Source organism: Bacillus sp. SD075 (assembly GCF_017355165.1).
Classification (GTDB): domain Bacteria; phylum Bacillota; class Bacilli; order Bacillales; family DSM-1321; genus Peribacillus.
In genome coordinates, this window is record NZ_JADILK010000001.1 from 57672 (window position 1) to 288357 (window position 230686).

The 230686-nt window shown below is 43.0% G+C and carries 214 protein-coding genes, 1 tRNA gene, 1 other RNA gene, 2 pseudogenes, 2 riboswitches and 6 other annotated features (2 of these 226 only partly in view); of the genes and pseudogenes, 188 read left to right on the top strand and 30 right to left on the bottom strand.

Features of this window, described 5'->3' with window-relative positions; translation table 11 throughout:
* Both IOC57_RS00265 and rarD read left to right on the top strand, forming a co-directional pair.
* Positions 1–309 carry the final stretch of an amidohydrolase gene (locus IOC57_RS00265; protein ID WP_207436850.1) on the top strand. It extends 1293 nt beyond the left edge of the window, so only the last 309 of its 1602 coding nucleotides appear in the window; its start codon lies beyond the left edge, outside the window; the stop codon is at positions 307–309.
* A gap of 80 nt (positions 310–389) precedes the next feature.
* Positions 390–1319 (top strand): EamA family transporter RarD, encoded by a 930-nt coding sequence (gene rarD / locus IOC57_RS00270; protein WP_207436851.1) that lies wholly within the window; start codon positions 390–392, stop codon positions 1317–1319.
* 90 nt (positions 1320–1409) lie between these two features.
* Here rarD and IOC57_RS00275 read toward each other — a convergent pair whose 3' ends face one another.
* Positions 1410–2237: a protein-glutamine gamma-glutamyltransferase gene (locus IOC57_RS00275; protein ID WP_286184395.1), complete on the bottom strand. Its 828-nt coding sequence runs from the start codon at positions 2235–2237 to the stop codon at positions 1410–1412.
* A 308-nt stretch (positions 2238–2545) separates the two neighbouring features.
* A riboswitch (TPP riboswitch) is annotated at positions 2546–2655 on the top strand.
* A gap of 135 nt (positions 2656–2790) precedes the next feature.
* On the opposite strand from IOC57_RS00275, the gene IOC57_RS00280 reads away from it, so the two are divergent.
* Genes IOC57_RS00280 through IOC57_RS00300 form a run of 5 tightly spaced genes read left to right on the top strand, consistent with a single transcriptional unit; the run spans position 2791 to position 6377 of the window.
* The gene (locus IOC57_RS00280) at positions 2791–3786 is read left to right on the top strand and encodes an ABC transporter substrate-binding protein (RefSeq protein ID WP_207436852.1); all 996 of its coding nucleotides are present in this window, start codon (positions 2791–2793) and stop codon (positions 3784–3786) included.
* A gap of 11 nt (positions 3787–3797) precedes the next feature.
* Complete coding sequence (locus tag IOC57_RS00285; protein ID WP_034309193.1) at positions 3798–4082, top strand: thiamine-binding protein; 285 nt, start codon at positions 3798–3800, stop codon at positions 4080–4082.
* Entirely contained in the window at positions 4079–4861 is a 783-nt protein-coding gene (locus IOC57_RS00290; RefSeq protein ID WP_207436853.1) for an ABC transporter permease, read from the top strand. Before IOC57_RS00285 ends, IOC57_RS00290 begins: the two co-directional genes overlap by 4 nt.
* Positions 4845–5588 (top strand): ABC transporter ATP-binding protein, encoded by a 744-nt coding sequence (locus tag IOC57_RS00295; RefSeq protein ID WP_207436854.1) that lies wholly within the window; start codon positions 4845–4847, stop codon positions 5586–5588. Before IOC57_RS00290 ends, IOC57_RS00295 begins: the two co-directional genes overlap by 17 nt.
* A gap of 15 nt (positions 5589–5603) precedes the next feature.
* Entirely contained in the window at positions 5604–6377 is a 774-nt protein-coding gene (locus IOC57_RS00300) for a TatD family hydrolase (RefSeq protein WP_207436855.1), read from the top strand.
* Between the two features lie 35 nt (positions 6378–6412).
* Here the strand turns inward: IOC57_RS00300 and IOC57_RS00305 are convergent, their stop codons facing one another.
* Positions 6413–7213: an NAD kinase gene (locus IOC57_RS00305; protein WP_207436856.1), complete on the bottom strand. Its 801-nt coding sequence runs from the start codon at positions 7211–7213 to the stop codon at positions 6413–6415.
* Between the two features lie 331 nt (positions 7214–7544).
* On the opposite strand from IOC57_RS00305, the gene IOC57_RS00310 reads away from it, so the two are divergent.
* From IOC57_RS00310 to IOC57_RS00370, 13 genes and pseudogenes are all read left to right on the top strand, one after another.
* Positions 7545–9212, top strand: coding sequence for a PrpR N-terminal domain-containing protein (locus IOC57_RS00310; protein WP_207436857.1), 1668 nt, complete (start codon positions 7545–7547; stop codon positions 9210–9212).
* 155 nt (positions 9213–9367) lie between these two features.
* Positions 9368–10342: a 2-keto-3-deoxygluconate permease gene (locus IOC57_RS00315; protein ID WP_207436858.1), complete on the top strand. Its 975-nt coding sequence runs from the start codon at positions 9368–9370 to the stop codon at positions 10340–10342.
* 28 nt (positions 10343–10370) lie between these two features.
* Positions 10371–11663, top strand: a complete 1293-nt coding sequence (locus IOC57_RS00320; protein ID WP_207436859.1) for a four-carbon acid sugar kinase family protein — start codon at positions 10371–10373, stop codon at positions 11661–11663.
* Positions 11663–12658, top strand: a complete 996-nt coding sequence (gene pdxA, locus IOC57_RS00325) for a 4-hydroxythreonine-4-phosphate dehydrogenase PdxA (RefSeq protein WP_207436860.1) — start codon at positions 11663–11665, stop codon at positions 12656–12658. Before IOC57_RS00320 ends, pdxA begins: the two co-directional genes overlap by 1 nt.
* A gap of 285 nt (positions 12659–12943) precedes the next feature.
* Positions 12944–13945, top strand: coding sequence for a signal peptide peptidase SppA (sppA, locus tag IOC57_RS00330; protein WP_207436861.1), 1002 nt, complete (start codon positions 12944–12946; stop codon positions 13943–13945).
* 12 nt (positions 13946–13957) lie between these two features.
* The gene (locus tag IOC57_RS00335; protein WP_286184396.1) at positions 13958–14500 is read left to right on the top strand and encodes an RDD family protein; all 543 of its coding nucleotides are present in this window, start codon (positions 13958–13960) and stop codon (positions 14498–14500) included.
* Positions 14501–14600: 100 nt separating this feature from the next.
* Positions 14601–15293, top strand: a complete 693-nt coding sequence (locus IOC57_RS00340; protein WP_207436862.1) for a DUF2953 domain-containing protein — start codon at positions 14601–14603, stop codon at positions 15291–15293.
* A gap of 15 nt (positions 15294–15308) precedes the next feature.
* The gene (gene ytfJ / locus IOC57_RS00345; protein ID WP_207436863.1) at positions 15309–15773 is read left to right on the top strand and encodes a GerW family sporulation protein; all 465 of its coding nucleotides are present in this window, start codon (positions 15309–15311) and stop codon (positions 15771–15773) included.
* A gap of 173 nt (positions 15774–15946) precedes the next feature.
* Positions 15947–16447, top strand: coding sequence for a thiol peroxidase (gene tpx, locus IOC57_RS00350; protein ID WP_034309176.1), 501 nt, complete (start codon positions 15947–15949; stop codon positions 16445–16447).
* A gap of 701 nt (positions 16448–17148) precedes the next feature.
* Positions 17149–18135 carry a class I SAM-dependent methyltransferase gene (locus IOC57_RS00355; protein WP_207436864.1) on the top strand — a complete coding sequence of 329 codons (987 nt, stop codon included), beginning with the start codon at positions 17149–17151 and terminating at the stop codon, positions 18133–18135.
* A gap of 179 nt (positions 18136–18314) precedes the next feature.
* Positions 18315–19522 (top strand): annotated as a pseudogene (locus tag IOC57_RS00360) (acetate kinase).
* 225 nt (positions 19523–19747) lie between these two features.
* On the top strand, positions 19748–20590 hold the full coding sequence (locus IOC57_RS00365; protein ID WP_207436865.1) for an EcsC family protein: 843 nt from the start codon (positions 19748–19750) through the stop codon (positions 20588–20590).
* Positions 20587–21099 (top strand): MogA/MoaB family molybdenum cofactor biosynthesis protein, encoded by a 513-nt coding sequence (locus IOC57_RS00370; protein WP_207436866.1) that lies wholly within the window; start codon positions 20587–20589, stop codon positions 21097–21099. Before IOC57_RS00365 ends, IOC57_RS00370 begins: the two co-directional genes overlap by 4 nt.
* A gap of 58 nt (positions 21100–21157) precedes the next feature.
* Here the strand turns inward: IOC57_RS00370 and IOC57_RS00375 are convergent, their stop codons facing one another.
* Positions 21158–21472, bottom strand: a complete 315-nt coding sequence (locus IOC57_RS00375; protein WP_207436867.1) for a hypothetical protein — start codon at positions 21470–21472, stop codon at positions 21158–21160.
* Positions 21473–21685: 213 nt separating this feature from the next.
* On the opposite strand from IOC57_RS00375, the gene IOC57_RS00380 reads away from it, so the two are divergent.
* Both IOC57_RS00380 and argH read left to right on the top strand, forming a co-directional pair.
* Positions 21686–22891, top strand: a complete 1206-nt coding sequence (locus tag IOC57_RS00380; protein WP_192206055.1) for an argininosuccinate synthase — start codon at positions 21686–21688, stop codon at positions 22889–22891.
* Positions 22888–24267: an argininosuccinate lyase gene (gene argH / locus IOC57_RS00385; RefSeq protein ID WP_207436868.1), complete on the top strand. Its 1380-nt coding sequence runs from the start codon at positions 22888–22890 to the stop codon at positions 24265–24267. The genes IOC57_RS00380 and argH overlap by 4 nt, the downstream gene beginning before the upstream one ends.
* A 55-nt stretch (positions 24268–24322) precedes the next feature.
* Here argH and IOC57_RS00390 read toward each other — a convergent pair whose 3' ends face one another.
* Positions 24323–24757 (bottom strand): universal stress protein, encoded by a 435-nt coding sequence (locus IOC57_RS00390; RefSeq protein ID WP_207437177.1) that lies wholly within the window; start codon positions 24755–24757, stop codon positions 24323–24325.
* Positions 24758–25008: 251 nt separating this feature from the next.
* On the opposite strand from IOC57_RS00390, the gene IOC57_RS00395 reads away from it, so the two are divergent.
* The gene (locus IOC57_RS00395) at positions 25009–25578 is read left to right on the top strand and encodes a hypothetical protein (RefSeq protein ID WP_207436869.1); all 570 of its coding nucleotides are present in this window, start codon (positions 25009–25011) and stop codon (positions 25576–25578) included.
* A gap of 71 nt (positions 25579–25649) precedes the next feature.
* Here the strand turns inward: IOC57_RS00395 and IOC57_RS00400 are convergent, their stop codons facing one another.
* Positions 25650–26747, bottom strand: coding sequence for a M24 family metallopeptidase (locus IOC57_RS00400; protein ID WP_207436870.1), 1098 nt, complete (start codon positions 26745–26747; stop codon positions 25650–25652).
* Between the two features lie 118 nt (positions 26748–26865).
* Here IOC57_RS00400 and IOC57_RS00405 point away from each other — a divergent pair, with 118 nt between their 5' ends.
* The 3 genes from IOC57_RS00405 to IOC57_RS00415 all read left to right on the top strand — a co-directional run bounded on the left by IOC57_RS00405 (position 26866) and on the right by IOC57_RS00415 (position 29364).
* Positions 26866–27546: a metal-dependent hydrolase gene (locus tag IOC57_RS00405; RefSeq protein WP_207436871.1), complete on the top strand. Its 681-nt coding sequence runs from the start codon at positions 26866–26868 to the stop codon at positions 27544–27546.
* A gap of 202 nt (positions 27547–27748) precedes the next feature.
* A complete protein-coding gene (locus IOC57_RS00410; protein WP_286184398.1) occupies positions 27749–27973 on the top strand; it encodes a hypothetical protein in 225 nt (74 codons plus the stop codon).
* A 71-nt stretch (positions 27974–28044) separates the two neighbouring features.
* Positions 28045–29364 carry a DRTGG domain-containing protein gene (locus IOC57_RS00415; protein WP_207436873.1) on the top strand — a complete coding sequence of 440 codons (1320 nt, stop codon included), beginning with the start codon at positions 28045–28047 and terminating at the stop codon, positions 29362–29364.
* A gap of 26 nt (positions 29365–29390) precedes the next feature.
* Here the strand turns inward: IOC57_RS00415 and IOC57_RS00420 are convergent, their stop codons facing one another.
* Positions 29391–29693 carry a YtpI family protein gene (locus IOC57_RS00420; protein ID WP_207436874.1) on the bottom strand — a complete coding sequence of 101 codons (303 nt, stop codon included), beginning with the start codon at positions 29691–29693 and terminating at the stop codon, positions 29391–29393.
* 168 nt (positions 29694–29861) lie between these two features.
* Between IOC57_RS00420 and IOC57_RS00425 the strand changes: the two genes are divergently transcribed.
* Positions 29862–30800: a DHH family phosphoesterase gene (locus tag IOC57_RS00425; RefSeq protein ID WP_207436875.1), complete on the top strand. Its 939-nt coding sequence runs from the start codon at positions 29862–29864 to the stop codon at positions 30798–30800.
* Between the two features lie 72 nt (positions 30801–30872).
* Here IOC57_RS00425 and ytrI read toward each other — a convergent pair whose 3' ends face one another.
* Both ytrI and ytrH read right to left on the bottom strand, forming a co-directional pair.
* The gene (ytrI, locus tag IOC57_RS00430; protein WP_207436876.1) at positions 30873–31376 is read right to left on the bottom strand and encodes a sporulation membrane protein YtrI; all 504 of its coding nucleotides are present in this window, start codon (positions 31374–31376) and stop codon (positions 30873–30875) included.
* On the bottom strand, positions 31373–31708 hold the full coding sequence (ytrH, locus tag IOC57_RS00435) for a sporulation membrane protein YtrH (protein ID WP_076364742.1): 336 nt from the start codon (positions 31706–31708) through the stop codon (positions 31373–31375). Before ytrH ends, ytrI begins: the two co-directional genes overlap by 4 nt.
* A gap of 155 nt (positions 31709–31863) precedes the next feature.
* Here ytrH and dnaE point away from each other — a divergent pair, with 155 nt between their 5' ends.
* The 10 genes from dnaE to aceA all read left to right on the top strand — a co-directional run bounded on the left by dnaE (position 31864) and on the right by aceA (position 46076).
* Positions 31864–35250, top strand: coding sequence for a DNA polymerase III subunit alpha (gene dnaE, locus IOC57_RS00440; protein ID WP_396020737.1), 3387 nt, complete (start codon positions 31864–31866; stop codon positions 35248–35250).
* 112 nt (positions 35251–35362) lie between these two features.
* Positions 35363–36604, top strand: a complete 1242-nt coding sequence (gene ystJ / locus IOC57_RS00445) for an NADP-dependent malic enzyme (protein ID WP_207436878.1) — start codon at positions 35363–35365, stop codon at positions 36602–36604.
* 5 nt (positions 36605–36609) lie between these two features.
* Positions 36610–37239, top strand: coding sequence for a FadR/GntR family transcriptional regulator (locus IOC57_RS00450; RefSeq protein WP_207436879.1), 630 nt, complete (start codon positions 36610–36612; stop codon positions 37237–37239).
* 90 nt (positions 37240–37329) lie between these two features.
* Positions 37330–38193, top strand: coding sequence for an acetyl-CoA carboxylase, carboxyltransferase subunit beta (gene accD / locus IOC57_RS00455; RefSeq protein ID WP_063232724.1), 864 nt, complete (start codon positions 37330–37332; stop codon positions 38191–38193).
* Entirely contained in the window at positions 38190–39188 is a 999-nt protein-coding gene (accA, locus tag IOC57_RS00460; protein ID WP_207436880.1) for an acetyl-CoA carboxylase carboxyl transferase subunit alpha, read from the top strand. The genes accD and accA overlap by 4 nt, the downstream gene beginning before the upstream one ends.
* Positions 39189–39467: 279 nt before the next feature.
* On the top strand, positions 39468–40427 hold the full coding sequence (gene pfkA, locus IOC57_RS00465) for a 6-phosphofructokinase (protein ID WP_207436881.1): 960 nt from the start codon (positions 39468–39470) through the stop codon (positions 40425–40427).
* A gap of 124 nt (positions 40428–40551) precedes the next feature.
* A complete protein-coding gene (gene pyk, locus IOC57_RS00470) occupies positions 40552–42312 on the top strand; it encodes a pyruvate kinase (RefSeq protein WP_207436882.1) in 1761 nt (586 codons plus the stop codon).
* Positions 42313–42393: 81 nt separating this feature from the next.
* The gene (locus tag IOC57_RS00475; RefSeq protein WP_207436883.1) at positions 42394–42786 is read left to right on the top strand and encodes an FxsA family protein; all 393 of its coding nucleotides are present in this window, start codon (positions 42394–42396) and stop codon (positions 42784–42786) included.
* A gap of 375 nt (positions 42787–43161) precedes the next feature.
* Positions 43162–44754, top strand: coding sequence for a malate synthase A (gene aceB, locus IOC57_RS00480; protein WP_207436884.1), 1593 nt, complete (start codon positions 43162–43164; stop codon positions 44752–44754).
* A 38-nt stretch (positions 44755–44792) separates the two neighbouring features.
* The gene (aceA, locus tag IOC57_RS00485) at positions 44793–46076 is read left to right on the top strand and encodes an isocitrate lyase (RefSeq protein WP_207436885.1); all 1284 of its coding nucleotides are present in this window, start codon (positions 44793–44795) and stop codon (positions 46074–46076) included.
* Between the two features lie 87 nt (positions 46077–46163).
* Here the strand turns inward: aceA and ytvI are convergent, their stop codons facing one another.
* Positions 46164–47288 (bottom strand): sporulation integral membrane protein YtvI, encoded by a 1125-nt coding sequence (gene ytvI / locus IOC57_RS00490; protein WP_207436886.1) that lies wholly within the window; start codon positions 47286–47288, stop codon positions 46164–46166.
* 193 nt (positions 47289–47481) lie between these two features.
* Here ytvI and IOC57_RS00495 point away from each other — a divergent pair, with 193 nt between their 5' ends.
* From IOC57_RS00495 to IOC57_RS00620, 26 genes are all read left to right on the top strand, one after another.
* Positions 47482–47943 carry a DUF441 domain-containing protein gene (locus IOC57_RS00495; RefSeq protein ID WP_034309113.1) on the top strand — a complete coding sequence of 154 codons (462 nt, stop codon included), beginning with the start codon at positions 47482–47484 and terminating at the stop codon, positions 47941–47943.
* A 538-nt stretch (positions 47944–48481) separates the two neighbouring features.
* Positions 48482–49597: a citrate synthase gene (gene citZ, locus IOC57_RS00500; RefSeq protein ID WP_207436887.1), complete on the top strand. Its 1116-nt coding sequence runs from the start codon at positions 48482–48484 to the stop codon at positions 49595–49597.
* A gap of 94 nt (positions 49598–49691) precedes the next feature.
* On the top strand, positions 49692–51008 hold the full coding sequence (icd, locus tag IOC57_RS00505; protein ID WP_286184441.1) for an NADP-dependent isocitrate dehydrogenase: 1317 nt from the start codon (positions 49692–49694) through the stop codon (positions 51006–51008).
* Positions 51009–51133: 125 nt separating this feature from the next.
* The gene (mdh, locus tag IOC57_RS00510) at positions 51134–52069 is read left to right on the top strand and encodes a malate dehydrogenase (RefSeq protein ID WP_207436889.1); all 936 of its coding nucleotides are present in this window, start codon (positions 51134–51136) and stop codon (positions 52067–52069) included.
* 247 nt (positions 52070–52316) lie between these two features.
* Positions 52317–53036, top strand: coding sequence for a response regulator transcription factor (locus IOC57_RS00515; RefSeq protein WP_207436890.1), 720 nt, complete (start codon positions 52317–52319; stop codon positions 53034–53036).
* On the top strand, positions 53033–54811 hold the full coding sequence (gene pnpS / locus IOC57_RS00520) for a two-component system histidine kinase PnpS (protein ID WP_207436891.1): 1779 nt from the start codon (positions 53033–53035) through the stop codon (positions 54809–54811). Before IOC57_RS00515 ends, pnpS begins: the two co-directional genes overlap by 4 nt.
* Before the next feature lie 251 nt (positions 54812–55062).
* Positions 55063–56097 (top strand): FtsH protease activity modulator HflK, encoded by a 1035-nt coding sequence (gene hflK, locus IOC57_RS00525; RefSeq protein ID WP_207437178.1) that lies wholly within the window; start codon positions 55063–55065, stop codon positions 56095–56097.
* Entirely contained in the window at positions 56094–57026 is a 933-nt protein-coding gene (hflC, locus tag IOC57_RS00530) for a protease modulator HflC (protein ID WP_207436892.1), read from the top strand. Before hflK ends, hflC begins: the two co-directional genes overlap by 4 nt.
* Positions 57027–57153: 127 nt before the next feature.
* On the top strand, positions 57154–59778 hold the full coding sequence (gene polA / locus IOC57_RS00535) for a DNA polymerase I (RefSeq protein ID WP_207436893.1): 2625 nt from the start codon (positions 57154–57156) through the stop codon (positions 59776–59778).
* A 20-nt stretch (positions 59779–59798) separates the two neighbouring features.
* The gene (gene mutM / locus IOC57_RS00540) at positions 59799–60629 is read left to right on the top strand and encodes a DNA-formamidopyrimidine glycosylase (RefSeq protein WP_207436894.1); all 831 of its coding nucleotides are present in this window, start codon (positions 59799–59801) and stop codon (positions 60627–60629) included.
* 79 nt (positions 60630–60708) lie between these two features.
* Positions 60709–61341 carry a sporulation membrane protein YtaF gene (gene ytaF / locus IOC57_RS00545; RefSeq protein ID WP_207436895.1) on the top strand — a complete coding sequence of 211 codons (633 nt, stop codon included), beginning with the start codon at positions 60709–60711 and terminating at the stop codon, positions 61339–61341.
* Positions 61342–61364: 23 nt separating this feature from the next.
* A complete protein-coding gene (gene coaE / locus IOC57_RS00550; RefSeq protein ID WP_207436896.1) occupies positions 61365–61964 on the top strand; it encodes a dephospho-CoA kinase in 600 nt (199 codons plus the stop codon).
* A gap of 159 nt (positions 61965–62123) precedes the next feature.
* The gene (locus IOC57_RS00555) at positions 62124–63161 is read left to right on the top strand and encodes a glyceraldehyde-3-phosphate dehydrogenase (protein ID WP_207436897.1); all 1038 of its coding nucleotides are present in this window, start codon (positions 62124–62126) and stop codon (positions 63159–63161) included.
* A 354-nt stretch (positions 63162–63515) separates the two neighbouring features.
* A complete protein-coding gene (gene speD / locus IOC57_RS00560; protein ID WP_034311443.1) occupies positions 63516–63896 on the top strand; it encodes an adenosylmethionine decarboxylase in 381 nt (126 codons plus the stop codon).
* Positions 63897–64166: 270 nt separating this feature from the next.
* Positions 64167–64628 (top strand): transcriptional regulator NrdR, encoded by a 462-nt coding sequence (nrdR, locus tag IOC57_RS00565; RefSeq protein ID WP_207436898.1) that lies wholly within the window; start codon positions 64167–64169, stop codon positions 64626–64628.
* A 64-nt stretch (positions 64629–64692) separates the two neighbouring features.
* The gene (locus tag IOC57_RS00570) at positions 64693–66105 is read left to right on the top strand and encodes a replication initiation and membrane attachment family protein (RefSeq protein WP_286184399.1); all 1413 of its coding nucleotides are present in this window, start codon (positions 64693–64695) and stop codon (positions 66103–66105) included.
* Positions 66092–67030, top strand: a complete 939-nt coding sequence (dnaI, locus tag IOC57_RS00575; protein WP_207436900.1) for a primosomal protein DnaI — start codon at positions 66092–66094, stop codon at positions 67028–67030. The genes IOC57_RS00570 and dnaI overlap by 14 nt, the downstream gene beginning before the upstream one ends.
* A 121-nt stretch (positions 67031–67151) precedes the next feature.
* Positions 67152–68012 (top strand): sporulation protein YtxC, encoded by an 861-nt coding sequence (gene ytxC / locus IOC57_RS00580; protein WP_207436901.1) that lies wholly within the window; start codon positions 67152–67154, stop codon positions 68010–68012.
* 389 nt (positions 68013–68401) lie between these two features.
* Entirely contained in the window at positions 68402–70333 is a 1932-nt protein-coding gene (gene thrS, locus IOC57_RS00585) for a threonine--tRNA ligase (protein ID WP_207436902.1), read from the top strand.
* A gap of 107 nt (positions 70334–70440) precedes the next feature.
* Positions 70441–70611 carry a hypothetical protein gene (locus IOC57_RS00590; RefSeq protein WP_207436903.1) on the top strand — a complete coding sequence of 57 codons (171 nt, stop codon included), beginning with the start codon at positions 70441–70443 and terminating at the stop codon, positions 70609–70611.
* Between the two features lie 53 nt (positions 70612–70664).
* Entirely contained in the window at positions 70665–70799 is a 135-nt protein-coding gene (locus IOC57_RS00595) for a GNAT family N-acetyltransferase (protein WP_207436904.1), read from the top strand.
* A 170-nt stretch (positions 70800–70969) separates the two neighbouring features.
* Positions 70970–71106 (top strand) — a sequence feature (ribosomal protein L20 leader region).
* Positions 71107–71204: 98 nt separating this feature from the next.
* Positions 71205–71705 (top strand): translation initiation factor IF-3, encoded by a 501-nt coding sequence (gene infC, locus IOC57_RS00600; protein WP_034309072.1) that lies wholly within the window; start codon positions 71205–71207, stop codon positions 71703–71705.
* 34 nt (positions 71706–71739) lie between these two features.
* Entirely contained in the window at positions 71740–71940 is a 201-nt protein-coding gene (rpmI, locus tag IOC57_RS00605) for a 50S ribosomal protein L35 (RefSeq protein WP_034309070.1), read from the top strand.
* A gap of 35 nt (positions 71941–71975) precedes the next feature.
* Entirely contained in the window at positions 71976–72335 is a 360-nt protein-coding gene (gene rplT / locus IOC57_RS00610; RefSeq protein WP_034309067.1) for a 50S ribosomal protein L20, read from the top strand.
* Positions 72336–72403: 68 nt separating this feature from the next.
* On the top strand, positions 72404–72679 hold the full coding sequence (locus IOC57_RS00615) for a DUF1294 domain-containing protein (RefSeq protein WP_207436905.1): 276 nt from the start codon (positions 72404–72406) through the stop codon (positions 72677–72679).
* A gap of 60 nt (positions 72680–72739) precedes the next feature.
* Positions 72740–73309: a TVP38/TMEM64 family protein gene (locus IOC57_RS00620; protein ID WP_101222877.1), complete on the top strand. Its 570-nt coding sequence runs from the start codon at positions 72740–72742 to the stop codon at positions 73307–73309.
* Positions 73310–73363: 54 nt separating this feature from the next.
* Here the strand turns inward: IOC57_RS00620 and IOC57_RS00625 are convergent, their stop codons facing one another.
* Complete coding sequence (locus tag IOC57_RS00625) at positions 73364–73744, bottom strand: sigma-w pathway protein ysdB (protein WP_144480505.1); 381 nt, start codon at positions 73742–73744, stop codon at positions 73364–73366.
* 110 nt (positions 73745–73854) lie between these two features.
* Here IOC57_RS00625 and IOC57_RS00630 point away from each other — a divergent pair, with 110 nt between their 5' ends.
* A complete protein-coding gene (locus IOC57_RS00630) occupies positions 73855–74343 on the top strand; it encodes a dUTP diphosphatase (RefSeq protein WP_207436906.1) in 489 nt (162 codons plus the stop codon).
* A gap of 71 nt (positions 74344–74414) precedes the next feature.
* Positions 74415–75500, top strand: a complete 1086-nt coding sequence (locus IOC57_RS00635; protein ID WP_207436907.1) for a M42 family metallopeptidase — start codon at positions 74415–74417, stop codon at positions 75498–75500.
* A 56-nt stretch (positions 75501–75556) separates the two neighbouring features.
* Here the strand turns inward: IOC57_RS00635 and IOC57_RS00640 are convergent, their stop codons facing one another.
* From IOC57_RS00640 to IOC57_RS00655, 4 genes are all read right to left on the bottom strand, one after another.
* Positions 75557–76261 carry a LutC/YkgG family protein gene (locus IOC57_RS00640; RefSeq protein ID WP_207437179.1) on the bottom strand — a complete coding sequence of 235 codons (705 nt, stop codon included), beginning with the start codon at positions 76259–76261 and terminating at the stop codon, positions 75557–75559.
* Entirely contained in the window at positions 76255–77685 is a 1431-nt protein-coding gene (locus IOC57_RS00645; RefSeq protein WP_207436908.1) for a LutB/LldF family L-lactate oxidation iron-sulfur protein, read from the bottom strand. The genes IOC57_RS00640 and IOC57_RS00645 overlap by 7 nt, the downstream gene beginning before the upstream one ends.
* 23 nt (positions 77686–77708) lie before the next feature.
* Positions 77709–78425: a (Fe-S)-binding protein gene (locus IOC57_RS00650; protein ID WP_207436909.1), complete on the bottom strand. Its 717-nt coding sequence runs from the start codon at positions 78423–78425 to the stop codon at positions 77709–77711.
* Between the two features lie 170 nt (positions 78426–78595).
* Positions 78596–79327 carry a FadR/GntR family transcriptional regulator gene (locus IOC57_RS00655; RefSeq protein ID WP_207436910.1) on the bottom strand — a complete coding sequence of 244 codons (732 nt, stop codon included), beginning with the start codon at positions 79325–79327 and terminating at the stop codon, positions 78596–78598.
* Positions 79328–79581: 254 nt separating this feature from the next.
* Between IOC57_RS00655 and IOC57_RS00660 the strand changes: the two genes are divergently transcribed.
* The 7 genes from IOC57_RS00660 to IOC57_RS00690 all read left to right on the top strand — a co-directional run bounded on the left by IOC57_RS00660 (position 79582) and on the right by IOC57_RS00690 (position 88366).
* Positions 79582–81270 carry an L-lactate permease gene (locus tag IOC57_RS00660; RefSeq protein ID WP_207436911.1) on the top strand — a complete coding sequence of 563 codons (1689 nt, stop codon included), beginning with the start codon at positions 79582–79584 and terminating at the stop codon, positions 81268–81270.
* 75 nt (positions 81271–81345) lie between these two features.
* A complete protein-coding gene (locus IOC57_RS00665) occupies positions 81346–82458 on the top strand; it encodes a PucR family transcriptional regulator (RefSeq protein WP_207436912.1) in 1113 nt (370 codons plus the stop codon).
* A gap of 118 nt (positions 82459–82576) precedes the next feature.
* Positions 82577–83989, top strand: coding sequence for a glycolate oxidase subunit GlcD (glcD, locus tag IOC57_RS00670; RefSeq protein WP_207436913.1), 1413 nt, complete (start codon positions 82577–82579; stop codon positions 83987–83989).
* Entirely contained in the window at positions 83986–85311 is a 1326-nt protein-coding gene (locus tag IOC57_RS00675; RefSeq protein ID WP_207436914.1) for a (Fe-S)-binding protein, read from the top strand. The genes glcD and IOC57_RS00675 overlap by 4 nt, the downstream gene beginning before the upstream one ends.
* 255 nt (positions 85312–85566) lie before the next feature.
* The gene (locus IOC57_RS00680) at positions 85567–86496 is read left to right on the top strand and encodes a YsnF/AvaK domain-containing protein (RefSeq protein WP_207436915.1); all 930 of its coding nucleotides are present in this window, start codon (positions 85567–85569) and stop codon (positions 86494–86496) included.
* A 183-nt stretch (positions 86497–86679) separates the two neighbouring features.
* Entirely contained in the window at positions 86680–87498 is an 819-nt protein-coding gene (locus IOC57_RS00685) for a YflT domain-containing protein (protein ID WP_207436916.1), read from the top strand.
* A gap of 475 nt (positions 87499–87973) precedes the next feature.
* The gene (locus IOC57_RS00690; RefSeq protein ID WP_207436917.1) at positions 87974–88366 is read left to right on the top strand and encodes a general stress protein; all 393 of its coding nucleotides are present in this window, start codon (positions 87974–87976) and stop codon (positions 88364–88366) included.
* A gap of 6 nt (positions 88367–88372) precedes the next feature.
* Here the strand turns inward: IOC57_RS00690 and sspI are convergent, their stop codons facing one another.
* A complete protein-coding gene (gene sspI, locus IOC57_RS00695) occupies positions 88373–88582 on the bottom strand; it encodes a small acid-soluble spore protein SspI (RefSeq protein ID WP_061464325.1) in 210 nt (69 codons plus the stop codon).
* Between the two features lie 122 nt (positions 88583–88704).
* On the opposite strand from sspI, the gene IOC57_RS00700 reads away from it, so the two are divergent.
* The 3 genes from IOC57_RS00700 (at position 88705) to pheT (ending at position 93291) form a co-directional block, all read left to right on the top strand.
* The gene (locus tag IOC57_RS00700; RefSeq protein ID WP_207436918.1) at positions 88705–89463 is read left to right on the top strand and encodes a TrmH family RNA methyltransferase; all 759 of its coding nucleotides are present in this window, start codon (positions 88705–88707) and stop codon (positions 89461–89463) included.
* A 44-nt stretch (positions 89464–89507) separates the two neighbouring features.
* Positions 89508–89750, top strand: a binding site (T-box leader).
* Positions 89751–89807: 57 nt separating this feature from the next.
* Complete coding sequence (gene pheS / locus IOC57_RS00705; RefSeq protein ID WP_207436919.1) at positions 89808–90848, top strand: phenylalanine--tRNA ligase subunit alpha; 1041 nt, start codon at positions 89808–89810, stop codon at positions 90846–90848.
* Positions 90849–90876: 28 nt separating this feature from the next.
* Positions 90877–93291 (top strand): phenylalanine--tRNA ligase subunit beta, encoded by a 2415-nt coding sequence (pheT, locus tag IOC57_RS00710; protein ID WP_207436920.1) that lies wholly within the window; start codon positions 90877–90879, stop codon positions 93289–93291.
* A 111-nt stretch (positions 93292–93402) separates the two neighbouring features.
* Here the strand turns inward: pheT and rnhC are convergent, their stop codons facing one another.
* Positions 93403–94362: a ribonuclease HIII gene (rnhC, locus tag IOC57_RS00715; protein ID WP_207436921.1), complete on the bottom strand. Its 960-nt coding sequence runs from the start codon at positions 94360–94362 to the stop codon at positions 93403–93405.
* 172 nt (positions 94363–94534) lie between these two features.
* Here rnhC and zapA point away from each other — a divergent pair, with 172 nt between their 5' ends.
* The 13 genes from zapA to IOC57_RS00780 all read left to right on the top strand — a co-directional run bounded on the left by zapA (position 94535) and on the right by IOC57_RS00780 (position 109997).
* Complete coding sequence (gene zapA / locus IOC57_RS00720; protein ID WP_207436922.1) at positions 94535–94795, top strand: cell division protein ZapA; 261 nt, start codon at positions 94535–94537, stop codon at positions 94793–94795.
* A 4-nt stretch (positions 94796–94799) separates the two neighbouring features.
* The gene (locus IOC57_RS00725; RefSeq protein ID WP_207436923.1) at positions 94800–95345 is read left to right on the top strand and encodes a CvpA family protein; all 546 of its coding nucleotides are present in this window, start codon (positions 94800–94802) and stop codon (positions 95343–95345) included.
* Between the two features lie 210 nt (positions 95346–95555).
* Positions 95556–97274 (top strand): DNA polymerase/3'-5' exonuclease PolX, encoded by a 1719-nt coding sequence (gene polX / locus IOC57_RS00730; RefSeq protein ID WP_207436924.1) that lies wholly within the window; start codon positions 95556–95558, stop codon positions 97272–97274.
* A gap of 35 nt (positions 97275–97309) precedes the next feature.
* Complete coding sequence (locus tag IOC57_RS00735) at positions 97310–99664, top strand: endonuclease MutS2 (RefSeq protein WP_207436925.1); 2355 nt, start codon at positions 97310–97312, stop codon at positions 99662–99664.
* A gap of 65 nt (positions 99665–99729) precedes the next feature.
* Positions 99730–100137: a DUF350 domain-containing protein gene (locus IOC57_RS00740; RefSeq protein WP_207436926.1), complete on the top strand. Its 408-nt coding sequence runs from the start codon at positions 99730–99732 to the stop codon at positions 100135–100137.
* 571 nt (positions 100138–100708) lie between these two features.
* Positions 100709–102406, top strand: a complete 1698-nt coding sequence (locus IOC57_RS00745) for a long-chain-fatty-acid--CoA ligase (RefSeq protein ID WP_207436927.1) — start codon at positions 100709–100711, stop codon at positions 102404–102406.
* 200 nt (positions 102407–102606) lie between these two features.
* The gene (locus IOC57_RS00750; RefSeq protein WP_207436928.1) at positions 102607–103194 is read left to right on the top strand and encodes a fatty acid metabolism transcriptional regulator FadR; all 588 of its coding nucleotides are present in this window, start codon (positions 102607–102609) and stop codon (positions 103192–103194) included.
* A 125-nt stretch (positions 103195–103319) separates the two neighbouring features.
* The gene (locus IOC57_RS00755) at positions 103320–104093 is read left to right on the top strand and encodes an enoyl-CoA hydratase (protein WP_207436929.1); all 774 of its coding nucleotides are present in this window, start codon (positions 103320–103322) and stop codon (positions 104091–104093) included.
* Between the two features lie 122 nt (positions 104094–104215).
* Positions 104216–104989 carry an electron transfer flavoprotein subunit beta/FixA family protein gene (locus tag IOC57_RS00760; protein ID WP_063232775.1) on the top strand — a complete coding sequence of 258 codons (774 nt, stop codon included), beginning with the start codon at positions 104216–104218 and terminating at the stop codon, positions 104987–104989.
* A gap of 68 nt (positions 104990–105057) precedes the next feature.
* Positions 105058–106035 carry an electron transfer flavoprotein subunit alpha/FixB family protein gene (locus IOC57_RS00765; RefSeq protein ID WP_207436930.1) on the top strand — a complete coding sequence of 326 codons (978 nt, stop codon included), beginning with the start codon at positions 105058–105060 and terminating at the stop codon, positions 106033–106035.
* A gap of 212 nt (positions 106036–106247) precedes the next feature.
* On the top strand, positions 106248–106562 hold the full coding sequence (gene trxA, locus IOC57_RS00770) for a thioredoxin (protein WP_207436931.1): 315 nt from the start codon (positions 106248–106250) through the stop codon (positions 106560–106562).
* Positions 106563–106665: 103 nt separating this feature from the next.
* Positions 106666–108438 carry an excinuclease ABC subunit UvrC gene (gene uvrC, locus IOC57_RS00775; RefSeq protein WP_286184403.1) on the top strand — a complete coding sequence of 591 codons (1773 nt, stop codon included), beginning with the start codon at positions 106666–106668 and terminating at the stop codon, positions 108436–108438.
* A gap of 61 nt (positions 108439–108499) precedes the next feature.
* Positions 108500–108676, top strand: a riboswitch (Lysine riboswitch).
* A gap of 88 nt (positions 108677–108764) precedes the next feature.
* Complete coding sequence (locus IOC57_RS00780; RefSeq protein ID WP_207436933.1) at positions 108765–109997, top strand: aspartate kinase; 1233 nt, start codon at positions 108765–108767, stop codon at positions 109995–109997.
* Positions 109998–110061: 64 nt separating this feature from the next.
* Here IOC57_RS00780 and IOC57_RS00785 read toward each other — a convergent pair whose 3' ends face one another.
* Complete coding sequence (locus tag IOC57_RS00785; protein WP_063232779.1) at positions 110062–110532, bottom strand: YslB family protein; 471 nt, start codon at positions 110530–110532, stop codon at positions 110062–110064.
* Between the two features lie 383 nt (positions 110533–110915).
* Here IOC57_RS00785 and IOC57_RS00790 point away from each other — a divergent pair, with 383 nt between their 5' ends.
* From IOC57_RS00790 to IOC57_RS00860, 15 genes are all read left to right on the top strand, one after another.
* The gene (locus IOC57_RS00790) at positions 110916–111524 is read left to right on the top strand and encodes a succinate dehydrogenase cytochrome b558 subunit (RefSeq protein ID WP_207436934.1); all 609 of its coding nucleotides are present in this window, start codon (positions 110916–110918) and stop codon (positions 111522–111524) included.
* 70 nt (positions 111525–111594) lie between these two features.
* Positions 111595–113346 carry a succinate dehydrogenase flavoprotein subunit gene (gene sdhA / locus IOC57_RS00795; protein WP_063232880.1) on the top strand — a complete coding sequence of 584 codons (1752 nt, stop codon included), beginning with the start codon at positions 111595–111597 and terminating at the stop codon, positions 113344–113346.
* 17 nt (positions 113347–113363) lie between these two features.
* Positions 113364–114137, top strand: a complete 774-nt coding sequence (gene sdhB / locus IOC57_RS00800) for a succinate dehydrogenase iron-sulfur subunit (RefSeq protein WP_063232781.1) — start codon at positions 113364–113366, stop codon at positions 114135–114137.
* Positions 114138–114399: 262 nt separating this feature from the next.
* On the top strand, positions 114400–114864 hold the full coding sequence (locus tag IOC57_RS00805; protein WP_207436935.1) for an acyl-CoA thioesterase: 465 nt from the start codon (positions 114400–114402) through the stop codon (positions 114862–114864).
* Positions 114865–114986: 122 nt separating this feature from the next.
* Complete coding sequence (locus tag IOC57_RS00810) at positions 114987–115211, top strand: helix-turn-helix domain-containing protein (RefSeq protein WP_028392149.1); 225 nt, start codon at positions 114987–114989, stop codon at positions 115209–115211.
* Between the two features lie 222 nt (positions 115212–115433).
* Positions 115434–115877, top strand: a complete 444-nt coding sequence (locus IOC57_RS00815) for a MarR family winged helix-turn-helix transcriptional regulator (RefSeq protein ID WP_207436936.1) — start codon at positions 115434–115436, stop codon at positions 115875–115877.
* A 10-nt stretch (positions 115878–115887) separates the two neighbouring features.
* Positions 115888–116691, top strand: coding sequence for a glutamate racemase (gene racE, locus IOC57_RS00820; RefSeq protein WP_207436937.1), 804 nt, complete (start codon positions 115888–115890; stop codon positions 116689–116691).
* Positions 116692–117257: 566 nt separating this feature from the next.
* Positions 117258–118337: a GerMN domain-containing protein gene (locus IOC57_RS00825; protein ID WP_207436938.1), complete on the top strand. Its 1080-nt coding sequence runs from the start codon at positions 117258–117260 to the stop codon at positions 118335–118337.
* A 236-nt stretch (positions 118338–118573) separates the two neighbouring features.
* Positions 118574–119674, top strand: coding sequence for a GerAB/ArcD/ProY family transporter (locus IOC57_RS00830; protein WP_207436939.1), 1101 nt, complete (start codon positions 118574–118576; stop codon positions 119672–119674).
* Positions 119671–121137 (top strand): spore germination protein, encoded by a 1467-nt coding sequence (locus IOC57_RS00835; RefSeq protein WP_207436940.1) that lies wholly within the window; start codon positions 119671–119673, stop codon positions 121135–121137. The genes IOC57_RS00830 and IOC57_RS00835 overlap by 4 nt, the downstream gene beginning before the upstream one ends.
* Before the next feature lie 5 nt (positions 121138–121142).
* A complete protein-coding gene (locus IOC57_RS00840) occupies positions 121143–122264 on the top strand; it encodes a Ger(x)C family spore germination protein (protein ID WP_207436941.1) in 1122 nt (373 codons plus the stop codon).
* Between the two features lie 207 nt (positions 122265–122471).
* On the top strand, positions 122472–123083 hold the full coding sequence (locus IOC57_RS00845) for an XTP/dITP diphosphatase (RefSeq protein ID WP_207436942.1): 612 nt from the start codon (positions 122472–122474) through the stop codon (positions 123081–123083).
* A 2-nt stretch (positions 123084–123085) separates the two neighbouring features.
* Positions 123086–123598 (top strand): metallophosphoesterase family protein, encoded by a 513-nt coding sequence (locus tag IOC57_RS00850; RefSeq protein ID WP_207436943.1) that lies wholly within the window; start codon positions 123086–123088, stop codon positions 123596–123598.
* A 172-nt stretch (positions 123599–123770) separates the two neighbouring features.
* Positions 123771–123844, top strand: a tRNA-Arg gene (locus tag IOC57_RS00855).
* Between the two features lie 198 nt (positions 123845–124042).
* Positions 124043–124243 carry a hypothetical protein gene (locus tag IOC57_RS00860; protein WP_207436944.1) on the top strand — a complete coding sequence of 67 codons (201 nt, stop codon included), beginning with the start codon at positions 124043–124045 and terminating at the stop codon, positions 124241–124243.
* Between the two features lie 81 nt (positions 124244–124324).
* Here IOC57_RS00860 and IOC57_RS00865 read toward each other — a convergent pair whose 3' ends face one another.
* Positions 124325–124591, bottom strand: coding sequence for a hypothetical protein (locus IOC57_RS00865; protein ID WP_207436945.1), 267 nt, complete (start codon positions 124589–124591; stop codon positions 124325–124327).
* 318 nt (positions 124592–124909) lie between these two features.
* Here IOC57_RS00865 and IOC57_RS00870 point away from each other — a divergent pair, with 318 nt between their 5' ends.
* The 19 genes from IOC57_RS00870 (at position 124910) to yihA (ending at position 146681) form a co-directional block, all read left to right on the top strand.
* Positions 124910–125665 carry a DUF2087 domain-containing protein gene (locus IOC57_RS00870; protein WP_207436946.1) on the top strand — a complete coding sequence of 252 codons (756 nt, stop codon included), beginning with the start codon at positions 124910–124912 and terminating at the stop codon, positions 125663–125665.
* Between the two features lie 18 nt (positions 125666–125683).
* Positions 125684–126040 (top strand): GIY-YIG nuclease family protein, encoded by a 357-nt coding sequence (locus tag IOC57_RS00875; RefSeq protein WP_207436947.1) that lies wholly within the window; start codon positions 125684–125686, stop codon positions 126038–126040.
* 545 nt (positions 126041–126585) lie between these two features.
* Complete coding sequence (locus IOC57_RS00880) at positions 126586–126759, top strand: hypothetical protein (RefSeq protein ID WP_185152103.1); 174 nt, start codon at positions 126586–126588, stop codon at positions 126757–126759.
* Between the two features lie 43 nt (positions 126760–126802).
* Positions 126803–127162, top strand: a complete 360-nt coding sequence (locus IOC57_RS00885; protein ID WP_207436948.1) for a YidH family protein — start codon at positions 126803–126805, stop codon at positions 127160–127162.
* A 426-nt stretch (positions 127163–127588) separates the two neighbouring features.
* Entirely contained in the window at positions 127589–127864 is a 276-nt protein-coding gene (locus IOC57_RS00890; RefSeq protein ID WP_207436949.1) for a GNAT family N-acetyltransferase, read from the top strand.
* A 152-nt stretch (positions 127865–128016) separates the two neighbouring features.
* Positions 128017–128529, top strand: a complete 513-nt coding sequence (locus IOC57_RS00895; protein ID WP_207436950.1) for a M15 family metallopeptidase — start codon at positions 128017–128019, stop codon at positions 128527–128529.
* A gap of 308 nt (positions 128530–128837) precedes the next feature.
* Positions 128838–129096, top strand: a binding site (T-box leader).
* Positions 129097–129211: 115 nt separating this feature from the next.
* Positions 129212–130927: an acetolactate synthase large subunit gene (ilvB, locus tag IOC57_RS00900; protein ID WP_207436951.1), complete on the top strand. Its 1716-nt coding sequence runs from the start codon at positions 129212–129214 to the stop codon at positions 130925–130927.
* A gap of 3 nt (positions 130928–130930) precedes the next feature.
* A complete protein-coding gene (ilvN, locus tag IOC57_RS00905; RefSeq protein WP_207436952.1) occupies positions 130931–131443 on the top strand; it encodes an acetolactate synthase small subunit in 513 nt (170 codons plus the stop codon).
* 64 nt (positions 131444–131507) lie between these two features.
* Positions 131508–132536: a ketol-acid reductoisomerase gene (gene ilvC, locus IOC57_RS00910; protein ID WP_063232805.1), complete on the top strand. Its 1029-nt coding sequence runs from the start codon at positions 131508–131510 to the stop codon at positions 132534–132536.
* Positions 132523–134058 (top strand): 2-isopropylmalate synthase, encoded by a 1536-nt coding sequence (locus IOC57_RS00915; RefSeq protein ID WP_207436953.1) that lies wholly within the window; start codon positions 132523–132525, stop codon positions 134056–134058. Before ilvC ends, IOC57_RS00915 begins: the two co-directional genes overlap by 14 nt.
* Positions 134059–134073: 15 nt before the next feature.
* Positions 134074–135186 (top strand): 3-isopropylmalate dehydrogenase, encoded by a 1113-nt coding sequence (gene leuB, locus IOC57_RS00920; RefSeq protein WP_207436954.1) that lies wholly within the window; start codon positions 134074–134076, stop codon positions 135184–135186.
* 70 nt (positions 135187–135256) lie between these two features.
* Entirely contained in the window at positions 135257–136666 is a 1410-nt protein-coding gene (leuC, locus tag IOC57_RS00925) for a 3-isopropylmalate dehydratase large subunit (protein ID WP_207436955.1), read from the top strand.
* 28 nt (positions 136667–136694) lie between these two features.
* On the top strand, positions 136695–137294 hold the full coding sequence (leuD, locus tag IOC57_RS00930; RefSeq protein ID WP_207436956.1) for a 3-isopropylmalate dehydratase small subunit: 600 nt from the start codon (positions 136695–136697) through the stop codon (positions 137292–137294).
* A 165-nt stretch (positions 137295–137459) separates the two neighbouring features.
* Complete coding sequence (locus IOC57_RS00935; RefSeq protein WP_207436957.1) at positions 137460–138494, top strand: tetratricopeptide repeat protein; 1035 nt, start codon at positions 137460–137462, stop codon at positions 138492–138494.
* A 186-nt stretch (positions 138495–138680) separates the two neighbouring features.
* On the top strand, positions 138681–139973 hold the full coding sequence (gene tig, locus IOC57_RS00940) for a trigger factor (protein WP_207437180.1): 1293 nt from the start codon (positions 138681–138683) through the stop codon (positions 139971–139973).
* A 430-nt stretch (positions 139974–140403) separates the two neighbouring features.
* Positions 140404–141672, top strand: coding sequence for an ATP-dependent protease ATP-binding subunit ClpX (gene clpX / locus IOC57_RS00945; protein WP_134782382.1), 1269 nt, complete (start codon positions 140404–140406; stop codon positions 141670–141672).
* 184 nt (positions 141673–141856) lie between these two features.
* On the top strand, positions 141857–143527 hold the full coding sequence (lonB, locus tag IOC57_RS00950; protein ID WP_207436958.1) for an ATP-dependent protease LonB: 1671 nt from the start codon (positions 141857–141859) through the stop codon (positions 143525–143527).
* Positions 143528–143781: 254 nt separating this feature from the next.
* Complete coding sequence (gene lon, locus IOC57_RS00955) at positions 143782–146103, top strand: endopeptidase La (protein ID WP_207436959.1); 2322 nt, start codon at positions 143782–143784, stop codon at positions 146101–146103.
* Positions 146100–146681 (top strand): ribosome biogenesis GTP-binding protein YihA/YsxC, encoded by a 582-nt coding sequence (gene yihA / locus IOC57_RS00960; RefSeq protein WP_207436960.1) that lies wholly within the window; start codon positions 146100–146102, stop codon positions 146679–146681. Before lon ends, yihA begins: the two co-directional genes overlap by 4 nt.
* Positions 146682–146754: 73 nt before the next feature.
* On the opposite strand, the gene IOC57_RS00965 is transcribed toward yihA, so the two are convergent.
* Positions 146755–147237, bottom strand: a complete 483-nt coding sequence (locus IOC57_RS00965) for a LiaI-LiaF-like domain-containing protein (RefSeq protein WP_207436961.1) — start codon at positions 147235–147237, stop codon at positions 146755–146757.
* 253 nt (positions 147238–147490) lie between these two features.
* On the opposite strand from IOC57_RS00965, the gene hemA reads away from it, so the two are divergent.
* From hemA to ysxE, 8 genes are all read left to right on the top strand, one after another.
* Entirely contained in the window at positions 147491–148837 is a 1347-nt protein-coding gene (hemA, locus tag IOC57_RS00970) for a glutamyl-tRNA reductase (protein WP_207436962.1), read from the top strand.
* 10 nt (positions 148838–148847) lie between these two features.
* Complete coding sequence (locus IOC57_RS00975; protein WP_207436963.1) at positions 148848–149678, top strand: cytochrome C assembly family protein; 831 nt, start codon at positions 148848–148850, stop codon at positions 149676–149678.
* A 9-nt stretch (positions 149679–149687) separates the two neighbouring features.
* The gene (gene hemC / locus IOC57_RS00980) at positions 149688–150620 is read left to right on the top strand and encodes a hydroxymethylbilane synthase (RefSeq protein WP_207436964.1); all 933 of its coding nucleotides are present in this window, start codon (positions 149688–149690) and stop codon (positions 150618–150620) included.
* Complete coding sequence (locus tag IOC57_RS00985) at positions 150620–151417, top strand: uroporphyrinogen-III synthase (RefSeq protein ID WP_207436965.1); 798 nt, start codon at positions 150620–150622, stop codon at positions 151415–151417. Before hemC ends, IOC57_RS00985 begins: the two co-directional genes overlap by 1 nt.
* Positions 151414–152409 carry a porphobilinogen synthase gene (gene hemB, locus IOC57_RS00990; protein WP_207436966.1) on the top strand — a complete coding sequence of 332 codons (996 nt, stop codon included), beginning with the start codon at positions 151414–151416 and terminating at the stop codon, positions 152407–152409. The genes IOC57_RS00985 and hemB overlap by 4 nt, the downstream gene beginning before the upstream one ends.
* Before the next feature lie 36 nt (positions 152410–152445).
* Positions 152446–153735, top strand: a complete 1290-nt coding sequence (gene hemL, locus IOC57_RS00995; protein ID WP_207436967.1) for a glutamate-1-semialdehyde 2,1-aminomutase — start codon at positions 152446–152448, stop codon at positions 153733–153735.
* Positions 153736–154108: 373 nt separating this feature from the next.
* A complete protein-coding gene (gene spoVID / locus IOC57_RS01000; protein ID WP_207436968.1) occupies positions 154109–155518 on the top strand; it encodes a stage VI sporulation protein D in 1410 nt (469 codons plus the stop codon).
* Positions 155519–155613: 95 nt separating this feature from the next.
* Entirely contained in the window at positions 155614–156684 is a 1071-nt protein-coding gene (gene ysxE, locus IOC57_RS01005) for a spore coat protein YsxE (protein ID WP_309487653.1), read from the top strand.
* Positions 156685–156741: 57 nt separating this feature from the next.
* Here ysxE and IOC57_RS01010 read toward each other — a convergent pair whose 3' ends face one another.
* Positions 156742–156936 (bottom strand): hypothetical protein, encoded by a 195-nt coding sequence (locus IOC57_RS01010; RefSeq protein WP_207436969.1) that lies wholly within the window; start codon positions 156934–156936, stop codon positions 156742–156744.
* A 226-nt stretch (positions 156937–157162) separates the two neighbouring features.
* Positions 157163–157391: a binding site (T-box leader), on the top strand.
* Between the two features lie 41 nt (positions 157392–157432).
* Between IOC57_RS01010 and IOC57_RS01015 the strand changes: the two genes are divergently transcribed.
* Entirely contained in the window at positions 157433–160084 is a 2652-nt protein-coding gene (locus IOC57_RS01015; protein ID WP_207436970.1) for a valine--tRNA ligase, read from the top strand.
* Between the two features lie 75 nt (positions 160085–160159).
* Here the strand turns inward: IOC57_RS01015 and IOC57_RS01020 are convergent, their stop codons facing one another.
* Both IOC57_RS01020 and IOC57_RS01025 read right to left on the bottom strand, forming a co-directional pair.
* Positions 160160–161002 (bottom strand): ATP-grasp domain-containing protein, encoded by an 843-nt coding sequence (locus IOC57_RS01020; protein ID WP_207436971.1) that lies wholly within the window; start codon positions 161000–161002, stop codon positions 160160–160162.
* Positions 160971–161912 (bottom strand): ATP-grasp domain-containing protein, encoded by a 942-nt coding sequence (locus IOC57_RS01025; protein WP_207436972.1) that lies wholly within the window; start codon positions 161910–161912, stop codon positions 160971–160973. The genes IOC57_RS01020 and IOC57_RS01025 overlap by 32 nt, the downstream gene beginning before the upstream one ends.
* A 98-nt stretch (positions 161913–162010) precedes the next feature.
* On the opposite strand from IOC57_RS01025, the gene IOC57_RS01030 reads away from it, so the two are divergent.
* The 10 genes from IOC57_RS01030 to minD all read left to right on the top strand — a co-directional run bounded on the left by IOC57_RS01030 (position 162011) and on the right by minD (position 171474).
* Positions 162011–163300 carry a bifunctional folylpolyglutamate synthase/dihydrofolate synthase gene (locus IOC57_RS01030; protein WP_207436973.1) on the top strand — a complete coding sequence of 430 codons (1290 nt, stop codon included), beginning with the start codon at positions 162011–162013 and terminating at the stop codon, positions 163298–163300.
* Between the two features lie 342 nt (positions 163301–163642).
* A complete protein-coding gene (locus tag IOC57_RS01035; RefSeq protein ID WP_207436974.1) occupies positions 163643–164395 on the top strand; it encodes a prepilin peptidase in 753 nt (250 codons plus the stop codon).
* 307 nt (positions 164396–164702) lie between these two features.
* Positions 164703–165671 (top strand): hypothetical protein, encoded by a 969-nt coding sequence (locus IOC57_RS01040; RefSeq protein WP_207436975.1) that lies wholly within the window; start codon positions 164703–164705, stop codon positions 165669–165671.
* Between the two features lie 192 nt (positions 165672–165863).
* Positions 165864–166433, top strand: a complete 570-nt coding sequence (locus IOC57_RS01045) for a Maf family protein (RefSeq protein ID WP_207437182.1) — start codon at positions 165864–165866, stop codon at positions 166431–166433.
* A gap of 59 nt (positions 166434–166492) precedes the next feature.
* Positions 166493–167167, top strand: a complete 675-nt coding sequence (radC, locus tag IOC57_RS01050; protein ID WP_207437183.1) for a RadC family protein — start codon at positions 166493–166495, stop codon at positions 167165–167167.
* 150 nt (positions 167168–167317) lie between these two features.
* Complete coding sequence (locus tag IOC57_RS01055) at positions 167318–168337, top strand: rod shape-determining protein (RefSeq protein WP_034308871.1); 1020 nt, start codon at positions 167318–167320, stop codon at positions 168335–168337.
* A gap of 143 nt (positions 168338–168480) precedes the next feature.
* Positions 168481–169353 carry a rod shape-determining protein MreC gene (gene mreC / locus IOC57_RS01060; RefSeq protein ID WP_207436976.1) on the top strand — a complete coding sequence of 291 codons (873 nt, stop codon included), beginning with the start codon at positions 168481–168483 and terminating at the stop codon, positions 169351–169353.
* Positions 169350–169868, top strand: coding sequence for a rod shape-determining protein MreD (mreD, locus tag IOC57_RS01065; RefSeq protein WP_207436977.1), 519 nt, complete (start codon positions 169350–169352; stop codon positions 169866–169868). The genes mreC and mreD overlap by 4 nt, the downstream gene beginning before the upstream one ends.
* A gap of 116 nt (positions 169869–169984) precedes the next feature.
* The gene (gene minC / locus IOC57_RS01070) at positions 169985–170668 is read left to right on the top strand and encodes a septum site-determining protein MinC (RefSeq protein ID WP_207436978.1); all 684 of its coding nucleotides are present in this window, start codon (positions 169985–169987) and stop codon (positions 170666–170668) included.
* 2 nt (positions 170669–170670) lie between these two features.
* Positions 170671–171474: a septum site-determining protein MinD gene (gene minD, locus IOC57_RS01075; RefSeq protein ID WP_207436979.1), complete on the top strand. Its 804-nt coding sequence runs from the start codon at positions 170671–170673 to the stop codon at positions 171472–171474.
* A gap of 130 nt (positions 171475–171604) precedes the next feature.
* Here minD and IOC57_RS01080 read toward each other — a convergent pair whose 3' ends face one another.
* Positions 171605–172048, bottom strand: coding sequence for a S1 domain-containing RNA-binding protein (locus IOC57_RS01080; RefSeq protein WP_053347157.1), 444 nt, complete (start codon positions 172046–172048; stop codon positions 171605–171607).
* A 258-nt stretch (positions 172049–172306) separates the two neighbouring features.
* Between IOC57_RS01080 and IOC57_RS01085 the strand changes: the two genes are divergently transcribed.
* The 11 genes from IOC57_RS01085 to IOC57_RS01135 all read left to right on the top strand — a co-directional run bounded on the left by IOC57_RS01085 (position 172307) and on the right by IOC57_RS01135 (position 181601).
* A complete protein-coding gene (locus IOC57_RS01085; RefSeq protein WP_207436980.1) occupies positions 172307–173056 on the top strand; it encodes a M23 family metallopeptidase in 750 nt (249 codons plus the stop codon).
* Positions 173049–173915 (top strand): M50 family metallopeptidase, encoded by an 867-nt coding sequence (locus IOC57_RS01090; protein WP_207436981.1) that lies wholly within the window; start codon positions 173049–173051, stop codon positions 173913–173915. Before IOC57_RS01085 ends, IOC57_RS01090 begins: the two co-directional genes overlap by 8 nt.
* A gap of 42 nt (positions 173916–173957) precedes the next feature.
* Positions 173958–175430 (top strand): Rne/Rng family ribonuclease, encoded by a 1473-nt coding sequence (locus IOC57_RS01095; protein ID WP_286184445.1) that lies wholly within the window; start codon positions 173958–173960, stop codon positions 175428–175430.
* 75 nt (positions 175431–175505) lie between these two features.
* Positions 175506–175590: a sequence feature (ribosomal protein L21 leader region), on the top strand.
* A gap of 13 nt (positions 175591–175603) precedes the next feature.
* Positions 175604–175912: a 50S ribosomal protein L21 gene (gene rplU, locus IOC57_RS01100; RefSeq protein WP_034308849.1), complete on the top strand. Its 309-nt coding sequence runs from the start codon at positions 175604–175606 to the stop codon at positions 175910–175912.
* A 13-nt stretch (positions 175913–175925) separates the two neighbouring features.
* Positions 175926–176258, top strand: a complete 333-nt coding sequence (locus IOC57_RS01105) for a ribosomal-processing cysteine protease Prp (protein WP_207436983.1) — start codon at positions 175926–175928, stop codon at positions 176256–176258.
* Between the two features lie 12 nt (positions 176259–176270).
* Positions 176271–176561 carry a 50S ribosomal protein L27 gene (rpmA, locus tag IOC57_RS01110; protein ID WP_061143474.1) on the top strand — a complete coding sequence of 97 codons (291 nt, stop codon included), beginning with the start codon at positions 176271–176273 and terminating at the stop codon, positions 176559–176561.
* A gap of 541 nt (positions 176562–177102) precedes the next feature.
* Positions 177103–177642, top strand: a complete 540-nt coding sequence (locus IOC57_RS01115; RefSeq protein ID WP_207436984.1) for a Spo0B domain-containing protein — start codon at positions 177103–177105, stop codon at positions 177640–177642.
* 48 nt (positions 177643–177690) lie between these two features.
* Complete coding sequence (gene obgE / locus IOC57_RS01120) at positions 177691–178980, top strand: GTPase ObgE (RefSeq protein ID WP_133349466.1); 1290 nt, start codon at positions 177691–177693, stop codon at positions 178978–178980.
* A 40-nt stretch (positions 178981–179020) separates the two neighbouring features.
* On the top strand, positions 179021–179470 hold the full coding sequence (locus IOC57_RS01125; protein WP_207436985.1) for an ACT domain-containing protein: 450 nt from the start codon (positions 179021–179023) through the stop codon (positions 179468–179470).
* Positions 179471–179602: 132 nt separating this feature from the next.
* On the top strand, positions 179603–180478 hold the full coding sequence (pheA, locus tag IOC57_RS01130; protein ID WP_207436986.1) for a prephenate dehydratase: 876 nt from the start codon (positions 179603–179605) through the stop codon (positions 180476–180478).
* A 430-nt stretch (positions 180479–180908) separates the two neighbouring features.
* Entirely contained in the window at positions 180909–181601 is a 693-nt protein-coding gene (locus tag IOC57_RS01135; protein WP_207436987.1) for a DUF6944 family repetitive protein, read from the top strand.
* 49 nt (positions 181602–181650) lie between these two features.
* On the opposite strand, the gene IOC57_RS01140 is transcribed toward IOC57_RS01135, so the two are convergent.
* Positions 181651–182181, bottom strand: a complete 531-nt coding sequence (locus IOC57_RS01140) for a transcription repressor NadR (RefSeq protein ID WP_207436988.1) — start codon at positions 182179–182181, stop codon at positions 181651–181653.
* 49 nt (positions 182182–182230) lie between these two features.
* Positions 182231–183358, bottom strand: a complete 1128-nt coding sequence (locus tag IOC57_RS01145; protein WP_207436989.1) for an IscS subfamily cysteine desulfurase — start codon at positions 183356–183358, stop codon at positions 182231–182233.
* A 103-nt stretch (positions 183359–183461) separates the two neighbouring features.
* Between IOC57_RS01145 and nadB the strand changes: the two genes are divergently transcribed.
* The 3 genes from nadB to nadA are packed head-to-tail and all read left to right on the top strand — an operon-like array spanning position 183462 to position 186980.
* Positions 183462–185045, top strand: a complete 1584-nt coding sequence (nadB, locus tag IOC57_RS01150; RefSeq protein WP_207436990.1) for an L-aspartate oxidase — start codon at positions 183462–183464, stop codon at positions 185043–185045.
* Positions 185026–185877, top strand: a complete 852-nt coding sequence (gene nadC, locus IOC57_RS01155) for a carboxylating nicotinate-nucleotide diphosphorylase (RefSeq protein WP_207436991.1) — start codon at positions 185026–185028, stop codon at positions 185875–185877. The genes nadB and nadC overlap by 20 nt, the downstream gene beginning before the upstream one ends.
* Complete coding sequence (nadA, locus tag IOC57_RS01160) at positions 185874–186980, top strand: quinolinate synthase NadA (RefSeq protein ID WP_207436992.1); 1107 nt, start codon at positions 185874–185876, stop codon at positions 186978–186980. The genes nadC and nadA overlap by 4 nt, the downstream gene beginning before the upstream one ends.
* A gap of 312 nt (positions 186981–187292) precedes the next feature.
* On the opposite strand, the gene ypfJ is transcribed toward nadA, so the two are convergent.
* A complete protein-coding gene (gene ypfJ / locus IOC57_RS01165) occupies positions 187293–188138 on the bottom strand; it encodes a KPN_02809 family neutral zinc metallopeptidase (protein WP_207436993.1) in 846 nt (281 codons plus the stop codon).
* A 387-nt stretch (positions 188139–188525) separates the two neighbouring features.
* Here ypfJ and safA point away from each other — a divergent pair.
* The 10 genes and pseudogenes from safA to yajC all read left to right on the top strand — a co-directional run.
* Positions 188526–188693 (top strand): annotated as a pseudogene (gene safA / locus IOC57_RS26700) (SafA/ExsA family spore coat assembly protein); the annotation flags it as partial.
* 1951 nt (positions 188694–190644) lie between these two features.
* Complete coding sequence (locus IOC57_RS01175; RefSeq protein ID WP_207436995.1) at positions 190645–191607, top strand: phosphotransferase; 963 nt, start codon at positions 190645–190647, stop codon at positions 191605–191607.
* 102 nt (positions 191608–191709) lie between these two features.
* Positions 191710–192309: a YhcN/YlaJ family sporulation lipoprotein gene (locus IOC57_RS01180; protein WP_207436996.1), complete on the top strand. Its 600-nt coding sequence runs from the start codon at positions 191710–191712 to the stop codon at positions 192307–192309.
* A 101-nt stretch (positions 192310–192410) separates the two neighbouring features.
* The gene (locus tag IOC57_RS01185) at positions 192411–192920 is read left to right on the top strand and encodes a BofC C-terminal domain-containing protein (protein ID WP_396020740.1); all 510 of its coding nucleotides are present in this window, start codon (positions 192411–192413) and stop codon (positions 192918–192920) included.
* Positions 192921–193291: 371 nt separating this feature from the next.
* Positions 193292–193906: a Holliday junction branch migration protein RuvA gene (gene ruvA / locus IOC57_RS01190; RefSeq protein ID WP_207436998.1), complete on the top strand. Its 615-nt coding sequence runs from the start codon at positions 193292–193294 to the stop codon at positions 193904–193906.
* 11 nt (positions 193907–193917) lie between these two features.
* Positions 193918–194916 carry a Holliday junction branch migration DNA helicase RuvB gene (ruvB, locus tag IOC57_RS01195; RefSeq protein WP_207436999.1) on the top strand — a complete coding sequence of 333 codons (999 nt, stop codon included), beginning with the start codon at positions 193918–193920 and terminating at the stop codon, positions 194914–194916.
* Positions 194913–195119 (top strand): DUF2905 domain-containing protein, encoded by a 207-nt coding sequence (locus tag IOC57_RS01200; RefSeq protein WP_207437000.1) that lies wholly within the window; start codon positions 194913–194915, stop codon positions 195117–195119. Before ruvB ends, IOC57_RS01200 begins: the two co-directional genes overlap by 4 nt.
* 38 nt (positions 195120–195157) lie before the next feature.
* Positions 195158–196186 carry a tRNA preQ1(34) S-adenosylmethionine ribosyltransferase-isomerase QueA gene (gene queA / locus IOC57_RS01205; protein WP_207437001.1) on the top strand — a complete coding sequence of 343 codons (1029 nt, stop codon included), beginning with the start codon at positions 195158–195160 and terminating at the stop codon, positions 196184–196186.
* Between the two features lie 30 nt (positions 196187–196216).
* The gene (tgt, locus tag IOC57_RS01210) at positions 196217–197362 is read left to right on the top strand and encodes a tRNA guanosine(34) transglycosylase Tgt (protein WP_207437184.1); all 1146 of its coding nucleotides are present in this window, start codon (positions 196217–196219) and stop codon (positions 197360–197362) included.
* 42 nt (positions 197363–197404) lie between these two features.
* On the top strand, positions 197405–197689 hold the full coding sequence (yajC, locus tag IOC57_RS01215) for a preprotein translocase subunit YajC (protein WP_207437002.1): 285 nt from the start codon (positions 197405–197407) through the stop codon (positions 197687–197689).
* A 44-nt stretch (positions 197690–197733) separates the two neighbouring features.
* Here the strand turns inward: yajC and IOC57_RS01220 are convergent, their stop codons facing one another.
* Entirely contained in the window at positions 197734–198105 is a 372-nt protein-coding gene (locus IOC57_RS01220) for a TIGR04086 family membrane protein (protein ID WP_207437003.1), read from the bottom strand.
* Between the two features lie 191 nt (positions 198106–198296).
* Here IOC57_RS01220 and IOC57_RS01225 point away from each other — a divergent pair, with 191 nt between their 5' ends.
* Positions 198297–198953, top strand: coding sequence for a DUF421 domain-containing protein (locus IOC57_RS01225; protein ID WP_207437004.1), 657 nt, complete (start codon positions 198297–198299; stop codon positions 198951–198953).
* A 28-nt stretch (positions 198954–198981) separates the two neighbouring features.
* On the opposite strand, the gene spoVB is transcribed toward IOC57_RS01225, so the two are convergent.
* A complete protein-coding gene (gene spoVB / locus IOC57_RS01230) occupies positions 198982–200544 on the bottom strand; it encodes a stage V sporulation protein B (RefSeq protein ID WP_207437005.1) in 1563 nt (520 codons plus the stop codon).
* Positions 200545–200713: 169 nt separating this feature from the next.
* On the opposite strand from spoVB, the gene IOC57_RS01235 reads away from it, so the two are divergent.
* The 6 genes from IOC57_RS01235 to dtd all read left to right on the top strand — a co-directional run bounded on the left by IOC57_RS01235 (position 200714) and on the right by dtd (position 209474).
* The gene (locus IOC57_RS01235) at positions 200714–201019 is read left to right on the top strand and encodes a post-transcriptional regulator (RefSeq protein ID WP_207437006.1); all 306 of its coding nucleotides are present in this window, start codon (positions 200714–200716) and stop codon (positions 201017–201019) included.
* Between the two features lie 196 nt (positions 201020–201215).
* A complete protein-coding gene (gene secDF, locus IOC57_RS01240) occupies positions 201216–203477 on the top strand; it encodes a protein translocase subunit SecDF (protein ID WP_207437007.1) in 2262 nt (753 codons plus the stop codon).
* 144 nt (positions 203478–203621) lie between these two features.
* On the top strand, positions 203622–205997 hold the full coding sequence (gene recJ / locus IOC57_RS01245) for a single-stranded-DNA-specific exonuclease RecJ (RefSeq protein ID WP_207437008.1): 2376 nt from the start codon (positions 203622–203624) through the stop codon (positions 205995–205997).
* Complete coding sequence (locus tag IOC57_RS01250; protein ID WP_061464220.1) at positions 205988–206500, top strand: adenine phosphoribosyltransferase; 513 nt, start codon at positions 205988–205990, stop codon at positions 206498–206500. Before recJ ends, IOC57_RS01250 begins: the two co-directional genes overlap by 10 nt.
* 316 nt (positions 206501–206816) lie before the next feature.
* Complete coding sequence (locus IOC57_RS01255; protein WP_063232898.1) at positions 206817–209015, top strand: RelA/SpoT family protein; 2199 nt, start codon at positions 206817–206819, stop codon at positions 209013–209015.
* Between the two features lie 15 nt (positions 209016–209030).
* Positions 209031–209474: a D-aminoacyl-tRNA deacylase gene (gene dtd / locus IOC57_RS01260; protein ID WP_207437009.1), complete on the top strand. Its 444-nt coding sequence runs from the start codon at positions 209031–209033 to the stop codon at positions 209472–209474.
* Between the two features lie 688 nt (positions 209475–210162).
* On the opposite strand, the gene IOC57_RS01265 is transcribed toward dtd, so the two are convergent.
* Positions 210163–211935: an N-acetylmuramoyl-L-alanine amidase family protein gene (locus tag IOC57_RS01265; RefSeq protein ID WP_207437010.1), complete on the bottom strand. Its 1773-nt coding sequence runs from the start codon at positions 211933–211935 to the stop codon at positions 210163–210165.
* 129 nt (positions 211936–212064) lie between these two features.
* On the opposite strand from IOC57_RS01265, the gene IOC57_RS01270 reads away from it, so the two are divergent.
* From IOC57_RS01270 to ssrS, 4 genes are all read left to right on the top strand, one after another.
* On the top strand, positions 212065–212238 hold the full coding sequence (locus IOC57_RS01270; RefSeq protein WP_057911594.1) for a hypothetical protein: 174 nt from the start codon (positions 212065–212067) through the stop codon (positions 212236–212238).
* 78 nt (positions 212239–212316) lie between these two features.
* Positions 212317–212553, top strand: a binding site (T-box leader).
* A gap of 97 nt (positions 212554–212650) precedes the next feature.
* A complete protein-coding gene (gene hisS / locus IOC57_RS01275) occupies positions 212651–213922 on the top strand; it encodes a histidine--tRNA ligase (protein WP_207437011.1) in 1272 nt (423 codons plus the stop codon).
* A gap of 12 nt (positions 213923–213934) precedes the next feature.
* Positions 213935–215704 carry an aspartate--tRNA ligase gene (gene aspS, locus IOC57_RS01280; RefSeq protein ID WP_207437012.1) on the top strand — a complete coding sequence of 590 codons (1770 nt, stop codon included), beginning with the start codon at positions 213935–213937 and terminating at the stop codon, positions 215702–215704.
* 84 nt (positions 215705–215788) lie between these two features.
* Positions 215789–215974, top strand: a non-coding RNA gene (gene ssrS, locus IOC57_RS01285) — 6S RNA.
* A 184-nt stretch (positions 215975–216158) separates the two neighbouring features.
* Here the strand turns inward: ssrS and IOC57_RS01290 are convergent.
* The gene (locus IOC57_RS01290; protein WP_207437013.1) at positions 216159–217067 is read right to left on the bottom strand and encodes a TauD/TfdA dioxygenase family protein; all 909 of its coding nucleotides are present in this window, start codon (positions 217065–217067) and stop codon (positions 216159–216161) included.
* Between the two features lie 589 nt (positions 217068–217656).
* Between IOC57_RS01290 and IOC57_RS01295 the strand changes: the two genes are divergently transcribed.
* From IOC57_RS01295 to IOC57_RS01350, 12 genes are all read left to right on the top strand, one after another.
* The gene (locus IOC57_RS01295) at positions 217657–218691 is read left to right on the top strand and encodes an ABC transporter substrate-binding protein (protein WP_396020747.1); all 1035 of its coding nucleotides are present in this window, start codon (positions 217657–217659) and stop codon (positions 218689–218691) included.
* A 13-nt stretch (positions 218692–218704) separates the two neighbouring features.
* A complete protein-coding gene (locus IOC57_RS01300; RefSeq protein WP_207437015.1) occupies positions 218705–219532 on the top strand; it encodes an ABC transporter ATP-binding protein in 828 nt (275 codons plus the stop codon).
* 78 nt (positions 219533–219610) lie between these two features.
* Complete coding sequence (locus IOC57_RS01305) at positions 219611–220402, top strand: ABC transporter permease (RefSeq protein WP_396020748.1); 792 nt, start codon at positions 219611–219613, stop codon at positions 220400–220402.
* An 18-nt stretch (positions 220403–220420) separates the two neighbouring features.
* Entirely contained in the window at positions 220421–221776 is a 1356-nt protein-coding gene (locus IOC57_RS01310) for an LLM class flavin-dependent oxidoreductase (RefSeq protein ID WP_207437017.1), read from the top strand.
* 56 nt (positions 221777–221832) lie between these two features.
* Entirely contained in the window at positions 221833–223287 is a 1455-nt protein-coding gene (locus IOC57_RS01315) for a DHA2 family efflux MFS transporter permease subunit (RefSeq protein WP_286184412.1), read from the top strand.
* 260 nt (positions 223288–223547) lie between these two features.
* Positions 223548–224162: a nitroreductase family protein gene (locus IOC57_RS01320; protein WP_207437018.1), complete on the top strand. Its 615-nt coding sequence runs from the start codon at positions 223548–223550 to the stop codon at positions 224160–224162.
* A gap of 579 nt (positions 224163–224741) precedes the next feature.
* The gene (locus tag IOC57_RS01325) at positions 224742–225890 is read left to right on the top strand and encodes a M20 family metallopeptidase (protein ID WP_309487654.1); all 1149 of its coding nucleotides are present in this window, start codon (positions 224742–224744) and stop codon (positions 225888–225890) included.
* A gap of 111 nt (positions 225891–226001) precedes the next feature.
* Entirely contained in the window at positions 226002–226763 is a 762-nt protein-coding gene (locus tag IOC57_RS01330) for a tRNA threonylcarbamoyladenosine dehydratase (RefSeq protein ID WP_125160028.1), read from the top strand.
* 188 nt (positions 226764–226951) lie between these two features.
* Entirely contained in the window at positions 226952–228139 is a 1188-nt protein-coding gene (locus IOC57_RS01335) for an ABC transporter substrate-binding protein (RefSeq protein ID WP_207437019.1), read from the top strand.
* Positions 228140–228215: 76 nt separating this feature from the next.
* Positions 228216–229094: a branched-chain amino acid ABC transporter permease gene (locus tag IOC57_RS01340; protein ID WP_098369668.1), complete on the top strand. Its 879-nt coding sequence runs from the start codon at positions 228216–228218 to the stop codon at positions 229092–229094.
* Positions 229095–229107: 13 nt separating this feature from the next.
* On the top strand, positions 229108–230079 hold the full coding sequence (locus tag IOC57_RS01345) for a branched-chain amino acid ABC transporter permease (RefSeq protein WP_207437020.1): 972 nt from the start codon (positions 229108–229110) through the stop codon (positions 230077–230079).
* On the top strand, positions 230054–230686 hold the 5' portion of the coding sequence (locus IOC57_RS01350; protein WP_207437021.1) for an ABC transporter ATP-binding protein. It continues 147 nt past the right edge of the window; only the first 633 of its 780 coding nucleotides appear in the window; the start codon lies at positions 230054–230056; its stop codon lies beyond the right edge, outside the window. Before IOC57_RS01345 ends, IOC57_RS01350 begins: the two co-directional genes overlap by 26 nt.

The following is a 230686-nucleotide window of genomic DNA, read 5'->3' on the forward strand; positions in this document are numbered from 1 at the left end:
CCCATTGAGCCATTGAATCCAATTTTGGGCATTCATGCAGCTGTCACAAGGACAAAAATCAACAGTGAGGACAGTACGGTTTACGGTTTTGGTGAAAGGCTTTCCGTTTACGAGGCGTTCACACTGTATACAAAAGGGAGTGCTGCAGCAATCGGCCAGGAAAAACGCCGCGGTATGATCTTTAAAGGGTACGATGCCGATTTTAGCGTGTTTAATCTGGATGTCTTTGCTGCTGCGCCGGATGATCTCCTAAAAGCCGAGGCTGTCATGACGGTGATCGATGACAAAATCATGTATGATAAAAAATAACAGTTGCAAAAAAAGAAATGGACATACAAAATTGTTAAATGGAATTAGATAAAGGAATGTAAATGGAAAGAAGGCAGGTTATGAAAGTGGATGAACAAAAAGAAGGGGCAATCTATGCAGCCCTTTCTTACATGATGTGGGGAGTCGTGCCGATTTACTGGAAGTTCCTTCAGGGAGTCGGTGCAACGGAAATTTTGGCCCAAAGGGTATTATGGTCTTTCGTGTTCATGCTGGTTTTATTGATGTTCATGAAAAAGTGGCAAGCGTTTCTTGATTATGTCAAAAACATAATGGGAAACCCCAAACTCTTTGCGGCATTACTTACGGCGTCACTGCTTGTTACAGCTAATTGGGGAGTGTTCATCTGGGCCGTTAACTCAGGACGGATCCTTGACACGAGCCTTGGATATTATATCAATCCGCTAGTCAGTGTACTATTGGGAGTTATAGTCTTAAAAGAAAAATTGAGCGGGGCCCAAATCATTTCCTTCCTGCTTGCGGGAATCGGAGTCTTGATCCTCGGCATCCATTTCGGTACGATCCCGTGGATCTCACTTGTTTTGGCCATGACCTTTGGATTATACGGTCTGGCAAAAAAAATGATCAAGGCCGAATCGGCGATCGGGCTGACGCTCGAAACGATGATGGTAACGCCTCTGGCTTTGGGTTACCTGATATACTTGATGAACCGATCGGAAATGCAATTCTTTACAGCGGGGAGCACTAGCTTGCTATTGGTGGGCGGCGGGATTGTCACGGCCTTGCCTCTTTTATATTTTGCAAAAGGGGCGGAGAAGATTCCGTTATCGATGCTTGGCATTTTTCAGTATATCGCTCCGACCTTATCTTTATTGATCGGGGTATTCGTCTATCATGAAAGTTTTACCAAAGCACATCTTTTAGCCTTTTTGTTCATATGGTCAGCATTGGCTGTTTATACACTATCCATAACGAAATGGGGCCAGGCAAGTGCCCGCAGGTTCAAAGGTAAAGGGAATATTGGTGCGTGAATAATAAAAAATGCTTGGGAGATCTCTCCCAAGCATTTTTTATGCAGGTATTTAATAAAACGGTTTTACGGCATAGGGGAAATGCCAGGGTCATGAAAGGTAAATCTTCGGACCTATTTCAGAAACAATACAATTGGAAAGGCTGACAGGACTGTGATCCGGATTAGAACGAGGGATATTTAGTTGGAATTGTCTATAGAAGGAACTATCCAGGAAAATGATATGGTCTGTCAGGAATGCTGATATGGTGGCGTTGGGCTTTCTATTGCTATTTAATTCATCGATGATTCCCTGTGAACTGGTAATCCCGATCCCATGGCCATAAAAGAGGTTTCTCCCTAATAATATGGCATTTTCACCTTGCCATTCCGGGGTTGCCTCGTCGTGATCAGGATTTTTGAAGTAAACGCAATCACCTGGTGAATAATCCCTTCCTTTATGGACAAGGAGAGCCATATTCCGTGGAGGGCGCCAGTCATATAAAAATAGGTCTGAAAAAAGATAGTCGAAATTCCTAGGGCCGATCAAATCCAAAATGGCCTTTAAAAAAGTGACGACTATCGCTGTCCCGCATTCGAAAGCATAAAGCCTTCCATTTATGAAAATGTCAACGAGTGCAGCATGAGGGAGAATCCCTGGCTGAAGTGTAAAGGTGCCATCCTTTGAAAGGCGCCAATATTGTATATTGCATTCCGATTCCTCAAGTGTGGAAAATTCCGCATCACTTTTGTCTAACGCAAAAGCTGCCTCGATGACCCGGTTCCTCAGTTGTATCTCGAAATTAAACTCTCCGAAGTTCCGGTATTCAAAAACTTTAGAATCTTCCGCCAGCAATTGGAGAATTTCAAGTGATTTAGCAGTAGCTATTCCTGGTTGGATTTGACTGACATCTAACCATTTGTGATTAATCTTTATCATGATCATATCCACCTTTTACTTATGAAATTAAGGGTTTATAAAACCAATAAACAAAAATGTCTACAGGTAATGCTCATTATATGAATGCCAGCGAAGAAATGACTATTTGGAACGTGTGTCAGCCACAGTTACAGCCAAGAATGGTTGATTCGGATGAAAAGTGGCAGAATTACTTTGCTTTCAATGATTTTCGTTCCAAGAGTTGTTTGACTAGAGCAAAGAATCCCTTTCTAATTAGTGGGAAGAAGCAAATTAGTATTCCTTTTTCCCTATGAATTGATATAATGAGAGAGAAAAGTTCATATGTGCGAGAAATGTAGGGGGGCCAGTACTGCTGGCTGAGATTGCATCCTTTAGATGCTGACTCTTTGAACCTGATCTGGATGATGCCAGCGGAGGGAACATATTATTACTGACTTTCTGTTTTGTATGTTAACGTCCGAATTCATCTTCGGGCGTTTTTTGCTTTTTTATCCAGTATTTGAATAGACCCCGGAACCCCCATTATGATTCCGGCATATGGATCTTATATGATGTGTAGGAGGATAATAACTTGAATAAATTCTTACCACTGTTAACTTCGTTGTTCCTTTTGGCTGGATGTGGTGCAGGCGGAACTAATGAAAAAGAAGAAGCATCTAAAAATGAAGAATTAAAAAAGGTATCGGTCGTGCTCGATTGGACACCGAATACAAACCATACAGGATTGTATGTAGCCAAGGAAAAAGGTTATTTTAAAGAACAAGGTCTTGATGTGGAAATTATCATGCCAGGTGAAGCCGGAGCGGATAAGCTTGTCGCTTCAGGGAAATCTGAATTTGGCGTGAGTTACCAGGAGGGCATTACACAGGCCCGCGTGCAAGGCGTACCGATTGTATCAGTAGCTGCCGTCATCCAGCATAATACCTCTGGATTCGCTTCCCCTGAGGCAAAGAACATTAAAACTCCCAAGGATTTCGAAGGGAAAACGTATGGTGGCTGGGGATCACCAGTTGAAAAGGCCATTATAGATTCACTCATGAAAAAAGAGAATGCGGATGTAAATAAAGTGGACATAGTCAATACAGGAGATACGGATTTTTTCACTTCGGTTAAAAGGGATATAGATTTTGCCTGGATTTATTATGGCTGGACAGGCATTGAAGCTGAGTTGCGAAATGAAAAGCTTAATATGGTTTACTTAACCGAATATTCTGATAAGCTTGATTATTATACGCCTGTTTTGACAACAAATGAAAAGATGATAAAAGAAGATCCCGAGACTGTTAAAGCATTCGTTCATGCAGCATCGAAAGGGTACCAGTTTGCGATTGAGAATCCTGATGATGCAGCAGACATGTTAATTAAGTCTGCACCCGATCTTGATGCAAAACTAGTGAAGAAAAGCCAGGAGTGGCTTGCAGCCAAGTATCAGGATGATGCTCCGCGATGGGGTGAACAAAAGCTTGAAATCTGGAAGAATTACAGTGATTGGATGACTGAAAATAAGCTTCTTGAAGGTGATTTCGATCCTGAAAAGGCATTTACCAATGAGTTTTTACCAAAATAGGAGGAAATATAATGGCCAATTCATTAATTAGTATACAAATTATCCCTAAAGGGGAAAATGTCATCCCAATGGTGGATGAAGCAATCAAGATCATTGAAGAATCAGGTGTCAAGTATGAGGTTCACCCGCTTGAAACGACAATGGAGGGGGAACTTTCCGAACTTTTTGCCGTGATAGAAAAAATGAATGTAAGAATGATTGAAATTGGTTCACCGAATGTCATTTCCCAAGTGAAAATATTATATCAGCCAAGCGGGATTACGATGGATACGTTAACGGAGAAATATCGGGCATGATCGGAAGGGGAATTTGGAAGAAGGGGGCTCCCTTCTTTCTTTTATTATTGTTGCTGATAGTATGGGAGTCAGTGACAGTCATATTGAAAGTTGAAGAATGGCTGCTTCCCGCTCCATCGGCCATTTTCATTGAAGGAATTGAGTCGTCCCGCAATCTTTACGGACACCTTATATCCACAACCGAGCTTGCGTTGTCGGGTTTTTTTATTGGAAGTTGCATCGGCTTATTAATCGCGGCAATCTTACACCTGTTCCCAGGTGTGAAGGACGCGGTTTATCCTCTGCTCATACTTTCGCAAAATATACCTATCATAGTTTTGGCACCGCTTTTGGTGATCTGGTTTGGTTTTGGCATGCTGCCTAAGTTACTTGTGATTTCGCTTGTATGTTTTTTTCCGGTTGCGGTTGCATCATTGGACGGTTTTCGCCAGACGCCATACGAACTTAAGCATTATTTCAAGATGATGGGAGCGGGTAAAAACCAGTTATTTTGGAAGCTGGAACTTCCACACTCATTCCCGTTCATTTTTTCGGGCCTGAAAATTTCGGCCACCTATAGTGTAATGGGTGCGGTTATTTCGGAATGGCTTGGAGCAAAATCGGGGATTGGTGTTTATATGACTCTCGCTTCCTCAGCGTTCAGGACAGATCGGGTGTTTGTTGCCATTTTCATCATTATGGGAATGAGTCTGATCTTTTTTGGAATCATCACCTTCCTGGAGAAATACTTAGTTTCTTGGAAGAGAAAGGAAGGTGAAAAGGATGAAACTGGAAATTAATAACATTTCCTATTCTTTCGATGGTAAACAGAATATATTAGAGAATATGGATTTCCATGTGGATGATGGGGAATTTGTCACGATCCTTGGGCCATCGGGCAGCGGTAAAAGTACATTGTTCCACTTGATCGGCGGCATATTGAAGCCGGAGCATGGCATCATTTCACTCGATGGTAAAAAGATAAATGGCTTAAAGGGCCATATCAGCTATATGCCTCAGCAGCCTTCCCTTTTACCTTGGAGAACAGTATTGGAAAATGTTTTGCTTGGAAGTGAACTTGCCGGGATCAGAAATAAAGAAAAGGCGAAAGCCCTTTTGATGAAGGCTGGACTAGAAGAGTACGAGAAAGCATATCCGCATGAATTATCTGGAGGCATGAAGCAAAGGGCCGCATTCATTCGGAGTATCTTAAGTCCACAGGACTTGATGTGCCTGGACGAACCCTTTTCTGCATTAGATGAACTGACAAGAGTGCAAATGCAAGAATGGCTGTTGTCGGTTTGGGAAGAAAATCGGAGGTCGGTGCTTTTTGTTACTCATAGCATAGATGAAGCGGTTTTCCTATCAGATAGAATTTATGTATTATCAGCAAAGCCGGCTGCTGTCATCAAAGAAGTGAAAGTTCCGTTTCCAAGGCCAAGAGGAGAAGAACAGCTACTTAGTGATGAATTTTTTCATATGAAGAGAGAATTATATGCAGCACTAAAGCCAACTTTTTCTACTTAAGGGAGGTGATTAAACTTGAGAATCATCGACAGTCATATCCATTTGGATCGGTATGATGTTGTTAAGCGGAAGCAGATTCTGACAGACATGGAAAAGGTTCATATAGAATCCTTGCTGACTGTTTCCATGAATTTGGCTTCTTCGATTAACAATTATCAGCTTTCACTCAAAGATTCACGAATTAAGCCAGCCTTTGGCTTTCATCCAGAGCAGACCCTCCCGCATGATGAAGAAGTGAACGAATTATTGAACTGGATGCGGGAACATCGTCAAGATATGGTTGCCATTGGTGAAGTTGGGCTGCCCTATTACTTAAGGCAGGAAAATCCCGATGATATAGATAACTCAGCGTATATAGTGATACTGGAGAGATTCCTGGCCTTAGCTAAAGAGATTGAAAAGCCGGTTATCCTTCATGCCGTCCATGACGATGCACCTATCGTTTGCGACCTTTTGGATAAACATCAAATCAAAAAGGCACACTTTCATTGGTTTAAGGGCGATATCCGGACAGTCGAAAGAATGGCTGAAAAGGGCTACAGCATTTCGATTACACCCGATGTTTGTTATGAAAGGGAAATACAGGAATTAGTTTCGGCATACCCGCTTAAGCTGATGATGATTGAAACGGATGGCCCGTGGCCGTTTGAAGGGGTTTTCAATGGGAAATGGACCCATCCCGGCATGATGCATGACAGTGTGCGTCAAATTGCTTCAATTAAAGGATTGCCGATTGAGGATGTCTATGAAATCCTTTATCAAAATACGAAAGATTTTTATCGTATATGAAGGTACCGGTTATCATACCCGGTACCTTTAGTTCGTTATAGAAAGGTCCTTTTAACCTTTTCCCAAAAGGAATTGTCTCTTAGCTTAACGGTCTTGATGACTTTACCGCTTAACCGGACCTTTATCTTTTCGACATGGTTGATGCTTAACGCTTCATTGTCCATTCCGATGATCGGATAGCTTGGTCCGTTTTGCTCAAGGTGGACGGTCAACGTCTTATCACCGCTTAGGATGAATGAGGAACCTAAGGTCCGATAGGTATTATTATTGATGGAGGCAAGCTCACTCACTTGAAAGCAAGGGAGAAGGGGATCAACAACGGCCCCATTGACCGATTTATTATAGGCGGTGCTTCCTGTCGGGGTCGCAATGATGATTCCGTCCCCGCGAAAAGTTTCAAAATGGAGTTCATCAATGAAAATATCCATGATGAACGTTTTGGTGATGGAAGACCGGATACTAAGTTCATTAAGGGCATAAAAGGCGGGCTGATCGTCCAATTGGATATCGATGGTTGGATATTTACGCACCTCGATTCGCTCTCTTGTCATGGCATCGATCATTTTATCACTGTCTTCCAAGTGGAAATCGCAATACATATTCAAGTTACCTGTGGTGGATATGCCCGCATATAAACAGTCATCCCTGAACCCGGTTTTACGGGCTGCCTGCAGGAATGTGCCGTCATCACCGATGCTTACGATGATGTTTGCTTTTGTGAAATCCTGGATGACCTCATACGAATGTTGCTTCGCCAAGTCTGACAAGTATTCAACCTTGCTAAGCATCTCTGCATTCGGTGCATGGAAAAAATAAATATTACTTCGAGTGTTCATCATGTTCCCCCCTATTATGTATGGTTATGAAAGGGCCTTCATTTCTTTTTGAGAAGGGAAAGCCGCCAGTACTAAATGCAGCTGCACATTTCGTACCCTTTTATATGACATAGTTTATCATGGAATGATGCAATTTTGTTATTCGTTTGAGGGAGCAGTATCGCGAAGGAAGAATGAGTAACGGGGTAGCGAAACAGCTCTTTTTAGGAAGTGAAAAGAGAATGATGGTATAATTAATTCTCAATAAGGGCTCTTTCAATCCCTGTCATACAAAGGGTATATTACCAAATGGAGAATAGGGTTCGGATCTATAAGAAAGTAGGTTATGTGTATGAAAGTACATATCATTGCCCCGTATGAATCAATGATTCCAATTATAAAAGCGTGTGTGCCTCTTTATCCAGATTTAGAAATAGGGTATTCGATAGGCGACCTGGAAAAGGGTGTCGAACTTGCGAAATTGGAAGAGGAAAACGGAGCGGATGCCATAATCAGCAGGGGAGGAACAGCGAAGTTAATTAAGAAATCCGTCAATATTCCAGTGATCGACATGCACCTTTCCGGTTATGATATGATTCGTTCCCTGACATTAGCCAGTGAGCTTAAAGATAAAACGGCCATCGTAGGATTTTCAAACATAACATCAGGCGCCCAATCGATTATCGACTTATTGGACCTTCCTTTACAGGTTTATACGGTCCGTGAATCAAAAGATGTAGCTCCTCTCATTTTGACTTTGAAAAACGAGGGTTATAAACAGATCGTTGGTGATGTGATTACAATAAATACAACGATCTCTTATGGCATGAAAGGATTCCTCATTCAATCGGGAAAGGAATCAATCATAAGGGCCATCAATGATGCTAGGGAAATGATTACCTATCTTCAATACAAAAGCGACATCAATAGGATGTTTGAAAGGCTTTTAGTCAAAGAAGTCCATAATATCGTCATTTTAAATAGTGATAATCAAATCGTCTATGAGCATTTAGCTGATTTTGACTCCAATCCTTTGACCGATGATCAATGTAGAAGCATGAATGGAGAAGTGAACGTAAGTAAGCAGCTTCATACGAGTTTTTCACAGGATGGCAGCAGTATAGAGGTAGATGGCTTTTGCCATGAGGGGTTGTACTCGTCATATGGGGTTTTTGTATTAGATGCCAGTCCGGTGAAACGGTTCGATCAAAAAGGTGTGCAGATCAAGGCAGCTTCTATCTCAGAACCGATTGCCATGGATCCCGTTTTGATAAATAATGTAACAGCACTCTATAAGAACCATGAAATCATTCACTTAAAAGGAAATCGAGGGACGGGTAAAGAGTTTCTTGTCGATCATATACATAATGAACAAACAAAAAATGGAAAGCACCTTATAATTGATTTCAAAGAATTCAAGGAAGCCGGTCTTAACAAGCTGCCACTTGAGCATATCCGCACCATAACTTTGAAAAATATCGATTGTCTACAGGATCATGAACCATTAAGAGAATTTCTAAGCACATGCTGCAGAAAAAATCTATCGATATTCATTGTATCGAATGTTCAAATTAACGAAGCCGTTGCTGGAAATTTTGCGATAAACACGATTCATATGCAGGATTTATCACAGCGTAAGAGCGATATAGGAAACTTAACGAAATTCTTCTTATCCTATTATCATCAAACGTATGGAACAACGGCAATGAATATAAAACGTGATGCCCTTGCTCTTCTGGAAGAGTATTCATACCCTAACAATATCGACGATTTAAAACAGTTAATTAAGCAAATGGCCTTAAATGAAAAAGAGTATGTGATACGCAAGGAAACCATTGAAAAAATAATAGCAGATAATAACATTCCGACTGATATCTTCGTTTCACAAAAAGCGACGCTAAAAGAAATGGAAAAGTATATCATTCAGCGAGTTCTGAAAGAGGAAAATTATAATCAAACGAAAACTGCCGAACGATTGGGGATCAATCGGGCAACATTATGGCGCAAACTTAAAGAATGACTTTAAGTTTGTTTTTTTTTTGAATGAAGTGTTGCATTTTTAAACTATTTTTATTAAAAGTAGTTTTATATTTTTATAAGTGTTGCTTTTATTAACATCATATTTTAATATAAATCTTGTAAGCGCTTTAATAATAAAACAAAGGGGTTTTTATTATGAGAATTAAAGCAATGCTTGATCGTATCCCAGGGGGGATGATGGTTGTTCCGCTTTTGCTGGCAGCCACTATCAATACATTATTTCCTAGTCTATTAAGGATTGGCGGTTTTACGGAAGCACTGTTCGTGAACAGCTCAAGTGCCTTGATAGCATTATTCCTTTTAATTGCCGGAACGCAAATCAATCTTCGTACAGCAGGCACTTCGGTGAAAAAGGGCGTTACACTTTTAACATATAAGTGGGTGTTAGGGGCGCTGGTCGGCCTACTCGGATTCTGGCTGGCCGATAGTAACGGATTGTTTTTAGGAATGGCACCATTGGCAATTATTGCAGCCATGACAAATTCCAATGGCGGGCTATATATTGCATTGGCCGGTCAGTATGGAAAGGAAGAAGACAAGGCCGCATACCCATTTCTCGCTTTAAGTGACGGTCCATTCTTAACAATGGTAGCGCTTGCTATTTTCGGGACTATGGGCTTCGCTGATGGCATGTTCTCTCCAACTTCGTTCATTGCCGTGTTGCTCCCGCTGCTAGTCGGGGTGGTATTAGGGAATTTAGATTCCGAGATGAAAGATTTTCTGTCTAAAGGAAGCGATAAGCTAGTTCCGTTCTTCGCTTTTTCATTAGGAATGGGGATTAATTTCACAGCGATAATCCAAGGGGGATTAAGTGGGGTATTACTTGGTGTGATTACAGTTCTCCTAACTGGTGGAGGAGGGTATCTGATCTTTAAATGGATAGGATGGAACCCGATTGTCGGTGCATCTGAAGGTTCCACTGCGGGTAACGCTGTCGGGACTCCGGTGGCCATCGTGGCAGCGAATGCTTCCTTCGGGATCCATGCAGAGCTTGCTACTGTACAAATTGCAGCAAGTGTTGTGACAACAGCCATCCTTCTCCCGATATTCATCGGCTTCCTATCCAAGCACTTGGATAAGGAGGGTGGAGTGGCTAAATACAATAATTAGGCTAACCCATGTTTTGGAGGGAATTGAAATGAAATTAGCGATCATCGCGGATGATTTAACGGGTGCCAATGATAGCGGTGTCCAATTAGCTCGACATGGTCTTAAAACGACCGTACTATTTGGATTGGATGAAGAAAATGTACGGGATTATGATGCCGTCGTATTTGATACGGACAGCCGCTCCCTGGAGAGGCAAGATGCCTACCATAAAGTCAAGGCAGCTGCAGATTTTCTAAAGCGGGCTGGCTTCTCAACGATCTTCAAAAAACTAGATTCGACAATGCGCGGAAATATCGGTGCTGAAATTGATGCCATGTATGATGCTATAAAACCGGATTTAATCATGATTGCTCCAGGTTATCCTAAAAATGGGAGATCCATTCTGGATTCCACCCACTATTTAAATGGTATTCCTCTTGGAGAAACAGAGATTTCCAAGGATCCAAAAACACCTGTGACACAATCATATCTGCCAGAGTTGATTGGTGCCCAGACCTCACATCAAATTGGTACAATTACAGTGAAGGATTTGGAGAAAGGCAAAAACCATGTGAACGATAAGTTAAAAGGGTTTACAGAGGATTCGATAACGTATATCATCATCGATGCAACCAAAGAGCAGCATTTGAAAGACATCTTGAATTATACAAAAGAAATGAATCTTGAAGTGGCCTGGGCGGGGTCGGCAGGGATCGCCAATTACCTGCCTGACCATTATTCCATTCCGCACAAGGAAAATCGATTGAATATCCCTGTTTCAACCTTGCCGGTTCTAACAGTGATTGGAAGTGTAAATAAGAATTCACGGAAACAATTGAAAAAAATGTTGGAACGGACCCAGGTACATGCAATATCATTCGAGTCCCATAAAGCTGTAGGGGACGACCGGGAAAGAACAGAGGAAATCAGGAGAGTCTATCATGAAGCCATCCAAATGGCAGCAGAAGGGCACGATGTGGTCATTTATTCCACTGCAGAAAAACCGGATATTGAAAAGGCTTGGAAAACAGGTGAATCTAAAGGCCTTACTCATACCCAGATCAGTAACGAGATTGTGAAAGCTATTGGAACCGTATGTTCTGTCCTGTTAGAGAAACAATATTTTAAAGGTGTGACAATGACCGGCGGCGATACAGCCAAGCAAATATGCAATCTATGGGATGTAAAAGGTTTCGAATTGCTGGATGAACTGGAAATAGGAGTGCCTATCTCCAAATTCTTGGGTAATGACTCTATTTACGTCGTCACGAAAGCTGGAGGATTTGGTTCAGAGGACGTGTTTATCCATGCGATGAATAAGTTGAAAGGGGAGAGTGCTTGATGAGACCCATTATCGGAATTACTATGGGAGATGCGGCGGGAATTGGCCCGGAAATTATAGTAAAAGCATTGGCTCACGTTGAAGTGTATCAACAGTGCAGGCCGCTTATTATCGGAGATGCGAAAATAATAGAAAAGGTAAAGCCTATCGTAGGCTTTGAGGGGATGGTGCATGCCATAAAAGATCCTTCAGAGGCGAAGTACGAGTTTGGTTCGATAGATGTTCTGGATTTGGACATCCTACCTTTGGATCTACCGTTTGGAGAGGTTTCTGCATTAGCGGGAGACGGCGCCTATCAATACTTGGCAAAGGCCATCGATTTGGCAAAGGAGAAGAAGATTCATTCAATCTGTACCGCCCCTTTGAATAAGGAAGCGCTCCACAAAGGTGGTCATATGTATCCTGGCCATACAGAGATTCTTGCTGACCTTACAGGTACAGATGACTTTTCGATGATGCTAACCACTCCCAATTTGAAGGTCATCCATCTGACGACACATATGGGGCTGATTGAAGCTATCGAAAGCATCAATCCTGAGCGGACGTACAGAGTGATTAAGCTTGCGCATGAGACGCTAACAAAGGCGGGCTTCCAAAACCCAAGCATCGCCGTTTGTGGTATTAACCCTCATGCTGGGGAAAATGGCTTATTTGGAAATGGTGAAGAAGAAGAGAAATTAATGCCTGGAATAGAAAGGGCACAGGGTGAGGGAATCGATGTAAGCGGGCCGCTTCCTGCAGATACATTGTTTTTCAGGGCTGGCCGTGGAGATTTTGATATTGTCATTGCCTGTTATCATGATCAGGGACATGCCCCAATCAAGGTTATGGGAATTGAGGCTGGGGTCAATATTACCGTAGGGCTCAAGGGCGGCATTGTCCGAACTTCCGTAGATCATGGCACCGCCTTTGATATCGCTGGGAAGAATATCGCTGATGAAAAAAGCATGCTTGCGGCCATTCAGTCAGCCATTGAATTAGCTCCAAAGCAATAAATATAGAAGCTGCCAGGATGAATCCCGGCAGCTTTTTAGTTGGGCTGATTCTCCGTTTAAGGCATTTACTAAACCGGCTAAGAATAACTTGGGAAAACAAAAGATTTATTTCCATGTCATGCTCCCTCTTTGTATAAATGGAGATTGTGCAAAATGCGCCAATGCATTTCCAATTAGAGGATTATTTGCTACAATTTTATATGTCTTGGTTTATCATGGAATGAAACATTTTCATCATTAGTTCGTATGGTAAGAAGGATACATATATCTTAAGGGGGAAAACAGATGAATGGAAAGCGTTGGGCGGCACTTGGAATCGCAGCCGTTTTATTTTTTGTCTCTATTGCTGTAGGGGCGGCTACGACTCTATTTACAGCGGATACGGAAAATATCATTGATGAATTATTTGCTTCCGAAAGTGCATTTTACGAGGAAGTCATAGAGGGTGATGATTACTCAAATGTTATTGCCGTATTTGATGTAGAGGGCACGATTCAAGATACAGGAGAAGCCTCATTACTTAGTTCAGCAACATATAATCACCGTGCCTTCATGGATAAGCTGAAGATGGCAGAGGAAAATGAAGATATCAAAGGAATCATCCTTCGGGTGAATTCTCCAGGCGGCGGTGTCGTCGAAAGTGCAGAGATCTATGACAAGATCCTTGATATCAAGAAAGTGAAGAAACCTGTCTATGTTTCCATGGGGTCAATGGCGGCTTCTGGTGGATATTATATTTCTGCACCAGCCGATAAGATTTACGCTAGCCCAGAAACGATGACGGGTTCACTTGGCGTCATCATGCATGGGTATAATTACGAGAAGCTCGCCGAGAAGTATGGTGTTGAGTTCGAAACCATCAAAAGCGGCCCACACAAAGATATTATGAGCCCAACCCGGGAAATGACTGGAGAAGAACGTGATATACTGCAAAATATGATTAATAATTCTTATGATCAATTTGTAAAAGTCATTGCAGACGGGCGCGGTATGACAGAGAAGGAAGTAAGGGAAATAGCCGATGGCCGCATTTATGATGGACGTCAGGCTAAAGAAAACCATCTAATTGATGATTTCGGCCATTTGGATGATGTAATTGCCGCGATGAAAACTGATATCGGTAAAAAGGATGCTCAAGTAATCCGTTATACAGATGAGGCAGGTTTCGGTTCATTATTCAGTATGGGTGCGCAAAAAATGTTGGGAAATGATGTGGAAACGGCAGTCTTGACAAAAATCCTTTCCTCTTCAAATTCTCCACGCTTAATGTATTTGTATGCGGAATAGGGGGGCTGAAGGATGACGGAACGAAATGAAAACAATGAACAAATCGCTTCATCCAATCTAATGGAAGATCCAGGGGTTCCTGGTCAGCATCAGAAGTTTACACCTGCCAAAACGGCCATGGATGATGACGAAGTCAAGAAAGTGCATTTTGCAGGTTTTTGGATGAGGTTTTGGGCCTATTTAGCCGATCTATTGGTTATCGGAAGTTTGAACCGGATTTTAATTCATCCCATCTTCAAATTTTATGAGGGGACAGATGATCTCTGGTTTTCCGCAGAGGGCTTCTTAACAGGGGGCGTATTCTTCTTATACTTTGTTTTGATGACCAAATTTTTGAACCAAACCCTTGGCAAGATGATTTTTGGACTGAAAGTCATTGCATTGAAGGAAGAGAAGAAAAACATTTCATGGGGAACGATATTGTTCAGGGAGCTGATTGGCCGCTATATTTCAAAAGTCACTTGGGTTGGCTACCTCTTGGCAGGCTTATTACCGAAGAAACAGGCATTGCATGATGTCTTTGCAGACACGGGCGTTGTGTTGATCCGAAGATGATTTCTTGCATTCATAAATCTGTAAGAGCGTGATTTTCGCTTTTGCAGGTTTATTTTTTTTACATATGCCGATAATGATAGGCTGAAGGGGGTGTGGGTGCATGAAGTGGATTTTGTTGATTATAGGTATCCTCATTTTGGTGCTGCTAATTGTTGTTTTCACTAAAGTAAGAGTGTCCATCAACTACAAACGTGTCCAAACGAATGACCTAATACATATTAAATTAACAGCCTGGTACGGGCTTTTTCACTATACATTCAAGGTTCCGGTCATCAAAATGGATGATGACTCGTTAGCTGTAGTAGTTAAGCAAGAGCAAGAAATGAACGGAAAAACCGAAAAGGAAGAAAAGAAAAAAATCACAGCCGAAGATTTGCGTGACGGATTCGCAGACAGTCTGGAGATGCTTCAGCATATCATCGGATTTCATAGGATCGTCCGTCAGTTCGCAGGGAAGGTCCAAGTCAAAAAATTCACCTGGCATAGTATGGTCGGTACTAAAAACGCTGCACACACCGGTGTTTTAACCGGAGCATGCTGGGCACTTAAAGGTTCAATCATCGGTTTACTGACAACCTATTTCAACTTCAGGATCATGCCCTCCTATTCCATTACGCCGGACTTTCAGAGATGGCAGGCAAACACGTCGATTTCCTGCATATTACAATTTAGAATCGGGCAGGCTATGGTGACTGGAATAAAACTGCTTCGTTATTGGAAAGGCGGAAAGCCGCATTTCAAGTCCAGGAAATTAGCGAAGCTAGCAGGTGATTCCAATAAACAATCGTTCTAGAGTGGAGGAATTTAAATGTCAGATCATCCGATCCAAGGTTTAATGAAAGAAGCTATGGAAAATCTGAAAGAAATGGTCGATGTGAACACGATCATCGGAGATCCAGTGGAAACTCCGGATGGAAGTGTCATTTTAACCGTCTCCAAAGTTGGATTTGGTTTTGCAGCCGGTGGCAGCGAATTTGTTATGGACGGCAACCATCAAGGACAGCAAGGTGATTCCAAGCAGCCTTTCGGAGGCGGTAGCGGAGGCGGGGTTTCCATAACACCAATTGCATTTTTGATTGTCGGTTCCCATGGGGTGAAAATGATTCATCTGGATGAAGGGACGCACCTTCTCGAAAAAATGATGGATTTAGCTCCACAAGTCGTCGATAAGATTCAGTCCATGCTATCCAAGAAAGACAGTAATCAAAAGCAAGGCGGCAGTCAACCAGCTGTAAAGAGGTATCAAGAACCTAAACAGGATATAGAATTCTAACATTGACTCGGCATCCGCCGAGTTTTCTTTTTGCTGCAGCCTGCGACCAATATAAAAAGCTTGTCGGATATGCGCGGGAACCATTCACATTTCCCAATTCAATTAATTGCAAAATTCCGGTAAAACAAATATGATTATGCTTGTACATATAGCAGAAAAGGGAGGAATTATTAATGGCTTCAGTTACATTTAAAAACAACCCGATCACCTTAGTGGGACAAGAACTAAAAGTTGGTGACAAAGCACCGGATTTTACAGTATTGGCTAATGACTTATCACCGGTTACATTAAGCGACTCCAAAGGTTCTGTCCGCATCATCAGCGTGGTTCCATCCGTGGATACAGGTGTATGTGATGCACAGACACGTAAATTCAATGAAGAAGCGGCAAAATTGGATAATGTGAAAGTACTGACGATCAGTAACGATCTTCCTTTCGCACAAAAACGCTGGTGTGCTGCTAGTGGCTTGGACAATGTTCAAGTACTTTCCGATCACCGTGACCTTTCTTTCGGTGAAGCATATGGTGTCGTCATGCAGGAACTTCGTCTCTTGGCTCGCTCTGTATTCGTAGTGAACAGCTCTGATGAAATCACATATGTAGAATATGTGAGTGAAGGTACCAACCATCCAAATTACGAAGGTGCTATCGAAGCGGCTAAAGCGGCAAAATAAGATGCGAATTCTAAGAAGCCGGGCACAAATGTGCCCGGTTTTTGGTTTTCATGTTGATAAACACTTTTCGTGCTCTAAAGTCGGACCATTTATTGGGAAAATAATCTTGCCAGACCCCTTGACCATTAGGTGTACCGACTATTATGCCACGGTGTCATTTGTCTTGGAAAAAAACCGCTTGTTGCCCTGCTCGATACCCACCTCTATACCCTGGTCGAAATCCTTGTTGCCGATTTATCGGATTTACCGGCCATTCATTGAGCCTTTCCAAATAATGAAAAAAAACAGGACAACAACCCTGTATTTCAGTTTGTAGACAAAAGGGGTTCGGAAAACGTAATTGTGATCAAATGATGTCCCCAAACTAACTTACTCAAAGCTATCTTCAACTCCTCGGGTATGGTTTATATCTAGATTTTATAAGTTGATTGGAGAGGAAGGTGCGAGACTCCTGCGGGAAAAGCGAGTGCCTGGAGCGGAAATCAACGTCCAAATTGTACACCCTGCATTTAATTTACCTTTCACTTGTTCATGGTTAAAATTTTGAAAAGGGAGTGCGCGAGAGAGATTCCTTATATGTCACTTTCAAATCGGGAAACAGTACGTTCAACAAACGAAGAATGATAAGCAGGACGTACGGCTTGTAACTCTTTCTTCTTACCTTTAAAATAGGGACAGAAGCAAACAGGAGGAATTAATAAGTGAAGTCTACCCCAGTTGAACAATTATTTTATGAATTTGATGAAACAGCCCAAATATTGCAAAGTGAACTATCATGTACGTATCTGGATGCCTTGGGTGAAACGGGCGAGAATTTTTTCCAAGGGAAAGTCCTGCAAGAGGAAATAAGTGAAGTATCGCAGAAAAGGTTAGTGAAGCATTATGCAGATTTTTCACCAGGGAAATATGAGAAGGAAGCAATCCGTAAAGCGTACCAGCTTGCTATTTTAAAAGGCATGCAGCAGAGCGTTCAGCCGAATCATCATATGACCCCTGATGCAGTCGGCATGTTCGTCAGCTATTTAGTCGGTAAATTCACCAAGGATCAAAAAGAGATAGTCATGCTCGATCCAGCCATCGGAACGGGGAACTTACTATTTGCGATCTTGAATCAACTTACTGATAAAAACATCGCTTCATATGGTGTCGAGATTGATGAAACCTTGATCAGGCTTGCTTATGCAGGTGCCAACCTGCAAGAACATCCGCTGCAATTTTTCAACCAGGATAGCTTGGAGCCGCTTTTCATCGATCCTTCAGATGTGGTGGTCAGTGATTTGCCGATTGGTTATTACCCGAATGATGTGCGGGCAGCTGACTATGAATTGAAGGCGGACAAGGGACATTCGTATGCACACCATTTGTTTATTGAACAAGGTGTTAAACACGCGAAGGATGGCGGACACCTATTCTTCATTGTCCCGAATAACCTGTTCGCCTCGGAAGAAGCTCCGAAACTCAATGATTTCCTGAAGAAGCATACACATATCCAAGGGATGGTGCAACTGCCGCTTTCCATGTTTAAGAGTGAAGCGGCTGCGAAAAGCATCCTGATCCTTCAAAAGAAAAAAGAGGGTATCGAAGCACCGAAGAAGGCATTGCTCGTACAACTTCCGAAGTTGTCGGATTTCGAAGCGACCAGGTCTGTCATGCAACAGATGGACGATTGGTTTAAAGAGGAAAAATAGTCAATGAAAGCTGATGCCGCAGGCATTGGCTTTCATTTTTTTTTTGAAAGAGTGATCATTTGAAATTTTTCATTATTATTTGGTTGAATCCGCTTGCCATGATAAGATTGTACAATACACTGCACGTTTCGTTGAGATGAACCTTGGAAGAACTAGCTTAGAGTAAAGGAGCAGGATGGATGTCAAAAGTCATGGCTATTAATGCGGGCAGCTCTTCTTTGAAGTTTCAGCTTTTTGAGATGCCAAGTGAAAAAGTAATTACAAAAGGTTTGGTAGAGAGAATCGGCTTGAAAAATTCCGCATTTACCTTAAGCGTCGAAGGCGAAAAGATTTCTGAAACGATGGATATACCCAATCATGAAGTAGCTGTGGGGCTTTTATTGAAAAAGCTGATTGACCATCGCATCCTTGAGTCCTTTGAAGAGATAGATGGCGTAGGGCATCGGGTGGTGCATGGCGGTGAGATATTCAGCGACTCGGTCTTGATTACGAAGGACGTAATAGAGAAAATCGAAAAGCTTTCCGAGTTGGCACCCCTTCATAATCCCGCCAATATCACCGGGATCAAAGCCTTCAGGCGCATTCTGGATGATGTGCCGGCGGTTGCTGTATTCGACACGGCCTTCCATCAAACGATGGCAGCAGGTTCCTATTTGTACAGCTTACCTCTTGAATATTATGAAAATTACGGAATAAGGAAGTATGGGTTTCATGGTACTTCACATAAATATGTATCGCAGCGGGCTGCCGAAATGATTGGCCGCCCAATTGAACAGCTTCGGTTGATATCGTGCCATTTAGGGAATGGTGCAAGCATTACGGCCATAAAGGGCGGCAAATCAATTGATACCTCAATGGGATTTACACCATTGGCCGGTGTGACTATGGGAACGCGTTCAGGGAACATCGACCCTGCACTGATTCCTTATATCATGGAGAAGACGGGAAAAAAACAGCAGATGAAGTTCTGGATGTCCTGAATAAGAAAAGCGGGATTCTGGCCCTTTCCGGGTTTTCCAGCGACCTGCGCGATATTCAAATTGAAGCAGATAAAGGCAATGAGCGGGCTGAACTCGCACTTAAAGTATTTGCAGATCGGATCCATAAGTACATAGGCTCCTATTCAGCTAAAATGGGAGGTGTGGACGGCATCATTTTTACAGCGGGGATCGGAGAAAACAGTCAAACCATCAGGGGGCTAATCTTGGAGGGACTTGAATTCATGGGGGTATATTGGGATAAGGATCTAAATCGTACCTCGGGTAAGGAAGCGTTCATCAATGCTCCCTATTCCCCCGTGAAAGTCATGGTCATCCCCACTAATGAAGAAATCATGATTGTCAGGGATACCATGAAAATAGCTTTGAGCGAACCTTGGAAAATATGACTTCCTGCTTTCTATACTAAGCCCCCTTGTCTCTGGTAAGGGGGCTTTCCCGTGAATGCCATATATTAAACTCCATCCATCCTCAGGATCCCTCTTCCCATGGAGTATTGCCCATGCACCCCCTCCCTTTACACACTGGATTCCCATCATCTGTTCTTTATAAGCTTCCCTCTATGGTATACTTAAGGGAGAATCCACCAATTCTGTACATAGGAGGCTTGATGCATGGAATTCACGAATCGGGAAATGAAAGTATGGAATGAAATTAGTGAATGGCAGGAAAAACTTTATCAATATGAACCCACGGACCTTGCTGCATTGTATGATAAATGGTTGGAGCAGGGGTTTGCCCTGCTTCCGGAAAACGTCCAACAACAGTTTTTTGAAAAGCTTGATACCTGGCTTTTTCATTTGCATGCCATGGTTCAGAGCTCACAAGTTCAAATAGATGCAAGAGAGCGGATTTTAGCATCTGCGCGCGTGTTTAATGAAGAAATCGAAACGTTGAGTGATTTGAATCACTTATCGATCGATCAGTTGAATTACATAGCCAATCAGCACATCGCTAAGCATCGCTTATACTCATTCGCACAAGGCGGGATGAGCGGATCAGGAGGTCTGCTTCTGCTAGGGAGCGATATTCCCGCTATGACGGTCATCAATATAAGGATCGTCCAGCTGATTGCGATGTCTTATGGTGTTGAGGTGAATACGCCGTTTGAGATGATGCTGGCCCTTAAGGTATTCAATGCAGGAGCGATGCCGAAGAGGCTCCAAGGAATAGCTTGGGAAGAATTGATCCGCGAAGTCCAGACCGCAGAAGATGACTATTTTTATTTAGGGATCGAAGAACTGACGAACCCTACCTGGATGGAACAGCCGCTGAAGCAGCTGTTGAAGGCATTATCCATTACTGTTTTTCGAAAAAAACTGGTTCGGGGCATACCATTCATCAGCATGGTCATCGGGGCTGGATCCAATTATCAAATGACCCGGAGTGTCAGTGAATTTGCCCAGAAGTTCTATCAATATCGTAATTTACTGGAGAAGAAGGCTGATGAAGAATGAGTGTCAAGAATCATAAAAAAGCCATTACGGAAGCAGTACGCTGCATGGTGATAACCGTTAGCGATTCGCGTAATGAAGAAACGGATAAAAGTGGAGCACTGATGATGGAATTGCTGAAATCGAATGGTCATGAAGTGACGGAATATGTAATCGTTAAAGATGAGCGGAAAGCGATTCAGGATGCCGTCGCTTCTGGTAGTCAAGGCAGCATGGTCGATGTCATATTAACAAATGGAGGCACCGGCATCGCCAATAGGGATGTAACGATCGAGGCGGTCAAAGAGTTGATGACCAAGGAAATTCCCGGTTTTGGCGAGGTTTTTAGAATGCTCAGCTATCAAGAGGATATCGGGTCTGCCGCCATTCTATCCAGGGCGATTGCCGGAGTCGTGAACAACAAAGCGATTTTTTCGACCCCAGGCTCATCAGGGGCGGTTCGGCTTGCGATGAATAAATTGATTCTTCCGGAATTGGGACATGTCGTTGGTGAACTTCGGAAGGATTTATAAGAGGGATGCAAAAAAAGCCACAGTTTTAAACTGTGGCTTTTTTTGCATGGAATAGGCCTTAATTATGCATCTTTTCACTCACGGCTTGATTGGCACGATACCATAGCCATAAATCATTGATGATGGAAGCAAGTTCCGCAATTTCGGAATTGAGTTGGCATGATTTGGTGAAATTACTTTCATCGGAGAGCCGAAACTGCTTTCGGTTAATGGTGGACTCCAGTTCCTTGATGCGGTCCGGGATGCTTCCCCGGATATTCTCCCAGTGTACAAGTATTTGCTGTTGCTCGCCTTTTGTATATTCATCCCACTCCAGATTCAAATCGGGAATTGAGATGCCAAGCCGTTCATCATAGGTAAATAGCTTTTTCATATGCCCTCCGCTTTTCGATTTTTCATACTCCTAGTTTACTATATTCCCGCGGAAGCATCCAATGTGTAAATTCCCTGAAAATATTAGCAGATTATTTAGCGGAATCTTTAAAATACCTCTTGTATTCCTTTAATAAAGATGATAAAGTACTAATCATAGATTGAATAAAAATAACAAACGATGAATTTTTATTCACGCGAAAGGACGATGGAAATGAAAAATCAAAAAGTTGTTTTAGCATATTCCGGAGGTTTGGATACTTCCGTTGCAATTAAATGGTTACAAGATCAAGGGTACGAAGTTGTGGCATGCTGCTTGGATGTCGGTGAAGGGAAAGATTTAGATTTCATTAAAGAAAAAGCGATCACTGTTGGTGCGGTAAGTTCCTATGTAATCGATGCGAAGGACGAATTCGCTGATGAATTCGCTTTGACGGCTCTTCAGGCACATACTCTGTATGAAGGGAAATATCCATTGGTATCAGCTTTATCACGTCCGCTGATCGCGAAGAAATTAGTGGAAGTGGCTGAAGCGGAAAACGCGGTAGCCGTTGCGCACGGTTGCACGGGAAAAGGTAATGACCAAGTGCGTTTCGAAGTATCCATCTCTGCCTTGAACCCTAATTTGCAAGTTCTTGCACCTGTTCGTGACTGGAAATGGTCTCGTGAAGAGGAGATTGAATATGCAGCGAAAAATGGCATTCCCGTTCCGATTGGCATGGCGAGTCCGTTCTCGATTGACCAAAACCTTTGGGGAAGAAGTAACGAATGCGGAATCCTGGAAGATCCTTGGGCAGCTCCACCGGAAGATGCATATGACTTGACTGCAAGCCTTGAATGTACGCCAGATACTGCTGATATCATTGAAATTGGTTTTGAACAAGGTGTTCCAGTTACATTGAATGATAAAAACTATAAATTGGCTGACCTGATTGTCGAGTTGAATCAAATTGCCGGCAAACACGGAGTTGGGCGTATCGATCACGTTGAAAATAGATTAGTAGGAATCAAATCACGTGAAGTCTATGAGGCTCCTGGTGCGATGACATTGATAGCTGCACACAAAGAACTTGAAGATATCACGCTAGTAAAAGAGTTGGCTCACTTCAAACCGGTGATCGAGAAGAAAATGACTGAATTGATTTATGAAGGACTTTGGTTCTCTCCGCTTCAAAAAGCTTTGGCTGCATTCCTGAAAGAAACACAAGTGAATGTAACGGGTACGGTCCGTGTGAAACTATTCAAAGGTCATGCGATTGTTGAAGGTAGAAAATCCGAGTACTCCCTATATGACGAAAAATTGGCTACCTATACAAAAGCAGACGAATTCGATCATGATGCAGCAGTTGGATTCATTAAGTTATGGGGACTTCCAACGAAAGTGAACAGCATGGTCAATAACAAGAAGGTGACAGTGTGAGCAGCAAGCTTTGGGGAGGAAGATTCACGAAATCTGCAGAAGAATGGGTAGATGAGTTTGGAGCTTCCATTTCCTTTGACCAGGAACTTGTGCTTGAAGATATTCAAGGCAGTTTAGCTCATGTAACCATGTTAAAGCAATGCAGCATTTTACCTGAAGAAGATGCGGATCAGATCATTGCGGGTCTGAAAAGTTTACAGGAAAAAGCTGAGAAGGGTGAGTTGACTTTTAAGGTTGAGATGGAAGATATCCATCTTAACCTGGAAAGCATGCTAATAAGTGAAATCGGCCCAGTTGGCGGAAAGCTTCATACAGGAAGAAGCCGTAATGACCAAGTTGCGACCGACCTTCATCTCTATATGCGGAACCAAACGAAAGTGATCCTGGAACTCATCAATGATTTGCAACTAGCGATTTTGGGACAATCCAAGAAAAATGTGGAAACACTAATTCCAGGTTATACACATTTGCAGCGTGCACAGCCCATTTCATTTGCCCACCACTTAATGGCTTATTTTTGGATGCTTGAGCGTGATAAGCAGCGCTTCACGGAGAGTTTCAAAAGAATCAATATTTCTCCATTGGGTGCTGGGGCATTAGCTGGGACGACTTTCCCGATTGACCGTGCCCTAAGTGCCGAGCTATTGGGGTTTGACGGGATTTACGAAAACAGCCTTGATGCGGTAAGTGATCGTGATTTTGCCATTGAATTCATGAGCAACAGTGCGACAATGATGATGCATTTATCCCGTTTCAGCGAAGAAATCATCCTATGGTCAAGCCAGGAGTTCCAATTCATTGAATTGGATGATGCGTTTTCCACTGGAAGCAGCATCATGCCTCAAAAGAAAAACCCTGATATGGCGGAATTGATCCGTGGTAAAACAGGACGGGTATATGGTAACCTAACGGGGTTATTGACTGTTTTGAAAGGACTGCCGCTTGCTTATAACAAAGATATGCAAGAAGATAAAGAAGGCGTTTTTGATACGGTTAAGACCATTGTTGGTTCACTTAAAATATTTGCCGGCATGATTTCAACGATGAAAGTGAAAACGGACGTAATGGAAAAAGCAACAAGAAATGACTTCTCGAATGCAACGGAATTAGCTGATTACCTAGCTTCAAAAGGGATGCCTTTCCGAAAGGCGCACGAAGTGGTCGGAAAGCTTGTATTGTTCTGTGTCCAGAATGGCTGCTATTTAGTGGACCTAAGCATTGAGCAATTCCAGGAAGCTTCCGAGTTGTTTGAACATGATATTTATGATGCATTGAATCCGTATGAAGCAGTTAAACGCCGTAATAGTGCGGGCGGTACAGGTTTTGCCCAAGTCTTGCTGGCGATTGAAAAAGCGGAAAAACTGGTATGTGAATAACAGAAAAAAGCTCGTTCACCAATTTGGGGAACGAGCTTTTTATCATCTTCATTTATCAATTCGTACGCACGACCATTACATCACAGTTGGAGTGGCGAACGATGCCTTCCGACACGCTGCCGATAAGGAAACGTTCGACTGCGTTAAGGCCCGTTGCACCGCATACAATTAAATCGATCGAATGTTTTTTCGCTAAATCCCTTGGAATTTTAAGTTTAGGAGAACCATATGCAACTTCTGTTTGGACCTTTGCAATCCCGGATGCTATGGCCTCCGTTTTATACTTGTCTAACAGCTCATTGGCAAAGGTTTCAGAGTGATCACGGATAGTCATATCATAAGCTTCGACAGTAGGGAAATTCCTTGTATCCACGATATGTGTGAGCACAAGGGTAGCTTCACTGAGTTTTGCTAAATAGATTGCCTTTTTTAGGGCCCACTCCGCTTCTTCCGACCCGTCCACTGCTACAAGAATATTTTTATAATCTATACTATTCAAGTGAATCTCCTCCTTCTATTTCATTCCTATTATACAATGATTTACCTAATGGATCTGATTTCAATTGTAACAAATTAGCGAATCTTTTTTTTGAATGATCTGGAAATAACAAAATGAAAATAAGGGTTCTAACCTTATTATGGTGAAAAGATAAGCACGATCATTCCATGGGCGAAACTCCCGACTTTTTTACCTTATTTATTCGTTTATGGTAAATTGAATGGAGGAAGGGAGTTTTTTCTTTGAGTGTTTCAAGAATATTAAACTACGCATTATATTTATACGTGCTTTTGTATGCCTTGATATATTTCGTTTATATTTTTTATATCAATGCTGTACATGCTTCGATCAGTTTAATGAGTATCTCCGCACTGCTGCTTCCATTTGTTCTTTTACTATTTTTTCAATGGATTTCAAGGAAATATAACGATCAGCATAATAAAAGGAAAATCAAAATTAGATTTATAGTCATATCAACCCTTGGCCTTTCTCTTCTATTTTATTGTGCTTTTTTGTTAGGGGTAAATGAAAATGAATCACGGTTCACCACTGAAAGATGGGTAAATGATATTGAAGGAAGAGTATATTTGGTTGATGACTTAATGAATGAACATGAATTGAAAGGCAAGACAAAAGAAGAAGTGATTACGCTTTTAGGGTCCCCAACAGAAACGGAATATTTTAAAGAGAAAGATAATATGGTTTATTTTCTTGGTGCCGAGAGGGGAATCATAAGGATAGATAGTGAATGGCTGGTCATTTGGTTTGACGGCAGTGATAAAGCAGTGAAGTATGAACTGCAGACGGACTAGTAAAATGAATTTTGGTTAATGGATACCCCCGTCTTCAATGAGGCGGGGGTATCTGGGTTACGTTATATTTATCACTTTATGATTTGCAGGCTCTTCGGGAATTTGGTCAAAACCTCACAGCCGGTATCCGTGATCAGTAGATCATCTTCAATCCTGACGCCTGCAACATTTGGAACATATATGCCAGGTTCGATGGTATAAACCATTCCGGATTGAAGTTCGAGGGAATTCGTTTCAGTCAAGGATGGATATTCATGGACGCTGATTCCAAGTCCGTGGCCGAGCCTGTGCGGGAAGAATTCACCGTATCCTTTATTCCTGATGATGTTTCTGGCAGTCAAGTCTATTTCGGAACAGGATACACCAGGTTTACTGGCTGCAACGGCAGCTTCTTGTGCTTTAAGTACCGTTTCATATATTTCTGCCTGTTTATCATTGATATCACCGTAAGCGACCGTTCTAGTGATATCAGAGCAGTACCCTTCATGAACGACGCCCAGGTCAAAGAGGACAAGGTCGCCGCGCTGAACCTTCGTATTCCCGGGTGTACCATGTGGGGAAGCGCCATTTTTACCAGTCAGGACCATGGTGGAAAAAGACATTTGGCTGACTCCAGCTTTTTTCAATTCGTATTCGATCGCTGCAAGGATTTCCATTTCCGATTTACCCTCATGAATTTCACTGACGCCCACTTCAATCGCAAAGTCTGCAAGGCGGCAGGCTTCACGGATTTTGACCATCTCATCTTCCGATTTGATCATTCGCATCCTTTGAAGTTTTTCTTCTGCGGAAATGAGCTTTGGTGCTCCGAAGTATTGTTGGACCTTTTCATAACGTTCAACATTCATATGCTCTTTTTCAATGGCCATTGTATTAATGGTTAACCCGCGCTTCTCCACTGCTTGCTTAACTTTTTCCCATGGATTTTCAATGTCGGTGTAACCGATGATATCCCCTGCCCATCCAGCTTGTTTAGCATCGGGAACTTCCATCTGCGGGCAGACAAGGAATGGGTCGGCATTTGCAAAAATGGCAAGTGCCAGCAGTCTTTCGTGGGGATCACTAAAAAAACCGCTCAAATAGAAGATGCTCTCTGTAGATGTAAGTAAAGCGGCTTCAGTCTCATTGGCCTGTAGCCAATTTTGTAGTTCTGTCAAACGTTCATTCATGACGATACCTCCATTAATAAGATATAATTACCTTAGCAATATTTAAAAGTATAGTAAATGGGAAAGGCCTAAGAAAGCTACTTAAAAAATTAATGGGTTTGGGAAGGGAGCATCAAAAATGAAAGTATCTTTTCATGGACATGCTGTTGTAAAAGTCGAAACGAATGGTAAAACGATTTTAATCGATCCATTCATTACTGGAAACGAATTGACCGATTTGAAGGTAGAAAATGTGAAACCGGATGTGATCATCATAACACATGGCCATAATGATCACGTCGGTGATACGGTTGAATTGGCCAAAAGGCATGATGCACTTGTAATCGGCATTGCAGAGATTGCTGACTACCTGGGTGCTCAAGGAATTAGGACCCATGGGATGAGCATCGGCGGAGCTTTCGAGTTCGACTTTGGAAAAGTGAAACTGACGCCAGCTTTCCATGGAACGGGATTCAATAACGGTGAGGGGCAAATCATTTATTTGGGAATGCCTGCTGGCATATTGCTTACGATAGAAGGGAAAACGATTTATCATTCAGGGGATACAGCGATATTTTCCGATATGAAACTGATCGGGGAGCGACATCCGATTGACTTGGCATTCTTGCCAATCGGCGACAATTACACCATGGGCCCGGAAGATGCAGCACTTGCAGCGAAATTCCTTCAAGCCAAACAAGTCGTGCCGATTCATTACAATACTTTCCCTGTCATCAAACAGGATCCTGACAAATTCATCGATTTGCTTGAAGAGGGAAATGGACTGATCATGGATGCCGGGGATGAAATAGAATTTTAATAAGATCGGGAGCCTGAAGGGGTTCCCGTTTTTTATGTGGATTGTATTGTATAGGGAGATGGCCGAAATGAAGGGTCACCCTTAAGCATTTGCCTTTTAGGCAGATGATTCCAGCGATAGGAAAGTAAGGTCTCGTTCAGCAGCCAAGTCTTTTTTCCTTTAACAGGCATAAAATAAATAGATGAAAAAAAGGGGGGATTTGATGAAGCAGAGGTTATTACTGTGTTTGCTTTTATGCGGTGTGATGCTGTATTATGCCGTGCCGCGTTTGTCATTGGAAAGTGGAGGTCTGGAGAGTCTGTTCGCTGGATCCTGGCTGTTGTTTGCATTGTTGGCGGTAGCTGGAAACTTGACGGGCATACTATATTCTCCTAAGAAACCAAAGGTAAAACGCCAGCAGGAATACAAAAGGTTGCGTCAATACTAGTAGTTGTTTGATAAACTGGGCTCTTTGACCTTATAATGGAGAATAGGAATACCGTGAAAAGGGTGAAGCGCTTGGCTACAAAGCATGAACAAATATTAAAACATATCGATGGGCTCCCTGTTGGCGAAAAGATTTCCGTCCGTCAAATTGCGAAAGCATTGAATGTTAGTGAAGGTACGGCATACCGGGCAATTAAAGAGGCGGAGAACCAGGGCTACGTGAGCTCGATTGAGCGGGTAGGCACGATCCGTATTGAGAAGAAGAAAAAAGAGAATATTGAAAAGCTCACTTTCGCAGAGGTAGTCAATATTGTTGACGGACAAGTTCTTGGTGGGAAAACGGGACTTCATAAGACATTAAATAAATTCGTCATCGGGGCAATGAAGCTGGATGCCATGATGAGATATACAGGTGCAGGAAACCTGCTGATCGTCGGGAACCGTACACAGGCCCACGAGCACGCGTTAAAAGCGGGTGCAGCGGTGCTGATTACCGGTGGATTCGATACGGAAGAGCCCGTTAAAAGGTTAGCCGATGAATTGGAGATGCCAGTCATCTCAACGAGTTACGATACGTTCACCGTTGCAACGATGATCAATCGGGCGATCTATGACCAATTGATCAAAAAGGAAATCTTGCTGGTGGAGGATATTTTGACACCCGTACAGGAAACGACCTTTTTAACGGTGGGTGACCGGGTTCGGACTTGGCATGAACTGAATCAGGAATCCGGCCATAGCCGTTTCCCTGTTGTCGATGACAATATGAAGGTTCAAGGAATGGTCACATCAAAAGATATCATCGGACAGGAAGAGCTGACGCTCATTGATAAGGTGATGACGAAAAACCCGATGACCGTAGGTGATAAAATGAGTGTGGCATCTTCGGCACATATGATGGTTTGGGAAGGGATAGAGTTAATCCCGGTTGTGAATGACAGTCATATCCTAAAGGGAATCGTAAGCAGGCAGGATGTGCTGAAGGCACTGCAAATGAGTCAAAGGCAGCCTCAGGTCGGCGAAACGATCGACGATACGATCACCAGCCAGCTTGTTATGACTTCGAATCGTGGCAAGGGTGAGGAAGTGTATAACTATGGCGTCACTCCGCAGATGACCAATTACCTCGGGACCATTTCAAGCGGTGTGTTCACGACTTTGGTCACCGAATCGGCAAACCGTGCACTTCGAAGCTATAAGCGCGGTGACTTGGTCGTGGAAAACATGACCATCTATTTCATCAAACCAGTCCAGATCGACAGTACGCTTGAAATCCACCCGCGTGTCCTTGATGTAGGACGTAAATTTGGAAAAGTGGATGTTGAGGTGTTTAACCAAGGCAAACTTGTCGGCAAGGCGATGTTGACTTGCCAATTGCTGGACCGATCATAAAGATTAAAAGGATAATCGAAATTCGATTATCCTTTTTGATTTGCAGCTTCTTCGATTGCATGCGGCAGGTAAAATTTATACATTTTATAGCCGCCCCAAATACTGAATAGGCCAACGAAGATGAAAACGGCAGCAATGATATAAGTGATCGTCGTGTGGAATAGAAAAAGCTGATTGATTCCGAATAGTGCGACAAACGCACCAAGGGCAATGGATGACTTCCCTGAAATCCACTTTTTCTCCATCGGCATTCTGGTTCGGATCGATTTGAGTTTATAAAACAGATAGACCCCTAGTGAAAGAACGATCAAGGTGACAAGAATAGGCATCGTTTGAAATTCCCCCAATTTAACATATGTACCTTTTTATTGTAGCGGGAAATGAAAGAGAATGCCACAGTAAACAAGATGAGTCTTCCTATTTCCCCAATTTTTTGATTAAATGAAATATATCATCTTTATTAGGCTCGATGATACATATGTGAAGGGGAGATCTATTTGAAAGCTGAAATATTAGCAGATATAAAGCGTTATGATACCATCATTCTCCATCGTCATGTCCGTCCAGATCCGGATGCTTATGGTTCGCAGGGGGGATTGGCGGAAATCCTGAAAGCATCTTTCCCTGAAAAGCGTATTTTTACGGTAGGGAAAGAAGAACCGTCATTGAATTATTTAAGAAGGCTCGATGTGATTTCGGATGAAACATATCGAGGTGCTTTGGTCATTGTTTGTGATACCGCAAATACGGACCGTATCTGTGATGCACGGTACACGACGGGGGATAAACTGATTAAGATCGATCATCATCCTAATGAAGATCCATATGGGGATATGCGATGGGTCGATACATCGGCAAGTTCCACAAGTGAAATGATTTACGAGTTTTACCAGTTCGGTAAAGAGCAGGGCTTGAAGATGAGCGATGAAGCGGCACGCCTTCTATATGCAGGCATTGTTGGCGATACAGGTCGTTTCCTATTCCAAAGTACGACTGAAAAGACATTTGCCTATGCAAGTGAATTGATTCACTATTCGTTCTCCCGCCCGCAGTTATATCAGGAGATGTATGACGTCGAGGAAAGCATAGTGCGGTTGAATGGCTATGTGTTGCAGCATTTTGAAATCCTTCCATATGGAACGGGGAAAATGATCATCACAAAAGATATACTTGAAAAATTCCATGCTTCTACATCTGAGGCATCTCAGCTCGTTTCCTCGCTCGGTTCGATTAAAAATGTTAAGTCATGGGTCTTTTTCATTGAAGAAGATAAAGAAATCAGAGTCCGTTTCCGTTCTAAAGGACCAATCATCAATACGATTGCCCGTAAATATAACGGCGGAGGCCACCCGCTTGCAGCAGGGGCTTCGATCCATTCTTGGGATGAAGTGGATAATATCCTTGCCGATATGGAAGAGTTGAATAAAGCGGAATGAAAAAAGGTAAAAGACCAAATCGCACAGATTTGGTCTTTTACCTTGGTGGAAATTCTCCCATTAAGTCAACATTTAAGAAGTGGTCCTTTTTAGTTTGATTTCAATATTCATTTTCGTATAAAACATGATTTCAACGACTTCAAGTTGATAGCGTTTTTTATTGATGGTCACGATCTTATTTTCTATGGATTTTTTTAAAAGCACCTTTCCATCATAGACACTGGCGACATCTTTGGCGAGAAGAGAGGAAAGGTTGTCTTCTATCACATCTTCCGCTTCTGCAATACTCAGCCGATCCAGACTGTATTTTTCATTCGTAATGGTTACTTCCACTTCCTGAATCGTCAGGATCTCCTCGTTTTTCTGGTTCAATTTTTTATAATCCTTCTCCCAAATTTCGATTTCCCCATTTAAATCCTTGATCTCTTCCCTTTGTTCGTGAAGGGTCCGAATCTGCTTCTCCTGCTGGACACCATGCATATAAAAGAAAATCACCCAGCTGATCAATCCGCCAATTGCGGCTCCGGCAAAAAAACGCTGCCAGGTGGGAGACCGGTGATAGGGAGGGATCCTCATGATGAAATATGCTCCTGCGTGAACCAGTTTATGATCAGTGCTCCTGTCTGTGCTCCGCCAAGTGCAGATAGAATCAATAGGACCTGCTTGACTATATCCTTCGTTTCTCCGTGGAAAATACCGCGTTCGAAATTATAGACCATATCGAAAGTACCCCCGATTGCAGCGACAATCGCCCAAATACGAAGACTGTCCGACAGCCGGAATACAGTCGTCATCGGGGCCTGTCCAGTAAAAAAAGCGGCGAGGCCCCCGATTATCGAGCCGCCAAGCAATACGCCAAGCGATATGAAAAAGCTGTTGAGAAAGGCTGGAACAAAGGCTTCATTCATATATCATCATCCTTTTTTGCTTTATATTCTTCTATTCCATTTATATGGGAAGTTCAGAGGTAATATGATAGTCGCAGGAAAACAGGAAGTTAAATCGCATTGGTAATGAGAACATATTTTCTTTTTATGAAATAAACACTATAATGAAAAGAAACATGCCTTACAAAGGTGGGAGAAAAAACGTGTATACTCATCTCCATATTCAGAGCGGATACAGCCTGCTGACAAGTACGGTGAAGGTCACTGAACTTGTGGCCAAAGCGAAAGCGGATGGCTGTAAAAGTCTTGCCTTAACCGATCGAAATGTTATGTACGGTTCGGTCTATTTTTATAAAGAATGCAAGAAACAGGGGATAAAGCCGATCGTTGGCATACTTGCGGATGTTCTTGATGAACGGGAATCGGCACATGGACTTCTTTTATTGGCAAAAAGTCTACAAGGATATCAAAACCTGCTTAAAATAAGCAGTGCAATAAAAACTAAATCCCCGTCAGGCATTCCAATGAATTGGCTTAAAGCCTATTCCCAGGGCTTGATCGCAATCACACCGGGTGCAGAGGGGCAAATAGAAACACTATTGAGAGAAGGAAATCCTGAAGAGGCCAAACAGGCAGCAAGGCGATTTCTGCAAATTTTTGGTCGCGATAACTTTTATGTATCCGTACAGAGACTTTCGATTGCGGATGAGGAAGAAGGTAACGAAGCCATTAGTCAGTTGGCGGGAGACCTAGAGATAAAGGTTGTCGCGACGAATCCGGTCCTTTATTTGAACGAAAGCGATGCACTCGCTCATGAAGTCTTATTGGCGATTGGAAATGGCGACAAGCTGGCGGATGAGACGCATACGGTTCTTGAATCCGATCAATTTTATTTGAAAAGCCGGGCTCAGATGGCAGAACTATTCCATGACAGACCGGATGCACTCGAAAATACACTACATATTGACGCGCAATGCAATCTTGAAATTCCATTTCACCGCTCACTGCTGCCTAAGTACCCTACTGAAGATGGAGTCACAGCCGAGGAAATGCTCGAATCCATCTGTTTCCAAGGGCTGAAGAAAAGATTGCCGGAGCCATCCATTCAATATGAAGAACGTCTGCGATATGAATTGGATATCATCACCAAGATGAAGTTCAGCGATTACTTTTTAATCGTTTGGGATTTCATGAAATTCGCTAAGGACCATCAAATCCTTACTGGTCCTGGAAGGGGGTCGGCCGCAGGATCGATGGTCGCTTATGTGCTGTCGATAACGGATGTCGATCCAATCGAACATTCTTTACTGTTCGAGCGTTTCCTGAATCCGGAACGTGTCTCGATGCCGGATATCGACATTGACTTTCCGGATAACCGCCGTGAAGAAGTGATTGCTTATGTTGCGAAGAAGTACGGGGATCTTCATGTAGCACAAATCATTACATTCGGAACGTTGGCTGCCAAGGCTGCGTTAAGGGACACAGGACGTGTTTTCGGCTTGAATTCAAAGGAACAGGAAGCGGTATCGAAAATGATTCCAGGCCGTTTGGGCATCACCCTTCCCGAGGCTTTCAAGGAATCTAAAAAGCTCAGGGAATTCGTTAATGAGAGTGACCTGAACCAAAAACTTTTTCAAACCGCGTTATTACTTGAAGGTCTGCCTCGCCATGCTTCGACACATGCTGCCGGCGTCGTCATCAGCGACGATGCATTGACCGAACATATCCCGATCCAAGTGGGGCATGACGGCATCCACCTGACTCAATATCCAATGGACATTCTCGAAGAACTTGGACTTCTTAAAATGGATTTTCTTGGTCTCCGCAATTTAACGCTCATCGATAATATTTTAAATAACATCAAAAAAGGAACGGGGAAAAAGCTGGACTTATCCCATATCCCAATGGATGACCCCGAGACACTAGCCCTTTTAGGGAGAGGTGAAACCACTGGAGTGTTTCAATTTGAATCGGATGGCATCCGAAAGGTTTTGATCAAGCTGAAACCGAACCGATTCGAGGATATCGTCGCGGTCAATGCCCTATATCGTCCAGGTCCGATGGAAAATATACCGCTTTTCATCGAGCGAAAACATGGATTGGCTCCGATTGATTATATGCACGAGGATTTGAAGGATATCCTCGAGCCTACATACGGGGTCATCGTTTATCAGGAACAAATCATGCAAATTGCCTCCCGCTTAGCCGGTTTTTCATTAGGGGAGGCTGACCTGCTCCGTCGGGCAGTATCGAAGAAGAAGAAGGATGTTCTGGATCAGGAGCGGCAGCATTTCGTGAGCGGTTCATTGAAACAGGGTTACTCTGAAAAAACGGCAGATGAGATTTATTCCTTGATTGTCCGCTTCGCTAACTATGGATTCAACCGAAGCCATGCGGTGGCGTATAGTTTCATCGCTTATCAGCTGGGTTACTTGAAAACCCACCATCCGGAATATTTCATGGCTGCACTCCTGACATCGGTTGTCGGGAATGATGAAAAGATTTCGCAATATATCCGTGAAGCAAAAAAGAAAGGGATAAGGGTTCTGCCTCCCTCGATTAACCGGAGCGGTTACCCGTTTTTACCGGAAAAGGAAGGGATCCGTTATAGCCTTGGAGCCATAAAAGGGATAGGCGGGACGGTCTTAAAAGAAATCTTTGCTGCGAGGCGTCAGAAGAAGTTCGCCGATTTATTCGATTTCTGTTTGCGCGTTTCGGGGAAAATCGTAAATAGAAAAGTGTTGGAGGCGCTTGTGCATTCAGGTGCATTTGATGAATTCGGTGAAGACCGGGCAACATTGTTGGCGAGCTTGGACGTAGCGATCAATCATACGGAATTGGTTAATCCGGATGATGACCTATTCGATATGTTTTCGGATGGAGAGTTTTCACTTAAACCGAAGTACAACCGGGTCGAGCCTATCCCTATCGAGCACAAACTCTCATTGGAAAAAAGCGCATTGGGGCTTTATCTATCGAATCATCCGGTTACAAGCTACAGAGAACTTTTTCAGCACTTCGGCTGTTTGACCATAGATGAAGCTACCAATAAAAAGGAATCAAAAGTCTTACTTGGCGCATACATTACATCGGTTAAATCCATTAGGACAAAAAAGGGCGATGTGATGGCTTTCTTGAGCGTTAGTGATGAAGAGGGGGATATTGAAGCGGTCGTTTTTCCCAATGTTTATAAAAACCACGCTGCCGACTTGAATCACGGACAACTCGTTATGCTGCAAGGAACATTGGAAGATCGCGATGGAAAAGCACAGCTCCTGATCAGGAACGTATACCCGCTTGAAAAAGTGAAGCAGATGAAAGAGGAGAAAAACGGAACGATATTCCTGAAAATTGAGGCTGGCAAGCAAACGAAGGATACACTGCAAAAAATAAAAAAAATTTTAATGCAGCATAGCGGTGAAACCAAGGTCATGCTTTTTTACGAGAGGGAAAACCGCTATGTACAGCTATCTTATTGGGATTGGGTCAATCCTACAGATAGTCTGATGCAGGCACTATTTGACTTGGTCGGAAAAGGGAATGTGGTTTACAAGAAAGAATAACTGTTTTACAACTTTAATAGTTATGTTATATTGAAAACAGGCCGCTGTGGTCTGACCACTAGATTTCAGCATATAAGATTTGGTTTACCCAATTTGTTTTAGGAGTGAAACTATGACATTAAGAGAAGAAGCATTACATATGCACCGCTTGAATCAAGGAAAATTAGAAACAGTATCGAAAGTACCGGTAAGAAATGCAGTAGATTTAAGCCTGGCTTATTCTCCTGGTGTCGCAGAACCGTGTAAAGATATTTACGATAAGCCGGAAACCGTTTATGACTATACAATGAAGGGGAATACTGTTGCGGTTATTTCTGATGGAACGGCTGTGTTGGGACTTGGGAACATCGGTCCGGAAGCTGCTATGCCGGTTATGGAGGGAAAAGCCGTTTTATTTAAAAGCTTCGCTGGAGTGGACGCTTTCCCAATCTGTTTAAAAACGACGGATGTGGACAAAATTGTAGAGACCGTTAAATTACTCGAACCGACTTTCGGTGGAGTGAACTTAGAGGACATAGCCGCACCAAATTGTTTTGAAATTGAAGAACGCCTCAAGAAAGAAATGAATATCCCTGTTTTTCATGATGATCAGCACGGTACAGCCATTGTTACTGTTGCCGGTCTTGTAAACGCGTTACGACTTGTGAATAAATCAATGTCGGAAATTAAAGTGGTAGCGAATGGGGCGGGCGCTGCGGGCATTGCCATCATTAAATTGCTTTATAGCTATGGAGTTCGTGACATTATCATGTGTGATACGAAGGGTGCCATTTATGAGGGCCGTTCGACAGGTATGAATGATACAAAAGACCAAGTGGCGAAAGTGACCAATCGAAATAAGGTTTCGGGGCCTTTGGAAACTGTCATTCAAAACGCTGATGTATTTATAGGTGTTTCTGCCGCAGGTGCATTGACAAAAGAAATGGTTTCTTCGATGAATCGGGATGCGATCATTTTCGCGATGGCTAATCCAGATCCGGAAATCATGCCGGAAGATGCGAAAGCAGCGGGTGCCAAAGTTGTTGGAACAGGCCGTTCGGACTTCCCGAACCAGGTCAATAACGTCCTTGCTTTCCCTGGTATTTTCCGTGGGGCCTTAGATGTACGTGCGACTCATATCAATGAAAAAATGAAGGTTGCTGCAGTACAAGCCATTGCCGGTTTAATACAGGAAAATGAGTTAAATGAAGACTACGTTATCCCTGCTCCATTTGATGAGAGGGTAGCACCTGCCGTTGCGGCTGCTGTTGCCAAGGCAGCGATGGAAACGGGAGTGGCTAGAATTACTGTAGATCCCGAGGAAATTATAGAAAAAACAAGGAAATTAGCGATCATCGGAAAAAGTGAGGAATAATTAATTTGGCAGGTCGTACTTCTTCATCCAAAATTTATCTCGATGTCGTTGAGAGCCTACGAAGCATGATTGAAACGGACAGCCTTCTGCCGGGAGATAAAATCCCATCAGAACGGGAGTTATCGGATCGTTTTAATGTTGGCCGCTCCTCTGTCCGTGAAGCATTGCGTGCCTTAGAGCTATTAGGATTAATAGAAACAAGGCGTGGTGAAGGGACGTTTATCAGGGATTTCCAGGAGCATAAGTTAGTCGAGCTTCTGGGAACCTTTTTTTTGCAAGATAAAAAAGTACAAGAAGATTTGGCTGAGACGAAAAGGCTGATTGAAATTGACTGTTTGCGGGTCGTCGCCTTTTTCGCTACGGCTGAGGATATCAAAAGATTAATGGCCTGGGTCAAGGCGGATGAGTTTCATGATGATGATTTCTTCTTAAGAATTGCCATTTTGAACCGCAATCGGTTGCTGGAAAGAATCTGGCGCATTGTCAACAGCTATGCTAGAACATCAGAAATGGTACAGGGTAATGTGAAAAAAGAAGATTATCTGGCACTTCTTACATATTTGCTCGAACGTGATGAAGAAAAAGCCATCGAAACGTATCTTATTAGAATTAGAAATATGTCGAAGGACGAGTGACACCTTTTTACACGATACTAATTTTATTTCTGATATAGTTTGTACCAAGTATCATAAAATAGATAATTGGTGGTAAAGGGAGGATTAAGCTTGCTTAAAGAGCTATTTGCGAAGTCTAAGAAGAAATATGCAACGGTTCCTTTAGATCGGGAGAAACAGGATGTACCAGAAGGGATCATGACAAAGTGCACCGGCTGTAAAAAAATCATGTATACAAAAGAATTGGTGAAAAACAAGAAAGTCTGTCTGCATTGCGGGTACCATCATCCGATGTCTTCCCATGAACGCATCGAATTTTTATTCGACGCCGGCAGTTTTAATGAATTTGATAAAGAAATGATTTCAGTTAACCCGCTTGAATTTCCGGATTACTTGGATAAATTGGAAAAAGATAAAAAGAAAGCCAAGATTAATGAGGCTGTTGTCACAGGAGTGGGAAGCATCAATGGGTACCAAGTTTCATCAGCCATTATGGATTCGAATTTCCGGATGGGAAGCATGGGATCCGTTGTTGGGGAAAAAATCACCCGTGCCATTGAACGTGCAGCTGAATTGAAGATCCCGTTCATCATATTTACGGCATCAGGCGGCGCTCGGATGCAGGAGGGTGTATTAAGCTTGATGCAGATGGCAAAGACAAGTGCAGCACTCAAGATGTTCAGCAATGAAGGCGGACTGATCATTTCAATGATGACCCATCCTACGACAGGTGGGGTTTCGGCAAGTTTCGCGTCACTTGGCGATATTAATCTAGCCGAACCTGGAGCCCTTATTGGTTTTGCGGGCCGAAGAATCATTGAACAGACGATCCATGAAGAGCTTCCTGAAGATTTCCAAACCGCTGAATTCTTGATGAAGCACGGCCAATTGGATGCAGTCGTCAAACGTACGGAAATGAAGGAAACCTTGACGACGATCCTTAAAATCCATGCCCCGGGCGGTGAATGGTTATGATTTACGAATTAGAGTTCGAGCGTCCCGTTACGGACCTGAGAAATAAGATTAAAGAGCTAAAAGCAATTTCGAAGGATGCTGATGTAGATCTTACAGCTGAAATCGAAACATTGGAAAAGCGTTTAGAGAAGCTGGAAGTGGATATTTATAACCATCTAAAACCGTGGGATCGTGTTCAGATTGCCCGGCATCCAGCCCGTCCGACGACGCTTGATTACATTCCGCTATTATTCAATGACTTCATCGAGTTTCATGGTGACCGTTATTATGGGGATGATGAAGCGATTGTCGCTGGAATAGCGGAATTTGATGGACTTGCCGTGACGGTCATCGGTCATCAAAGAGGTAAGGATACGAAGGAAAACATCCGTCGTAACTTTGGCATGCCCCATCCTGAAGGCTATCGAAAAGCTTTGCGTCTGATGAAACAGGCGGAAAAATTCAACCGCCCGATTATTTGTTTCATCGATACGAAGGGAGCTTTCCCTGGTAAAGCAGCTGAAGAGCGCGGGCAAAGTGAAGCCATCGCGAAAAACCTTTTCGAAATGGCAGGGCTGAAGGTGCCGGTCATCAGTATTGTCATTGGTGAAGGCGGAAGCGGCGGTGCATTGGCACTTGGCGTCGGAGACCGAATTTTCATGCTTGAGAACTCAACATATTCGGTAATTTCCCCTGAGGGGGCTGCAGCCTTGCTTTGGAAGGATGCTTCTCAAGCTAAGAGGGCTGCGGAATCGATGAAAATCACGGCTCCCGATTTAAACCGCTTAGGAGTGATTGATGAGATCATTCCTGAAGTGAGGGGCGGCGCCCATCGGGATTCAAATTTACAGGCTGAAGCCATCAAGGAAATCCTGAAACGTTCTTTCAATGAACTTCTCCCGTTGAATAGTGATGACCTTATCAACCAGCGTTATGTGAAATTCAAAAAAATCGGTGAATATGAATTTGCAAAACAACCTGAGGGCGAACCTAAGGAAGTGGAACAGCATTCATAAACACATTTTGCAATATGGAAAAACGTGCTGCCTGGGGCAACACGTTTTTTCATCCTTTCACGGGGCATATGCATTCATTATCGAAACGAGTAAAGAATATGGTTTGTGTGTAGAATGTAAACTTTTACACCATTTTACTTCAATTTCTGAAGATAATCGGTTAGGCTTATAACATCAAGTGTGCATAAGTGAAACAGTTACTGCTTATTGAAGCTTGAAAAAGGGTACAATGATATAACGAAGCTTAAAATTGATTAGTGCTGTAGAGAGGTGACATTTATGAAAAGAATAGGTGTATTGACAAGTGGAGGAGATTCTCCAGGTATGAATGCGGCAGTCCGAGCAGTCGTCCGGAAAGCAATTTTTCATGAAATGGAGGTCTTCGGAATTTATCATGGCTATCAGGGTCTGATAAATGGACATATAAAGAAGCTTGAACTTGGGTCGGTCGGGGATATCATTCATAGAGGCGGCACGATGTTACATACGGCTCGCTGTCCGGAATTTAAGACGGAGGAAGGCCAGCTGAAAGCGATAGAACAATTGAATAAACTTGGTATCGAGGGCATTGTCATAATAGGTGGCGATGGTTCTTACCGCGGAGCGAAAGCTTTAACGGAAAGGGGCTTCCCTTGTATCGGAGTTCCTGGAACGATTGATAATGACATACCGGGTACGGACTTTACCATTGGTTTCGATACGGCATTGAATACAGTCATTGATGCTATCGATAAAATTCGGGATACGGCCACTTCCCATGAAAGGACTTATGTGGTTGAAGTGATGGGAAGAGATGCCGGCGATATTGCTCTTTGGGCTGGATTGGCTGGCGGAGCTGAAACGATTCTTTGTCCTGAATATGAATATGATATAGAAGAACTGATTGGGAAGCTGAACCGCGGACATGACCGTGGCAAAAAGCACAGTATCATCATTGTAGCTGAAGGTGTTGGAAGTGCCGTTGATATTTCCAGGAAAATTGAGGCGAAAGCAGGATTTGAAACCCGTGTAACGGTCCTGGGCCATGTTCAGCGTGGAGGATCACCCTCGGCAAATGACCGCGTATTGGCAAGCCGACTCGGAGCAAGAGCCGTTGAATTGCTTCTTGAAGGAAAAGGAGGCAGGGCCGTCGGGATAGAACAAAATCAACTTGTTGATTATGATATCATCGAAGCTCTTGCTAAACCGCATACAATTGACAAGAAGATGTATGATTTATCCGCTGAGCTATCCATATAATCATTATTGACCGATAGGAATTGCTTTTTTAAGAATTGCGTATTTAAAAGAAGACATAAAACACCTTGCCCCCTGTCTTTTAAAGGTGGACAGGCGGCGAGTTTTCCTTAAGGAGGATGAAACCATGCGTAAAACCAAGATTGTTTGTACGATTGGCCCCGCAAGTGAAAGTATAGAAAAGCTGGTTCAATTAATAGAAGCGGGGATGAATGTAGCGCGGCTTAACTTTTCTCATGGAAATCATGAAGAACATGCCGCTAGAATCAGCAACATCAGAGAAGCGAGCGAAAAAACGGGTAAACAGGTTGCCATCCTGTTAGATACAAAAGGACCTGAAATACGGACAAATAATATGGAAAATGATTCTATGGAGCTTGTAGCCGGCAATGAAGTCATTATTTCCATGAATGAAGTCCTGGGAACACCTGAAAAATTCTCCATTACCTATGAAGGTCTTCTGAATGATGTCCACCCAGGATCTAAAATCCTTTTGGATGATGGATTGATCGGGCTTGAAGTGTTGAAGATAGATAAGGTAAGAAAAGAAATCCATACCAAGATTTTGAATAGCGGTACACTTAAGAACAAAAAAGGCGTGAATGTTCCTGGAGTATCGGTTAACCTGCCTGGCATAACGGAGAAAGATGAACAGGATATCCTTTTTGGAATCGAACAGGGTATCGACTTCATTGCTGCCTCATTTGTACGCAGGGCTTCAGACGTGCTTGAAGTAAGCGAATTATTGCAGCAAAATGGAGCGGAGCATATTCAAATCATCCCTAAAATTGAAAATCAAGAGGGCGTAGACCGTCTTGATGAAATCTTGGAAGTTTCAGATGGCTTGATGGTGGCTCGTGGAGACTTAGGAGTGGAAATTCCTGCAGAAGAAGTGCCATTAGTCCAAAAACAAATGATCAAAAAATGTAATAATGCTGGTAAACCAGTCATAACGGCTACACAAATGCTCGATTCGATGCAGCGTAACCCAAGACCGACCCGCGCAGAAGCAAGTGACGTGGCCAATGCCATATTTGATGGAACGGATGCAATCATGCTTTCTGGAGAAACAGCTGCCGGAACCTATCCGGTCGAAGCGGTGCAAACGATGCATAACATTGCTTCACGTGCCGAAACCGCCCTTGATTATCGGGATATATTATCAGTAAGAAGTAAGGTGAACCGTCATAATGTCACTGATGCTATTGGTCAATCCGTTGCCCACACTGCGCTTAATCTTAATGCTGGGGCAATCATCACCCCTACAGAAAGCGGTCATACGGCAAGGATGATTTCCAAATACCGCCCTAAAGCACCGATCATTGCGGTTACATCCAATGATCATGTTTCAAGACGTCTTGCATTGGCTTGGGGAGTCTATCCGCAGATTGGTCCAAAAGCGACGACTACCGATGAAATGCTTCAAACCGCAATAGATGAAAGCTTGCATTCTGGCTTGGTTTCCCATGGGGATTTAGTCGTCATTACAGCCGGTGTGCCTGTAGGTGAAACAGGTACGACTAACTTGATGAAAATTCATGTGTTAGGAGAAGTTCTTTTGAAGGCTCAAGGAATCGGCAGGAAATCAGCGAAAGGTGAAGTGGTTATAGCTAAGAATGCCAAGGAGGCTTTGGAAAAAGTGACGGAAGGCTCTGTATTGATTACGATCGGTTCGGACCGTGAAATGATGCCTGCGATTGAAAAGTGTGCAGCATTGATTACGGAAGAAGGCGGTTTGACAAGCCATGCAGCTGTTGTAGGAGTCACATTGGGCATACCGGTCATCGTTGGGGCGGAGGACGCGACCAAGGTTTTCAAGGATGGTCAAAGAATAACAGTCGATGCAGGTCGTGGAGTCATTTATGATGGACATGCCAACGTTTTGTAAAACGAAATTTTGGCTGATTCCGTGCTAATGAGGTAAGATGGATGTACCGCACCAGAAATGGGCTGTGCAGGAGGAATGTAGATGAAATATTTTTTAATGTTTATCATTGCGATGCCGGTCGTTGAAATTATTGTCCTTTTGCTGTCAGGCAATCTGATTGGTTTTTGGCCAACGCTGTTCCTGATTGTAGCCACAGGTTTGATCGGAGCCTATTTGGCTAAACGGCAAGGGATGGAAACGTGGAAAAAGGCACAGGAACAGATTCGTTACGGAATGATGCCAGGCAATGAAATCATTGATGGAATCTGTATTTTTATCGGAGCCGCACTGTTGCTGTCCCCAGGTCTCATCTCGGATATCATGGGATTGATCCTTGTGTTTCCGCCAACCCGGAATCTCCTCAAACCGATTGTTATCCGGTTTATGATGAACAGGATGAATAAAGGGAAAGTTACCATCATTCGACATAAATAATATAAGGCTGTCTAAAGGCTTAAGCTTTTAGGCAGCCTTTTTGGTCTGGAAAAGAGGTCAAGCATCCAAGTTTGTATAGGGTGCTTTTTTGTTTTCCATTGAAATGGGATCATCAATGTAAGTCGGACTTTGCCTGTTTTACCATTAAATCATTTTAATTCCACGAGAATGAAAAAGTGTATTATAACAGGATTTTTAAATTATTAATCTCTTGGAAACATTGGTAAATCAGGATTTTCCATGCTTGAAAATATTTTTTTAGATTTTTCAGAAAAAACTGGTGACAAAATTATACAACGTGTTATATAATACAAACAGGAAATAAAACAACTGTATTATAACATATAAAAGTTAGAAAGGATGTGGAGAGGCAACATGATTACGGAAGCAAAAGGCTTACAAATTACAGGCAACATTAAGCCAGGATATGAACAAATACTTACAGCGGAAGCTCTTCAATTCATAGAAAGAATGGAGCGGCATTTCAGTGGAAGAAGGGCAGAACTTCTAGAATTGCGGAAAAGCGTTCAGGAAGAACTGAATCAAGGCAAGCTTCCTGATTTCCTTGAAGAAACGAGGTATATTCGTGAAAGTGATTGGACGATTGCGCCCCTCCCGAATGACTTGCAGGACCGCAGGGTAGAAATCACTGGACCTGTCGATCGTAAAATGATCATTAATGCCATGAACTCAGGTGCCAATGTATTCATGGCGGATTTTGAAGATGCCAATTCACCCACTTGGGAGAATTGCATGGATGGTCAATTGAATCTGCGCGATGCAATCCGCGGAACCATTTCATTTAAAAATCCAAAAGGCAAAGTGTATGAATTAAATGAAAGGACAGCTGTCCTAAAGGTAAGGCCACGCGGCTGGCATTTGGAGGAAAAACATGTCCTTTTGGATGGACAGCCTATATCAGCCAGCATTTTTGACTTTGGACTGTACTTTTACCACAATGCAAAAGCATTGGTCGAAAAACAAAGTGGTCCATACTTCTACTTACCAAAATTGGAAAGCCATCTCGAAGCAAGATTATGGAATGAAATATTCGTATATGCACAGAATGATTTGAGAATTCCGCAAGGAACCATCAAGGCAACGGTCTTGATAGAAACGATTCTTGCTGCATTCGAAATGGACGAAATTCTGTACGAGCTGAAAGAACATTCGGCAGGCCTGAACTGTGGCCGCTGGGATTATATCTTTAGTTTCCTGAAAAAATTCCGTCACTCGGATGATGTTATCTTCCCAGACCGGCAGCAGGTCACGATGACCGTTCCGAACATGAGAGCGTATTCCTTGCTGGCAATCAAAACATGTCACACTCGTAATGCTCCTGCAATTGGCGGGATGGCCGCGCAAATTCCTGTTAAAAATGACCCGGTTAAGAACGATGAGGCTTTTACGAAAGTCCGGGCAGATAAAGAACGCGAAGCAAGAGACGGTCATGATGGAACATGGGTTGCCCACCCTGGTATGGTGAGCACGGCAAAAGAGGTTTTTGATCTGCTTGTCCCAAAACCGAATCAAATTTTCCGAAAACGGGAAGATGTCCATGTAACAGCTCAAGAGTTGCTGACTGTACCGGAAGGAACGATCACTGAGGCAGGATTAAGGACGAATATTAACGTAGGCATCCAATATATCGCCTCTTGGTTAAGCGGCAGAGGTGCGGCACCCATCAATAACTTAATGGAAGATGCTGCAACCGCTGAAATTTCAAGGGCTCAAGTCTGGCAATGGATCCGTCATCCAAAAGGCATTCTCGAAGATGGTAGGAAAATAACCGGGGAATTATTCCATCAAATCAAAGAAGAAGAATTGGCGGTCATTAAATCGGAAGTAGGGGAGGAAACTTTCAAATCAGGAAGGTTTGAAGAGTCTACTAAACTATTTGAACAATTGATTGAAGCGGATGACTTTGCCGATTTCTTAACCAACGCGGCATACGGAAAATTATCTTAATATTCAAAAAATACATTATAAATTAGGAGGAAATAATGATGATGAATGAAAGAGCTCAAAAATTACAACAAAGCTGGGAAAATGACTCACGGTGGACTGGTATTAAACGTCCTTATACAGCCGAAGAAGTTATTAAACTAAGAGGTTCCATCGATATTGAACAAACACTGGCACGCCGTGGTTCTGAAAAACTATGGAATCTATTGAATACAGAGGATTTCATCAACGCATTAGGAGCATTGACTGGTAACCAAGCCATGCAGCAGGTGAAAGCTGGTTTAAAAGCAATCTACTTAAGCGGCTGGCAAGTGGCCGCAGATGCTAACATTGCAGGGCAAATGTACCCTGATCAAAGTTTATATCCAGCCAACTCCGTGCCGCAAGTGGTTAAACGCATTAATCAGACACTTCAACGTGCAGACCAAATCAGCTTTGCTGAAGGAAAAGATGATATCGATTGGTTCGCTCCAATCGTGGCGGATGCTGAAGCAGGCTTTGGCGGTTCCCTTAACGTTTTCGAATTAATGAAAGGCATGATCGAAGCTGGAGCGGCAGGCGTTCACTTTGAAGACCAGCTTTCTTCGGAGAAAAAATGTGGTCACCTAGGCGGTAAAGTCCTTCTTCCAACCCAAACGGCAGTACGTAATTTAGTTTCCGCCCGATTGGCAGCCGACGTCATGGGTACACCGACTATCTTGATTGCCCGTACGGATGCTGATGCTGCAGATTTGATCACCGATGATATTGATCCGGTCGATGCACCATTCATCACTGGTGAAAGGACAACAGAAGGATTCTACCGCACGAATGCAGGTCTTGACCAAGCAATTGCAAGAGGCCTTGCTTATGCGCCGTATGCCGACCTTATCTGGTGTGAGACTTCTGAACCTAATCTTGTGGATGCTCGCCGCTTTGCCGAAGCGATCCATGCTGAGTTCCCGGGCAAACTGCTTGCTTACAATTGTTCCCCATCATTTAACTGGAAAGCGAAATTAAGTGATGAAGAGATTGCCAATTATCAAGTGGAGTTGGGTAAATTAGGTTATAAATTCCAATTCGTTACACTTGCAGGCTTCCACTCCTTGAATCATAGCATGTTCAACCTTGCTCTTGGTTATAAAGACCGCGGCATGGCTGCATACTCAGAACTACAACAAGCGGAGTTCGCTAGTGAGCCCGACGGCTATACAGCGACACGGCATCAACGTGAAGTGGGAACCGGTTACTTTGATGAAGTGGCACAAGTCGTTTCTGGTGGTACATCATCCACAACAGCACTTGCAGGTTCTACTGAAACGGAACAATTCGAGACGTCAAAATAATTTTAGCTTAAAACCAAAGATCCGCCTTGTACCCGAGGCGGATTTTTAAATGGATATGGGTGAATGCTAATAGATGTCTGGATTAACTTAAGTGATTTTCTTAGTATCCCCGATGATGAAGGTCCATAGGGCCTTGAAGACATTTGCACGCTGAAGTGTATTGAATATGACAAGTACGACAGGTCCTGCAATCAGCCCTAGGAATCCGATCAATTTGAAGCCGATGAACAAGGCGATGAGAGTGGCAAGCGGATCCAAACCAATACTGGAAGAAAGTACTTTTGGCTCAATTAACTGACGCTGGACAACGACGATTATGTAAAGGACGGACAAACCGATTGCAAGGCTTGTATTCCCGGCGATGAATTCAAAGATGATCCAAGGAATGAAAATCGTCCCTGTCCCTAAATAGGGAATGATATCGACCAGTCCGCATATCAAGGCAATGGTAATTGAATAATTCACTCCCAAAATGAGAAATCCGATTAAAATCGTAACAGTCGTCAATGAAACAAGAGTGAATTGTGCACGGATAAACCCGAACAAAGCCCGTTTTAAGTCCCTGAATAAACGCTTGGCACCAGCAAAAATCTTATCAGGCAACACTTTTCCGGTCATGCGGCCAAAGGTGTCCCAATCTTTACTGATGAAGAAAGTGCCCAACAGGGTGAAAAGGAGTGCTGTTGCTGTAGTTGGAAACCATCCGATGATCGTGGGGATGTTCTTCAAGAAAGCTTGAATGAAGCCGCTTACTCCGGTAGTGATGGATTCACCGATATTTTGGATATTCTTGAGGACTGTGTCTTGCTGTTCGATATCCAGATTATTGAACATGGCAGTTATTTGATTATATAAAGGAATGACGGTGGAAGCGATGTATGTTTCTATATAATCCACGATGGTTTCAATGTGTTTCGGGATGACTCCGGCAAGGTAATTGGTCCCTGAAATGATCTCGGTAACCAGTAAGGTGATAAGACCCGCAAATAAAAGGAAAATGAGTAAAAGGGAAACGAATACAGCCAACCCCCGTGGCAGCCTTGCTTTCCTTTCGAAAAAAGTGACCAAGGGATTCATCAAGAAAGCGATTATCAGGGCAATGATGAAGGGATATGTATATTTAGATAAATAAAACAAGGCTATTCCACCTGAAATTATCCCTCCGACGACCAGTAAAGAGCGAATGAAACGATACATATATACCGGATTCAAGTCATATCCTCCTTCAATCTTAAAGTTTGTATTATAATTGTAACGATGATGGAAAAGAAAGGAAAGATTCTTTCATCTTTCAGGTCAACTTTTTTCCGTCGTTGCATCGTTCCATAAATCATATTTCTCCTAGGCAACAGAGGAGTTTGTTATGTTAAAATAACAAAAACAGAAGGAAGAAGGTGAAGGGATATTGATCAACGGTCCTGTCGTATTTTTAATTCTGCTTGCAGCAATCGGTTGGTTCGGGAAAAATACCTCACTGATCATGGCTGCGGGTTTTCTTTTAAGCATGAAACTGATTGGTCTCGACGCTAAAGTGTTTCCATACCTGGAAGCGAAAGGCATCAACCTGGGCGTTACGATCATTACGATTTCCGTACTCATACCCATAGCAAACGGCGCAATAGGTTTCAAGGAACTCGGAGACGCGATAAAATCTCCTTATGCCTGGATTGCGCTTGCATCTGGAATAGCGGTTGCGCTCATAGCAAAAAATGGGATTACGCTCCTATCACATGATCCGCACATTACCACAGCTCTTGTTTTTGGGACGATTCTGGCGGTTGCATTGTTCAAAGGGGTGGCTGTTGGTCCATTAATCGGGGCGGGAATTGCTTATTTATGCATGCAGATCTTCAATTTTTTTAAATGAAGCGAGTCGCAAAGAGCAGAAAAGTCCGTCAGTACTGGGAATATAAATTTTCTATTTAATGTTTCGTTTATTCTGCTTTGTGACGTATTTTCAAAAAAACGTTTTGAATCGCATGAAAAAAAAGCAAGAGAATATGTAGCTAATTTTTCTAATAAAATAATAATTTTTTCACATTTTAAGTGCTTTTCATTCCCAAAAAAGTGTTTATTGTTTATAATAATCATGTAACTGCTCTGTTTTATTAAAATTGGGATTCAGAATATCATTGATATTTTTGAGGAATCTTAAAAAAAGATGTAGTTATTGAGCAAGCGCTCACTAGGAATAGCTACAAGCATTATTTTTAGAATTTCTTATTAAGATTATCGTACATTTTACTATTGGTGGGGTCATATTCTGTGAACGCTTTCAATACAAGATGTAGGTCTTCTGCTAAAAAATAGATGGTTGTTTACAATAGCTAATTTCTTGGAAGCGCTATATTTATACGCTAATAGCAAGGGCATAGGGGAATACTTAGGAAAAGGAGAGATTTAGTATGACAGCAACAAAAGGTCTTGAAGGTGTGGTAGCAACAACTTCATCAGTAAGCTCCATTATCGATGACACATTAACGTATGTAGGTTATGACATCGATGATTTGGCTTCAAACGCAACATTTGAGGAAGTAATCTATCTTTTATGGCACGGAGCTCTTCCGAACAAAAGCCAACTAGAAGAATTAACTAAACAACTTGCTGAAAATGCTGAAATTCCAGCTGAAGTGGTTAATCACTTCAAAACATACCCAATTGATAAAGTACATCCAATGGGAGCTCTTCGCACTGCAGTATCTCTTCTTGGTCTTTATGATGAAGAAGCAGATGTGATGAGTGAAGACGCTAACTATCGTAAAGCAATCCGCATCCAAGCTAAAATCCCTACATTGGTAACAACTTTCGCTCGCATCCGTCAAGGGAAAGAGGCTGTTGCGCCACGTACAGATTTAAGCTTTGCTGCTAACTTCTTATATATGTTAAGCGGTAACGAACCAACGGCAATCGAAGAAGAAGCATTCAATAAAGCGTTGGTCCTTCATGCTGACCATGAATTAAATGCATCTACATTCACTGCACGCGTTTGTGTGGCTACATTATCTGATATCTATTCTGGCGTAACTTCTGCTATCGGCGCTTTAAAAGGCCCACTTCACGGCGGAGCTAACGAACAAGTCATGAAAATGCTTACAGACATTGGTTCAGTTGAAAACGTTGAACCATATATCAATGAAAAATTAGCCAATAAAGAAAAAATCATGGGCTTTGGCCATCGTGTATACCGTAAAGGTGACCCTCGTGCTAAACACCTTAAAGAAATGTCACAAAAACTGACTGAACTAACTGGCCAACCGCAATATTATGATATGTCTATCAAAATTCATGAAATCGTAACCGGTCAAAAAAATCTTCCGCCGAATGTGGATTTCTATTCTGCTTCCGTATACCACAGTTTAGGTATCGAACATGACCTATTCACACCAATCTTTGCTGTAAGCCGTGCTTCAGGCTGGATCGCTCATATCCTTGAGCAATATTCAAACAACCGCCTTATCCGTCCGCGTGCAGAGTATGTTGGACCAGGTATGCAAAAATACGTACCGATTGAACAACGCTAATTAAAAGTTTTTCGAAAAATCATTTTTTATTTCATCGAATTTGTAGTAAATTAATAGATGTGAGTAAAAAAGGTTAGTGGCTCTGCACCATTTAATGGCAGGCCATCTAACCTTTGAATTTGAATCGGAGGTAAGAGACATGACACAAAGCCAAAAAATCACAGTAACTAATGGTGCTCTTAACGTACCAAACAACCCAATCGTTCCTTATATTGAGGGAGACGGAATCGGTCCCGATATCTGGGCTGCAGCATCCCGCGTTTTAGACGCAGCAGTTGAAAAAGCTTACAATGGCGAAAAGAAAATCGAATGGAAAGAAGTTTTGGCTGGACAAAAAGCATTTGACCAAACGGGCGAATGGCTTCCACAAGAAACTCTTGATGTCATTAACGAATATCTAATCGCTATTAAAGGACCTCTTACAACTCCAATCGGTGGCGGTATCCGCTCATTGAACGTTGCATTGCGTCAAGTGTTGGACTTATTCGTATGTCTTCGTCCAGTACGTTACTTTGAAGGTGTACCTTCACCAGTTAAACGTCCAGAAGATACTGACATGGTCATCTTCCGCGAAAACACTGAAGATATCTATGCTGGTATCGAATATGCAAAAGGTTCTGACGAAGCTAAGAAATTAATCGAATTCCTACAAAATGAATTCAGTGTTCAAAATATTCGTTTCCCTGAAACTTCAGGTATCGGAATTAAACCGATTTCCGAAGAAGGAACAAAACGTCTTGTTCGCGCTGCACTTAACTATGCGATCAAAGAAGGCCGTAAATCATTAACGCTTGTTCATAAAGGTAACATCATGAAATTCACGGAAGGTGCATTCAAAACTTGGGGTTATGAAGTTGCAGAACAAGAATTCGCCGATAAAGTGTTCACATGGAACCAATATGACAAAATTAAAGATGCTGAAGGCACTGAAGCTGCTAACAAAGCACAATCTGCTGCTGAAGCTGAAGGAAAAATCATCGTTAAAGATTCCATTGCTGATATCTTCTTACAACAAATCCTGACTCGTCCTAAAGAGTTTGATGTTGTTGCAACAATGAACTTGAACGGAGATTACATTTCTGATGCATTAGCTGCACAAGTTGGCGGAATCGGTATCGCTCCAGGAGCAAACATCAACTACGAAACTGGACATGCCATCTTCGAAGCAACTCACGGAACAGCACCAAAATATGCTGGTCTTGATAAAGTTAACCCATCTTCAGTCCTTCTTTCAGGCGTTCTTTTACTTGAGCACCTTGGCTGGAATGAAGCTGCAAACAGCATCACAAAATCAGTGGAACAAACAATCGCTTCTAAAGTTGTTACATATGACTTTGCCCGCCTAATGGAAGGTGCAACAGAAGTTAAATGTTCTGAGTTCGCAGACGAGCTTATCAAAAACCTTAAATAATTCATTTTATATGCTTTCTGGAAAAGTGCCTGAACGGGCTGCTTTTCCAGAAGGCTTATATATTATTTTCATGAGGATGTTAAAAGTATTCCAAAAGTATGTATATATTTTAAGGAGGAAATAACATGTCTAAACGCAAAAAAATCACTGTGGTAGGTGCTGGGTTCACTGGTGCTACAGCAGCATTCCTAGCAGCTCAAAAAGAACTTGGTGATATCGTTTTAGTTGATATTCCGCAAGCTGAAAACCCTACAAAGGGCAAAGCTCTTGATATGGCGGAAGCAGGACCTGTTCTAGGTTTTGATGCTAACATCATCGGTACATCAGACTATGCAGAAACAGCTGATTCCGATGTAGTGATCATCACTGCCGGAATTGCCCGTAAGCCCGGCATGAGCCGTGACGACTTAGTTCAAACTAACCAAAAGGTTATGAAATCAGTAACTAAAGAAGTAGTTAAATATTCCCCTAATACAACAATCATCGTTTTGACTAACCCTGTAGATGCAATGACTTACACTGTATACAAAGAATCGGGTTTCCCAAAAGAACGCGTTATCGGACAATCGGGTGTTCTTGATACAGCCCGCTTCCGCACTTTCGTAGCTCAAGAATTAAACTTATCCGTTAAAGATGTAACTGGTTTCGTACTTGGCGGACACGGAGACGATATGGTTCCTCTGGTACGTTACTCTTATGCTGGCGGAATTCCTTTGGAAACTTTGATCCCTCAAGATCGTTTAGAAGCAATAGTAGCTCGTACCCGCACTGGCGGCGGAGAAATCGTAAACCTTCTAGGAAACGGAAGCGCCTATTATGCACCAGCTGCATCGCTAGTGGAAATGGCTGAAGCGATCCTTAAAGATCAGCGTCGCGTTCTTCCATCCATTGCGTATCTTGAAGGCGAATACGGATTTGAAGGTATCTACCTTGGAGTGCCGACTGTACTAGGTGCACACGGTATTGAACAAATCATCGAACTTGAATTGACTGAAGCTGAAAAAGCTGCACTTTCAAAATCAGTTGAATCGGTTAAAGCAGTGATGCAAGTCCTTCAATAATAGATCATGACCACTGTCCGGATTTTGGAAGAAAAGGCCGAAGCCTATTTCCAACTCCGGGCAGTTTTTTTATCCGCTGTAAAGACCACTTTAACTATCCGTGGACTTATAAACTCCCTGCTGCAGATAAGAATAACTTTCTTTCCGTTTTTTTATGTGTAAATTTCATATAATATTCTTTATAATGGAATTGGATGAGTAGACCAAGAATTGGTCTTTTGGGTAATACATAATTCAGGAGGATCTAATGTCAAAGAAAATTCTCGTAGTGGATGATGAACAATCAATAGTTACCTTACTTCAGTACAATTTAGAACAATCAGGCTATTCGGTAATCACAGCTTTGGATGGAGAACAAGGGCTGGAAGCTGCCGTGGATATACGCCCCGATTTAGTCGTATTGGATTTGATGCTTCCCAAAATGGACGGGCTTGAAGTATGTAAGCAGCTTCGACAGCAAAAAATCAATATACCGATCTTGATGCTGACAGCTAAGGACGATGAATTTGACAAGGTGCTGGGACTTGAACTAGGGGCGGATGATTACTTGACCAAGCCATTTAGCCCTAGGGAGGTAGTTGCCCGGATTAAAGCGATTTTAAGAAGATCCCAGTTACAATCGAACGGCAGCGAGTCAAGTCAGGATCAGGAAGATGGTCTCTTGAAATTAGGGGAATTGAAAGTGTTCCCGGAACGATACGAAGCATTCTTTGATGAACAGCAATTAGAATTGACTCCAAAGGAATTTGAATTACTTTTATACTTGGCGAAGAATAAAGGAAGAGTGCTGACCAGGGATCAACTGCTCAGTGCGGTATGGAATTATGATTTCGCGGGAGACTCACGGATCGTCGATGTCCATATTAGCCATCTTCGTGAAAAAATAGAGAAAGATACAAAAAAACCACTCTATATTAAAACGATAAGGGGCTTAGGGTATAAGCTTGAGGAGCCTAAAAAAGAATGACGACCTATCGTAAAAAGCTCTTATATACCCTCATCACATTGGTGATGGTCGTCCTGATGGCCGTGGGCTTTTTATTAGGGCACTTGTTCAAAAGTTATTATATAAAAACGTTCAATGAGCGTATACAGAATGAAACATTTTTCATTTCTACATATATTCAGGAACATGGCGGGATCGAGTCCTTTTTGGAAAAAGGGAAGACGGCAAAACTTACACCCCTTTTAGATTCGAATTTAACCATTCTTTCCACGAATGGGGAAATATTATACGATTCCACATCATCCAATGAAATACTTAAAAGCCATGCCAATGTCCTTCGTAAAATAACTTTGGAAAAAGGGCTTAAGCATGGGGAAGGGTATGAAGTGGTCGAAGGGGAAGCGGACGTTCATTATTATTGGAAGACGGTTGAAAAGAATGGAGAAATTGAAGGCTTTGTCGTTCATAGCAATGAAATAGAGGCCATCCATCAAGTGAATAAACAAATGTGGCAAATATTGATCATTTGTTTAGGGGTTGCCTTGATCATCATTCTCATGCTTGCGAGCAAAATCACTTCATACTATACCCGTCCGATCGAGGAGGCGACGATGGCAGCCATTGAACTGGCAAAAGGGAATTATGGAACCCGGACATTCGGGCGGCATTCCGATGAAACGGGAATGCTGACAACTTCCTTGAACATATTGGCGAGGAATCTTCAGGAAACAGAGATAGCGAGTAAAATGAATCAGGATCGTTTGGAAACACTTGTTGAAAATATCGGGAGTGGTGTCTTGCTGATAGACAACAAAGGGTATACCACCTTAATCAACCGGGAATTCAAGAAAAGTTTCCATGTGAATTCCGCTACATTTTTGTTTCAGGAATATTATTCAGTCATTAAAGATCAGCAAGTGATAGCCATCATCGAAGAGATCTTTCGAACGGAAAAAACGATTAAACGGCAGGTGAAGATACCGCTTTCCATAGAACGTAAGCATTTTGAGATTTACGGGGCCCCCATAATCGGGAATCATGATGAATGGAAAGGGATCCTCCTCATTTTCCATGATATCACCGAATTGAAAAGGCTCGAGCAGATGCGGAAGGATTTCGTGGCTAATGTTTCCCATGAATTGAGAACCCCGATCACTTCCATCAAAGGCTTTTCTGAAACATTATTAGACGGCGCCTTAAAAGACGAAAAGACCTTAAAGCACTTTTTATCGATTATCCTGAAAGAAAGTGATCGGCTGCAAGAACTCATTCAGGAGCTTCTGAATTTATCCAAGATGGAGCAACAGGAATTCGTTTTAAACGCAGGGGTTGTGGATATTACGAAAGTGCTTGGCGAAATACAAGAGATGCTTATAGGTAAACTGAAGGAAAAAGAAGTATCCCTTGAAATTAAGGCATCACAGGAACCAGTATTCATTGAAGGGGAATCTGACAGGATCAAACAAGTTTTCATCAATTTGATTACGAACGCATTGACCTATACTCCAAATGGCGGCAGGGTCACCGTTGATATCCTTGAAAATGAACAGACGGTCGATATTGCCGTTCAAGACAGCGGGATCGGCATCGAGGAAAAAGAATTGCCGAGGATCTTTGAACGATTTTATCGGATCGATAAGGCGAGGAGCCGCGATTCAGGAGGAACGGGCATTGGACTGGCAATCGTCAAGCATATAATAGAAGTACATAAAGGTAAAATCAATGTGGAAAGCACACCTGGAACCGGGACGACCTTTACAGTCACTTTAAATAAAAGTTTAAAAGGACAAATGTAGCGGGTTTCTTATTTACATGTCCTTTACAATTCCTTAAAACGGACTTCATAATGCAGGGGTACAATGGTTGTACAACCCCTCATCCAAGGAGTTAAACATTGACAGAGACATAGTCTCTGTCTTTAATTTTGGCTATGTTCCCCGGGAACCATTCATCTATCCTATTTTTCTAGGAAAATATTTGATTTTCATGAAACTTTAGGCCCTTTCTTGCGTAAATAAGATATAACGGCAAAGAAGGGGTGATATATATCGTTAGCTTAAAAAGGATATATACGATTACAGGACTTGTCTTTCTCATTTTAATTTTAGGTGTAGTTGCGGTATCGACCTGGTACACGGTGGATGAATCCGATCAAGCTGTCATAATGACATTTGGTAAAGTGGAGCAGACGATAACGGAACCAGGACTTCACTTTAAACTGCCTTGGCCTATTCAATCGGTCGAGAAATTATCCAAAGAAACATTCAGTCTTAAATTTGGATATAAGGAAGAGGATGGAGAGGTGACGGATTACCCGAGTGAGACCAAAATGATTACGGGTGATGAAAATATTGTACTGGCCGACCTGGTGGTTCAGTGGAAAATCACCGACCCTCCAAAATATCTATACAATGCAGATGATCCAGAAAAAATATTATTCGATACGACTTCAGCTGCATTGCGGAGCATTATCGGCAGCACGAAAATCGATGATGCCCTTACATCCGGTAAAGCGCAAATCGAAGCGGATGTACGCGATTTATTGTCTCAGCTAATGGAGAAATATGATGTCGGGATTTCCATATCTGCGGTTAAACTCCAGGACGTGGAATTACCGAATGAAGAAGTGCGGAAAGCATTCACCAATGTAACGGATGCCCGTGAAACGGCGAATACGAAAATCAACGAAGCGGATAAATATGAAAATAAACGTATGAATGAAGCGGAAGGGGAAAAAGATGCCCTCATTTCCCAGGCTAATGGGGATAAAGCCGCCCGTACGGAAGCTGCCCGCGGAGATGTAGCGGTCTTTGAAAAATTACTCAGTGAGTATAAGGGAAATAAGGGGATTACGAAGGACCGCCTTATGATTGAGACCCTTGAGGAAGTATTGCCGAATGCAGAGATTTATATTATGAATGATGATGGAAACACAATGAAGTACTTGCCGCTTCGCTCCCTTGAAAAGGAGGAAACGAAAAAAACTCCTGCCCTTGATGATGCCACTATACCTGAAGAAGAAACGAAAAAAGGGAATGTAGCGGAAGAAAAAGCGACAGGGGAAGGGGGCACTAAACAATGAGCGGAAAAATAATAGATTTCTCTGAGCTGAAAAAAGGTGATTTTCATTGGAGGGGCTATATGAGAATCGGCATTTTCCTGATTATTTTCATCATGTTGCTGCTGATCATCCTCACCAATGTATATATCGTCAAAGAGGGCGAATACAAAGTCGTCCGCCAATTCGGTGAGGTGGTAAGGATCGATAAGACCCCGGGATTGAAGGCGAAGGTGCCATTCATTCAGAGTGTCGAGACCTTGCCGAAGTATCAGATGAGTTCTGATGTTTCCGAAGCGGAAATCAATACGAAAGATAAAAAGCGGATGCTGATCGATAACTATGCAGTTTGGAGAATTGAAGATCCGAAGAAATTGATTACAAATGCAAGGACACTTGAGAATGCCGAAACGAAAATGGAAGAGTTCATCTATTCGGCAGTTCGTTCAGAGCTGGGCCAGCTGAATTATGATGAAATCATCAACGATGAGAAGTCATCCCGTGGAAGTTTAAACGACCGCATAACGGAAAAAGTCAACGATCTGCTGCAAAAGGACAATTATGGCATCAGCTTGACGGATGTCCGGATAAAGCGGACTGACTTGCCGGCCGAAAATGAAGCATCCGTCTTCAAGAGGATGATTTCCGAACGGGAATCGAAAGCGCAGGAATATCTATCCAAAGGTGATGCGAAGAAAAACCGTATCATTGCGGATACTGATCGGAAAGTGAAAGAATTGCTCTCGACTGCAGAGGCCGATGCAGAAGTGATCAGGGCTGAAGGAGAAGGGGAAGCAGCGAAAATCTATAATAAGTCGTTTTCCAAAGACCCTGAATTCTATAAACTATACCGGACTCTTGAATCCTACAAAAAAACGATTGGAGATCAAACGGTCATCGTTCTGCCTTCAGATTCCCCTTATGCCAGTTTGTTAATGGGAAATACTAAATAACCGCGTAGCCGTCATTTTTCTTTCCGCTTCTACTCATGGTAGAATAGAGAGAGAAAATGAACGGCTTTTTGCGTTTTAATATAGAAGCTAAAATTACATAAACCTGTATGACTGGAGGAAGACGGATTTGGATAAAAAGTTAGTACTCATAGATGGAAACAGCATTGCATACCGTGCGTTTTTTGCGCTTCCGCTCTTGAATAATGATAAGGGTGTCCATACGAATTCCGTGTACGGATTCACCATGATGCTCAACCGCATTCTTGAAGAAGAAAAGCCAACGCACATACTTGTGGCATTCGATGCGGGTAAAACGACATTCAGGCATGCATCATTTAAAGAATATAAGGGAGGGCGCCAAAAAACGCCGCCAGAATTATCTGAGCAATTCCCTTTCATTCGCGAGCTGCTCGATTGTTTTCAAATAAAAAGGTATGAACTGGAGAACTACGAAGCCGATGATATTATCGGTACGCTATCATTACAAGCGGAAAAAGATGGCTTTGAAGTGAAGGTCATTTCCGGTGATAAGGATTTAACACAATTATCCTCCCCTAGTACGACGGTTTCGATCACGAAAAAGGGGATTACTGAAATTGAAGAATACACTCCTAAGCATATACATGAAAAATACGGTCTTTCCCCTTTACAGATCATTGATTTAAAAGGGCTGATGGGGGATGCCTCCGACAATATTCCCGGTATACCGGGTGTTGGTGAAAAGACGGCCCTTAAATTATTGCATCAATTTGAAACGGTTGAAAACCTGCTGCAGTCGATTGATGAGGTAAGCGGACAAAAATTGAAAGAGAAAATAGAAGAACATAAAGACTTGGCCCTGTTAAGCAAAGAGCTGGCTACAATCACGAGGGAAGCGCCACTGGAAGTTTCCGTGCACGAGACCGAGTACACTGGCATGGATCAGGAGCGAGTCATCTCGTTCTATAAAGAGCTTGGCTTCTCGACTTTGCTTGATAAATTGGATGTAACGGAAAGTGTACCGCTTGAACAGGAGAAAATAGAGGTGCATACGGCTGAAATGACAGAAGGTATGTTTGCAGATGAAAGTGCATTGTATGTTGAAATTTTAGAAGATAATTATCATCGTGCAGATATAATCGGGATTGCCATCAGTAATGAGCAAGGTCATTTTTACTTCCATGGAGATGATGCTCTGAATTCCGGCGCATTTAAATCCTGGGCAGAGGATGAAACAAAAAAGAAGACGGTTTTCGATGCTAAGCGTACGGTTGTGGCATTGCGTCATCGAGGAGTAGAAATAAAAGGCATCGATTTTGATGTGTTTTTAGCATCCTATATCCTGGATCCGGCAGAGTCAGTGGACGAAGTCGCAGAAATCACGAAAACTCAAGGGGCTATCCGGCTTGAAACGGATGATGTTTTTTATGGAAAAGGTGCAAAACGCAAGATACCTGAGGAAGCGGAATTGAGGGAGCATATTGCCAGAAAATCGAAGGCGATCCTTTCTCTGAAAGAACCAATGATTGATAAGCTGCAAGAGTTCGAGCAACTTCACCTATTTACGGAACTGGAGCTGCCTCTGTCGATCATCCTGGCCAATATGGAATGGCAGGGAATCAAGGTGGATATAGGCCGACTGAAAAACATGGGACAGGAATTGGCCATTCGCTTAAGAAACATCGAAGCCCGTATCTTTGATTTGGCTGGAGAGGCTTTCAATATCAATTCACCTAAACAGCTAGGGGCCATCCTGTTTGAAAAGTTGGAGCTACCGGTCATGAAGAAAACCAAAACAGGTTATTCGACGTCAGCCGATGTGCTGGAGAAACTGGAGAGCAAGCACGATATCGTTAAGGAAATACTCCTGTATCGCCAACTTGGTAAGCTGCAATCCACTTATATTGAAGGGTTGCTTAAAGTGGTCAATGGCATGACGGACAAGGTGCATACGCGGTTCAACCAAGCATTGACCCAGACCGGCCGGTTAAGTTCTACAGATCCCAACCTTCAGAATATCCCGATCAGACTGGAAGAAGGAAGGAAAATCAGGCAGGCCTTCATTCCTTCCGAAAGGGATTGGATCATTTTTGCTGCCGACTACTCTCAGATCGAGTTACGCGTCCTGGCGCATATCGCCAATGACAGCGGATTGGTGGAAGCATTCCAGGCAGGGATGGACATCCATACGAGGACAGCAATGGATGTATTTCATGTATCGGCAGAGCAGGTCACTTCGAACATGAGGCGCCAGGCCAAAGCGGTCAACTTCGGAATCGTTTATGGTATAAGTGACTACGGACTATCGCAAAGTCTTGGCATCACGAGAAAAGAAGCCGGAGAGTTCATCGAGAAGTATTTAAGAAGCTTTCCTGGTGTTCAGGAGTATATGGAAGAAAGTATACATGAAGCCCGACAAAAGGGGTATAGCACGACTCTAATGCAAAGAAGGCGCTATATACCTGAGATAACAAGCAGGAATTTCAACATCAGGAGCTTTGCCGAACGGACAGCGATGAACACGCCGATTCAAGGCAGTGCCGCGGATATCATCAAGCTTGCCATGATTAACATGAATAGGCGCCTGAAAAAGGAAGGGCTTAAAACGAGAATGCTTCTTCAAGTGCATGATGAATTGATTTTTGAAACTCCTCCTGAGGAACTCGAAATCCTTAAAGTGATCGTTCCGGAGGAAATGGAAAATGCCATTGAATTGAATGTGCCCCTTAAAGTGGATTATGCTTTCGGGCCAACATGGTTTGATGCCAAATAATAAAAAGATAGGTGATTGCAATGCCAGAACTTCCAGAAGTGGAAACAGTCAGAAGAACGTTAGAACAGCTCGTACTTGGAAAAGAGATCAAGGAAGTGTCCGTTTTCTGGCCAAAGATCATCAAAGCGCCTGAGCCAGTCGAACAGTTTCAGGATGCTTTAAGAGGGCAGACGATCCAGGCAATAGGCCGTCGGGGCAAGTTCCTCATTTTTACTTTGGATGATTATTCGATGGTTTCGCATTTAAGGATGGAGGGGAAATACGGCGTCCATCCAAAAGAGGAGCCGTATGATAAGCATACACATGTGATCTTCACTTTCACGGATGGCAGTGAACTTCGGTACAGGGATGTCCGGAAATTCGGAACGATGCATCTATTTGCAAAAGGGGAAGAACGTGAGCGGTTGCCCCTGTTGCACTTAGGGCCTGAACCTTTATCTGAAGATTTTACTGTCGAGGGGCTTAGTGCGAAGTTGGCAAGGACCAACAGGAAAATCAAGCCCGTTCTCCTTGATCAAACGGTTGTCGTTGGGATCGGGAATATATATGTGGACGAGTCGTTATTCCGTTCCGGTATCCATCCTGAGAGAATTGCATCTTCCCTCTCATTGGAGGAAATCAAAACGTTGCATGCGGAAATCATCGCAACGTTGAGAGAAGCTGTGGAAAAAGGCGGTAGTACGATCCGTTCATACATTAATTCCCAAGGGCAGATTGGCATGTTTCAGTTGGAACTGAATGTTTATGGACGAAAGGGCGAAAACTGCAAATCATGCGGCACACCCCTTGAAAAACTGGTTGTTGCAGGACGCGGCACACATATTTGCCCGTTATGCCAGCCTCTAAAATAGGTAATGTTTTTTCAAACACATCGGATGGGCTCCTTCCATATACTAGGGTAGCAACGAGAATGGAAGGAGTAATATTCCGATGTGGCTACAAATTATTTTTCTCGCTTTTGCAGTTAGTATTGACGGGTTTGGCGTAGGTTTGACATTCGGTATGCGGAAGATGAAAATCCCCTTAAGGTCAATAGCGGTCATCTCAGTTTGTTCTGCATTGAGTTTAGGTATAGCGATGGTCATCGGACAATTCATCAGTCAGCTCATATCTATCGGGGCTGCTGAAAAAACGGGTGGCATCATCCTCATTTTTCTTGGAGCCTGGATGGTGTACCAGTATTTTAAGCCTGAAAAAGATCTAAAAGATGATAGATACCATGAAAAGATCATCTTTAATTTTGAAATTAAGTCACTTGGGGTAGCCATTAATATTTTACAAAAACCATTGAATGCCGATTTTGATAAATCAGGTACGATAACGGGTGTTGAAGCCCTTGTTCTGGGGTTCGCACTCTCGCTGGATGCGTTCGGGGCCGGAGTTGGTGCGGCTATGATCGGGATTTCACCGATTATCCTTGCAGGGTGCATCGCTAGTATGAGTTCGATTTTCATTTGGAGCGGTCTTCAAAGCGGGAAATTGCTTTCGAATAATAAACTTGTCCAGCATTTGACCTTTCTTCCAGGTGTACTATTGATTCTCATCGGTTTATTCAAATTATGAAACATGGTTAAAAGGGGGAGCTTATGGGACAAATCATCGGAATCACCGGAGGCATCGCCAGTGGGAAAAGCAGTGTCAGCCTCTATCTACAGGAATTAGGATTCACGATTGTCGATGCAGATATGGCTTCCCGTGCTGTCGTTGAGCCAGGTGAGGAAGCCTATCATCAAGTTGTGAAGGCATTTGGTGAAGATATCTTATTGGCGGATGGGAATATAGATCGCGTAAAGCTCGGATCGATCATATTCCATGATGAGGAAAAGAGATTGCTATTGAATGGCATCGTGCATCCTGCCGTCAGGAATTGGATGCGCCTTAAAACGGAAACGGCACTATCATCAGGGGAAGAAACGGTGTTCATGGATATTCCGCTCCTGTTCGAAAGCAAGCTGACATCCATGGTGGAAAAGACGCTTTTGGTATATGTGGATGAGCAAGTTCAATTGCAACGTTTAATGAAAAGGAATGGTCTTTCGGAGACGGAGGCACTTGCACGGATCAATTCGCAAATGCCCTTGGCCGATAAAAAGGCTTTAGCGGATGCCGTCATCGATAATAACGGGGACATTGATGAAACGAAGAGGCAAGTGAAGTCCATACTTAGCGAATGGCATGTCATATAATTATGCTGAAAAGAAGAAACCGGCAGGTTTCTTCTTTTTATGTTGAAAAAATGAGAACAATCCGCATTTTTATTAGCACAATACCATTGAATTATGTTATACTAATTACATGAGAAGGGTAATAAGTATAACACTAATATTTTCTGGAGGGTCCGAACAATGAATTCAAGAATAGCGATTAACGGATTTGGGAGAATTGGAAGAATGGTTTTCCGAAAGGCCATATTAGATGAGAGTTTGGACATTGTTGCCATTAATGCAAGCTATCCAGCTGAAACTTTAGCACACTTACTAAAATATGATACGATACATGGTAAATTCGACGGTATCATTATAGCGGAAGATGATTCACTTGTAGTGAATGGCCGCCGAGTAAAACTAATAAATAACCGCGATCCAAAGCTATTGCCTTGGAGAGAGATGAAAATAGATATTGTAATTGAAGCCACGGGCAAATTCAATGATCGTTCTAAAGCGGCTCTTCATTTGGATGCAGGAGCAAAAAGAGTTATTTTATCAGCGCCGGGCAAAAATGAAGACGTTACCATTGTAATGGGAGTAAATCAGGAAGTGCTGGAAATTGACAAGCATTTCGTCATATCCAATGCATCGTGTACAACCAACTGTCTTGGACCGGTTGCAAAAGTGCTTGATGAAAAATTCGGCATAAACAACGGTTTAATGACAACGATACATTCTTATACAAATGATCAAAATAATATCGATAACCCGCACAAGGACTTAAGACGTGCCCGTGCCGCTGCAGAAAGCATCATTCCTACGACTACAGGAGCTGCAAAAGCCATTTCGCTAGTGTTGCCGCAATTAAAAGGCAAGCTTCATGGTATGGCAATACGCGTACCGACACCTAACGTATCTTTAGTCGATCTTGTTGTGGATTTAAACTGTGATGTCACGATTGATGAAGTGAACCAAGCCTTCATCGATGCTTCAGAAAATGAACTCAAAGGAATTATGGAATTCACGATGGAACCTTTAGTTTCCAGTGATTTCAAAACGAATCCTCATTCTGCAATCATCGATGGTTTGACGACGATGATGATTGGGGACAGGAAAGTGAAAGTCCTTGCATGGTATGATAATGAGTGGGGTTACTCCAACCGGGTAGTGGACCTTGTGAAATTGGTTGGATCCGAGTTGAAAAAAACTTCCGAAGTCGAATTATCAGTCAAATAATGAAGAAATCGAGCCTGCTAAAATTTTTTAGCGGGCTATTTTTAATTCTGTGATTAATCAAATTCTGGCTGCTTTATGGCACTGAATAAACAAGTAACAGAATTTTCTCTTCTTTTGAACCTTTGCTATATCCCCATTACATATAAAGTTTATCTACCCGAAAATTCAATTTGGAGTTGCAAAAAAAATTCAAACCATATATACTATGAATCGTGAACTTCTTCAAAAGAGGTTTGCATGATGGCTACTTAAAGGGTTAGGACCTCTTTGGACTAACTTTCCCCCGTGGTAGTTATCAGAACTTATTTTTAAATCATGGTAAGGGGGAAGCTTAATATGGAAACAGCTTACACTATGGAAACAATGGGTAGACATGTCATCTCTGAACTTTGGGGTTGTGACTTTGAAAAACTGAACAATATCGATTTAATTGAAAAGATTTTTGTTGATGCTGCTTTGAAATCAGGTGCTGAGGTACGAGAAGTTGCCTTTCACAAATTTGCTCCACAAGGGGTCAGCGGGGTTGTCATCATTTCTGAATCACACTTAACGATTCACAGTTTTCCAGAACACGGCTATGCGAGCATCGATGTCTATACATGCGGTAACTTGGATCCGAATATTGCGGCAGATTATATTGCAGAAGCTTTGAATGCGCAAACACGTGAAAACATAGAATTACCACGTGGATTAGGTCCTGTACAAATGAAAAAAGCCAATATAAGTGCCCTATAAAAAACACGTATACACAGAGATGCCATGGGTGCATCTCTTTTTTAATGCAATGAATCGGCAGTCTGCTCCGCTTTAGAGGAGAGGATTGCCTTATAGCACAAAGACCTAGGCAACGGTGCTTCAAGGGCTGAACAAAAAGTGCCTGCTGCTGGAAGTTACACTTTTTACTTGTACTGGCCGTTCCTTTTAATATAAGATTAAGATAGAGAAGTAATTCCTTGGGGAACATTTAGATAGGGGAGTCCTACATAAAATACGGAGCTGATAATGATGAAATGCCCATCATGTCAATATAACGGAACAAGAGTGCTCGATTCCAGGCCAGTCGATGAAAGTAAATCGATTCGACGACGCCGTGAATGTGAGGCATGTAGTTTTCGGTTCACGACATTTGAAAAGGTGGAGGAAACACCGCTTATTGTAGTGAAAAAGGGCGGTACACGGGAAGAGTTCAGTCGTGATAAAATCCTGCGTGGCTTAATCAGGGCTTGCGAAAAACGTCCGGTTCCCTTGAAGGAACTAGAGCAAATTACCAGTTATGTAGAAAAAGAACTACGCAACCAGGGCATATCGGAAGTGAAAAGCGACAGTGTCGGCGAAATGGTAATGGACAAGCTGGCAGAAGTCGATGAGGTTGCCTATGTAAGGTTCGCATCCGTCTATCGGCAATTTAAAGATATCAATGTCTTTATTGATGAATTGAAAGATTTAATAAATAAAGAAAGAAAGTAGAGCTGAAGATTTACTTTGGCTCTTTTTTCACTACATCTTTTGAAAGGTTTGAATGGAGATGTCAATGCATTGGCAAGAATTGCTCCCAGCGGATTCATATTTGGTCTCATCTGCGGGGCTGCTTCATGATTATGATCGGAAAATACTTACCCGACTATATCAACCTCTTATTGGACCTATCTGCATAAGCCTATATATGACGTTATGGAGTGAGTTGGAGGAAAACAGGCTATGGTCGGAAACCTCCTCGCATTATCAATTAATGAATACCATCGGCCTTAAGTTAGGTGATATTTACGAAGCACGCCTTTTACTTGAGGGAATCGGCCTGTTGAATGTATATAAGAAATCGAATAATGAAACGAAGGAATTTATCTATGAGTTAAACCCGCCGCTTTCCCCCCAGCAGTTTTTCACGGATGGAATGCTGAATATTTACTTATACAAAAAAATCGGTAAAGCGCAATTCAATCGGTTAAAAAGGTTCTTTTGTGATGACCATATCTTAACCGATCAATATGAAGGTGTGACTAAATCTTTTGCGGAAGTATTCTCATCAGATCATTTGGACTCTTTATATGTAACGGATGAAGCGAAAAACGAATGGAAACCGATGCCTGAACAGCAATTCATCGATCGGGCGGAAGGCGTCGAGCCATCGGGATTTGACGACTTATTTGATTTTGACCTGCTATTTGCCGGAATGAAATCCTCGATCGTGCCGAAAAAGGCCTTTACTACGAAAATGAAAAGTACGATTGCCAAACTTGCCTTTTTATATGGGATTGATCCGCTGGAAATGCAAAAACTAGTAATGGATGCCGTTTCATTGGATGATGAGATCGATGAGGAAGTACTTAGAAAGGCGGCAAGGGACTGGTATCAGATTGAACGGCAGGCTGATATGCCTTCACTTGTCAATCGGGTGCAGCCAATTCGTGAACGGACACAAAAAGAAGAACCGAAAACACAGGAACAAGAGTTAATCCGTCATTTGGAGACGATTTCTCCAAGGGAGCGGCTGATGCAATTGTCTGGCGGTGCAGAGCCATCAAGCAGTGATTTGAAAGTGGTTGAGGGCGTGATGATCAATCAAAAGCTTAATCCTGGTGTCGTTAATGTCTTGATTGAATATGTCATGCTCAAAACGGATATGAAGTTTACGAAGGGGTATGTGGAAAAGCTGGCGGGCCATTGGGCACGGCTGAAGGTCTCTACTGTCGTCGAGGCTATGGAATTAGCTAAAAATGAACATAGGAAATACCAGGACTGGGCTCAAGGAAGCAGGAATGCTAAGGGCAGCAGCCGAAAAAAAGCGATACGGGAAGAAGTGGTTCCGGAGTGGCTTGAGAAAAAAGAAGAAGTCCAGCAGGAGCAGAATGCAGATCAGCCTGAATTGAACGCCCAGAAACGCGAGCTTCAGGAGAGATGGAAGCAGTGGAAAGCAGGAGGTGAAATGAACGATGGAAAAGATTAATAGATCCCTTAATAAATTGGCCAATACAAATCAATTTCAACAGCGATATGAAAAGCTTAAACAGGAGATTTTTGAAGACGAACAAGTGCGGTTATTTTTGAATGCCAACAGTTCGACGGTCACGAAGGAAATGATTGATAAAAATTTGGGGAAGCTTTATGAGTTCACTTCACAAAGCAATAAGTGTGATAAATGTCCAAGCTTGAATGGCTGCATCAATATGATGCAAGGGTATTATCCCAAATTGGTGGTTCAAGGGAAGGCCCTGAACCTGCATTATGAAATCTGCCCGCGGAAATTGGCAGAGGATGAAAAGCGGAAACGTGAAAAATTGATCCGCAGCCTATATGTACCGAAGGATATTTTAAAGGCGACCATTGAGGACTTTACCCAGACGGATAATGAAAACAAACGCTTGGATGTTTTAAGTAAGGCGATTTCGTTCATTATGGAATATGAGCCAGGTAAAAGGCAAAAAGGCTTATATATATATGGGAAATTCGGTGTTGGGAAAACGTACTTATTAGGTGCGATTGCCAATGAACTTGCAGAAAGGCAAATTTCCTCCCTTATTGTCTATGTCCCTGACTACTTGAGGGAACTTAAGGGATCGATAGGTGATAATACGGTCAATGAAAAAATCGAGATGGTGAAAATGGCACCTGTCCTCATGCTGGATGATATTGGAGCGGAGTCCATGACGAGCTGGGGACGCGATGAGGTTTTTGGCCCGATTTTGCAATTTAGGATGCTGGAAAACCTGCCGACGTTTTTCACTTCGAATTTTGACTTGAATGGCCTGGAGAACCACCTAACCTTTTCACAGCGTGGTGAGAAGGAAGAAGTGAAGGCGGCCAGAGTACTGGAAAGAATTCAATATTTGGCGGAGCCGGTCAAGCTTGATGGCGTGAATCGGAGAAGATGAAGAAAAGTGGTCTCTTAACGGAGGTCACTTTTTTCTTCTTACAAGGCCCATCCTACTTCTAAACACGCCCCCATCCCCATATACATGAAAAAAGAAGCAAGGGGGAAGGGGGGATGTCGTAGTGCAAATTTCGTTTCAAAACGATTCAGAGGCATTGAAATTACTGAATTTCGTTTCTGTCCATCCACTGGGGGCAGAATTTCAAGCATACATTCGAATTCTTCCGCAACAAGGCATGCATGTGGATATGACGAAGTCTTCAGGTGACAAATGGCTAATTCTGCTTCGTGATGCATTTCATTCTTTTTTATTGGAAGAAAAGACGTTGCCTGTTCTGGAGCAAATAATAGTCGGTAAATTTTTTTATAGGGAACGGGAAGAAATTGAAGCCATCATCGAAATTGCATCATCAATCATCGAGGTGGAAAGAGCCAGGAATCAAGATGAAGCATTCAGTACGGAAAAACGATTGATTGAGGAAGGACTTCAAAGCATCTTGGCTGGAAAGGTATCTTTTTCATTCGATTCTTTTACGACCTTCCGTTTAAAATCATTTCAGCACACTTTGGAAAAGTATGTCGTCAAGGCGATTGACGAATACAAGCTGGAACAGGACTATCAAAATTTCATTGCTACACTCCGTGATTGCCTTCATGGGCAGGAGTCGAAAATAAGAAAGCTTCACCTGGTCAACCGGGATGGTTTTCATTTCTATGATCAGAAATTCAGCAAACTCGACCGTCCAAAAATCAATAGTTTGATCGACAGGAGGCTTCTTGCCAAAAGTTCACTTTTTCTCGATACGGTGATACTTGCCCCACTTTTATCGATTGCTCCTGAAAACTTGTGCATCTATACCGATGACAAGGAAGAGGGGCTGATTCAGACCATTTCAAGGATTTTCGAAGAACGGGCGACTGTCCTGCCACTTTCGTCATTTTCTATGCATTTGAATGATCTTTCATGGAAAAAAGAAAATTAACCTTGATTTTCCCCGTATAACAAATTATAATTTCCTACATACTATTAAAAAACTAAAAGTTATGATGAGGACAAGGGTATTCTAGTCGCCGATTATCAGAGAGGGGAGCCAACAGGCTGTAAGCTTCCTATTCGCATGGAACACTTACCACCTTTAAACTTCGGCTCGGAAAGCAGGCATTATGCGATTATGAGCTGACGGGAAGCTGCCGTTACCAAGTTACAAGTGCCATTTTGCCGTGAAAAGCAAGCTGGAACGAGGGTGGAACCGCGGGTTAATGATATTTATTACTAAGCTCGTCCCTGTTTTATACAGGGGCGGGCTTTTTTGTGTTGTAATGGAATCAAAAACCTGTAATTTGTTTGAACAATAAAAAGGAGTGAAACTGAATGTCTGAATTACTGAAAATATCTTTTCCTGACGGAGCGGTTAAGGAGTTTGCTAAAGGCACAACAACTGAAGACATCGCTGCATCCATCAGTCCTGGTTTAAGGAAAAAATCCATTGCCGGAAAATTCAATGGTGAATTATATGATTTGAAACGCCCGATTGAACAAGATGGTACTATCGAAATCGTCACACAGGACGCAGCGGATGCTCTTGAAGTATTGCGTCACAGTACAGCGCACTTGATGGCACAAGCGATCAAACGTTTGTACAAAAACGCTAAATTCGGAGTAGGGCCAGTCATCGAGGGCGGTTTTTACTATGATATGGATTTGGAGGAATCATTGACTCCTGAAGACCTTCCATTGATTGAAAAAGAAATGAAGAAAATCGTTAACGAAAACTTACAAATTTCCCGCATCGAAGTGAGCCGTGATGAAGCGATTTCCCGTTTTAAAGAAATCGGCGACGAGTATAAATTGGAGTTGATCGATGCGATTCCTGCCGATCAGCAGGTAACGCTTTATGAGCAGGGTGAATTCTTTGACCTTTGCCGTGGAATTCATGTTCCATCAACGGGGAAAATCAAAGAATTCAAGCTATTGAGCATAGCTGGGGCATACTGGAGAGGCGATAGCAAAAACAAAATGCTTCAACGCATTTACGGTACTGCTTTCTATAAAAAAGAAGATTTAGCCGAACACCTGCGTTTCCTCGAAGAAGCCAAGGAACGTGACCATCGTAAAATCGGCAAAGAATTGAACTTGTTCATGAGCTCACAGAAAGTGGGTCAAGGGCTGCCGATGTGGTTGCCAAAAGGCGCAACCATCCGTCGGACTATCGAAAGGTATATCGTGGACAAGGAAGAACGTTTGGGTTATGACCATGTCTACACACCTGTAATGGGAAGCGTGGACCTTTATAAAACATCTGGTCACTGGGATCATTACCAGGACGGCATGTTCCCTGTCATGGAGATGGAAAACGAACAGCTTGTACTGCGTCCGATGAACTGTCCGCATCACATGATGGTCTATAAAAACAGTATCCATAGCTATCGTGAACTGCCAATCCGGATTGCCGAGCTAGGCTTGATGCACCGCTATGAAATGTCAGGTGCCCTTTCCGGCCTTCAGCGTGTACGTGGGATGACATTGAATGATGCGCACATTTTCGTCCGTCCCGACCAAATCAAAGAAGAGTTCAAGCGTGTTGTGAACCTGGTTCTGGAAGTATATAAAGATTTCGATATCAAGGATTATTCATTCCGCCTGTCTTATCGTGATCCTCAGGATACAGAAAAATACTTCGATGATGATGCCATGTGGGAAAAAGCACAAAGCATGTTAAAAGACGCCATGGATGAACTTGGTCTGGATTATTTTGAAGCGGAAGGTGAAGCGGCATTCTACGGTCCTAAGCTTGATGTTCAGGTGCGTACTGCCTTAGGGAAAGATGAAACGCTCTCCACTGTTCAGCTTGATTTCTTGCTTCCTGAACGTTTTGATCTTAATTACGTCGGTGAGGACGGCAAGCAGCACCGTCCGGTTGTTATCCACCGCGGCGTCGTTTCCACAATGGAACGTTTTGTCGCCTACTTGATCGAAGAATACAAGGGAGCATTCCCGACTTGGCTTGCACCCATCCAGGCACAAGTGATACCGGTCTCACCTGAAGTGCATTTGGATTATGCGAAAGAAGTACAGGAAAAACTTAAAGCGCAAGGCATTCGTGTCGATCTGGATACACGTGACGAGAAAATCGGTTACAAAATCCGTGAAGCGCAAATGCAAAAAATCCCGTACATGCTGGTCGTTGGAGACAATGAAGCTAAAGAAGGCAGTGTGAATGTACGTAAATACGGTGAACAAAAATCCGAAACGATCGCTTTTGAAGATTTCGTTTCAGCGATTAAGGCGGAAGTAAGCCGTTAACAGCAAAAAAGAGGGACACATATAGTTGTGTCCCTCTTTATAATTAAGGCATGATAAAATAAAACAATCATGTGAATATATGTACAGCAATGAAAAGGAGGGTCAGCATGAAAAAGAAATTTTCTTATCTATTCGGACCAACATTCCTTGTCATCGTCGTCTTATTGTTATTGGATGATTATCGACAATATGCCATTGTCCCGGTCTTGCTTTTTTGGATAGTCCTATTTTCTTGGGACAGCATGGAGAAAAAGAAAAAGGCGAAAGAAAACTCTTAACATTTGATGGCTTCGATAAGTATGGAATGCAGCCAAAGGGGGATGGGGGATAAATGGAGGAGCATGCAAGGACGAACAAAATCCGGCGCCTGGAATTGTCCGTGGATGCAAACAACGCCCCTGCGCTTACCTTATATCGAAAGATGGGTTTTGATAAGGAAGGAATAAAGCGGGATCACTGTTTTTGATGGAAAGTATCATGATGAATATTTTTGACTCAATTACTTTAAAAAAACATATTGTCAAATTACAGAATGTCTGATAATATTAATTTTGTTGTGAAAAACGAATAAAATTTAGCATTTGACAAGTCATCAGTGTTTATGATATATTTCTAAAGTGAATTGAATACGTGTTTGAGGAAAAGAAGAAGCACCCGCTTCTCACCTGGTTGACGCAAACAATGCAGTTAACAGGTCATGATTTGATTATTTGGATCTTTCTGAATGAGTCTATCAGTGTGGGTGCAACATGCATCCACACTTTTTTATTATGATTATATCCTGTAAGCGAGTTGTGAGCGTGACCGAATTTATTCAAATATTCGTATTCGCCAATATCTTTGGAGGTGGCTAACTATTAGTAAAGACGCGATGGTAAACGAGGGCATCCGAGCCCGTGAAGTTCGTCTTATTGACCAAAACGGAGAACAACTTGGAATTAAAACGAAATTCGAAGCATTGGAAATTGCCGCTCGTGTAAATCTTGATCTAGTTTTAGTTGCTGCAAATGCAAAGCCTCCGGTAGCCCGGATCATGGACTACGGAAAACACCGCTTCGAGCAGCAAAAGAAAGACAAGGAAGCACGTAAAAATCAAAAAGTCATCAGTCTGAAAGAGGTTCGTTTGAGCCCAACGATTGAAGAACATGATTTCAATACGAAGCTTCGCAACGGTATTAAATTCCTTGAAAAAGGCGATAAAGTAAAAGCTTCTATCCGATTCAAAGGACGTGCCATTACGCATAAGGAAATTGGTCAACGTGTACTCGTTCGTTTTTCTGAAGCATGTAAAGAAGTGGCTACAATCGAGCAACACCCAAAAATGGACGGGCGCAGCATGTTCATTATCTTAGCACCGAAAAACGAAAAGTAATTGTAAAGTAATTTGTAATGAGGAGGAATACCTTATGCCTAAAATGAAAACTCACCGCGGATCTGCTAAACGTTTCAAAAAGACTGGATCCGGCAAACTTAAGCGTTCTAACGCTTACACAAGCCATTTATTTGCTAACAAATCTACTAAGCAAAAGCGTAAGCTTCGCAAAGCTAGCCTTGTAAGCAAAGGTGACTTCAAACGTATTCGTCATATGCTAGACAACATTAAATAAGTTCGATTTATCGAGTTAAATAGGAGGGAAATAACATGCCACGTGTAAAAGGCGGTACTGTTACTCGCAAACGTCGTAAAAAGGTAATAAAATTAGCTAAAGGTTACTATGGCGCGAAACATATTCTTTTCAAAGTAGCTAACCAACAAGTAATGAAGTCAGGAAACTATGCTTTCCGTGACCGTCGTCAAAAGAAACGTGATTTCCGCAAACTGTGGATCACTCGTATCAACGCTGCAGCACGCATCAACGGTCTTTCTTACAGCCGTTTAATGCATGGTCTAAAGCTTGCTGGTATCGAAGTGAACCGCAAAATGCTTGCTGATCTTGCTGTTGCTGACGAACAAGCTTTTGCTCAATTAGCAACTGCTGCTAAACAACAATTAGACAAATAAGTCTGACTGATACAGCCACTCTCTTTTCAAGAGGGTGGCTTTTTACATATTTGAAGGAGGGAATGAGGATGCAAGGAGTATGGTTCATTGCTGCTTATATGATCATCACAAACATCATCGGGTTTGCCTTAATGGGAATCGACAAAAGGAAAGCGCGTCATGGGGAGTACCGGGTCAGCGAAAAGACACTTTGGTTCTGGGCGGTCATAGGCGGAGGGATTGGGACCTTTTTGGGGATGAAGCAATTTCGCCATAAGACGAAACATGCCGCTTTCAAGTGGGGCCTGCCTATATTGATGATTCTTCAGATAGCCTTATTGATTAAGATATTCATTCAATTGTAATATGTAGCCCGTATAATGTATATGCTTGTAGAAGCAGCAAAGAGTAGCTGGAGGGAGAGCATGAATGATAAACTGACACTTGTGATGAGCTACGTTCAATCAGGAAGCGTGTTTGCACCGTTGATTTTTATCACCTTTCATTTATTAAGGCAATTTTTATTCATTCCGGTCATAGTGGTTTGCATGTCTGGAGGAGTATTATTCGGGGCAGCCTTTGGAACCATCTATTCGGTAATCGGTTTGACCTTGTCCAGTATGGCCTTTTATTTCGTGATAGGCAAATTTCCAAAAACAAAGGATAGGTTGCTGCGGCTTAAGAATAAGCTGTTTGGAAACCGAAAGCTAAACAGCAGGCAAATTGCGGTATTGAGGCTAATACCATTTATACACTTTTACTTACTGTCGCTTTGCTTATTGGAATCCAATAAAGGGCTGAAAAATTATTTTTATCTATCCTTCATGACCAATCTTCCTGTAGCATTCGTATACACGGTTTTTGGCCACTATATTGCAGATTTCAGTCCAACGCTGATCGTCATTATTTTATTATCCTTAACCTTATTGCTATATTTATTGAGAGAGAAGCAGACGGTCGTCCCCTGGAAGGAATTTTTTCGTTCAGATGATTAATATAGAGCCTTGAGTCCATTTTCCTCAAGGCTCTTCATTACGCGTGATTTTTTATCATTTTTGTAAAAACTCCTTAACTGGGCTCTTCCAATCGATAACGGCCTCTGGATATTGTTTTTTAATGGCTGCCTCGATTTTCAAGAAGTCATTTCGTTTTAAGCCTTTTAGGCCGGCCACTTTTTTAGGCCATATGAAGATGGAGATGACCTCAAAGGAGCGTTCCGTCGTCCCTAAATACTTTTCCCCTTCGAACATCACCCCATTGTACGTCAATAAAAAATTCTTTCGTATATTGGCTGTATCGTCGAGCAGAAAGAACTTTTTCTGTTCATGTGCCAGCTCTAATTTTCTTTTCGGATTAAATAGGTATTTGATGACTGTATATATTAAGAAAATGATGAGAGCCAAAAGAATGAACCGCATGATCAATACCATGGAGCCTACCTCCTTAAACAGAGTGATTCCCTTCATTTACGTATGGGTTTTTAATAAGTTTCATTTATTTGATATAATTTAGGGGAAGACGATGGAAAGAAGTGATGAAAATGAACATAGGAAAATTAATGGAAATGCAGACAGCTTTGGATGAGCATATACAATCAAAGCATGATTTGGGTGCTGAAGACTTGGTGGAACGGAAGATACTCGCACTATTAGTGGAGCTTGGAGAGCTTGCCAATGAAACAAGGTGTTTTAAATTCTGGAGTCTTAAAGGTCCCTCTGATAAGGAAACGATTTTGGCTGAATACGTGGATGGCATTCATTTCATTTTGTCACTCGGGATTGAACGGGGTTTTGTACCGGAAGTTCCATCCTCCCACAAGATGCAACAGGAGGATTTGACGGTTCAATTTACTGCTATTTACGGCTGCATTAGTGAATTTCGCACACAGTTGACTGAGTCATCTTTCCAAAAGGTTTTTGCTGCGTATTTACATTTAGGGGAGTTGCTTGGATTTTCAGCAGTGGATGTGGAAAAAGCGTATGTAAGCAAAAATGAAGTGAACTACGAAAGGCAAAAGCAAGGCTATTGATTGCTGATTGTTTATACAATCGAATATCTGTATAATTATTCTTGTAATGTAAGTTAAAGGGAGGTATGGCGATGGCTCAATTGGATGAAACGTTAAGGATGCTGCGGGACTTAACGGATGCTAAAGGCATTGCAGGTAATGAAAGTGAAGTAAGAAAAGTGATGACCGAATACATAACACCATTTGCGGATGAAATGTCGACAGATGGCCTGGGAAGTTTAATTGCCAAGAAAACGGGTGATGAAAACGGACCGAAAATCGTCGTTACGGGGCATATGGACGAAGTTGGTTTCATGATCACCCAGATTGATGATAAAGGATTTTTGCGTTTTCAGCCGGTAGGAGGCTGGTGGTCACAGGTAATGCTGGCTCAGCGCGTGACGATCGTTACAAGTAAAGGTGATATAACTGGCATTATCGGTTCCAAGCCGCCCCATATCCTGTCAGTGGAGGCGCGGAAGAAGCCGGTTGATATTAAGGATATGTTTATTGATATTGGTGCATCCAGCAAAGAAGAGGTTAAGGAATGGGGCGTCAAGCCAGGGGATATGGTTGTGCCATATTTTGAATTCACGGTCATGAATAATGAAAAGATGCTGCTCGCCAAAGCCTGGGATAATCGAATTGGCTGTGCAATCGCCATTGATGTGCTTAAACAGCTGAAAGACAGCGACCATCCTAATATAGTTTATGGAATTGGTGCTGTCCAAGAAGAGGTCGGCCTGCGTGGCTCCAAAACATCCACATTCAAAATCCAGCCGGATATCGGTTTTGCCGTCGATGTCGGCATTGCTGGTGATACACCGGGGATTTCCGAAAGAGAAGCAATGAGTAAAATGGGGGAAGGCCCGCAAATCGTCATATATGATTCATCGATGGTGGCACATAAGGGATTACGCGATTTCGTCACCGACACGGCTGATGAAATGGATATTCCTTATCAATATGAATCGATTCCGGGCGGCGGAACGGATGCCGGCTCCATCCATTTAACGGCCAATGGTGTTCCCGCACTGGCGATCACGATTGCCACACGCTACATTCATTCACACGCAGCAATGCTTCATCGGGATGATTATGAGAATGCAGTTAAGCTCATTGTCGAAGTGATTAAACGCCTCGATCGTGAAGCGGTTGATCGGATCATTTACGAGTGATATAGTGAAAGTTGAAAATGGAGAGGCCTAATCAGGTCCTCTCCATTTTCACCTTTCTACTTATCTTCGACGATTATATAGACCGCTTTGATGGGGCCGTGGACGCCGACGACAAGGTCCATTTCGATATCAGCAGAATTGCTCGGCCCTGTTATGAAATTGATACAGGAAGGAACGGCTTCGCCCCGGGCAACTTTTGAACGGATGGCCGCAGCGGCCTGGGTCATTCGCGGGACGATGGTGCTTTTTGGAATGATGGAAACATGGCAGGAAGGAAGGAAGCTGATGGAACGGCCGTGGTCCTTGTCGCTGAACAAGACGACGGTCGCTGATTCAGCGAGTGTTATCTCACTGAATGTGATTCCAATGTTAGCACTTTCTGCTTTTTCGATATTTTCATTCCCGGCTTGGTGATCCCATATATGCACATCTTCTTCCTTTAAGATACCCTCTAACCCATAGTCGAAAAATCGATCGTCCTTAGGGATGATCAAGGGTCCGTTTCCAAGTTCCTTGATCACCTGTTTTAAACGATGCATCACTTGCTTGGAGTCAGTAACGTGAAACTGGGTATGCACCCGTTTACATTGCTCCTCCAATTCAGCGACAAGATCATGTGGTGTCGCATTTTTCAAAACTTCTTTTTGGGGGGCGTGCTTCCATTCCGGAACGGAGATGCCTTCCGTAATAGGAGATCTTCCCAGGTTTTTGGCTATTTTGTTTAAAAATGTCCCTTCATTATGGATGGTTCCATTCATGATGGTTCCCCTCCTTTTTCCCGATTTTTGAACCAGTCCCGAAAGCTCTCTTTCCCTGGAGCAGGGAAATCGCGGCTTTCTGTCCAAGTTTTGAGTGGTCCAGGTCCTTTCGAGATGATATCACCCGTTTTAAAAGGTGACATCGCTGATGGAGCCATTTTGGAGCCGAACTTATAAAGCATAGGCGAGGCAGCACCGATACCGAAGGCCTTCATGGCCATCTTTTCTGAAAATGGCGCCATTTTTTCCTTTTCCACGATGACTTCACGATGCTTCCTCAGTAAATCATGAAGAGGAATCTTTACCGGGCAAGCATCAGTACAGGCTGCACAAAGAGTGGATGCATATGGCAATTCCTTGAAATCATCATATCCTCCGAGTAAGGGTGAAAGCACAGCACCGATAGGTCCCGGATATATTGAACCGTATGAATGACCGCCAACCTGGCGATAGACCGGGCAAACGTTTATACAGGCAGCACAACGGATGCATTGAAGAACGGATTGAAACTCAGTTCCTAAAATGGAGGATCGTCCATTATCTACGATCACAAGGTGAAATTCCTCGGGTCCGTCTATATCGCCTTCATCACGCGGACCGGTAAGTGCGGTGATGTAACTGGTCAATCTTTGGCCGACAGCGCTTCTTGTCAATAAGCTGACAAGGACTTCGAATTCATCGAATGTAGGAACAAGGCGTTCCATCCCCATCACGGTGATTTGTGTTTTTGGGAGGGCAGTGACCAAATCGGCATTTCCTTCATTCGTCACCAAACCAATCGAGCCCGTTTCCGCAATTGCAAAATTACAGCCAGTAATGCCGACATCGGCGCTTAAGAAATCTTTCCGTAGAATGCCCCGCACATGGGCGGTAAGCTCTTCCGGTTTTTCCGTTTGCGTATAGGCAAGCTTTTCTTTAAAAACATCCCTAATCTGCTCTTTATTTTTATGGAGGGCAGGTGCGACGATATGGGAAGGGGGATCATGATCATCGACTTGCAAAATGTATTCACCAAGGTCCGTTTCAACGACATCGAGGCCAACTTCTTCAAGAGTTGCATTCAAATTGATTTCTTCTGTGACCATCGATTTTGATTTCACGACCTTTTTGGCATTCTTTTTTAAAATGACATCCTTAATGTATCCGCTTGCTTCTTCAGCCGTTTCAGCGAAGAAGACATGACCGCCCCTTTTCGAAACACTTTCTGCAAGCTGGTGTAAATAGAAATCAAGGTTACTAAGCACATGCTGCCGGATTTCTTCCCCAAGGGAACGCCAATCCTCCCAGCTTCCCAATTCATCAACGGCAGTCAACCGCCGTCCGTGTAATCGTTCTTGGGCACTCGATACGGCCAATCGCATAAAATCATTATGTATTCCTTCATCCACCCGGTCTTTAAATTTGGCAGAGCTGGTTTTCATAGCCATAAGTTTTTCCCTCCTCGCTTTCTTTAAATACTATTCAGGACTTCCGCAATATGAAGTACTTTCACCGGCTCCCCCTTCCTTTGGATCCGGCCGCCGATATTCATCAAACATCCTGCATCCCCGCCGATTAAAAAATCGGCACCGGTATCTTCAATATTGCAGACCTTCTCCTCGACCATTTGGCCGGAAATGTCACCCATCTTAACTGAAAAGGTCCCCCCGAACCCGCAGCAGTTTTGGGCATCCGGAAGTGGGGTCATTTCCAGCCCCCTGACATGGCTTAACAAAATGGCAGGTGCTTCCTTCACCTTTAGCAGCCGTGTCATATGGCATGAAGTATGATAAGTGGCCTTTCCCTTAAGGGTCGCCCCGACGTCGGTCACTTTTAAGACATCCACGATGAATTGGGTCAATTCATAAGTCTTGGCCGCTACTGATGCTGCTTTCCTTTCCCATTCGGCATCGCCTTTGAAAAGGACCGGATATTCTTTGAACATCGCTGCGCAGGAACCGGAAGGGGTTACGATGTATTCAGCATCCGCAAACGTTTTAATCATCTTTTTCATGGCTTCCTTCGATTCCTTCGTATACCCGCTATTATATGCGGGCTGTCCGCAGCATATCTGGGACTCCGGGAAATCGATCTCACAGCCTAATCTCTCGAGTAGCTCCACTGTAGCCTTGCCGACATTGGATTGAAACAAATCCACTAAACATGTTGCAAAGAGAGTAACTTTCAATTTGAATTCCTCCTCTTCCAAATAGGTTAACAGGTCATCTGATGACTAAAAAAAGGAAAAAGGAAATGGTTAAGACCAATTTCCAAGATTTATTAATGAAGTAATCGTTTTCAAAATAATATATCAATTTAATCTTTTTTTGTATAGGGTATTTTTGAAATTAAAGGAGGTTAACGATGCTTTTGCTGATTTTTTTGGATGACCCGGTCCAGTGATTCCTCGACACTTTGAAGGTGAAACAGTATGGCACTGCGGGCTCCATCTTCATCCTGTGCCACGATTGCATCATAAATCCTGACATGCTGCTGGTAAAGCTGCTTAAGTGTCATCTCTTCGGAATAAAGCGCAATCCGACGGATATCACGCATCTTTTCCGTCATTAATTCTGAAACATGGTTCATCAATGTAATCAGCAGCTCATTTTGTGAGGCGTTTGCCACTGCAACATGGAAGGCGATATCCGCTTTATCACTTAACTCTTCATCATCGGATACCTTTTCCATATCAAAAAGCCTTTCCTTTAATTCGATAAGGTTTTCTTCCGTCCTCTTCTTCGCTGCCACTTCTGCCGTACCGGACTCAAGTATTTTCCGAACTTCCAGTAAATGCTTGATATTGTCTTGATCCATCAAAAGGGCGGCAGACAAGGGGTGGTTCATGATGGTAGGGTCGAAGGTTTTAACGAATGTTCCTTCACCTTGTTTTATTTCAATAAGGCCCATTGAACTCAATGCACTTAATGCTTCGCGGATGGCCGGGCGCCCGACTTGGAAATTTTCCGCAAGCTGCTGAATGGAATCCAATTGTTCACCTGGTTTCAGGCTGCCTGACCGAATCATTTCATAAAGTTCATCGCTGACTTCTTCATAAATTTTTTTCGGCTTTATTTTTTTATATACCAAGTAGTAGCACCTCTATTTTCTATGAGTTTCTCTGGTTAATATTATATAACACAAATGAACTTTGACACTTCCAGAAGGTTAAAAAATCAACAAAAAATAAAAAAAATCTTGATTTTATATTTTCAATCATTTAATTTTAATGAGTACTCATCAAGTCATCTGATGACTTAGAATATTTGGATATGTAAGGGTTTTCAATTAGCGGTTGATTTCTGAATTTTTCAAAAAATTTATAGAAAATGGAGTCGAAATGAATGACATGGACACAAAACTTTACGCCGATCACCGATAATTTAGTTTTATCATCTCTTGCCGCACTCATTCCAATTCTTTACTTTTTCTGGGCACTTACCATCAAACGGATGAAAGGTTACATTGCAGGTATAACCACATTGCTTGTAGCTCTTGCAGTGGCTGTACTGATATATGGAATGCCTGCAGGAAAAGCAGTGATGTCTGCTTCACAAGGAGCCGTATATGGGTTGCTCCCAATCGGATGGATAATCATCACTTCCGTATTTTTGTACAAAATGACCGTTAAAAGCGGACAATTCAATATCATTCGTTCTTCGGTGCTTTCGCTTACGGAAGACCGCCGCCTTCAGGCATTATTGGTGGCATTTTCTTTCGGAGCCTTTTTAGAAGGGGCCGCGGGATTTGGTGCACCGGTTGCCATTTCAGCCGCGCTTTTGGTCGGTCTCGGGTTTAATCCGCTATATGCAGCAGGGATTTGTTTGATTGCGAATACCGCTCCGGTAGCATTCGGGGCGGTTGGAATACCGATCATCGCCATGGAAGGCCCTACTGGAATAGCCGCCATGGAGATTTCAAAAATGGTCGGCCGCCAACTGCCATTCCTTTCGGCTTTCATTCCGCTTTATCTCATTTTAATAATGACTGGGTGGAAAAGATCGCTTGAAGTCTTGCCGGCAATTTTGGTTTCCGGATTTTCCTTTGCCATCACACAGTACTTAAGTTCAAATTTTCTTGGGCCCGAATTGCCGGACATCCTTTCCGCATTAGTGTCACTATTTGCACTGGCGATCTTCCTTAAATTCTGGAAACCTAAAACGATCTTTCGCTTTGCATCCGAGGAAACGGCAGCAGCTGTCGAACCTTTATATACAGCCAAAGCGGAACCAAAATACACGAAATGGCAGATATTCCATGCCTGGTCACCATTCCTCCTGTTAACGCTTTTCATAACAATATGGGGGATGAACCCGATAAAGCCGGCACTATCAGGACATTATGAAGGCAACAATGTGTTGCTTGGCGGGATTAATGAAATCGGAAAACTATTAACCTTCCAAATCGAAGTCCCAGGTCTGCATAACGAGATAATCGGAAGCAATGGGTTGCCGATTGCGGCTTTCTATAAAATAGAATTGCTCGCAGCAGCCGGGACCGCCATTTTACTGGCTGCCATCGTAACGAAGTTCATCGCCAGCATGTCTGCAAAAGACTTTTACAGTACTTTTGTTGAAGCGATGAAAGAGTTGGCAAAACCAATCTTGATGATTTCTACGGTAGTGGCTTTTGCCTATGTAACGAATGCTTCGGGCATGTCGACAACATTAGGGATGACCCTTGCGAAATCGGGTGATTTATTTCCGTTCTTCGCACCGGTTCTTGGCTGGTTGGGTGTGTTCATTACCGGATCGGATACATCAGCCAACCTCTTATTTGGCAGTCTGCAGAAAGTGACCGCCCTTAAAGTGGGGATGGAACCGGTCCTGGCACTAGCGGCGAACTCTTCCGGAGGGGTCACGGGAAAGATGATTTCCCCCCAATCGATAGCGATTGCTTGTGCCGCCGTTGGATTGGCGGGCAGGGAATCAGAATTATTGAGATTCACGCTCAAGCATAGTCTTTTCTTATTACTGCTTGTTTGTGTGATTACCTTCTTGCAAAATGGCGTCCTTTCCTGGATGATTCCATAAGTAGAATGAGGCTCCCTTTTGAAAGGGAGCCTTGAAATATTTTTCAAGTTGATTACAAAAAGGAGGGCATATATCATGCAATTGGCAACTGTGGCAGGAAAACTGGTTCATGAGGTTCGAAAACTGATTGATGAGGAAATCATCATTATTGATCATGCTGGCACGATTATCGCCAGCACAGATAGCAGCCGCATTGGATCATATCATGAAGGTGCCATCCATGCTTTCAACAATCGTGAGAAATTGATCATCAATAAACAGGATGAGCGAAGTTGGAAAGGAGTGAAGGCAGGAATAAATCTGCCTATTTTCTTCAATCAGGAAGCCGTTTGTGTCATTGGTATTACGGGCGATCCCAAACATGTATCCCCCTATGCGGAACTTTTAAAAAAGATGACGGAGATGTTCATTCAGGAAAGCTATCATATCGAACAAGCAGAATCCCAATCACGTCTGATGGAATTCTTTGTATTTGAATGGCATCAGCTGCAGACGTTCAATGAGCTTTTCCTTCAGAAGGCCAAGTTGCTTGGGGTCGATGTTCATGCAGACCGGATCATCACCCTTGGTGAATTTAAAACTGAGGAAATCATTGAGCCTCATGTGTGGAGAACGCTTCAGATATACATAAGACAGCAGCATCCCAATGACATCGCAGTCCGTTGGGGAAGGAACCAATTCGTCATTCTTTCAATAGCCGATTTCATCGGTTCAAAAGTCCAACAATTAAAGAAATTAAGTAAACTGCAAAAAAAGCTGGAAGAGAGTTCGGGTTATAAAGTGTGTGCAGGAGTTAGCTCGCGTGCATCAGGATCCGCCTTCAGGTCAGCGTTTTTTAAAGCGGAACGTTCCTTGAAAATAGCGTTTCCTTCTTCGGCGATTATATTTGACGAGGACTTGAAGCTAGAGGTCCTGCTTGATGAAGTTACCGCTGAAACAAGACAGGAATATTTATCACGGACGATTCGGGATTTGCTTCCTAATGAGGAGCTGCTTAAAACCCTTTCCATGTATTTTGCATGTGATCTATCTTTGAAGGAGACTGCTAGAGCCCTGCATATCCATATCAATACCCTCCATTACAGGCTCAAGCGCATAGAAGATTTGACCCAATTAAATCCTAGAAAGCTAGCCGATTTAGTCACTATGTATCTAGCATTATGTGTATTGGATAAACATACAAATTAATTCTATGGAAAGCTATAAATTCTATATGTTCATACATAGAAGGTTGAGTGTTTTTTTTCTTATACTTGAATCATATAAAAAATAACGAATTCCATCTGTTTATATGAGGAGGATACACATGTTAACAAAGCAGGTTAAGCAGCTACTTCTTACCATCGTCGGTCAGGAGAATTACGATGACTCGAAAGTGGAATGTCTAGTCTATTCATATGATGCAACGCCAGGGTTTCAAGCGATGCCGGATGCTGTCATTAAACCGGGCTGCACAGCGGAAGTCGCAGCCATCGTCAAAGTTTGCAACGAATATGATATTCCGATCGTTCCACGCGGGTCTGGGACTAATTTAAGCGGAGGCACCTGCCCTACAGAGGGGGGCCTTGTCCTTTTATTCAATCGAATGAATTCATTACTTGAAATAGATGAGGAAAACTTAACGGCGACCGTACAGCCTGGGCTCATAACATTGGACTTGATTTCGGCAGTTGAAGAGAAGGGATTGTTTTATCCGCCGGATCCAAGTTCGATGAAAATCTCCACGATTGGCGGCAACATTAATGAGAACTCTGGTGGACTGCGAGGATTAAAGTACGGAGTAACCCGTGATTATGTCATCGGGCTTGAAGCTGTCCTTCCGAATGGGGATATCATTCGAACAGGGGGCAAGCTTGCCAAAGATGTAGCCGGATATGATTTAACGAAGCTTTTTGTCGGATCGGAAGGGACCTTGGGCATCGTTACGGAAGCGATCTTAAAGCTGATCCCAATGCCGGAAACGACAAAGACGATGCTTGCCTTATATCAAGATCTGGAAGCTGCAGCCCAGTCAGTGGCCAAGATCATTTCAAATAAAATCATTCCTGTTACATTGGAATTTCTTGATCGGCCGACGTTGATCGTGGTTGAGGACTTCGCGAAAATCGGTTTGCCCACCAATGTGGAAGCCGTCCTGTTGATAGAACAGGATGGTCCGCCTGAAGTGGTGGAACGTGATATGAAAAGGATGGCCGATATTTGTCTAGAGGAAAAGGCGGTTTCCGTGGAAATTGCCGAAACGGAATCTGACGCTGTCGCCTTGAAAACGGCAAGACGGACCGCCCTATCCGCACTGGCACGCCTCAAGCCAACGACCATTTTGGAAGATGCTACCGTTCCCCGGTCGGAAATTGCGAAAATGGTCAGGGCGATTAATGAAATTGCCAGCAAGCATAACGTGGACATTTGCACTTTCGGTCATGCTGGGGATGGGAACCTGCACCCAACGTGCATAACCGACGCCCGTGATCATGAGGAGATGGAAAGAGTGGAGCTCGCTTTTGCCGACATTTTTGCAGCAGCTATCGATCTTGGCGGGACGATTACCGGTGAACATGGTGTAGGAGCGATGAAGGCACCATATCTTGAATGGAAGCTGAAGAAAGAAGGGATGGATGCCATGAGAGCGATTAAACAAGCTTTCGATCCCCATAACATCATGAATCCCGGCAAAGTATTTGCCAAGGAAACAAGGAAAAGGGTGGTGGTTTCTTCATGACGACCGTTCAGGAAAGGGAAAACATTTCCATTCAATTCGCGGAAAAAATGAATGAAGATGAATTGTTGAATTGTATGCGCTGCGGCTTTTGCTTACCCCACTGCCCGACATACATAGAATCGGGGCTGAAGGAATCCCATTCACCAAGGGGCCGGATTGCACTTATGAAAGCGGTGGCGGATGGTGTGATTGAGCCCGATGAGGATGTAGAACGTTCGTTGAGTCTTTGCCTCGGCTGCAGGGCGTGTGAACCAGTGTGTCCTTCAGGTGTGAAATATGGACATCTTCTTGAAGAAGCAAGGGATATCATCCATCAGAATAAAAAGCACAGTTACCCTGTAAAAACAATCCGCAAGGCCGTTTTTAGTGGATTATTCCCGCACCAGGAGCGAATGCAGGCCATGACAAGTTTGCTTGGCTTCTATCAGAGGTCAGGCCTGCAATACATGGCCCGAAAAACGGGAGTCCTCAATATGCTGCCGGATAATTTGGCAACCATGGAAAAAGTACTGCCGAAAGTCCCGAAAAAATCAGACATGAAAAATAGGCCAACCCAACTGCCTGCAATCGGTGCGCCACTCAAAAAGGTGGCTTTCTTTTCCGGCTGCTTGATGGATACGATGTTTTTGGAAACGAACAAGTCTACACTAAAGCTTCTTCAGCTGGCCGGATGTGAAATCGTGATCCCGAAATCCCAGGCATGTTGCGGGGCTCTGCATGGGCACAGCGGTGAAAAAGCGGGTGCAAAGCAACTGGCCAAGCGTAATATAGAGGCTTTTGAAGCGGAGGACTTTGATTATATCATTACGAATGCTGGCGGCTGTGGAGCTTTTCTCATAGATTATGACCATTTGCTCCAAGATGAACCGGAATGGCACGACCGTGCAATCACATTTAAGAATAAATTGAAAGATATCAGCCAGATTCTTGTTGATTTGCGTTTTCAGGAAAAAGTTCGCCTGAAACTGCCAGCTCAATCCGTAACTTTTCAGGATTCCTGTCATTTACGGAATGTGATGAACACATCCTTGGCTCCGCGAATTCTCCTTCAATCGATAGATGGAATCGATTTCAGGGAAATGAAGGATGCGGATCGGTGCTGCGGTTCCGCTGGTATTTATAATATAGTTGAATCAGAGATGTCCATGAATATTCTTGACTCTAAAATGGAGCACACGAAATCGACACACGCCGATATTGTTGTCACAGCTAACCCTGGCTGCCTGTTGCAAATGCAACTGGGGATCGAAAGGGAAAACTTGGGGGAATGTACGAAAGCGGTGCATATAGCGGACCTGCTAATAAAGGCTGTGGCATTATAATAGAAGAAAAAAGATTATAGGAAGTATTTGAAAAAAAGAAAATAGCCTGATTTGCTTAAACATTACATTTTTAAAAAAGGGGAGACCCTTGTAAAGCCTGGATTTCAATGGAAAAATCGTTCTGTCCTGAGAACAAAATGTAAAGGATATAACATAAATGAAATATTGATTCCTCGTTTACTTAGGAACATGGCGGGTAGAGTTTATATATAGCATCCACTAAACGAAACAACAAAACCTAAGGAGGAATGTAAAATGAATAAAACAGTATATGGTGTATATGAATCAAATGCAGAAGTGATCCAAGCAATTAATGCACTTAAGGCAAAGGGCTTTGAAGGAGACGATATTACGGTCGTCGCAGACAAGGAAGAAACATTGGATTTCACGAACCATCAACGTGAAACGGATGTTCATACAATGACGAATGTACCTAACGACGAATCATTTATGGACAAGGTGGCACGTTTCTTCATGCCGGAAGATACGGCAGACCTTTCAACAAGATTGGCGAATGCAGGCCTTTCGAACAGTGAAGCGGCTGAACATGTCTTTGATGTGGAAAATGGAAAAGTCCTCGTTCTGGTTGAAGAAGGTGAAGGACACCTTGGAACGGCAAGAGATAAATTCACGACCGCAAAAATGGACACTGCCGGTACAAGGCTTGATACAAACTCCACGAACCAACTCTTGAACGGCACTGAAAAAACCGATGCATTAAATAAAGAAGATGTTTATGGAGTCAACGGACAAGGCCGTGAATTGACAGAGGATGAAAGGACGCTTACACTTCGGGAAGAACAACTGAACATTGACAAAGAAAGAGTTCAGACAGGTGAAGTCGTCATTAACAAAGAAGTCAATGAACAACATAAAACGATCAATGTCCCTGTCGAACATGAAGAAGTGACAGTCGAGCATCGATCAGTTTCAGGACGTGAAGCGAATCTGGAAACCGGAAGCATTGAAGATGGGGAAACATTACGAATCCCCGTTGTTGAAGAAAAATTGGAAGTGTCGAAAAAACCGGTTGTCACAGATGAAATTGTCATTAAGAAACATGCTGTACAAGAGACGGAACAGGTTCAGGATACTCTTAAAAAGGAAGATATCCAGCTTGATAGTACAGATGAATCGATTGTGAATGAGAAAAAGGCAACTGAACGTAGAATCGACCGTTACTAAGAGTGAAGGAAATGGCCTGCAGTTTTCAAAACTGCAGGCCATCTTTTGATTTTAAAGGATGATTAAAGGTTCGAATCTAGCGAAGGCAAACTTTTGAATCGACCGTTTTTTGTTTAATTGGCACCCATCAGGGTATAAATACACATAAGAATAAATATCGGAATAATAGGAGGAGGAAGATGGATGGGGAGAACATTATATGGAGTTTTTAATACGGAAAGAGAAATAATCCAAGCTATACAATCCCTCAAGGAAAAAGGGGTCCATGAAGGAGAAATAACCGTGATGGCTGATAAAACAGATGATTTGGATTTCATCATTGAAAAGCGGGATGCCGATGTAGACGTCGTCACTAACACGAACGATGATTCTTTCATTGATAAGATGAAACACTTTTTCCTGAACGAGGGTTCTGAAGATATAAGGAACCGACTAGGTGACTTAGGGCTTGCCGATAGTGAAGCCACCGCTTATATAAATGAAGTAGAGGCTGGGAAATTCTTGATTCTTATAGATGAATCGGAAACCGTATCAGCACGAGAAAGCGTAACTTCCAATCGCCTGCAGGATACGGACGAACTACGAGCAGAGAATCCGCTTAAAACAGGGGTGGTGAACAATCCGGACCCGAACCTTTTTCCTGAAACAACAGCGAATGCCTATCAAACAAGGGAAGTGGAAGCAAAGCCAGGAAGAAGCGTAGAACTTCACGGAAATTCTGCCAATATCTTTGAAAATGAAGAGCCGGATCCGAAGCGAGCTCAAGAAAGGGAAATCAGAGGGAACTCCACCGAGAAATACAAGGAGCAAAAGCCAGGGAATTATGAAGGGACACAAGCAAGCGACCCCCATGCAGATCCATTTTCGTCTGATGCTGACAAAGCCCTGGAAGCTCAAGGGTCACTGGATCGGACCGTGAGCACAAAAGCTCTAAGTGGTCAGCAAGAGGAAGGCCTGAAGGATGGATACATCAAAAATCGGATTAATACCGATAATCTGTAAAACGCAAAATAACGTACAACACAAGACTGTTCTGACTGTAGACAAACTAGATGAAAATCGAGTTTGTCTACAGTTTCTTTATGGCTAGGACAATTTTGACGTTGATTTCCATTCCCAGCACTCGCTTTGGCGCCTGCCGGGTTCTCCCTTAGACGCACTTTTCCCGCAGGAGTCTCGCACCTACCTCTCCAATCACCTTTTATAAAATTTAGATAGAATGTATACCTGAGGAATTGAAGGTATTGCTTTGGTTCAGTTGGTTCGGGAACATCATTTGATGAAGGATAGATGTTCTCCCCCTTTTTATCTACAGACTAAATCAGGTTGTTTTTTTAAAAAAAACCTTTAGACAGGGGCTCCCTTGTTCTTTAGTTAGGAATTTCCACTAGACTATTTGCTTGTTTATTGATAAAGCTGCAAGGTATAATGACAAAGGAATTTTATTTTAAGTAGAGTAACAAGGAGGGGGAGAAACATGGAAAAAAACGTATATGGTGTTTTTGACTCTAATCCGGAACTACTTGCTGCAATTCAAGACTTAAAAGCAAAAGGCGTGTCTGGCACCCAAATGACAGTGGCAGCTGATATAAAAAAAGATGTGCAGCTTGGAAATGAACATACGGATATCCTGATCATTGCCAATCAGGATAAGGAAGACACTCTTTTTTTAAGAATCTTCCATTACTTCACTGATGAAGGATCTGGAGATTTACGCAGCTTTTTCACGAAATACGGCTACTCTTTTGCTGAGACAAAAGCGATGCTTCAGGAAGTGAGCGCAAAAAAACTCTTCTTGCTGATCGATGAAGAAGTCTCCGTCGAGGAACTGAAGGCTGGCGAAGCGAAATCAAAAAATAACAGCCTTTGAAGGCTGTTATTTTTTTAATCCTGCTTCGAGGGCAGTGATCATTTCCTGTTTTTCCTGCTCAGATGAATTTTGCCAGATGACCTCGAATAATACTCCCAATCCAGGAAGCATTTTTTCTTCGCCATTTTGTATGGCATCGACAATCGTGTCTTCCAGCTGATCTTGCGAATTTCCAGATACATTTTGGATGATCGCATTACGTAAGTTTAAATTCATAATTATTCCTCCTCTAACACATAATGACTGACATTAATAGCATTTCACAAACTCGCATGCAATATGTATGTGAATTGCGTTATAATAGGAAAATCAGTGTAAAGTTAAAGGAGCGTTTACCCTTGAAATATATCGAATCCATAAAAAACCCGCAAGTAAAGCAATGGAAAAAACTCTTGACGAAAAAAGAACGAGATAAAACAGGTAAATATTTAGTCGAGGGTTTTCACCTGGTCGAAGAAGCCCTAAAAGAGGAAATCGTCTTGGAAGTGATCATCAATGAAGAAACTGAAATGCCTGCCCATTTTAAGGTGGAAGGCACAGAACTCATTTATGTGAAAGATGATATCATGAAGGCGATTTGCGATACTGAAGCCCCACAGGGAATTGCCGCGGTTTGTGAACAGAAAACAATGAGCATGGCGTCCATCAATCCGGATAAACTATTGTTGATCGATGCCGTCCAAGATCCGGGGAATATTGGAACGATGATCAGGACAGCGGATGCTGCTGGAATCGATGCGGTCATTCTTGGCGAAGGGTGTGCTGACTTGTATAATCCTAAAGTGGTCCGTTCGACGCAAGGGAGCCTTTTCCATATGCCTGTCATTAAAGGGAACCTTTCCGAAATCATCGATGAGCTGAAGCAAATCGGCACACCGGTATATGGCACGGCATTAGATGGTGCATCGCCATTTGAAGAAGTGGAAAAGTCCTCCCGTTTTGCCCTGCTGGTCGGTAATGAAGGCCAAGGAGTATCAAAGGAATTACTGAAGAAAACGAATAAAAACCTTTATATCCCCATTTACGGAAAAAGCGAATCATTGAATGTGGGAATCGCTGCCGGGATTTTAATGTACCATTTACGAAAATCGATTTGAAACGGCCGAAGAATTATAATATAATAAAACAGAATTTTATAATGAAAACAACGATGACAAAGAAGTAGTAGCTTAAGTTAACCATATCCAGGGAAAAATGCCTTGACTGAAAGCATTTTTATGGCACTGCTTAAGGGAATTCACCTTTCGAGTTGGCATTGGGAAGACAGGATGTCCGAAAAATGTTCCGGTGAAGAGCCGTTATTTTTAATGAAGTGAGTGGCATAAGTTTTTTTGTTTATGCACTAATAAGGGTGGTACCGCGATACATAAACCTCGTCCCTTTAGGGATCGGGGTTTTTTTGTGTTCATTTTACAAAAGGAAAATAAAGGAGGAAGACATGATGCAGGAACGATTACTAGAACTGCAGGAAGAAGCGTTGCAAAAAGTTGCCGCCGCTTCCGAATTAAAAGAACTGAATGAAGTCCGTGTTGCTTATTTAGGAAAAAAAGGGCCAATCACGGAGGTATTGCGCGGCATGGGTAAATTATCTGCCGAAGAACGCCCGAAAATCGGGGCACTAGCCAATGATGTACGGGAAGCGATCGCAACAAAGATCGAGGAGAAACAAAAAGCACTTGAAACTGCGGCAGTCCATGCAAAGCTAGCAACTGAAACGATTGACGTCACACTTCCAGGACGTCCGGTAAACAAGGGGAACCTTCACCCATTAACACGTGTCGTGGAAGAGATAGAAGACTTATTCATCGGTATGGGTTATACCGTTGCAGAAGGCCCTGAAGTCGAAAGCGACTACTACAACTTTGAGGCACTTAATTTGCCAAAAAGCCATCCGGCACGTGATATGCAGGATTCCTTCTACATCACGGATGAAATCCTTATGCGTACGCATACTTCACCAGTTCAAGCCAGAACGATGGAAAAACATAAAGGTCAAGGTCCTGTTAAAATCATTTGCCCAGGAAAAGTATATCGCCGGGATAACGATGATGCGACACACTCCCATCAATTCCAGCAAATTGAGGGCTTGGTCATCGATGAGAACATCAGCATGAGCGACCTGAAAGGAACGCTTGACGTATTTGCGAAAAAAGTATTCGGGCAAGACCGTGAAATCCGTCTTCGTCCAAGTTTCTTCCCATTTACGGAACCTTCCGTCGAGGTGGATATTTCTTGTAAAATTTGCGGTGGCAAAGGCTGTAGCGTATGTAAACAAACAGGCTGGATCGAAGTGCTTGGCGGCGGGATCGTTCATCCGAACGTCCTTGAAATGGCTGGCTTTGATTCCAAGAAATACTCCGGATTCGCATTTGGAATCGGCGTGGAACGGATTGCCATGCTGAAATACGGTGTGGACGATATCCGTCATTTCTATACGAATGATGTTCGATTCTTAAAGCAATTCAACCATCACGAAGCATAAAATTTTATTTTAAAAAGGAGGACCTACCATGTTTGTGTCATATAAATGGTTACAAGATTATATTGACCTTTCAGGCATCAATGCGACGGAGCTAGCTGACAAAATCACGAAAAGCGGCATTGAGGTTGAAGGGGTAGAAAAGAAAAGCGAAGGGCTAAAAGGAGTCGTCATTGGGCACGTCATTGAACGTGAACAACATCCAAATGCGGATAAATTGAATAAATGCCAAGTTGATATCGGGGCCGAAAATCCCGTTCAAATCATCTGTGGAGCACCGAATGTCGACAAAGGCCAAAAAGTTGCAGTCGCTACTGTTGGGGCAGTCCTTCCAGGTAATTTCAAAATCAAGAAAGCGAAACTTCGCGGAGAGGAATCGCATGGGATGATTTGCTCCCTTCAAGAATTGGGATTCGAATCGAAGCTTGTTTCCAAGGATTATGCTACAGGTATTTTCGTCTTCCCAAATGATGTGGAAGTAGGGAAAGATGCTTTGGAGGAACTTGGTTTAAGTGATGAAGTGCTGGAACTTGGGCTGACTCCAAACCGTTCCGACGCATTGAGCATGCTTGGTGTGGCATACGAAGTGGGAGCCATTCTAGGCCGGGAAGTGAAATGGCCAGTTGTCGAGAAAGCAGAGGCAGCTGAAAAAGCATCAGATTATATCAGTGTCAAAGTGGAAGCGAAAGAAGATAACCCGATATACATTGCTAAAATCATCAAGGATGTTAAGGTAGGGCCCTCACCGCTTTGGATGCAGACTCGGTTGATGTCTGCGGGTATCCGTCCCCATAATAATGTGGTGGATATCACGAACTACATTTTACTTGAATACGGTCAACCGCTTCATGCCTTTGATTATGACCGCTTTGGTTCAAAGGAAATCGTCATCCGCAGAGCGAAGGACGCTGAAAAAATCGTAACTTTGGATGAAACGGAACGCACTTTGTCACCTGACCATTTAGTGATCACAAATGGCAGCGAGCCTGTTGCGATAGCTGGTGTGATGGGCGGAGCGGATTCCGAAGTGAAAAATGATACGACGAACATCATTATTGAAAGTGCATATTTTGCAGGTACAGTAGTTCGTAAAGCCTCAAAAGACCATGGATTACGCAGTGAAGCTAGTGCCCGTTTTGAAAAAGGCGTCGATCCGGCCCGGGTTCGTGAAGCTGGAGAACGTGCTGCACAATTGATTGCACAATATGCAGGCGGAACAGTCTTACAAGGAGCAGCAGAAGTTGACGAATTGACAATGGAACCTGCGGTCATTAGCATCACTCTTGAAAAAATCAACACACTTCTTGGAACAAGCATGACCGTTTCAGTTGTGGAGTCGATCTTCAAGCGCTTGCAATTCGGAGTGGAACTTGATAATGAAACATTCACAATCACAGTCCCGACGCGCCGTGGTGACATTACGATTGAGGCTGATTTAGTCGAAGAGGCTGCACGTTTATTTGGATATGATAACATTCCTGCTACACTGCCGATCGGTTCTGCTACCCCAGGCCAATTGACTGACTATCAAATTAAACGGCGGAAGGCACGCCGTACACTTGAAGGCGCAGGCCTTTATCAAGCGGTGACCTATTCACTGACAAGCCAGGAAAAAGCGTCCCAATTCGCATTGGAAGCAAGAGAATCCATACGGTTAGCAATGCCAATGAGTGAAGAACGGAGCCAGCTGCGTTTAAGCATCGTGCCTCAATTGCTGGAAGTCGTGAAATATAACAATGCCCGCCAAATTGATTCACTGGCACTGTATGAAATCGGTTCGGTATTCTTTAAGCGTGACGAACAAGAACTGCCTGAAGAAAAAGAACATATTGCTGGAGCAATCACCGGCCTATGGGAGTCACATCTATGGCAAGGTGAAAAGAAACCAGTGGATTTCTTTGTAGCCAAAGGCGTGATCGAAGCATTATTCGACACACTTGGATTAGCTGATCAAATCGGTTATCGCCAAGCGGAGATCAACGACATGCATCCAGGACGGACAGCGGAAGTACTATTGAATGGTGAAGTAATTGGCTTTATCGGCCAGGTGCACCCAACTGTTCAAAAAGACTTGGATATTAAAGAAACATACATTTTTGAACTTTCCTTAAAAGCATTGGCCGAAGCCAAAGTCGCGCCGATTGCGTACCAAACCATTCCGCGCTATCCATCCACAACACGCGATATCGCGCTGGTTGTGGATCAAGCCACTAAGGCCGGGGACATTCAGGATATTATTGAAGAAGCGGGTGGCAAACTGCTGAAAGAAGTAAGCATCTTCGACTTATACGAAGGTGAAAGAATGGACGAAGGCAAGAAATCCATTGCTTACTCACTGAAATACTTTGATCCGGAACGTACTCTAACGGACGAGGACATTACAAAAGCACATGATAAAGTTCTTGAAGCCGTTAAAGAAAAAGCTGGCGCAGAACTAAGAGGATAAAACCAAAAAGACAGCTCCCTGTATCTTGGGGAGCTTTTTTTGGATTTTATGAGTAATTGGTGCAACCTCACGAAAAAAAGGCGGCTGTTCCGGAAGATCAGCCGCTTTCTACTATTTATGAAATTTCTGTTGATATAGCCGCTTCGCTTTTTCTGTGTTGGCGAAGTGGGTTTTCGTGAATTCGTGTAAGGAATCGATTCCTTTTTCATGAATCAATCTTGCGGCGGCTTCGTCGACTGCAAATCCGGCGCCTTTTGGGATTTTGAATCCGGCTTTTTCACTCAGCAAGTCGAAGCGTTTGACGAATGCATATCGGGCCAGGATGGATGCGGCTGCCACTCCAAGGTGAATGCCTTCCGCTTTTGTGCATAGATAGGTGGCATTAGCTTGGAATAGTTCTTGGCCTTTTAAGTAATTGAAAAATACTTCTGGTTGAGCGAATTGATCAATAAGGACCGCTTCCGCTTGTTCCGGCTGGATTTTTTGCATGAGATGCTTGATCGCTTGGTTATGGAGGAGTGCCTTCATTTTTCCTTGTGACATTCCCTTTGCCTGCAGCGCATTATATTTCGGGTTGTCGCATGTGAGCAGGCTGAATGGAACTACATCCTTAATCTGCTTGGCAATTTCGATGATCTGTGGATCTTTCAGGTTTTTGGAATCCTGGACACCAAGCTCCTTCAATAGGGCAAGTTGCTCCTTTTTTGCATAAACGGCTACGACGGTCATCGGTCCGAAATAGTCTCCTGTTCCGACCTCATCGGATCCAATCACTGACATCGTTCCGATATTTGCAGGCGGAGAATATCGATGGACGTTGACTGATGCAGAGGATGCCGTTTTTTTCTTTGGAGCCGCAGCTGTGGTGCCTTTTTGCCACTTTACAGCTTCTAGTTCGGCATTCTTGCCCTGAAAAAGTACTTTACCCGATTTATAGGCGGTCACCGTGCATAGCGGCGGTTTGGCGGAAAAGATGCTCCCCGGCGGAAGCTTGGCGGCCAAGGATGAAGAATAATGGGACTTCATTGCTTTTATTTGTTCAGGACTGATAAGTAAAACAACATGGGACATAATGGGTAAGCTCCTAACTTCATTTTGTTTTTTAGGTAATCTTCTTCCTGAATTCGTTTTTGTTTGACAAATTATTGAAATTTTTATGCGAGAAATGACGATGTACTCTCTTTCGTGACGAAAAACTTCATGATATGATAGAATTAGGATTGTTTAGATTGGGGGCATCATTTTGTCAGACGATAAACGAAATAAAACAACAGTTGATATATACGGACAGCCATATACAATCGTCGGAACAGAAAGCGCAAGTCATATGCGCCTGGTCGCTTCAATGGTTGACGAAAAAATGAGAGAGATCAGGATGAAAAATCCATACTTGGATACAAGTAAGCTAGCGGTTCTAACGGCCGTGAATACTGTCCACGAATATATTAAATTAAAAGACGAACTAGACCAGCTTCAACTGGAATCAAAGAGAGAGAAGGACTGAGTACATGCTTGATTTAGCAATTCTGGCCATTCTTTTAATCGGTTTATTAATCGGTTTAAAGCGTGGCTTCATTTTACAAATGGTTCATATGACAGGGTTCATAGTGGCCTTCATCGTCGCATATGTATTTTACGGAGACCTTGCTCCCAATTTGAAATTGTGGATCCCTTTTCCAACGATGGGGGATTCCTCGACCCTTAAAATGTTTTTCGATACAGTCGGGCTTGATACGGCTTATTACAATGCTATTGCCTTTGCCATCATTTTCTTTGCAGCCAAGATTCTTTGGCAAATGATAGGATCCATGCTTAACTTCATTACCCATCTTCCGATATTAAAGCAGCTGAATCGCTGGGGTGGAGCGGTATTGGGTTTTCTCGAAGTCTATCTTATCATGTTTATTATATTATATATAGCTGCCATGCTGCCAATGGATTCCATCCAGAAACCATTAACGGGATCATTTCTGGCAGAATCGATCGTGAAACATACGCCGTTCCTTTCCGAGCAAGTGAAGGAGCTTTGGTTTCATGATGTAAAACAATCTTAATGTCAGTATAAGTGGGCCTGCCCCCCTTTCTCAAAGTCCTAGATTCATATACTTTGAACGGGGGAGGCCCCTTTTTATGTAGCAGCATGTAACTTCCTCCTATTTGATTCGAAAGGTAGGAATCGGACTGCTTGTACTTTACCTCCAAGAAAGGTATCTTTAAGAAAGTGAACATGGGACACCCTACTAATTTTTCCGGCGGTGAATTAAATGACAATTAATAAAAAAGATATCATTAAATTATTAGAAAAAATTGCAATATATATGGAGCTGAAAGGAGAGAATCCGTTCAAGGTTTCAGCTTTCCGAAAGGCAGCGGGCGCCTTGGAAACGGATGACCGGAGCCTTTCGGCCATCGAAGACTTTACCGCTTTAAATGGAATCGGGAAAGGGACGGCATCGGTCATCGAAGAGTATATAAATGAGGGAAGATCGACTGTACTTGAAGAGCTGCAGGAGCAGGTCCCAAAAGGATTGATACCTCTCCTGCAGCTTCAAGGTTTGGGCGGGAAGAAAATTGCCAAGCTTCATAAAGAGCTGCATGTCAATGATGTGAATGATCTTGAGATCGCCTGTGAGGAAGGCAGGGTCGCGGCGCTTGCCGGTTTTGGCAAAAAAACGGAAGAGAAGATCCTTTCTGCCATTGCCGATGCGGGTTCAAGGCCCGATCGGCTGCCCCTTGCCTTCATGAGGCCGATTGCAGATGATATTGATACGGCCCTGGCTAACATGGAATACATAATCCGTTCCTCCAGGGCCGGCAGCATCCGGCGTATGAGGGAAACCATCAAGGACCTCGATTTCATCATCTCGACAGATCACCCCGAAGAGGTTAAGAATCGACTGCTTGCATTACAGGGAATAAAGCAGGTTATTGCGGCCGGTGATACAAAAGTATCGGTTGTCCTTGATTATGAATATGATATTTCTGTTGATTTCCGAATCGTGAAGGATAAGGAATTCATCACGACACTCCATCATTTTACAGGTTCGAAAGATCATAATGTGCGGATGCGCCAGCTGGCTAAAGATCGCGGAGAGAAAATCAGCGAATATGGGGTGGAAGTGACGGAAACCGGTGAAGTATTGACGTTTGAAACGGAAGAACAATTTTATAATCATTTTGGCCTTCCTTACATTCCGCCAGAACTGCGTGAAGACGGAACGGAAGTGGAGCATTATGATGCAAATGAACCCCTCATATCTATAGAGTCCATCAAAGGTGACCTGCATATGCATACGACATGGAGTGACGGGGCCCATACGATTGAAGAAATGATTGAAGCATGCCGCGTAAAAGGGTATCGATATATGGCCATCACCGATCATTCCCAATATCTGAAAGTGGCGAATGGCTTGACCGTGGAGCGTTTACGTGAACAAAAACGGATTATCCATGAACTAAATGAAAAATACGCTGACTTTACCGTTCTTTCAGGGATTGAAATGGATATCCTTCCAGATGGGACACTTGATTATGAAGATGAGCTGCTTGCAGAGATGGATTTGGTGATCGCTTCGATACATTCAAGTTTTTCACAGCCTCGGGAAACGATCATGGAGCGCTTAAGAACGGCCCTGAATAATCCGCATGTCGATATCATTGCCCACCCAACGGGAAGGATCATCGGCAGACGCGCCGGATATGATGTTGATATAGAAATGCTGATCGAACTGGCTCATGAAACGAATACTGCCTTGGAATTGAATGCGAATCCGAACCGATTGGATCTGGCATCTCCCCATCTGCGCAAGGCACAGGAAGCAGGCGTTCCGATCGTAATCAATACGGATGCCCACAGCATCGACATGCTTGAACATATGCCTGTTGGGGTCTCGTCGGCCAAAAAGGGCTGGATTAAAGACTCAACGGTTCTTAATGCAAGGGATACAGACGGATTATTAGCGTTTTTAAAGAGAAATGATTAACTATTTGCCCATAAATAAGGAGGAGCTTTAACTCCATGCATAATAAAGCTTTAAAGACATTGGAATTTCATAAAATAAAAGAACAATTAATCTCACACGCATCCTCATCCATAGGAAAAGAGAAGGCAGAGCAATTGATGCCTTCCACGGATTTTGAAGAAGTGTCGAGATGGCAGGAAGAAACAGATGAGTCAGCCAAAATCGTCCGGTTGAAAGGCAACTTGCCATTGGGCGGGATTTTTGATATCCGTCCACATGCAAAAAGGGCTCAGATTGGCGGAATGCTCTCACCGATGGAGTTGATGGAGCTTGCAAGTACGATTCGTGCCGGCAGGATTCTCAGCCGTTTCTTCGAAGAACTCGCGGAGCAGGAAATTGATGTTCCGCTTTTAGCCGGATATATTGATTCCCTTCATCCATTGATAGATTTGCAACAGGAAATTACGTATGCTGTAAGCGAACATGGCGAAGTGATGGATTCTGCCAGCGACAAGCTCCGGACCCTAAGAAACCAGATTCGGACGAACGAGAGCCGTGTCAGGGGAAAACTGGAAAGTATGATCCGTTCTTCCAATGCATCAACAATGTTATCCGATGCCATCATCACCATCCGTAATGACCGATTCGTCATCCCGGTAAAACAGGAATACCGCAGTGTTTACGGCGGGATCATCCATGATCAATCCTCATCAGGGCAGACATTGTTCATTGAACCGCAAGCAATCGTTCAACTGAATAATGTCCTGCAGGAAACCCGAGTGAAGGAAACGCAGGAAATAGAACGGATATTGGTCGAACTATCGGAGAAAGTCGGTGCGTTCACCCCTGAATTGCTTCATAATGTCAAAGTGCTTGCACAAATCGATTTCCTTGTCGCCAAGGCAAAGTATGCAAAAGCGATAAAAGGATCCAAGCCGATTCTGAATAATGAGGGACGCGTGAAATTATTCAAAGCGAAACACCCGCTCATACCGAGTGATGTTGTCGTGGCCAATGATATTTTTCTTGGAGATGAATTTACGACAATCGTCATCACAGGTCCGAATACAGGTGGTAAGACGGTTACCCTGAAAACGATTGGCCTCTGTACGTTAATGGCTCAGTCCGGTCTGCAGATCCCTGCGCTGGATGGTTCCGAAACGGCTGTGTTTTCCTCTGTTTATGCCGATATTGGCGATGAACAGTCGATTGAACAAAGCTTAAGTACATTCTCATCGCATATGGTCAATATTGTCGATATCCTTAAGCGTGTCGATTATGACAGTCTTGTTTTATTCGATGAGCTTGGAGCGGGAACTGACCCACAGGAAGGTGCCGCTTTGGCCATTTCCATTTTGGATGAAGTGTATAAGCGAGGGGCACGTGTGATTGCAACGACACATTATCCGGAATTAAAAGCGTATGGCTATGATCGGGAAGGGGTCATTAATGCAAGCGTCGAATTTAATGTGGAAACCTTGAGTCCCACCTATAAACTTTTGATCGGTGTACCGGGGCGGAGTAATGCGTTTGAAATTTCCAAGCGTCTTGGTTTGGAAGAAAGCGTGATAAGCAACGCCCGCAGCCATATTGGCGAGGATACGAATAAAGTTGAGAATATGATAGCATCCCTTGAAGACAGCCGAAAAAAGGCCGAAGAAGAGGAGCTGGAAGCCAAGAATCATCTGGAACAGGCGGAAATTCTTCATAAAGACCTTCAAAGGCAAATTGGTGAATACCATGAAGAACGGGATGCGATGGTCGAAAAGGCAGCAAAAGAGGCGGCGGCAATCGTTGAAAACGCACAAAAGGAAGCGGAAGCGATCATTTCCGACTTACGTAAATTGCGACTTGAAAAGCATGCCGATGTTAAAGAGCATGAACTGATCGATGCCAAAAAGCGGCTTGAAGAAGCAGCGCCTAAAGTGAAAAAAACATCAAATAAAGCCGCGAGGCCGCTGGATAAAAGCTTGAAGCCTGGAGATGAAGTTAAGGTCGTAAGCTTTGGTCAAAAAGGTCACTTGATTGAGAAGGTCTCAAATAATGAATGGCAGGTTCAAATCGGCATCATGAAAATGAAGGTGAAGGAGTCTGACCTGGAATTCATAAAGGCCACAAAAGTTAAGGAAACAAAGCCGCTAACCACGATTAAAGGCCGTGATTATCACGTTAGCGTGGAACTTGATCTCCGTGGAGAACGCTTTGAAAATGCACTATCAAGAGTGGAAAAGTATATTGATGATGCTCTATTGGCCGGTTATTCGAGTGTCTCCATCATTCATGGTAAAGGAACGGGCGCTCTTAGATCCGGGGTCCAGGAATACTTGAAAAATCACCGCTCTGTCAAAAGGATTCGCTTCGGTGAAGCCGGTGAAGGCGGAACAGGCGTTACGGTGGTGGAATTTAAATAAAGGAAAGTGGCCACTCCGGCTATTCAGCCAAGCCGGGGGGCTAGTTACCATTCGGGAGTTGGACCATGGAGAACATGTGGGAAAATGAATATGTATATATAGCTGCTCGTTACAGTGTCGTTATTCTGTGCATTATTGTTTTTTTATCCATTTTTGAACTTGTCACAAAGTACAAGAACTGGGAGGAAATCAAACAGGGAAACCTTTCTGTCGCGTTGGCAACAGGTGGTAAAATATTTGGAATCGCCTATGTATTCCAACAGTCCATCCTCCATCAGAATTCGCTTCTTACCATGATTGGCTGGGGCGTGTACGGATTTGTCCTGCTGTTGATCGGTTATTTCATTTTTGAATTTATGACTCCTGGATTTAAAATAGATGAAGAGATACAAAAAGATAATCGGGCAGTTGGATTCCTATCGATGATCATATCAATCGCATTATCTTTTGTCATCGGCGCCGGAATTTCTTAATGCCCTTCATGAGAGGGAGTAAGCTGTGGAGAAACTTGCAAAAGTCTTAATAGTTTGTTGCGGAATCTTTTTTCTGTTCGGAATCATTTATATGATATTCTTCACTTGAGAGAAGCGGCCATCAGGCCGCTTCTCTTATTTGATTTCTATTAAAAAGGGTGGAAAGTATAATAATAATGACTTCTCGGAAGAGGAGGAGGAATATGGATCACTCCAAATTGATACAAAGGATTGAAGGGTTATCGCTAAATGCTTTACCGGCCATGTAAACGCAAATCTATGACGGATGGGTTATCCGTTTTGCCCGGCGAATTCTATCACTCCCCATCTATACACCGACTGAAAATGTGAAAAAGAACATTTGAATTGTAAACAATTATATTTTTCAAGGATCGATAAGGCCGTGTACAAAATGGCTCCACAGAATATTCCCTATTCTTGGTATAGGTCATATATACTGGCCTGTTTCTCATCATGAGTTCTTTATCCTCTGAAAATCGGCAATTGTAAGAAAATCCCGATTGTATTATAATGATAAAGAGTATTGAGAATATTCAGAAGGAGGGGGCAAATGAGCAATAAGCCGTGGCAAGCTATTTATCCGGAACAGATACCAGCTGTATTGTCATACGAAGATAAACCTCTTTATTCTTTTTTGAAGGAATCAGCCGAAGAATTCCCTGATAAAGTATCGATTCATTTCCAGGGAAAAGAATTAACTTTCCGGGAAGTGCATGAATCTGCTTTAAAGTTTGCAGCCTATTTAAAAAGTATCGGTCTTCAAAAAGGTGAACGCGTTGCCGTCATGCTTCCTAATTGCCCACAAGGTGTAATAAGCTTTTTTGGGATATTGATGGCTGGCGGAGTCGTGGTTCAAACGAATCCAACCTATACTGAACGTGAATTAGAATATCAAATGAAGGATTCCGGAGCGAAAATCATTTTAGCGATGGATATTTTATTTCCCCGTGTCACTGCAGTCGCATCAAGAACGGATATAGAACATATAATTGTAACCGCCATCAAGGAATATTTACCATTCCCGAAAAACCTTATCTACCCTTTTATTCAAAAAAAGCAATACGGCATTGTCATCAATGTGGAGCATGCAGGCAATCATCATTTATTTTCCGAAATCATGAAACGAAAGATCACTGAAGCAGGCACTGTGCCGATCGATGTGCATAATGACCTTGCACTTTTGCAATATACAGGTGGGACCACAGGCTTTCCCAAAGGGGTCATGCTTACCCATAGGAACTTGCTGGCTAATACGAAAATGTGCAATGCATGGCTTTATAGAAATAAGCGCGGTGAGGAAAGGATCCTTGCGATTCTGCCATTCTTCCATGTGTACGGTATGACTACGGTCTTGGTACTTTCCGTCATGGAAGGGAACACCATGATCATCATGCCAAAGTTTGATGTCGAAGCGACGCTTAAAACCATCCAAAAACAGAAGCCTACCATGTTTCCAGGAGCGCCAACGATGTATATCGGCCTCTTGAACCATCCGGATATCGCTAAATATGACCTGTCTTCCATCAATGCCTGTATAAGCGGTTCTGCATCATTGCCCTTAGAGGTCCAGGAGCAATTCGAGAAAATTACCGGGGGGAAGCTTGTTGAAGGCTATGGACTTTCTGAAACCTCACCGGTGACCCATGCTAATTTCATTTGGGATCAGCCGCGTGTAAAAGGAAGCGTTGGTCTGCCATGGCCAGATACTGACTCGGTGATTCTGTCCCTGGAAAACTTTGAAGAGCTTCCCCCGAATGAAATAGGCGAAATTGCCATAAAAGGACCACAGGTCATGCAAGGATATTGGAACCGTCCGGATGAAACGGAAAAAACCTTTAAAAATGGCTGGCTGCTTACAGGAGATCTGGGTTACATGGATGAGCAGGGGTTCTTTTATGTGGTCGAGAGGAAAAAGGATACTATCATTGCAGGCGGTTTCAATATATATCCACGTGAGGTGGAAGAGGTGCTATACGAGCATGAGGCCATACAGGAAGTAGTTGTGGCAGGTATCCCTGACCCTTATCGAGGTGAAACCGTCAAGGCCTATGTCGTGCTGAAAAAAAATGCCAGGGTCACTGAAGAGGAATTGAACGAATTTGCAAGAAAGAACCTGGCTTCCTATAAGGTGCCGCGCAGCTATGAATTCAGGGATGAACTTCCTAAAACGACGATAGGAAAAATACTGAGAAGAGTCCTTATCGAGGAAGAAAAGAAAAAAATATCCGAGGAAAGAAAAGAAGCTTAAACAAGCACCCCCTTTAACGGAGCAGCGGAAGAGAGCTCCGTGTTTTGCAGAACGACTGGACAACCTATGGATGGGGGCTGTACAATGAACACAAGTGGAATGTCAGGACTCTTAGAAGTTTTAGCTTGACAGCAAAGGTCCGTCATTTTATGATAGGAATATGAATGATGGTTCATTCATTTTCTGAAAGGGGACATCCAGTGAAAAGCAACAGACCAAAGTATAATCAAATTATTGATGCGGCAGTTATCGTCATTGCCCAAAACGGTTACTATCAAGCCCAAGTATCCAAAATCGCCAAGCAGGCAGGCGTGGCGGATGGCACCATATATCTTTATTTTAAAAATAAAGAAGATATTCTAATATCATTATTCCATGAAAAGATGGGCTATTTTGTGGAACAGATCGAAGATGAACTAAAAGGAAAGACAACTGCTTCGGATAAACTGCAAGTGCTTATCCAAAAACATTTTCAAAACCTTTCAGAAGACGTGAATTTAGCAATTGTCACTCAATTGGAATTAAGGCAGTCGAATAAAGAATTGCGCCTAAGAATTAATGATGTGTTAAGAGGGTATTTAAATCTAATCGATCAAATCATTATAGAAGGAAAAGAGAACGGCGAATTCCTGCCTGATTTAAATAATTTACTTACCAGGCAGATGATTTTTGGAACGATTGACGAAACAGTGACGACTTGGGTCATGAATGAGCAAAAGTACTCGCTTCCTGACCTGGCACCAGACGTTCACCGCCTTCTAATTGGCGGCTGTGGCCTGAAAAGTTAACGATTTAAATAGAGGATGGCCAGCCATCCTCGAAAGAATCGGTTAATCCTGCTTCCGGCTTTATCGGGAAGTGATACATATTGAATTTTCGAAAAAGTTTGACTAGCATGCCTGGAGGGATAGATATGGAATATCTTAAGCTTTCTGTCGAAAATCATGTGGCTTTTATAACGATTGATCATGCACCTGCAAATGCGCTTTCTTCTGCTATCATCGGAGAGCTGTCACAGGCCTTCGAACAAATTGGGAAAGACGAAGCCGTACGGGTCGTCCTTCTACATGGTGAAGGAAGATTCTTCTCTGCAGGAGCAGACATTAAGGAATTTACAGAAGTGAAAAACGGGAAAGCATTCGAGAAGCTGACCAAGAATGGGCAATCTGTATTTGAGAAAATCGAATCGTTTCCAAAACCGGTCATTGCAGCCATCCATGGAGCGGCGCTTGGAGGAGGATTGGAGCTGGCTATGGCCTGTCACATCCGTTTGGTAACCGAAAAGGCTAAACTGGGTTTGCCTGAGCTGCAGTTGGGCTTAATCCCTGGATTTGCTGGGACCCAACGTCTTCCTCGTTATGTGGGCATGGCAAAGGCAGCTGAAATGCTGTTTACAAGTGAACCGATTTCAGGGACCCAAGCTGTGCAATGCGGATTGGCGAATCATGCCTTCACGGATGAAGAACTGATTCCAAAAGCGAAGGAACTAGCCAATAAAATTGCCAAGAAAAGCCCACTGGCTTTAAAGTCGGCCATTGAGTTATTGAATTATTCCAAGCATGATTCCTACCATAAAGGTGTGGAAAGGGAAGCAGCCCTCTTTGGACAAGCTTTCGATACCGCTGATGCACAAGAAGGGATTTCCGCTTTTATTGAAAAAAGGGAAGCGGCATTCACAGGAAAATGATGATTCGGTATAAATAACTATTTTTATATATCATGCAGGATTTTGGTGAAATATGAAGAACAATACTATATATCAATAAAATTCATAATCTTCAAAACTCAAATCATTCGGGAGGTATTATCGTGAACATTTATGTGCTGCTGAAAAGAACATTTGATACAGAAGAAAAAATTACACTATCCAACGGAAAAATTAATGAGGATGGAGCAGAATTCATCATTAACCCATACGATGAGTATGCAGTTGAAGAAGCAATCCAGGTTCGTGATGCACAAGGCGGCGAAGTGACGGTTATTTCTGTCGGGACCGAAGAGGCTGAAAAGCAATTACGTACAGCACTGGCAATGGGTGCTGACAAGGCCGTATTGATAAATATAGAAGATGACATAGAAAATGGCGACCAATTTACGACTGCCAAAATTATAGGCGAATACTTAAAAGGTAAAAATGCCGATTTAATCATTGCAGGGAACGTTGCAATTGATGGCGGTTCTGGTCAAGTGGGACCACGCGTTGCCGAAATTTTAGAAATTCCTTACATTACAACCATTACTAAATTGGACATCGCAAATGGAAATGTAAGCGTTATCCGCGATGTTGAAGGAGACTCTGAAACGATCGAAGCATCCCTTCCGTTGTTGGTGACAGCTCAACAAGGGCTGAATGAGCCACGTTATCCTTCATTGCCTGGAATCATGAAAGCGAAGAAAAAACCGCTTGAAGAATTGGAATTGGATGACCTGGATTTGGAAGAAGAAGACGTTGAGGCAAAAACAAAAACGATTGAAATTTACCTTCCTGCTAAAAAAGAAGCTGGAAAAGTATTGGACGGCGAAATCGGTGATCAAGTTAGCGAACTTGTTCAATTATTACGCAGTGAAGCAAAAGTGATTTAATCGAAATGGCACTTTTCAAAACAACAACACACGATAAAAAGAAAATAGAGCACAGGAGGTTTTTATAAATGGCTAGAAAGTTTCTTGTATTGGGCGAAGTTCGTGATGGTTCACTAAGAAATGTATCATTTGAAGCTATCGGTGCGGCTAAACTTGCTGCTGATGGCGGGGAAATCGTAGGTGTTTTAATTGGTGAAAGTGTTCAAAACTTTGGAAATGAATTGATCCAGTATGGCGCAGACCGGGTTATTGCAGTCGAAAATGATCAATTGAAACAATATACTTCAGATGGATATGCGCAAAGCTTGCTTGCCGTCATCGAGCAGGAAAAGCCAGAAGGGATTTTCTTTGGACATACGGCCTTAGGAAAGGATCTTGCACCTAAATTGGCTGGAAAGTTGGAATCGGGATTGATCTCCGATGTTATATCCATTGAAGAAGAAGGCGGAAATATCGTTTTCACCCGCCCGATATATTCCGGTAAAGCATTTGAAAAGAAAATGGTTACAGATGGCGTGATATTCGCGACAATCCGTCCGAACAATATCGAACCATTAGCGAAAGATGAGTCCCGCTCTGGTGATGTTTCTACATTAAGTGTGGAGATTAAGGATTTACGCACAATCATTAAAGATGTTGTTAGAAAGGCTAGTGAAGGGGTCGACCTTTCAGAAGCGAAAGTAATCATCGCAGGTGGCCGCGGTGTGAAAAGTGAAGATGGTTTTGAACCATTAAAGGAACTGGCACAGGTTCTTGGGGGTGCGGTAGGAGCTTCCCGCGGAGCATGTGATGCAGACTATTGCGATTACTCTTTGCAAATCGGGCAAACGGGTAAAGTCGTAACACCTGACCTATATATCGCCTGCGGAATTTCCGGAGCGATCCAGCATTTAGCGGGGATGTCTAACTCCAAGGTCATCGTTGCCATCAACAAAGACCCGGAAGCTAACATATTCAATGTGGCTGATTATGGAATCGTCGGAGACCTTTTCGAAGTCGTTCCATTACTGACGGAAGAATTCAAAAAACTAAAAGTTAATGCGTAAAAGATAATAAATAAGAGAAAAGGGGCAAGACATTTGGCATAAGCCAATACATATGTCTTGCCCCTTTATTTGGGGCTAATAGTCAAGGGTTTGACCTGCATATTTACTCTTTTTTTGGACATCCTACCACTGAAGCAAAATATTAGCATCGATTCTAACAACAATGGTATACTGTCTTTAGTTATTTGAGTAAATTTGAGGAGGAATTATATATGGCTATTGTAAATGCAACTGACCAAACTTTCACAACAGATACTAGCGAAGGTGTCGTTCTTGTAGATTTTTGGGCTCCATGGTGTGGACCTTGTAAAATGATCGCTCCTGTTCTTCAAGAGCTTGATACTGAAATTGGCGATACAGCAAAAATCGTAAAAGTGGATGTAGATGAAAACCAAGAAACAGCTGGAAAATTCGGTGTGATGAGCATCCCGACATTAATCGTCCTTAAAGACGGTGAAGTGGTTGACAAGGTTGTTGGTTTCCAACCTAAAGAAGCACTTGCCGAACTTATTTCAAAACACGCGTAATAGTAAGATAGCGAAAAAAAGCTTCAAGTCTGCGGACTTGAAGCTTTTTTCGCTATCTTGATATATAATGATTGTAAAAATGGGAGAACAGGAGGATGAATGCATGAATCAACAAATAAAGAATAAACTTGCCCTTCTTCCCGATCAACCTGGTTGTTATTTAATGAAAGATCGTCAGGGAACGATCATATATGTTGGCAAAGCGAAGGTGTTGAAAAATCGTGTCCGTTCTTATTTTACGGGATCGCATGATGGAAAAACATTTCGGCTCGTGAATGAGATTGAAGATTTCGAATACATCGTCACCTCTTCCAATATCGAGGCTCTTATTTTAGAGTTGAACTTAATCAAAAAACATGACCCAAAATATAATGTCATGCTAAAGGATGATAAGACGTACCCTTTCATCAAGCTGACTGCGGAACGCCACCCACGTCTAATCATTACGCGAAAAGTCAAAAAAGACAAAGGGAAATATTTCGGTCCTTATCCGAATGCTTTTGCAGCTAACGAAACGAAAAAATTGCTCGACCGCATCTATCCCCTAAGAAAATGCAATACTTTACCGGATCGCGTTTGTCTATACTATCACCTTGGACAGTGCCTGGCCCCATGTGTATATGAAGTAGAGGAACAGGAATATAAAAAAATGGTGGATGATATCAACCGGTTCTTGAACGGCGGGCATACTGAAATAAAAAAAGAACTGACTGAAAAAATGTTAGAGGCATCAGAAGAGCTCGATTTCGAAAGGGCCAAGGAGTTCCGTGACAAGATTGCCCACATCGATATTACGATGGAGAAGCAGAAAATGATGACGACCGATTTCATCGACAGGGATGTATTTGGCTTTGCCCATGATAAAGGCTGGATGTGCGTTCAGGTATTTTTTGTCCGGCAGGGTAAATTAATAGAAAGGGATGTTTCACTTTTTCCGGTCTACGATGAACCCGAACAGGAACTTCTTACATTCCTGGGTCAGTTTTACGAGATTACGAACCACTTTAAACCAAAGGAAATCTTGCTGCCTGAATCAGTGGATGCCGAAATGGCCGAAGGGCTGCTTGGTGTCAAAACGATTCACCCGAAACGGGGAGCGAAAAAAGACATGCTTAAATTGGCGAATAAAAATGCCTCCATCGCCCTTCAGGAAAAATTCTCTTTGATCGAAAGGGATGAAGAAAGAACGATCAATGCGGTGGAAAACCTCGGGAACCAACTGGGTATCTACACCCCGCACCGAATTGAAGCTTTCGATAACTCCAATATCCAGGGAAGTGACCCTGTTTCCGCTTTAGTCGTGTTCATTGATGGGAAGCCGGAAAAAAGGGAGTACCGCAAATATAAGATCAAGACGGTCCAAGGGCCTGATGATTATGAATCGATGCGTGAAGTGGTCAGAAGAAGGTATTCACGAGTATTGAAAGAAGGATTGCCGCTTCCGGACTTAATCATCATTGATGGCGGAAAGGGACATGTGGAAGCCGTTCGGGATATTCTGGAAAATGAATTGGGCCTTGATATACCACTTTCAGGCCTCATAAAGGATGAAAAGCATAGGACATCGCAATTGATGATCGGAAATCCTCTTGAACTTGTACCTCTTGATTCACGGAGCCAGGAATTTTACCTATTGCAAAGAATTCAGGATGAGGTGCATCGGTTCGCGATTACGTTCCATCGCCAGCTACGTGGGAAAAATGCGGTTCACTCCCAGCTTGATGATATCCCGGGAGTCGGGGAAAAACGACGGAAGCAATTATTAAGGCATTTTGGATCATTGAAGAAAATCAAAGAGGCAACGGCTGAGGAAATCATGCAGGCTGGCATGCCAAAAGGGGTAGCCGAGGGAATCGTTAGAAAATTACAAGAATAATCTTGCTACCGATAAATCTCTATGCTATGATTAAAAGGAAATTTTAACTAGACAACTTAAAAGTGCTGATAGAGGTGCGGAATTCAAGAGTAAAAGCCTGGAGAAGTATGAGCTTCCATGAAAGGTTTTGAAAGGGGGGGACGCCGAAGGAAGACAAGACTCATATCTTGCTTTTCTGGTCTGACATTTAATAAATGGCGGATTGTCAGGGTTTATACCCTGGAGAGCTATCTCACTGTGTTTACAGTATTAGTTATGTGATCACAGCAATGAGATATTTCTCATTGCTTTTTTTATTGCCTAAAAACTAGAGAGGGTGCATGAGGATGGCATTAATCGTTCAAAAATTCGGCGGAACATCCGTCGGCAGCGTTGAAAAAATCAAAAATGTTGCCAAACGGGTAATCGAGGAAGCGGAGAATGGAAATGAGGTAGTCGTCGTTGTTTCAGCTATGGGGAAAACAACGGACCAATTGGTATCCATGGCCCAGGATATTTCCGGGACCCCGAGCAAGAGGGAAATGGATATGCTATTGACAACTGGGGAACAGGTAACGATTTCCCTGTTAACGATGGCATTGATTGAAGAAGGATATGAAGCCATTTCGTATACTGGCTGGCAGGCTGGCATGCAAACGGAATCCGTTCATGGGAATGCCCGCATTTTAAACATCGATGCTTCAAGGATCCAAGCCCAGCTTCAAGAGAGGAAAATAGTGGTTGTAGCCGGTTTCCAGGGGAACGATGTAAATGGGGAAATCACTACCTTGGGGAGAGGTGGTTCAGATACGACGGCGGTTGCCATCGCTGCAGCGCTGAATGCGGATAGATGCGATATATATACGGATGTCACGGGTGTTTTCACAACGGATCCACGTTACATAAAAGGCGCGCGAAAACTCCAATCCATTTCTTACGATGAAATGCTGGAACTTGCCAACCTGGGGGCGGGCGTCCTTCATCCAAGGGCTGTCGAATATGCAAAAAATTATCAAATTCCGCTTGAAGTCCGTTCAAGTATGGAGAGAGAATCAGGAACGATCATTGAGGAGGAAGCAACTATGGAAGAAAACTTAATTGTACGCGGCATTGCTTTTGAAGACAGTATTACGAGGGTCACAATATATGGTTTACCCCAATCACTTGGTGCCTTATCCACAATTTTCACGACACTTGCGAAAAACCGGATTAATGTGGATATCATCATTCAAAGCATGACTGCAGAGGATACGACCAATCTATCTTTTTCCACAAAAAGTGAAGATACGGAATCGGCCTTGATCGTGCTGGAAAATAATAAAGAACAATTGGGGTTCGATCGAGTCGAGACGGAGAGCGGGTTGGCCAAAGTGTCGATCGTCGGTTCTGGTATGGTATCCAACCCAGGAGTGGCTGCCGAGATGTTTGAAGTGATGGCCAATACAGGCATCCAGGTGAAAATGGTCAGTACATCGGAAATTAAAGTTTCGACTGTCGTCAATGAAAAGGAAATGGTGAAGGCGGTTGAATCTCTTCATGAAGCGTTTAAACTTGGTCAGCATGCAAATGTGCTAGCTTAAGTGTAAGGAGTCCAATAAAAAACAGACTTCCGGTTAAAAAGGGTAAGTCTGTTTTAAGGGCTCATTAGATTGGATCTCTGGGATCCCATTGGATGGTGAATATCACTTTTTTTGCGCGGCGTTTGATTTCTTCCGTTGATTCGCTGAGGAATTTTTTTTGCAGTGTAAACTGCTCGGCAAGGAAACCGGCTTCAAGTTGGAAGTGACAATCAGGATGTAAATCCAGGCGGCGGCTGATTATTTCGCCCGTCAAGGATAATTCCATCTCGTGTTTCGTATACTTCATGATTTCTAGATTGCCCCATCCAGCGCTCTGGAAAAATTCAATCACTTCCTGATCGCCATTCAATGGGAATTTTCTTGCTAATTGTTTACCTGCCCAATAGAGGATTTGATTAGAGTCTTTTCCGAGAATATCGTTCAATAGAACTTCTCTGATCAATTCGTATCCGAAAGCTGGAACCTGGAATTCCTCCGTTTGAATTTCTTCAGCTTGAATCTCTTCTTCTATCGCGGCAGCAATATTTTTTTTCATAGTTTATCGCCTCTTTCTGTAAATCTATTATAAACGTTTTTCTTTTGCAAATTATACTGTTTTTTATTTATTTAAACAGCAATTGGAAAAAAATGAGAAATTATTTTGAGATATTAATAGATTAATTAGTAATTTCTCCAAAATATCAACTTGACAAATATAAAATAGACAATTTAAACCAATAAAATCTATTCTGAAAAAGAGATTTCTTGTATCCGTTTTCTTGACGCACATAGAAGTCAGGAGTAAAATGGACATGTCACATAATTGTAAGGGGAGTATAGGGGAGTTTTCTGACTCTATACTTTATTTTCACGCGGAGATAAAAGGTAGCCACCAGATTATCTTTGCATGATTTTTCACAAATTAAGGGGGGGCACTTAGTGGCAAAGAATCGTGAGTTTGGGAATCGCAGGCTTCATTCACTTCTAGGAGTAATTCCAATTGGTCTATTCCTAATTTTTCATTTATCGGTAAACTTTATGGCAACAAAAGGAGAAGAGACTTTTAATGGGGCAGTTCATTTAATTGAGTTTACGCCCGTAAAGATTTTGGTTGAATGGGTCGTCATCTATCTACCGCTCATTTTCCATGCTGTGTACGGAATTTATATTGCCTTTACAGCAAAAAACAATTTAGGGAGATTTGGATTCTTCCGTAACTGGATGTTCATGCTTCAACGTGTAACTGGAATCATAACGTTGATTTTCCTTGTTTGGCATATATGGGCAACTAGAATTCAAGCAGCTATGGGTGCTGAAGTTAACTTTGACATGATGGCAGAGATTTTCTCTAGTCCATTCATGATTGTGTTCTATATTGTTGGTATTATCTCAGCAATTTTCCACTTTGCTAATGGATTATGGTCATTTGCAGTGAGCTGGGGTCTGACAGTTTCACCAAGATCGCAAAGAATCATGACTTACTTTACATTGATCGTTTTCGTTCTTCTTTCTTATATCGGAGTTAGCGCAATTTTCGCTTTCGTATAAGGAGATAGAATTCATTTATAAGTAGTAGGAAAAACATAGCTTGGCTAATGGAAATAAGGGAGTGACAGAATTGGGTAAAGGTAAAATAGTTATCGTTGGTGGAGGTCTAGCTGGATTAATGGCTACGATCAAAGCAGCAGAGCTGGGGCAACAGGTTGATTTATTTTCTTTAGTGCCTGTTAAACGCTCTCACTCAGTTTGTGCCCAAGGCGGAATCAATGGGGCAGTAAATACAAAAGGTGAAGGGGATTCTCCATACATCCACTTCGACGATACAGTTTATGGCGGGGATTTCTTGGCTAACCAACCGCCTGTTAAAGCGATGTGCGAAGCTGCGCCATCGATCATCCACATGTTTGATCGTATGGGTGTTATGTTCAACCGTACTCCGGAAGGTCTTCTTGATTTCCGTCGTTTCGGTGGTACTCAACATAGCCGTACAGCATTCGCTGGTGCAACAACTGGTCAGCAATTACTTTACGCATTGGACGAGCAGGTTCGCCGTTATGAAGTTGAAGGCCTTGTAACGAAATATGAAGGCTGGGAATTCCTTGGAGCTGTTATCGATGATGAGCAAACAGCACGCGGTATCGTAGCTCAAAACCTGACTTCAATGGAAATCAAATCATTCCCTGGCGACGCAGTCATCATGGCGAGCGGCGGCCCTGGAATCATTTTCGGCAAATCGACCAACTCAATGATCAATACAGGATCAGCAGCTTCCATCGTTTATCAACAAGGTGTAAATTATGCAAATGGTGAGTTCATTCAAATTCACCCGACAGCAATCCCTGGAGATGACAAACTTCGTCTAATGAGTGAATCCGCTCGTGGTGAAGGTGGACGTATCTGGACATATAAAGACGGAAAACCTTGGTATTTCCTTGAAGAAAAATACCCTGCTTATGGTAATCTGGTACCTCGTGATATCGCGACTCGTGAAATCTTCGACGTATGCATGAACATGAAGCTTGGCATTAATGGAGAAAACATGGTTTACCTGGATCTATCACATAAAGATCCTAAATTACTTGATATAAAACTTGGCGGAATCATTGAAATCTACGAGAAATTCATGGGTGAAGATCCTCGTAAAGTTCCAATGAAAATTTTCCCTGCCGTTCATTATTCTATGGGCGGACTTTGGGTGGATTATGACCAAATGACTAACATCAAAGGTTTATTCGCTGCAGGTGAGTGTGACTACTCTCAACATGGCGGTAACCGACTTGGTGCGAACTCACTTCTTTCTGCAATCTATGGTGGTTCAGTAGCTGGACCGAATGCCGTTAAATATATTGAAGGCCTTGATAAAACTTCAGAATCCATTCCATCTTCATTGTTTGAAGGGTACGAGAAACAAGAACAGGAAAAATGGAATGAAGTCATGTCTCTTGATGGTAACGAAAATGCATACGTCCTTCACAAAGAACTTGGTGAGTGGATGACACAGCATGTTACTGTAGTTCGTTACAATGACAAGCTGAAAGAAACGGACAACAAGATTCTTGAGTTGATGGAACGTTACAAGAAAATTAACATCAATGACACGGCAAAATGGAGTAACCAAGGAGCAGCATTCACTAGACAGCTGCAAAACATGATGCAATTGGCTCGTGTAATCACAATTGGTGCGTTAAACCGTGACGAAAGCCGCGGAGCGCATTACAAACCTGATTTCCCAGAACGTAATGATGAGGAATTCATGAAAACTACTATGGCAACATTCAAAGGCTTGGATCAAGCACCTGAATTCCATTATGAAGATATTGATGTATCACTGATCGCACCGCGTAAACGTGACTACACTACGAAACACTAAAGAGGGGGAGCAAAAAAATGGTTGAAACTAAATCTGAGACTAAAACAGTCCGTTTTATAATCACTCGTCAAGATACACCGGATTCAGCTCCTTATGATGAGGAATTCGAATTAGCGTACCGTCCGAATATGAACGTAATTTCCGCTCTAATGGAAATTCGTCGTAATCCAGTAACTGTGCAAGGCAAGCACACTACAGCAATCGCCTGGGATATGAACTGTCTTGAAGAGGTATGTGGTGCTTGTTCAATGGTTATCAATGGTAAACCAAGACAATCATGTACAGCTCTTATCGATCAATTGGAGCAGCCGGTTCGTCTAGCTCCAATGCGTACATTCCCTGTTGTTCGTGACCTACAAGTCGATCGCAGCCGTATGTTCGACTCATTGAAAAAGGTAAAAGCATGGATTCCAATCGATGGAACGTACAATCTTGGACCAGGACCGCGTATGCCAGAAAAGAAACGTCAATGGGCTTACGAGTTATCTAAATGTATGACTTGCGGTGTGTGTTTAGAAGCTTGTCCGAACGTAAACAGCAATTCAGACTTCATGGGGCCACAGCCATTATCACAAGTTCGTTTATTCAATGCACATCCAACGGGTGCAATGAACAAAGGTGAACGTTTAAATACGATCATGGGTGATGGAGGGCTTGCAAACTGCGGTAACTCACAAAACTGTGTGCAGTCTTGTCCTAAAGGCATTCCATTAACGACTTCGATTGCAGCGTTGAACCGTGATACTACGATTCAACAATTCCGTAACTTCTTCGGCAGTGACGAAGTTTAATAAGGAGCATGAAAGAACCTGTATCTTAATGATATGGGTTCTTTTTTTTCATTAATTTACATACGCAGACTTGGTTGGAAATCGATGATAACTAGGATCGAAGTGTATATGACATGCGACACCCAGCAAAGGCTGGAAGATTCGATTAATAAAGTGGGCAATAAGCAGATTAATCTCCTTCCAATAGAAAACCCTTTTCATTATTGTTGTTTTCTTATAAAATGAGTGAATAGTCATTCAATTCAGAAAGGGTGTGCACAAGTTGGGCAGAATATCATATATCGATAATATAACGGAGTGGATCAATGATTTTTCTTTTAAACATGAGATTAATGTTCGCTTTTCAGAAACTGATATGTTTGGGCACTTGAATAACACGATTCCTTTTACTTATTTTGAGGAAGCTCGGATTGAGTATTTCAACAGTATGGGGTTTATGAAGGATTGGACCTCGGCTGAATGCGGTGAAATGCCGGTTGTGGCCAATTTACAGTGTGATTACCTGAAGCAGGTGTTTTTCAATGATCGATTGACGATCCATGTGAAAGCTGAGCATATCGGGAGTTCTTCAGTGGACATACATTATATGGGGACCAAACAAGATGGTTCTCTTTGTTTAACGGGCAGGGGGACGATTGTGCAAGTCTCCAAGGCCACCGGAAAGCCGATACCTTGGACGGAAGAGATGAAGCGATCGATGTGGGATACTGAGCTGGAACACACCTAAAAATATTTCCATTTAGACAAGTAAAAGAGTCACTCCATTGCCCCAGCCGACATACTATATCTTGACTAAATAGACACCCACTCCGGGTTTTATGCTGGTGAAGGCAAGGAGGGTAACATTACTTGAAGGAGAACGAATTCACTCATAAGCCACTACTCACCAAAAGAGAAAAAGAAGTATTTGAGTTACTAGTACAAGACAAAACAACAAAAGAAATCGCAGGTGAATTGTTTATTAGCGAAAAAACAGTTCGAAACCATATCTCGAATGCGATGCAGAAGCTTGGAGTTAAAGGACGTTCACAGGCAGTCATAGAACTCCTTCGTATGGGAGAACTTAAGCTTTAATGTGTTAACTCTTAATGCGTAAGCCTTATAAATAATTTCTCTCCCGTTCATTGGCAGCATATAAGGAAGGGCAAAACAATTTGGTTGTTTTGACTTCTTTGGATGCTGCTTATTTTTATGGAGGTGGTTTCAATATAATTCCGGATAATCATTCTTGAAAATCATTTCACTTTCATCCAAAATGGTAGTATGATAAGTTTCATGAAGTGGGGAGCTGTGTGTATGGATGAAGAGAAGCAGGCGGCATATGTAGTCGATATCGAGAGGGAATTGCGCTATGTATCGACATGGCTTAAGCAAAGGGGAAGAGAAATTCTCCATGATTATAAAATTACCATTCCTCAATTCGTGGCTTTGCAATGGCTTTTTGAATCGGGCGACATGACGATTGGCGAATTGTCCACGAAGATGTTTCTCGCCTTCAGCACAACGACGGATCTGATAGACCGCATGGAGAAACATCAGCTTGTTCAGCGTGTCAGGGATGAAAAGGACAGGCGTGTGGTTCGAATTCACCTTCTTGAAGAAGGTGAACGGATTATTGAAGAAGTGATTAATAAACGGCAGCAGTACTTGAGTGGCGTGTTAGTCAATTTTAACGAATCTGACATCATGTCCCTCAAAGGGATTCTAGCGAAACTACATCAAGAAATGAAAGAAAAATGAGGCGAGTTTTTTGAAACAACCGATAGGCATCATTGATTCAGGGGTAGGCGGCTTGACAGTAGCTAAAGAAGTCATGCGTCAGCTTCCAAATGAAAATATAATTTACTTAGGTGATACAGCAAGATGTCCTTATGGGCCGAGGACCAAAAAAGATGTTCAAACCTTCACATGGCAAATGACGAGGTTTTTGATGAAGAGCGAAATAAAAATGCTGATCATCGCTTGCAATACAGCGACTGCAGCTGTACTGGATGAAATCAGGGCAACACTTCCGATTCCTGTGTTGGGTGTCATTCATCCAGGGGCAAGGGCGGCATTGAAAGTTTCTGATTCCTTGCATATTGGTGTTATTGGTACGGAAGGCACGGTAAAAAGTAAAGCTTATGACGATGCACTTGCCTCCATCAATTCCAATGTGAAAGTAGATAGTTTAGCATGCCCGAAATTTGTCCCTATCGTAGAAAGCGGTGAGTTTCAAGGGGGTATCGTCAATAGGGTAGTGGCACAAACCTTGAGCCCGTTGAAGAAAACGAAGATCGATACATTGATCCTTGGCTGTACCCATTATCCACTGCTATGGCCTGTGATCTCTTCCTATATGGGGGATGGAGTACAGGTCATTTCCTCTGGGGAAGAGACGGCACGTGAGGCGAGTGTCATTTTGGATTACTATAAGTTAATCAATAAAAGCAAGCTCCGTCCAGTTCATCGCTTTTATACAACTGGTTCAAGAGATATGTTTGGATCCATCGCGTCGAGCTGGCTCGGTATACATGTAGATGCCATCGAAACAATTAAGATTGATCACTTATAAGGCTTCCATTTGGAAGTCTTTTTTTTCAGGGGGGGAAAGTGGAAAAGCATATTGTTATGTATATAGCAACAAGCCTGGATGGATGTATGTATGGCTAAGGAAGATGGAAGCATAGCATAGATGGGTTGAGGAGGCAGAAGAGGACAATGGATACGGCGATTATGGGGAATAAGGCGTATCGACAGATTCATACTTTGGCAAAGGAATCTCCCTATCAAGAAATGCGAAAGGGAAAGAATGATATGTAGAGTGTGAACGAATGTTGGTGATTTCTTTGGAAGACTGACAGACGTTTCAAGGATCTGGCTTGTCGGCGGCGGTGCAGAAAGTGGAGGATGTCATGAGGGAAATGCTGGAGGCTTAAATGATCCTATCCGTCATTTCGATTTTACTGGGGGAAGGGATTCGATTGTTCCAATCAAGAAGTCCGAAATCCCAATGAAGCAGACAAAGTGGCGGCAGTACGGGTAAATTGCCCAGCTCCTTTATCAGAGGGAAAAATAATTGGTCTATTTTCTCCTAGGGCTCGTATAAATAGGAGTACAAACTGTCCTAGGAGTGATTTTATGTCCAATAAATCAAAAGTAACAATGGCTGTGACCATTCTGGCATCTTCTTTTTGGCTTTCAGGCTGCGGATTATTTGGCGGTGAAGAGAAAAAGGAAATAGATCCACCAAAGGATGTAACATTAGTCGAGGATGAATCTTCATTAAAAGAAACAGAAACGAATGGTGAAGAAAAGCCAGCGACTGATGGAGAAGAAGGTGCTGTTGAAACGAAAACAGTGAAGACGGAGTTATATTTAATTGATAAAAGCGGGTATGTGGTTCCACAAACAATGGAACTTCCTAAATCGGAAGCTGTCGCTAAACAGGCCCTTGATTACCTTGTCGATAATGGACCAGTCACGGATAAACTTCCAAATGGGTTCAGGGCAGTCATTCCTGCGGATACCCAAATAAGCGTGAACATCAAAGACGGAGTGGCTGTGGCGGACTTTTCGCCGGAGTTCAAAAACTATCAGAAAGAGGATGAACTTAAAATCCTTCAAGCCATTACATGGACCCTGACACAATTCGACTCGGTCGATAAAATCCAAATGAGAATTAACGGGGAAGATATTTCCGAAATGCCGGTCAATGGCACACCGATAGATGAGAATATCTCAAGGTCGTCAGGAATCAATATCGATACGAGTGACGTGGTCGACATTTCCAATACCAAAGCACTGACCGTTTATTATGTCGGCGGTGACGAGGAGAACACCTATTATGTTCCAGTGACGCGCAGGATTAGCGAAACGGTGTCTGATAATGTAACGGCAGTCATTCAGGAATTAACGAAGAGTCCCTCGGGTTCTCAGCTGCAAACAGGATTCATGAGTGATGTAGCTTTACTTGACGAGCCTAAAGTGGCAAAAGGTAAGGTCAGCCTCAATTTTAACGAAAATATCCTTGGAAGCTTTAAAGAGAAAAAGGTATCACAGGAAGTCCTTGATGCCCTGGTCCTTTCTTTAACGGAACAGAAAGGAATTGAAAGCGTTGAAGTCCAAGTGCAGGGCAGCGCCGATGTTCTTAATGAAGAAGGTAAGAAATTATCAGAACCAGTGGTCCGTCCAGAGAAAGTCAACACAGGTAGTTTTTAAATATATTTAGAAAAATCACAATGAGGCAGCCCGCAGCTGTCTCTTTTTTTTTGCTTCCACCATACCATGAATCAAAAACCTAATGAATTACCATGCTGTTGGATAATTTTTAATTATTGTATTAGTTGAAAACTAATAACCCCCAAGCAATTTCTTATATCGTTAGAATTTTTTCACATAAATAAATTTTTAATAGGAGAAATTAGTTATATTAATGTAATTAATGGGGGAGTATTATGGATCAAAAAGTAATTCAGGCTTTACACATCTATGTATTAATCATTATGAATACAGGATTCATGGTACATGTCCTGCTCCTTCCCAATATCTTAAGCGCATCTCAACGCGACGCATGGATAAGTGTCATAATTAGTGTTGTTCCGTGTATCTTTTGGACTCTATTTATTTTTTATATTTATAAAAAACTAGACAAAGAAGATATAATCACTTTTCTTAAAAAATGGTCTACACCTTTTGTTAGATATATTTTCACTATGGCATTTGGGTTGTATTTAATAATTAATGCCTTCATTACCGTCAAATTTACAGTGATTTGGGCAAAAGCTAATTATACCCATGACATACCAAACATCGTAGTCGTAAGCCTATTCACTTTTATTTGCATTTTTGCAACTTATAAAGGAATACGCACCATAAGTACTTTGGCTCTCCTGTTTCTTCCGTTCGTCTCCTTTTTCGGGATGTTTGTGGGGCTAGGGAATACGAGTAATAAGAATTACGAATTATTGTTCCCGATATTTGAAAGCGGTTATCGCCATACTCTAAATGGAATTTTTTATACGAGTGCAGGATATTTAGAAATTATCGTTTTTTTATTTTTGACTCCTTACCTGAAAGATAAGGTAAAAGCCAAGTGGCTTTTACTGGTTGGTGTAATTTTAATCATGCTGACGTTAGGGCCCCTCATGGGAGCGATTGCAGAATTTGGTTCTGTGGAAGCGGTAAAAATGAGGAATCCGGCTTATGAACAATGGAAGTTGCTAAGGTATGGCTATTATATTACTCGACTCGATTTCCTTTCCATTTTCCAATGGCTTTCAGGTGCCTTGATTCGAATAAGCTTATGTTTATTTATAGGACATAAATTAATCTCGAATTCAAAACACCAGAAGTGGATATTGCTCTCCTTATATTTATTAATTGTTTTTGGGACGCTAATCCATTGGGATGCTACTTCATTTTTTTATTTTATATACAAATATTTCTTTCCAATCAGTAGTCTGTTTCTTTTAAGTGCTGCAATTATACTGTTATTTCTTATTATAAAAAAGGGAAAAGGAAAAGGAAAAGGAAAAGGAAAAGGTGAAACATTATGAAGAAGGTAAAATTGAATGGAGCTCCTTCTTGCATGGACCAAATCCAAAACTGGTTCGAACAGTCTTCTGATGTTGTTTTAAGAACAAAAACTTTTGATAATGAAGGTCGTTATTTATTGGGATTTTTATATGCACCAAACTTAGTGGATATGCAATTTATCAATGAAGTGATACTGCCTACAATATCAAAAGCGGTTCAAGAAAATGAGGAATTATCAATTGATCAATTAAGCAATATTATGGAGATCAGTACGCTTAAAAAGGGCTCCGATTTAAAAGAGGGAGTAGAAAGCATTCTTTTTTCAGGAGACCTAATCATCATTAATGAATCCTCTAATGAAATTTACTATACCCCGTTAGCTAATTGCCCTAAGCGTAGTCCGGAAGAATCCAATATAGAATCTTCCATTCGGGGACCGAGAGATGGATTTGTTGAAAATATATCCGATAACATGTCTTTAATTCGCCAAAGGTTAAAAACGGCATCACTTAAATGTATAGAATTCACAATCGGGGAAAGAAGTAAAACTAAAATATTGCTACTTTATATAGATGACATCATTAATCCCTCGATTCTTTTGGATATTAAAAAACGATTGGATTCATTAAAGGTTGATATCATAGTCAGCAGTTACCAAGTTGAAGAATTCCTATATGATAATCAATTTTCCATCTTCCCCTTAATGGATTATATTGGTCGACCGGACTTTGTTGTTGAATCCTTGAATCAAGGGCGCTTTGCCATCCTGGTAGACGGAAATCCCACATGCTTAATCGGACCAACCAGTGTTAATCAGTTACTGTATTCTGCTGATGACGCACATGCAAGCTTTTATTACACTAGTTTCATGCGCATCATTCGTGTAGTCGCCTTATTTGTAACGGTTACGTTACCAGGTTTTTTTATAGCGTTAGTTTCATATCAAATGGATCAAATCCCCTTTTCTCTTCTTGCAACGATTTCAATCACTAGACAGGGATTACCCATACCTGCTTCTTTGGAGGCATTCATGATGATCATATTGTTTGAACTATTTAAAGAAGCCGGTCTTCGCCTGCCAAAAGCTGTAGGTGCCACGGTTTCTGTATTGGGTGGATTGATCATAGGTGATGCAGCGATTCGGGCAGGGCTGACTTCACCCTCCATGCTCGTAATAATAGCTGTTACCGTTCTCTCGAGCTATACCTTAATCAACCAGAATATTGCTGGGAATATCGTTATTATAAGGTTATTCATATTTGCATGTTCAGCGTTTTTAGGTTTGTTTGGATTCTTTATGGGAATATTCCTTATCTTGATTGCTGTGGTTTCCTTGGAAAGTTTCGGCCAGCCTTTTGTGAATCCACTTTCCAAACCAAATAAATCGGATATGTTAAAAGTCTTATTTAAGCTTCCTTATGGGATGTTAAGGAAACGGAATCAAGCTATACAGTCCAGTGATAATGAACAGCAAAAGGAGTAGGACAAATGAGAAAACTAATTGCAGTCATGGTTATTGGCTGTCAACTTTTACTGACGACAGGATGCTGGGGAATGAAGGAAATTCAAGCTCAAACATATGGAACCGCTCTAGGGATCGATTATAAAGAAGGTGAATTCATCTTATACTTTCAAGCATTAAATTTTGCTGATATAGCAAAACAAGAAGGGGCTGCTATATTACAACAAAAATCTCCTGTTATCATTGGGAAAGGTAAAGGGGAAAGTATCGAAGAAGCATTTACTGAATTAGAACAAAATGCAGCATTACCACTTTATATCGGGCATATTAACTCCTTCATTTTAAGTAAGAATGTAATCAATAAGAAAATGAAGGATTTCATTGAATATGTAGGAAAAGAGCCGTTATTGCGATACAATTCATGGCTGTTTGTTACAGATGAGGATATTAAAAAGGTGTTTGACAGTGATAGTTTTTTTAATCTTCCTAACTTATTCACGATCATTCAAAGGCCAGAGACCGTTATTAATGAGAACTATTTCATTTCCCCGTTAAAATTCAGTGAACTCGTTTCGAAATTTTATCAGCCGGTTGGTTCCATTTTAATTCCCTCTATGGTCATAAATGAGCATCAATACTCAGAGAGGGGGAAAGAAAAAAAGGTACCAACGTTGAATGGGGGCTATGTTTTATCAAAACAAAAGTATAAAGGGTTCGTAAGTAAACAAGATTTGATCGGTTTAAAATGGGTTGAAAACAAGGCGACAGCCATGTTTTTTTCCCTGAACAAACAAAAGGTAAGTGTTGAAATCATGGATCCCAAAACAAACATCAGGGTATTGGAACAACAAAAGAAACCTTTGTATGATTTAGAGGTTAGAGCAAATGGAATATTGAAACAAAATTTAAATAACTCGGATGTGGAAAAAATTGAAAAAAATATAGAAAAAAAAATTAAGGGAGATATTTTGAAAACATTGGAGACGGGGGGAGAAATCAATACAGACCTTTTTAATATAAGTGAAAAGGCATACAGATACCATGTCAATAAGTGGGATAATGAACTTATTAATTCCTTTGATAAGACTTCAATAAATGACATAGAAGTTAATATTCATATTGAACATAGTGAAAATTACAAGCGTTAGATTACAAGTTTCGGGTTATTTCGGATGCATGAGTTGTGTTAGACTTAACTCATCTGGAAAATTCAGCGGCCGTTGTTGATCAAGAAAGGAAGCGCTGAATCCGTCCGTTTGGCACTGGAGAAGAAGGGCATTACGAGTTACAGAAAATTCTTTCTTAGCCCAAAAAGTGCTACCATGCCGATAAAATAAAAAAGGGTGAAATGAAAAATGAAGACAGTAATCATTGCAACGAAAAATAAAGGGAAAGCCAAGGAGTTCGAAAGCTTATTCTCTGCCAAAGGATATGAAGTCAAAACACTTCTCGATGTACCGGATGCTCCGGATGTTGAGGAAACAGGCACAACGTTTGAAGAAAATGCGATCCTGAAGGCAGAGGCCATCGCCCATCAGGTAGGCCACTTTGTCATAGCTGATGATTCCGGATTGATTGTAGATGCATTGGAGGGGCGTCCAGGCGTATATTCTGCGCGCTATGCTGGAGAGTCCAAGAGTGATGAAGCAAACACGGAAAAAGTCCTCCGGGAACTTGAAGGTGTATCAAAAGAGGATAGAACGGCGCGGTTTTATTGCGCGTTGGCACTAGCTTCACCCAACCAGGAAACGATTACGGTATCGGGAACGATGGAAGGATTGATTACAGAACAGCCCTCAGGAACAAATGGATTTGGTTATGATCCCATCTTTTTTGTTGAGGAACAGGGCAAAACAAATGCCGAATTGACAAAAGAGGAAAAAAACAAAATCAGCCACCGTGCCAACGCATTAAGGGCTCTAGATGAAAAGCTTGATCTATTTCTAAAAAGGGAAGAAGGAATGTGACGATGAAAGTGCTAATAATGAGTGACAGTCATGGCTTAACTCATGAAATCAGCATGATTACCGACCGTCATAAACAAGAGGTTGCTGCCATGATCCATTGCGGTGATTCGGAGTTGGAAAGTAATGATCCCCATATGTCGGGGTTCTTAGCGGTACGTGGGAATTGTGACTATGATCCGGCATATCCGAATGACATAGTGGAGAGCATCGCAGGCAAACGATTCTTCCTTTCACATGGACACCTCTATAACATAAATGTGACACTGATGAACCTATCTTATAAAAGTGAAGAGGCAGGGGCGGATATCATTTGCTTTGGACACTCCCACGCTGCAGGTTCAGAATGGATAGATGGCAAGCTCTTCATCAACCCGGGAAGTATACGTCAGCCGCGTGGACGAAAAGAGAAAACCTATGCCATTTTGGATATCGGAAATGACCAACTTGAAATCATCTATTATGACCTTGAAGGAAAAATCGTTGAGGAACTAAGAAATGCTTATCAAATAGATTGACTTCATGTATAATGAACAGGAAGCGTTTTTCCCTGCTTCCTGGTTCATAAAAAAAGAAAAAACTTTTTTTAAAAACCCGTTGACTTTCTTTTGATATCCTACTATAATAAGAAGTGTCCTAAGGGAACAGTTAAGGTAATACATAAGTTTTACCGCAACTTATATCATAAACGTCTCAGTAGCTCAGCTGGATAGAGCAACGCCCTTCTAAGGCGTCGGTCGGGAGTTCGAATCTCTCCTGGGACACTAAAGTAAAAAAGCCAAAACCTTAGAAGGTTTTGGCTTTTTTACTTTTTTGAGCTGTTTAAGTTAGTAGAGGTAATTTTGATTTGCATCCTTTTAACCTTTCATGTTCGTATGACGATAAGAAGTTTTTTATTTCATATTTATCGCAGGTGGATGACCTTTTTATGTCGAACTTGTTATAAATAAGGAGATGTTTAAATGAATAAAGATAGATTATTCAAGTTCATTCAAACTTCCACTCGGGGCAATTTCTTCTCAGTCGAAATATCCGATGATGGAACAAAAGTGGTTCAATTAGCCAAGGAGTTAGAAAAAGAAGGAAGAATCAAGTTGAGGGAATGTACACGAAAAGAACAAGGTGTTTATCTGGAAGGAATACTTAAGTTTGTACCTAGCTAATACTTAATGAGCTCTAACGAAGGATTTATAAGAGTATGCTCCAAGAAAAAGGCATCCTTGATGGGATGCTTTTTTTGTATTTTATAAAGTCCTATTTAATGTTTGACGATTTTTTTTAATGATTTCACGGTTTTTGATTATTGCCGTCTTCAATTCTTCGACGGGTGAACTTTTATCATCCTCCTTAATGTGTTGCATCTTCGCGCTTGATTGGTTTTGTATAAGTATTTCGATCGTATCGCGTAATTCTGGCAGTGATACCTTGTGTTGTTCAGATAAATGATGTAATGCCTTGTGTAAATCGGTGTCATGGATTGAAGGGACAATCGCGTCGTTTTCACCTTTCAATAATATAGCCTCCTCTAAAGCTTATTCACGCTTATTTAGCATATTATTGAGTGATAATAATTATCCAGAGAACGCTCTATTTCGACATGGGAAAGTACGCTTATTATTCTATATTCTATATCGGCATAGTGCCATGGGAATTTTTTAATGGAGGGTGAATTCTCCTTACAGTGTTTGATGGGAAGACCTTCTGACTATCGAGGTCATTTTTGGATACTTTGCAGAAATTATAAATAAATCAAAAAAACATTGACAATATACAAACAAATTAATAATATGTTTATTATATTATAAACTTTATAGGGAAGTGTTTGTTTCGTGAAGGATGCTGAAATGTTTTGGGGCGCATCTCAGGATGAGCTTAAACAAGGGTATATCGAAGGTAAGAATCAATATGTTTGTTTGTTGTGCGGAAGTGCAATTGAAAAGGGGATAGTATACCCGAAAGATGGAATTCTTTATGAAGCGAAGAGGTATATGCGAATGCATATTGAACATGCACATCGTTCCGTTTTTGAATATTTGATTGATCTCGATAAAAAACTTACAGGTCTCACGGATCATCAAAATCGCCTTCTTCGCCTTTTTTACCAAGGGAAGAATGATGCTGAGGTTCAGGGGGAAATGGGAATTGGCAGTCCTTCCACCATTCGGAACCATCGCTTTGTGTTGAAAGAGAAAGAGCGTCAGGCTAAGTTGTTTTTAGCCCTGATGGAACTTTTGAAAGATAAAGATGAATATGCGCAGGCATTTATCCCGCTTCATCAAAAAGCTAGGATGGTCGATGATCGTTATAACGTTACCGAGGATGAAAAGTTGACTGTACTGAAAAAGTACTTCCCTAAAGGCAGTCAGGATGCATTGAAGTCTTTCCCGCCAAAGGAAAAACAAAGGCTGATCATTCTTCAAGAAATTATGAACCGTTTTGAAAATGGGCGGAAATACGAAGAAAAAGAAATCAATCAAATATTGGGTGCTGTTTATCATGATCATGTTCTTTTGAGGAGATATTTAATAGAATATGGATTCTTGGATAGAAAGCCTGATGGGAGCCAATATTGGCTGAAGAAATGATGACTGGAGGCGAGAAAGATGGATCGCAAAAAAGAATTGAAGCAATTATATAAAGAAACGAAGGTTGAAGCAGGGGTTTACCAAATCAGAAATACGGTAAATAATAAAGTCTTTATCGGAAGCACCAGGAATTTAAAGACATTGAAGGGGAAACAATTTGAATTGGAAATGGGAACAAACACGAACAAAGTGCTGCAAGGTGAGTGGAACCAATATGGGAAAGATGCTTTTTCTTTTGAGGTACTGGAGGTATTAAAGGCGAAAGAAACAGGATTTTTTGATGTGAAACGGGAATTGAAAAAACTTGAAGAAGAGTGGATGGAAAAAATACAGCCATATGAAGAACGAGGATACAATCGAATGAGATCCAATTGACTTGTACGTGGCCTTTAGAGAGTCTCCGTGATTCCCAGCTCTCGATTACCTTTCAGGCAGTTCCTTCATCATCCATAATGAAGGAAATATGGTAGCGATAATAATATATTCTGTGTTTATGATTAGGAGGTGCTGGGATGGGAAATGGAGATGGATATCCACGGTCGAAAAAAGGGTAGAAAACATTAAGGCATTCTATTTTCATATAACCTGTATTGGTTAATGTTTGTTTGTGATTATCCTGTAACGGTTCCTGATTATCGGTGGTTCCCTTATCGCTTTGGAGGGTGGGGGTTGGTGACCTGATACACGGAATTACTACCCTTTGCACCGTGAAACTTCAGGTCTGATTGACAAGAAAGAAAAATAAAGAATACATGGAAACGGATAAAAAGAACGGCTGGATTTGGGAGTGTTCAAACTGGGAGTCATTTATGACTCTTTTTGTGGGAAGATAATCAGGGATCTTGCTTGTTGTTAGTTTTTAAATGGTTTAAGCTAGTGATGAGGGACCTTTACTAAATAATTAATTTTAGGAGTTGCGAATGAAAAAAATAGGATGGGCCATAACGGGGATAGGAGCAATCATTGCGCTGGGGGCTTTGCTTTATCCTTTGAATGTCATTGATAAAACACTATGTATTTATTTATTGCTTGGCGGTGCAGGCCTAATGTTCGTCGGGTCTATGTTCAGGGCCTTTTTGCTCCTGAAAAGATGACTGATTTTAAGGTTGACCAAAAACGATCGATTAAGGTGATATCATGGAGAAAAACCAACTGAAACATGCCCAGCAGCATCTGGCTAATGAACGCACCTTCTTAGCATGGATAAGAACGGTGATTGCGATAGTGGGGGTTGGTTTTCTTGCGACAAGCCTGCATTTTACGATTGGTGTGCATCGGGATGCCCGGATTGACATGATCAGTATCGTGCTGGGGATGTTTGCATGTGCGTTGGGCCTTGTGATTACAGTGCTGGCGACGTTCGGTTTTCTTCAGAAGAAGCGGCAAATCAATGAAGGGACGTTCCAGCCCTCAAGTGCACACATCATTCTAATCGCTGTTTTCATGGTCATATTGTTATCGATGATCATTTTATATTTTATTTTCATAAAAGTTTAAGACTGTCCTAACCATATAGGACAGTTTTTTAGTTTCTACTATTATATACTTAATCTTACATCAATACGGAAAGATTTCTTCCATTAATAAAATTCAATCAAAAAAAAGAAGGCTGGAAAAAAACTGAATTGCATTTTGGTTACGAAAGAGTAATGAGGACTTTTAAAACATTTCATTCAGTATTGAACTAGTCTTTACCGGAAGTTTATATTCAGCTGCTAGGAAAAGATCGATCAAGTTTTGTCTTTTGCCTTCCTTGAAAAATGGTTTAACATCCATTTTTGTAAGTAAACTTAACATGGTCCATGCTAGCTTTAAGACTATTTGAAGTGTTTCAATTCATTCGATATCCATCATGTTTTAAATATTTGTTTAATTTCCATTTTGTGAGATATGATAAAGAGGAACTTAAAGGAGGTCATCAAGATGGTGGATATCAAAAAAGGTGAAGGTTCTTTTTTTGTCGAAGAATCTGGTGAGAAACTAGCGGAAATCACATTCTTTAAATCAGGGGATGATGAAATCACGGTCGATCATACCGTTGTTTCTGACAAGCTTCGCGGGCAAAAGGTAGGAAATGCCCTTGTTGAAAAGGTAGTAGGGTATGCGAGGGAGGAAAGACTGAAAATTGTTCCGGTATGTTCGTTCGTTCAAATACAATTTGAAAAATATGCAGAATACGAGGATGTATTGGCTAAATGAACCAGAGGGCTGGACCAGGGGATGATCAATATTCCTTGTGTTCAGCCCTTTGGTCATTTTTTCAGAAAATCCCTTCAATTCTCCAAGAAAATAATAGTAAAGGCCTTTCCGCCTACAGTATGGTTCGCATTTAATATAGGGGAGGTGCTAGGATGGCCATCAAGTTACAAACCCTATTGAATCGTGCAAAGGGAAATATGGGAAGCGGTATGAACCCGGTCGTGAATGAGACGATACTCGAAGTGGTTAAATTAGCTTATGAAGCGGGAATATTTGTTCAAATAACGGCTGGTTATCGAAGTTTCCCGGAACAAAAAGAATTGTATGAACGAGGCAGAAGGAATAAATCAATGCCAATCGTGACTTATGCCAGAGAGGGTCAATCCTTGCGTAACTATGGACTTGCTGTAGATTTTGTCATTGTTAGTGATGACGGCAAGCGGGCATTGTGGACAGAGCGCGAAAAGTGGACAAGGGTAGCAGCCATAGCAAAATCCCTGGGATTTGTTTGGGGAGGGGATTTTGAATTGTTCCGTGATTTTCCGCATCTTGGAATGTCAGGCGGTTTATCCACGAGAGATCTTCAAAAGGGATGGAGGCCGAATCTTGTATCAAGAGTGGCGTCAGCGAACAGTGAAAATGAAGCTGGAAGGGAAAAACGATGAACCGTTATTTGGGGAAATCATTATTAGTGACTGGCATCATGTGGGTAGATCGAGGGTATTTCAGTGGAGAAGTTTATTAGTTCTTTAATGATTTTGATGGGATATACGACGTTTTTAAAAATTAAAAATTGAAAAAACTTTTTTTATAGAATGTGGTCATGATGGGTATGTAAGCGGATACAACAATTCTTTTAATTTGGAATTATCTAAAAATTTAAAAAAACCTGTTGACTACTACCTGAAATACACGTAAGATAATCACAAATACAAGACATCAAACATAAGCGTTTCGAAAAATATGAATAATGCGAAAAGCATTGAAGAGGATAAGTAGTCTTTTAAAAAGGCAGTCACAGAGAGCCGGGTAGCTGAGAGCCGGTATTGTCCCAAAAGATGAACTCACCTTGGAGTTTCAGCTTGAACGTCAGACTAGTAGGGCTGAACGGGTGCGTACCAGTACCCGTTACCAAAACAGAGAATAGTGTAAGCTATTCAAAGTGCGCATGGAGTTTCATGCGAAAAAGGGTGGTACCGTGGAGTGGCTCATCAAGCCTTTTCACCCCTTTAACTTGCCGAGTGCAAGTACATTTGGGGTGAAAAGGCTTTTTTGTATGCCTAAAAAGCTGAAAATTCTGAATGTTAAGAAAGAATTTAATGAAAAGCGAAGGAGGTTTTTGACGAAATGACACAAAAGTCAGTTGTTGCTGATCGGAAAAGTGGAAAGACACATTATAGTGGTGCCGAATTTCTGCTGGATGCATTGAAAAAGGAAAATGTTGAAGTCATCTTTGGTTATCCGGGAGGTTCTGTATTGCCGATTTACGACAAGCTTTACAGTTCAGAACTTTTTCATATTTTGACAAGGCACGAACAAGGTGCGATTCATGCAGCGGAAGGGTACGCCAGGATTACCGGCAAGCCGGGGGTGGTCATAGTCACATCCGGTCCAGGGGCAACGAACATTGTCACCGGTTTGGCCGATGCAATGATTGATTCTTTGCCGCTTGTGGTAATTTCGGGTCAGGTAGCTACCAGTGTAATTGGTTCGGATGCTTTCCAGGAAGCTGATGTGCTGGGAATCACTACCCCGATCACAAAACATAACTATCAGGTAAGAAAGCCGGAAGACCTTCCGCGCATTATAAAAGAAGCCTTTTATATCGCTTCCAGCGGCCGGCCTGGTCCAGTATTAATCGATATACCTAAAGATATGGCCATCGTAGAAGGTGTATCGCCGGATAAGGAGCCAGAAATGAACCTTCCTGGCTATCAGCCGACGACCAAGCCGAATTACTTACAGATCAGAAAGCTTGTTGAAGCAGTAAGCGGAGCGAAGAGACCGGTCATTCTTGCAGGAGCAGGAGTCCTGCATGCAAAGGCCTCCCATCTATTAAAGGAATATGTCGAGCAGCAAGGCATTCCCGTCGTCCACACCTTATTGGGTCTTGGGGGCTTTCCGGCGGAACATCCTCACTTTACCGGAATGGGTGGTATGCATGGCTGCTATGCAGCAAACATGGCGTTATCGAAATGTGATTTATTAATCAATATCGGTGCCAGGTTCGATGATCGATTGACTGGGAATCTAGCGAAATTTGCACAGCATGCAACCGTGGCCCATATCGATATTGATCCAGCGGAAATCGGTAAAAATGTGCCGACAAAAATTCCTGTCGTCGGAAGTGCCAAGGAAGCACTGGCGGAGTTGATTGCGCAAAATGGCAAGAAACCGGAAATTGATGAATGGACAGCACAGCTGACTGCATGGAAGGAAGAGTTTCCATTGCGCTATACACATGAAGAAGGTGTACTGAAACCTCAGCGGGTCATCCAGATGCTTCATGAAAAAACGAATGGGGAGGCCATTGTTACGACGGATGTTGGACAGCATCAAATGTGGGCAGCACAATACTATCCGTTTAACAAACCGAATTCATGGGTCACTTCCGGTGGATTGGGGACGATGGGCTTTGGCTTACCTTCGGCTCTCGGAGCGCAACTGGCGAATCCGAAAGCGACGGTGCTTTCCATTTCGGGGGATGGTGGATTCCAGATGTGCCTGCAGGAACTTTCAGTCATTGCCGAAATGAATCTGCCAATCAAAATCATCATCGTCAACAACGGAGCACTCGGGATGGTAAGACAGTGGCAGGAACTCTTTCATGATAACCGTTTCTCACACAGTATTTTTCAATCGCATCCGGATTTCGTGAAATTGGCCGATGCTTATGGGATTCCGGGATACAAAGTGACGACGGAGGAAGAAGCAAGCAACTGCCTGGATGTAGCGTTAAAGACTGATGGTCCGGTGTTGATTGATTTCCGTGTAAAACAAAAAGAAAATGTCTTTCCGATGGTAGCACAAGGAAAAGGGCTTGATGAAATGGAAGGAGTTTAATCAATGAAGGGAATTCTTAGCCTCACCGTGAACAACCGGCCAGGCGTCCTGAATCGGATTACGAACCTGTTCACGAAAAGAAATTATAACATTGAAAGCATGACTGTCGGACCTTCCGAACAGGATGGCATTTCTAGGATGACCTTCGTGGTCGATGTTGATGACGAAGCCGTCGTTGAACAGATCACCAAGCAATTGAATAAGCAAATCGATGTTTTGAAAGTATATGATATTACGAATCAATCGATCGTGGCGAGGGAACTTGCACTCATTAAAATATTGGTGACCACACAAACCCGAGCCGAGATCTATTCAGTCATCGAACCCTTCCGAGCGTCAGTTATTGATGTCAGCAAAGATAGCCTGACAGTTCAAATCACTGGGGAATCGGATAAAATCGAAGCCTTCATTGAACTGATTAAGCCATATGGCATCAAGGAATTGGCAAGGACAGGGACAGCCGCCATCCCGCGTGGAATGCAAATTGCACACGCTAAGAGTGCGACAATCGTATAAAACCAAACAAAACAAAACAAAAAAACAAAACAAAAACAATGATGAAAAGGGAGATGTAATTATTATGGCAAAAGTATATTATAACGCAGAGGCAAACGAGAATTTCTTCAACAATAAAAAGGTAGCGGTCATCGGATACGGTTCACAAGGACACGCACACGCACAAAACCTACGTGACAGCGGTGTAGATGTAATCATCGGAATCAGGAAAGGTAAATCTTTCGATAAAGCGGTGGAAGACGGCTTTAATGTTTACACAGTGAAAGAAGCGGCTGAACAGGCAGACGTGATCATGAACCTATTACCGGATGAAACTCAGCCCAAAGTATACCAAGAAGAAATCAAACCGGTATTGCGTGCAGGTCAAGCGTTAATGTTCGCACACGGATTCAACGTCCATTTCAATCAAATCGTTCCTCCGGCAGACGTAGATGTATTATTAGTTGCTCCAAAAGGTCCGGGACATCTTGTTCGCCGTACATATGAACAAGGTGCAGGGGTGCCGGCATTATTCGCAATCCATCAAAATGTTACGGGTGAAGCAAGAGAATTAGCCCTTGCGTACGCTCGGGGAATCGGTTCTTTAAGAGCTGGCGGTTTGGAAACTACTTTCCAGGAAGAAACGGAAACGGATCTATTTGGAGAACAGGCCGTACTTTGCGGCGGATTGACTGCCCTTGTGAAAGCTGGCTTCGAAACCTTGACAGAAGCTGGATATCAACCGGAAGTAGCATATTTCGAGTGTTTACATGAACTTAAATTAATCATCGACCTTATGTATGAAGGCGGTATGGAAAACATGCGCTATTCCATTTCTGACACAGCTCAATGGGGTGATTTCGTTTCGGGACCACGCGTTGTGACGGAAACTACGAAAGAGGCCATGAAAGCGATCTTGAAAGACATCCAAGACGGTGAGTTCGCTAAAGGATGGATCTTGGAGAACCAAGCGAATCGTCCAGTCTTCAATGCTATCAATAATCGTGAAAACCAACATCAAATCGAAGTGGTTGGCCGTGAGTTAAGAAAAATGATGCCATTTGTAAAACCTCAACAAAAAGAGAAAGAAGTGGTAGCCGTTGCGAAAAATTAATATATTTGAAACTACACTTCGAGATGGGGAGCAATCAGCCGGTGTAAATTTGAATTTTACCGAAAAACTTGAAATTGCTTATCAGCTTGAAAGATTGGGTGTTGATATTATCGAAGCTGGTTTTCCGGCAGCTTCCAAAGGGGATTTCAACTCTGTACAGGAAATCGCGCGCAAAATTAAAAACAGCTCTGTCACAGGGCTGGCGCGTGCTGTAAAAGGAGATATTGATGCCGCTTGGGATTCATTAAGGGGCGGCGCAGAACCAAGATTGCATACGTTCATTGCCACTTCGCCCATTCATCGTGAATATAAGTTAAAAATGTCGAAGCAGCAAGTGATTGAAAAGTCGGTTGAAATGGTCAAGTACGGGGCAGCACGTTTTCCGATCGTACAATGGTCTGCAGAAGATGCAAGCCGTACAGAGCTTGACTATTTGGCTGAAATCGTTGAAGCGGTCATTCAAGCTGGGGCCAAGGTCATTAACATTCCGGATACTGTAGGGTATGCAGCTCCAATCGAATACGGAAACATTTTCAGATACCTTCGTGAACATGTTCCTTCTATTGATAAAGTCAGTTTATCGGCACACTGCCATGATGATCTTGGTATGGCAACGGCCAATTCATTGGCTGCCATAGAAGGCGGGGCTACGCAAGTCGAAGGCACAATTAACGGAATTGGTGAACGTGCCGGGAATGTGGCGCTTGAAGAAGTGGCTATGGCTCTCTACATCCGTAAAGATTTCTATCAAGCGGGAACGGATCTTGTATTGAATGAAATTAAAAGGACCAGTGATTTGGTCAGCCGCCTTACGGGAATGCAAGTTCCTGCAAATAAAGCCATAATTGGTGCCAATGCATACGCACATGAATCTGGCATTCACCAGGATGGCGTGTTAAAAGAAAAAACGACATACGAAATCATATCACCTGAACTCGTCGGGGTTTCGTCCAATTCACTCGTTTTAGGGAAACATTCAGGCCGGCATGCTTTCAAAGAAAGATTACAAGAGTTGAACTTTACGGTAACGGATGAGGAAATGAATTCATTATTCGTCCAATTCAAGGAATTGGCCGATAATAAAAAGACGATGACGGATGAAGATATCGTTGCGCTGGTGCTTGAAGAGAAAGCGACGGATATCAGTTTTTATGACATGGTTTCCTTACAGATTTCCCACGGTACCCATCAGACGGCGACAGCGACGGTTACACTGAAAAAAGGCGATAATGAAGAGATTCAGGAAGCGGCTACAGGTGCAGGCAGTGTTGAAGCCCTATATAACACGCTTGAAAGATGTTTGGGCAGCGAGATCAACTTACTGGACTATCGAATCCAATCGGTAGGTGGCGGAATGGATGCCCTTGCTCAGGTCTTTGTGAAAATTAATTATAACGGTGTGGAAACTAGCGGCCGCGGTCTTGATCAGGACGTTTTGGAGGCATCCGCTAAAGCGTATTTGAATGCCGTGAACCGTGTGATCATCATGAAGGAACTGGAAGAAAAAGCAGTATTACTATAGGAAGGGGAGATTTCGATGAAAAGGAATATTGCGGTGCTTCAAGGAGATGGCATCGGGAAAGAAGTAACAAGAGGCGCTGTAGAAATCCTCGAAGCCGTTGCCCAAAGATATGGACACGATTTTGAGTTTCAATATGGTGAGATTGGAGGCGGAGCCATCGATAACACAGGTTCGCCCCTGCCGGATGAAACAGTGGAGATTTGTAAAAACAGCGATGCGGTATTATTAGGGGCCGTTGGAGGACCTAAGTGGGATGACCAGCCTGCGCACCTAAGACCGGAACGAGGGTTGTTGAAAATCCGAAAAGATTTGAATCTTTATGCTAACATCCGTCCAATCAGCTATTATTCCAGCTTGTCGGAATCTTCTCCTCTTAAAAAGGAATTCATTGAAGATGTGGATTTCGTGATTGTCAGGGAACTAACTGGCGGTCTTTATTTCGGAAAGCCAAGTGAGCGCGTTGAAAAAGAAGGGAAAGAGGCGGTCGTCGATACACTTTTCTATCAGAAAAGCGAAATGAAGCGCATCATTGAACTTGCTTTTGCATTAGCATCGGATCGAAAGAAAAAAGTAACATCTGTGGATAAAGCGAATGTTCTTGAATCCAGCAGGATGTGGCGTGAGACGGCTGAAGAAATTGCCAAGGACTATCCGGATGTAATGCTTGAACATATGCTTGTCGATAATGCAGCCATGCAATTGATAAAAAACCCAAAACAATTTGATATTATCGTGACGGAGAATATGTTCGGTGATATTTTAAGCGATGAAGCTTCAGTATTGACTGGCTCGCTTGGAATGCTTCCTTCCGCCTCTATATCAACAAAAGGGCCTAATCTATATGAACCGATTCATGGTTCCGCCCCGGATATTGCCGGCAAAAACCTGGCTAATCCGATTGGGACGATTTTATCAGCAGCTTCCATGCTGCGTCTATCCTTCGGTTTGGAAGATGAGGCACAAGCCGTTGAGAAGGCGGTGGAAACGGTCCTTGAATATGGCTTGAGAACAGGTGATATCGCAAATGGCCAACCGAATATTACGTCTACTTCAGAGATGATTGCAGAAATAAAAGCAAATCTTTTAGACCAGGAAGCCATTTCCAACATCATGGGAGCTTACGCATAAACTTCTTTCACGGCCTAACATTAGGCCGTGTTTTTTAAAAAAATATGAGTTTGAACGAGGTGGGATAAAGATGGGAAAATCGATAATCGAGAAAATATGGGATCGTCATATTGTAAATGAAGAGGAGAATAAACCGGATTTAATATATATAGACCTTCAATATATTCATGAAGTGACCTCTCCGCAAGCATTTGAAGGGCTGAGATTAAAAGGACGCAAAGTCAGGAGACCCGACCGTACTTTCGCGACGATGGATCATAATGTGCCAACTGTTAATCGCTATTTCATCGAGGATGATATTGCAAGGAAACAATTAGAGGCACTTGAGCAAAACTGTAAGGAGTTCGGTATCCGCCTTGCTGATTTAGACAGCCCGGAACAAGGTATCGTTCACGTTATCGGGCCGGAATTAGGGCTTACACAGCCAGGGATGACGATTGTCTGCGGAGACAGCCATACCTCCACACATGGTGCGTTTGGCTCGATTGCGTTTGGAATCGGTACGAGTGAGGTCGAGCATGTTTTGGCCACACAAACCCTATGGCAAACAAAACCCAAAACATTAAAGCTTGAGGTTAATGGCAAACTTGGTCATGGCGTCATGGCGAAAGATGTCATTTTATATGTGATTTCTAAATTCGGCGTCGATTTCGGTACGGGACATGTCATTGAGTATTGTGGTGAAGTTTTCCGGGATATGTCAATGGAAGAGAGAATGACGGTTTGTAATATGTCGATCGAAGGCGGGGCAAGAGCGGGGCTGGTAGCTCCCGATGAAACAACGTTCTCTTATTTGAAAGGACGTAAATATTTGCCGAAAGGAGAAGAGTTCGAGCAATGTGTCCAGGACTGGAAGTCGCTTTCCAGTGATGGGGATGCTGTATATGATCAAGAAATCATTCTTGATGGCAGTCTGATTTCACCAATGGTCAGCTGGGGGACAAATCCTGGAATGGCTAGTGGGGTGGACGGAAATGTACCTACCTTCGCAGAAGATATCATGGATCCTAAGGAACTGAATCGAGCGATTGAGTATATGGGTCTTGAGGAAGGCATGCCGATCACGGAAATTCCCGTACAACATGTATTCATAGGGTCGTGTACCAATTCACGCATTGAGGACTTACGGCAAGCCGCAGAAATGATCGAAGGCCAAACTGTTCAAAAAGGGGTTCGGGCGATGGTCGTTCCCGGTTCACAAAGCGTCAAAAGGCAAGCGGAAGATGAAGGGTTGGATGAGGTTTTCAAATCTGCGGGCTTCGAATGGCGCGAATCGGGCTGCAGCATGTGCCTGAGCATGAACCCTGACGTGGTTCCAGCCGGTGAGCATTGTGCCTCCACGAGTAATCGGAACTTTGAAGGCAGGCAAGGGGCTGGGGCAAGAACACACCTGGTTAGTCCGGCTATGGCTGCCGCGGCCGCCATACATGGGAAATTTGTCGATATTAGGAATTTGAAAAGAGCTGAACAAGTCCATTAAGAATACGAATTAACCGGAGGTGCAGAAAATGGAACCCATTACTATATATAAAGGAAGAGCGGCGGCACTTGACCGAAAAAACGTGGATACGGACCAAATCATTCCAAAGCAATTTTTAAAAAGGATTGAGCGAAGCGGATTTGGCGAATTTTTATTCTATAACTGGCGTTTTGATGAAAATGGAAAAAAACGTCCTGAATTTGAATTGAATCAGCCGCATAATCAAAACACGTCCATTTTAATAGCAGGTGAAAATTTTGGCTGTGGTTCTTCGCGTGAGCATGCCCCTTGGTCATTGAAAGACTATGGATTCGATATCATCATCGCTCCGTCTTATGCAGATATCTTTAAAAGTAATTGCATGAAAAATGGCATGGTCCCCATCGCCTTAACCCAGACTGAAGTAAACTATTTAATGGAGAGAGTGACGGCACCCGATTATGAGTTGACGATCGACCTTCCCAATCAGACATTGAAAGATGGTCAAGGGTTTGAAACAAGTTTTGAAATTCATCCATATTGGAAGGAAATGCTCATCAAAGGCTGGGATGAAATTTCGATAACGCTTCAATATGATAAAGAGATTTCTGCCTTTGAATCTCAAAAAAAGGCTGTTTCGAGTATTTAATAGAAAAAGATCATTTCCCGTTCTCCTTTCTTATTTGAAAGGAAGCGGGATTTTTTTTATCGGAAAAGACGGAAAGACGTTCATCCGCCCATATAAATTTTTGTGTTTCCTGCTATTACATGCTAAACTGTTTCTCAAAAAGCGAACGGTGAGGCGGAAAATAGGATGGATGATGAGAACAACCAAAAGAAGGCTGGAGAAACCAAAATTATCGCCTTTCCAAATCTCGGTGAAAGGCTGATTGTAAAAGGACTGGATGAGCTTGGAAACAGAAACTTTAAAGAGGCTGCACAGCTTTTCAGCCAAGCCAGGGAATATGAGCCCGAAAATGATGAAGTTTGCATGGGGCTAGTGGTCTCGCTAGTCGAGCTTGAGTATTACCAGGAGTCAAAAGAGTTGTGTATAGAGATGCTGCATAAAGGTATCGGTGACTATTTTCAACTGATCAATATTTATTTGATGGTACTGCTGCAATTAGGCGAGCATCAGGAAATGGTCACGACGATTGAGCTTCTATTTGAAGAAAGCCAAATTCCCTTTGATAAAGAGGAACATTTCGAAAAGATGCTTCAGTTCAGTAAAAGGGCCCTTGAGGATAAAAAAGAGGAGAAGGAAAGGCAAAATCAGCAGCTTTCAGAGGAATTGCAGGAGGATGAACTTTTTGAAGGGAAAACGGATAATGAAATGCTAATGGTCATTTCAAAACTCACGAATATCAATATTCGGCCGTTTATCCCTCAAATCGAAGAATTTCTACAAAAAGATGAGGGACACCCTTTCTTTAAAACGATGCTTCTTAACATCCTCATCGACCAGGAATATAACGAGGAATTGACTCTGCGGAAATTCAATCAATCGAAGCCGGTCATACCAAGGGAATTGAAAAGTTTGAAGGAGACGGAATTCTATAAGAAGGTAACCGGACTGACCGAAGAGGAAATCAGTCAGGATAACCCAAGCTTATTTGAAATGGTCCATAGTTTGATCGAACGTCATTCTTTTTTATTGTTTCCTTTTGAACCCGGCGCTGAAAGCTTGCCTGCATGGGCAGCTGCCTACCACTCCTTGGCGGAAGAATACATGACCGGGGAAGTTTTCGGGAGGGGCTTATCCGGCCTTTACCAGGCTGATGAGGAAAACGTGGCTGATATTCTTTCCTTTATAAAAGAAATTGAAGAAATTTCTTATCCCATTATTTAAGCTATTGCTGTTGTAACAGATTAATCCTGTGGTATAATGTAGTGGTTGTAATGTACAATCGTCTAATTTTGACGATTTCCCCAATATTTTTTTTGGGTATATTTGAAGGATGACTTGTTAAGACTTGCAAAGCATATTCATCCAATGCTTATTATTGAAGTATATAGATTTTTTGGAGGGAAACACATGTCTGTAAAATGGGAAAAACAAGAAGGTAATCAAGGCGTACTAACAATTGAAGTTGACGCTGCAAAAGTAAACGAAGGTTTAGACGCCGCTTTCAAAAAAGTAGTGAAACAAGTAAATGTACCTGGCTTCCGTAAAGGTAAAATGCCACGTCAAATGTTCGAAAAAAAATTCGGCGTAGAATCGCTTTACCAAGATGCGCTTGATATCATTCTTCCGGATGCTTATGCAAATGCTGTCGAAGAAGCTGGAATTCAGCCTGTAGATCGTCCAGAAATCGACATCGAAAAAATGGAAAAAGGCGAAAACCTGATCTTCACTGCAACTGTAACAGTTAAGCCAGAAGTTAAATTGGGAGATTACAAAGGTGTTGAAGTTGAAAAATTCAATACTGAAGTAACTGACGAAGATGTTGAAAACGAATTGAAAACTTTGCAAGAGCGTCAAGCTGAGCTTGTTGTTAAAGAAGAAGGACAAGCTGCTGAAGGCGATACAGTCGTTCTTGATTTTGAAGGATTCGTAGATGGTGAAGCATTCGAAGGCGGAGCTTCAGAAAACCATTCATTGGAAATCGGTTCAAACTCTTTCATTCCCGGATTTGAAGAGCAACTAGTTGGTCTTGAAACTGGAGCTGAAAAAGATATTGAAGTTACATTCCCTGAAGAATACCATGCTGCTGAACTTGCAGGTAAACCAGCGGTATTCAAAGTGAAAATTCACGAAATCAAAACAAAACAACTTCCTGAATTGGATGATGAGTTCGCGAAAGATGTCGACGACGAAGTGGAAACTTTGGCTGAACTTAAAGAAAAAACAAAACATAAATTAGAGCATGACAAAAAACATGAAGAAGAAAACTTCATTCAAAACACTGTAATTGGTAAAGCTGTTGAAGGTGCAGAAATGGACGTTCCTGAAGCGATGATTTCAAACGAAGTTGACCGCATGATGAATGAATTCTCTCAACGCATTCAATCTCAAGGTCTTAATTTGGAACTTTACTACCAATTCTCAGGTCAAGACGAAGAAGCTTTAAAAGCGCAAATGAAAGAAGAAGCTGAAGGGCAAGTTCGTACGAGCCTAACTCTTGAAGCGATCGCTGAAGTTGAAAAACTTGAAGCGACTGACGAAGATGTAGAAGCAGAACTTGCACAAATGGCTACTATGTACAATATGGAAGTTGACGCGATCAAACAAGCTCTTGGAAACTTAGAAGGAATCAAAGGCGATCTTAAAATTAAGAAAGCGATTGACTTCTTGGTAGAAAACAGCAAAACAGTTGACGCAAAATAATTTTTATAAATAAGTAGATTTAAATATTTCCTTTTAAAAAAACAAGGCGCGAGTAATCGTGCCTTGTTTTATACATATTGAGAATTAGGTTAATTTTAAATATCGGTTATTTCCTGATTGATTTTTTTTGGATTTCGGTGTAGATTAGTTCTAATACCGCATATACATATTTATACAGCAAATCCTGCTTTTAAAAATCCAAAGTTTTGGGCATACTGGTAAAGGGCATATACATATTGATTGATTATTGTACTTAATTAACAACTCGGACCGCGAGCATTTTTGTTACTAAACTTCCAAGAACATGATAAAATGCAAAACATACTAGGGATTTTGGAATGTTTAAGTAGATGTGCGCCCGATTTTTTTCATTACGATTGGGTACCGCTATGTAATAGAGTTGGAAGAGTATTTAAAGGGGTGAACGTACATGTTTAAATTTAATGATGAAAAAGGACAGTTAAAATGTTCTTTTTGCGGTAAAACACAAGAACAAGTCCGTAAACTGGTTGCTGGTCCAGGTGTCTATATTTGTGACGAGTGTATAGAACTTTGTACGGAGATCGTCGAAGAAGAGCTGGGCACTGATGAAGAAGTAGAATTCAGGGATGTTCCTAAACCTATGGAAATCCGTGAAATTCTTGACGAATATGTGATTGGACAAGAACAGGCAAAGAAATCGTTGGCTGTCGCTGTTTACAACCATTATAAACGTATCAATTCCAATAGCAAAGTCGACGATGTCGAGCTTTCTAAAAGTAACATAGCCCTAATTGGACCGACTGGAAGCGGGAAAACCCTGCTTGCGCAAACATTGGCGCGATTACTGAATGTACCTTTTGCCATTGCTGATGCCACTTCATTGACGGAAGCTGGATATGTTGGGGAAGATGTCGAAAACATCCTTCTAAAATTGATCCAAGCAGCTGATTATGATGTGGAAAAAGCGGAAAAAGGCATCATTTATATTGATGAAATCGATAAAGTTGCCCGTAAATCGGAAAATCCTTCTATTACACGTGACGTTTCTGGTGAAGGTGTGCAACAGGCTTTATTGAAAATTCTTGAAGGAACGGTTGCAAGCGTTCCGCCTCAAGGTGGACGTAAACATCCGCATCAGGAATTCATCCAAATCGATACGACCAATATTTTATTCATCTGCGGCGGCGCCTTTGATGGCATCGAACCGATCATCAAACGCCGTCTGGGTCAAAAAGTCATTGGCTTTGGCTCTGATGTGAAAAAGGATGATATCGCAGAAAAAGAATTGCTTTCCAAAGTCCTTCCTGAAGACTTGCTTCGTTTCGGATTAATTCCGGAATTCATCGGACGTCTTCCGGTAATTGCGACTCTTGAGCAATTGGATGAAGCCGCTTTGATTGAAATCCTTACAAAGCCGAAAAATGCCCTTGTTAAACAATATCAAAAATTACTTGAGCTTGACGATGTGGAATTGGAATTCGAACAGGAAGCACTAAGTGAAATTGCTAAAAAGGCAATTGAACGTAAAACTGGTGCACGTGGTCTGCGATCCATCATCGAAGGCATCATTCTTGAAGTGATGTTCGATCTGCCTTCACGTGATGATGTTGCAAAATGTGTAATCACAGGCAGCACGATTTCGAAAAATGAATCACCAAAACTTGTCCTTAAAGACGGTACCACCATCAAAGGTCAAGAAAAGAAAACATCTGCTTGATTATTAAGGAAAAGCAAGACTGCCAGTTCATCCTGGCAGTCTTTTTCTTTGTCCCTTTTTTCAACTTGTTGATATTTAGGATAAAAACGCCAAAATTTTCAACACGAATTTCTTGGATAATTTCGCCCTTCCAAAGGAGATACTAACAGAAATGACAAACTAGGAGAGTGCAGGAGGGAATGCGATGAATTGGACAGGATTGGCGTTGTTTATCCAGCTATTTTTTGGGATTATTATTGGATTGTATTTTTTAAACTTATTGAAAGGCCAGCGAACACAAAAAGTTTCCATTGACCGTGATTCACGTAAGGAGATGGATCAATTACGGAAGATGAGATCGATTTCGTTAACGGAGCCATTGGCAGAAAAGGTTAGACCAAGCACATTCGATGAAATCATCGGTCAAGAAGATGGGATTAAATCTTTAAAAGCTGCTTTATGTGGACCAAATCCCCAGCATGTGATAATTTACGGCCCTCCAGGGGTAGGGAAAACGGCAGCTGCCAGACTTGTTTTGGAAGAGGCGAAGAAAAATGGCAAGTCCCCTTTTAAGAATTCGGCCGTTTTCGTTGAATTGGACGCCACTACAGCCAGGTTCGATGAACGAGGGATAGCTGATCCGCTCATTGGTTCTGTGCACGATCCAATTTACCAAGGAGCCGGGGCAATGGGTCAGGCTGGCATTCCGCAGCCAAAGCAGGGTGCAGTCAGCAATGCTCATGGAGGCGTACTGTTCATAGATGAAATAGGGGAGCTTCATCCCATACAGATGAATAAACTGTTAAAGGTATTGGAGGATCGTAAGGTCTTTCTGGAAAGTGCTTATTATCAAGAGGAAAATCAAAATATTCCCACTCACATCCATGATATTTTTAAAAATGGACTACCGGCTGACTTTCGATTGATTGGAGCCACAACTAGAACGCCAAATGAAATCGCGCCTGCGATACGCTCAAGATGCATCGAAGTGTTTTTCCGTGAACTAGATCGGGAAGAAATTATCACCGTCGCTAAGAATGCTTCAGATAAAGTGGGGATCACCATCAGTGAAAATGGCTTGCAGTCGATTTCAGATTATGCCCGAAATGGCAGGGAGGCTGTCAACATGATTCAGACTCTTGCTGGAATATCCATTAATGAGAACAGGACTTTTATCAGAGAAGAAGATATAGATTGGATGGCCCATAGCAGTCAGCTGACCCAAAGAATGGACAGGAAGATAGAATCGAATTCTAAAATAGGCCTTGTCAACGGTCTTGCAGTCTATGGTCCCAACAGCGGTGCCTTACTGGAAATCGAGGTTACGGTCATGGCTGCCGCTGATGAAAAAGGTTCGATAAACATCACCGGCATCGTTGAAGAAGAAAGTCTCGGCGGCGGGGGAGGCAAATCGGTTCGCCGCAAGAGCATGGCAAAAGGTTCGATTGAAAATGTCATTACGGTTTTACGATCGATGGGAGTGCCTGCTAGCCAATTCGATATCCATGTGAACTTTCCAGGCGGAAGTCCCGTAGATGGACCTTCCGCAGGAATTGCAATGGCCACGGGCATATACTCGGCCATATATAAAATCCCTGTTGACCACACCGTGGCGATGACTGGAGAAATAAGCATTCATGGTGGCGTTAAACCGATCGGCGGTGTCATTCCGAAAATCAAGGCGGCTAAACTTGCCGGGGCAAAGAAAGTGATCATCCCAGCCGAAAACATGCAGCCACTACTAACAGAAATCAAGGATATAGAAATCATTCCCGTTTCGAATGTGAAAGAAGTGCTGGATCTGGCACTGAAAAAGGAATTGATGTCGGAACAAATCCTCACTACCTTGGACCTGTCAAAAAAAGAAAGTGTATAAAGGAAATGCCCCGGCTAAAAACAGAACCGGGGCATTTTAAGGACCATATTGGCATTCCCGACAGACTTGACGTGAAAATTAACACGCATTCAGACGTGCTTTTTTATCTGATATTGGAGATAATAATAGCAGTCGAAACGTGTTAAGGTAAACGAATAGACACTTCTATATAAATAGGATAGAATTGTTAAAAGGTTGAGAACATGGGTAAATAGTTTACAACGACGATACTAATTAGATGGAGGTGTCAGGAAATGACTGATAAAGAAATCATCGTCCCCCTCCTGCCGCTTAGAGGACTGCTTGTATATCCAACGATGGTACTTCATTTAGATGTAGGCCGAGATAAATCGGTACAAGCCCTTGAGAAAGCAATGGTGGAAGACCATCTTATATTTTTGACGACACAACAAGATGTTTCGTTGGACGAACCAGGTGAAGAAGATTTATTTACAATGGGAACTTTAACAAAGGTAAAACAGATGTTGAAGCTTCCGAATGGTACAATCCGGGTGTTGGTGGAAGGGTTGAACCGCGGAGAGGTCATTGAATTTTACGATTATGAGACACATTATGGTGCCAAGATTAAAATATATGAAGACAGTGATGAAAAGGATGCTGAACATCAAGCGTTAATGCGCACCCTACTGGATTATTTTGAACAATACATAAAAATGTCCAAGAAAATAACCGGTGAAACGTTTTCGTCCACTTCGGATATTGAAGAGCCTGGGCGATTAGCGGATATAATCGCTTCCCATTTGCCTTTGAAATTGAAGGAGAAGCAAGAAGTTCTGGAGACCATTGATATGAAAGAGCGTTTAAGCCGTGTAATCGAGATCATCAATAACGAGAAAGAAGTTCTTTTTCTCGAGAAAAAGATCGGCCAGCGTGTTAAGCGTTCAATGGAACGGACTCAAAAAGAATATTATTTACGTGAACAAATGAAAGCGATCCAAAAGGAATTGGGCGATAAAGAAGGAAAGACAGGGGAAATTGAGGTCCTCAACGAAAAGATAGAAGAAGCGGGGATGCCTGAGCACATCAAAGAAACGGCATTAAAGGAATTGGACCGTTATGAAAAAGTTCCTTCCAGCTCGGCAGAGAGTTCTGTCATCCGCAATTATATCGAATGGTTGATCTCGCTTCCTTGGACCAAATCGACCAAAGATGATTTGAACATTCATAAAGCCGAAAAAATCCTGAATCGGGACCACCATGGATTGGAAAAGGTGAAGGAACGGGTGCTTGAGTATTTAGCCGTTCAGCAATTGACCAATTCATTGAAGGGACCGATCCTTTGCTTGGTGGGACCACCAGGGGTAGGGAAAACCAGCTTGGCTAAATCGATCGCATCATCCCTGAATAGGAATTTCGTCCGTATCTCCTTAGGTGGGGTGCGGGATGAATCAGAAATCCGCGGACATCGCCGCACATATGTAGGGGCGATGCCGGGACGGATCATTCAAGGCATGAAAAAAGCCGGAACGATCAATCCAGTCTTTTTACTGGATGAAGTGGATAAGATGTCCAATGACTTTAGGGGAGATCCATCTGCAGCGATGCTGGAAGTGCTCGATCCAGAGCAAAATCATAATTTCAGCGATCATTATATTGAAGAAACCTACAATCTATCCAAAGTCATGTTCGTGGCGACAGCGAATAATTTGGGATCGATTCCCGGTCCGCTTCGTGATCGTATGGAAATCATTTCGATTGCAGGTTATACTGAGATAGAGAAGCTTCATATAGCCAAGGATCACTTGCTGCCTAGACAGCTGGAAAACCATGGCCTATTGAAGACACAACTGCAAATCCGTGAGGAAGCTCTTACTAAAATCATCCGTTACTATACTCGGGAAGCCGGTGTTCGGAGTCTGGAGCGACAGCTTGCAAGCATCTGTCGGAAGACTGCAAAAATCATCGTGTCCGGAGATAAAAAGCGGGTCGTCATTTCCGAAAAGAATGTCGAGGAGTTTTTAGGGAAAACCATGTTTCATTATGGACAGGCGGAAGTCGAGAACCAAGTCGGTGTAGCTAATGGTTTAGCATACACGTCGGTAGGCGGCGATACGCTGCAAATCGAGGTTTCCTTATCACCAGGTAAAGGCAAGCTGATCCTGACAGGAAAGCTTGGCGATGTCATGAAAGAATCAGCCCAGGCTGCTTTCAGTTATGTCCGTTCAAAAACAGAGAAACTTCAGATTGATGCAAACTTCCATGAAAAATATGATATTCATATTCATGTCCCTGAAGGTGCGGTCCCGAAAGATGGCCCTTCTGCAGGCATCACGATTGCAACAGCGTTAATATCGGCCCTTACAAATAGGCCGATCAGAAAAGAGGTAGGCATGACAGGCGAAATTACATTACGCGGACGGGTTCTTCCGATCGGCGGGCTTAAAGAAAAATCTTTAGCGGCCCATCGCGCAGGACTTACGAAAATCATCATCCCGCAAAATAACGAAAAGGATATTGATGATATCCCGGAAAGTGTCCGTAAAGCATTAACTTTTGTTCCAGTTTCACACGTCGATGAAGTCCTTGAACATGCATTGGTAGGTGTGAACGAATGAAAGTGACGAGTTCAGATATTGTCATCAGTGCTGTGAAGCCTGAACAATATCCAAATACTCCAATACCGGAATTTGCCTTGGCAGGCCGTTCCAACGTTGGGAAATCCAGTTTCATTAACAAAATGATCAATCGAAAAAACTTGGCGCGCACATCCTCTAAACCGGGTAAGACGCAGACCTTGAATTTTTATATCATAAATGAGTCCCTCCATTTTGTGGATGTACCGGGTTATGGTTATGCAAAAGTATCTAAGACGGAGCGTGATGCTTGGGGGAGAATGATCGAAACGTACTTCACTTCCCGTGATCAGCTCCGCGCTGCGCTTCTGATCGTCGACTTGCGTCATCCGCCGACAAAGGATGATATCGCAATGTATGAATTCCTGAAGCATTATGATTTGCCCCGGATCGTTATTGCGACCAAAGCGGATAAAATCCCAAAAGGCAAATGGCAGAAACATTTGAAAATCACACGCCAAACGTTAAATATGGAAAAAGAAGATGAATTGCTTCTATTCTCTGGTGAAACAGGCGAAGGTAAGGAACAAGCATGGGGCGTCCTTAAGAAATATATGTAAAAGAAAGGGGTATTCCGCATCTGGAATACCCTTTTTCATATGAAATCCGTAATACATTGCGAATCGGCAATTTTCATTTTTTTCGAACCAAAAAATAAATGCCGATTGCCATCAAGGCAAATGGCCAAAACCTTTCGATGTTCGCAGTGCTTGTTTCAACAATCCCGAAAGACGTAGTGATTTTATCATAGAATAAGAATAGGATCGAGATGATGAGTATGATCATTCCGTGAAACATTCCAGAATTTGTTTTACGTGCCCGGAGAATAAATCCCAGCGAGATGATTAAAATAAAGATACCTATATTATCCGGCCAAATATCCAGATTCTCGACGATGTGGAAGTGAGCCCCGAACCCCAGTAAGATTACGCCTGGCAGGATGGACTCATATTCATTACCGCTATATGCCTGAATCAGGAAGGCGGCACCAACTATACATAATAAAGTGGGCCAGCTGAAAAAGCCTGGAAAGATTTCGATTTGGGAGCGTTCAAGAAAAAAATAGAGTCCGAAACCGATTAAAACGATTCCTGGGAAAATACGCTGCGTTTTCATTTTATCCTCCTATGCAATTCGATTACTTGAAGTTTTTTGCCATTTTTGATATGGTACTTTTGTACACAATGTCGAAATATGTATGTAACTTAGAAATCTCGCTTAGGCACCTTTTGTAGCCATTCAGGCGTTTTGGCTGTCTTTTCATGGTAGCATACGTTTTCATAAACTGTTCATATTATTTGCGTGAAACCATTTTAGTACATGGTATAATAAATTTACATGAAAAATTTTGGGGGTGCAAAACAAAAGGATGCATATTCTAGCGGTTGGTATAAATTACAAAACTGCCCCTGTAGAAATTCGGGAAAAACTATCGTTTAACGAAGCCGAACTTGCCGAGGCAATGAAAGCTCTTAAAAATAAAAAAAGCATCTTGGAAAATATTATTATTTCAACATGTAACAGAACGGAAATATATGCGGTTGGTGACCAGCTTCATACAAGCAGGTATTATATAAAGGAATTTCTTTCGGAATGGTTTAATATCGATAAAGAAGAATTTTCTAAATATCTGTTCATTTATGAAGGCGATGGGGCAGTCGAGCATTTATTTTCAGTTACCTGCGGCTTGAATTCGATGATACTGGGAGAAACTCAGATTTTGGGACAAGTACGTTCAAGCTATCTGTTAGGGCAGAAGGAAGATACGATCGGTACCGTTTTTAACCATCTCTTTAAGCAAGCCCTTACATTAGCTAAAAAAGCCCATTCGGAAACCGAAATCAATACCAATGCCGTTTCCGTCAGCTATGCGGCAGTCGAGCTTGCAAAAAAAATCTTTGGAGGCCTGAACGGCAAGAATGTCTTGATTCTTGGGGCTGGTAAGATGGGTGAGCTGGCCATTCAAAATCTGCATAGCAATGGCGCCGACAGCATTACAGTCATTAACCGCACCTTTCAGAAAGCGGTCGACCTGGCTGAGAGATTCAATGGTACGGCGAAACAGTTACAAGAACTGCAATGCGCTTTAGTGGAAGCCGATATCCTGATTACTTCCACTGGATCAAAAGATCTTCTTGTAACAAAGGAAATGATGTCATTCGTCAATAAGCTTCGTAAAGGGCGTCCTATTTTCATGGTCGATATCGCAGTGCCACGTGACCTCGATCCAACATTGGCCGAGCTGGAAAATGTCTTCTTGTATGACATTGACGATCTTGAAGGGATCGTTCAGGCCAATATCGAAGAACGGAAGAAAGCTGCCGAGAAAATTGAATTGATGATTGAATCTGAAATAGTGGACTTCAACCAATGGATTAATTTGCTTGGTGTGGTTCCCGTCATTTCTTCCTTACGGGAAAAATCCCTATCGATACAAAAGGAAACGATGGAAAGCATCGAAAGAAAACTTCCGCATTTGAGCGAACGCGACAAAAAAGTCCTGAACAAGCATACGAAAAGCATCATCAACCAAATGCTGAAAGATCCGATTCTTTATGCTAAAGAGCTGGCAGATGAACCGAATGCTAAAGAGCAATTAAATAATTTCGTGAAAATCTTCAATTTAGAGGAATTGATTGAAGACCAGCTGGTTGCGGATGAAAAAGAACGGAACAGCTCCAAGGCATCCCTATTGAATCCAGTTCCTGTCCAGTAACGAGGTAGATATGGAATTACTAATGACAAGATTGCATGAAGCCACTGTGTTGTTGTATGCCATCAGTATGCTTTTATATTTTATTGATTTCCTTAATAATAACCAGAAGGCGAATAGGGTCGCCTTCTGGTTGCTTTCTATTGTTTGGGTACTGCAAACAATTTTTTTGTTTCTGTATGTGTTGAAAACGGGAAGGTTCCCGGTATTGACGATATTCGAAGGCCTATATTTTTATGCATGGGTCCTCATATCATTATCTTTAATCATTAATCGATTGCTAAGAGTCGATTTTACGGTCTTTTTTACGAATGTATTAGGTTTCATGGTTATGGCCATCCATACCTTTGCACCTGTTCAGATAGAATCTCAAGTGCTTGCACAGCGTCTGGTTTCAGAGCTATTGCTCATACATATCACTTTTGCCATCCTATCTTATGGGGCATTCACGCTTTCTTTCGTTTTTTCTCTTTTATACTTAATTCAATATGATTTATTGAAACGGAAGAAGTGGGGAAAGCGCCTGCTTCGACTCGGTGATTTGACAAAGCTCGAGCATATGTCTTATGTCCTTGCAGTGATAGGCGTTCCATTATTAGTGGTCTCCCTCATTCTGGGGATTCAATGGGCTTATATAAAAGTGCCTGGGGTTTCCTGGCTGGACACGAAGATCATTGGCTCATTTATTTTGCTTATCGGATACAGTGTGTTTTTATACTTGAAAATTCGGAAACAAATGTATGGAAGGACGCTAGCCTTTCTGAATATTGGATCTTTCATGATTGTGTTAATTAACTTTTTCCTTTTCGGAAGCCTTTCAACATTCCACTTTTGGAATACATAGGAGGAAACTATGAGAAAAATAATTGTCGGTTCTAGACGTAGTAAATTAGCGATCACCCAAACGAACTGGGTAATCGATCAACTTAAAGAACTTGGGGTCCCTTACGAGTTCGAGGTGAAGGAAATTGTCACAAAGGGTGATCAAATCCTTGATGTAACACTTTCCAAGGTAGGCGGAAAGGGCTTATTCGTTAAAGAAATCGAACAAGCGATGCTGGATAAAGAAATTGATATGGCAGTACATAGTATGAAAGATATGCCTGCAGTGCTGCCTTCAGGCTTGACGATAGGCTGCATACCACCGAGGGAGGACCATCGGGATGCCTTGATTTCAAAGAATCAGGAAACCCTTTCCGAACTGAAGCCAGGTTCCATCATAGGTACAAGCAGCTTGCGCCGTGGCGCCCAAATTTTGGCTAGAAGGCCGGACCTTGAAATTAAATGGATTCGCGGTAATATCGATACCCGTCTGAATAAGCTGGAAACGGAAGATTATGATGCTATCATTTTAGCAGCAGCCGGTCTATCAAGGATGGGTTGGGAAAAGGGCATCGTAACGGAATTTTTAGATGAAGATATTTGCATCCCTGCAGTTGGCCAGGGAGCACTTTCCATTGAATGCCGCGAAGACGACAAAGATCTGCTGGCGGAACTTGCGAAATTGACCTGTGAAAAAACGAAAAGAACGGTTGAAGCGGAACGGGCCTTTTTGGATAAAATGGAAGGCGGATGCCAGGTGCCGATTGCCGGATTTGCGGTGGCAAAAGATAATGGATCCGTTTCCTTGACGGCTTTGGTCGCTGCCCCGGATGGAAAGGTGATTTATAAGGAAATGGTTGAGGGAGCTGACCCCGAGGCGGTTGGGCATGCTGCTGCCAAACAGATTAGCGAAATGGGCGGTAAAGAATTGATCGATCGCGTAAAAGAAGAGCTTGATCAGTAATGAATCCCGTTCAACCTCTTAAGGATTATCAAGTATTAATCACCAGAGGACAAGGACAGGCAGATGGTTTAAAAGGGTCGATCGAGAAAAATGGCGGAACTCCGCTTCTTGTGCCATTGCTTGAGTTCACTCTTCCTGATCATATGGAAGATGTGCAACAAAGGTTAAATGAGCTGCTTACATATGACTGGATCATTCTGACCAGTCAAAATGGAGTGGATTTTTTCTTTAAGCTTCTTGGTAAACCGCCTTTAAAGCTTCCGAAAATAGCCGTAATCGGCTCCAAAACAGAAGCGGCCCTGAGACGACATGGATATAAGGCGGATTTTGTTCCAGCTCAGTTTGTTGCCGAAGGGTTCGTTGCGGAGTTCAATGCCCTGCTTGATCCGGGGGCCCGCGTGTTGCTGGCAAAAGGAAATCTCGCAAGGGCGGTTATTGCGGAGGCAATCAATGAGTCGGGTGCATCCTGTGATGAAGTGATTATTTATCATACCGTTCTTCCTCGCAGCAGTGAAAAAAAACTGGTGCAGCTTATAAGGAACCATGAAATCGACATCATAACCTTTACGAGTTCATCGACGGTCAATCATTTTTTACAGATCATGAAACGCCATGAATTGGATACATACATAGACCGGATGATCATCGCATGCATCGGGCCGATTGCTGCTAAAACAGCGGAAAAACATGGGCTATCCGTCGATGTCTGTCCAGATGTTTATACGACGGATGCCATGGTTGCGGAGTTAATACGCTTTATTTTGAAAAGAAGTAAAAAGGGAGGAACTTTAAAATGAAAAACATTCCATTCAATCGCCACCGCCGCTTGCGTGCAAGTGCTGGCATGAGGGCTTTAGTCCGTGAAACACTATTGCATAAAGAGGATTTGATCTATCCGATCTTCGTCATCGACGGGGAAAATGTGAAAAATGAAATCAACTCTATGCCAGGCATCTATCAGTTATCCATGGATAACCTGGGAGCCGAAATGGATGAAGTCGTGAGTCTGGGCATTAAATCCGTCATTTTATTCGGTGTCCCTTTTGATCATGATAAAGACGAACAAGGCACAGGGGCATTTCATCACAACGGACTGGTGCAAGAGGCAACCCGCTTGATTAAAAAACAATATCCTGAAGTCATTGTCATTGCGGATACCTGCCTTTGTGAGTATACAAGCCACGGCCATTGCGGGGTCGTTGAAGGGGAAAAAATCCTCAATGACGCTTCTCTTGACCTTCTTGCCAAAACGGCAATCAGCCAGGCAGAGGCCGGTGCTGATATCATTGCCCCTTCCAATATGATGGACGGTTTCGTTGCGGCCATCCGTGTTGGTCTGGATGAAGCGGGTTATGAAGATATTCCGATCATGTCTTATGCGGTGAAATATGCTTCGGCTTTTTACGGCCCATTCCGTGATGCTGCGAATGGTGCTCCACAATTTGGCGACAGGAAAACTTATCAAATGGATCCCGCCAATCGCCTTGAAGCGTTTCGTGAAGCTGAATCCGATGTTGCTGAAGGTGCGGACTTCCTAATCGTGAAACCAGCCCTTTCCTACATGGACATCATAAGGGACGTTAAGAATAACTTTAATCTTCCGGTTGTTTCCTATAATGTCAGCGGTGAATATTCAATGGTTAAGGCGGCTGCCGAAAATGGCTGGATTGATGAAAAAGCGATAGTGATGGAAATGCTGACAGGCTTGAAACGTGCAGGTTCCGACTTGATCATTACATATTTTTCAAAAGAAGTAGCGCGCTGGATAAACGAAGATAATCAAAGATAAAAAATATTACCTGTAATGGATAAAGGGGATTGAATCATGCGGTCATATGAAAAATCGAAAAAAGCGTTTGCCGAAGCAAAAAATTTGATGCCAGGCGGCGTGAACAGCCCGGTACGTGCCTTCAAATCCGTGGACATGGATCCCATTTTCATGGAGCGAGGAAAAGGCTCAAAAATGTATGATATCGATGGAAATGAATATATCGATTATGTTCTTTCATGGGGACCGCTAATCTTGGGGCACACGAATGACCGTGTCGTGGAATCATTGAAAAAGGTAGCGGAATCCGGTACAAGCTTTGGAACCTCAACGCTGATTGAGAATGAATTGGCTAAGCTGGTCATTGAAAGGGTGCCTTCGATCGAGATGATCCGGATGGTATCCTCAGGAACTGAAGCGACAATGAGTGCACTAAGGCTGGCACGAGGCATTACAGGCCGTGATAAAATCCTGAAATTCGAAGGTTCCTATCATGGGCATGGGGATTCATTGCTAATCAAAGCGGGTTCCGGAGTTGCCACATTAGGTTTACCGGATAGCCCTGGAGTACCGGAAGGCATTGCAAAAAATACGATTACCGTAGCCTATAATGATCTTGCTGCAACCCAATATGCGTTTGAACAATTTGGCGAAGACATCGCCTGTATCATCGTAGAACCTGTTGCAGGTAATATGGGCGTGGTTCCGCCGCAACCTGGTTTCCTCGAAGGCTTACGTGAAGTGACGTCCCAATACGGAGCGCTATTGATCTTTGACGAAGTTATGACTGGATTCCGTGTCGGCTATAATTGTGCACAAGGCTATTTTGGCATCGTACCGGACCTGACTTGCCTTGGGAAAGTAATTGGCGGCGGCTTGCCTGTCGGGGCATTCGGAGGCAAGCGCGAATTCATGGAGCAAATTGCCCCGAGTGGGACAATCTATCAAGCAGGAACATTGTCTGGGAACCCTCTTGCCATGACGGCCGGCCTTGAAACGCTGAGCCAATTGACTCCAGAATCTTATGATGAGTTCACCCGAAAAGGGGATATGCTCGAAAAAGGAATAGGAGAAGCAGCGGAAAAGTACGGAGTTCCCCATACTTTCAACCGTGCCGGTTCCATGATTGGACTTTTCTTTACTAATGAAGAAGTCGTAAACTATGATACAGCAAAAACATCCGATCTAGAATTCTTTGCTTCTTACTATAGGGAAATGGCGAATCAAGGCATCTACTTGCCGCCATCACAGTTTGAAGGTTTATTCCTTTCCACTGCACATAGTGATGCAGATATCGAAAAGACCATTGCAGCGGCAGAACGGGCTTTTGCAAAATTAAAAAAATGATGCAAGGCTTCATGAATTACGGCTATATTCGATAATGATCAATTTGAACTGGCTACCATTTTTCCAAAAACTTTTGGAGAAAGGTAGCCAGTTTTTTTGAATTCAATCAGTACGTGGAAGAAGCGAATCAAACGTTGAAGGCCGAATTGACATGGAGGTGGGTTGAATAAACGTCATGCAGATTTTTTCAGGGCAATTGATATATGTAGGTATCAATTTTAGCCTGAAAGAATTGGTTCTCCTTCTTTTTAGAGGTTCAGGAAATATAAGGTCAGGATTGTTGCAAATGAAATTAAGGAATAATCAGCTTCCTTCCTTCATAGATTGATATTGGTATAGGTACCGTTTCCTGAAGCTGAAAGGAGGAGTTGTCTTGTCGCAAGAAAATGAATCGTATTTACGATTTTCTTTAGAAGAATCCGTTTGGTTCCAGAAGGGACAGGAAGTGGCTGAGCTATATTCCATTTCCCTTGATCCAAATGTGTCGATTCAAGAAAGTGATCAATATGTTTTTATACGAGGCTCGTTAGATTTAAGAGGTGAATACAAAGACTCGCAAAATGGTGAAGAAGAGGAGTTTTCGCAAACCTTTTTGCCAAAAGCGGTGCAAAAGGTCGAGAGGCACCTCAATGGACTTAATGAGTTCACACACCGTTTTCCGGTTGATATAACGATTCCGAATAATCGGATTGCCTCATTGGATGAGGTTGATGTCTCGATTCAAAGCTTTGATTATGCCCTGCCAGAGCATAACTGTTTGAAATTGCAGGCGGACCTTTTGATAACCGGAATCTATAATGATTCATATGTGGAAGAACGGTTCGATACGGAGCAGGAAGTTGGGGAAACAGAGGAACAGGAAGAAACGGATGGGGAAAATGAGTCATATATTCCTTATGCAGCTGCAGTGCCTCCAATCCCGGATTTTCAGCCTGTTTTCCGTGATGAGGAGGAAGAGGAATTATACTCTCCTTTTACTGCAGAGGCAAAACGAGTTTCTGAAGAAAACGAAGATGAAGAAGAGGAACCGATTTATTTGAGCGATCAGCATAATGCCCCAGTTTTTGAAATTCCCGTTTCGCCATATCCTGAAGAGGAGGAGTGGGAAACGGAAGTGCATAGGCAGGATGAAGTTGAGGCTGTAGAGGAAGAAGCGATGGTTGATCCGGCTTACTCCACGGAAAAGGTGCCTTCCATGGGTGAGGCGAAACTGGAGGAAGAACCGAGCAGGCAGGATTCCATGGAAAAGATGGAGATTCCTAGAGTGATATTGGGTGAAGAAGTAGGAGAAGTGCCAAGTCATGCAACCATTCATCAAAATAGCCCCGTTTCTAATTTAGAAACCGAGGATGTCATCCGGCAGGAAGTAGATGAAGTTGCAACGGGTCCTATCCTTAATGAGAATGTGAAGGTTGAGGAAGTAGAGGAATCCAATTCGTCCATAAGCGATCTATTCAAAAAGAGGGAAAGACCTGCGCCTCAGGCTAAGGAGGGTAAGAATTTCAAAGGCAGGAAACAAGCTGCGGAACGTGATGATAAAGAAACGGCCGATCAAGATGAAAAGCAGCATTCCATCATGGATTTATTCGGACGGAAACAAGAAGAAGAACTGGTAAGGATGAAGGTCTGCATTGTTCAGCAAGGGGAAACGCTTGATGACTTGGCTCAACGATATGATGTTACGGTTCAATCGATACTTTTCAGCAATGAATTGGAATCGAATCAGAACGTCCATGAAGGGCAAGTCATCTATATACCGAAGGCGGTTGCCTATAAGAATTGACCAGGACAGAGAGCAGAGCATATGGTCTGCTCCTGTTTTTTAGGTGCTAGAGGAATCGGATCGTTTAGTTTTTTTAGAGAAAGTGAGTGAGTCTCGTGAAGGAAAACGAGAATCAGCAGCATGCCAATCGGGATCGGGACACAGAGACCGTATTGAAGGAATATGCCATGTATGTACAATATATTGAGGACTTCGGGCGTGTAAAGAAAGTATACAGTGATCGCGGTACGTTTGCCTTGAAATCCATGTTACCGCAGAACGGCATGGATTTTATCAAAAATGTTCAAAAACTGTACCATCGCGGCTATAATCGGATCGTACCGATTTTTCAAACGATGGATCAGCGTTATGCCGTTCTTCATAATGGACGTTTGTATTACCTGATGCCCTGGCTCAATAATGAAAGGGATGGGGAGCGTGATGAAAAACATAAGCAAATGTTCAGGGAGCTTGCTCGGATGCATACACTTTCCGTTAAGGAAATACAAGTGGATATTGAGGAACGGGAAGCCCATTATGAGCAGACGCTTGATGCCTGGAATAACGAGAAGGAATTTATGGATGAGTATATTGTCAGTTGTGAAAAGAAGTGGTATATGTCTCCATTCGAACTGACGGTTTGTTCTTTCTACAATGATATTTCACAGGCGCTGAAGTACTCGATCAAGAAGTTTGAAACCTGGTATGAACAGACAAAGGAAAATGAAAAGGTCCGAACCGTGGTCACGCACGGAAAGTTTTCCTTGAAGCATTTCGTTTATGATGAGCGGGGATATGGATACTTCATCAATTTCGAGAATTCGAATATGGCACCGCCGCATTTCGATTTACTGCCATTTCTCGTTAAATCGGCCAGGACCTACCCTGTCCAATGCGATGACTGCGTTGACTGGCTCTATAACTATTTTCGTTATTTTCCGTTGAAAGAAGATGAATTGCTGCTCATGCAAAGTTATCTGGCATTCCCTGGATCAGCATTGGAATTAGTGAAGGGTTATTCCGATGGCAGGGACCATCGTTCGGAGCTTAATAATGTCACTCAACTGCAGCGGCAATTTTGGATGCTGAAAAATATTGAATATATGGTGATGAAAATCGAAGAAATCGAACAGCAGAAAAAGGCGGCTGCCGAGGCTGCCAAAGAAGAACAACCTCCCCCAAGCTAAATATACATGAATGGATCATCTCCAGTCATGTATATTTTTTTTGCTGTAAGGGAATAATTAAATCCATTCGAAATATAAAGACATGGCTAGGAAAATAAAGGCGATTAGCAGGAGCATATCGAAGAAAGTCGGGAAAATCAGCGTACGCAATCCTTGGAATACGATAAAGGGGACGATGAACTGCTGGCAGACCCCGCGGAATCTTTTCATCCAAGGCGGTAAAGTGTAGGGAGTATATCTTCGCTTTTTCATATGATTACCTTCCTTTATAGGACTTCTTATATTCTATGGGTGGGTGGTGGAAAAGGTGAAAAAGCCGTCACATTCATTGTTCTAGGTGGATAAAATAAAGAAATTGACCTTGAATGGATGAAATGGGATGGTTCCTGAGAAAGTAAGCGAAAAGATGATTGACTGGAGCCCCATATTTTTTGTACTATATACTATATGCATTCAATGATTTTACATATGAATATAAATCAATGCAAAGACCGGAAATAGTAAGATGAAATGCACTTTTCAGAGAGGAAACCGAATTGGTGCGAGGTTTCCAGGCAGCAGCATCCGAAGTCGTCCGCGAGCAGTCTTCGTGAACATCTTACTAGCGAAGGCCGGTGAAGAGCCGTTATCCGATTTGAGAGCCGAAAGAGATTTTTTTCTTTTTCGGAAAAAAGGTGGCACCGCGAACAACTTCCTTCGTCCTTTTGTGATGATGGAAGTTTTTTTATGCCCAAAAGGAGGAAATGATATGGAAGAGAACCAAATTTCTATGCCGACTAAATATGATTCGCAGACGATAGAGAAAGGCCGCTACAAATGGTGGCTTGATGGAAAGTTTTTCGAAACGACGGGTGACGATAAAAAAGAACCGTATACGATTGTCATCCCGCCGCCTAACGTGACAGGTAAGCTTCATCTTGGCCACGCTTGGGACACGACACTTCAAGATATATTGACACGCATGAAAAGGATGCAAGGCTATGATGTTTTATGGTTACCAGGCATGGACCATGCCGGTATCGCCACTCAAGCGAAAGTAGAACAGAAACTTCGTGAGGAAGGCGTGAGCCGTTATGACCTTGGACGTGAAAAATTCGTAGAAGAGACATGGAAATGGAAAGAGGAATACGCGAGCCATATCCGTGAACAATGGTCAAAGCTGGGTCTTGGACTTGATTATACACGTGAACGCTTCACTCTTGATGAAGGGCTTTCAAAAGCTGTGCGTGAAGTGTTCGTTTCGCTTTATAACAAGGGCTTGATTTATCGCGGCGAATACATCATCAACTGGGATCCATCAACGAAGACGGCGTTATCCGATATCGAGGTTATTTACAAAGATGTGCAGGGCGCATTTTACCATATGAAATATCCGTTGGTTGACGGATCAGGTGAAATTGAAATTGCCACCACCCGTCCAGAAACGATGCTTGGCGATACTGCTGTTGCTGTACATCCTGAAGATGACCGTTATAAACACTTGATCGGCAAAATGGTCCGCTTGCCGATTACAGGCCGGGAAATCCCGATTGTCGGTGATGATTATGTCGATATGGAATTCGGTTCAGGCGCGGTAAAAATTACCCCGGCTCATGACCCGAATGACTTCGAAATCGGGAACCGCCACGATTTGGAGCGCATCCTTGTCATGCATGAAGACGGCTCGATGAATGAAAAGGCTGGTAAATATGAAGGCATGGATCGTTTTGAATGCCGTAAACAAATCGTCAAGGACCTTCAGGAAGAAGGAGTACTCTTCAAAATCGAAGATCACCTTCACTCAGTAGGCCATTCAGAGAGAAGCGGTGCTGTTGTTGAACCATATCTTTCGACTCAATGGTTCGTTAAAATGCAGCCGCTGGCTGATGCCTCCGTTGAGCTTCAAAAAGGAACCGATGAGGAAAAAGTGCATTTCGTACCGGACCGTTTCGAAAAAACGTACCTGCATTGGATGGAAAATATCCGCGACTGGTGCATTTCCCGTCAGCTTTGGTGGGGTCACCGCATTCCTGCCTGGTATCATAAAGAAACAGGTGAAGTGTATGTAGGTAACGAAGAGCCTGCGGACGCTGAAAACTGGGAACAAGATACAGATGTTCTGGATACATGGTTCAGCTCGGCATTATGGCCATTCTCGACTATGGGCTGGCCTGACAAGGACAGTGTCGATTTCCAACGTTACTATCCAACCGGAGCACTTGTGACAGGCTATGATATCATTTTCTTCTGGGTATCGCGGATGATTTTCCAGGCACTTGAGTTCACGGGTGAACGACCATTTGAAGATGTGCTGATCCACGGCCTGGTTCGTGACGAACAGGGGCGCAAGATGAGTAAATCACTTGGAAATGGTGTCGATCCGATGGATGTAATCGATCAATACGGTGCCGATTCCCTGCGTTACTTCTTATCTACGGGAAGCTCACCTGGCCAAGACCTTCGTTATAGCACGGAAAAAGTGGAAGCGGTTTGGAACTTCTCCAATAAGATATGGAACGCATCCCGTTTTGCTTTGATGAACATGAATGGCATGACTTATGACGAAATCGATTTAAGCGGTGAGAAGTCTGTTGCCGATAAGTGGATCTTGACGCGCTTGAATGAAACGATTTCAAACGTAACCAGACTTGCGGACCGTTATGAGTTCGGTGAAGTGGGCCGTGTGCTTTACAACTTCATTTGGGATGACTTCTGTGACTGGTATATTGAAATGGCTAAGCTTCCGCTATATGGCGAAGACGAAGCAGCTAAGAAAACGACGCGTTCGATCTTGGCCTATGTATTGGATAACACGATGAGGTTGTTACACCCGTTCATGCCATTCATTACTGAAGAAATCTGGCAGAACCTACCTCATCAAGGTGAGTCCATCACTGTTGCCGCCTGGCCGGAAGTGAATGAAGGATTGACAGATACAGCTGCAGCCGAGGAAATGAAGCTGCTTGTTGAAATCATCCGCTCCGTCCGTAATATCCGTGCCGAGGTGAACACGCCGCTAAGCAAAAAAATCAATTTGATTTTAAAAGCGAAAGATGAGTCCATCTTAGGGACATTGCAGAAAAACAACAGCTATATCGAGCGTTTCTGTAATCCTGAACAATTGACGATCGGAATCGAAGTCGAAGAACCTGCTCAAGCCATGACAGCTGTCGTAACTGGCGTAGAACTGATCCTTCCGCTTACAGGACTGATCAATATTGACGAAGAAGTGAAACGTCTTGAAAAGGAACTCGACAAACTTAATAAAGAAGTTGAGCGCGTACAGAAAAAATTAGGCAACGAGGGCTTCGTTAAAAAGGCGCCGGCAAGCGTCATCGAAGAAGAACGTGCCAAGGAAAAAGACTATAGCGAAAAACGCGACTCTGTCATCCACAGGATCAGCGAACTGAAACAACTGTAAAACAAAAGGATGAACCAGCTTGAAGCTGGTTCATCCTTTTTTTGTGTCCAAATGCTATTCAAGAAAAATATTCAATCAGGAAGATATTCTTTCTTTTATGAATGTAAGGTACTCCCATACGATATTCATATCACTTAGTGCACTTAATGTCCGGCTGCCGACGACATCCTCGATTTCGTTGAGCATGAGGCTGCCGTCTTCGGCAAATATGAAATCGATACCGACCAGGCCAAAATCAAACGACCCCATTACTCTTTCAACAAGGGCTAATTCAGATGCAGTCAGCTCATATAGAGAAGCTGATCCTCCCAGCGTATAATTTGCTTTGAAACTGGAAGCGGATTCCCTAAGCACAGCAGCCTTCACTTTTTTACCAACCACAAAGACGCGGATATCCCTTCCGAATAAGCCGGGTTTTTGGACTAACCAATTTCCATCATTCAGTTCGGCAAGATCATCAGCATGCTCGATTAGATATACTTGTTTCCCGCCGCGGCCACCAGTTTCTTTAGCAATGAAAGGGAGCTCCATATCATCGGCACTCGGCCGTCCGTTACAATATACCGTATCGGCCATTGGAATCCCCAGCGAGGTCAAATATTGATGCGTCTTTGCTTTGTCATTCGCGATTTCCGATACGAAGGCGGAGTTAAAGCAAGCAATCCCCAGTTGCTCCAGCTGCTTTGTGAAAAAAGGGTCGATGGTCCGGACGATAGCAAAGTTGGGCAATGAAATTGGCTGCGCCTCATGTTCCACGTACAACTCGTTGAAACGATGACCGATCCTTAGGTCTTCCCGAAAGTGAAAGTGTAAATCAAGATCAAGCTTACGGGCTTCGTCAAGCATCCAGTCTATGTATCCCTTGTTTTTCAAGGCATCGTCACGGTTATAAATCAACCAGCCTGCTTGCTTTTTCATTAGATGCACTTCCTTTTCCTAATTCTTTCAAGATATAATCGAACATGCTATCAGCGATGTTGATGCCTGTACATTCATAAATATTCAGTAAATGCGAATTCGAATTCACTTCGCACAAGAGCGGACCTTCTTCACCGAACAACAAATCGACGCCAGCGAAGTCGGCACCCAGAATTTGCGCACATCGGATGGCGAGTTGTGCTTCTTCACTGGTTGGGATATATGGTACAGCCTGCCCCCCGGCAGTCATATTTGCTCGGAAGTCTTGTTCTGAATGACGTTGCATCGCCGCTATGACTTGATTGCCCACGACATTCACACGAATATCCCGGCCTTTACTGTGCTCGATGAATTCCTGGATGATAAATGGTTTGTGGCCAAGGTTACGAATCGTCTTTAGTAACTCATCTTCAGTTTGGATTAAATATACTTGTTCCCCAAAAGAACCGTATGCTTCCTTAACGATAAGAGGATAGCCAAGTTCATTGCCGATTTGTATAAAAGCATCCATATTGACCCTTTCAATCCCTTCGTATGTAAAAGGGGGAAACAAGGTTTTCGGCATCGGTATGCCATGCCCGGTTAATGCCTGATGTGTTTTTGCTTTGCTGTCGCAAATATCGATCGCTGTACTGCTGTTATATACGGGGATGCCGAGCAATTCCAAATGGCGTGCCAAATGAATGTCTTTATCCATGAACAGAACAAAATCAGGCAGTTTATCAAAGGCTCCTTTAATCAGTGGCACTCCTTTTTCGATTATGGGAATGAGATCTGAATTACGGATAAGGGTTGCCGTGATATCTTTCCTTTCAGCCGCCTCTTTAATGAACAAAGCTAAACTGGAAAACTTATCATGCTGTAAATAGCCGTTAACGACAATCCAACAGTGGGAATCTGAAGGTTTCATGGTAAAACACTACCTTTCATCTAGGTTAATCGTTCATATATTGATAAAATAATCTTAACGCATAAGAGCGGTATAATGAAAGGGGAGGCTCAACGATAATGGTAACAACCATGAAAGAAATCAATCATTTTTTTGAACGGCGCCAAGTACAATTGGGCATGAATTTTGGGCTATCACGGATGGAAGAATTGTTAGCTGGATTAGGTGACCCGCACAAGGCACTAAAGTATATCCACATTGCAGGATCCAACGGGAAAGGATCCACACTGCAATATATTAAAGAAATTCTACTTGCCCAAGGGATCCGGGTCGCTTCCTTCACTTCGCCTTATTTAATGCGGATGAATGAACAGCTGAAGATAAATGAGGATGAGATCAGTGATAAGGATTTCATCGCTGTCTTCCGGGAGCTTTGGCCGATCATCCAAGAGATGGACAGTAAGGGGAATGGCCCCACTCAGTTTGAAATTTTGACTGCGATGGCATTCTTTTATTTTAGCAAAAATGAAGTGGATTTGGTTTTGATGGAAACCGGTTTGGGAGGCAGGCTTGATACAACGAATGTCATTCAGCCGTTACTTTCGATCATTACCTCGATTTCTTTGGAACATACGAACATCCTGGGTAACACTCTTGGGGAGATTGCTTTTGAGAAGGCGGGCATCATTAAAAGGGGTGCGCCGATCATCAGCGGAGTCACAGGCCGGGGACCAGCAAAAGTAATCGAAGAAAAAGCATCAGCATTAGGCGTACCGTATTACCAATTAGGTAAAGACTTCCATGTGGGAAAAATAAAGCAAAGTGAACGTGGGCAAAGTTTCTCCTTTCACCTTGCCGACAGGTCCATCGAAAATGTGGAAATGCGGATGTTAGGCCGTCATCAAATGGAGAATGCGGCACTGGCCATTGCTGCTGTCACCCTAGGAATGGAAAATATCGACGAAAAAAGCATACTTAAAGGAATAGGGGAAGCGAAATGGGATGGCCGCTTTGAAAAAATATCGGATGAGCCGTTGGTGATCATTGATGGTGCCCATAATCCTGCCGGCATGGACGTACTGAAGGAAACGTTAAAATGGCATTACCCCGGCTATAAGTACCGGTTCGTATTCAGTTCATTTAAAGATAAAAATTATTCCGAGATGCTTCATGGACTGGAAATGGAAGCGGTGGAAATCATCGTTACCGAATTCGACCATGAACGGGCGGCGGATGCGAAAACGCTTTATGAAAAATGCAATCATCCGAATAAAAGGATAAACAAGGATTGGCAGGCAGCGATAACGGAGGGCAGAAGGAAAACGGGGGAAAAAGAGATTCTTATCATCACAGGGTCCCTTCATTTCCTATCACTTGTGAGGGAGTTCCTGATCAGAGAAGAAGAATAAAGGGACGTCCCTTTACTTGTGGATTTCTATTATGCGGAGAGAACTAGTGAATGATCAACTAAATCAGTGACCTGATAAAGGATCTTTTCAAAGGTCCTTTATCTTTCAACGAAGTCTCTTGAAAAGAAAAAACTCTAATAGAGGGATGGATAACAAACCGCCAAATATTTTTGTTAAAATATGTTTATATATCGTTTCCATATGACTGATGAATGGTAGGATCTATTAATAAAAAGACAGGAGGAATGTCATGAAGAACCCAAGTTTCCATTACATAGCGGAAGGGACTTTTAAATTAGGGCTTCAGCGCAAGGCAATCGAATCCTCATGCACTTTGTATAAATGATGGTTATCCATATCTATCTCTTTGTCTTGGGCTTAATTTTAGGCTCATTCTTTAACGTTGTCGGTTTAAGTGTTCCAGCCAGTCATTCATTTGCGAATCGTCGCTCCGCCTGCCCTTCTTGCGGACGTACATTGACTTTCTTCGAGTTGATACCGGTTATTTCTTATATGTTGCAAGACGGAAAATGCCGGGGCTGTAAAACAAGGATTTCCCCCCTTTATCCGGTAGTGGAAATGCTTACCGGTGTTTTGTTTGCCTCTGCTCCCATATTTCTTGGCTGGTCGAACGAACTCTTGATTGGCTGGACATTGATTTCACTATTCATGATTATCTTCGTGACTGATGTCGCCTATATGCTCATACCTGATAAAATCCTGCTTTTCTTTACGGTGATTTTTATCGTTCTAAGAGCCTCATTTCCCCTGTCGCCCTGGTGGGATTCAATTTTCGGGGCAGCGGTAGGCTTTAGCCTGCTGTTATTAATCGCTGTCGTGAGTAAGGGTGGCATGGGTGGCGGTGATATCAAGCTTTTTGCAGTGATTGGCTTTGTACTGGGAATGAAGATGGTGCTGCTGTCGTTACTTTTTGCGTGCCTTTATGGGGCATTCCTTGGCATCATCGGGTTGCTGACCGGAATCCTAAAAAAGAAAACACTTATTCCTTTCGGACCGTATATCGTTTTTGGGACATTGACGGCTTATTTTTGGGGCGATTCCCTTTTACATTGGTATGTAACTTTATTAAGATGAGCTTAAAGGACCATCCTAATCCAAGAGGAATTTGTCACAAATCACCTGAACTACAGCGCAGTAGGGAACGATTCCTTATTGGCCGTAAGTGAAGATGACAGGAAAGAGGAATGCATGCATTTGGTGAGGGGGGATATTGAATCGTTCATGAACCAGAAGTACCAGTACCTGGAATCCCTTTTTGGCAATCCATATATGAATAGAGAAATTTGACGAAACCTATTAATGACAAGACGACAAAAGTCTTGTTATTTTTTTTTACCTCTATGTTAGGATGAAAAAAATGATCTGGAGGGGAGGAAAAAAATTGGGCAAGCCGGAACAAAGCAAGGGTGTAACGATTAAAATAAATGGGGAAGAAAAAGTATTTGCCGATAAAAAGATTGAAAGTCAAGAGGCGGCGAGTAAGGAACAGGAACACACAGATGAGAGTTTCGAATGGATACTCCCCGAGGATTCAAACGAAAACAAAATCGTATTGGTTCCCACGCCGCCTAAGAAGAAAATGCCTAAGCTCATCGGTTTTGGTACCAGTTCGCTGAAAAGTTTGGATAAAAGACCGATCAAGACATTCATGATCGCTGTCATTTGTGCTGTTTTTTTTGGATCGATTCTTGGCTTGATAGCCGTTAAAATGATAACGAAGGAAAAAGCCGAAGTATCTTCGGTCGAGACCTCGATTCCAATGGAAGCCACTGTTGAGGATAAAAAAGCGGCAGTGACTGAACCAGGAAACCGGCTGAAGACATTCCTTGTACAGGGAGGAGTATTCAGCAGCGAGGATGCGGCAAGGCAAATACAAAAGAAAATCATTGAAAAGCAGGTTCCTGCTGAAATTTTCAAAATGGAAGACAGCTATTATCTATTCTTGGGATCGGCGGAGAGTCTAGCTGCAAGTAAGGAACTGGCCTTGTTCTTAAAGTCCTATGATGTGGACGTATATTGGAAGGAAATCAATTTTGAAGCTGCTGGGACAAGCCAAGAAGATGAGAAAATCCTCGAAAAGATGAAGGCAGTATATGCTTCGTTGGCCGAAAAATCCGCAACGAAGCTTCGTGGAAAGGAAGGGACGGTAAGCGAAGAAGCCCTGAAAAAAAACATGGATGAACTGAAGGCGGTGAAATTATCGCCGGAGTTTTCGAATATGAACGATGACCTGACTGCTGCAGCTAAGTCGATTGATGAATATGAGACTTCCAAAAATGAAGAAAAGCTATTCCAGGCTCAAGAAAGTCTTCTTGATTTTTTATTGAATTTCCAAAAAAGATCGAGTTAAGTAGAGAAAAAAAGGGGGGCTGCCTAATGGGGCAAGCTCCCCAATATAAAATCACTTGTGACACCTTTTTTATTTTCCGGGAAATATTTACAGGCATTTGTCGATTCCTAGTAAACAATAATTGTGGATTGCATCATAATTTGATAGGATAGATATGTATCTCCCTATGTAAAGAAAGGTGACTTTTATATGATGCATCCATTGATTTTAGCTTCTTCATCACCACGTCGTAAAGAACTTCTACAAATCCTTCAAATCCCCTTTGAAAGCATGAATTCCAATGTCGATGAAAGTATTGATGAAAACATGTGTCCTGATGCAGCGGTGAAAGAACTGGCCTCCCGTAAAGCGGAAGCCATCGCAGCAAAATTTCAGGATAGCTGGGTAATCGGCTCGGATACCGTTGTTGTCCTTGATGGTGAGATATTGGGTAAGCCGACAAGCCGGGCGGATGGAAAAAGAATGCTGGACATGTTATCAGGACGGACACATGAAGTATATACAGGTGTCGCCATCCTATTCGGCAAGCATCGCAGAGTATTCGCAGAAATAACGGAAGTGACATTTTGGGAGCTGCCAGAAGCTGAAATCGAACGTTATCTGGATAGCGGGGAACCTTTTGACAAAGCCGGCAGCTATGGGATTCAAGGATACGGGTCTCTTCTTGTCGAACAAATCAAAGGGGACTATTTCTCAGTCGTCGGGCTTCCGGTCTCAAGACTGGCCCGGGAACTTAAAGCGATGCAGGAAGAGTTAGGATAATCTGATTTCCTCTGGCATCTTCCCTTTTCTAAGGAAGGGTTGATCTTTTGAGTGAAAAAATGTTAATTCGGGATTACCCGAAAGAAGAGAGGCCGCGCGAAAGGTTTCTGCAGGACGGACCGCAAAGCCTCTCCAATCAGGAATTGATCGCTTTGCTATTGAGGACGGGGTCAAGGGAAGAATCAGTCCTGCAACTATCCGGCAGGCTCATCAATTCCTTCAAGGGCCTGCGCCTGCTAAAAGAAGCCTCAGTGGAAGAACTGACCCTTATTAAAGGCATTGGCGAAGCAAAAGCGATTCAAATCCTAGCCTCTGTCGAACTTGGCAGGAGAATTAACAATTTGAACGATCAAGACCGTTATGTGATTCGATCTCCTGAAGATGGGGCCAATTATTGCATGGAAGAAATGCGGTTTTTATCACAGGAACATTTCGTCTGTCTCTATTTAAATACGAAAAATCAAGTGCTTCAAAAAACTACGGTATTCATCGGGAGCCTCAATGCCTCGATCGTGCATCCGCGCGAAGTCTTTAAAGAGGCTTTCAAAAGGTCCGCTGCCTCTATCATCTGTCTTCATAACCACCCCTCCGGAGACCCCTCTCCCAGCAGAGAAGATATTGAAGTGACGAAAAGGTTAGTCGAATGTGGTAAAATAATCGGGATTGAAGTATTGGATCATATCATCATCGGGGAGCTTAAATATGTTAGCTTGAAGGAAAAAGGTTATTTATGACACTATCAAAATTTTTGACGATACGATATAATATTGTTTATGATTTTTAAAAGAGGAAACTTTTTCAAAACTCTTATTGTCAAAAAACGACAAATTATTATTTGAACTTATAAAAAAAGGCATTTTTGTTTACGAAAGGGAGATACCATAATGTTTGGAATTGGAGCTAGAGATATAGGGATTGATTTGGGAACGGCGAATACGCTTGTTTATGTGAAAGGAAAAGGGATTGCAGTACGTGAACCATCGGTTGTAGCTGTGCAAACAGATACAAAGCAAATCGTTGCAGTCGGAAACGATGCGAAAAACATGATCGGCCGTACACCTGGTAACGTGGTTGCCCTTCGCCCGATGAAGGATGGGGTAATTGCCGATTATGAAACGACGGCTACCATGATGAAATACTATATGAAGGAAGCCCAAAAGAAGGGCGTATTCGGCAACAAGCCATATGTCATGATTTGTGTGCCTTCTGGAATTACGGCAGTTGAGCAGCGTGCAGTCATTGATGCAGCTAGACAAGCTGGAGCCCGTGACGCATATCCTATCGAAGAACCGTTTGCAGCAGCGATCGGTGCGGACCTTCCTGTTTGGGAGCCTACAGGCAGCATGGTCGTTGATATCGGAGGAGGAACGACGGAAGTGGCAATCATTTCCCTTGGCGGCATCGTTACGAGCCAATCGATTCGTATTGCAGGTGACGAAATGGATGATGCCATCATCGTATACATCCGTAAGAACTACAATTTGATGATCGGTGAGCGTACTGCCGAAGCGATCAAAATGGAAATTGGTTCTGCTGGAGATACGGAAGGCGTAGAAAACATGGAAATTCGCGGCCGTGACCTATTGACTGGATTACCGAAAACGATCGAAATTACAGCTGAGGAAATATCCAAAGCATTAAGCGACACAGTTTCTGCCATTGTGGATTCCGTGAAAAACACTTTAGAGAAAACACCGCCTGAATTAGCCGCTGACATCATGGACAGAGGCATTGTACTGACAGGCGGGGGTGCTTTGCTGCGCAATTTGGATAAAGTCATCAGTGAAGAAACGCAAATGCCGGTGATCATCGCTGAAAATCCGCTGGATTGTGTTGCAATCGGAACGGGAAAAGCGCTGGACCACATTCATTTATTCAAGACTAAATCAAGAGATTCGCGATAAGCATTACTTCTCAAATAGGGCCGGCTCAACAAAAGGTGCAATTTTGAGCCGGTTTTTCTTATGTTTTGCTGTTTAATTAAATCCATCGTGTAATTTTAAGACCATAAAGTGAATTTTAGAATTTAGATAGAGGTGTAATCACCATGCCACAGTTTTTTAATAAAAAGCTCCTTCTCTTGCTCGTTAGTATTATCGTTCTCGTGGCATTGATCGGTTTTTCATTAAGGGAGAGAGAAGAGTTGACCTGGCCGGAGCAATTCCTGAAAGATACGACAGGCTGGGTCGGAAATGTGTTTAATAAGCCGGTATCGGGTATAACAGGTTTTGTAGGGGGCTTAAAAGACCTTCAACATACATACGATGAAAACAGAAAATTGAAAGCCCGCTTAGATGAATATGTATTATTGAAAACCCAAGTCCAAGATTTAAAGGAAGAAAACGAAGAACTTCGCGATAACCTCAAAAAAGAAGATGACCTAAGGAAGTATTCGCCCACTCAGGCGACGGTCATTGGACGTAATCCCGACCGCTGGCATGAAATGCTGACGATTAATAAAGGGAAGCGTAATGGGGTAGAAAAAAACATGGCTGTCATCACGTCCAATGGATTAGTCGGTAAGGTGAAATCAGCGACGGATTTCACGGCCTCGGTTCAGCTTTTAAGTTCGATCGATAAAGCCAACCGTGTCTCGGCGATCGTTCAAGGTGATGATAAAGCCTATGGCTTGATTGAAGGATTCGATGATAAGAAGAACCTGTTGCTGATGAAACGGATTCCATATGATAAAAAGATCAAGAAAAATTCATTGGTCATCACATCCGGTTATGGGGGAATCTTTCCGAAGGGTCTGCTGATCGGGAAAGTTGTCGATGTCAAAGTGGATCAATATGGATTGAACCAGACCGCATATATTGAACCTTCGACGGATTTTTATGATATTAATAATGTTATGGTCGTTCAGCGCGAAGTGGACGGTGTACCGAAAGAAAATGAAGGGGAGGATGAAGCTGAGTGAGATATTTCATCCTTTCTTTTATAGCCCTGGTTTTTTTTGTTTTTGAAAGCATCTTCGCCCAGATGTTCGCTGGCGATTCATTCGGGGCCGATAACATCCTCGTGCCCCATTTCATGATGATTTTCGTTTTTTTCCTGACCATGTACGGATCCAGGAAAATGGGTATGCTTTATGGGGCGATTCTTGGGTTGACCTATGATGTTGTATATACGGAAATCCTTGGGATATACATGTTCCTGCTGCCCTTTCTTGCCTATCTGATATCGAAAAGCATGAAAATCCTGCAAAATAATATATTGATTGCCTGCCTTACTGCGCTTTTATTCACGGCAGTTTTAGAGGTTGTCATCTTTCAGATGAATATCATACTATCATTTGCAGATATGGGATTTGGTGAATTTGTGGAACGGAGATTGATTCCGACATTATTATTGAATCTCGCATTCATTATTATCAGCTGCTATCCTTTAAAGAGAATGATCGAAAAGTTTGATTTGCAAGGTGAAACGGAATAACGTTCCTGTGTCTTAAGAAGCAGGTGAGAAATGTATTTTCTCTTTTCCGTGTACGTAGAAAAAGGAAATTTGTTTTCCTATGTCGAATTATATTTCATTGAGGTGAAACAAACGTCATGAATAAAAGAATTCAGCAAAATGTCATGATTAAGGGAACAAAAGACGGGTTTATGCTTCATCTCGATGATTCTTGCTCATTTTCCGAATTATTGAAAGAGTTAGAAGTGAAGCTTTCGGCAAACTATCAGTTTCAAGAAAATGACCCGTCCATTTCCGTAAAAGTACATACAGGGAACCGCTATCTTGATGAACAACAAGAAGAACAGATTAAAGAGGTCATCCATAAGAAGAAGAAGCTTTTCGTAGATGAGATGATTTCGAATGTCCTGACGAAGGAAGAAGCGACACATTGGAAAGATGAGAACCAAGTGACGACCGTGACCAAGGTGATAAGGTCGGGACAGGTGTTTGAAGTTCCCGGAGACTTACTGCTAATTGGGGATGTCAATCCCGACGGAACGGTTCGTGCGGGTGGCAACATATATATCATGGGACAGCTCAAGGGAATAGCCCATGCGGGATATAAAGGGAATAATGAGGCCATTATTGCTGCCTCTGTCATGAAGCCTGCACAGCTGCGCATTGCCGGACAAGTGAATTTATCTCCTGACCAATATACGAAATGGGGACATGACCTGGAATGTGCCTTCATGGATGAAGAAGAAAATATCATAATAGAAAAACTGCAAGTCTTAAAGAAGTATAGACCTAATTTAAATAGATTAGAAGGGGGTCTCTAATCGTGGGAGAGGCAATAGTTATAACATCCGGTAAGGGTGGTGTCGGGAAAACGACCACCTCCGCCAATTTAGGAACATCTTTAGCTCTTCTAGGCAAAAAGGTTTGCTTGATTGATACGGATATTGGTCTTCGGAATTTGGATGTGATCATGGGATTGGAGAATCGCATCATCTATGATTTGGTCGATGTGGTCGAAGGGCGCTGTAAGATACACCAGGCGCTTATAAAAGATAAACATTTCGAGGATTTGCTATATCTGCTTCCAGCTCCACAAAACAGTGATAAATCAGTGGTGAATGAAGAGCAGATGAGGAAACTCATAAGCGATATGAAGCCTGACTATGATTATATCCTCATTGATTGCCCTGCAGGCATTGAACAGGGCTTCAGGAATGCCATAGCTGGGGCAGACAAGGCGATCATCGTTACGACTGCAGAGAGACCGGCTGTCAGGGATGCTGACCGTATTATTGGCCTGCTTGAAAAAGAAGAGCATATTGAACCGCCTCAATTGATCATTAACCGGATACGAGGCCATTTGCTTCATGAGGATGAAGAAATGGATATCGATGGAGTTGCCGATTTTCTTAAGATCGATTTGATCGGCGTCATTCCTGATGATGACCAAGTCATAGTGGCAGCGAATAAAAAGGAACCCATTGCCTATAATCCGGACAATAGAGTTTCGATTGCCTATCGGAACATTGCCAGAAGGATCCTTGGTGAATCTGTTCCCTTGACTCCAATTGGCAGCGAACCAAAGGGCTTCATATCCAAGTTGAAAAAATTCTTTAGCGTGCGGTAAATCCATATTCCATATCAAGAAGCGGGGAGCATTTGATGCCCCCGCTTTTTTTTGCGCGCGGAACTCCATGTAAATAAAATAGGCAAGCCATATATTGGCTTGCCTGTTCAATATGCTAAAATCCAGCGGGTTATCCGCGTCTTCCGCCTCTGCCGCCGCGTTTTGATTCGGTGCTGCGTTTAAGAGTCGATAAATTTTCTTCACTAGTCTTTAAAAAGCGAACCATTTTATCTTCGAAATTTTCCTTTGGTTGGAAATTACCTTTTGAACGAAAATCTTTAGAACGGCTATCCCCTTGGCGTGGTGGGCGTTTGGTATAAGAAGAGGTTTGCCCTTCGGGTTTATCTATAGCCTTTTTGATGGACAAGGCAGTTTTTCCGTCTTTCTCACTAATCACTTTTACTTCAATTTGGTCGCCTACTTTAAGATGGTCATTTACGTCTTTTACATAGCTATCTGCTACCTCACTGATATGCACAAGACCTGTTGAGCCTCCTGGTAATTCTACGAATGCTCCAAAATTAGTGATACCTGTTACTTTACCTTGTACTTTGCTGCCTATTTCGATTGACATAAAAAAATGTTCCCCCTCAATAATGTTAAAACCACTTTATTATAACAAATTTAGGGGAACAATATCAATCTCAATTATTCGATTTTCTGAATCGATGCCCGAATCTCCTTGGAAATTCATAAGTTTCCGGTGGATTTTTCATTGGAAAAATTTTTTTCAGGGGTGTGCAGAAAGAAATTATTTTCTCCGTCATAGTCTGGACAAGTCGCTCATACGTTGTATTATAGCGCTTTGACATGAGCAGGGGGGAAATCTGGAATGGATGATCGCAGGAAAGATATCCGCAATCGTATCGCCAAGAGACGTAAGTTTAATGATAAACCGGCAGGAAGCAGTAGTTGGACGGAGATCAACAATGAGGAACCATATGGGATTGATTCATATAACGGGTACTCCGAGAAAGATCATCCGCTCTTCAAGAAAGAATATTTTTTCTTTAAAATCCTTGCCAGTGTATGCCTGTTCCTGATTATCGCGGTGATGTTCAAGCACCCTTCTGTGCGGCTGGACCCCGCCAGAAGTTTTGTCACGGAGAACATGAGCAAGGAATTTCAGTTCGCTTCAATCTCCAATTGGTACGAAAGTGCGTTTGGTAAACCGATCGCTTTTTTACCGAATGAAGCCGATAAGGAAAAGGTTGATTCGAATGAAGAATATGCAATGCCTGCTTCTGCGAAGATTACCCAAACCTTCGAGACGAACGGTGAGGGAATCATATTGGAAACGAGCAAAGGCTCAAAGGTCGAGGCCGTCAATGAAGGGGTCGTCATTTTTGCCGGTGAAAAGGAGGGGATTGGAAAGACTGTCGTCATTCAGCATGCCAATAATAGTGAATCTTGGTATGGGCAGCTGGAAGGAATTGATGTGAAGTTGTATGAGTTCGTTAAAAAGGGCAATGAAGTCGGACAGGTTACACTAAGTGAAGATGGATCCAAGGGCAGGTTTTATTTAGCGATAAAAGAAAATGATGCTTTCGTCGATCCTAAAAAGGTGATTTCCTTTGAGTGAATATGTGAAATTACTGTTTAAGATCAGGGTGCACCCGACATTGTGGTTTGTAATTGGCATCGCCATCCTCACTGCCCATTTCGTTGAAGTGATGATGCTGTTGCTCATCGTCTTCATTCATGAGATGGGGCATGCTGTCTGTGCCCAGCACTTCAAATGGCGGATAAAGTCAATCCAGCTGCTTCCTTTTGGTGGGGCTGTCGAGACTGAGGAGTACGGAAATAAAAGTTTGAAGGAGGATTTGGCGGTGGTGCTGGCCGGTCCGCTTCAACATGTTTGGCTCATTGGTACAGCTTTTTTGCTCTATTTCTTTACTATTATCCCATATGAGCTGTATCAGCCCTTTTTGTATATGAATCTTATGCTGCTGATTTTTAACCTGCTGCCAATTTGGCCCTTGGACGGGGGACGGCTGCTATTCATCGGTGTATCCCTTTACTGCACCTTTCTGGAAGCGCAGAAACATACCCTGCACTTTTCTGCAGTATTCGCTGTCCTGGCCTTTTTGACCTGGATCATTCTGGATCCGCTCAATTTGAACATCTGGATCATCATCTTTTTCATAAGTCTCTCACTCGTCATGGAATGGCGGCAGAGGTATTATGCGTTCATCCGCTTTCTTTTGCAGCGCCATTACGGGCATACGAACGATTTGGCGAAACTGAAGCCGATTTCGGTGGATTCACAAGAACCGATTTATAAAGTGCTGGAACTGTTTCAACGCGGTTGTAAACACCCCATCATCATCATGAAAAACGGGAAAGAGAGCGGCTCGTTGGATGAAACGGAAATCCTTCATGCTTATTTTTCAGAGAAAATGACAAACGGTAAAATCGGCGACCTATTATATTCTTATTAAATATGTTATCCTTTCTTCAAATTGAGGAGAGGATTTTTTTTGATGAAGAAAATGATCGCGAACCTAGCTTCACGCGAAAAAAGAGTGGCCGTACTTGAGAATGGTGTTTTGCGTAAACTTGAAATCATGCCGCCTCAAAAGCGCAGTGCGGTCGGTAATATTTATCTTGGGAAGGTGACGAAGGTGTTACCAGGAATGGATGCCGTCTTCATTGATTATGGTGCAGAGAAGAATGGTTTTTTACACCGTGACGAGATTCCCTCTTTCCAGCTGACAAAAAAAAGTGACGGGAAGGCATCCATCGGTCAATTTGTCCGTCAAGGGGAAAAGCTGCTAGTTCAGGTGACTCGGGATGAAACGGGCACTAAAGGAGCTAAATTGACTGGGTTGATCGAGTTTTCAACAGATTCCCTCGTATACATACATGGAATAGATTATGTTGGTGTTTCAAAGAAATTCAAAAACGATGATCTTCATAAACAGTGGCGGGAAAGGGCCTTGCAGTATAAAAATCCTGATGAGGGATTGATTGTCCGCACCTCGATGGAGAACGAAAGTGAATCGGTCTTCCTTGACAGGTTAACGGGGTTGCGGGAGCTCTATAAAGGGTTTGAAGGCAAGGCTGCTTCCCTCAAGGCCCCGTCCCTTCTCTATGAAAGGGACACATACCTTGACATGATCATTTCTGAAATGTCGGGAACAGCGACCGGGGAACTTGCCATCGATGATTTCGAGGCTTATCGGGAGTTGAAGAAGTGGATACAGGAAAACCGCAAGGAGTGGGTGATATCCCATGTAACTGGTCCGAAGAATGTTTTTTCCGAATGGAATGTGGAAGCGCAAGTTGAGAAAATGGCGAAGAAAATCGTTTGGCTTGAGAATGGCGGATATTTAATTTTTGAAGAAACGGAAGCTTTCACCGTAATCGATGTCAATTCAGGTAAGTTCACCGGCAAGGTGGCGAAGGAAGCAACATTGTTTGCGGTTAATCAGGCTGCGGCGAAAGAGGTCGCCCGTCAACTGAGATTGAGGAATATCAGCGGAATCATCTTGATAGATTTCATCAATATGGCCAATTCACGGCATGAGCAGGAAATCATCGAAATCGTCAAAAAGGAAGCGGTGAGGGATGAGAAGCGTATCCAGGTCATCGGCTTTACGGAATTGGGCATTTTACAAATGACGAGAAAACGAACCTCCCCGTCTTTAAGTGAAATGATGTCGGTGCCTTGCCCCGTGTGCAGTGGAAGCGGTAAAATCGAGAGCCCGGAAACGGTGGCCTTCCAGTTGGAACGGGAACTGCTGGAACACAGGAAGACGGATGAAGAAGCGGTCTGGGTGGAGGCCAGTAAAGCGGTGGCGGATGTGCTGCTGGGTGAAAAGGAATCCTACCGGCCGACACTGGAGGAATTGATCGCTAAAAAGATATTCTTATCTTTTATCCCAGGTTCGAGGAATGCCTATTCCATCAAGCGCTTCGGGAGCATTCAGGAAATCGGGCGGGCTTTCGGGTGAAGAGCGGGAATTCTTATAAAAATATTGACAGCCTTTCCTGTTTCATGTTAGGATTTTAATGTTATGTTTGTAGCACCCGTGCTACAACCGCTCAACAACAGGTTATTAAGCTTTTGCCTTTCTGGTAAAACGCCTGTGATTGGCGAGTCTGAGACATTTAAGGAGGTGCAAGTATGTACGCAATTATCGAAACTGGCGGTAAACAAATTAAAGTAGCAGCTGGCGAAGCGGTTTACATTGAAAAATTAAACGCAGAAGCAGGCGAAACTGTTACATTTGACAAAGTTTTATTCGTAGGTGGCGAAGACGTGAAAGTCGGTGCTCCACTAGTTGAAGGCGCTACTGTAACAGGTACTGTCGAAAAACAAGGGAAGCAAAAGAAAATCACTGTTTTCAAATACAAAGCGAAAAAGAACAATCGTAAAAAACAAGGTCATCGTCAACCATACACAAAAGTTGTTATCGAAGCAATCAACGCGTAAGGGCTGATTCTAGATGATTAAAGTTGTATTTGATGTTCCGCAGGAACGGATTGCTTCGTTCACCTTAAGCGGACATGCTAATTTTGCTAAAAAAGGTTCTGATATCGTTTGTGCAGGTGTATCGGCTGTTTCCTTCGGGGCAGTCAATGCGATTATGTCCTTAACGGATGTAGAGCCTGAGATTGAGCAAGGGAGAGAAGGCGGCTACCTTCGCTGCGTCATTCCAGGGAATCTTTCGCCGGAATCGGAAGAAAAGGTCCAGCTGCTTTTGAACGGCATGCTCATATCGCTGCAAACCATCGAACGTGATTATGGTAAATACATGAAAATTATCCTCAACCAATAGGAGGTGGAACAAATGTTAAGATTAAATCTTCAGTTCTTCGCTTCGAAAAAAGGAGTAGGTTCTACAAAGAACGGACGTGACTCAATCTCCAAGCGTCTTGGCGCTAAACGTGCAGATGGTCAATTCGTATCTGGTGGTTCTATCCTTTACCGTCAACGCGGAACAAAAATCTATCCTGGTGAGAACGTAGGCCGTGGTGGAGACGATACTCTATACGCTAAAGTAGACGGTGTTGTTAAATTCGAACGTTTCGGACGTGACCGTAAAAAAGTAAGCGTATATCCAGTTGCACAAGAAGCATAATTGGCATCTTTGAACAGAGGCTGACTCAAAAGGGTCTGATTCCTTCTACAAGACACTATATACCGCGTCATTTTTAATAATGGTATGCTATATAGTGATGAAGGGGTCCGGCCCTTTATTTATACTATAGGAACGAACCAGCAGTTTGCAGGAGACTTTAGTCATTAGTATAAGGAAAACAACCTCTGACTTACAAAAGGCTCGCCAATCGGCGGGCTTTCTTAAACTTTCAGGGGGAAATCCAAGATTACTCATCCGATTTGGTTAAACCAAATAGACACTCCAATTCAACTATAATATCTCCAATTGGTGCATAAATAAGGCCCATTCTCTTTTTTAGTTCAAATGTCAAATGGCTCTACCATCGTCCAAAGAACTCAGGGTGTGCGGCTGTATTTTTTGGACGGGGGCTTTCATGTGAAGGCATGTGAATCGAGCTTCATTTCCTGTTTGTTGTTTTTTTGATATACTGTACAAATGGAAGTATTCAACATGATAGAGCTGAAAAAAAGTTTCTTTATCATAATTGAAGGTGTTAATAATGGATAAAAATTGGACGACTATTGAAACTCTGCGTCAAACCAGGCATGACTGGCTGAATAAAATTCAAATCATCAAAGGGAATCTGGAATTGAACAGGATCGATCGTGTCAAGGGCATCATTGATGAAATCATTGTTGAAACCCAGAACGAAGCACGCCTCTCCAGTTTGAATTTACCTAAGTTCACCGAGATGTTGTTGACGTCGAATTGGACTAATGGATCATTTTATTGCGAATATGAAATCATTGATGTTTTTGAAGGCTCAACTGAGATGGACGGGCTGATGTATCGCTGGACAAATGATTTATTTGAAATTCTGGATAAGAATCTGGACCCCTTTTTTGAAAATATACTGGCAGTTTCCATGTGTAAAAAAGAAGTGAGCGATATGCGCTGTTCATTTCATATGCAAGGCAGGTTCATTGATCAATCCTCAGTGATGGAGTTTTTGGAAAGTTCATTAACGGCCGAGCAATCCATTGAAATTCTTGAATGTAATGAGGATGAAATATTTTTTAAGATGGATATTAACTTTTAGAGAAGTATACAGCAAGAAATGACTTGCAGAAAACAAGGAAGTGATAGCATGTTTGTCGATCAAACGAAAGTCTATGTAAAAGGCGGAGACGGTGGTAACGGGATAGTTGCTTATCGTCGTGAGAAATTCATACCTAAAGGCGGACCTGCCGGCGGAGATGGCGGTAATGGGGCCAATGTCGTTTTTGAAGTGGAAGAGGGCTTGCGTACATTAATGGATTTCCGTTATCAACGTCACTTTAAAGCACCTCGCGGAGAACATGGCATGTCCAAAAACATGCATGGTGCGGCCGCAAAGGATATGGTCATCAAGGTTCCGCCGGGCACGGTTGTCATTGATGATAAAACGAAAGAAGTCATTGCTGATCTAGTTGAGCACGGGCAACGCGCCGTTATCGCCAAAGGTGGCCGCGGAGGCCGGGGGAATTCCCGTTTTGCAACACCTGCCAATCCTGCACCTGAAATTGCGGAGAACGGCGAACCGGGCCAGGAACGCGATATAGTCATGGAATTGAAACTATTGGCTGATGTCGGTTTGGTTGGTTTCCCAAGCGTAGGGAAATCCACGTTGCTTTCTGTCGTATCCGCAGCAAGGCCAAAAATTGCCGAATACCATTTTACGACGATCGTACCGAACCTGGGAATGGTGGAAACGGAAGATCACCGCAGCTTCGTCATGGCCGATTTACCTGGTCTGATCGAAGGTGCTTCAGAAGGTGTGGGCCTTGGACATCAATTCCTGCGCCATATTGAAAGAACGAGGGTAATCGTTCATGTAATCGATATGTCGGGTCTTGAAGGCCGGGATCCATATGAAGACTATCAAACAATCAATAAAGAGCTGGAAGAGTATAACCTGCGCTTGACTGAACGTCCGCAAATCATTGTAGCAAGTAAAATGGATATGCCGGACTCAGAAGATAACTTAGCGGCATTTAAAGAAAAGCTGGAAGAAGACTATCCTGTCTTCCCTATTTCTGCCGTGACGCGTGAAGGGATCCGTGAGCTTCTTTATGCAATTGCCGATAAAATCGAAGAGACGCCTGAGTTCCCACTTGAACATGAAGAAGAGAATACTGGAATCCACCGGGTTCTATATAAACATACATCACAGTCTGATGAATTTAACATTGAACGCGAGTCTGATGGCAGCTTTGCCGTATCAGGATTCAAGATCGAGCGTCTATTCAAAATGACTGACTTCACCCGTGAAGAGTCGATACGTCGTTTCGCCAGACAGCTTCGTTCATTCGGAGTCGACGAAGGCCTTCGCCAAAAAGGTGCGACAAATGGCGATATCGTCCGTATCCTTGAATATGAATTTGAATTTGTTGATTGATTGTAAACCATGATGGCAGGCAAAAGGAGGCGTGCGGAGTTTGAATAAGGCCGATCAGAAGTTTTTCCTCGTTCGTGAGGATGTCCTTCCCGAAGCGATGAAAAAAACGCTGGATGCAAAAGAAATGATTGAACGGAAAAAAGCAGAATCAGTTTGGGAAGCGGTACAGCGAGTGGACCTAAGCAGGAGTGCTTTTTACAAATACCGTGACACGGTTTTTCCGTTTCATACAGTTGTTAAGGAAAAGCTGATTACACTGTTCTTCTATCTCGAAGATCGTTCTGGTACTCTATCGGAGCTTTTACGGCTCGTCGCCTCATCCGGATGCAACATCATGACCATCCACCAAACGATTCCTTTGCAGGGACGTGCAAATGTCACCCTATCACTGAATACGGGTGGGATGACGATGGATATTGATGATCTGCTTACTAAACTGCGTAAAATGGAGTTCGTCGAAAAGGTCGAAATCATTGGTAATGGCGCATGAAAACAGCCTGTACATTTCACATGTACAGGCTGTTTTCATTTGTAAGAGAGGAAATTAACGATTAACTATTGTAAAAAATCAGAAAATGGCATAACATAAACAATAGATTTTCCGTGAAAAGGAGTTTATAATATGACATCAAAAATTGCATTTCTTGGACCAAAAGCAACGTTCACGGATTTAGCTGTATCGCGACTATTTCCTAATGATATAAAAATACCGATGAACACGATTCCGGACTGCCTTGATGCTGTTCGGGACGGGGAAGTGAACCACGCGCTCGTGCCGATCGAGAATGCCTTGGAGGGTTCGGTAAATATAACGATGGATTACTTAGTTCATGAAGTCACATTACCGATGAAAGGCGAAGTGACGATTCCAATCCAACAACATTATATGGTGCATCCGGATCATGCATATCCTGGTTTCAAACCTGACATGGTTTATTCACATTCCCATGCCATCGCTCAATGCCGCAAATTTCTACATAATGAGCTAAGGGGCATTCCATATGAGTATGTCACATCCACTGCAGCCGCTGCGAAGATGGTGATGGAGAATCCCGATATCAATATTGCGGCGATTGCAAATGATATGGCTGCGGAGGAGTACGGGTTGACGATTGCAAAACAAAATATTCACGATTACGAACATAATCACACCAAGTTTATCGTCGTATCCAACAGTGAAGTCGACTATGAAGGGCATTTGACCGTTGAAGGGGACAAGAAAACGACCTTGATGATTCAGCTGCCTGCCGACCACTCAGGGCAGCTGCACCAAGTCCTTTCCGCGTTTTCCTGGAGGAAACTTAATCTTTCCAAGATTGAATCAAGACCCATGAAAACAGGATTAGGCAATTACTTTTTCATCATCGACATTGAAATGTCCCTTGACGATGTTCTCATCCCAGGAGCGATCTCTGAGCTTGAGGCCTTAGGCTGTACGGTTTCGATCATGGGAAGTTATTCATGCTTTAAAGTCCAAACTGGAGTGCCGCAACGATGATTCCCCTTTTGGGAACTTTTTCGAAAATGAATGGTACAACTTCACATGAGTATTATAAATGAATAAGAAGGGTGCCCCGGGAGTTTTCCGGGGCATTTTTTTGTGAAAGTTTTGGTTACGGTCTGTATATTATTTCACTTGTGTACAGGTTCCTAAAATGGTTGGCTGACATTTTATGAAATATATATATAGCAAGGAGGAATGCATTCATTTTTTGACTTTGAGGATGAAAGGCGAACGTTTTTCATGATAAGGGGCATATGATCATGGATGAAAAAAATAAACACCGTTTGTGATGAACGCGTATACAATAAGTAAATCCCTGTAGGCCACTTGTAGATAAAGGAACAGGAATACATACGTTGATGACTGATTCAGTGGATGCACCTTTTTTATCAAAAAATGCAGAGAGAGGTGGTGATCAGCAGAGATGGATAGTCAATTCAAAGAAACTTTCGGTTCCTGGACTCAAGCGATAGGAACCGTCATGTCTGCTGTTGGGGGTACACCATCCAATGTCTTGGACGAAGAATTTCGTGAAAACTTGGATTTGATTGGAAATGTACTTCAAGGAACTGGGAATGCCATATTGGCGGACGCAGAAGAAACATGGTCTCTGGACAAATTCGGCAATCAGATACAGGCGATCGGGAATTCGACGGTTATCTTAGGATTAGTCATTGATTTCGATGAAGTAACGAAACAGGAATTGATCATCAAAGGCAATCTGATTCAGGCGCTGGGCGGAGGTACCGCTTTAGCGGGGGCGTACGAAAATCCGGATGAACCGGAGCAGGCCTTCAATGCTACGGGAAATCTGTTGCAGGCGATTGGGAATTCGATGCAAGCGATAGGTGGAATTGCCGAACTTAAAAATAGTGTTCAAGATAAAGACCAAGAAAAGGATCAAGAGCAAGAAGAACAAGTTAAGGAGGAGCAGGGACTACAAACATATCAATATCCTTATTTGGAAGAGAAGCCATCTGATGCTGAATTGATTCAAGTGATGGGAGGCTGGATTCAGGCGGTCGGCTCCGTCATCAGCCTTATAGGGCAGTTGAGAAGTAACGAAGAAAACTCCGGGGATGACAGCTCAAATGAAAGCAATGCCAACGAGGAGTGAGCAATAAAAAAATCCTCAAAATTTAGGCTTTTGAGGATTTTTCGTTCATTCAATCGACTAAAATGCCGGCATCCCTCAAAGCACACTCCGCTTCGTCGAGCAGTTCTTCAGATGATGCGCTCAGTGTATGGAGATGGATGCCGCTCGTTAGCTCCGATAAAAAAGATGCGTTCGTTGCCGTCACCCTCGAAAGGAATTGCTGGACTTCTTTACGGCTGCTGACCATGATGGAAGCGGTTAGGTCGCCGTATACGGGGTGTTCGATTTTGACATCCTTCACCGTGATGCCGATATCCACGAGTAAATATAGTTCCTCTTGGGTCCGGGAAGGATCGTGTTGGCAAGCAATGACCCTTTCCGGCTTTTGAGTGCTCCCCGTTTGTAAGTACAGATAGCCTTGGCTCGTGGCAATGATAGGTTCATTCCGCGCTTTCAGGAGCGTTATGTCACCAACGATAACCTGCCGGCTTACATTCGTTATCTGCGAAAGCTCGCTGCCTGTTACTGGCTCCGCGCTTGTCTGCAATAAATGTAAGAGTTTCGTCCGTCTTTCTTCCCCGAGTAATTTCTTTCTTTCCATAAACATTCACCTCTTTAATTACAATCATTCTAACACAGAATGAAGGGTTTTATCGAATGGCAGCTATTTCTTCGATGCAGTCGGCCAACTTGTGAATGTCGTTGGCCGTCGTGTTTTTGCCAAAGGAAAAACGGACGAATTGATGGGCTTCCTCTTCGCTTTTCCCAATGGCCATCATCGTTTTTGAAGGATCCTGTTTGCCGATCTGACAGGCGCTTCCCGTCGAAACGGCGAATCCTTTCTGGTTTAATTCCAGCATGATGTACTGTCCTTGCAATCCAGCGAAGGTCAGCGCCAGAATGTGAGGCAATTGCTCTTTTTTCGCTTCGATGATTTGAAAATCGATTTTCCTTTCCGTTAACAATTGAATCAATTGCAGCCTAAGTGTGGAAATCCGTTTTCGTTCATCTTCCATGATATCCCCCAACTTCTTAGCAGCGGTTATGAAGGAAGCTATTCCGGGGACATCCACCGTTCCTGGGCGAAAACCATATTCATGAGTGATATTCGGTACCGAAGGCTTCAACTGATGGATGGCCGGGAAAATGACGGCCCCAGTCCCTTTTGGACCATAAACTTTATGACTGGAAATGGATAGTCCATCACATGATGCAGCTATCTTCCCAAGCGGTAATTTAGCAAAGGATTGGACACAATCGACATGAAAAAAAGCCTGGTGTTTACGAACGATTTCACTTATTCGCTCGATGGGTTGAATGACCCCGATTTCCGAATTCACATGCTGGACAATGACCAAGCATGTTTTCTCCGACATACATTCCTGCAGATGTTCAAGATCAACACGGCCATCTTTCAAATGCCGTAAATAAGTAACCTCAAAGCCTTGCTGTTCAAGCTTTGCGACGAAATTGCCAAGAGATGCATGTTCAGTCCGGCTTACAATCAAGTGGTTCTGCCAGGATGGTTTCGAAGCGATGAATGTATCTATGGCAAGCATGTTGCTTTCTGATCCGCCGCCCGTAAAGATGATGCCTTCTTTTTTTATGTTCAGCATTTCTGCTAGTTGCTGGCGTGACATATCCAATAAACGTGCCGCTTCAGAGCCAATATCGTGTAAACTGCTCGCATTCCCGAAAAACTTCCGGGATGCTTGGCTGAATACATCGAGAGCCTCCTCATCAATCGGAGTTGTAGCGGCGTAATCCAAATAAATCAAGAAATCACTTCCATCCTTTAAACTTAAAAAACTCTTGATAATAGTTTAATAATATGTAAATATAGTTGTCAAGACACCTGTCATAAACAGGAGGAATGAAATAATGGTAAAAGCGGAAATCATCGTGATAGGCAGCGGGATCGCTGCCTTGAAAACGGCATTGGAAGCAAGTGAACATAAGCATGTGATACTCATCACAAAATCAAATATCCGTCATAGTAATTCTTATTTAGCCCAGGGCGGGATTGCTGCTGCAATATCTGATCGTGACAGAGTATCTTTACATAAAAAAGATACGCTGGCGGCTGGTCAGCGATATAACAAGGTGAAGGCTGTTGAAAAACTCGTCGAAGGGGGACCTTTGGCTATAGCTGAACTTATTGAATCGGGCATGCAATTTGACCATGATCTTGACGGTACTCTCATGCTTGGCATGGAAGGTGCCCACAGTGAACGAAGAATTCTCCATAGTCACGGGGATGCTACAGGAAAGTACATCATGGAACATCTTATAGAGCGTTTGAAAAAATCATCGATCACTGTGATGGAGAATGTTGCTGCAGTGGAGTTGATCATCGGGAAAGATGATTCCTGCATAGGCGTCCACACACTAGGTAAGGAAGGGGAACTTATTACCTATCATGCTGAACAGACGGTCCTGGCAACAGGTGGCTGTGGCTCCCTATACCATTTCACTTCAAATTCACAAACGGTTTCGGGTGATGGAATCGCACTTGCATTCAAGGCCGGTGCAAAAGTCCGTGACATGGAATTCATACAGTTCCATCCGACCCTGCTTTTTGTAAATGGCCAAGCGAAAGGGCTGGTCTCAGAAGCGGTTCGCGGGGATGGTGCGAGATTAGTGACGGAAATGGGAAGGCCGATCATGGAGGGCGTTCATAGCCTGAAAGATCTAGCACCAAGGCATATTGTTGCACAGACGATTTTTTCTTATTTGCAGCGCGGTGAAAAGGTATTTTTGGATATTTCGATGATTAAGGATTTTAAAAATCGTTTTCCGACAGTGAGTTCATTATGTGAAAAAAACGGGCTGGATCTTCAATTGGGGAAAATTCCCGTTGCACCTGGAAACCATTTTCTAATGGGAGGGATTGAAGTGGATGAATTGGGGCAAACCTCGGTCCCTTCTTTGTATGCAGTTGGTGAAGTGGCATGCACGGGAGTACATGGTGCGAACAGATTGGCAAGCAACTCCCTTCTCGAAGGTCTGGTTTTTGGAAATACGCTTGGCCGTGCCCTTGCTAAAGTGCCGGCAAGGTCGATACCGGAAGAAAAAGAGCAGTCCAAGAGTTCCAGTCCATTTCCCTTTTTACCGGATCTCACGGCAATACAGGAAAAATTAATGAATGAAGCGGGAATCGTTCGAAATGAAGCAGGTTTAACTCGACTGAAGAATTATCTTGAGACCTTTAATATCGAAAAATTGCTGCATTTGGAAGTCACGGCATTACCGATACAAGAAATAACGAAAATCAATGCGATAATCGTGGCGTGGCTGATTGCCGAATCCGCATTGACCAGAACGGAAAGCAGGGGCGGTCATTTCCGCAGTGACCACCCAAGCGAAGATGACGCACAATGGCTTGGAAATTCGGTTATCCTTGCTTGCACGGATGTGAAAAACCGAGTGAAAGGGAGACGACTATATGAATATATTGAAGCTTAAGCAGATGCTGCAACAATTTTTAATGGAAGATATAGGGGAATGCGATGTAACGAGCGATACGATTTTTGAAAAAGGGGAACAAGGAACTTTGATATTCATTGCAAAAGAAGGCGGGGTCTTTAGTGGAGGGGACATCATCAAGACGGGTTTTGCATTGTTGGATGAGCAAATCGAGGTATCCCTTTTTGTTCAAGACGGCGAAGTTTTTGCAGAAGGACAGAAGCTTGCAAAAATGTCCGGCGATATGGCCTCCCTTTTAAAAGGGGAGCGGGTCGTTTTGAATTTAGTGCAGCGTATGTCCGGCATTGCGACACAGGCTCATAAAGCTGCCATGATTTTAGCAGGGACGAAGACGAGAGCTTGTGATACGAGGAAAACTACGCCAGGCCTGCGGATGCTTGAAAAATATGCGGTCCGTTCCGGCGGGGCATTCAATCACCGATATGGTCTGTATGATGCAGTCATGATAAAGGACAACCATATTTCTTTCGCCGGATCCATAACGAAAGCGGTTCAAACGGTAAAATCCAAACTGGGACATACAACTAAAGTGGAAGTGGAAACGGAATCAATGCAACAGGTGCTTGAAGCAGTGGAAGCCGGTGCAGATATCATCATGTTCGATAACCGGAGCCCCGAAGAAATCAAGCAACTGATTAAACTGGTTCCCGCCCACATCATAACTGAAGCTTCTGGAGGGATCCATTTAGGAAATCTAGCCTCATACCGGGAAACAGGGGTAGATTACATTTCGTTGGGCAGCTTGACGCACAGTGTCAGGGCACTTGATATTAGCGCAAAGGTCAAAGAACGTGAGGAGATAATGAAATGAATATATTGGAGATGGCTAGTACAGCAGGGAATGCCTTGCCTGAAAAGTATAAAACGATGACAAAGGAAGATATGGAGAATCGGGTCCATTACATTAAGGAACGACTGGGGAACCGGCTTTATATCCCAGGTCATCATTATCAACGGGAGGAAGTCATTCAATTTTCGGATTCAACGGGAGATTCACTTCAATTGGCTCAGCTTTCCGCGCAAAATCGCGAAGCGGATTATATCGTGTTTTGTGGGGTGCATTTCATGGCTGAAACAGCCGATATTCTGACGGAAGAAGGGCAGACGGTTATCCTTCCTGACATGCGTGCTGGCTGTTCGATGGCAGATATGGCGGATATTGAACAAACGGAACGGGCGTGGACAAAGCTTCAGGATTTATTTGGCGATACGATCCTTCCGCTTACTTATGTAAATTCGACCGCGGCCATCAAAGCTTTTGTAGGGAAAAATGGCGGGGCCACGGTGACGTCTTCCAATGCACAAGGGATGGTCTCGTGGGCACTCTCGCAAAAAGAAAGGATCCTTTTTCTTCCCGATCAGCATCTTGGGAGGAATACAGCCTTTGACCTTGGGATCCCATTGAATGAAATGGCTGTCTGGGATCCGCACGAGGATGAATTGATCTATGAAGGGGAACTCGAAAATGTGAAGGTACTACTTTGGAAAGGACATTGTTCAGTCCATGAAAATTTCACTACGGCGAATATTGAAACGCTTAGAGCGGAGCAGCCTGAAATGAATATCATCGTTCATCCCGAATGTCGCCGTGAGGTAGTCGCCCTGTCAGATTATGCGGGTTCGACATCGTACATCATAAATATGATCGAAAGAGCCGAACCGGGTAGTTCTTGGGCAATCGGTACGGAAATGAACCTTGTCAAGCGACTTATCGCCAATAATCCTGACAAGAACATCATCTCGTTAAATCCGAATATGTGTCCATGTCTTACAATGAACCGGATTGATCTGCCTCACCTGCTGTGGGCGCTTGATTCCATTGAAGAAGGTATAACCATCAATCCGATAAAAGTGGAAAAGAGCATTGCGGATAATGCCATCCTAGCTTTAAACAGAATGCTGGAACGCGTTTGAGTTAGTGCCCTCCACCTTAAAGACTTGGGTATCATAAGAATAAGGGGGCAAGATGTCCTTTGAGTTGTCGACCTAATGGGTATGGAAGGTCTCATCCTGAATCCCTTTCATGATTTCATTAAGGGAAGCATCTCCATTATTTCAAAAGTACTGGTTATCATCATGTATTTTCACTGTTTTATATAGCTGAAATTAACGGCAATTTTTAAAATGAAAAACTGCATCCAAACTTGCTTTTCTTCGAACTTATCTACAATCTGAAAGGGGGGATAAAACCCCCTTTTTCTATGTAATCGAAACAAGTAAGCACTTCTAAAGGTCTTTCGCTTCAAAAGTATTGCCTTCATTCATATCACCGGATTTAAACCCTTTATTGAACCACCTTTTCCTCTGTTCGGATGTACCGTGCGTGAAGCTGTCTGGCACCACGTATCCCTGTGCCTTTTCTTGGATACGGTCATCCCCCACAGCGCTTGCTGCATTCATGGCCTCCTCAAGATCGCCTTCTTCAAGCAAATTCTCTCCTTGGGCATGATGGGCCCAAACTCCTGCCAAATAATCGGCTTGTAATTCAAGACGGACAGAGTACCTATTATATTCGGTCTCGCTGACCTTTGAACGATCGGGCATTTCCTTTTCCGTTGTCCCTAAAAGTGTCTGAACGTGATGTCCGACTTCGTGGGCAATGACATAAGCCATGGCGAAATCCCCGGGTGCCTGGAATTCTTGCTTCAACTCTTGATAAAAGCTGAGATCAATATATAGTTTCATGTCACCCGGACAATAAAATGGCCCTACTGAAGAAGCTGCCATCCCGCAAGCCGATTCGACACTGCCTGAGTACAGGACAAGGGTAGGTTCCTTATATTCCAGGCCATTTTTACGGAATTCCTCTGTCCAGACCTGCTCCGTTTCTGCAAGGACGACAGATACGAACTGCGCAAGTTCCTTCTCTTCATCAGTTTCGACATAAGTGTTGCCATTGTTAGATTCTGTTGAATTCAAGCTACCTAGCCATTCGCTTGGATTACCGCCAAGGAGCGTCACGATCAATACGATTATCAATCCGACTCCTCCGCCGATTCCGGCCATGCCTTTTCCGCTCATGCCTCTTTTGTCCTCGACGTTCGAGCTGCCCTGTCTACCTTTCCATTTCATTATTATTCCTCCCAGGATATAAGGTAAGTACCTGAAGACAAAGCCTTAGGTCATTTACTTTCTTATACCCGGATTTCCCTTGATTTAGACAAGGGCATGAAAGAAGCGCCATACATGATGGCTTCCTAACCTAAAAACCATTGCTTCTTTTTTTAGATGAATGCAATGGTTTTTTTAGTTATATGGATGAAATCCAAAGTGGTGGATTTCCTTAGAAAGATGTCAAATCATTTATTTCCTCTCTAAAAAAGTACGTCCCATTTCCCTAAATCATTGATCCAATCATAAAAGTCATTTTTCACGCATAAGTTTTCATGATAAAAATAATAGCAATTCACCCACTGCTTCATAGAATATATGGACATATGCACAGGAGGGGTTAACAGCGTGAAAATTCATATAGTCCAAAAAGGCGATACACTTTGGAAACTCGCCAAAAAATACGGCGTCAGTTTTGAAGAACTTAAAAAAGTTAACGCACAATTAAGCAATCCGGACATGATGATGCCAGGAATGAAAATAAAAATACCAGGGACATCCGGAGCTGTAATAAAAGAAACGGGTAAACCAAACGTGAATATCCAGCAGGGAATGAAAGAATCCCAAATTCTACCGTATCAGGTTCAGCCTGCACCTATGAAAGAGCAGCAAGTTATGCAAAAACCGGCTGTTAAGGAACAGCCGAAATTTCAACAACCGGTAAAAGAACAACCCATGGTTCAGAAACCAGTTAAAGAGCAGCAGATCGTTCAGCCAAAGCCAATCATTAAAGAAAAGCAAATCGTTCCAAAAGAAGTGCCGGTGCCCATGCCAGTGATACCGGAAATCGATATCAATAATTATTATATGGTCAACATGACCAATATGAGCGTGCAAAAGCCTCCTGCACCACCACCTTTACCAAAGAAAAAGGAAGAGGCTGTAGCACCTTTACCAAAGAAAAAAGAAGTGGCTGCAGCACCACCTTTACCAAAGAAAAAGGAAGAGGCTGTAGCACCTTTACCAAAGAAAAAAGAAGAGCCTGCAGTCACTAAAAAGAAGAAGAAAAAGCCAGCTGTACAGCCAGCTCAGGAAAATTTTGAGCCGGTGGATGATTGTATCCCGGTAACGCCCATTTTGCCAGGCAGCGGTTATTGTATTCAGCCGCCACCGTGGGCGCATATGCACATGCAAGCCCCAAATCAAGGCGCTCAAGGGTATCAGGCGGCTCCGGAAACAAATGGTCATCAAATGATGGAAGAGAGCCCCGATGTTTGGGGAGAATCTCCTGACATGCAAATGATGGATCAAGGATTCGTCCAAGGGGCGAGCATGAATACGCCAAGCCAGCAACAATATCCATATCAAGCCTCCGCACCGGTTCCGCACCATTATTATGGAGGGATGAATCAACAAGCCCAAGTGGCAGGTTCATATATGCCACAAGACTATAAGTCACCAGAAGAATTTCCATCTTCATACAATAACAATAACTTCCCTCAGCAGTATAACCAGGCTGCCGGTGAAGAAGAAGATTGCGGCTGTAATCAGGGGTTACTCGGAACGTATGGGCCGGAAGTGAAGGGGCAGTATCAAGGAAACAAAAAAATGGATGCAAATGCCCAACACCATCCGGATTATCACCAATATCAATCCGTTCAATCACAGCAACAACAACAGGCCTCATACCCATACCCAGGGGTGTCACCTAAAGAGTCTCAGATGGGTATAGAGGTGCAAGGTCAATATGGAGAAGAGTCAGTAGAATCATATGATGAATTCATGATGCCGGGTGATCAAAATGGAGGTCAGCCAGGGATGATGATGGGCGGCCAGAACGGAAGTCAGCCAGGCATGATGATGGGCGGCCAAAACGGAGGCCAGCCGTGGATGATGGGCGGCCAAAACGGAGGTCAGCCGGGCATGATGATGGGCGGCCAAAACGGAGGTCAGCCGGGCATGACGATGGGCGGCCAGAACGGAGGCCAGCCATGGATGATGGGCGGCCAAAACGGAGGTCAGCCAGGGATGATGCCAGGCGGTCAAAATGGAGGCCAGCCATGGATGATGGGCGGCCAAAACGGAGGTCAGCCAGGGATGATGCCGGGCGGTCAAAATGGAGTCCAGCCAGGGATGATGCCAGGCGGTCAAAATGGAGTCCAGCCATGGATGATGCCGGGCGGCCAAAACGGAGGTCAGCCGTGGATGATGCCGGGTGGTCAAAACGGAGGCCAGCCGTGGATGATGGGCGGCCAAAACGGTGGTCAGCCGGGAATGATGCCGGGCGGTCAAAACGGAGGTCAACCGGGGATGATGCCGGGAGGCCAAAACGGAGGCCAGCCATGGATGATGGGCGGCCAAAACGGAGGTCAGCGGGCCATGATGCCGGGTCAGTTTGGTGGTCAGCCGGACATGATGCGCGGTCAGCTTGGGGGGCAACCTGAAGCTATGTTACCAGGACAAATGGGAGGCCAGCCAGGCCAATTTGGGGGCGTGCGTGCGCCTGAAACATTTGGGATACCGACATATGCAGATGAAAGCGATGACTACTAATTATCAAGGAGACAGTGTTTTTAACACTCGTCTCCTCTCTTATTTAAATCGTAAGCCCAAGAAAGTCCACCATATTCAAAGCAGTGTCTATTTAATAAATTTTGAAAAGGGTCATCCAATGATTCTTAAAGGATTCGACAGTTTTGAAAAATGGGATCGGCAAAGAGAATTGACTTCTTTGTTAAAACAAAAGGGATTTCATCAAACGTATTATATTCATCAGAATTTAATGCCCTTTCAATTTAAAGGGAAATGGTATGGGAGTATGGACTATTTTCCGCCGAATAAGAAAAAATTCAGATTTTCCAATCATAAGGACCGCTTAGAGGGCATTCAGTTACTGGAAAGCTTCCATGATGTGTCTGAACATCTCTCCATTAACGCGCCTGCGTTCAATCAATCAAAAAAGTGGAAAGAACGCTTATCCCTATTTAAAAAGAACTTTTCTTATGTTCGACAATATGTTTCCGAAGATATTATCAAGGAATGGATCAGATGGGGGGAATGGTCGCTAGAGGGGTTTGATAAAAATCAGTCTTTATGGAATAAGGAAAAGAAAGTCATCATTCATGGTGATTGTGCCCATCATAATTTCTTGCGGAGAGCGGACGGCACTTTGACTTTAATCGATTTTGACTTAATGGCAAATGCACCGAGGTGCATTGATTATTTACAGTATGCAAATCGAATTTCGCATCATTTGGAAGATGCGGCCACCGAACTGTGGGAAGTGCCGCAATTGCAAAGGTATCAGTCAGACCTGGCCTTCTTATATGCATTAACTTATCCTACCGATATTTTCCGTGAATGGAATCGTCTTAATAAAAGTTCTTCTCAGCTGCACTCGGTCTGGAAAATGTCCGTGGAAGGTTTTTCGGAGCGGATGGAGATGAATGAAAAATTGGCGAAAAGGATTTCTTCCCTAAATAGGAATTAAAATGGATTTTTGGCCGTAACTTACAGAGTACATTTCCCGTTCGACACCCATGCTAATTATGAGCGGAATATAGCTCATTCTTTTGCAATGGGAGGGTTATTGGTGCAGAAAATAAAATGGGCACAGCCGCTTTGTACGGTATTGGCCGCCGTCAGTTTGGTTGGATGTGCTAATAATGATACAGCGGAAAATGAAAATATCACGAATGAAACAGGGTACCATGAAAAAGATACATTGGTACGCAACATCAATTATGAGAATATGGTGCAAGGTCTATACGATAAAGATGGTTCGTACAGTAAGAGTGACCGTAATTACCATGGACATGAAAGCAAACCGCTTAAGGCGCGATCATCTTATTATAATTCTTATGAAGGCGCTTTAGCCGACAAAGTCAATGGGGTCGCCAATAAAGCCAAACCGGTTATCGATGCCAGGACAATCATCATGAAAGACGAAATGCTGGTAGCCTTGCTGCTTGATGACTACAGCCAGGCAAAAGATGTTAAAGAGAGAATCAAGAAGGAAATCGGATCGCTTACCAATGACCGTACCCTATATGTTACCACGGATGAAGGTGTCTATTTCAGGACGATGACACTTGATAACAATCTTCGTGATGGCGATACGAGGGAATTGATCATTTTGGATGCCAATGACATGTTCGATAACCTGAACATTCACGAAAATCACTTGAAATAATGAGTGGGCTGACCCGGTATGGAGTCAGCTTTTTTTGATTTTTTTCTGGTTAATAATCCTTATTTGGGGTCAAACTACATAAAAAGTAAACGCCTTAAGAGGTGAGTATATTGATTAATCAACTAAGAATCCAGTTTTTCATGACACTTTTCATATTGCCATTTTGCTTAACCGTTTTGGCCGAAGAAACCGTTCAAAAGGAAAATGATCCAATAGAAAGGAAGGTCATTCTTCAGCGTATGTATCTGGATGGGGAGTTAAGTGAAGAGAAATTGACAGAAACAATTTGGTCGATGGAGGACTTTTGGTCAAAATATGAAGGATGGAGAGTAGTCGATCAAAATGAAGAGCAGATTGTCATGAAGAAAATTGAAAATGACATATCTCCGCTTTTAAAAGCGAATGGCTACCTTGGGATGAGGGAAGATGGCACTTTATCCATTTTTATCGGAAGGCCTGAGCACGCCAAGATCATTCATACCTTTTACCAAATAGACATCGGTAAACTTGAAGTATACAAGCAGGAGGAATTGCAAAAAGGGATTCCTATCATGAATAAAGACCAATATAAACAGCTCATTAAAGAATATGAGCCATATTCGGTAAATTAGGAGAGGATGGGTCCAAAACCACCAGACTGTAGACAAACTCGATCAAATAGAGTTTGTCTACAGTTTTTTTAGGGTTTGTCCGATTTGTACATTACCTCTAGGCACTCGCTTTCCGAGGGCGGTCGGGGGGTCTCCCTTAGACGCGCGCTTCCCCGCAGGAGTCTCGCACATCCGCTTCAATCACCTTTTTTAAAATTTAGATAGAACCCCATTTGTCTAAAAACTGTAGGATGGGATAATGCCCCATATGCAATAAAACGGGATATCCTCCATTGTAAAAGTCATTGCGCCTATTAAATAACTTTTTAATGAACAAGCTTCCCTTTTTATGATAAAATGAGAGGTACAGCAAAATCAGGGAGAGAATTAATTTGTATGATTATATAAAAGGTAAGGTCGATTATATTGGGCCTGAATACATAGTTGTGGAAAATGGGGGGATCGGATATCAAGTGATGACGCCGAATCCTTTTATTTTTTCCGCTCAATACCAGAAAGAAATCCAAGTTTTCCTGTATCATTATGTTCGTGAGGATATGGCCGCATTATACGGATTTCAGACCCGTCAAGAAAAGGCGTTATTCACAAAATTATTGAATGTAACCGGAATCGGGCCAAAGGGTGCTCTAGCCATATTGGCATCAGGCCAGGTTGATCAGGTGGTACAGGCAATCGAAAATGAAGATGAATCGTTTTTGGTGAAATTCCCGGGAGTCGGAAAGAAAACGGCACGGCAGATGATTCTCGATTTAAAAGGGAAATTGGAGAACATTATTCCGGATGCGTTTCCAAGCTTGTTTAACGAAGGCGTCACGTCTGCACTCAGTCCAAATGGTTATACGGAGGAATTGGATGAAGCCATTCTTGCCTTGAAGGCTCTTGGTTATTCTGAAAAGGAAGTCCAAAAGGTTGCCAAGAAACTGCAGGCTGAAGATAGGACGACCGAGCAATATATTAAGAAAGCATTGCAAATGATGTTAAGATAAGGAGTGGCGCAATGGAGGAGAGAATATTCAATCAGGAAGCCGATTTGAACGAACTGTCCTTTGAACAAAGCCTGCGGCCGCAAAACTTAAAGCAATATATCGGACAGGATAAAGTGAAAGCGAATTTGAGTGTATACATCGAAGCGGCAAGGATGCGTGAAGAAACGCTCGATCATGTACTTTTATATGGACCGCCTGGCCTTGGAAAGACGACGCTTGCCGTCATCATCGCCAATGAAATGGGTGTGAATATCCGCACGACTTCCGGTCCCGCCATTGAGCGGCCGGGAGATCTGGCGGCCATTTTGAGTGCACTTGAACCCGGTGATGTATTGTTCATTGATGAGATTCACCGTCTTCCTCGCGTTGTCGAGGAAGTGCTATACCCGGCTATGGAGGACTTCTGTCTGGATATTGTAGTCGGTAAGGGGCCGGAAGCCCGTTCGATCAGGATCGACTTGCCGCCATTCACACTCGTAGGTGCCACGACACGTGCAGGCTCACTGTCTGCACCGCTCAGGGACCGTTTTGGCGTCTTGAGCCGTCTTGAATATTATACGGAAAACCATTTGGCCGATATCATCATCCGTACAGCAAGAATCATGGATACGGAAATGGATGATCAAGCAGCGGCCGAGCTTGCAAGAAGGTCAAGGGGCACCCCGAGAATTGCTAATCGGCTTTTACGGAGGGTCAGGGATTTCGCCCAGGTACGCGGAAATGGTACAATAACGGCCGAGCTTGCCGATTATGCGCTTGAATTAATGCAGGTTGACCGTTTAGGACTCGATCATATTGACCATAAATTACTTAAAGGGATCATTGAAAAATTCCGTGGCGGGCCCGTGGGTCTGGAAACGATTGCTGCAACGATTGGCGAAGAGGCACATACGATCGAAGATGTGTATGAACCATATCTGTTACAAGTCGGTTTTCTTCAGCGGACCCCAAGAGGCAGGATGGCAACACAGCTTGTATATGAGCATTTCGGAATGGAGATGCCTGAATGATTAATATACCGAAGATGGTCATGATATTGGGTGTGATTATATTCGTGATTGGTTTTGCGATGAAATATATTCATCTCGGCAGGCTGCCGGGAGATGTCTTTCTGAAAAAGGGGAATACGACGTTTTACTTTCCTATCGTTACATCGATCATCGTCAGTGTTGTGTTGTCCGCGATTTTTTATTTGATCGGCCGTTTTAAATAATGATTACAGCTTGATAGACATATAAGGAAGTGGAACAGATGAAATTGGATATGTTTGATTTTCATTTACCGGAGGAGCTGATAGCCCAAGTTCCTTTGGAGGATAGGGAAGCAAGTAGATTGATGGTGCTGGACAGAGAAACCGGTAAGCTCCGGCATGATGTATTCAGCCATATCACGGAATATATCAAACCGGGAGATTGCCTGGTGTTGAATGATACGAAGGTGCTGCCGGCACGACTTTACGGAAGTAAAGAAGGAACAGGTGCAAAAATCGAAGTATTGTTGCTTAAGCAAGAGCATGAAGATGTATGGGAAACTCTTGTGAAGCCGGCCAAACGGATTAAAGAAGGGTCGACAATCGTATTTGGCGACGGTAAGCTGAGTGCCGTCTGTACAGGCATGCTCGAGCATGGCGGCCGGATCCTGGAATTTAAATATGAAGGCATATTTTATGAAATACTAGAAAAGCTTGGCGAAATGCCACTACCTCCATACATCAAGGAACAACTTGACGACCAGGACCGTTATCAAACGGTATATGCGCGTGAACGGGGATCTGCAGCTGCACCTACCGCTGGCCTGCATTTTACGGAGGAGTTGCTCGAGAAACTTAAAGGGATGGGTGTCCACATCGCTTTCATCACGCTGCATGTGGGACTTGGTACGTTCCGTCCAGTCAGTGTCGACGATATTGACAGCCACGAAATGCATTCGGAATTTTATCAAATGACGGAAGGCACTGCCAGATTGCTGAATGAAGTGAAAGAAAAAGGCGGGAAAATCATTACGGTCGGCACTACGTCCACCAGGACATTGGAAACGATTGCGTCCCGAAATGATGGGGTTTTCAAGGAAGAGAATGGCTGGACGAGCATCTTCATTTATCCTGGTTATGAATTCAAAGGGATCGATGCGATGATAACGAACTTCCATTTGCCCAAATCGACTTTAATCATGCTTATTTCTGCACTTGCGGGCAGGGAGCATGTCCTTCATGCCTATGAAACGGCAGTGGAAGAAAAATACAGGTTCTTTAGTTTTGGAGATGCAATGTTAATTAAGTAATATAAGAGTGAGAAGCTCTTGAAGGGAGTTATTGCGTTGACTGCAATACGATATGAGTTAATCAAAACATGTAAACAGACAGGGGCACGGCTGGGCCGGGTCCATACGCCGCATGGTTCTTTTGAAACGCCGGCATTTATGCCGGTTGGAACGATGGCTACTGTCAAAACGATGTCACCGGAAGATTTGAAACAAATGGGGGCAGGCATCATCCTGAGCAATACCTACCATCTTTGGCTGCGTCCGGGGCATGAAATCATCAAGGAAGCTGGCGGATTGCATAAGTTCATGAACTGGGATCGGGCGATTTTGACCGACTCAGGCGGCTTTCAAGTATTCAGTTTAAGCGAGTTCCGCAAAATTGAAGAAGAGGGTGTACATTTCAGGAACCATCTGAATGGTGATAAATTATTTTTATCTCCGGAAAAAGCGATGGAAATACAAAATGCGCTTGGCTCCGATATTATGATGGCATTTGATGAATGTCCGCCATTTCCGGCGACTGAAGAGTATATGAAGAAGTCGGTTGAACGGACATCGCGCTGGGCGGAACGCTGTTTGAATGCACATGAGCGTCCAAATGACCAAGGGCTGTTCGGAATCGTTCAAGGCGGGGAATTTGAAAATCTTCGAAAACAAAGTGCAAAAGACCTTGTCTCCCTTGACTTCCCGGGTTATGCTATTGGAGGACTATCCGTAGGGGAACCAAAGGATATCATGAACCGTGTGCTTGAGTTTACAAGTCCGCTGCTGCCGACAGACAAACCGCGTTATCTGATGGGAGTCGGTTCACCGGACTCATTGATCGACGGTGCACTCCGCGGTGTCGATATGTTTGACTGTGTACTGCCGACGCGAATTGCGCGTAATGGTACGCTCATGACGAGCAATGGGCGGCTGGTTGTGAAAAATGCGAAATATGCACGCGATTTCGGTCCAATCGATGAAAATTGCGATTGCCATGTTTGCAAGAATTATAGCCGGGCATATATCCGCCATTTGATTAAATGTGAAGAAACCTTTGGGATTCGTCTTACGTCTTACCATAATCTTCACTTTCTGTTAAACTTGATGGAACAGGTCAGACAAGCTATTCGAGAAGATCGTCTTGGAGACTTTAGGGAAGAGTTTTTCGAGCAGTATGGTTTCAATGAACCAAATGCGAGAAACTTCTAATTCCATAAATATTTTAATGAGTGAAAGGAGTGAATATACAAAATGGGTTCTTTAACACAAATACTTCCGTTGATTTTAATGTTCGTATTGTTCTATTTCTTATTGATCCGCCCTCAGCAAAAACGCCAAAAGGCTACGCAAAGCATGCAGAGCAGTCTGAAAAAAGGTGATAAAGTTGCTACTATCGGCGGCATGCACGGAACAATCGATGCAATCGATGAACTGCAAATCGTCATTAAATCACCAGACGGTACAAAACTAACTTTTGACCGTGCAGCAATCCGTGAAATTACAGAAAGCGCACCGAATAGAGAAGCATCTCTATAAGACAAACGAAAACCGGGCCATGTGCCCGGTTTTTTGCTGTGTTTTTAATCGGTGCGGGAGTCGGAACTCATGTTGACCCCAAGTACGCCGCCCATCATGGCAGTGATCACGAAACAGCCATAGTATATCCATTGCTTGATGGTGAAAAGTGCATCGTGACCTAAATATTGAAAAAGGAACACGACCAATAGATAAAGCAGCCCAGTGCTTCCGCCCAAGAATAGCCCTTGCTTTTTCCCTTTGCCTCCTGAAATGAATCCACCAATGAACAGCGATAAAAAAGACACGGTCATGATCACGTATGTCAGGGATGATTCCGTCAGTGAAGTAAAACGAAGAAGGATGGAAACGATTAAACTTGCAATCATCGCTATCGCAAAGATGGAGCCTACGCCATAAATTACGGCGACACTCATTTTTTTTGTTTCGATGGGTATTCCTCCTTTTTAAAAGGCTGATACGATAGCCTGTTTATGTGTTTGTACAAGCATATTCCCCGTATCGAGCCTTTAGACCAGGTTTAGGAAGCTTACTGTAAAATTAGAAAAGATTATGGAGTAATTTTTCAGTTCCCAAGCCATGCTATGGATGAAGGAAGTGTTATTCAATGGATACCCTGGCTATTATTTTTAGAACAACAGTGATCTATCTAGTCATATTATTACTTTTCCGAATGATGGGTAAGCGGGAAGTTGGGGAACTGAGCATTCTTGATTTAGTGGTATCCATCATGATCGGGGACATTGCCGTCCTATCCTTTGAAGATTTGGATAGACCATTTTTCAGGCAAATCATACCGATGTTCGTACTTGCTTTCATCCAGATAATCATGGCTTACATTTCATTGAAAAGCATAAGGTTTCGAAACATCGTGGACGGTACGCCCCAGATCATCATCAATCAAGGGAAAATAGATGAAAAAGCGATGCGTAAGCAACGATATAATTTCGATGATTTATTGACCCAGCTACGTGAACAGGGGATTAATGATTTAAATGACGTACAATTCGCAATCCTCGAATCCTCCGGAAAGCTTTCGATCATCAAGAATACCAAAGGCAAAAGGTCTAAAACCAAGGAAACACCATATCCTCTTATAATCGACGGGAAGATACAGGAGAGGAATCTCGATAGAATTGGCAAAAATCATTTTTGGCTCAGGCACCAGTTAAAAAAACTGGGAGAAACGAAGGTTAAAGAGATTTCGATTTGTGGGTACATAGATGGCCAATTTTATATCGATAAAAATGAAACGAAGAAATGACCGAAGCCTCTTAATGCTTCGGTCCATTTTATTTCCAAGCGAATTTTGATAAAAAGCCGCCCACTACAGGAATCCTGATCAGGTCCGCCTTTTTTATGCTGCCGGTCATGAGCAGGAAAAATGTGAACAGCAGGATAACGACCATCACGGAAAGCAAAAGCCGTATGCCAAGAGGCTGTGAGGAAAGCGGGAATTGATAAAGATAATAACCGCCCCATCCGGAAATTAATGCAAGGACCAATGCTGACAGATAGCTGCGAAAATGAAGCGTGAAAGGGACGACCTTCAGCACGGTTGAAAAATGAAGGAAGGTAACGAGCATCGTACCGACAGCTATCCCGATTGCGGCTCCCATGATTCCGAAACTTTCCTTTGACGCCAACAGCCAGATCACGCCGATTTTAAGGATGTTCCCAGCCAGGCTGTTGAACATTGCAGCCTTTGCAAGATCCAGTGCTTGCAGCATGGATTGCAGCGGATATTGAAAGTAATAAAGGATGAAAAAAGGCGCCAGGAATTTAATGAAAACAGCAGCATGCGAAGAGCCATACATGACTTGTAAAATCGGTTCGGCAAAGATGAACAGAATGACGATAGCTAAACAGCCTGTGATAAAGGTGATTTTCAGGGCCTGCTGAAGCCTGTGTTCAACAAGTGAAAAGTTTCCGGTCGTACGGGCTTCGCTCACTGCGGGGACAAGTGCCGTCGCCAATGATGATGTGACGAAGGAAGGAAGCATGAGTAAAGGCAGGGCGTACCCTGTCAGCTCCCCGTATTGACTTGTGGCTGCGGCCGCAGTGACTCCGGCAAGTGCCAAACTCTGGGCGACCACTATCGGTTCGAAAAACCACGAAACCGATCCGATCATCCTGCTCCCGGTGGAAGGCAGGGCAATCCCCATCAATTCGGTGAACGTTCCTTTTCCGGATTTGACATTCTTGAAGAAACCCTTCCTGAACTTAAAATGTTTCTTTAATTTAAAGCTGGTCAATAAGTAGATGAGAGATACAAGCTCCCCGATGATCGATGCGAACATCGCCCCGGCTGCAGCATATTCGATTCCATATGGCAAAAAGGCCTTCGTCAGGACGGCTATGAAAGTGATTCGGGCCACCTGTTCGATAACTTGTGAGAAAGCGAAGGGCTTCATATTTTGCTTGCCTTGGAAATAACCGCGCAGTACGGATGAAATGGCGATGATCGGTACGATAGGGGCAATCGCCATTAGAGGCCATACCGTCCGTTTGTCAGTGAATAGGTATTCTGAGAGAGCCGGTGCGAAAAGCAGCATCGCAGGAGTGAAAATCATCGATAGAGTAAAGGTGCAGGCCAAAGAGACGACAAGGATTTTCTTGATTTTCCGCTCATCGCCTCTGGCATTAGCCTCCGCCACGTATTTAGAAATGGCGATTGGCAGGCCTAACTGGGTTATGTTCACGACAAGAAAGAGGGTCGGTAAAGCCATCATATATAAACCAACGCCTTCTTCGCCGATGAAACGGGCGATGACAATGCGGTTAATGAAACCAAGAACCCTTGTAATAAGGCTTGCGATTAATAAAATCAGCGTCCCTTTTAAAAATTTGGACATTGAACTCCCTCCCTGCCTTCTCAAAAAAGCGGTTATGCTATACAATTATCTATATGCTTGTACTTGGACAAAGCATGACAAAAGTGTTGTTTGCGTTCTTACAAATAATCGAAATCCTTCTAAGAAAATGCGCATTCATTTAAGAATCATTTTTACTGGAGGCAAAGTGATGGTAAAAAAGAATCATCCCTATCAAAGGTATTATCTAAAGGTACGTCCATTTTTGAAGAGTAAGCGTGAGGAATTTCAAATGGTCGGATTGAATGCCGTAACAGAGGAAGACATATGGGGAACCTTAACCAAAAATAAATGGAAGCGTCCTCAGGAAAACATTCACCTTCATGAACTTGTCGCAGATATCGTGACATTTTCGAGCAACCAGTTCATGACCTTTCAAATGGTCGAAGCTTATAAATCACCAAACCTATTTGAGCCGCTTTCTGAAGTGGACCTGAAGGAACTTTTGAAAGAATAACGCAAGTATATGCTAAAATTGACAGCTGTTTGTATATGACTCATAATATATATGGTTATGCTTTTTTTGGAAAAAGCATGGGAAGCTGTGTCTTTTTTCTCTAGAAGCAAAGGGGATGCAGATATCATATAAACTAAAAATGACAGTTTTTTCAACTTCAGGAACAGGCGTATTATAGAAAGGGGCCTACTACATAATGGTAAAAAGAAGCAGGATCGTTGCATTTTTTCTAATCGCACTATTGATTTTCGCAGCGATGGGGACGACTTCAAAAGGAATCCTAAAGGATATCAAGCTAGGTCTTGATCTTCAAGGCGGTTTTGAAGTGTTATATGAAGTAAAACCGCTGTCTGGGGAAAAGATCACCCCGGATGTTTTACGGGCTACAGTAAGCTCACTTGAACGGCGTGTCAATGTCTTGGGCGTTAGTGAACCTAACATCCAAATCGAAGGGAAAGACCGGATCCGCGTTCAATTGGCTGGAGTCAAAGACCAAAACAATGCTCGTGAAATCCTATCGACACAAGCAAAATTATCTTTCCGTGACTACAACGATAAGGAAATGATGACCGGTGCCGACCTGAAAGAAGGCGGCGCGAAACAAACGTTCCAAGATAATAAACCGGTTGTCGAAGTCACATTGAAGGATGTAAATAAGTTTAAGGATATCACCCAAAAAATATCCTCGATGGAAAGTCCGACTAATGTACTTGCAATCTGGCTGGATTTCGAGGAAGGAAAAGATTCCATTAAGGATACAGCCTCACAGGACAATATGATTTCCGCTCCAGCTGTCAGTGAAGTTTTTAATACGAAGAAGGTGTATATTACCGGTCAATTCACGGTGGAAGAAGCGAAAGAGCTTGCAGCCCTTCTGAATGCTGGTGCACTGCCTGTAGATTTGAAAGAAAAGTATTCCACTTCCGTTGGTGCCCAATTCGGTGCAGGTGCATTGAATGATACGATTTTTGCAGGAATCATCGGAATTGCCCTTGTTTTCATCTTCATGCTTGTGTATTACCGCTTCCCGGGATTTATTGCAGTCGTCACTTTAAGCATATACATTTTCTTGACGCTATTAGTGTTTGATTGGATGAATGCGGTCCTTACGCTGCCTGGTATTGCGGCATTGGTACTAGGGGTCGGGATGGCTGTCGACGCCAATATCATAACCTACGAGCGAATCAGGGATGAAATGAAACTCGGCAGATCCGTTAAAGCGGCTTATAAAGAAGGTACGAAAAATTCACTTTCTACAATTACGGATGCGAACTTAACGACCTTACTTGCTGCGGCCGTCCTGTTCTATTATGGAACTAGCTCAGTTAAAGGGTTTGCCACCACTTTGATCATTTCGATTTTAATGAGTTTCATAACGGCCGTTTATGGTACACGCCTTTTCATGAGCCTGTGGGTGAATAGCGGGTTCCTTGACAAGCGTACAACATGGTTTGGCGTGAAGAAGAAATACATTCACGATTTATCCGAGAAAGTGGATTTGATGTCATTGCCAACGCGCTTTGATAAAATCGATTTCGTCAAACATCGGAAAGTTTTTTATGGCATTTCAATCGGTGTCACCATTATCGGGATCCTTTTCCTGCTCGTCTTCAGATTGAATCTTGGAATTGATTTCACGAGCGGCACCCGAATCGAGATTGCGTCCAAAGATGTCTTGACGACTCAGCAAGTCAAAACCGAAATGGAAAAGGTCGGTATCGACGCTGAGGATATCAAAGATGTCAGGCTCGCTGGAAAAGACAATAAAAATGCAGTCGTCCGGACAGTAGGTGTCCTCGATAAACAGGAAATCGCTGAATTGAAGGACCATTTCAAGAAGGATTACGGAGCAGAACCGAATGTCAGCACCGTATCACCGACAGTCGGAAAAGAGCTTGCAAAAAATGCCATGTTTGCATTAGCGATTGCATCAATCGGAATCATTTTGTATGTATCAATACGATTTGAATGGCGAATGGCTGTTCCGGCCGTGGTCGCGCTTATACATGATGCATTCTTCATCATCACGATTTTTAGCTTACTCCGGCTCGAAGTGGATATCACCTTCATTGCCGCGGTTCTGACGATCGTCGGTTATTCGATCAATGATACGATCGTAACCTTTGACCGTATCCGTGAAAACCTACGCTTCAGCCGTAAAATCAAAACCGTCGAAGAACTTGAGAACATTGCCAACATCAGTATCAGGCAAACTTTGACGAGATCGATTAATACGGTTCTGACCGTTCTCATAACGGTTATCGCGTTGATGATCTTCGGTAGTGAAGCTATCCGTAACTTCTCCATCGCCCTGTTTATCGGGTTAATATGCGGCGTGTATTCATCGCTGTTGATCGCTTCCCAATTCTGGCTTGATTTGAAAATCAGGGAATTGAAGAAGAAAGGTCCGCTGAATACGGCAAAAGAAAAGAAACAAAGTCTTGAAGGACAAGTTTAATAGGTGAAAGGGGGCTGGCATGACGCCAGCCTCTTTTTATTGAACCAAGCTTTTGAATAGGGAATGACAGCCAATTATGAGTGTAAAATAAAATTGAAACTGGTATATTCGTTTTGTATAATGAGTAGGTTGAGGGGTGAATAAATGTTAAAGCCAAAAACCCGGTGGAACTTACGAACTGCCGATGAAAACAAAGTTGCTGTACTAGCTGAAGAGCTTCATATCACACCTTTGGTTGCAGCCCTGCTTGTGAATCGAGGCCTGGATACGATTGAAAGTGCCCGATCATTTTTATTTGTAAAAAGTCAAACTTTTCATGATCCATTTTTATTGAAGGATATGGATAAAGCGGTATATAGAATAAGAGAAGCCATTCAAAATGGAGAAAAAATACGTATATTCGGTGATTATGATGCGGATGGCGTGACATCGACAACAGTGATGATGACCGCGCTGACGAGATTGGGTGCTGATGTTGATTTTTATATCCCGAATCGCTTTACAGAAGGATATGGTCCGAATCCGATGGCATTCCGCCTTGCTGCCGAACAAGGGGTGAAGGTATTAATAACCGTCGATACCGGAATTTCTGCAGTCGATGAAGCGAAACTTGCCGGCGAGCTTGGCATGGATTATATTTTGACCGACCATCATGAGCCGGGACCGGAACTGCCAGAGGCATTGGCAATCATCCATCCTAAACTTGAGGACAGTTCCTATCCATTTAAAGATCTTGCCGGAGTAGGGGTTGCATTTAAGCTGGCACATGCCTTGCTTGGGGAATTGCCTGAGGATTTGCTTGAAATAGCGGCAATCGGCACGATAGCGGATTTAGTGCCTTTACAAGGGGAAAACCGCGTCATTGCTGCGAAAGGCATCGAGCAGTTACGTTTGACCCGCCGCCCGGGACTTGTTGCCTTAATGAAGGTGGCGAATGTTCAGCAGGAAGCTTTGAATGAAGAATCGATCGGCTTTGCGATGGCACCGCGGATCAATGCTGTCGGACGCCTTGGAGATGCCGACCCTGCTGTGGATTTATTGATGTCCTCAAACCTGGAAGAAGCAACGGAACTTGCCAATGAAATCAATGACATCAATAAAGAGCGGCAGGAAATGGTTGCAGCAATGGCGGAAGAGGCGATTGCCGAAGTCGAGGAAAACTTCCCGCCGGAGTCCAATGGCGTGCTCATCATCGGCAGGGAAGGCTGGAACGCCGGAGTTGTGGGGATTGTGGCCTCTAAACTTGTTGAACGCTTTTACCGGCCCACGATTGTATTGAGCTATGACCGGGAAAAGGGATTAGCTAAAGGTTCTGCTCGGAGCATCGCCGGTTTCGATCTTTTTCAAAGTCTTTCCGCCTGCCGTGAAATGCTGCCTCATTTCGGTGGCCATCCGATGGCTGCTGGAATGACATTGAAAATGGAAGATGTTCAGGAGCTTAGGGACCGCATGAACTTGATTGCGAAGGAACAACTGAACGAAGAGGACTTCAAACCCATTACGAACTTGGATGGAGCCACGACTTTAGCTGAAGTATCCATTCAGACGATTCAGGAAATGAGCTTGCTGGCGCCATTTGGGGTTACGAATCCAAAGCCGAAGATTTTGATAGATTCCGTCCAGCTTTCAAGTGTCCGCAAGATTGGTGCCAACCAAAATCACTTGAAGGTCCAGCTGGAAGATGGTGAAAATCACAAACTTGACGGTGTGGGCTTCGGTCTCGGACATTTTGTCGATGAAATAGCTCCGCACGCTGAAGTCTCGGTTATTGGTGAGCTTACCATAAATGAGTGGAATAATATGAAAAAGCCACAGATCTTTGTCCAGGATGTCTCGGTAAACCATTGGCAGTTATTTGATTATCGCGGCAAGGGACAGCCAGAAAAGTGGCTTGCCGACATTCCTGTACAAAATCGAAAGATCGTCATATTCTCGGAAGGCATTTATGGCAGGTATCCATTTTTGAAAAACCATCCAGATCTCGTTCATATTAAGAATGAACTGGATGCAGAGCAGCTCGACTGCTTTGAAGGTCATTTGGTATTTATGGACATGCCGCCGTCCAGGGAATATTTGAAATGGGTGATTGCCAAAAAGAACCCTTCGCGTATCTACGCCCACCTTTCCCATGAACAGGATCATTTCTTAAGTACGATGCCAACAAGGGATCATTTTAAATGGTTTTATGCCTTCCTTGCCAAAAAGGGTCCGCTCGATGTGAAAAGATATGGGGATGACCTAGCCAAATATCGGGGCTGGTCAAGAGATACCGTGGATTTCATTTCTAAGGTGTTTTTTGAGCTTGATTTTGTTACAATAGAGAACGGGTTAATTATGCTCACAACCAATGCGAAAAAACGCGATCTCAGTGAATCTGTATCGTATACAAGAAAGAAAGAGCAATTTGAGCTTGAACAAGAGCTAGTTTATTCTTCCTATCAGCAATTATTCGATTGGTTCAATCATTATTTAGATCATGAGGCAACAGACCTTGAGGAGGAAACAAAGCAATGGATTTAAAGCAATATGTAACAATTGTGCAAGACTGGCCAAAACCGGGTATTGTCTTCAAAGATATTACAACATTAATGGATAACGGCGCAGCTTATAAATACGCAACAGACCAAATCGTCGAGTACGCTCGCGATAAAAATATCGACTTGGTTGTCGGACCGGAAGCACGCGGATTCATTATCGGATGTCCAGTCGCATACTCATTGGAAGTGGGCTTTGCGCCAGTGAGAAAAGAAGGAAAACTTCCACGTGAAACGATAAAAGTGGAATATGGATTAGAATATGGCAAGGATGTATTGACAATCCATAAAGATGCCATTAAACCGGGACAGCGCATCCTGATTACGGATGATTTGCTTGCTACCGGGGGAACAATCGAAGCGACGATCAAATTGGTCGAACAGCTGGGCGGAATTGTAGCCGGGATTGCATTCCTTATTGAATTGACCGACTTGGATGGAAAAGATAAATTAGACGGCTATGATGTCTTGACATTAATGAGCTTTTAATAAAGGAGAGCACTCTGACCAGGGTGCTCTTTCTGTTTTATTCGTTTTAACTGGATTTTGTCGAATTTCCAGTGAAAAAATGCACTATTCTTAATAAATTACCCGTTTAGCTCTTTACATCCTCGCCTTTTTTTTCGATAATAGTAATATTAAAGAATTTTTCTGCTAATAAGTTTATTTGCACTTGTATCCGTTTAAGCGGATTTATTTTTTTTCGCAAAAATTGTCACGTTTTGCAGAATAAAGGGAAGTGCTACCAATCATACTCAATCCGGATGATATCCGGTGGCAGTTAAAGTGGGGTTTAGGTGATTAAATGGCTAATGATCAAATATTGACTGCCGAGCAGGTTGTAGAACGGGCCAGCTTATATCTTCAGCCGGAAGAAGCTGAATTTATTCATAGAGCGTTTAAATATGCAGAGTATGCTCACCGAGAACAATTCCGTAAATCGGGAGAGCCGTATATTATTCATCCGATTCAAGTGGCGGGCATTCTGGCTGATCTTGAAATGGACCCTGCAACCATTGCGGCAGGTTTTTTACATGATGTTGTTGAAGACACGGAGATCACTCTGAAGGACATTGAAGAAAACTTCAGTCCTGAAGTCGCCATGCTCGTGGATGGCGTGACCAAGTTAGGGAAAATCAAGTATAAATCACAGCAGGAGCAACAGGCGGAAAACCATCGGAAAATGTTCGTGGCGATGGCCCAGGATATACGGGTCATCTTGATCAAGCTTGCGGACCGACTGCATAATATGCGGACCTTGAAGCATCTGCCGCAGGAAAAGCAGAGAAGGATATCGAACGAGACGTTGGAAATCTTCGCACCGCTTGCTCATCGTCTGGGCATCAGCACGATTAAATGGGAACTTGAAGATACGGCACTAAGGTATCTGAATCCTCAGCAGTATTACCGAATCGTCAACCTGATGAAGAAAAAACGTGCTGAACGTGAAAAGTATCTGGAAGAAGTCATTGATGAAGTGCGTAAAAACGTTGAGGAAGTCAACATTAAGGCTGACCTTTCCGGCAGACCGAAACATATATACAGCATATATCGCAAAATGGCTTTGCAGAATAAGCAGTTCAGTGAAATATATGATTTGCTTGCGGTTCGGATCGTCGTCAATAGCATAAAGGATTGCTATGCCGTTTTAGGGATCATCCATACTTGCTGGAAGCCGATGCCTGGCCGATTCAAAGACTATATCGCGATGCCGAAGCCGAATATGTATCAATCACTCCATACGACGGTGATCGGACCGAAAGGAGATCCGCTGGAAGTGCAGATCCGTACTTCCGATATGCATCGCATTGCCGAGTTCGGGGTTGCCGCGCACTGGGCTTATAAAGAGGGAAAAGATGTCGGTGAACAGCCTTCATTGGAAGAAAAATTGACATGGTTCCGGGAAATTCTTGAATTCCAGGATGATGCGACTAATGCAGAGGAATTCATGGAATCCCTTAAAATAGATCTTTTTTCTGATATGGTATTCATTTTCACACCAAAAGGCGATGTGATCGAACTGCCATCAGGATCCAACCCGATTGATTTCGCTTACCGGATTCACTCGGAAATCGGAAACAAAACGATTGGTGCCAAAGTGAACGGGAAAATGGTACCGCTGGATTATAAACTGAAAACTGGCGACATCATAGAAATCTTAACTTCGAAGCATTCATACGGTCCAAGTCAGGATTGGCTTAAACTAACCCAAACGTCTCAGGCGAAAAATAAGATCCGCCAATTTTTCAAGAAGCAGCGCCGCGAAGAAAATATCGAAAAAGGCAAAGAGCTTGTTGAAAAGGAAATCAAGGATATGGAGTTCGACCTGAAGGAAATCCTGACTGCCGAGAATATCAGGCGTGTTGCAGATAAATTCAACTTCCTGAATGAAGAGGATATGTATGCTGCAGTCGGATATAACGGAATAACGGCCCTGCAGGTAGCTAACCGCCTTACCGAAAAATGGCGTAAACAGAAAATGGTCGAGCAAGAAGCGGATATTTCTGAAGCGGTAGCCGATCTGAAAACCTTCTCCAATACATCAAAAAAACGTGACTCAGGTGTACAGGTACCGGGGATTGATAACCTGCTTATCCGTTTATCACGCTGTTGCAACCCCGTACCAGGGGACGAAATCGTCGGTTATATAACCAAAGGCCGTGGAGTTTCCGTTCATAGACAAGACTGCCCGAACCTGGATAGCGGGGATGCCGATCACCGCCTTGTACCTGTGGAATGGGAAAGTACGATTAACGAACGCAAGGAATACATCGTTGAAATTGAAATCAGCGGCTATGACCGTCGCGGCTTATTAAACGAAGTGCTGCAAGCCGTCAATGAAACCAAGACCAACATTTCAGCGGTCTCGGGTAAATCCGACAGGAATAAGGTGGCGACCATTCACATGTCGATTTATATTCATAACATTGCCCATTTACAAAAGGTCGTCGACCGTATAAAACAGATTTCAGATGTTTATTCCGTCAGAAGGATCATGAACTAAGGAGTTTTTATTGCCATGCGTGTTGTTTTACAACGTTCCAAAGCGGCAAAAGTTGTTGTCGCAGACCAAATAATCGGGCAAATCGAGAGCGGTCTCGTCCTGTTGGTTGGTGTCACCCACGGGGATACCATCGATGACGCCGCCTATCTGGCCGATAAGATTGTCAATCTCAGAATATTTGAAGATGAAAATGAAAAGATGAACCACTCACTATTGGATGTAGGAGGTTCGATTTTATCAGTTTCACAATTCACCTTATACGGTGATAGCCGTAAAGGCCGTCGACCGAACTTCATGGACGCCGCCCGTCCTGAAGTGGCGAATGAACTATATGAAGCATTTAACGAGGAACTCCGCAAGAAAGGCGTCCATACGGAAACAGGACAATTTGGTGCCATGATGGATGTTCAGCTCACTAATGACGGTCCCGTTACATTAATACTCGAAAGCAAAAAATGACCTGCTGCGGCAGGTCTTAGACTGTAGATAAACTCGATGAAAATCGAGTTTGTCTATTTTTATGAGTTGTACAATTTGGACGTAGATTGGAACGGAAGGCACACGCTTTCCGCGGGCGGTCCGTGAGTCTCCTCTGCTTTTGCCTGTGGGGTCTCCCGTAGACGCGCTTTTCCTGCAGGAGTCTCGTACCATCTGTTCCAATTAACTATGTTTCACCTTTTAGATAGAACCCTTTTGCCTTGAGTCCTTTTTGTTTTAGGCTATTTTCGCCTTTGTTGCTATTTACTAAGTAGTGCGGTGTGGTTGATTTCCCCTCCAGATGCTCGCTTTCCGCGGGCGGGCGGTGAGCCTCCTCGGCGTAAACGCCTGTGGGGTCTCACCTAGTCCCGCTGCTCCCGCAGGAGTCTCGCACCTTCCGCTCTAATCAACCTTAAATAGTTTCGTTTTATAAACAACAATCTTTTTGAAAAGAGCCTTGTTTTTAAAATAGAAGGATTAAAACTTGAGGTGATGAGGATGCTTTCTACACATGATTCTATTCAGCGAGATCCACTTGAAATGATTACTTTGGATCAATTGGTGCCACCGAACCCTTTTTGTCTACAAACTGTGCCCTGCTGCGGCAGGTCTTTTTGTTTGGGTAAAAGTAGAAAGGCCAGCTTCGTATCGAAGCTGGCCTTTCTACTTCTTATTTAAAATACCGCGCCAATCCATTATAGATGGCCGATGTGATTTTTTCTTGATACTCATTCGATGTTAACGTTAATTCCTCCACTGGATTACTTAAATAACCCAGTTCAATAAGTGTAGCTACCCGTTTATTTTCGCGGGTCACATGAAAATTCCCGTATCGTGATCCGCGATTGGGCACCTGCATGGTTGAACCGAGTGAATTGGCCAGTGTAGCCGCCAATGCACGCTGGTAGTCATGATAGTAGTATGTGGTTATCCCGCTGGTGATCTGGTCCTTGGTGCTATCATAATGGAGGCTGATGAAAGCATCCGCATTATGTATATGTGAAGTGCTGACCCGGGAAGGGAGTGGAACATAAGTATTTCCGCTTCTGGTCAGGATCACTTTAGCTCCTGCAGCCTGAAGTTTGTCCCGCAGCAATTCTGCCGTCCGAATCGTCAGGTTTTTCTCAAGTGTCCCGCCGACGCCGATTGTACCGCTATCCCTGCCGCCATGGCCGGGATCGATCACAATGGTTTTATCCTTTAAGTATTTTTCCACGCCAGGCCGTTGGATCTGCTCGGAATTCCCGTCGATCGTCACGATCCATCCGGCCACATAAGCTGTTTTTCCGCTCTTTAGTTTAATGGAATACCAATCGCCTTCCATACCTGATGTGGAGAACGTTTCACCTGCATTGGCCTGCGCTACGATCTCCGAATTGCCATCAGGCCCATTTCTAAGGATCGTACCATCATGAATGATGGTAATCTTGTTTCCTTTTACATCAACCTTTGTTTCCTTCGCCGTTTGTACATTCTCTTTTTCCAGGTACCAACTCACGACCCAGCCCTTTTTTGAACCGGAGAGCCTTATCTGTGTCATATTTCTCTTTGTTTGCAGAACGGCGTAAGTCTCATCTTTGTTCACCGAACCGATGACCTTGCTTGAGAGAGACGCATCTTTCCTGACATTTAAACCGGTTGCGGTCACCCTTGCAGTGGCGCCCGCCGTATCATTTTTCATATCATCTTTATCTTCACCTTCACTTACTTGTATGTAAGGTTCAGATACCCAACCGCGGACTCCTTGGAAATCAATTTCAGCCCATTCATTTTCAACCCTATAAACGGTAACTGCCGTATTTTTATTAAGCTTTCCTAGCGTTGCGCTGCTTTTCGATGGCTCCGAGCGGACATTGAGCCGGTCCACCAAAGTTACTCCGGTTTTTACGGCTTGATTCGTTTCTTTTCCCTTCGTTGAATCTTTCTTCCCTGCATTTTCTGATGCGGCGGGAAGCCTAATGTAGTCAGAAGAGACCCAGCCTTCGATATCCGCCATTTTGACCTTTATCCAATTTTCATTCTTTTCAATGATGTCAACAGCTGTTCCTTCACTAAAGGACCCAACCGTTTGAAATGTAGTGCCGGGACCTGTGCGGACGCGGACCGAGCTGCCTGTTATCATCCCTTGTCCGGATTCCTTTTTGACCTGGTTGGTATCAGACCCCGTTTGTCTCTTCACTAACCAATTGGCAACCCATCCCGTTTTACCGGCGCCAATCCGGATTTCAATCCAGTCGCCATCTTCATTCAGAATGGAATATGATTCCCCTTTTGCCAGTTTTTTTACGATAGGAAAACTGAGACTTGCACCTTCACGGACATTGACCACTTGGGTCGTCACGATATTTTCCCCTTCATCTTTTCCAAAAGCGTGATGGACGGGGAAAATCGCTGATAATATCAGCATCAGTGTCAGGCCGAATAAACCCGATTTCTTCTTCATAAGTTGTCTCTCCCTTATAATGTCTATGTGTATGTATTCTCCTTCAATGAAAATTTCCCTCTTTCCCTGTGCAAAAAACATCTTTTTTAGGAAAGAATAAAGTTTATATATACCGAGGAGGGAAACTACATGAAATTCAGCGAAAAAGATCAAACGAGCCTAAGCGGAGGCAATCAAGTATTGGGTGTGGATTTTCACGATTTCATCCAAAAGGAACAAAGCGCAAACCTTGTTGAATTGGCATCCGAATTCGGAGTCAATGTTCGGACGATCAAAAATCTGAAAAAACATTTGAACCAATAAAATGCGACAAAATCCTCAGTCTGCCTTGACATTTGATGTTAACGTCCGTATGATTATAAAATATCAGACTTATTACTGCAATAACCAATGATGGAGAAGAGTAATTAAGAAACACATGAAAAGAGAGGAAATGCCGAGGCTGAAAGCATTCCACATGATGACTTAATGAAAGAACCCTCCGTAGGCTTCACTCCGAACGGATTTACTTAATAGGAGATGGACGTAAAACAGGCGTTAACTGTTTTAGAGCGGAGGCACTTTTTTTGTGCTTCAACTAGGGTGGCACCACGGGATATCCAAACTCTCGTCCCTTGTAACATATAAGTTACAAGGGGCGGGAGTTTTTTGTTTGGAAAAAATCAGTATAGCGCCGAATAAAAAAGGGCGCCTTGCTTTAAAGGAGGAAACACATATGTCTATTCAGATTCCTAGGGGTACCCAGGATTTATTGCCTGGCCAAACGGAAATTTGGCAGTATATCGAAAACAAAGCGCGTGACATTTGTCGCCGTTACCAATATAAGGAAATCCGGACGCCGATTTTTGAGCACACGGAATTATTTTTACGTGGTGTAGGGGATACAACCGATATCGTTCAAAAAGAGATGTATACATTTCAAGATCGCGGTGAAAGGAACTTAACCCTTCGTCCGGAAGGCACTGCATCGGTTGTACGGTCTTATATCGAGAACAAAATGTTCGGGTGGGCCAATCAACCGGTCAAGCTTTATTATATCGGGCCGATGTTCCGTTACGAACGTCCGCAAGCAGGCCGGTTCCGCCAGTTCGTTCAATTCGGCATCGAGGCTTTAGGAAGTAAGGATCCCGGTATCGATGCAGAGGTTCTGTCACTTGCGATGAACCTGTACAAGGAACTAGGTTTGAAAAAGCTGAAACTTGTGATCAATAGCCTTGGTGATAAGGAAAGCCGGACAGCGCATCGCAATGCGTTAATCAAACATTTCGAACCCCGCATCGGCGAGTTTTGCGGCGATTGTCAAAACCGTCTGGAAAAAAATCCTTTGCGTATCCTGGATTGCAAAAAGGATCACGATCATGAATTGATGGATACGGCTCCTTCCATCATTGAATATTTAAATGATGAATCCCGCATTTATTTCGAAAAGGTGAAACAGCATTTGACCGATTTGGAAATCGATTTCGTCGAAGATCCGACTCTAGTGCGGGGCTTGGATTATTATAATCATACCGCATTTGAAATCATGAGTGATGCAGAAGGCTTTGGCGCCATCACCACCCTTTGCGGGGGCGGCCGTTATAACGGGCTGGCTGAAGAACTTGGCGGACCGGAAACACCCGGAATCGGCTTTGCACTTAGCATTGAACGCCTGATTGCTGCCCTCCAAGCAGAAAACATCGAACTTCCGATTAAAAAGGGAATTGACTGCTATCTTGTCTCATTAGGAGAAACAGCCAAGGACTATACCGTCAAACTTGCCCATCAATTGCGGAATGCCGGTTTTACCGTCGAAAAAGATTATCAAGACCGTAAAGTGAAAGCTCAATTCAAATCAGCCGACCGTCTCGAAGCAAGATATGTGGCGACACTCGGGGATGATGAATTGGCAAATAATAAAATCAATGTGAAGTTCATGGAAACCGGTGAACAAGTCCAAATGGAACTTGCTTCATTCGTTGAACAATTCAAAAAGCTACAGGCTTAAGGGGGAAATACCATGTTTGGCAGAACATACTTCAATGGTGAAGTGACAGAAGCAGCTATTGGTGAAAAAGTAACATTGAAAGGATGGGTACAAAAACGCCGGGATTTAGGCGGGGTCATCTTTATCGACCTGCGTGACAGAAGCGGAGTCGTCCAAGTCGTATTCAATCCGGACATTTCGGCGGAAGCGCTGGCAACAGCCGAAAAGATCCGTAATGAATACGTCCTGGATATTCAAGGGACAGTCATCAAACGTGATGAAGCCAACTTCAATCCGAACGTAGCAACAGGTACGGTCGAAGTCCAAGCCGAAAACGTTACAATTTTAAATGAAGCAAAGACCCCTCCATTCATCATTGATGAAAGAACGGATGTATCAGAAGACATCCGCTTGAAATATCGTTATTTGGACCTGCGTCGTCCGGCGATGTTCGAAACGTTGAAAATGCGTAACCAAACAACAAAAGCGATCCGTGATTACTTGGACGGTGAAGGCTTCCTTGATATCGAAACACCTATCTTAACAAAAAGTACACCTGAAGGGGCACGTGATTATTTAGTGCCTAGCCGTGTACACGAAGGGGAGTTCTATGCACTTCCGCAGTCACCGCAAATCTTCAAGCAGCTATTGATGGTATCCGGTTTCGAACGTTATTATCAAATTGCCCGCTGTTTCCGTGATGAAGACTTACGTGCTGACAGACAGCCTGAATTCACGCAAATCGATATTGAAACAAGCTTCATGAGCCAAGAAGATATCATTAACACCGCAGAAAACATGATGGCTAAAGTGATGAAAGACGTTAAAGGACTGGACGTAACACTACCATTCCCTAGAATGACATACAATGAAGCAATGAGCCGTTACGGTTCCGACAAACCGGATACACGCTTCGGTATGGAACTAAAAGATGTTTCCGAAATCGTCAAAGACAGTGATTTCAAAGTGTTCACCGGCGCAGTCGCAAACGGCGGACAAGTCAAGGCAATCGTCGTTAAGGACGGGAATGCGGATTATTCACGTAAGGATATTGATGGATTGGCTGAATTTGCAGCGATTTACGGTGCAAAAGGCCTGGCATGGCTGAAAGTTGAAGAAGACGGCGTAAAAGGGCCAATCGCTAAGTTCTTCGCAGAAGATCAAGATCAATTAGTATCTGTATTGGAAGCTGAAGTAGGCGATTTAATCTTATTCGTGGCGGATAAGAAAGGCATAGTCGCTGATGCACTTGGAGCACTTCGCAACAAGCTTGGTAAAGAAAGAGGCTTGATCGATCAAAGCAAATTCAACTTCCTATGGGTGACGGACTGGCCATTACTTGAATATGACGAAGAAGAAGGGCGCTACTATGCAGCACACCATCCATTCACAATGCCATTCCGTGAAGACATGGACAAATTGGAATCAGACCCAGCAAGCGTCCGTGCACAAGCATATGACCTTGTCTTGAATGGTTACGAACTTGGCGGTGGATCACTGCGGATATTCGAACGCGACGTTCAGGAAAAAATGTTCAAAGTGCTTGGATTCTCCGAAGAGGAAGCAAACGCACAATTCGGCTTCCTAATGGATGCATTCGAATACGGGACGCCTCCACACGGCGGAATCGCCCTTGGACTGGACCGCATGGTCATGCTGCTTGCAGGCCGCACGAACCTTCGCGACACCATCGCGTTTCCGAAAACGGCAAGCGCAAGCGACCTGCTCGTTGACGCACCGAGTACTGTAAGTGACAAGCAATTGGCCGAACTTAACCTAAGACTTGCTGCACTTAAAAAATAATTTATTGGGAAAATATGAAAATATACCTAGGTGCTTTCTCTTGAAACAGAGTAAAGCATTATGATATGATGTCTTCAATAAGTAAGAGTCCTGATGTGTTCGTTCTTTAACCTATAAGTTTTGACCGAACACTTATAGTTACCGGGAGCACTAGTTTCCTGGCCGCGTAAAAGCCTCCCTCGAAGAGGACTTACAAACGCGAGGAACCGAGCACCCACCTGCGGAGAGCGGGTTCAAAACAAAGGCGTAAACGGCACAATTGGGACTCTTACACCTTACAAAGCAACTCATGTTAAATAACATGGGTTTTTTTGTGCGTGAAAAGGGGATAAGTTCGTCTGAAAACTTGCGGCGCATAAAAAAACACCATCCTTTCCATCAAACAATAGAAAGAATAGCGTCCTTTTCATATTTGGGGTAATGATTTTCCTTAGCTTGATGTTGATACTTGCTATTAATTATTTTTAATTTTCGTTCTTGTGATGCTACGACGACCATCTAAACTAATTGGTTCCTCCCCGTCAATTGTAATTCTTCGAACAACTCTTTGTGCATCATCATAGTCATTGACGGCATAATGCTGAGTTGCACGGTTATCCCAGATGACGACATCTCCAGCATTCCATCGCCAGCGAACCGTATTTTCTATTTGTGTCACATGTTCTTGTAGGACGGAAAATAATTGGGCTGAATCGAAGGAAGAAAGGCCGACAAATTTTTTCACAAAATGACCGAGTAAAAGGTGGCGCTCTCCGGTTTCAGGGTGTACATGGACAACTGGATGTTCGGTTTCATATAAAGTGGAAGTAAATACGTCTTTATAGTAACTATCCTCGGAAGAGACAGTGGAGCGCTTTGCAGCATAATCATAGTCATTAGTATGGAGTGCCCATAATTGATCAGCCAGATTTCGTAATTCTGCTGGTAGGTTTTCATAAGCAGTGGATGTATTTGCCCAAACGGTATCGCCACCTACTTCAGGTATCACAACTCCCCGTAAAATGGAGAATTTCGGGTATGCGGCTTCAAACGTAACATCTGTATGCCATGAGTTGGCTCGGCCACCACCATGATCAGAATTCAATTCCAATATATAATTTGAGCCATTCTTTACTGGAACAGTTGGATGAACAATTGGATTTCCAAGTAGTCCTGCAAAAGCCTCTTGTCCCTTATCATCTAGATGATCCTGATTACGGAAGAAAACAACTTTATGCTTTAAGATCGCCTCGCGGATTGATTTAACTGTGTTGGCATCCAGATCTTCAGAAAGTTTAACCCCCGATATTTCCGCACCAATACGTGCAGCAACTGGTTTTACAACGATTGTTGATGAATTTTGAACTTGTTTGACATTACTCATTTTATTGCCTCCTTGTTTTTAGACCGCATAGCGGACATGTATGGTAAACCGATAATACAAAAGAAAGCCAGAGCATAAGAGCTCTGGCTTCCAGGTGACTGGTCAGCAATACGAATCCAAAATAATATTATTCCTATCGGTTTGATAAAATATTAAACTGGCAGGATAAGTATGTCAATTATTATTTTGAATTTTCCGTTTATTTAAAAATGGGGGTGTTTCAAATAGAAAGGGACCTATTGATTATAAAGATAACTTTCCAAATAAAAATGAAGATCCTTTTAAAAAGCTTATCAGTATTAGGGAACAGGTGATTATAGAGTGAATTTATAATTATCTGAATTTTAGGTTGACTATTGGCAATTGACTTGTTAGTATAAGGGAAATAAATACCTAGTATTTCAATAGGGATTATGGATTCATTGACCGGACAGCCGGAGACTTCTCGTTCATATAAAGAGATGTCTCCGGTTTTTTGGTAGATGAAATAGCCGACTAGTCTACTGGAGGCCTTTACAGCGAACGTTATTCGTTTGTGGTAAAGGTTTTTTCTATTGGAGGGAAGATGGAGGGAAAGGAATTGAAGGTTTTGAAGAGTTGGCGAGCAACAGGAATTGGATTAATAGCTGTATTATCAGTCGTTTTATCGGTTGGATGCCAGGAGGAGAAAACGGTAGCGGAAAGTGAAGGGAAGTATGAAACTTTAAATTTAAAATATGAGGGTACTGTTGGAGCTGTTACTTATCCAGAGTTAGCACAAGATTTAGGGTATCTTAAGCCAATTAAATTGGAATGGATAGGAAATACAATTAGTGGACCATCGTCTATTCAAAACGCAGCGACGGGTGAAACTGATTTTGGCGGTGCTTTTAACGGCGCGATTGCCAAATTGATTGCAAGCGGGGCACCAATTAAATCGGTCATTGGGTATTACGGCAGTGATAAAGATACATTCAGTGGCTATTATGTATTGGATGGCAGCCCGATTAAAAACGCTAGAGATTTAATTGGTAAAAAAGTCGGTATGAACACTATGGGAGCACATTCTGAATTCATTTTAAAAGAATATTTAAAACAAGGTGGGCTAACGGATGAGGAAATTAAGCAAGTTACCTTAGTTGTTGTGCCACCGGTGAATACAGAACAATCGCTTCGTCAGAAGCAGATTGATGTAGCGGTTTTAGGTGGAATGTTGCGTGATCGAGCATTAGAAAAGGGAGGAATCAGAAAGGTGTTTAGTGATTATGATTTGTTTGGCTCCTTTACAGCAGGCAGCCTTGTCTTTAAAGAGACATTTATTAAAGAAAATCCGAACGTGGTGAACAAGTTTGTAGAAGCAACAGCAAAAGCCATTGAATGGACACGGACAACGCCTCGGGAAGAAGTCATTGCTCGTTTTGAATCGATTATTGAGAAAAGGGGCCGTAAGGAAGATACAGAAACGATTCAATATTGGAAGAGTCCAGGTATAGCGGAGAAAGGCGGTTTTATTCAGGAACCGGAATTCCAAGTGTGGGTTGACTGGCTGGAGAAAAGTGGTGAGTTTAAAGAAGGTCAAGTAAAATTGGATGATTTATATACGAATGAATTCAATCCTTATAAAGGTGAGCTGAAAAAAAAATGATGAGGTGATGGGTATGACAGACAAAATTCAGTTTGAATATGTAAGTAAAGTTTTTAAAATAAGAGATTCCGACCAAGGAAAGGGAGCGGTTAAACAGTTTACGGCCATTAAAAATGTTCATTTCTCCGTGAAGAGTGGAGAGTTTCTTACATTGGTAGGGCCATCAGGATGCGGAAAATCGACGTTGCTTGATCTTCTAGGTGGTTTAACAAAACCCACTTCGGGACAGATCTTGCTTGATGGAAAACCGATTGAAGGGCCTGGTTTAGATCGTGGGATTGTCTTTCAGCAGTATGCGTTGTTTCCTTGGAAAACAGCGAAAGGGAATATTGAATTTGGCCTAGAGTCGAAAGGAGTTCCAAAGAAGGAGCGGACGGAAATTGCCCGGCATTTTCTGTCACTGGTCGGATTATCGGGATTCGAAAATCGTTATCCTCACGAACTTTCAGGAGGAATGAAGCAACGTGTTGCCATTGCCCGGAGTTTGGCTTTTGACCCGGAAGTTTTATTAATGGATGAGCCATTCGCCGCACTGGATGCCCAAACACGGGAAACGTTGCAGACCGAATTGCTTCGAATCTGGGAACAAACAAAGAAGACCATTGTTTTCATTACACATGGGATTGATGAGGCTGTCTATTTAGGACAGCGTGTGGCAGTGATGACTTCTCGGCCAGGAACCATTAAACAAATTATAGATAATCCTCTCCATTCAAGCAGCCAGGCAGAAGATTTACGCTCTACCACAGAATTTGCAAAGGCCCGTCACCAAATTTGGGATTTGCTTCGTGAAGAAGTGAGTAAAGCCCAAACATTTGAGAAAAAGGATCAATCAGCTTAAAAAAAGTTGTCATTTTATTTTATAGAAGAGGTGAAAAAATTGACTAGTTTTAATAAATCATTGACGGCTCCCATTCATATTTCGCAACGAATCCGTTTTTCTTTTAACTTGACTCGAAAGTTTGTGAAACAGACTGCAGCCATTTTTCTTTTACTTGTGCTGTGGGAGGTAGCTCCCCGAATTGGCTTAGTTGATACTACTTTCTTTCCACCTTTTTCAAAAGTAGCGGAAGGTTGGTGGGGCTTAGTGATTTCAGGTGACTTATATGCCCACTTTCAAGCAAGTATTCGCCGTTCGTTTTTTGGATTTGGATTGGCCATACTCATTGCGATTCCTTTGGGTCTAATCATTGGATGGTATCCGTTAGCCAATGAACTGTTAAACCCGGTGTTGGAGTTATTTCGTAATACAGCTGCATTAGCTCTATTGCCTGTCTTTATTTTACTGCTTGGTATTGGGGAAACATCCAAAGTCACAATTGTCTTATTTGCTTGTACTTTTCCGATTCTATTAAATACGATTAATGCTGTTCGAAATGTCGATCCGCTACTCATTAAATCAGCCAAATCAATGGGGTTACCCTCCTACAAGCTGTTTTATAAAGTCATTTTGCCTGCTTCAATCCCGACTATTTTTACAGGAATACGTATGGCCGGCACAGCCTCCATTCTTGTTTTAATTGCTGCTGAAATGGTTGGAGCCAAGGAAGGCTTGGGCTATTTAATTAATTATGCTCAGATGAATTTCCAAATCCCTCAAATGTATGCTGGTATTATTACCATTTCTCTGCTCGGTTTTATATTAAATTATATTTTAGTGTCATTAGAGAGAAAATTCTCAAGCTGGAAGACTAATCCAAACGAAAAATAAAAGAAAGAAGGAACTAGGATGACTATTAATAAGCGTGAAATGAAATTAGGCGCATTTTTCATGATACCGGGGCATCATGTCGCAGCTTGGCGGCATCCGGAAGCAGAAGCTCATCATGTGATGACTTTTGATTTTATTAAAAGGCTGGCTCAAACAGCTGAACGCGGGAAGTTCGATATGATTTTCCTTGCGGATGGCTATGCAGTAAGAGCCAAAAATCAAAAGGTAGTAGGGCAAACGGTGAATACTCTTTTTGAACCATTCACGCTGTTATCCGCACTTTCTTCCGTCACAAAGCATGTCGGGCTTGCAGGGACAGTATCGACTACCTATAATGAGCCATTTAATGTGGCGCGTAAGTTTGCATCTCTTGATCATCTGAGCAGTGGCCGTGCAGCTTGGAATGTGGTCACTTCGAATACGGAAGCAGAGGCGCGCAACTTTAACCAAGATCACCATTTACTGCATTCAAAGCGTTATGAACGTGCTGAAGAATTTGTCGATGTTGTCACGAAACTTTGGGATAGTTGGGAGGATGAAGCGCTAGTTTTTGATAAAGAATCGGCGCAATTTGCTGATTCTTCCAAAATACATTCGATTAATCATAAAGGAGAATGGTTTTCCGTTGAAGGACCTTTGAATGTTTCCCGTCCAGTGCAAGGTCATCCTGTTGTCATCCAGGCTGGTTCTTCCGAAAACGGGAAGGAGCTTGCGGCACGCACGGCAGAGGTCATTTTCACAGCTTGGCAAACACTTGAAGAAGCTCAAGCATTTTATTCCGATGTTAAAGGAAGAATGGCGAAATATGGGCGAAATCCAGATGAGTTAAAAATCATGCCTGGCGTCTTCCCGGTCATCGGCAGAACCGAAGAAGAAGCGGAAAACAATAAAGCACTGCTAGAGGAGCTTATTCCAGAGGATGCGGGAATTGCCCTTTTGTCTGGTATGATAAGTGTTGATTTATCAGGCTACCCAGTGGATGGGCCGCTGCCGGACCTACCTGAATTGGATCAGGTGAACGGCGGGAAAAGCCGTTTCAAGTTATTGAAGGACCTTGCGGATCGCGAGGGGTTGACGATCCGCAAACTGTATCAAAAGATAGCTGGTGCCCGCGGACATAGGGAAATAAAGGGTACGCCTGAGCAAATTGCGGATCAAATGCAGGAATGGTTTGAAAATGGGGCAGCGGATGGATTCAATATAATGCCTCCATATTTACCAGGCGGCCTGGATGATTTCGTCGACCAAGTTATTCCTGTGCTTCAACAACGCGGATTGTTTCGTACAGAGTACAAAGGTAGCACTTTAAGGGAGAATTTAGGATTGGAACGACCAACGAACACTCTGATCGCTCCAGTAAAGGAATCGATATAACGGATGTGAGGAGCAGACGTGAACCTAGTTCTTGTCTGTTTCTATAGGATTCTTGAATGGAGATGAAGATCATAAAAGGATTAGCCCAGGAGTCTCGGAAGAACTCTTTCATCTTGACGGCTGTAGTAATCGGTTCTTTTATTTCTATTTATCAGTCCGTTTCCTTGAATGTCTCCTTACCTGGTTTCATGGATATATTCGATACGGACTTAACTACGGTGCAATGGCTCATGACAGGGTTCACCCTCGCGACGGGAATCATCGCTCCTTTATGCGGCTATCTTGGAAATTGTTTTGGGACGCGTAAACTCTTTTTATGGTCAGTGGCAGGTTTAATGATCTCGTCTCTTTTATGTGCTTTTGCCTGGGATATTGGTTCGTTGATCGCATTCCGGATCATCCAAGGTGTTTTTTGCGGGATAATACAGCCTGTGACATTGACGATCATTTATCAAATGCTTCCGGAATACAAACGTTCCATGGCATTAGGTTTATGGTCCGCCTCTTCTGTATTGGGTCCTGCCTTAGCCCCTACCATCAGCGGGTGGCTCCAATCATGGAATTGGCCGATGATCTTTTTAATGATGATTCCGTTCGGAGTGGTCGCATGGGGATTTGGGTGGGTGAGCCTGGAGAAAAGGACAGAGTATCAGAAGTCTGCATTTGATGGGATGGGCATGATTGGCATCGTTTTTGGCAGTCTGACTTTATTAGTTTTATTTAGTAACCTGCATCAATGGGGAATGCTTTCTGGTAAGTCGATCATCTGCTTGATCATGGGGGGGTTTTTACTCAGCCACTTTATTTGGAGGGAACTTCGAATCAAGGAACCGTTATTGGAGCTGCGGCTTTTTACAAATAAGACATTTGTGTTAAGTCTGGCTACTTCGATTATATTAATCAGCAGCTTATTTACGGGAATCTATTTTATCCCGTTGTACTTGATAGAAATTCATCAGATGACGGCAACTGAAGTCGGCTTGTTGCTCCTTCCGCCTGCACTCTCGATGACGGTGGCGACTGTTGTGAGTTCCAAATACTATGAGAGGGTCGGACCGCGACCGTTGATATTGATTGGAACATCTTTTTTAGTGTTTGCCACTTGGGAGTTTAGTCGTTTAACGGTAGACTCGGCTCCGGAGTTGGTCATGCTATGGATGACATTTCGCTACATAGGGCTAGGATTATCAATGACCCCTACAATCAATGCAGGAATGAATGCAGTCCCGGCTAATCTATCTGGAGACGCCTCCTCTTTGATTAATTGGTCAAGGCAGGTGGCAGGGGCCATGTCCGTCGGGATATTCACATCCTTTTTCTACACCAGGATGGCGTTTCATGGAAAAGGAGATGGCTTTTCGCCCGACGTATATGTAAAGGGACTGGACGATGTGTTTATTCTGGCGACGATCTTGACTTGTTTGAGTATCCCGTTTTCGTTATTGCTTAATGGAAAACGGGTGAAGCAAAAAGAGAAAAGAATGGGCGAAGGGATATCAAAAGGGGGATAGACGGAACCGCTTGTATGACATTCAAAAATAATTTTTACCATCCCCTTTGAGGTGGTCTTAACAAGAGGTGTTTGAAATGCAATCCGCATTAGCCTGTCTTTCGAGAATAGTTACACATAAAAGATGGGGGAATTCCAAAGTGGAAACTTGACTCGAACACGCTTATTTGAATGATGCCTAAGGGGTGGGAAGGGATTATTAGTCACGCCAAAAATCAATAAAATGTAATAAATATTCTATAAGGAATGAGGTTGGATATAATGAGTGTAACGGATAAACCTTTTGAGCAACTTACCAATGAGGTTAAAGAATATCGTAAATCTGAGCGTTCTGTTAGTCCTTTATTTTTAAATCGTTGGTCGCCTCGTGCTTATTCTGACAGGGAGATTTCTGACGATGATTTGTATAGTGTTCTTGAAGCTGCACATTGGGCTCCTTCATCTTTCAATGATCAGCCTTGGCGCTTTATTGTAGCTAAAACGGAATCACAACTGAAAATATTTCATGAGTTCTTGCATCCTTTTAATCGGGCTTGGGCAGAAAAAGCTCCTGTTCTTGTTCTAGTAGCATCAAGGACACGAAGAGAGAATGGCGATCCAAACGGAGCACATGCATTTGACTCCGGCGCTGCTTGGGGTTACTTGGCGATCCAGGCAACTCTACGGGGGCTCAGCACACATGCAATTGGGGGATTTGATAAAGATAAAGCCCGGAATTTGCTGAATGTTCCAGAAGATTTTGATCTTCATGCAGTCATTACGATTGGCTATCGTGGTGAAAAAGAAGCACTCGATAAGAATTTGCAAGGGCGCGAGAATCCAAGCACCAGAAAGCCATTAAATGAAGTGGTTTTCGAAGGAGCAATAAATTCGTAAACGGAAATATCTTTCTAGGTAAAATCGGAACAAACCCATGAGATCTCTGATATTTACGTAGAACTAACTTAAAAGTTGCTGAATAGAGTCCTTAACCACATCGATTTTGTGTCGACTATGCCACTAGTGACTTTAACCCTTAGGAGGTTTTTAGCCTAAGGGTTAAAATCCTTTCTATTTAAAGGAGGGAAATGAGGATAGGCAATCATGGTTAGTGGTTGGTGGAGTAAACTCGGGAAGGGTTTAAGGAAGTGATCCATCTTAACGGAAGGAACACATAGCTGGAATATCAAGGAAAGTCGAATTAAGCTAAGTTTTGGCTGACTGCATGAATCACAGCCTTTCAATAGTTAGTAAAAGAAAGGCCCAAAAACAGGAGATACCCATTCTTTTTTCAAAACGTTCCTCGCGCTATTCATAGCTACTCTAGGTAAAAAGCCGAGTAAGGACCCCGAACTCACGAAAAAACAAAAAAAAACCACGAATGAACTTCAAATATCCCCAATTAAGTAACATTCCTCCATATAGATTCGTAAATTATAGTAAGGCTGAGCAACAGTCAGCCAAGGATAGAAAGTAGTGAGGGCTTTGAAAGATTTATTGTATGCAAAGAGGATGGAAATGCTTCAGTTAGTGGAGCGGCTAGTGAATATAGATAGTGGTTCTCATACGAAAAAGGGTATTGATGAAATTGGTTCGATTTTAAAAACGAAATTTGAAAGCCTGGATTTTATTGTGAATACCGTTGAGCAGCAGAATTATGGCAATCAGCTGGTCATCCAGCATCGTGAGGCACATCAACCGCATATTCTGGTCGTCGCCCATATGGATACGGTCTTTCCGGAAGGGACAGCGCAAAAACGTCCTTTTAAAATGAAAGGAAATCGGGCATACGGTCCTGGTGTAGCGGATATGAAGTCAAGTCTGGTTGAGCTTTTTTATGCGATCCTTTGCTTGAAACAGACGGGGCAGACAGGCTATAAACATATACAAATCATTCTTAATAGTGATGAGGAGATCGGGTCTCCGTCTTCCGCTTCACTCATATCGGAAAATGCGGCCAATAAGAAGTTCGCGTTAATTCTTGAACCGGCGAGGACGGACGGTTCGCTTGTCACGGCAAGAAGGGGCTGCGGTCAATTTAAAGTGGATATCGTGGGGGTGGCCGCCCATTCAGGGATTGAACCGGAAAAGGGACGAAGTGCCATTGAAGAATTGGCCCATAAGATCATTGCCTTACACCGATTGAATGATCAAAAGACAGGAATCAGCGTTAATGTCGGTATTATTGAAGGAGGTTCCTCTGTCAATACGATCGCTTCCCATGCGTCTGCTTTAGTGGATGTGCGGATTTCGGAAAAAGGGCAGGAAGGCATCATCCTCAAGCAACTGAAAAAAATCTGTGCTGAAACCTATATTCCAGGAACGAAAACGACATTAAGCGGGAAAATGGACCGGTCACCCATGGAAAAGAATGAGAAAACGAACTTGCTTTTAGAGACAATCCGTCAAGCCGGGAAGGAAATCGGCATCGAAATCACGGATATGGCCACGGGTGGGGGTTCGGACGCTTCCATCACTTCTGATTTGGGAATCGCGACGGTGGATGGACTTGGGCCCATTGGAGGGAATGCACATAGTGAAGAGGAGTATTTGGAAATACCAAGCCTGACGGAAAGGACACTCCTATTGGCAACCGCCATTCAAAAATTGTCAAAAATGGCCTAGCGCCCTAATTCCGATTAGACTGCTCATATTTCGCTTGTCATAAATGATGTTTATGATATATTGTTAATTGGGAAGCTAAATAAGAACAGAATTTATTGGAGTTGAATATATATGCTGCATCAGTTTTCACGAAATGAATTGGCAATTGGCAAGGAAGGAATCGATATACTGAAAAATACGACCGTAGCGGTCCTGGGTGTGGGAGGCGTTGGTTCCTTTTCAGCCGAAGCATTGGCACGTACGGGGGTAGGCCGTATTATTCTTGTGGATAAAGACGATGTCGACATCACAAATGTAAACAGGCAGATCCATGCTCTATTATCAACAGTCGGTCAGCCGAAAGCGGAATTGATGAAAAATCGCATTCAAGACATCAATCCGGACTGCGAAGTGATCGCTCTTAAAATGTTCTATACAGAAGAAACGTTTGAGGAATTCTTCAGTTATGGCCTGGACTATGTCATTGATGCTTCGGATACGGTCATTTACAAGATGCATGTGATGAAGGAATGCCTGAAACGGAATATCAAAGTGATTTCAAGCATGGGGGCCGCTAATAAGATGGACCCGACTCGTTTTCAAATTGCCGATATCTCCAAAACGCATACCGATCCGCTTGCCAAGGTCATTCGTACTAGATTGCGTAAAGAGGGCATAACAAAGGGAATTCCCGTTGTTTTCTCCGACGAGAGCCCTATTGTCATTCGTGAGGATGTCCGAAAAGAAGTCGGCAATGATGAGGCGAAAATCCGCAAAGCCCAAATGCCACCATCTTCGAATGCTTTCGTCCCATCCGTTGCGGGCTTAATTGCAGCAAGCTGGGTGATCAATGATATTTTGAAGGACATTGAAGTTCGCCGTGTAAACGATTGATAAAAAGGAACTGACCCGATGAAGGGTCAGTTTTTTTTATGTTGATTAGTAGATATTCCCTTTTAATAACTTTTTTATCCATATCATATAGACGGGGTCGAAAGAATGAGATAAACTGTTTTCAGAATATTATTTTTATTCTGATATTAAATTTGTTTAAAAGAACAGACAAAACAAGGGGGTTTCAAATGAAGAAGAAAAAGCTAGCAGGAGTGTTTCTATCACTTTCATTGGTTGCAGGGGCGCTGGCAGGTTGTGGCGGCGACTCAAAAACTAGCAGTTCAGGCGGGGGCTCATCAAAATCGGGTGACACGATTAAAATTGGGGCCAACCTTGAATTGTCAGGAGGTACGGCATCATTCGGCCAATCGGCTGCCGATGGTTTGAAACTGGCCATCGATGAAATTAATAAAGAAGGCATCGACGGTAAAAAACTGGAAATCGTCAAGGTTGATAATAAATCAGATGCAGCCGAAGCTACAAGCGGTTCGATCAAGTTAGTCAGCCAGGACAAAGTTGTGGCTGTAGTCGGATCTGCGACAAGCACGAATACATTGGCACAGGTTCAGGTCGCACAGGATAATCAAGTTCCTCTACTTACACCAACTGCAACAAATCCCGACATTACCAACAAAGCTGGAAAATTAAATGATTATGTATTTAGAACTTGCTTTATCGATCCATTCCAAGGTACGGTGGCAGCCAATTTCGCATCTGACGAAATTGGGGCGAAGACGGCGGCGATCTATGTGGATAGCGCAAGTGATTATTCTAAAGGACTGGCTGCAGCTTTTAAAGAAGCGTTCACTGCCAAGGGCGGTAAAATCGTGGCGGAAGAAGCTTATGTAACGAAAGATACTGATTTCCGCTCTACATTGACACGTATCAAATCCGCAAAACCAGAATTCGTTTTCCTTCCTGGTTATTATGAAGAAGTCGGATTGATCTTAAAACAGGCACGTGAAGACGGCATAGACCTTCCATTCATGGGCGGAGACGGATGGGATTCCCCAAAAGTCGTTGAAATTGCCGGAGCGGAAGCTTTAAAAAATACGTATATCACGAATCACTATTCACCGGAAGATGAAGATGCAAAAATCCAGGATTTCGTTGCAGCCTTCAAAAAGGAATACAATAAAACACCGGATGCCTTTGCAGCACTTGGCTATGACACTGGATACTACCTGGCTGATGCCATCAAGAGATCTGGAGATGCTTCCCCCGAAAAAATCAGACAAGCGTTGGAAGATGTCAAAGATCTTCAATTAGTTTCCGGAACGCTGAACCTCGATGAAAATCATGATCCGATCAAATCGGCGACCATCTTGGAATATGTGGATGGCAAACAAACATTCAAAACAAAAATCAATCCATAATACCTTACGTGGATAGGGGGCAAGTCCCCCCTATTCTATATTCACTTAAAAAACACCTTTACGGGGAGAGTGCAATATGGAACTGATTCAGCAATTGGTAAATGGCATTTCACTCGGAAGCATTTATGCCTTGATCGCGCTTGGCTATACGATGGTATATGGAATCGTCAAGCTCATAAACTTCGCCCATGGCGATGTATTCATGGTCGGTTCATTTGTAGGGTTTTACGCCATTACCGTCATGGACTTATCCTTCATCCCGGCTTTATTGATTTCGATGGTCACATGTGCCATCTTTGGCGTTTTAATTGAACGTATTGCCTATAAACCCCTTCGTAATGCAACACGGATTGCAGCCTTGATAACGGCCATCGGTGTTTCCCTTCTGATAGAAAATGGGCTGATTTACATCCGGGGCGCCCAGCCGGAAGCCTATCCAAATAATGTCCTTCCGATGGATAAACTCGATATATTGGGAGTTTCCATCAGCAGTCAATCGATATTGATCTTATCCGTATCCATCATATTAATGATCATCCTGCAATTCGTTGTCCATAAAACCAAAATCGGCAAAGCGATGCGTGCCGTTTCATTCGATTCCGAAGCTGCTAAGCTGATGGGAATCAATGTGAATAATACGATTTCAGCTACTTTCGCCATTGGTTCGGCCCTGGCAGGGGCGGCTGGTGTCATTTTTGGAATCTACTATATTAAAATCGAGCCGTTGATGGGTGTCCTTCCTGGCCTTAAAGCATTTGTTGCAGCCGTCTTGGGCGGCATCGGCATCATTCCGGGAGCGATGGTCGGCGGTCTACTGCTTGGAGTGATCGAGGCTTTGGTCAGTGCAGCCGGTTACTCATTATGGCGCGATGGTGTGGCTTTCGTCGTACTTATCTTGATTTTGATTTTCTTGCCGCAAGGACTGTTCGGTAAAAATAAAAGAGAAAAAGTATAAGGGAGACATGGCGATGACTACTTTAAAGAATTCAAAGGGTTTTTGGCTCTCGATCGTGCTCGCACTTATTTTTTTCGGAATCATGCAGTACACCATTTCAAACGGTATGCTCAATCCATTTTATATCAACACGCTCATGTTCATCGGCATCAATATCATGCTGGCGACGAGCCTTCATTTAATCATTGGAATAACCGGGCAGTTCTCGATCGGGCATGCAGGTTTTTTAGCGGTCGGGGCCTATGCTTCCGCAGTCATGACAATGAAGCTGGAACTTCCCTTCATCATCGCAATATTGGCTGGGGGCGTAATGGCCGCGGTTGCGGGCATGGTGATCGGGATTCCCAGCTTGCGGCTGAAGGGGGATTACCTGGCGATAGCTACCCTTGGATTTGGGGAAATTGTCCGGATCATCCTTTTGAATATTGAATATGTAGGCGGGGCAAGCGGGTTGCAGGTATCCCACCTGACTACTTGGCCATGGGTTTTTGCCTGTGTCATGATCACCGTCTTAGTCATCAGGAATTTCACCAATTCGACTCACGGGCGTGCATGCATATCCGTAAGGGAAGATGAAACGGCGGCTGATGCGATGGGAATCAATACAACCTATTATAAAGTGGCAGCTTTCGTCATCGGAGCTTTTTTTGCCGGAATTGCCGGATCGCTTTATGCCCATAATTTTTACATTATCCAGCCATCGAATTTCGGTTTCCTGAAATCCTTCGATATCCTGATTTTCGTCGTGCTAGGCGGTCTTGGAAGTCTTTCAGGTTCGGTGTTGGCTGCCATTTTACTGACGATCGTGACGACATTCCTTCAGGATTATCCGGAAACGAGGATGATCATCTACAGCCTTGTCCTGATCCTGATGATGATCTTCCGCCCGCAGGGTTTAATGGGAACAAGAGAAATCACCTCATTCTTCACACATAAAAAAAGGAAAGGGGGCCCAAAGGATGGAAACCACAATACCGTTGCTTAAAGTGGATTCGGTGGGTATCCGATTTGGCGGATTGAAAGCCGTTTCCGATGTGAACGTTGAATTATTTCCAGGGGAACTTGTAGGCCTGATCGGACCGAATGGGGCAGGGAAAACGACCTTCTTCAATTTATTGACGGGTGTGTATGTCCCTACAGAAGGGACGATTGCCTTGAACGGGGAAAATCTAAATAAGCAGCCGCCTTATAAAATTACGAGAAAAGGGATCTCGAGGACTTTTCAAAATATCCGCCTTTTCAGTGAGTTATCCGTGATCGATAACGTGAAGGTTGCTTACCACTCGCTTGCCAAGCATGGAATTCAAAGCTCGATATTCCGGCTGCCGGGACATTTTTCCGGGGAAAGGGAAATGGATGGAAAGGCGCTCGAATTTTTGAAGATTTTCAATCTTGACCATTTTAAGGATGAAAAAGCGAAGAATCTCCCATACGGACAGCAAAGGCGGCTGGAAATCGCCCGTGCCCTTGCCGCCAATCCGAAACTCCTTTTACTGGACGAACCCGCAGCCGGGATGAATCCGCATGAAACGAAAGAATTGATGAACCTCATCGCTTTTATCCGGAAGGAATTCAACCTTACCGTTTTGCTC

Excerpts from the sequence above, each read along its gene's own strand:
- rarD (WP_207436851.1), top strand. The coding sequence starts at position 390 with ATGAAAGTGGATGAACAAAAAGAAGGGGCAATCTATGCAGCCCTTTCT.
- IOC57_RS00275 (WP_286184395.1), bottom strand. The coding sequence starts at position 2,237 with ATGATAAAGATTAATCACAAATGGTTAGATGTCAGTCAAATCCAACCA.
- IOC57_RS00285 (WP_034309193.1), top strand. The coding sequence starts at position 3,798 with ATGGCCAATTCATTAATTAGTATACAAATTATCCCTAAAGGGGAAAAT.
- IOC57_RS00290 (WP_207436853.1), top strand. The coding sequence starts at position 4,079 with ATGATCGGAAGGGGAATTTGGAAGAAGGGGGCTCCCTTCTTTCTTTTA.
- IOC57_RS00295 (WP_207436854.1), top strand. The coding sequence starts at position 4,845 with ATGAAACTGGAAATTAATAACATTTCCTATTCTTTCGATGGTAAACAG.
- IOC57_RS00305 (WP_207436856.1), bottom strand. The coding sequence starts at position 7,213 with ATGAACACTCGAAGTAATATTTATTTTTTCCATGCACCGAATGCAGAG.
- IOC57_RS00310 (WP_207436857.1), top strand. The coding sequence starts at position 7,545 with ATGAAAGTACATATCATTGCCCCGTATGAATCAATGATTCCAATTATA.
- IOC57_RS00315 (WP_207436858.1), top strand. The coding sequence starts at position 9,368 with ATGAGAATTAAAGCAATGCTTGATCGTATCCCAGGGGGGATGATGGTT.
- IOC57_RS00320 (WP_207436859.1), top strand. The coding sequence starts at position 10,371 with ATGAAATTAGCGATCATCGCGGATGATTTAACGGGTGCCAATGATAGC.
- pdxA (WP_207436860.1), top strand. The coding sequence starts at position 11,663 with ATGAGACCCATTATCGGAATTACTATGGGAGATGCGGCGGGAATTGGC.
- sppA (WP_207436861.1), top strand. The coding sequence starts at position 12,944 with ATGAATGGAAAGCGTTGGGCGGCACTTGGAATCGCAGCCGTTTTATTT.
- IOC57_RS00335 (WP_286184396.1), top strand. The coding sequence starts at position 13,958 with ATGACGGAACGAAATGAAAACAATGAACAAATCGCTTCATCCAATCTA.
- IOC57_RS00340 (WP_207436862.1), top strand. The coding sequence starts at position 14,601 with ATGAAGTGGATTTTGTTGATTATAGGTATCCTCATTTTGGTGCTGCTA.
- ytfJ (WP_207436863.1), top strand. The coding sequence starts at position 15,309 with ATGTCAGATCATCCGATCCAAGGTTTAATGAAAGAAGCTATGGAAAAT.
- tpx (WP_034309176.1), top strand. The coding sequence starts at position 15,947 with ATGGCTTCAGTTACATTTAAAAACAACCCGATCACCTTAGTGGGACAA.
- IOC57_RS00365 (WP_207436865.1), top strand. The coding sequence starts at position 19,748 with ATGGAATTCACGAATCGGGAAATGAAAGTATGGAATGAAATTAGTGAA.
- IOC57_RS00370 (WP_207436866.1), top strand. The coding sequence starts at position 20,587 with ATGAGTGTCAAGAATCATAAAAAAGCCATTACGGAAGCAGTACGCTGC.
- IOC57_RS00375 (WP_207436867.1), bottom strand. The coding sequence starts at position 21,472 with ATGAAAAAGCTATTTACCTATGATGAACGGCTTGGCATCTCAATTCCC.
- IOC57_RS00380 (WP_192206055.1), top strand. The coding sequence starts at position 21,686 with ATGAAAAATCAAAAAGTTGTTTTAGCATATTCCGGAGGTTTGGATACT.
- IOC57_RS00400 (WP_207436870.1), bottom strand. The coding sequence starts at position 26,747 with ATGAATGAACGTTTGACAGAACTACAAAATTGGCTACAGGCCAATGAG.
- IOC57_RS00405 (WP_207436871.1), top strand. The coding sequence starts at position 26,866 with ATGAAAGTATCTTTTCATGGACATGCTGTTGTAAAAGTCGAAACGAAT.
- IOC57_RS00410 (WP_286184398.1), top strand. The coding sequence starts at position 27,749 with ATGAAGCAGAGGTTATTACTGTGTTTGCTTTTATGCGGTGTGATGCTG.
- IOC57_RS00420 (WP_207436874.1), bottom strand. The coding sequence starts at position 29,693 with ATGCCTATTCTTGTCACCTTGATCGTTCTTTCACTAGGGGTCTATCTG.
- ytrI (WP_207436876.1), bottom strand. The coding sequence starts at position 31,376 with ATGAGGATCCCTCCCTATCACCGGTCTCCCACCTGGCAGCGTTTTTTT.
- ytrH (WP_076364742.1), bottom strand. The coding sequence starts at position 31,708 with ATGAATGAAGCCTTTGTTCCAGCCTTTCTCAACAGCTTTTTCATATCG.
- dnaE (WP_396020737.1), top strand. The coding sequence starts at position 31,864 with ATGCCTTACAAAGGTGGGAGAAAAAACGTGTATACTCATCTCCATATT.
- ystJ (WP_207436878.1), top strand. The coding sequence starts at position 35,363 with ATGACATTAAGAGAAGAAGCATTACATATGCACCGCTTGAATCAAGGA.
- accA (WP_207436880.1), top strand. The coding sequence starts at position 38,190 with ATGATTTACGAATTAGAGTTCGAGCGTCCCGTTACGGACCTGAGAAAT.
- pfkA (WP_207436881.1), top strand. The coding sequence starts at position 39,468 with ATGAAAAGAATAGGTGTATTGACAAGTGGAGGAGATTCTCCAGGTATG.
- pyk (WP_207436882.1), top strand. The coding sequence starts at position 40,552 with ATGCGTAAAACCAAGATTGTTTGTACGATTGGCCCCGCAAGTGAAAGT.
- IOC57_RS00475 (WP_207436883.1), top strand. The coding sequence starts at position 42,394 with ATGAAATATTTTTTAATGTTTATCATTGCGATGCCGGTCGTTGAAATT.
- aceB (WP_207436884.1), top strand. The coding sequence starts at position 43,162 with ATGATTACGGAAGCAAAAGGCTTACAAATTACAGGCAACATTAAGCCA.
- aceA (WP_207436885.1), top strand. The coding sequence starts at position 44,793 with ATGATGAATGAAAGAGCTCAAAAATTACAACAAAGCTGGGAAAATGAC.
- citZ (WP_207436887.1), top strand. The coding sequence starts at position 48,482 with ATGACAGCAACAAAAGGTCTTGAAGGTGTGGTAGCAACAACTTCATCA.
- icd (WP_286184441.1), top strand. The coding sequence starts at position 49,692 with ATGGCAGGCCATCTAACCTTTGAATTTGAATCGGAGGTAAGAGACATG.
- mdh (WP_207436889.1), top strand. The coding sequence starts at position 51,134 with ATGTCTAAACGCAAAAAAATCACTGTGGTAGGTGCTGGGTTCACTGGT.
- IOC57_RS00515 (WP_207436890.1), top strand. The coding sequence starts at position 52,317 with ATGTCAAAGAAAATTCTCGTAGTGGATGATGAACAATCAATAGTTACC.
- pnpS (WP_207436891.1), top strand. The coding sequence starts at position 53,033 with ATGACGACCTATCGTAAAAAGCTCTTATATACCCTCATCACATTGGTG.
- hflC (WP_207436892.1), top strand. The coding sequence starts at position 56,094 with ATGAGCGGAAAAATAATAGATTTCTCTGAGCTGAAAAAAGGTGATTTT.
- mutM (WP_207436894.1), top strand. The coding sequence starts at position 59,799 with ATGCCAGAACTTCCAGAAGTGGAAACAGTCAGAAGAACGTTAGAACAG.
- ytaF (WP_207436895.1), top strand. The coding sequence starts at position 60,709 with ATGTGGCTACAAATTATTTTTCTCGCTTTTGCAGTTAGTATTGACGGG.
- coaE (WP_207436896.1), top strand. The coding sequence starts at position 61,365 with ATGGGACAAATCATCGGAATCACCGGAGGCATCGCCAGTGGGAAAAGC.
- IOC57_RS00555 (WP_207436897.1), top strand. The coding sequence starts at position 62,124 with ATGAATTCAAGAATAGCGATTAACGGATTTGGGAGAATTGGAAGAATG.
- speD (WP_034311443.1), top strand. The coding sequence starts at position 63,516 with ATGGAAACAATGGGTAGACATGTCATCTCTGAACTTTGGGGTTGTGAC.
- nrdR (WP_207436898.1), top strand. The coding sequence starts at position 64,167 with ATGAAATGCCCATCATGTCAATATAACGGAACAAGAGTGCTCGATTCC.
- IOC57_RS00570 (WP_286184399.1), top strand. The coding sequence starts at position 64,693 with ATGCATTGGCAAGAATTGCTCCCAGCGGATTCATATTTGGTCTCATCT.
- dnaI (WP_207436900.1), top strand. The coding sequence starts at position 66,092 with ATGGAAAAGATTAATAGATCCCTTAATAAATTGGCCAATACAAATCAA.
- thrS (WP_207436902.1), top strand. The coding sequence starts at position 68,402 with ATGTCTGAATTACTGAAAATATCTTTTCCTGACGGAGCGGTTAAGGAG.
- IOC57_RS00590 (WP_207436903.1), top strand. The coding sequence starts at position 70,441 with ATGAAAAAGAAATTTTCTTATCTATTCGGACCAACATTCCTTGTCATC.
- IOC57_RS00595 (WP_207436904.1), top strand. The coding sequence starts at position 70,665 with ATGGAGGAGCATGCAAGGACGAACAAAATCCGGCGCCTGGAATTGTCC.
- infC (WP_034309072.1), top strand. The coding sequence starts at position 71,205 with ATGGTAAACGAGGGCATCCGAGCCCGTGAAGTTCGTCTTATTGACCAA.
- rpmI (WP_034309070.1), top strand. The coding sequence starts at position 71,740 with ATGCCTAAAATGAAAACTCACCGCGGATCTGCTAAACGTTTCAAAAAG.
- rplT (WP_034309067.1), top strand. The coding sequence starts at position 71,976 with ATGCCACGTGTAAAAGGCGGTACTGTTACTCGCAAACGTCGTAAAAAG.
- IOC57_RS00615 (WP_207436905.1), top strand. The coding sequence starts at position 72,404 with ATGCAAGGAGTATGGTTCATTGCTGCTTATATGATCATCACAAACATC.
- IOC57_RS00620 (WP_101222877.1), top strand. The coding sequence starts at position 72,740 with ATGAATGATAAACTGACACTTGTGATGAGCTACGTTCAATCAGGAAGC.
- IOC57_RS00625 (WP_144480505.1), bottom strand. The coding sequence starts at position 73,744 with ATGGTATTGATCATGCGGTTCATTCTTTTGGCTCTCATCATTTTCTTA.
- IOC57_RS00630 (WP_207436906.1), top strand. The coding sequence starts at position 73,855 with ATGAACATAGGAAAATTAATGGAAATGCAGACAGCTTTGGATGAGCAT.
- IOC57_RS00635 (WP_207436907.1), top strand. The coding sequence starts at position 74,415 with ATGGCTCAATTGGATGAAACGTTAAGGATGCTGCGGGACTTAACGGAT.
- IOC57_RS00645 (WP_207436908.1), bottom strand. The coding sequence starts at position 77,685 with ATGGCTATGAAAACCAGCTCTGCCAAATTTAAAGACCGGGTGGATGAA.
- IOC57_RS00660 (WP_207436911.1), top strand. The coding sequence starts at position 79,582 with ATGACATGGACACAAAACTTTACGCCGATCACCGATAATTTAGTTTTA.
- IOC57_RS00665 (WP_207436912.1), top strand. The coding sequence starts at position 81,346 with ATGCAATTGGCAACTGTGGCAGGAAAACTGGTTCATGAGGTTCGAAAA.
- glcD (WP_207436913.1), top strand. The coding sequence starts at position 82,577 with ATGTTAACAAAGCAGGTTAAGCAGCTACTTCTTACCATCGTCGGTCAG.
- IOC57_RS00675 (WP_207436914.1), top strand. The coding sequence starts at position 83,986 with ATGACGACCGTTCAGGAAAGGGAAAACATTTCCATTCAATTCGCGGAA.
- IOC57_RS00680 (WP_207436915.1), top strand. The coding sequence starts at position 85,567 with ATGAATAAAACAGTATATGGTGTATATGAATCAAATGCAGAAGTGATC.
- IOC57_RS00685 (WP_207436916.1), top strand. The coding sequence starts at position 86,680 with ATGGGGAGAACATTATATGGAGTTTTTAATACGGAAAGAGAAATAATC.
- IOC57_RS00690 (WP_207436917.1), top strand. The coding sequence starts at position 87,974 with ATGGAAAAAAACGTATATGGTGTTTTTGACTCTAATCCGGAACTACTT.
- sspI (WP_061464325.1), bottom strand. The coding sequence starts at position 88,582 with ATGAATTTAAACTTACGTAATGCGATCATCCAAAATGTATCTGGAAAT.
- pheS (WP_207436919.1), top strand. The coding sequence starts at position 89,808 with ATGCAGGAACGATTACTAGAACTGCAGGAAGAAGCGTTGCAAAAAGTT.
- pheT (WP_207436920.1), top strand. The coding sequence starts at position 90,877 with ATGTTTGTGTCATATAAATGGTTACAAGATTATATTGACCTTTCAGGC.
- rnhC (WP_207436921.1), bottom strand. The coding sequence starts at position 94,362 with ATGTCCCATGTTGTTTTACTTATCAGTCCTGAACAAATAAAAGCAATG.
- IOC57_RS00725 (WP_207436923.1), top strand. The coding sequence starts at position 94,800 with ATGCTTGATTTAGCAATTCTGGCCATTCTTTTAATCGGTTTATTAATC.
- polX (WP_207436924.1), top strand. The coding sequence starts at position 95,556 with ATGACAATTAATAAAAAAGATATCATTAAATTATTAGAAAAAATTGCA.
- IOC57_RS00735 (WP_207436925.1), top strand. The coding sequence starts at position 97,310 with ATGCATAATAAAGCTTTAAAGACATTGGAATTTCATAAAATAAAAGAA.
- IOC57_RS00740 (WP_207436926.1), top strand. The coding sequence starts at position 99,730 with ATGGAGAACATGTGGGAAAATGAATATGTATATATAGCTGCTCGTTAC.
- IOC57_RS00745 (WP_207436927.1), top strand. The coding sequence starts at position 100,709 with ATGAGCAATAAGCCGTGGCAAGCTATTTATCCGGAACAGATACCAGCT.
- IOC57_RS00755 (WP_207436929.1), top strand. The coding sequence starts at position 103,320 with ATGGAATATCTTAAGCTTTCTGTCGAAAATCATGTGGCTTTTATAACG.
- IOC57_RS00765 (WP_207436930.1), top strand. The coding sequence starts at position 105,058 with ATGGCTAGAAAGTTTCTTGTATTGGGCGAAGTTCGTGATGGTTCACTA.
- trxA (WP_207436931.1), top strand. The coding sequence starts at position 106,248 with ATGGCTATTGTAAATGCAACTGACCAAACTTTCACAACAGATACTAGC.
- uvrC (WP_286184403.1), top strand. The coding sequence starts at position 106,666 with ATGAATCAACAAATAAAGAATAAACTTGCCCTTCTTCCCGATCAACCT.
- IOC57_RS00780 (WP_207436933.1), top strand. The coding sequence starts at position 108,765 with ATGGCATTAATCGTTCAAAAATTCGGCGGAACATCCGTCGGCAGCGTT.
- IOC57_RS00785 (WP_063232779.1), bottom strand. The coding sequence starts at position 110,532 with ATGAAAAAAAATATTGCTGCCGCGATAGAAGAAGAGATTCAAGCTGAA.
- sdhB (WP_063232781.1), top strand. The coding sequence starts at position 113,364 with ATGGTTGAAACTAAATCTGAGACTAAAACAGTCCGTTTTATAATCACT.
- IOC57_RS00815 (WP_207436936.1), top strand. The coding sequence starts at position 115,434 with ATGGATGAAGAGAAGCAGGCGGCATATGTAGTCGATATCGAGAGGGAA.
- IOC57_RS00825 (WP_207436938.1), top strand. The coding sequence starts at position 117,258 with ATGTCCAATAAATCAAAAGTAACAATGGCTGTGACCATTCTGGCATCT.
- IOC57_RS00830 (WP_207436939.1), top strand. The coding sequence starts at position 118,574 with ATGGATCAAAAAGTAATTCAGGCTTTACACATCTATGTATTAATCATT.
- IOC57_RS00835 (WP_207436940.1), top strand. The coding sequence starts at position 119,671 with ATGAAGAAGGTAAAATTGAATGGAGCTCCTTCTTGCATGGACCAAATC.
- IOC57_RS00840 (WP_207436941.1), top strand. The coding sequence starts at position 121,143 with ATGAGAAAACTAATTGCAGTCATGGTTATTGGCTGTCAACTTTTACTG.
- IOC57_RS00845 (WP_207436942.1), top strand. The coding sequence starts at position 122,472 with ATGAAGACAGTAATCATTGCAACGAAAAATAAAGGGAAAGCCAAGGAG.
- IOC57_RS00850 (WP_207436943.1), top strand. The coding sequence starts at position 123,086 with ATGAAAGTGCTAATAATGAGTGACAGTCATGGCTTAACTCATGAAATC.
- IOC57_RS00860 (WP_207436944.1), top strand. The coding sequence starts at position 124,043 with ATGAATAAAGATAGATTATTCAAGTTCATTCAAACTTCCACTCGGGGC.
- IOC57_RS00875 (WP_207436947.1), top strand. The coding sequence starts at position 125,684 with ATGGATCGCAAAAAAGAATTGAAGCAATTATATAAAGAAACGAAGGTT.
- IOC57_RS00880 (WP_185152103.1), top strand. The coding sequence starts at position 126,586 with ATGAAAAAAATAGGATGGGCCATAACGGGGATAGGAGCAATCATTGCG.
- IOC57_RS00885 (WP_207436948.1), top strand. The coding sequence starts at position 126,803 with ATGGAGAAAAACCAACTGAAACATGCCCAGCAGCATCTGGCTAATGAA.
- IOC57_RS00890 (WP_207436949.1), top strand. The coding sequence starts at position 127,589 with ATGGTGGATATCAAAAAAGGTGAAGGTTCTTTTTTTGTCGAAGAATCT.
- IOC57_RS00895 (WP_207436950.1), top strand. The coding sequence starts at position 128,017 with ATGGCCATCAAGTTACAAACCCTATTGAATCGTGCAAAGGGAAATATG.
- ilvB (WP_207436951.1), top strand. The coding sequence starts at position 129,212 with ATGACACAAAAGTCAGTTGTTGCTGATCGGAAAAGTGGAAAGACACAT.
- ilvN (WP_207436952.1), top strand. The coding sequence starts at position 130,931 with ATGAAGGGAATTCTTAGCCTCACCGTGAACAACCGGCCAGGCGTCCTG.
- ilvC (WP_063232805.1), top strand. The coding sequence starts at position 131,508 with ATGGCAAAAGTATATTATAACGCAGAGGCAAACGAGAATTTCTTCAAC.
- leuB (WP_207436954.1), top strand. The coding sequence starts at position 134,074 with ATGAAAAGGAATATTGCGGTGCTTCAAGGAGATGGCATCGGGAAAGAA.
- leuC (WP_207436955.1), top strand. The coding sequence starts at position 135,257 with ATGGGAAAATCGATAATCGAGAAAATATGGGATCGTCATATTGTAAAT.
- leuD (WP_207436956.1), top strand. The coding sequence starts at position 136,695 with ATGGAACCCATTACTATATATAAAGGAAGAGCGGCGGCACTTGACCGA.
- IOC57_RS00935 (WP_207436957.1), top strand. The coding sequence starts at position 137,460 with ATGGATGATGAGAACAACCAAAAGAAGGCTGGAGAAACCAAAATTATC.
- tig (WP_207437180.1), top strand. The coding sequence starts at position 138,681 with ATGTCTGTAAAATGGGAAAAACAAGAAGGTAATCAAGGCGTACTAACA.
- clpX (WP_134782382.1), top strand. The coding sequence starts at position 140,404 with ATGTTTAAATTTAATGATGAAAAAGGACAGTTAAAATGTTCTTTTTGC.
- lonB (WP_207436958.1), top strand. The coding sequence starts at position 141,857 with ATGAATTGGACAGGATTGGCGTTGTTTATCCAGCTATTTTTTGGGATT.
- lon (WP_207436959.1), top strand. The coding sequence starts at position 143,782 with ATGACTGATAAAGAAATCATCGTCCCCCTCCTGCCGCTTAGAGGACTG.
- yihA (WP_207436960.1), top strand. The coding sequence starts at position 146,100 with ATGAAAGTGACGAGTTCAGATATTGTCATCAGTGCTGTGAAGCCTGAA.
- IOC57_RS00965 (WP_207436961.1), bottom strand. The coding sequence starts at position 147,237 with ATGAAAACGCAGCGTATTTTCCCAGGAATCGTTTTAATCGGTTTCGGA.
- hemA (WP_207436962.1), top strand. The coding sequence starts at position 147,491 with ATGCATATTCTAGCGGTTGGTATAAATTACAAAACTGCCCCTGTAGAA.
- IOC57_RS00975 (WP_207436963.1), top strand. The coding sequence starts at position 148,848 with ATGGAATTACTAATGACAAGATTGCATGAAGCCACTGTGTTGTTGTAT.
- hemC (WP_207436964.1), top strand. The coding sequence starts at position 149,688 with ATGAGAAAAATAATTGTCGGTTCTAGACGTAGTAAATTAGCGATCACC.
- IOC57_RS00985 (WP_207436965.1), top strand. The coding sequence starts at position 150,620 with ATGAATCCCGTTCAACCTCTTAAGGATTATCAAGTATTAATCACCAGA.
- hemB (WP_207436966.1), top strand. The coding sequence starts at position 151,414 with ATGAAAAACATTCCATTCAATCGCCACCGCCGCTTGCGTGCAAGTGCT.
- hemL (WP_207436967.1), top strand. The coding sequence starts at position 152,446 with ATGCGGTCATATGAAAAATCGAAAAAAGCGTTTGCCGAAGCAAAAAAT.
- IOC57_RS01010 (WP_207436969.1), bottom strand. The coding sequence starts at position 156,936 with ATGAAAAAGCGAAGATATACTCCCTACACTTTACCGCCTTGGATGAAA.
- IOC57_RS01015 (WP_207436970.1), top strand. The coding sequence starts at position 157,433 with ATGGAAGAGAACCAAATTTCTATGCCGACTAAATATGATTCGCAGACG.
- IOC57_RS01020 (WP_207436971.1), bottom strand. The coding sequence starts at position 161,002 with ATGAAAAAGCAAGCAGGCTGGTTGATTTATAACCGTGACGATGCCTTG.
- IOC57_RS01025 (WP_207436972.1), bottom strand. The coding sequence starts at position 161,912 with ATGAAACCTTCAGATTCCCACTGTTGGATTGTCGTTAACGGCTATTTA.
- IOC57_RS01030 (WP_207436973.1), top strand. The coding sequence starts at position 162,011 with ATGGTAACAACCATGAAAGAAATCAATCATTTTTTTGAACGGCGCCAA.
- IOC57_RS01035 (WP_207436974.1), top strand. The coding sequence starts at position 163,643 with ATGATGGTTATCCATATCTATCTCTTTGTCTTGGGCTTAATTTTAGGC.
- IOC57_RS01045 (WP_207437182.1), top strand. The coding sequence starts at position 165,864 with ATGCATCCATTGATTTTAGCTTCTTCATCACCACGTCGTAAAGAACTT.
- radC (WP_207437183.1), top strand. The coding sequence starts at position 166,493 with ATGTTAATTCGGGATTACCCGAAAGAAGAGAGGCCGCGCGAAAGGTTT.
- IOC57_RS01055 (WP_034308871.1), top strand. The coding sequence starts at position 167,318 with ATGTTTGGAATTGGAGCTAGAGATATAGGGATTGATTTGGGAACGGCG.
- mreC (WP_207436976.1), top strand. The coding sequence starts at position 168,481 with ATGCCACAGTTTTTTAATAAAAAGCTCCTTCTCTTGCTCGTTAGTATT.
- minC (WP_207436978.1), top strand. The coding sequence starts at position 169,985 with ATGAATAAAAGAATTCAGCAAAATGTCATGATTAAGGGAACAAAAGAC.
- IOC57_RS01080 (WP_053347157.1), bottom strand. The coding sequence starts at position 172,048 with ATGTCAATCGAAATAGGCAGCAAAGTACAAGGTAAAGTAACAGGTATC.
- IOC57_RS01085 (WP_207436980.1), top strand. The coding sequence starts at position 172,307 with ATGGATGATCGCAGGAAAGATATCCGCAATCGTATCGCCAAGAGACGT.
- IOC57_RS01095 (WP_286184445.1), top strand. The coding sequence starts at position 173,958 with ATGAAGAAAATGATCGCGAACCTAGCTTCACGCGAAAAAAGAGTGGCC.
- rplU (WP_034308849.1), top strand. The coding sequence starts at position 175,604 with ATGTACGCAATTATCGAAACTGGCGGTAAACAAATTAAAGTAGCAGCT.
- IOC57_RS01105 (WP_207436983.1), top strand. The coding sequence starts at position 175,926 with ATGATTAAAGTTGTATTTGATGTTCCGCAGGAACGGATTGCTTCGTTC.
- rpmA (WP_061143474.1), top strand. The coding sequence starts at position 176,271 with ATGTTAAGATTAAATCTTCAGTTCTTCGCTTCGAAAAAAGGAGTAGGT.
- IOC57_RS01115 (WP_207436984.1), top strand. The coding sequence starts at position 177,103 with ATGGATAAAAATTGGACGACTATTGAAACTCTGCGTCAAACCAGGCAT.
- obgE (WP_133349466.1), top strand. The coding sequence starts at position 177,691 with ATGTTTGTCGATCAAACGAAAGTCTATGTAAAAGGCGGAGACGGTGGT.
- pheA (WP_207436986.1), top strand. The coding sequence starts at position 179,603 with ATGACATCAAAAATTGCATTTCTTGGACCAAAAGCAACGTTCACGGAT.
- IOC57_RS01135 (WP_207436987.1), top strand. The coding sequence starts at position 180,909 with ATGGATAGTCAATTCAAAGAAACTTTCGGTTCCTGGACTCAAGCGATA.
- IOC57_RS01140 (WP_207436988.1), bottom strand. The coding sequence starts at position 182,181 with ATGGAAAGAAAGAAATTACTCGGGGAAGAAAGACGGACGAAACTCTTA.
- nadB (WP_207436990.1), top strand. The coding sequence starts at position 183,462 with ATGGTAAAAGCGGAAATCATCGTGATAGGCAGCGGGATCGCTGCCTTG.
- nadC (WP_207436991.1), top strand. The coding sequence starts at position 185,026 with ATGAATATATTGAAGCTTAAGCAGATGCTGCAACAATTTTTAATGGAA.
- nadA (WP_207436992.1), top strand. The coding sequence starts at position 185,874 with ATGAATATATTGGAGATGGCTAGTACAGCAGGGAATGCCTTGCCTGAA.
- ypfJ (WP_207436993.1), bottom strand. The coding sequence starts at position 188,138 with ATGAAATGGAAAGGTAGACAGGGCAGCTCGAACGTCGAGGACAAAAGA.
- IOC57_RS01175 (WP_207436995.1), top strand. The coding sequence starts at position 190,645 with ATGCAGATGAAAGCGATGACTACTAATTATCAAGGAGACAGTGTTTTT.
- ruvB (WP_207436999.1), top strand. The coding sequence starts at position 193,918 with ATGGAGGAGAGAATATTCAATCAGGAAGCCGATTTGAACGAACTGTCC.
- IOC57_RS01200 (WP_207437000.1), top strand. The coding sequence starts at position 194,913 with ATGATTAATATACCGAAGATGGTCATGATATTGGGTGTGATTATATTC.
- queA (WP_207437001.1), top strand. The coding sequence starts at position 195,158 with ATGAAATTGGATATGTTTGATTTTCATTTACCGGAGGAGCTGATAGCC.
- yajC (WP_207437002.1), top strand. The coding sequence starts at position 197,405 with ATGGGTTCTTTAACACAAATACTTCCGTTGATTTTAATGTTCGTATTG.
- IOC57_RS01220 (WP_207437003.1), bottom strand. The coding sequence starts at position 198,105 with ATGAGTGTCGCCGTAATTTATGGCGTAGGCTCCATCTTTGCGATAGCG.
- IOC57_RS01225 (WP_207437004.1), top strand. The coding sequence starts at position 198,297 with ATGGATACCCTGGCTATTATTTTTAGAACAACAGTGATCTATCTAGTC.
- spoVB (WP_207437005.1), bottom strand. The coding sequence starts at position 200,544 with ATGTCCAAATTTTTAAAAGGGACGCTGATTTTATTAATCGCAAGCCTT.
- IOC57_RS01235 (WP_207437006.1), top strand. The coding sequence starts at position 200,714 with ATGGTAAAAAAGAATCATCCCTATCAAAGGTATTATCTAAAGGTACGT.
- secDF (WP_207437007.1), top strand. The coding sequence starts at position 201,216 with ATGGTAAAAAGAAGCAGGATCGTTGCATTTTTTCTAATCGCACTATTG.
- recJ (WP_207437008.1), top strand. The coding sequence starts at position 203,622 with ATGTTAAAGCCAAAAACCCGGTGGAACTTACGAACTGCCGATGAAAAC.
- IOC57_RS01250 (WP_061464220.1), top strand. The coding sequence starts at position 205,988 with ATGGATTTAAAGCAATATGTAACAATTGTGCAAGACTGGCCAAAACCG.
- IOC57_RS01255 (WP_063232898.1), top strand. The coding sequence starts at position 206,817 with ATGGCTAATGATCAAATATTGACTGCCGAGCAGGTTGTAGAACGGGCC.
- dtd (WP_207437009.1), top strand. The coding sequence starts at position 209,031 with ATGCGTGTTGTTTTACAACGTTCCAAAGCGGCAAAAGTTGTTGTCGCA.
- IOC57_RS01265 (WP_207437010.1), bottom strand. The coding sequence starts at position 211,935 with ATGAAGAAGAAATCGGGTTTATTCGGCCTGACACTGATGCTGATATTA.
- IOC57_RS01270 (WP_057911594.1), top strand. The coding sequence starts at position 212,065 with ATGAAATTCAGCGAAAAAGATCAAACGAGCCTAAGCGGAGGCAATCAA.
- hisS (WP_207437011.1), top strand. The coding sequence starts at position 212,651 with ATGTCTATTCAGATTCCTAGGGGTACCCAGGATTTATTGCCTGGCCAA.
- aspS (WP_207437012.1), top strand. The coding sequence starts at position 213,935 with ATGTTTGGCAGAACATACTTCAATGGTGAAGTGACAGAAGCAGCTATT.
- IOC57_RS01290 (WP_207437013.1), bottom strand. The coding sequence starts at position 217,067 with ATGAGTAATGTCAAACAAGTTCAAAATTCATCAACAATCGTTGTAAAA.
- IOC57_RS01300 (WP_207437015.1), top strand. The coding sequence starts at position 218,705 with ATGACAGACAAAATTCAGTTTGAATATGTAAGTAAAGTTTTTAAAATA.
- IOC57_RS01310 (WP_207437017.1), top strand. The coding sequence starts at position 220,421 with ATGACTATTAATAAGCGTGAAATGAAATTAGGCGCATTTTTCATGATA.
- IOC57_RS01315 (WP_286184412.1), top strand. The coding sequence starts at position 221,833 with ATGGAGATGAAGATCATAAAAGGATTAGCCCAGGAGTCTCGGAAGAAC.
- IOC57_RS01320 (WP_207437018.1), top strand. The coding sequence starts at position 223,548 with ATGAGTGTAACGGATAAACCTTTTGAGCAACTTACCAATGAGGTTAAA.
- IOC57_RS01330 (WP_125160028.1), top strand. The coding sequence starts at position 226,002 with ATGCTGCATCAGTTTTCACGAAATGAATTGGCAATTGGCAAGGAAGGA.
- IOC57_RS01335 (WP_207437019.1), top strand. The coding sequence starts at position 226,952 with ATGAAGAAGAAAAAGCTAGCAGGAGTGTTTCTATCACTTTCATTGGTT.
- IOC57_RS01340 (WP_098369668.1), top strand. The coding sequence starts at position 228,216 with ATGGAACTGATTCAGCAATTGGTAAATGGCATTTCACTCGGAAGCATT.
- IOC57_RS01345 (WP_207437020.1), top strand. The coding sequence starts at position 229,108 with ATGACTACTTTAAAGAATTCAAAGGGTTTTTGGCTCTCGATCGTGCTC.